The sequence below is a fragment of the Microbacterium sp. Y-01 genome (genome assembly GCF_003856715.1).
GTDB classification, from domain to species: domain Bacteria; phylum Actinomycetota; class Actinomycetes; order Actinomycetales; family Microbacteriaceae; genus Microbacterium; species Microbacterium algeriense.
The window spans coordinates 3,332,370-3,556,188 of the sequence record NZ_CP024170.1 but is presented as its reverse complement, the minus strand read 5'-3'; the positions used below and the strand labels follow the sequence as shown (position 1 = coordinate 3,556,188).

General features: G+C 70.4%; 220 protein-coding genes and 1 riboswitch (2 of these 221 only partly in view). Of the genes, 112 read left to right on the top strand and 108 right to left on the bottom strand.

Going from position 1 to position 223,819, the window contains the following annotated elements; genetic code table 11:
- On the bottom strand, window positions 1-275 hold the beginning of the coding sequence (locus tag CSX12_RS17110; RefSeq protein ID WP_017203461.1) for a LysR substrate-binding domain-containing protein. 634 nt of this gene lie to the left of the window's left edge; only the first 275 of its 909 coding nucleotides appear in the window; it begins with the start codon at window positions 273-275; its stop codon lies off the left edge, out of view.
- Window positions 276-411: 136 nt separating this feature from the next.
- Here CSX12_RS17110 and CSX12_RS17105 point away from each other — a divergent pair, with 136 nt between their 5' ends.
- Window positions 412-3,879: a bifunctional proline dehydrogenase/L-glutamate gamma-semialdehyde dehydrogenase gene (locus CSX12_RS17105; RefSeq protein WP_124896586.1), complete on the top strand. Its 3,468-nt coding sequence runs from the start codon at window positions 412-414 to the stop codon at window positions 3,877-3,879.
- 110 nt (window positions 3,880-3,989) lie between these two features.
- Here CSX12_RS17105 and CSX12_RS17100 read toward each other — a convergent pair whose 3' ends face one another.
- From CSX12_RS17100 to CSX12_RS17080, 5 genes are all read right to left on the bottom strand, one after another.
- Window positions 3,990-5,042: an ABC transporter permease gene (locus tag CSX12_RS17100; RefSeq protein ID WP_124896965.1), complete on the bottom strand. Its 1,053-nt coding sequence runs from the start codon at window positions 5,040-5,042 to the stop codon at window positions 3,990-3,992.
- Between the two features lie 89 nt (window positions 5,043-5,131).
- Window positions 5,132-6,016, bottom strand: a complete 885-nt coding sequence (locus tag CSX12_RS17095) for an ATP-binding cassette domain-containing protein (protein ID WP_017203458.1) — start codon at window positions 6,014-6,016, stop codon at window positions 5,132-5,134.
- Between the two features lie 214 nt (window positions 6,017-6,230).
- Window positions 6,231-7,400, bottom strand: a complete 1,170-nt coding sequence (locus tag CSX12_RS17090) for a benzoate/H(+) symporter BenE family transporter (RefSeq protein ID WP_124896585.1) — start codon at window positions 7,398-7,400, stop codon at window positions 6,231-6,233.
- Window positions 7,401-7,410: 10 nt separating this feature from the next.
- A complete protein-coding gene (locus CSX12_RS17085) occupies window positions 7,411-8,121 on the bottom strand; it encodes a response regulator transcription factor (protein ID WP_124896584.1) in 711 nt (236 codons plus the stop codon).
- A complete protein-coding gene (locus CSX12_RS17080) occupies window positions 8,118-9,374 on the bottom strand; it encodes a sensor histidine kinase (protein WP_124896583.1) in 1,257 nt (418 codons plus the stop codon). The genes CSX12_RS17085 and CSX12_RS17080 overlap by 4 nt, the downstream gene beginning before the upstream one ends.
- Window positions 9,375-9,466: 92 nt before the next feature.
- Here CSX12_RS17080 and CSX12_RS17075 point away from each other — a divergent pair, with 92 nt between their 5' ends.
- From CSX12_RS17075 to CSX12_RS17060, 4 genes are all read left to right on the top strand, one after another.
- Window positions 9,467-10,639, top strand: coding sequence for an MFS transporter (locus CSX12_RS17075; RefSeq protein WP_241160502.1), 1,173 nt, complete (start codon window positions 9,467-9,469; stop codon window positions 10,637-10,639).
- Window positions 10,640-10,726: 87 nt separating this feature from the next.
- Window positions 10,727-11,167, top strand: coding sequence for a VOC family protein (locus tag CSX12_RS17070; RefSeq protein WP_124896964.1), 441 nt, complete (start codon window positions 10,727-10,729; stop codon window positions 11,165-11,167).
- A gap of 1 nt (window position 11,168) precedes the next feature.
- A complete protein-coding gene (locus tag CSX12_RS17065) occupies window positions 11,169-11,861 on the top strand; it encodes a helix-turn-helix domain-containing protein (RefSeq protein ID WP_124896581.1) in 693 nt (230 codons plus the stop codon).
- Between the two features lie 31 nt (window positions 11,862-11,892).
- Entirely contained in the window at window positions 11,893-12,543 is a 651-nt protein-coding gene (locus CSX12_RS17060; RefSeq protein WP_124896580.1) for a dihydrofolate reductase family protein, read from the top strand.
- A 6-nt stretch (window positions 12,544-12,549) separates the two neighbouring features.
- Here the strand turns inward: CSX12_RS17060 and CSX12_RS17055 are convergent, their stop codons facing one another.
- Window positions 12,550-13,353: a Cof-type HAD-IIB family hydrolase gene (locus CSX12_RS17055; protein WP_124896579.1), complete on the bottom strand. Its 804-nt coding sequence runs from the start codon at window positions 13,351-13,353 to the stop codon at window positions 12,550-12,552.
- 100 nt (window positions 13,354-13,453) lie between these two features.
- Complete coding sequence (locus CSX12_RS17045) at window positions 13,454-14,299, bottom strand: exodeoxyribonuclease III (protein ID WP_124896578.1); 846 nt, start codon at window positions 14,297-14,299, stop codon at window positions 13,454-13,456.
- A gap of 37 nt (window positions 14,300-14,336) precedes the next feature.
- Here CSX12_RS17045 and pyrE point away from each other — a divergent pair, with 37 nt between their 5' ends.
- Both pyrE and CSX12_RS17035 read left to right on the top strand, forming a co-directional pair.
- Window positions 14,337-14,897, top strand: a complete 561-nt coding sequence (gene pyrE, locus CSX12_RS17040) for an orotate phosphoribosyltransferase (protein WP_017203446.1) — start codon at window positions 14,337-14,339, stop codon at window positions 14,895-14,897.
- The gene (locus tag CSX12_RS17035) at window positions 14,894-15,796 is read left to right on the top strand and encodes an ROK family protein (protein ID WP_124896577.1); all 903 of its coding nucleotides are present in this window, start codon (window positions 14,894-14,896) and stop codon (window positions 15,794-15,796) included. The genes pyrE and CSX12_RS17035 overlap by 4 nt, the downstream gene beginning before the upstream one ends.
- A 19-nt stretch (window positions 15,797-15,815) precedes the next feature.
- Here the strand turns inward: CSX12_RS17035 and CSX12_RS17030 are convergent, their stop codons facing one another.
- From CSX12_RS17030 to CSX12_RS17020, 3 genes are read right to left on the bottom strand one after another with little or no spacing between them, the layout of a single operon-like run.
- Window positions 15,816-16,118 (bottom strand): hypothetical protein, encoded by a 303-nt coding sequence (locus tag CSX12_RS17030; protein ID WP_124896576.1) that lies wholly within the window; start codon window positions 16,116-16,118, stop codon window positions 15,816-15,818.
- A 4-nt stretch (window positions 16,119-16,122) separates the two neighbouring features.
- Window positions 16,123-16,395, bottom strand: a complete 273-nt coding sequence (locus tag CSX12_RS17025; protein WP_124896575.1) for a hypothetical protein — start codon at window positions 16,393-16,395, stop codon at window positions 16,123-16,125.
- A gap of 4 nt (window positions 16,396-16,399) precedes the next feature.
- The gene (locus tag CSX12_RS17020; protein ID WP_124896574.1) at window positions 16,400-16,639 is read right to left on the bottom strand and encodes a hypothetical protein; all 240 of its coding nucleotides are present in this window, start codon (window positions 16,637-16,639) and stop codon (window positions 16,400-16,402) included.
- A gap of 187 nt (window positions 16,640-16,826) precedes the next feature.
- Here CSX12_RS17020 and CSX12_RS17015 point away from each other — a divergent pair, with 187 nt between their 5' ends.
- Window positions 16,827-18,017, top strand: a complete 1,191-nt coding sequence (locus CSX12_RS17015; RefSeq protein WP_124896573.1) for an anhydro-N-acetylmuramic acid kinase — start codon at window positions 16,827-16,829, stop codon at window positions 18,015-18,017.
- Window positions 18,018-18,151: 134 nt separating this feature from the next.
- Here the strand turns inward: CSX12_RS17015 and CSX12_RS18550 are convergent, their stop codons facing one another.
- From CSX12_RS18550 to CSX12_RS16990, 6 genes are read right to left on the bottom strand one after another with little or no spacing between them, the layout of a single operon-like run.
- Complete coding sequence (locus CSX12_RS18550) at window positions 18,152-18,319, bottom strand: hypothetical protein (protein WP_017203441.1); 168 nt, start codon at window positions 18,317-18,319, stop codon at window positions 18,152-18,154.
- Complete coding sequence (locus CSX12_RS17010; RefSeq protein ID WP_124896572.1) at window positions 18,316-18,894, bottom strand: YdeI/OmpD-associated family protein; 579 nt, start codon at window positions 18,892-18,894, stop codon at window positions 18,316-18,318. The genes CSX12_RS18550 and CSX12_RS17010 overlap by 4 nt, the downstream gene beginning before the upstream one ends.
- Before the next feature lies 1 nt (window position 18,895).
- Window positions 18,896-19,705, bottom strand: coding sequence for an HAD-IIA family hydrolase (locus CSX12_RS17005; protein ID WP_124896571.1), 810 nt, complete (start codon window positions 19,703-19,705; stop codon window positions 18,896-18,898).
- Between the two features lie 50 nt (window positions 19,706-19,755).
- The gene (locus CSX12_RS17000; protein ID WP_124896570.1) at window positions 19,756-20,388 is read right to left on the bottom strand and encodes a metal-dependent transcriptional regulator; all 633 of its coding nucleotides are present in this window, start codon (window positions 20,386-20,388) and stop codon (window positions 19,756-19,758) included.
- 60 nt (window positions 20,389-20,448) lie between these two features.
- A complete protein-coding gene (locus CSX12_RS16995; RefSeq protein WP_017203437.1) occupies window positions 20,449-20,748 on the bottom strand; it encodes a hypothetical protein in 300 nt (99 codons plus the stop codon).
- Between the two features lie 19 nt (window positions 20,749-20,767).
- Entirely contained in the window at window positions 20,768-22,051 is a 1,284-nt protein-coding gene (locus CSX12_RS16990) for an Nramp family divalent metal transporter (RefSeq protein ID WP_241160501.1), read from the bottom strand.
- 70 nt (window positions 22,052-22,121) lie between these two features.
- Here CSX12_RS16990 and CSX12_RS16985 point away from each other — a divergent pair, with 70 nt between their 5' ends.
- On the top strand, window positions 22,122-22,787 hold the full coding sequence (locus tag CSX12_RS16985; protein WP_241160500.1) for a TrmH family RNA methyltransferase: 666 nt from the start codon (window positions 22,122-22,124) through the stop codon (window positions 22,785-22,787).
- Between the two features lie 14 nt (window positions 22,788-22,801).
- Here CSX12_RS16985 and CSX12_RS16980 read toward each other — a convergent pair whose 3' ends face one another.
- Window positions 22,802-23,146 carry a hypothetical protein gene (locus tag CSX12_RS16980; protein WP_124896569.1) on the bottom strand — a complete coding sequence of 115 codons (345 nt, stop codon included), beginning with the start codon at window positions 23,144-23,146 and terminating at the stop codon, window positions 22,802-22,804.
- A gap of 129 nt (window positions 23,147-23,275) precedes the next feature.
- Window positions 23,276-24,598: an MATE family efflux transporter gene (locus CSX12_RS16975; RefSeq protein ID WP_124896568.1), complete on the bottom strand. Its 1,323-nt coding sequence runs from the start codon at window positions 24,596-24,598 to the stop codon at window positions 23,276-23,278.
- An 87-nt stretch (window positions 24,599-24,685) separates the two neighbouring features.
- Here CSX12_RS16975 and CSX12_RS16970 point away from each other — a divergent pair, with 87 nt between their 5' ends.
- From CSX12_RS16970 to CSX12_RS16955, 4 genes are all read left to right on the top strand, one after another.
- Window positions 24,686-25,237, top strand: a complete 552-nt coding sequence (locus tag CSX12_RS16970) for a DUF1992 domain-containing protein (protein ID WP_241160499.1) — start codon at window positions 24,686-24,688, stop codon at window positions 25,235-25,237.
- A gap of 64 nt (window positions 25,238-25,301) precedes the next feature.
- Window positions 25,302-27,287 (top strand): M13-type metalloendopeptidase, encoded by a 1,986-nt coding sequence (locus CSX12_RS16965; protein WP_124896567.1) that lies wholly within the window; start codon window positions 25,302-25,304, stop codon window positions 27,285-27,287.
- Window positions 27,288-27,397: 110 nt separating this feature from the next.
- Window positions 27,398-28,363, top strand: a complete 966-nt coding sequence (locus tag CSX12_RS16960) for a serine hydrolase (RefSeq protein ID WP_017203430.1) — start codon at window positions 27,398-27,400, stop codon at window positions 28,361-28,363.
- A 100-nt stretch (window positions 28,364-28,463) separates the two neighbouring features.
- A complete protein-coding gene (locus CSX12_RS16955; RefSeq protein WP_124896566.1) occupies window positions 28,464-28,865 on the top strand; it encodes a hypothetical protein in 402 nt (133 codons plus the stop codon).
- An 89-nt stretch (window positions 28,866-28,954) separates the two neighbouring features.
- Here CSX12_RS16955 and CSX12_RS16950 read toward each other — a convergent pair whose 3' ends face one another.
- Window positions 28,955-30,394, bottom strand: a complete 1,440-nt coding sequence (locus CSX12_RS16950) for an MFS transporter (protein ID WP_017203428.1) — start codon at window positions 30,392-30,394, stop codon at window positions 28,955-28,957.
- Between the two features lie 56 nt (window positions 30,395-30,450).
- Between CSX12_RS16950 and CSX12_RS16945 the strand changes: the two genes are divergently transcribed.
- Both CSX12_RS16945 and CSX12_RS16940 read left to right on the top strand, forming a co-directional pair.
- Complete coding sequence (locus CSX12_RS16945; protein WP_124896565.1) at window positions 30,451-31,071, top strand: hypothetical protein; 621 nt, start codon at window positions 30,451-30,453, stop codon at window positions 31,069-31,071.
- Between the two features lie 48 nt (window positions 31,072-31,119).
- Window positions 31,120-31,809, top strand: a complete 690-nt coding sequence (locus CSX12_RS16940; protein ID WP_017203426.1) for a GNAT family N-acetyltransferase — start codon at window positions 31,120-31,122, stop codon at window positions 31,807-31,809.
- Between the two features lie 12 nt (window positions 31,810-31,821).
- Here CSX12_RS16940 and CSX12_RS16935 read toward each other — a convergent pair whose 3' ends face one another.
- Window positions 31,822-33,291, bottom strand: a complete 1,470-nt coding sequence (locus CSX12_RS16935) for an oligopeptide:H+ symporter (protein WP_124896564.1) — start codon at window positions 33,289-33,291, stop codon at window positions 31,822-31,824.
- A gap of 114 nt (window positions 33,292-33,405) precedes the next feature.
- Here CSX12_RS16935 and CSX12_RS16930 point away from each other — a divergent pair, with 114 nt between their 5' ends.
- The 3 genes from CSX12_RS16930 (at window position 33,406) to CSX12_RS16920 (ending at window position 37,211) form a co-directional block, all read left to right on the top strand.
- Window positions 33,406-34,791, top strand: coding sequence for a glycine--tRNA ligase (locus tag CSX12_RS16930; protein ID WP_124896563.1), 1,386 nt, complete (start codon window positions 33,406-33,408; stop codon window positions 34,789-34,791).
- 46 nt (window positions 34,792-34,837) lie between these two features.
- A complete protein-coding gene (locus CSX12_RS16925) occupies window positions 34,838-35,380 on the top strand; it encodes a hypothetical protein (protein WP_124896562.1) in 543 nt (180 codons plus the stop codon).
- Window positions 35,381-35,522: 142 nt separating this feature from the next.
- Window positions 35,523-37,211 (top strand): ABC-F family ATP-binding cassette domain-containing protein, encoded by a 1,689-nt coding sequence (locus CSX12_RS16920; RefSeq protein WP_124896561.1) that lies wholly within the window; start codon window positions 35,523-35,525, stop codon window positions 37,209-37,211.
- Between the two features lie 121 nt (window positions 37,212-37,332).
- Here the strand turns inward: CSX12_RS16920 and CSX12_RS16915 are convergent, their stop codons facing one another.
- The 3 genes from CSX12_RS16915 to CSX12_RS16905 are packed head-to-tail and all read right to left on the bottom strand — an operon-like array spanning window position 37,333 to window position 39,698.
- The gene (locus CSX12_RS16915) at window positions 37,333-37,758 is read right to left on the bottom strand and encodes a DUF1801 domain-containing protein (protein ID WP_124896560.1); all 426 of its coding nucleotides are present in this window, start codon (window positions 37,756-37,758) and stop codon (window positions 37,333-37,335) included.
- Entirely contained in the window at window positions 37,758-38,366 is a 609-nt protein-coding gene (locus CSX12_RS16910; protein WP_124896559.1) for an HhH-GPD-type base excision DNA repair protein, read from the bottom strand. The genes CSX12_RS16915 and CSX12_RS16910 overlap by 1 nt, the downstream gene beginning before the upstream one ends.
- Window positions 38,367-38,390: 24 nt before the next feature.
- A complete protein-coding gene (locus CSX12_RS16905; protein WP_225855711.1) occupies window positions 38,391-39,698 on the bottom strand; it encodes a glutamyl-tRNA reductase in 1,308 nt (435 codons plus the stop codon).
- A gap of 81 nt (window positions 39,699-39,779) precedes the next feature.
- On the opposite strand from CSX12_RS16905, the gene hemE reads away from it, so the two are divergent.
- From hemE to CSX12_RS16850, 11 genes are all read left to right on the top strand, one after another.
- Window positions 39,780-40,802: a uroporphyrinogen decarboxylase gene (gene hemE / locus CSX12_RS16900; protein WP_124896557.1), complete on the top strand. Its 1,023-nt coding sequence runs from the start codon at window positions 39,780-39,782 to the stop codon at window positions 40,800-40,802.
- A 47-nt stretch (window positions 40,803-40,849) separates the two neighbouring features.
- A complete protein-coding gene (locus tag CSX12_RS16895; protein ID WP_124896556.1) occupies window positions 40,850-42,406 on the top strand; it encodes an FAD-dependent oxidoreductase in 1,557 nt (518 codons plus the stop codon).
- Between the two features lie 146 nt (window positions 42,407-42,552).
- Window positions 42,553-42,969, top strand: coding sequence for a hypothetical protein (locus CSX12_RS16890; protein WP_017203413.1), 417 nt, complete (start codon window positions 42,553-42,555; stop codon window positions 42,967-42,969).
- A 1-nt stretch (window position 42,970) separates the two neighbouring features.
- Window positions 42,971-43,378, top strand: a complete 408-nt coding sequence (locus CSX12_RS16885) for a phage holin family protein (protein WP_017203412.1) — start codon at window positions 42,971-42,973, stop codon at window positions 43,376-43,378.
- On the top strand, window positions 43,365-43,637 hold the full coding sequence (locus CSX12_RS16880) for a hypothetical protein (protein ID WP_124896555.1): 273 nt from the start codon (window positions 43,365-43,367) through the stop codon (window positions 43,635-43,637). The genes CSX12_RS16885 and CSX12_RS16880 overlap by 14 nt, the downstream gene beginning before the upstream one ends.
- Window positions 43,638-43,718: 81 nt before the next feature.
- Window positions 43,719-44,399, top strand: coding sequence for a hydrogen peroxide-dependent heme synthase (gene hemQ, locus CSX12_RS16875; protein WP_017203410.1), 681 nt, complete (start codon window positions 43,719-43,721; stop codon window positions 44,397-44,399).
- Window positions 44,400-44,404: 5 nt separating this feature from the next.
- Window positions 44,405-45,400, top strand: a complete 996-nt coding sequence (hemC, locus tag CSX12_RS16870) for a hydroxymethylbilane synthase (RefSeq protein ID WP_017203409.1) — start codon at window positions 44,405-44,407, stop codon at window positions 45,398-45,400.
- Entirely contained in the window at window positions 45,397-46,194 is a 798-nt protein-coding gene (locus tag CSX12_RS16865) for a uroporphyrinogen-III synthase (protein ID WP_017203408.1), read from the top strand. Before hemC ends, CSX12_RS16865 begins: the two co-directional genes overlap by 4 nt.
- Window positions 46,191-47,168: a porphobilinogen synthase gene (gene hemB / locus CSX12_RS16860; RefSeq protein ID WP_017203407.1), complete on the top strand. Its 978-nt coding sequence runs from the start codon at window positions 46,191-46,193 to the stop codon at window positions 47,166-47,168. Before CSX12_RS16865 ends, hemB begins: the two co-directional genes overlap by 4 nt.
- A 91-nt stretch (window positions 47,169-47,259) precedes the next feature.
- A complete protein-coding gene (locus CSX12_RS16855) occupies window positions 47,260-48,582 on the top strand; it encodes a glutamate-1-semialdehyde 2,1-aminomutase (RefSeq protein WP_124896554.1) in 1,323 nt (440 codons plus the stop codon).
- 174 nt (window positions 48,583-48,756) lie between these two features.
- A complete protein-coding gene (locus tag CSX12_RS16850) occupies window positions 48,757-49,206 on the top strand; it encodes a hypothetical protein (RefSeq protein ID WP_017203405.1) in 450 nt (149 codons plus the stop codon).
- A 63-nt stretch (window positions 49,207-49,269) separates the two neighbouring features.
- Here the strand turns inward: CSX12_RS16850 and CSX12_RS18765 are convergent, their stop codons facing one another.
- The gene (locus tag CSX12_RS18765; protein ID WP_241160498.1) at window positions 49,270-51,150 is read right to left on the bottom strand and encodes an ATP-binding cassette domain-containing protein; all 1,881 of its coding nucleotides are present in this window, start codon (window positions 51,148-51,150) and stop codon (window positions 49,270-49,272) included.
- A gap of 112 nt (window positions 51,151-51,262) precedes the next feature.
- Here CSX12_RS18765 and CSX12_RS16840 point away from each other — a divergent pair, with 112 nt between their 5' ends.
- The 3 genes from CSX12_RS16840 (at window position 51,263) to CSX12_RS16830 (ending at window position 56,533) form a co-directional block, all read left to right on the top strand.
- Window positions 51,263-52,324, top strand: coding sequence for an enoyl-CoA hydratase/isomerase family protein (locus CSX12_RS16840; protein ID WP_124896553.1), 1,062 nt, complete (start codon window positions 51,263-51,265; stop codon window positions 52,322-52,324).
- 202 nt (window positions 52,325-52,526) lie between these two features.
- Entirely contained in the window at window positions 52,527-54,254 is a 1,728-nt protein-coding gene (locus CSX12_RS16835; protein ID WP_017203401.1) for an ABC transporter ATP-binding protein, read from the top strand.
- Window positions 54,251-56,533, top strand: a complete 2,283-nt coding sequence (locus CSX12_RS16830; RefSeq protein WP_124896552.1) for an ABC transporter ATP-binding protein — start codon at window positions 54,251-54,253, stop codon at window positions 56,531-56,533. The genes CSX12_RS16835 and CSX12_RS16830 overlap by 4 nt, the downstream gene beginning before the upstream one ends.
- 68 nt (window positions 56,534-56,601) lie before the next feature.
- Here the strand turns inward: CSX12_RS16830 and CSX12_RS16825 are convergent, their stop codons facing one another.
- Window positions 56,602-58,092 (bottom strand): D-alanyl-D-alanine carboxypeptidase, encoded by a 1,491-nt coding sequence (locus CSX12_RS16825; protein ID WP_124896551.1) that lies wholly within the window; start codon window positions 58,090-58,092, stop codon window positions 56,602-56,604.
- 81 nt (window positions 58,093-58,173) lie between these two features.
- Window positions 58,174-58,285, top strand: a riboswitch (TPP riboswitch).
- Here CSX12_RS16825 and CSX12_RS16820 point away from each other — a divergent pair.
- The 5 genes from CSX12_RS16820 (at window position 58,276) to CSX12_RS16800 (ending at window position 64,127) form a co-directional block, all read left to right on the top strand.
- Window positions 58,276-58,932: an ECF transporter S component gene (locus CSX12_RS16820; RefSeq protein WP_124896550.1), complete on the top strand. Its 657-nt coding sequence runs from the start codon at window positions 58,276-58,278 to the stop codon at window positions 58,930-58,932. Its footprint overlaps the riboswitch before it by 10 nt.
- Before the next feature lie 2 nt (window positions 58,933-58,934).
- Window positions 58,935-60,386 (top strand): ABC transporter ATP-binding protein, encoded by a 1,452-nt coding sequence (locus CSX12_RS16815; RefSeq protein WP_124896549.1) that lies wholly within the window; start codon window positions 58,935-58,937, stop codon window positions 60,384-60,386.
- Window positions 60,383-61,162, top strand: coding sequence for an energy-coupling factor transporter transmembrane component T (locus CSX12_RS16810; RefSeq protein ID WP_124896548.1), 780 nt, complete (start codon window positions 60,383-60,385; stop codon window positions 61,160-61,162). Before CSX12_RS16815 ends, CSX12_RS16810 begins: the two co-directional genes overlap by 4 nt.
- Before the next feature lie 88 nt (window positions 61,163-61,250).
- Window positions 61,251-62,621, top strand: coding sequence for a glutamate decarboxylase (locus CSX12_RS16805; RefSeq protein ID WP_124896547.1), 1,371 nt, complete (start codon window positions 61,251-61,253; stop codon window positions 62,619-62,621).
- Window positions 62,622-62,630: 9 nt separating this feature from the next.
- Complete coding sequence (locus tag CSX12_RS16800; RefSeq protein WP_206427107.1) at window positions 62,631-64,127, top strand: amino acid permease; 1,497 nt, start codon at window positions 62,631-62,633, stop codon at window positions 64,125-64,127.
- A gap of 16 nt (window positions 64,128-64,143) precedes the next feature.
- Here CSX12_RS16800 and CSX12_RS16795 read toward each other — a convergent pair whose 3' ends face one another.
- A complete protein-coding gene (locus CSX12_RS16795; RefSeq protein WP_206427106.1) occupies window positions 64,144-64,869 on the bottom strand; it encodes an aminoglycoside 3'-phosphotransferase in 726 nt (241 codons plus the stop codon).
- Window positions 64,870-65,066: 197 nt separating this feature from the next.
- Between CSX12_RS16795 and CSX12_RS16790 the strand changes: the two genes are divergently transcribed.
- Window positions 65,067-65,837, top strand: a complete 771-nt coding sequence (locus tag CSX12_RS16790) for an SDR family NAD(P)-dependent oxidoreductase (protein ID WP_124896545.1) — start codon at window positions 65,067-65,069, stop codon at window positions 65,835-65,837.
- A 48-nt stretch (window positions 65,838-65,885) separates the two neighbouring features.
- Entirely contained in the window at window positions 65,886-66,716 is an 831-nt protein-coding gene (locus CSX12_RS16785; protein WP_017203390.1) for an NAD(P)-dependent oxidoreductase, read from the top strand.
- Window positions 66,717-66,769: 53 nt separating this feature from the next.
- On the opposite strand, the gene CSX12_RS16780 is transcribed toward CSX12_RS16785, so the two are convergent.
- From CSX12_RS16780 to CSX12_RS16770, 3 genes are all read right to left on the bottom strand, one after another.
- A complete protein-coding gene (locus CSX12_RS16780; RefSeq protein ID WP_124896544.1) occupies window positions 66,770-67,519 on the bottom strand; it encodes a sulfite exporter TauE/SafE family protein in 750 nt (249 codons plus the stop codon).
- Window positions 67,516-68,103, bottom strand: a complete 588-nt coding sequence (locus CSX12_RS16775; RefSeq protein ID WP_241160497.1) for an ankyrin repeat domain-containing protein — start codon at window positions 68,101-68,103, stop codon at window positions 67,516-67,518. The genes CSX12_RS16780 and CSX12_RS16775 overlap by 4 nt, the downstream gene beginning before the upstream one ends.
- 160 nt (window positions 68,104-68,263) lie before the next feature.
- Complete coding sequence (locus CSX12_RS16770; protein WP_124896542.1) at window positions 68,264-68,902, bottom strand: bifunctional 4-hydroxy-2-oxoglutarate aldolase/2-dehydro-3-deoxy-phosphogluconate aldolase; 639 nt, start codon at window positions 68,900-68,902, stop codon at window positions 68,264-68,266.
- A 124-nt stretch (window positions 68,903-69,026) separates the two neighbouring features.
- Between CSX12_RS16770 and rlmN the strand changes: the two genes are divergently transcribed.
- A complete protein-coding gene (rlmN, locus tag CSX12_RS16765; RefSeq protein WP_192576670.1) occupies window positions 69,027-70,316 on the top strand; it encodes a 23S rRNA (adenine(2503)-C(2))-methyltransferase RlmN in 1,290 nt (429 codons plus the stop codon).
- Here rlmN and CSX12_RS16760 read toward each other — a convergent pair.
- Window positions 70,265-70,888: an NAD(P)H-dependent oxidoreductase gene (locus tag CSX12_RS16760; protein ID WP_124896541.1), complete on the bottom strand. Its 624-nt coding sequence runs from the start codon at window positions 70,886-70,888 to the stop codon at window positions 70,265-70,267. The genes rlmN and CSX12_RS16760 overlap by 52 nt on opposite strands.
- Before the next feature lie 65 nt (window positions 70,889-70,953).
- Between CSX12_RS16760 and CSX12_RS16755 the strand changes: the two genes are divergently transcribed.
- The 3 genes from CSX12_RS16755 (at window position 70,954) to CSX12_RS16745 (ending at window position 74,224) form a co-directional block, all read left to right on the top strand.
- Window positions 70,954-71,517: a TetR/AcrR family transcriptional regulator gene (locus CSX12_RS16755; protein WP_017203384.1), complete on the top strand. Its 564-nt coding sequence runs from the start codon at window positions 70,954-70,956 to the stop codon at window positions 71,515-71,517.
- A 122-nt stretch (window positions 71,518-71,639) separates the two neighbouring features.
- Entirely contained in the window at window positions 71,640-73,124 is a 1,485-nt protein-coding gene (locus CSX12_RS16750; RefSeq protein ID WP_124896540.1) for a DUF4407 domain-containing protein, read from the top strand.
- 86 nt (window positions 73,125-73,210) lie between these two features.
- Window positions 73,211-74,224 (top strand): aldo/keto reductase family protein, encoded by a 1,014-nt coding sequence (locus CSX12_RS16745; protein ID WP_124896539.1) that lies wholly within the window; start codon window positions 73,211-73,213, stop codon window positions 74,222-74,224.
- A 70-nt stretch (window positions 74,225-74,294) separates the two neighbouring features.
- Here CSX12_RS16745 and CSX12_RS16740 read toward each other — a convergent pair whose 3' ends face one another.
- The 4 genes from CSX12_RS16740 to CSX12_RS16725 are packed head-to-tail and all read right to left on the bottom strand — an operon-like array spanning window position 74,295 to window position 78,770.
- The gene (locus tag CSX12_RS16740; RefSeq protein ID WP_206427105.1) at window positions 74,295-75,215 is read right to left on the bottom strand and encodes a carbohydrate ABC transporter permease; all 921 of its coding nucleotides are present in this window, start codon (window positions 75,213-75,215) and stop codon (window positions 74,295-74,297) included.
- Window positions 75,212-76,174 (bottom strand): sugar ABC transporter permease, encoded by a 963-nt coding sequence (locus CSX12_RS16735; RefSeq protein ID WP_124896538.1) that lies wholly within the window; start codon window positions 76,172-76,174, stop codon window positions 75,212-75,214. Before CSX12_RS16735 ends, CSX12_RS16740 begins: the two co-directional genes overlap by 4 nt.
- Window positions 76,175-76,177: 3 nt before the next feature.
- Complete coding sequence (locus CSX12_RS16730; RefSeq protein ID WP_124896537.1) at window positions 76,178-77,488, bottom strand: sugar ABC transporter substrate-binding protein; 1,311 nt, start codon at window positions 77,486-77,488, stop codon at window positions 76,178-76,180.
- Between the two features lie 46 nt (window positions 77,489-77,534).
- Complete coding sequence (locus tag CSX12_RS16725) at window positions 77,535-78,770, bottom strand: aminotransferase class V-fold PLP-dependent enzyme (RefSeq protein WP_124896536.1); 1,236 nt, start codon at window positions 78,768-78,770, stop codon at window positions 77,535-77,537.
- A 165-nt stretch (window positions 78,771-78,935) separates the two neighbouring features.
- On the opposite strand from CSX12_RS16725, the gene CSX12_RS16720 reads away from it, so the two are divergent.
- Window positions 78,936-79,619, top strand: a complete 684-nt coding sequence (locus CSX12_RS16720; protein WP_017203377.1) for an FCD domain-containing protein — start codon at window positions 78,936-78,938, stop codon at window positions 79,617-79,619.
- A 19-nt stretch (window positions 79,620-79,638) separates the two neighbouring features.
- On the opposite strand, the gene CSX12_RS16715 is transcribed toward CSX12_RS16720, so the two are convergent.
- From CSX12_RS16715 to CSX12_RS16695, 5 genes are all read right to left on the bottom strand, one after another.
- On the bottom strand, window positions 79,639-80,154 hold the full coding sequence (locus CSX12_RS16715; protein WP_017203376.1) for an ACT domain-containing protein: 516 nt from the start codon (window positions 80,152-80,154) through the stop codon (window positions 79,639-79,641).
- 244 nt (window positions 80,155-80,398) lie between these two features.
- The gene (locus CSX12_RS16710) at window positions 80,399-81,457 is read right to left on the bottom strand and encodes a PLP-dependent cysteine synthase family protein (RefSeq protein WP_124896535.1); all 1,059 of its coding nucleotides are present in this window, start codon (window positions 81,455-81,457) and stop codon (window positions 80,399-80,401) included.
- Between the two features lie 24 nt (window positions 81,458-81,481).
- Window positions 81,482-82,294: a GntR family transcriptional regulator gene (locus CSX12_RS16705; RefSeq protein ID WP_124896534.1), complete on the bottom strand. Its 813-nt coding sequence runs from the start codon at window positions 82,292-82,294 to the stop codon at window positions 81,482-81,484.
- Window positions 82,294-82,698 (bottom strand): D-ribose pyranase, encoded by a 405-nt coding sequence (gene rbsD, locus CSX12_RS16700; protein WP_124896533.1) that lies wholly within the window; start codon window positions 82,696-82,698, stop codon window positions 82,294-82,296. The genes CSX12_RS16705 and rbsD overlap by 1 nt, the downstream gene beginning before the upstream one ends.
- A gap of 22 nt (window positions 82,699-82,720) precedes the next feature.
- The gene (locus CSX12_RS16695; protein WP_124896532.1) at window positions 82,721-83,686 is read right to left on the bottom strand and encodes a ribokinase; all 966 of its coding nucleotides are present in this window, start codon (window positions 83,684-83,686) and stop codon (window positions 82,721-82,723) included.
- Between the two features lie 118 nt (window positions 83,687-83,804).
- Between CSX12_RS16695 and CSX12_RS16690 the strand changes: the two genes are divergently transcribed.
- Window positions 83,805-84,467 carry a transaldolase family protein gene (locus tag CSX12_RS16690; protein ID WP_124896531.1) on the top strand — a complete coding sequence of 221 codons (663 nt, stop codon included), beginning with the start codon at window positions 83,805-83,807 and terminating at the stop codon, window positions 84,465-84,467.
- Between the two features lie 3 nt (window positions 84,468-84,470).
- On the opposite strand, the gene CSX12_RS16685 is transcribed toward CSX12_RS16690, so the two are convergent.
- Window positions 84,471-85,148, bottom strand: coding sequence for a FadR/GntR family transcriptional regulator (locus CSX12_RS16685; RefSeq protein ID WP_017203370.1), 678 nt, complete (start codon window positions 85,146-85,148; stop codon window positions 84,471-84,473).
- A 48-nt stretch (window positions 85,149-85,196) separates the two neighbouring features.
- Here CSX12_RS16685 and CSX12_RS16680 point away from each other — a divergent pair, with 48 nt between their 5' ends.
- Complete coding sequence (locus CSX12_RS16680; protein WP_124896530.1) at window positions 85,197-86,153, top strand: amidohydrolase family protein; 957 nt, start codon at window positions 85,197-85,199, stop codon at window positions 86,151-86,153.
- Window positions 86,154-86,387: 234 nt separating this feature from the next.
- Here CSX12_RS16680 and CSX12_RS16675 read toward each other — a convergent pair whose 3' ends face one another.
- Both CSX12_RS16675 and CSX12_RS16670 read right to left on the bottom strand, forming a co-directional pair.
- Window positions 86,388-87,158, bottom strand: a complete 771-nt coding sequence (locus CSX12_RS16675; RefSeq protein ID WP_017203368.1) for an SDR family oxidoreductase — start codon at window positions 87,156-87,158, stop codon at window positions 86,388-86,390.
- Window positions 87,155-88,015 carry a fumarylacetoacetate hydrolase family protein gene (locus CSX12_RS16670; protein WP_124896529.1) on the bottom strand — a complete coding sequence of 287 codons (861 nt, stop codon included), beginning with the start codon at window positions 88,013-88,015 and terminating at the stop codon, window positions 87,155-87,157. The genes CSX12_RS16675 and CSX12_RS16670 overlap by 4 nt, the downstream gene beginning before the upstream one ends.
- A gap of 123 nt (window positions 88,016-88,138) precedes the next feature.
- On the opposite strand from CSX12_RS16670, the gene CSX12_RS16665 reads away from it, so the two are divergent.
- From CSX12_RS16665 to CSX12_RS16655, 3 genes are read left to right on the top strand one after another with little or no spacing between them, the layout of a single operon-like run.
- Complete coding sequence (locus tag CSX12_RS16665) at window positions 88,139-89,434, top strand: L-fuconate dehydratase (RefSeq protein ID WP_124896528.1); 1,296 nt, start codon at window positions 88,139-88,141, stop codon at window positions 89,432-89,434.
- A complete protein-coding gene (locus CSX12_RS16660) occupies window positions 89,421-90,389 on the top strand; it encodes an aldo/keto reductase (RefSeq protein ID WP_124896527.1) in 969 nt (322 codons plus the stop codon). Before CSX12_RS16665 ends, CSX12_RS16660 begins: the two co-directional genes overlap by 14 nt.
- Before the next feature lie 28 nt (window positions 90,390-90,417).
- On the top strand, window positions 90,418-90,837 hold the full coding sequence (locus CSX12_RS16655; protein ID WP_124896526.1) for an RbsD/FucU domain-containing protein: 420 nt from the start codon (window positions 90,418-90,420) through the stop codon (window positions 90,835-90,837).
- A 9-nt stretch (window positions 90,838-90,846) separates the two neighbouring features.
- Here CSX12_RS16655 and CSX12_RS16650 read toward each other — a convergent pair whose 3' ends face one another.
- Window positions 90,847-91,848 (bottom strand): LacI family DNA-binding transcriptional regulator, encoded by a 1,002-nt coding sequence (locus CSX12_RS16650; protein WP_124896525.1) that lies wholly within the window; start codon window positions 91,846-91,848, stop codon window positions 90,847-90,849.
- A 188-nt stretch (window positions 91,849-92,036) separates the two neighbouring features.
- On the opposite strand from CSX12_RS16650, the gene CSX12_RS16645 reads away from it, so the two are divergent.
- The 4 genes from CSX12_RS16645 (at window position 92,037) to CSX12_RS16630 (ending at window position 96,762) form a co-directional block, all read left to right on the top strand.
- On the top strand, window positions 92,037-92,906 hold the full coding sequence (locus CSX12_RS16645) for a sugar phosphate isomerase/epimerase family protein (RefSeq protein WP_124896524.1): 870 nt from the start codon (window positions 92,037-92,039) through the stop codon (window positions 92,904-92,906).
- 177 nt (window positions 92,907-93,083) lie between these two features.
- On the top strand, window positions 93,084-94,586 hold the full coding sequence (locus CSX12_RS16640; RefSeq protein ID WP_124896523.1) for a sugar ABC transporter ATP-binding protein: 1,503 nt from the start codon (window positions 93,084-93,086) through the stop codon (window positions 94,584-94,586).
- Complete coding sequence (locus CSX12_RS16635) at window positions 94,586-95,620, top strand: ABC transporter permease (RefSeq protein WP_017203360.1); 1,035 nt, start codon at window positions 94,586-94,588, stop codon at window positions 95,618-95,620. The genes CSX12_RS16640 and CSX12_RS16635 overlap by 1 nt, the downstream gene beginning before the upstream one ends.
- 140 nt (window positions 95,621-95,760) lie before the next feature.
- The gene (locus CSX12_RS16630) at window positions 95,761-96,762 is read left to right on the top strand and encodes an ABC transporter substrate-binding protein (RefSeq protein WP_124896522.1); all 1,002 of its coding nucleotides are present in this window, start codon (window positions 95,761-95,763) and stop codon (window positions 96,760-96,762) included.
- 165 nt (window positions 96,763-96,927) lie between these two features.
- Here CSX12_RS16630 and CSX12_RS16625 read toward each other — a convergent pair whose 3' ends face one another.
- The 8 genes from CSX12_RS16625 to CSX12_RS16590 all read right to left on the bottom strand — a co-directional run bounded on the left by CSX12_RS16625 (window position 96,928) and on the right by CSX12_RS16590 (window position 104,173).
- A complete protein-coding gene (locus tag CSX12_RS16625) occupies window positions 96,928-97,119 on the bottom strand; it encodes a hypothetical protein (protein WP_225855713.1) in 192 nt (63 codons plus the stop codon).
- A gap of 9 nt (window positions 97,120-97,128) precedes the next feature.
- Entirely contained in the window at window positions 97,129-98,007 is an 879-nt protein-coding gene (locus CSX12_RS16620) for a hypothetical protein (protein WP_206427104.1), read from the bottom strand.
- Between the two features lie 108 nt (window positions 98,008-98,115).
- Window positions 98,116-99,084, bottom strand: a complete 969-nt coding sequence (locus CSX12_RS16615) for an aryldialkylphosphatase (protein ID WP_124896520.1) — start codon at window positions 99,082-99,084, stop codon at window positions 98,116-98,118.
- Window positions 99,084-100,028 (bottom strand): shikimate dehydrogenase, encoded by a 945-nt coding sequence (locus tag CSX12_RS16610; protein WP_124896519.1) that lies wholly within the window; start codon window positions 100,026-100,028, stop codon window positions 99,084-99,086. The genes CSX12_RS16615 and CSX12_RS16610 overlap by 1 nt, the downstream gene beginning before the upstream one ends.
- On the bottom strand, window positions 100,025-101,002 hold the full coding sequence (locus CSX12_RS16605) for a phosphoglycerate dehydrogenase (RefSeq protein ID WP_241160496.1): 978 nt from the start codon (window positions 101,000-101,002) through the stop codon (window positions 100,025-100,027). The genes CSX12_RS16610 and CSX12_RS16605 overlap by 4 nt, the downstream gene beginning before the upstream one ends.
- A complete protein-coding gene (xylB, locus tag CSX12_RS16600; RefSeq protein ID WP_124896517.1) occupies window positions 101,002-102,492 on the bottom strand; it encodes a xylulokinase in 1,491 nt (496 codons plus the stop codon). The genes CSX12_RS16605 and xylB overlap by 1 nt, the downstream gene beginning before the upstream one ends.
- 9 nt (window positions 102,493-102,501) lie before the next feature.
- On the bottom strand, window positions 102,502-103,077 hold the full coding sequence (locus CSX12_RS16595; RefSeq protein ID WP_017204122.1) for a glucose-6-phosphate isomerase family protein: 576 nt from the start codon (window positions 103,075-103,077) through the stop codon (window positions 102,502-102,504).
- Between the two features lie 121 nt (window positions 103,078-103,198).
- Window positions 103,199-104,173, bottom strand: coding sequence for an acetylxylan esterase (locus CSX12_RS16590; protein ID WP_124896516.1), 975 nt, complete (start codon window positions 104,171-104,173; stop codon window positions 103,199-103,201).
- Window positions 104,174-104,280: 107 nt separating this feature from the next.
- Here CSX12_RS16590 and CSX12_RS16585 point away from each other — a divergent pair, with 107 nt between their 5' ends.
- The gene (locus CSX12_RS16585; RefSeq protein ID WP_124896515.1) at window positions 104,281-105,090 is read left to right on the top strand and encodes a DeoR/GlpR family DNA-binding transcription regulator; all 810 of its coding nucleotides are present in this window, start codon (window positions 104,281-104,283) and stop codon (window positions 105,088-105,090) included.
- An 11-nt stretch (window positions 105,091-105,101) separates the two neighbouring features.
- Here the strand turns inward: CSX12_RS16585 and CSX12_RS16580 are convergent, their stop codons facing one another.
- From CSX12_RS16580 to CSX12_RS16555, 6 genes are all read right to left on the bottom strand, one after another.
- Window positions 105,102-105,989: a substrate-binding domain-containing protein gene (locus tag CSX12_RS16580; RefSeq protein ID WP_124896514.1), complete on the bottom strand. Its 888-nt coding sequence runs from the start codon at window positions 105,987-105,989 to the stop codon at window positions 105,102-105,104.
- Between the two features lie 68 nt (window positions 105,990-106,057).
- A complete protein-coding gene (locus CSX12_RS16575) occupies window positions 106,058-108,319 on the bottom strand; it encodes an FAD-dependent oxidoreductase (RefSeq protein WP_124896513.1) in 2,262 nt (753 codons plus the stop codon).
- Window positions 108,320-108,351: 32 nt separating this feature from the next.
- On the bottom strand, window positions 108,352-110,157 hold the full coding sequence (locus tag CSX12_RS16570; protein ID WP_124896512.1) for a BNR-4 repeat-containing protein: 1,806 nt from the start codon (window positions 110,155-110,157) through the stop codon (window positions 108,352-108,354).
- Window positions 110,158-110,168: 11 nt separating this feature from the next.
- The gene (locus tag CSX12_RS16565) at window positions 110,169-111,494 is read right to left on the bottom strand and encodes an extracellular solute-binding protein (protein WP_124896511.1); all 1,326 of its coding nucleotides are present in this window, start codon (window positions 111,492-111,494) and stop codon (window positions 110,169-110,171) included.
- Window positions 111,495-111,544: 50 nt separating this feature from the next.
- Window positions 111,545-112,450 (bottom strand): carbohydrate ABC transporter permease, encoded by a 906-nt coding sequence (locus CSX12_RS16560; protein WP_124896510.1) that lies wholly within the window; start codon window positions 112,448-112,450, stop codon window positions 111,545-111,547.
- Window positions 112,447-113,301, bottom strand: a complete 855-nt coding sequence (locus CSX12_RS16555; protein WP_017204130.1) for a sugar ABC transporter permease — start codon at window positions 113,299-113,301, stop codon at window positions 112,447-112,449. Before CSX12_RS16555 ends, CSX12_RS16560 begins: the two co-directional genes overlap by 4 nt.
- 424 nt (window positions 113,302-113,725) lie before the next feature.
- Here CSX12_RS16555 and CSX12_RS16550 point away from each other — a divergent pair, with 424 nt between their 5' ends.
- Genes CSX12_RS16550 through CSX12_RS16540 form a run of 3 tightly spaced genes read left to right on the top strand, consistent with a single transcriptional unit; the run spans window position 113,726 to window position 119,065 of the window.
- The gene (locus CSX12_RS16550; RefSeq protein ID WP_124896509.1) at window positions 113,726-117,799 is read left to right on the top strand and encodes an Ig-like domain-containing protein; all 4,074 of its coding nucleotides are present in this window, start codon (window positions 113,726-113,728) and stop codon (window positions 117,797-117,799) included.
- Entirely contained in the window at window positions 117,790-118,395 is a 606-nt protein-coding gene (locus CSX12_RS16545; protein ID WP_017204131.1) for a GDSL-type esterase/lipase family protein, read from the top strand. Before CSX12_RS16550 ends, CSX12_RS16545 begins: the two co-directional genes overlap by 10 nt.
- A gap of 19 nt (window positions 118,396-118,414) precedes the next feature.
- Entirely contained in the window at window positions 118,415-119,065 is a 651-nt protein-coding gene (locus CSX12_RS16540; protein ID WP_124896508.1) for a GntR family transcriptional regulator, read from the top strand.
- Window positions 119,066-119,269: 204 nt separating this feature from the next.
- Here CSX12_RS16540 and CSX12_RS16535 read toward each other — a convergent pair whose 3' ends face one another.
- From CSX12_RS16535 to CSX12_RS16500, 8 genes are all read right to left on the bottom strand, one after another.
- Complete coding sequence (locus tag CSX12_RS16535) at window positions 119,270-120,079, bottom strand: amidohydrolase family protein (protein ID WP_124896507.1); 810 nt, start codon at window positions 120,077-120,079, stop codon at window positions 119,270-119,272.
- A 21-nt stretch (window positions 120,080-120,100) separates the two neighbouring features.
- The gene (locus CSX12_RS16530; RefSeq protein WP_124896506.1) at window positions 120,101-121,045 is read right to left on the bottom strand and encodes an aldo/keto reductase; all 945 of its coding nucleotides are present in this window, start codon (window positions 121,043-121,045) and stop codon (window positions 120,101-120,103) included.
- Window positions 121,015-121,797 (bottom strand): ribonuclease activity regulator RraA, encoded by a 783-nt coding sequence (locus tag CSX12_RS16525; RefSeq protein ID WP_124896505.1) that lies wholly within the window; start codon window positions 121,795-121,797, stop codon window positions 121,015-121,017. The genes CSX12_RS16530 and CSX12_RS16525 overlap by 31 nt, the downstream gene beginning before the upstream one ends.
- Entirely contained in the window at window positions 121,794-123,710 is a 1,917-nt protein-coding gene (locus CSX12_RS16520; RefSeq protein ID WP_124896504.1) for a hypothetical protein, read from the bottom strand. Before CSX12_RS16520 ends, CSX12_RS16525 begins: the two co-directional genes overlap by 4 nt.
- Complete coding sequence (locus tag CSX12_RS16515) at window positions 123,707-124,561, bottom strand: carbohydrate ABC transporter permease (RefSeq protein ID WP_101848193.1); 855 nt, start codon at window positions 124,559-124,561, stop codon at window positions 123,707-123,709. The genes CSX12_RS16520 and CSX12_RS16515 overlap by 4 nt, the downstream gene beginning before the upstream one ends.
- Entirely contained in the window at window positions 124,561-125,544 is a 984-nt protein-coding gene (locus tag CSX12_RS16510; RefSeq protein ID WP_225855715.1) for a sugar ABC transporter permease, read from the bottom strand. Before CSX12_RS16510 ends, CSX12_RS16515 begins: the two co-directional genes overlap by 1 nt.
- A gap of 100 nt (window positions 125,545-125,644) precedes the next feature.
- Entirely contained in the window at window positions 125,645-126,913 is a 1,269-nt protein-coding gene (locus CSX12_RS16505) for an ABC transporter substrate-binding protein (RefSeq protein ID WP_124896503.1), read from the bottom strand.
- Window positions 126,914-127,049: 136 nt separating this feature from the next.
- Window positions 127,050-127,586 carry a CGNR zinc finger domain-containing protein gene (locus tag CSX12_RS16500; protein ID WP_017204140.1) on the bottom strand — a complete coding sequence of 179 codons (537 nt, stop codon included), beginning with the start codon at window positions 127,584-127,586 and terminating at the stop codon, window positions 127,050-127,052.
- Window positions 127,587-127,625: 39 nt separating this feature from the next.
- Here CSX12_RS16500 and CSX12_RS16495 point away from each other — a divergent pair, with 39 nt between their 5' ends.
- From CSX12_RS16495 to CSX12_RS16470, 6 genes are all read left to right on the top strand, one after another.
- Entirely contained in the window at window positions 127,626-128,591 is a 966-nt protein-coding gene (locus CSX12_RS16495) for an EamA family transporter (protein ID WP_164479596.1), read from the top strand.
- A 105-nt stretch (window positions 128,592-128,696) separates the two neighbouring features.
- Entirely contained in the window at window positions 128,697-129,362 is a 666-nt protein-coding gene (locus CSX12_RS16490) for a GntR family transcriptional regulator (RefSeq protein ID WP_124896502.1), read from the top strand.
- Window positions 129,359-130,885, top strand: coding sequence for an MmgE/PrpD family protein (locus CSX12_RS16485; protein WP_124896501.1), 1,527 nt, complete (start codon window positions 129,359-129,361; stop codon window positions 130,883-130,885). The genes CSX12_RS16490 and CSX12_RS16485 overlap by 4 nt, the downstream gene beginning before the upstream one ends.
- Before the next feature lie 124 nt (window positions 130,886-131,009).
- Complete coding sequence (gene prpB, locus CSX12_RS16480) at window positions 131,010-131,918, top strand: methylisocitrate lyase (RefSeq protein WP_124896500.1); 909 nt, start codon at window positions 131,010-131,012, stop codon at window positions 131,916-131,918.
- Between the two features lie 77 nt (window positions 131,919-131,995).
- Window positions 131,996-133,129 carry a bifunctional 2-methylcitrate synthase/citrate synthase gene (locus tag CSX12_RS16475; RefSeq protein WP_017204145.1) on the top strand — a complete coding sequence of 378 codons (1,134 nt, stop codon included), beginning with the start codon at window positions 131,996-131,998 and terminating at the stop codon, window positions 133,127-133,129.
- 168 nt (window positions 133,130-133,297) lie between these two features.
- Complete coding sequence (locus CSX12_RS16470) at window positions 133,298-134,785, top strand: MFS transporter (RefSeq protein WP_241160495.1); 1,488 nt, start codon at window positions 133,298-133,300, stop codon at window positions 134,783-134,785.
- A gap of 66 nt (window positions 134,786-134,851) precedes the next feature.
- Here CSX12_RS16470 and CSX12_RS16465 read toward each other — a convergent pair whose 3' ends face one another.
- Window positions 134,852-135,517 (bottom strand): type 1 glutamine amidotransferase domain-containing protein, encoded by a 666-nt coding sequence (locus CSX12_RS16465; protein WP_124896498.1) that lies wholly within the window; start codon window positions 135,515-135,517, stop codon window positions 134,852-134,854.
- Window positions 135,518-135,610: 93 nt separating this feature from the next.
- On the opposite strand from CSX12_RS16465, the gene CSX12_RS16460 reads away from it, so the two are divergent.
- Complete coding sequence (locus tag CSX12_RS16460; RefSeq protein WP_124896497.1) at window positions 135,611-136,540, top strand: LysR family transcriptional regulator; 930 nt, start codon at window positions 135,611-135,613, stop codon at window positions 136,538-136,540.
- On the opposite strand, the gene CSX12_RS16455 is transcribed toward CSX12_RS16460, so the two are convergent.
- Window positions 136,530-137,114, bottom strand: a complete 585-nt coding sequence (locus CSX12_RS16455) for an antibiotic biosynthesis monooxygenase (protein ID WP_124896496.1) — start codon at window positions 137,112-137,114, stop codon at window positions 136,530-136,532. The two genes, CSX12_RS16460 and CSX12_RS16455, sit on opposite strands and share 11 nt — an antisense overlap.
- A 426-nt stretch (window positions 137,115-137,540) precedes the next feature.
- Between CSX12_RS16455 and CSX12_RS16450 the strand changes: the two genes are divergently transcribed.
- From CSX12_RS16450 to CSX12_RS16435, 4 genes are all read left to right on the top strand, one after another.
- Entirely contained in the window at window positions 137,541-139,040 is a 1,500-nt protein-coding gene (locus CSX12_RS16450) for a CoA-acylating methylmalonate-semialdehyde dehydrogenase (RefSeq protein WP_124896495.1), read from the top strand.
- A gap of 75 nt (window positions 139,041-139,115) precedes the next feature.
- The gene (locus CSX12_RS16445; RefSeq protein WP_124896494.1) at window positions 139,116-140,297 is read left to right on the top strand and encodes an acyl-CoA dehydrogenase family protein; all 1,182 of its coding nucleotides are present in this window, start codon (window positions 139,116-139,118) and stop codon (window positions 140,295-140,297) included.
- Window positions 140,294-141,181, top strand: a complete 888-nt coding sequence (mmsB, locus tag CSX12_RS16440; protein WP_124896493.1) for a 3-hydroxyisobutyrate dehydrogenase — start codon at window positions 140,294-140,296, stop codon at window positions 141,179-141,181. Before CSX12_RS16445 ends, mmsB begins: the two co-directional genes overlap by 4 nt.
- A gap of 77 nt (window positions 141,182-141,258) precedes the next feature.
- Window positions 141,259-142,035 carry an enoyl-CoA hydratase-related protein gene (locus CSX12_RS16435; RefSeq protein ID WP_124896492.1) on the top strand — a complete coding sequence of 259 codons (777 nt, stop codon included), beginning with the start codon at window positions 141,259-141,261 and terminating at the stop codon, window positions 142,033-142,035.
- A 36-nt stretch (window positions 142,036-142,071) separates the two neighbouring features.
- Here CSX12_RS16435 and CSX12_RS16430 read toward each other — a convergent pair whose 3' ends face one another.
- Genes CSX12_RS16430 through CSX12_RS16420 form a run of 3 tightly spaced genes read right to left on the bottom strand, consistent with a single transcriptional unit; the run spans window position 142,072 to window position 143,520 of the window.
- Entirely contained in the window at window positions 142,072-142,515 is a 444-nt protein-coding gene (locus CSX12_RS16430) for a YdeI/OmpD-associated family protein (protein WP_124896491.1), read from the bottom strand.
- On the bottom strand, window positions 142,512-142,982 hold the full coding sequence (locus CSX12_RS16425; RefSeq protein WP_124896490.1) for an SRPBCC family protein: 471 nt from the start codon (window positions 142,980-142,982) through the stop codon (window positions 142,512-142,514). The genes CSX12_RS16430 and CSX12_RS16425 overlap by 4 nt, the downstream gene beginning before the upstream one ends.
- 1 nt (window position 142,983) lies before the next feature.
- On the bottom strand, window positions 142,984-143,520 hold the full coding sequence (locus tag CSX12_RS16420; protein ID WP_124896489.1) for a MarR family transcriptional regulator: 537 nt from the start codon (window positions 143,518-143,520) through the stop codon (window positions 142,984-142,986).
- A 140-nt stretch (window positions 143,521-143,660) separates the two neighbouring features.
- Here CSX12_RS16420 and CSX12_RS16415 point away from each other — a divergent pair, with 140 nt between their 5' ends.
- From CSX12_RS16415 to CSX12_RS16400, 4 genes are read left to right on the top strand one after another with little or no spacing between them, the layout of a single operon-like run.
- Entirely contained in the window at window positions 143,661-144,437 is a 777-nt protein-coding gene (locus tag CSX12_RS16415; RefSeq protein WP_124896488.1) for an electron transfer flavoprotein subunit beta/FixA family protein, read from the top strand.
- 1 nt (window position 144,438) lies between these two features.
- Window positions 144,439-145,410, top strand: coding sequence for an electron transfer flavoprotein subunit alpha/FixB family protein (locus CSX12_RS16410; protein WP_124896487.1), 972 nt, complete (start codon window positions 144,439-144,441; stop codon window positions 145,408-145,410).
- A 2-nt stretch (window positions 145,411-145,412) separates the two neighbouring features.
- The gene (locus CSX12_RS18875; protein ID WP_124896486.1) at window positions 145,413-147,071 is read left to right on the top strand and encodes a cytochrome b/b6 domain-containing protein; all 1,659 of its coding nucleotides are present in this window, start codon (window positions 145,413-145,415) and stop codon (window positions 147,069-147,071) included.
- 22 nt (window positions 147,072-147,093) lie between these two features.
- Window positions 147,094-147,555 (top strand): ASCH domain-containing protein, encoded by a 462-nt coding sequence (locus CSX12_RS16400; RefSeq protein ID WP_124896485.1) that lies wholly within the window; start codon window positions 147,094-147,096, stop codon window positions 147,553-147,555.
- Window positions 147,556-147,586: 31 nt separating this feature from the next.
- On the opposite strand, the gene CSX12_RS16395 is transcribed toward CSX12_RS16400, so the two are convergent.
- The 3 genes from CSX12_RS16395 to CSX12_RS16385 form a co-directional block, all read right to left on the bottom strand.
- Window positions 147,587-148,234, bottom strand: a complete 648-nt coding sequence (locus CSX12_RS16395; RefSeq protein ID WP_124896484.1) for a hypothetical protein — start codon at window positions 148,232-148,234, stop codon at window positions 147,587-147,589.
- A 102-nt stretch (window positions 148,235-148,336) separates the two neighbouring features.
- Window positions 148,337-149,554 (bottom strand): MFS transporter, encoded by a 1,218-nt coding sequence (locus CSX12_RS16390; protein ID WP_124896483.1) that lies wholly within the window; start codon window positions 149,552-149,554, stop codon window positions 148,337-148,339.
- Window positions 149,554-149,925 (bottom strand): metalloregulator ArsR/SmtB family transcription factor, encoded by a 372-nt coding sequence (locus CSX12_RS16385; RefSeq protein ID WP_017204162.1) that lies wholly within the window; start codon window positions 149,923-149,925, stop codon window positions 149,554-149,556. The genes CSX12_RS16390 and CSX12_RS16385 overlap by 1 nt, the downstream gene beginning before the upstream one ends.
- Before the next feature lie 101 nt (window positions 149,926-150,026).
- Here CSX12_RS16385 and CSX12_RS16380 point away from each other — a divergent pair, with 101 nt between their 5' ends.
- Window positions 150,027-151,178: an acetyl-CoA C-acetyltransferase gene (locus tag CSX12_RS16380; protein WP_124896482.1), complete on the top strand. Its 1,152-nt coding sequence runs from the start codon at window positions 150,027-150,029 to the stop codon at window positions 151,176-151,178.
- A gap of 57 nt (window positions 151,179-151,235) precedes the next feature.
- Here CSX12_RS16380 and CSX12_RS16375 read toward each other — a convergent pair whose 3' ends face one another.
- Window positions 151,236-151,745 carry a GNAT family N-acetyltransferase gene (locus CSX12_RS16375; protein ID WP_026049959.1) on the bottom strand — a complete coding sequence of 170 codons (510 nt, stop codon included), beginning with the start codon at window positions 151,743-151,745 and terminating at the stop codon, window positions 151,236-151,238.
- A gap of 131 nt (window positions 151,746-151,876) precedes the next feature.
- On the opposite strand from CSX12_RS16375, the gene CSX12_RS16370 reads away from it, so the two are divergent.
- Together CSX12_RS16370 and CSX12_RS16365 are read left to right on the top strand one after the other, a co-directional pair.
- Window positions 151,877-152,437: an acyl-CoA thioesterase gene (locus tag CSX12_RS16370; RefSeq protein WP_124896481.1), complete on the top strand. Its 561-nt coding sequence runs from the start codon at window positions 151,877-151,879 to the stop codon at window positions 152,435-152,437.
- Window positions 152,438-152,477: 40 nt separating this feature from the next.
- Window positions 152,478-153,878: a hypothetical protein gene (locus tag CSX12_RS16365; RefSeq protein ID WP_124896480.1), complete on the top strand. Its 1,401-nt coding sequence runs from the start codon at window positions 152,478-152,480 to the stop codon at window positions 153,876-153,878.
- Here CSX12_RS16365 and CSX12_RS16360 read toward each other — a convergent pair.
- Genes CSX12_RS16360 through CSX12_RS16350 form a run of 3 tightly spaced genes read right to left on the bottom strand, consistent with a single transcriptional unit; the run spans window position 153,833 to window position 155,675 of the window.
- Window positions 153,833-154,426 carry a hypothetical protein gene (locus CSX12_RS16360; protein ID WP_124896479.1) on the bottom strand — a complete coding sequence of 198 codons (594 nt, stop codon included), beginning with the start codon at window positions 154,424-154,426 and terminating at the stop codon, window positions 153,833-153,835. The genes CSX12_RS16365 and CSX12_RS16360 overlap by 46 nt on opposite strands.
- A complete protein-coding gene (locus tag CSX12_RS16355; protein WP_124896478.1) occupies window positions 154,426-154,986 on the bottom strand; it encodes a hypothetical protein in 561 nt (186 codons plus the stop codon). The genes CSX12_RS16360 and CSX12_RS16355 overlap by 1 nt, the downstream gene beginning before the upstream one ends.
- Entirely contained in the window at window positions 154,983-155,675 is a 693-nt protein-coding gene (locus CSX12_RS16350) for a hypothetical protein (RefSeq protein ID WP_124896477.1), read from the bottom strand. The genes CSX12_RS16355 and CSX12_RS16350 overlap by 4 nt, the downstream gene beginning before the upstream one ends.
- 90 nt (window positions 155,676-155,765) lie before the next feature.
- Here CSX12_RS16350 and CSX12_RS16345 point away from each other — a divergent pair, with 90 nt between their 5' ends.
- From CSX12_RS16345 to rocD, 6 genes are all read left to right on the top strand, one after another.
- The gene (locus CSX12_RS16345; protein WP_124896476.1) at window positions 155,766-159,416 is read left to right on the top strand and encodes a bifunctional proline dehydrogenase/L-glutamate gamma-semialdehyde dehydrogenase; all 3,651 of its coding nucleotides are present in this window, start codon (window positions 155,766-155,768) and stop codon (window positions 159,414-159,416) included.
- A gap of 97 nt (window positions 159,417-159,513) precedes the next feature.
- Window positions 159,514-159,978 (top strand): hypothetical protein, encoded by a 465-nt coding sequence (locus CSX12_RS16340; RefSeq protein ID WP_241160494.1) that lies wholly within the window; start codon window positions 159,514-159,516, stop codon window positions 159,976-159,978.
- Window positions 159,978-160,205, top strand: coding sequence for a helix-turn-helix transcriptional regulator (locus CSX12_RS16335; protein WP_124896475.1), 228 nt, complete (start codon window positions 159,978-159,980; stop codon window positions 160,203-160,205). The genes CSX12_RS16340 and CSX12_RS16335 overlap by 1 nt, the downstream gene beginning before the upstream one ends.
- Window positions 160,202-161,197 carry an NAD(P)-dependent alcohol dehydrogenase gene (locus CSX12_RS16330; RefSeq protein WP_124896474.1) on the top strand — a complete coding sequence of 332 codons (996 nt, stop codon included), beginning with the start codon at window positions 160,202-160,204 and terminating at the stop codon, window positions 161,195-161,197. The genes CSX12_RS16335 and CSX12_RS16330 overlap by 4 nt, the downstream gene beginning before the upstream one ends.
- A gap of 204 nt (window positions 161,198-161,401) precedes the next feature.
- Window positions 161,402-162,280, top strand: a complete 879-nt coding sequence (gene ddaH, locus CSX12_RS16325) for a dimethylargininase (RefSeq protein ID WP_017204173.1) — start codon at window positions 161,402-161,404, stop codon at window positions 162,278-162,280.
- On the top strand, window positions 162,277-163,548 hold the full coding sequence (gene rocD / locus CSX12_RS16320; protein ID WP_124896473.1) for an ornithine--oxo-acid transaminase: 1,272 nt from the start codon (window positions 162,277-162,279) through the stop codon (window positions 163,546-163,548). Before ddaH ends, rocD begins: the two co-directional genes overlap by 4 nt.
- 86 nt (window positions 163,549-163,634) lie before the next feature.
- Here the strand turns inward: rocD and CSX12_RS16315 are convergent, their stop codons facing one another.
- From CSX12_RS16315 to CSX12_RS16305, 3 genes are all read right to left on the bottom strand, one after another.
- A complete protein-coding gene (locus tag CSX12_RS16315; RefSeq protein WP_124896472.1) occupies window positions 163,635-163,922 on the bottom strand; it encodes a hypothetical protein in 288 nt (95 codons plus the stop codon).
- A 62-nt stretch (window positions 163,923-163,984) separates the two neighbouring features.
- Window positions 163,985-165,322, bottom strand: a complete 1,338-nt coding sequence (locus CSX12_RS16310) for an MFS transporter (RefSeq protein ID WP_017204176.1) — start codon at window positions 165,320-165,322, stop codon at window positions 163,985-163,987.
- Between the two features lie 5 nt (window positions 165,323-165,327).
- Window positions 165,328-165,768, bottom strand: a complete 441-nt coding sequence (locus CSX12_RS16305; RefSeq protein ID WP_124896471.1) for a MarR family transcriptional regulator — start codon at window positions 165,766-165,768, stop codon at window positions 165,328-165,330.
- A gap of 76 nt (window positions 165,769-165,844) precedes the next feature.
- Here CSX12_RS16305 and CSX12_RS16300 point away from each other — a divergent pair, with 76 nt between their 5' ends.
- From CSX12_RS16300 to CSX12_RS16280, 5 genes are all read left to right on the top strand, one after another.
- The gene (locus tag CSX12_RS16300; RefSeq protein ID WP_124896470.1) at window positions 165,845-166,582 is read left to right on the top strand and encodes a copper homeostasis protein CutC; all 738 of its coding nucleotides are present in this window, start codon (window positions 165,845-165,847) and stop codon (window positions 166,580-166,582) included.
- A 36-nt stretch (window positions 166,583-166,618) separates the two neighbouring features.
- Window positions 166,619-167,470: an alpha/beta fold hydrolase gene (locus CSX12_RS16295; RefSeq protein WP_124896954.1), complete on the top strand. Its 852-nt coding sequence runs from the start codon at window positions 166,619-166,621 to the stop codon at window positions 167,468-167,470.
- A 166-nt stretch (window positions 167,471-167,636) separates the two neighbouring features.
- On the top strand, window positions 167,637-168,374 hold the full coding sequence (locus CSX12_RS16290) for a DUF1684 domain-containing protein (RefSeq protein ID WP_124896469.1): 738 nt from the start codon (window positions 167,637-167,639) through the stop codon (window positions 168,372-168,374).
- Between the two features lie 38 nt (window positions 168,375-168,412).
- Window positions 168,413-169,462: a biotin/lipoate A/B protein ligase family protein gene (locus CSX12_RS16285; protein WP_124896468.1), complete on the top strand. Its 1,050-nt coding sequence runs from the start codon at window positions 168,413-168,415 to the stop codon at window positions 169,460-169,462.
- 176 nt (window positions 169,463-169,638) lie between these two features.
- A complete protein-coding gene (locus CSX12_RS16280; RefSeq protein ID WP_124896953.1) occupies window positions 169,639-170,529 on the top strand; it encodes a site-specific DNA-methyltransferase in 891 nt (296 codons plus the stop codon).
- 44 nt (window positions 170,530-170,573) lie between these two features.
- Here the strand turns inward: CSX12_RS16280 and CSX12_RS16275 are convergent, their stop codons facing one another.
- The 3 genes from CSX12_RS16275 to CSX12_RS16265 are packed head-to-tail and all read right to left on the bottom strand — an operon-like array spanning window position 170,574 to window position 172,826.
- Window positions 170,574-170,930, bottom strand: coding sequence for a cupin domain-containing protein (locus tag CSX12_RS16275; protein WP_124896467.1), 357 nt, complete (start codon window positions 170,928-170,930; stop codon window positions 170,574-170,576).
- The gene (locus CSX12_RS16270) at window positions 170,927-172,330 is read right to left on the bottom strand and encodes an FAD-dependent oxidoreductase (protein WP_124896466.1); all 1,404 of its coding nucleotides are present in this window, start codon (window positions 172,328-172,330) and stop codon (window positions 170,927-170,929) included. Before CSX12_RS16270 ends, CSX12_RS16275 begins: the two co-directional genes overlap by 4 nt.
- 28 nt (window positions 172,331-172,358) lie before the next feature.
- Complete coding sequence (locus CSX12_RS16265; RefSeq protein ID WP_017204185.1) at window positions 172,359-172,826, bottom strand: Lrp/AsnC family transcriptional regulator; 468 nt, start codon at window positions 172,824-172,826, stop codon at window positions 172,359-172,361.
- A gap of 99 nt (window positions 172,827-172,925) precedes the next feature.
- Here CSX12_RS16265 and CSX12_RS16260 point away from each other — a divergent pair, with 99 nt between their 5' ends.
- Complete coding sequence (locus CSX12_RS16260; RefSeq protein WP_124896465.1) at window positions 172,926-174,377, top strand: gamma-aminobutyraldehyde dehydrogenase; 1,452 nt, start codon at window positions 172,926-172,928, stop codon at window positions 174,375-174,377.
- Window positions 174,378-174,414: 37 nt separating this feature from the next.
- Here CSX12_RS16260 and CSX12_RS16255 read toward each other — a convergent pair whose 3' ends face one another.
- Together CSX12_RS16255 and CSX12_RS18755 are read right to left on the bottom strand one after the other, a co-directional pair.
- The gene (locus CSX12_RS16255; protein WP_124896464.1) at window positions 174,415-174,936 is read right to left on the bottom strand and encodes a GNAT family N-acetyltransferase; all 522 of its coding nucleotides are present in this window, start codon (window positions 174,934-174,936) and stop codon (window positions 174,415-174,417) included.
- Between the two features lie 56 nt (window positions 174,937-174,992).
- Window positions 174,993-176,111 (bottom strand): M23 family metallopeptidase, encoded by a 1,119-nt coding sequence (locus CSX12_RS18755; protein ID WP_241160493.1) that lies wholly within the window; start codon window positions 176,109-176,111, stop codon window positions 174,993-174,995.
- 170 nt (window positions 176,112-176,281) lie between these two features.
- Between CSX12_RS18755 and CSX12_RS16245 the strand changes: the two genes are divergently transcribed.
- The 4 genes from CSX12_RS16245 (at window position 176,282) to CSX12_RS16230 (ending at window position 181,241) form a co-directional block, all read left to right on the top strand.
- Complete coding sequence (locus CSX12_RS16245; RefSeq protein ID WP_124896463.1) at window positions 176,282-177,430, top strand: ROK family transcriptional regulator; 1,149 nt, start codon at window positions 176,282-176,284, stop codon at window positions 177,428-177,430.
- A 31-nt stretch (window positions 177,431-177,461) separates the two neighbouring features.
- Window positions 177,462-178,391, top strand: coding sequence for a polysaccharide deacetylase family protein (locus CSX12_RS16240; RefSeq protein ID WP_124896462.1), 930 nt, complete (start codon window positions 177,462-177,464; stop codon window positions 178,389-178,391).
- The gene (locus CSX12_RS16235) at window positions 178,388-179,713 is read left to right on the top strand and encodes an MFS transporter (protein ID WP_124896461.1); all 1,326 of its coding nucleotides are present in this window, start codon (window positions 178,388-178,390) and stop codon (window positions 179,711-179,713) included. The genes CSX12_RS16240 and CSX12_RS16235 overlap by 4 nt, the downstream gene beginning before the upstream one ends.
- A gap of 139 nt (window positions 179,714-179,852) precedes the next feature.
- Window positions 179,853-181,241 (top strand): PAS domain-containing protein, encoded by a 1,389-nt coding sequence (locus CSX12_RS16230; protein WP_124896460.1) that lies wholly within the window; start codon window positions 179,853-179,855, stop codon window positions 181,239-181,241.
- 3 nt (window positions 181,242-181,244) lie between these two features.
- Here the strand turns inward: CSX12_RS16230 and galE are convergent, their stop codons facing one another.
- From galE to galT, 3 genes are read right to left on the bottom strand one after another with little or no spacing between them, the layout of a single operon-like run.
- The gene (gene galE, locus CSX12_RS16225; protein ID WP_124896459.1) at window positions 181,245-182,225 is read right to left on the bottom strand and encodes a UDP-glucose 4-epimerase GalE; all 981 of its coding nucleotides are present in this window, start codon (window positions 182,223-182,225) and stop codon (window positions 181,245-181,247) included.
- A 52-nt stretch (window positions 182,226-182,277) separates the two neighbouring features.
- Entirely contained in the window at window positions 182,278-183,489 is a 1,212-nt protein-coding gene (gene galK / locus CSX12_RS16220) for a galactokinase (protein WP_124896458.1), read from the bottom strand.
- The gene (galT, locus tag CSX12_RS16215; RefSeq protein WP_017204195.1) at window positions 183,486-184,688 is read right to left on the bottom strand and encodes a galactose-1-phosphate uridylyltransferase; all 1,203 of its coding nucleotides are present in this window, start codon (window positions 184,686-184,688) and stop codon (window positions 183,486-183,488) included. Before galT ends, galK begins: the two co-directional genes overlap by 4 nt.
- 164 nt (window positions 184,689-184,852) lie before the next feature.
- Here galT and CSX12_RS16210 point away from each other — a divergent pair, with 164 nt between their 5' ends.
- Window positions 184,853-185,815 carry a LacI family DNA-binding transcriptional regulator gene (locus tag CSX12_RS16210; protein WP_164479635.1) on the top strand — a complete coding sequence of 321 codons (963 nt, stop codon included), beginning with the start codon at window positions 184,853-184,855 and terminating at the stop codon, window positions 185,813-185,815.
- A 164-nt stretch (window positions 185,816-185,979) separates the two neighbouring features.
- Window positions 185,980-187,215, top strand: a complete 1,236-nt coding sequence (locus CSX12_RS16205; protein ID WP_124896456.1) for an MFS transporter — start codon at window positions 185,980-185,982, stop codon at window positions 187,213-187,215.
- A gap of 71 nt (window positions 187,216-187,286) precedes the next feature.
- On the opposite strand, the gene CSX12_RS16200 is transcribed toward CSX12_RS16205, so the two are convergent.
- Window positions 187,287-188,735 carry an FAD-dependent oxidoreductase gene (locus tag CSX12_RS16200; RefSeq protein ID WP_124896455.1) on the bottom strand — a complete coding sequence of 483 codons (1,449 nt, stop codon included), beginning with the start codon at window positions 188,733-188,735 and terminating at the stop codon, window positions 187,287-187,289.
- A 188-nt stretch (window positions 188,736-188,923) separates the two neighbouring features.
- Between CSX12_RS16200 and CSX12_RS16195 the strand changes: the two genes are divergently transcribed.
- Together CSX12_RS16195 and CSX12_RS16190 are read left to right on the top strand one after the other, a co-directional pair.
- Window positions 188,924-190,381 (top strand): aldehyde dehydrogenase family protein, encoded by a 1,458-nt coding sequence (locus CSX12_RS16195; RefSeq protein WP_017204199.1) that lies wholly within the window; start codon window positions 188,924-188,926, stop codon window positions 190,379-190,381.
- 88 nt (window positions 190,382-190,469) lie between these two features.
- Window positions 190,470-190,958 carry an Lrp/AsnC family transcriptional regulator gene (locus CSX12_RS16190; protein WP_017204200.1) on the top strand — a complete coding sequence of 163 codons (489 nt, stop codon included), beginning with the start codon at window positions 190,470-190,472 and terminating at the stop codon, window positions 190,956-190,958.
- A gap of 9 nt (window positions 190,959-190,967) precedes the next feature.
- Here CSX12_RS16190 and CSX12_RS16185 read toward each other — a convergent pair whose 3' ends face one another.
- Entirely contained in the window at window positions 190,968-191,981 is a 1,014-nt protein-coding gene (locus tag CSX12_RS16185) for a hydroxyacid dehydrogenase (RefSeq protein WP_124896454.1), read from the bottom strand.
- A gap of 141 nt (window positions 191,982-192,122) precedes the next feature.
- On the opposite strand from CSX12_RS16185, the gene CSX12_RS16180 reads away from it, so the two are divergent.
- The 8 genes from CSX12_RS16180 (at window position 192,123) to CSX12_RS16145 (ending at window position 201,666) form a co-directional block, all read left to right on the top strand.
- Complete coding sequence (locus tag CSX12_RS16180; protein WP_124896453.1) at window positions 192,123-193,979, top strand: heparinase II/III family protein; 1,857 nt, start codon at window positions 192,123-192,125, stop codon at window positions 193,977-193,979.
- Window positions 193,976-195,079 carry a substrate-binding domain-containing protein gene (locus tag CSX12_RS16175; RefSeq protein ID WP_124896452.1) on the top strand — a complete coding sequence of 368 codons (1,104 nt, stop codon included), beginning with the start codon at window positions 193,976-193,978 and terminating at the stop codon, window positions 195,077-195,079. The genes CSX12_RS16180 and CSX12_RS16175 overlap by 4 nt, the downstream gene beginning before the upstream one ends.
- Window positions 195,080-195,181: 102 nt before the next feature.
- Window positions 195,182-196,345, top strand: a complete 1,164-nt coding sequence (locus tag CSX12_RS16170; RefSeq protein ID WP_124896451.1) for a Gfo/Idh/MocA family oxidoreductase — start codon at window positions 195,182-195,184, stop codon at window positions 196,343-196,345.
- A gap of 5 nt (window positions 196,346-196,350) precedes the next feature.
- On the top strand, window positions 196,351-197,634 hold the full coding sequence (locus tag CSX12_RS16165; protein ID WP_124896450.1) for a dihydrodipicolinate synthase family protein: 1,284 nt from the start codon (window positions 196,351-196,353) through the stop codon (window positions 197,632-197,634).
- The gene (locus tag CSX12_RS16160) at window positions 197,631-198,497 is read left to right on the top strand and encodes a sugar phosphate isomerase/epimerase family protein (RefSeq protein WP_124896449.1); all 867 of its coding nucleotides are present in this window, start codon (window positions 197,631-197,633) and stop codon (window positions 198,495-198,497) included. The genes CSX12_RS16165 and CSX12_RS16160 overlap by 4 nt, the downstream gene beginning before the upstream one ends.
- A gap of 205 nt (window positions 198,498-198,702) precedes the next feature.
- Complete coding sequence (locus CSX12_RS16155; protein ID WP_124896448.1) at window positions 198,703-199,470, top strand: TIM barrel protein; 768 nt, start codon at window positions 198,703-198,705, stop codon at window positions 199,468-199,470.
- 25 nt (window positions 199,471-199,495) lie between these two features.
- Window positions 199,496-200,560: a LacI family DNA-binding transcriptional regulator gene (locus CSX12_RS16150; protein ID WP_241160492.1), complete on the top strand. Its 1,065-nt coding sequence runs from the start codon at window positions 199,496-199,498 to the stop codon at window positions 200,558-200,560.
- A complete protein-coding gene (locus CSX12_RS16145) occupies window positions 200,557-201,666 on the top strand; it encodes a glycerate kinase (RefSeq protein ID WP_124896447.1) in 1,110 nt (369 codons plus the stop codon). The genes CSX12_RS16150 and CSX12_RS16145 overlap by 4 nt, the downstream gene beginning before the upstream one ends.
- 25 nt (window positions 201,667-201,691) lie before the next feature.
- On the opposite strand, the gene CSX12_RS16140 is transcribed toward CSX12_RS16145, so the two are convergent.
- The 6 genes from CSX12_RS16140 to pgm form a co-directional block, all read right to left on the bottom strand.
- The gene (locus tag CSX12_RS16140) at window positions 201,692-202,735 is read right to left on the bottom strand and encodes an FtsX-like permease family protein (protein WP_225855719.1); all 1,044 of its coding nucleotides are present in this window, start codon (window positions 202,733-202,735) and stop codon (window positions 201,692-201,694) included.
- A gap of 47 nt (window positions 202,736-202,782) precedes the next feature.
- A complete protein-coding gene (locus CSX12_RS16135; RefSeq protein ID WP_124896446.1) occupies window positions 202,783-203,436 on the bottom strand; it encodes an ATP-binding cassette domain-containing protein in 654 nt (217 codons plus the stop codon).
- Window positions 203,433-204,470 (bottom strand): peptidoglycan-binding domain-containing protein, encoded by a 1,038-nt coding sequence (locus CSX12_RS16130; protein WP_241160491.1) that lies wholly within the window; start codon window positions 204,468-204,470, stop codon window positions 203,433-203,435. Before CSX12_RS16130 ends, CSX12_RS16135 begins: the two co-directional genes overlap by 4 nt.
- Before the next feature lie 75 nt (window positions 204,471-204,545).
- Window positions 204,546-205,076 (bottom strand): hypothetical protein, encoded by a 531-nt coding sequence (locus tag CSX12_RS16125; protein WP_124896444.1) that lies wholly within the window; start codon window positions 205,074-205,076, stop codon window positions 204,546-204,548.
- Window positions 205,077-205,087: 11 nt separating this feature from the next.
- Complete coding sequence (locus CSX12_RS16120) at window positions 205,088-205,426, bottom strand: hypothetical protein (protein ID WP_124896443.1); 339 nt, start codon at window positions 205,424-205,426, stop codon at window positions 205,088-205,090.
- A 120-nt stretch (window positions 205,427-205,546) separates the two neighbouring features.
- Window positions 205,547-207,190: a phosphoglucomutase (alpha-D-glucose-1,6-bisphosphate-dependent) gene (gene pgm, locus CSX12_RS16115; protein WP_124896442.1), complete on the bottom strand. Its 1,644-nt coding sequence runs from the start codon at window positions 207,188-207,190 to the stop codon at window positions 205,547-205,549.
- A gap of 78 nt (window positions 207,191-207,268) precedes the next feature.
- Here pgm and pheA point away from each other — a divergent pair, with 78 nt between their 5' ends.
- The gene (gene pheA / locus CSX12_RS16110; protein WP_124896441.1) at window positions 207,269-208,219 is read left to right on the top strand and encodes a prephenate dehydratase; all 951 of its coding nucleotides are present in this window, start codon (window positions 207,269-207,271) and stop codon (window positions 208,217-208,219) included.
- Window positions 208,220-208,272: 53 nt separating this feature from the next.
- Here pheA and CSX12_RS16105 read toward each other — a convergent pair whose 3' ends face one another.
- The 4 genes from CSX12_RS16105 to CSX12_RS16090 all read right to left on the bottom strand — a co-directional run bounded on the left by CSX12_RS16105 (window position 208,273) and on the right by CSX12_RS16090 (window position 210,383).
- Window positions 208,273-208,482, bottom strand: coding sequence for a hypothetical protein (locus tag CSX12_RS16105; protein WP_017204219.1), 210 nt, complete (start codon window positions 208,480-208,482; stop codon window positions 208,273-208,275).
- An 81-nt stretch (window positions 208,483-208,563) separates the two neighbouring features.
- Window positions 208,564-209,604, bottom strand: coding sequence for an LLM class flavin-dependent oxidoreductase (locus CSX12_RS16100; protein WP_124896440.1), 1,041 nt, complete (start codon window positions 209,602-209,604; stop codon window positions 208,564-208,566).
- 60 nt (window positions 209,605-209,664) lie between these two features.
- Window positions 209,665-209,895 (bottom strand): DUF2795 domain-containing protein, encoded by a 231-nt coding sequence (locus tag CSX12_RS16095; RefSeq protein ID WP_124896439.1) that lies wholly within the window; start codon window positions 209,893-209,895, stop codon window positions 209,665-209,667.
- Between the two features lie 65 nt (window positions 209,896-209,960).
- Window positions 209,961-210,383 (bottom strand): Hsp20/alpha crystallin family protein, encoded by a 423-nt coding sequence (locus tag CSX12_RS16090; protein ID WP_017203779.1) that lies wholly within the window; start codon window positions 210,381-210,383, stop codon window positions 209,961-209,963.
- Between the two features lie 120 nt (window positions 210,384-210,503).
- Here CSX12_RS16090 and CSX12_RS16085 point away from each other — a divergent pair, with 120 nt between their 5' ends.
- On the top strand, window positions 210,504-210,848 hold the full coding sequence (locus tag CSX12_RS16085) for a MerR family transcriptional regulator (protein WP_225855721.1): 345 nt from the start codon (window positions 210,504-210,506) through the stop codon (window positions 210,846-210,848).
- Between the two features lie 57 nt (window positions 210,849-210,905).
- Window positions 210,906-212,636 (top strand): cation:proton antiporter, encoded by a 1,731-nt coding sequence (locus CSX12_RS16080; protein ID WP_017203777.1) that lies wholly within the window; start codon window positions 210,906-210,908, stop codon window positions 212,634-212,636.
- Window positions 212,637-212,729: 93 nt separating this feature from the next.
- Here the strand turns inward: CSX12_RS16080 and CSX12_RS16075 are convergent, their stop codons facing one another.
- The 6 genes from CSX12_RS16075 to CSX12_RS16050 all read right to left on the bottom strand — a co-directional run bounded on the left by CSX12_RS16075 (window position 212,730) and on the right by CSX12_RS16050 (window position 216,631).
- Entirely contained in the window at window positions 212,730-214,154 is a 1,425-nt protein-coding gene (locus CSX12_RS16075) for a dicarboxylate/amino acid:cation symporter (protein WP_017203776.1), read from the bottom strand.
- A gap of 111 nt (window positions 214,155-214,265) precedes the next feature.
- Entirely contained in the window at window positions 214,266-214,718 is a 453-nt protein-coding gene (locus tag CSX12_RS16070) for a TA system VapC family ribonuclease toxin (RefSeq protein ID WP_124896438.1), read from the bottom strand.
- Window positions 214,715-214,960 (bottom strand): type II toxin-antitoxin system VapB family antitoxin, encoded by a 246-nt coding sequence (locus CSX12_RS16065; protein ID WP_017203774.1) that lies wholly within the window; start codon window positions 214,958-214,960, stop codon window positions 214,715-214,717. The genes CSX12_RS16070 and CSX12_RS16065 overlap by 4 nt, the downstream gene beginning before the upstream one ends.
- Before the next feature lie 41 nt (window positions 214,961-215,001).
- Window positions 215,002-215,238, bottom strand: a complete 237-nt coding sequence (locus CSX12_RS16060; RefSeq protein WP_124896437.1) for a helix-turn-helix transcriptional regulator — start codon at window positions 215,236-215,238, stop codon at window positions 215,002-215,004.
- Entirely contained in the window at window positions 215,235-216,008 is a 774-nt protein-coding gene (locus CSX12_RS16055; RefSeq protein ID WP_124896436.1) for a hypothetical protein, read from the bottom strand. The genes CSX12_RS16060 and CSX12_RS16055 overlap by 4 nt, the downstream gene beginning before the upstream one ends.
- Window positions 216,008-216,631 carry a hypothetical protein gene (locus CSX12_RS16050; RefSeq protein ID WP_124896435.1) on the bottom strand — a complete coding sequence of 208 codons (624 nt, stop codon included), beginning with the start codon at window positions 216,629-216,631 and terminating at the stop codon, window positions 216,008-216,010. Before CSX12_RS16050 ends, CSX12_RS16055 begins: the two co-directional genes overlap by 1 nt.
- Window positions 216,632-216,834: 203 nt before the next feature.
- Here CSX12_RS16050 and CSX12_RS16045 point away from each other — a divergent pair, with 203 nt between their 5' ends.
- The 4 genes from CSX12_RS16045 (at window position 216,835) to CSX12_RS16030 (ending at window position 221,537) form a co-directional block, all read left to right on the top strand.
- Window positions 216,835-219,366, top strand: coding sequence for an ATP-dependent Clp protease ATP-binding subunit (locus tag CSX12_RS16045; RefSeq protein WP_017203770.1), 2,532 nt, complete (start codon window positions 216,835-216,837; stop codon window positions 219,364-219,366).
- Between the two features lie 252 nt (window positions 219,367-219,618).
- Window positions 219,619-220,119: an amino-acid N-acetyltransferase gene (locus CSX12_RS16040; protein ID WP_017202736.1), complete on the top strand. Its 501-nt coding sequence runs from the start codon at window positions 219,619-219,621 to the stop codon at window positions 220,117-220,119.
- Window positions 220,120-220,180: 61 nt separating this feature from the next.
- The gene (locus tag CSX12_RS16035) at window positions 220,181-220,831 is read left to right on the top strand and encodes a hypothetical protein (protein WP_017202737.1); all 651 of its coding nucleotides are present in this window, start codon (window positions 220,181-220,183) and stop codon (window positions 220,829-220,831) included.
- A 295-nt stretch (window positions 220,832-221,126) separates the two neighbouring features.
- Window positions 221,127-221,537, top strand: a complete 411-nt coding sequence (locus CSX12_RS16030) for a hypothetical protein (protein ID WP_017202738.1) — start codon at window positions 221,127-221,129, stop codon at window positions 221,535-221,537.
- Between the two features lie 10 nt (window positions 221,538-221,547).
- On the opposite strand, the gene radA is transcribed toward CSX12_RS16030, so the two are convergent.
- On the bottom strand, window positions 221,548-222,915 hold the full coding sequence (radA, locus tag CSX12_RS16025; protein WP_026049790.1) for a DNA repair protein RadA: 1,368 nt from the start codon (window positions 222,913-222,915) through the stop codon (window positions 221,548-221,550).
- Between the two features lie 100 nt (window positions 222,916-223,015).
- Between radA and CSX12_RS16020 the strand changes: the two genes are divergently transcribed.
- Both CSX12_RS16020 and CSX12_RS16015 read left to right on the top strand, forming a co-directional pair.
- Window positions 223,016-223,720: a helix-turn-helix domain-containing protein gene (locus CSX12_RS16020; RefSeq protein WP_124896434.1), complete on the top strand. Its 705-nt coding sequence runs from the start codon at window positions 223,016-223,018 to the stop codon at window positions 223,718-223,720.
- A protein-coding gene (locus CSX12_RS16015; RefSeq protein WP_017202741.1) for a cytochrome ubiquinol oxidase subunit I crosses the window boundary here: on the top strand, window positions 223,707-223,819 show its beginning. 1,303 nt of this gene lie beyond the right edge of the window; the window shows 113 of its 1,416 coding nt (coding positions 1-113); it begins with the start codon at window positions 223,707-223,709; its stop codon lies off the right edge, out of view. The genes CSX12_RS16020 and CSX12_RS16015 overlap by 14 nt, the downstream gene beginning before the upstream one ends.

The window sequence follows — 223,819 nt, the reverse complement described above, 5'->3', positions numbered from 1 at the left end:
CCGGTGACCTCGGTGAGCGACTCGGCGACGGCGACCTCGGCGTGCTCGAGCTGGTCGAGGATGCCGATCGCCTCGGCCACGAGCACGGTGCCCTGAGGCGTGAGCTGCACGCCACGGCCCACGCGGCGCAGCAGCGGCACCCCGACGTCGCGCTCCAGGGCGCTCAGCTGCTGCGACACCGAGGCCTTGCTGTAGGAGAGCGCGTCGGCCACGGCGGAGAGGGTGCCGCGGCGTGAGAGCTCCACGAGCATCCGCAGTCGGTTGACGTCCAGCACGCCCGCTCCATTCGTTCAGCGTGACTGAACAGAATTCACGCAAATCGGTTGATAGACGGAGCCTACCGAGCGGCTGGACAATGATCCAGCCGCACACGACACCCGGGTGTGCGACGCCGAGGAAGGTACCCGCCCCATGTCTGTCATCGATGACACCACTCCCCGCACCGAAGAGGTCGCCGCGCTCGTGCAGCGGTGGCTCGCCGAGAGCGAGACCCACCCCGTCGAGCCGGCCGCCCAGCGGCTGTCCGAGGTGCTGAAGGACCCGAACGGACTCGCGTTCACGGTCGGCTTCGTCGACGGCGTCATGCGCCCGGAGGACCTGCGGGTCGCCGGACGCAAGCTCGCCGAGCTGAGCGACATCACCCCGTCGCTGCTCCCCGGCTACCTGCGCGCCGCGATCAAGACGGGTGGCTTCTGGGCGCCGAAGCTCCCCGGTGTCGTCGTGCCGATCTCCCGCCGCGTGCTGCGCGCCATGGTCGGGCACCTCGTGCTCGACGCCACGCCGTCCAAGCTCGGACCCGCCATCGCGAAGCTGCGCAAGAGCGGCAACCGCCTCAACCTCAACCTGCTCGGCGAGGCCGTGCTCGGCGAGCGCGAAGCCGGACACCGTCTGCAGGGCACCCGCGACTTCCTCGCCCGCGACGACGTCGACTACGTCTCGATCAAGGTCTCCAGCGTCGTCAGCCAGCTGTCGATGTGGTCGTTCGACGAGGCCGTGGCAGACGTCGTGGAGAAGCTCACCCCGCTCTACGAGCTCGCCGCGCGTGCCGAGGCCAAGCACCCTTCGACAGGCTCAGGGACCCAGAAGTTCATCAACCTCGACATGGAGGAGTACCGCGACCTCGATCTCACGATCGCGGCCTTCACGAGCATCCTCGACCAGCCGGGGCTGGAGAACCTCGAGGCCGGCATCGTGCTGCAGGCCTACCTGCCGGACGCTCTCGGCGCGATGCAGCACCTGCAGGAGTGGGCGGCCGCCCGCCGCGCCAAGGGTGGGGCGCCGATCAAAGTGCGCGTCGTCAAGGGCGCGAACCTCGCGATGGAGGAGGTCGACGCCGCGATCCACGGCTGGCCGCTCGCGACCTACGGCACTAAGCAGGACTCCGACACCAACTACAAGCGCGTGCTCGACTGGGCCATGACGCCGGAGCGCCTGGACGCCGTGCGCATCGGCATCGCCGGCCACAACCTGTTCGACATCGCCTACACCTGGCTGCTCGCGAAGTCCCGTGGCGTCACCGAGGCTGTCGAGTACGAGATGCTGCTCGGGATGGCGACAGGGCAGGCTGAGGCGGTCCGCAAGGACGTCGGCCGCCTGCTGCTCTACACGCCGGTGGTGAACCCGGCCGAGTTCGACGTCGCGATCGCGTACCTGGTCCGCCGGCTCGAAGAGAACGCCAGCCCGGAGAACTTCATGTCGGCGGTGTTCGAGCTGGCCTCGAACCCGACGCTGCTCACCCGGGAGCGGGAGCGCTTCGAGCGTTCGCTGGCCGCCCTCGCGACCGACGAGCCGCAGTACGTCCCGGCCGCCCACCGGGTGCAGGACCGGACCGCGGAGGCTCTCCCCGATGCGACCACCGGCTTCGCGAATCAGGCCGACACCGATCCGGCCATCGCGGCGAACCGCGCCTGGGGTCGCGAGATCCTCAGCCGTTCGGTGGGGTCGACGCTGGGCCTCGACAGCATCGCGCTGGCCAAGGTGGAGACCGCCGACGAACTCGACGGGATCTTCGCGGCGGCGACGGCGGCCGCGGAGAAGTGGGCGGCCCTGCCCGCCGCCGAGCGCGCCGCCGTGCTGCACCGCGCCGGGGACGAGCTGGCCGCCCGACGCGGTGAGCTCATCGAGATCATGGCGCACGAGGCGGGCAAGACCATCGCCGAGGCCGACCCCGAGATCAGCGAGGCCATCGACTTCGCGCACTACTACGCCGAGCGGGCGAAGGACCTCGAGACCGTCTCCGGCGCCGAGTTCGTGCCGTCGAAGGTGACCGTGGTCACACCGCCGTGGAACTTCCCGGTCGCCATCCCCGCGGGCGGTGTGCTCGCCGGGCTCGCGTCCGGATCGGCCGTCATCATCAAGCCCGCCAAGCTCACCCAGCGCTGCGGTGCGGTGATGATCGAGGCGCTGTGGGCCGCCGGCGTGCCGCGCGACCTGCTCGCGCTTGTCGATCTCGCCTCGCGCGACCTGGGGACGCGGCTGGTCGCGAACCCGTCGGTCGACCGGGTGATCCTGACGGGCGCGTACGAGACGGCGCAGCTGTTCCGCTCGTTCCGACCCGACCTGCCGCTGCTCGCGGAGACCAGCGGCAAGAACGCGATCATCGTGACCCCGTCGGCCGACCTCGACCTGGCGGCGGCGGATGTCGCCCGCAGCGCCTTCGGCCACGCGGGGCAGAAGTGCTCGGCCGCGTCGCTCGCGATCCTCGTCGGCTCCGTCGCCGACTCGAAGCGGTTCGAACGGCAGCTGGTCGATGCCGTGACCTCGATGCGCGTCGGCCTGCCCGATGACCCTGCCACGCAGATGGGTCCGATCATCGAGCCCGCGAACGGCAAGCTGCTCACCGCGCTGACGAAGCTCGAGAAGGGCGAGCGCTGGCTGGTCGAGCCCCGCAAGCTCGACGACGAAGGCAAGCAGTGGACGCCCGGCGTGAAGACCGGCGTGCGCGAGGGGTCGTACTTCCACCTCACGGAGTTCTTCGGCCCGGTGCTCGGCATCATGCACGCCAAGGACCTGGATGAGGCCCTGCGCCTGCAGAACGCGGTCGACTACGGCCTCACCGCCGGCATCCACTCGCTCGACTCCGAGGAGGTCGCCACCTGGCTCGACCGCGTCGAGGCGGGCAACCTGTACGTGAACCGCGGCATCACCGGCGCGATCGTGCAGCGTCAGCCGTTCGGTGGATGGAAGCGCTCGGCCGTCGGCGCCGGGGCCAAGGCCGGTGGCCCGAACTACCTCTTCGGTCTCGGCGAGTGGACGCGCGCCGAGCTGCCGGCCGCGGCTCCGGGGGCGGCTGTCGTCCCCGCCGTTCGAGCACTGCTGGAGGCGGCGTCCTCCGAGGTCGAGGCGGCCGAGGCGGAGTGGCTGCAGCGTGCTGCCGCATCCGACGAGCGTGCCTGGATCGACGAGTTCGGCGCCGTGAGCGACAAGTCCGGCCTCGGTGTGGAGCGCAACCTGTTCCGCTACCGTCCGGTCGCCGTCGACGTGCGGATCGCGGAGGACGCGCCCGTGGCGGACGGCATCCGCGTGCTGGCGGCCGCCCTCCGCAGCGGCAGTCCGTTCACGGTGTCGGCCCCGGCCCTGCCCTCGCGCGTCGAGAAGGCGCTGCGTGCTCAGGGCATCGCGGTCGCCCACGAGTCGGATGCCGCGTGGACCAAGCGCTACGCCAAGGCCGCGAACTCGTGGCAGCGCGTCCGTCTGATCGGTGGGGACGCGTCCGCCCTGCACGAGGCACTCGGGGGCAGCCCTGACGTCGCGGTGTGGCCGCACGCCGTGACCGGGGCCGGCCGCGTCGAGATGCTGCCGTTCCTGCACGAGCAGGCCGTGTCGATCACGAACCACCGCTTCGGCAATCCCACCACTCTGGCCGACGGCGTGATCTGACCCGTCGGCCCTTCCGCCGACACCCCGGGTTCGCGCCGAGACCCCCTGTTTCCCACGCGGGAAGCAGGGGGTCTCGGCGCGAAGGCGGGGTCTCGCGGTAGGAAAGAGCGTCAGCCGCGCAGGGCCTCCGACAGCTTGACGCGGGAGCCCATGCGCAGGAGCGAGTTCTCGTAGATCTTCGCGCCGATGACGATCGCGGCCACGCAGCTCGCGAGCAGGATCACCAGGCTCAGCAGCGGCTCCCACCACTGCGCCTCGCCCACGAACAGGCGCATCGGCATGCCGACCGGGGCCGAGAACGGCACGTACGACATGATCGTCAGCACCAGCGGGTTGTCGTTGAAGATGATGACCAGGATGTACGGCGCCATGATCAGCATCGTGATCGGCGTCGTCGTGGAGCCGATGTCCTCCTGGCGCGACACCATCGATGCCGCGGCCGCGAACATCGCCGCGAGCAGGATGAAGCCGAACAGGAAGAACACCGCGAACCAGATGATCGGCGCGCCGAGGGTCGTGAGCACCTCGCGCTGACCCGTGACGATCAGACCGATCGTCGCCACCGCAGCGAGCGCGAGGATCTGCCCCATCGCGAGGACCGTGTTGCCGATCACCTTGCCCGCGAGGAGGGTGCGTGCCGGGATCGCCGACAGCAGCACCTCGACGACCCGGGTCTGCTTCTCCTCCACGATGCTCTGAGCGATCGTGCCGCCGAACGTCGCCGCAGCCATCATGAACACGAGCCCGAAGGCGATCGCGATGAAGTACCGCAGAAGCGGGTTGGTGGTCGCGGGCTCCAGGATGACGACCTCGGGTGAGATCGACAGGGCCGCGACCAGGGAGCTCGGGGCATCCTGCTTCGCGATGACCGTGTAGCCGGAGGGGCCGTCGCCGTCGAGGACAGCGGCGTCCACCTCACCGTCGCGCACAAGCTTCTCGGCCGCGGCCCGGTCGGGCACCTCGGTGACCTCGACGTCCGGGATGGCGGAGACGGCGGAGGCGGTCTCCGCGGTCGCGGCGATCGGCATGGCCTCGGTGTTCTTGCTGGCGAACCCGCCGAACAGGATGCCGGCGAGGGCGAGGACCAGCAGGATGCCGGTGGAGATCAGGAAGGCCTTGCTGCGCAGCTTCGAACCGATCTCGCGCTCGGCGACGAGCCAGATGCCGTTCCTGCTGACCTGGGTCCCCGGCCTCTGAGTCCCCGGCCTCTGGGTCCCTGAGCCTGTCGAAGGGGTCGAAGGGGTCGAGGTGCTCACTGGATGACCTCCTTGAAGATCTGGGCGAGGGACGGATGCTTGGGGGCGAAGCTGGCGACGTCGCCGCGCTGGACGGCGGACTGCAGCACGCGCTGGGCGGTCTCCGGCCCGTCGGCGTCGAAGAGCGCGTATCCGCCCTCGAAGTCGATGACGGTCACGCCGGGTTCCGTGCGCAGCCACCCCGCGTCGCCCGCGGACACCAGCTCGTAGCGGTCGCGGGCGTGCTCGGCACGCAGTGCGTCGCGGGAGCCGGCCGCGCGGATCGTGCCGCCGGCGAGGATCACCAGGTCGTCGCACAGCCGCTCGACCACGTCGAGCTGGTGGGAGGAGAACAGGATCGACGCGCCTTTGGCCGCGCTGGACTGCAGGACTCCGGCGACCACGTCCACCGCGAGGGGGTCCAGGCCGGAGAACGGCTCATCGAGGATGAGCACCTCGGGGTCGTGCACGAGCGACGCCGCGATCTGCGCGCGCTGCTGGTTGCCGAGCGAGAGCGACTCGATCGTGTCGTTCAGCCGCTCGCCCAGGCCGAGTTCGGTCAGCAGCGCGGTGGCGCGGTCCGTGGCGTCCGCCTTGCCGAAGCCGTGCAGGCGCGCGAGGTACACGATCTGCTCGAGCACCTTCATCTTCGGGTAGAGGCCCCGCTCTTCGGGCATGTAGCCGAAGCGGCGGCGGTCGGCGGCTGTCAGCGGTGCGCCGTCCAGGTCGACCCGTCCGGCGTCCGAGGACAGCAGTCCGAGCACGATGCGCATGGTGGTGGTCTTGCCGGCGCCGTTGCCGCCGACGAATCCCGTGAGCCGCCCGGGGGCGACCGTGAAGGACACGTCGTCGAGCACGCGCCGAGAGCCGTAGCTCTTGGTGATGCCGGAGAGTTCGAGCATTCCTGTCATGCCCTCACGCTACGGACCCCCGCCCTCCGCAACATCCCCCGCACGGCGGACCCCCCTCCCCCCTCCCCCCAACCGGCGCCGAGTGCACGGGTGGTCACCGAGTGCGCGGGATGCTCGCGCGCGGAAGCCGTGCACTCGACGCGAAGCCGTGCACTCGGCGGAATGGGAGGAGGGAGGGAGGAGGGGAGGAGGGGAGGGACGGGGGTCAGCGGGAGGTGTGGAGGACGGTGCGGACGAGGAGGCCGGCGACCAGTGCCCAGAAGGCGGCACTCACGCCGAGCACGGAGATGCCGGATGCTGCGACCAGGAACGTCACCACCGCGGGGAGGCGCTCGCCGGGGTCGTCGATGGCCTGCTGCACGGACGAGCCGAACGCGGCGAAGAGGGCGAGACCGGCCACGGCAGGGATCACGGCGACGGGTGCGAGCACCACCAGGGCGGCGAACGCGGCGGAGAAGCCTCCGAGCACGAGGTAGCTGACACCGGTCGAGGCCCCTGCGACCCAGCGACGCTTGGGGTCGGGGTCTGCGTCGGGGGAGGCCGCGAGCGCCGCACTGATCGCCGCGAGGTTGATGGCGTGCCCGCCGGCGGTCGCGCCGAGGGCCGTGCCGACGCCGGTCACCAGCATGGCCGGTCGCCAGGGCACTTCGTAGCCGAAGCTGCGCATGATCGCGATGCCCGGCACGTTCTGCGAGGCCATCGTCACGATGAACAGCGGAAGGGCGAGCCCCACGAGCGCGCCGACCGTGAACACCGGCGCCGTCAGCTCGAGGCGCGGAACCAGCAGCCCGGGATCGAACGGCGCGCGCTCCTGCGCGAGGGAGACGGCGACGACGGCCGCCGCCGCCACGAAGGCGAGCGGCACGGCCCAACGCGGGGCCAGGCGTGCGCACACCAGCCAGGTGAGCACGACGGGGATCACGCCCCAGGGATTCGCGACGATGCCGGTGATGGGCGCGAGGCAGAGCGGCAGCAGCACGCCGGCGAGCATCGCCTGGGCGATCGACGGGGGGATGCGCGCGATCAGAGCGCCCAGCGCCGGCCACAGCGCGGTGAGCAGGATCAGCGCGGCTGTCACGAGGAAGGCGCCGACCGCCGCCGGCCACCCGCCCTCGACGGTGCCGGTCGCGACGAGCAGGGCCGCGCCGGGCGTCGACCACGCCACGGTGATCGGCATGCGATACCGCCACGCGAGCACGACGCAGGCGAGTCCCATCGTGAGGGTCGCTGCGAGCAGGCCGCTGGCTGCCTGCGCCGCATCCGCACCCACCGCGTCGAGTCCGGTGAGCACCACCGCGAACGAGCTCGTGAACCCGACCAGAGCGGTCACCACGCCCGCCAGGATCGGACGGGAGAGCGGAGCGGCAGCGGGCATGGCTCCGAGGTTATCGCGGAGGTCGGCCGGGATTCTCGGCGAGACCCAAGCGGTGGGCGAGGACGACCGCCTGCACGCGGTCGCGCGCGCCCAGCTTCTGCAGGATCCGCGACACGTGCGTCTTGACGGTCGCCTCGCCGATGAACAGCGCTCGCGCGATCTCAGCGTTGCTGCGGGCATCGGCGAGCAGCGCCAGCACGTCCGCCTCCCGGTCGGTGAGGGGTTCGATGAGTGCGCTCTCGCCCCGTTCCCGGGTGCGCGATGCGTGAGGAACGTCAGGGGAGGGGGCGGGGTTCGCGAACCGGGCGAGCACGCGGCGGGTCACCTCGGGGGCGAGCATCCCGTCGCCCGCGGCCAGGGCGCGGACGGCGGCGATCAGGTCCTCCGCTCCGGCGTTCTTGAGCAGGAAGCCGCTGGCTCCGGCGTCGAGCGCCTGGAACAGGTAGTCGTCGCGGTCGAAGGTGGTGACGATCGCAATGGCCGACCGCACGGTGGGATCCGCGACCAGGCGTCTGGTCGCCTCGATGCCGTCCATGTCCGGCATCTGGACGTCCATCGTGATGACGTCGGGACGGAGGGCGGACGCCTTCGTCACGGCCTCTGCTCCCGTCGAGGCCTCGCCGACCACCGCGATGTCGGGCTGGGTCTCGAGGATCGTGCGGAAACCGGCGCGCAGCAGCGCATGGTCGTCGACGAGCAGCACGCGGATGCGGGCGCTCACCGAGCCACGCCCGATCCGACCGGCAGCGGCACCCTCGCGCGCACGCGCAGGCCGCCGAGCGGACGCGGCGTGACCTCGAGCGTCCCCCCGGAGGCCGCGGCGCGCTCCCGCATCCCGAGTTGGCCCAGGCCGGGGCGCAGCTGCGCGATGCCGCGACCGGTGTTCACGACCTCGACCTCGACCCCGTCCGCGTCGTAGCGCACCCGGACGTCGGCGGTGGCTCCGGAGCCGGCGTGACGGCGCGCGTTCGTGAGCGACTCCTGAGCGATGCGATAGAGGTTCACGGCCACGAGGGACGGCACCTCCACGGCCTCGCCGATCACCGTGTACGCGGTCGGAAGGCCGGCCTCGGTCGATGCGTCGGCGAGCGCGGCGATGTCGTCGAGCGTGACGGTGGAAGCCGTGTCCGTCGTCTCGCCGCCGGGCGTCCGCAAAGTCTCCAGCAGCCGTCGCAGCTCCTGGATCGCGTCGCGCGCGGAGTTCTCGATGCCCGTGAGGATCTGCGCTGTCCGGGCGGGATCCTGCTCCAGGACCAGCCGAGCGGCGCCGGCCTGCACGCCCATCACCGACACGTGGTGGGCGACCACGTCGTGCAGCTCGCGCGCGATGCGCACCCGGTCCAGCGCCACCGCCTGCGCGGCGGTCACCTCGCGTTCGCGTTCCAATTCGGCCGTGCGCAGCTCGAGCACCGACCGCTGCTCCGCCGCCGCCCAGGAGCGCTCGCCGAAGTAGTACGCGCCGCCGAAGTAGAGGGCGTTCAGCAGGATCTGGATCAGCATGAAGGCGACGTAAGGCGACATGGCGCCCGCGACGACGTCGGCCTTGTCGGCCTCGCTGATCGCATCGCGGTACATCGTGATGATCAGCCACACGAACATGCCGATGATGATCGCGACCCGCACGATCAGGGCGCGGCGCCGGTCGTTCATCCAGGCGCCGACCGTGTACAGGGCGATGAACATGGCGATGTTGCCGACGTAGATCTCCGGCACGCGGATCGTCACGGCTGTGAAGTATGCGAGCGAGACGACGACCGCGACGGTGCCGGGCCAGCGGCGACGGAAGGCGAGGGGACCGGCGACCACGACCGCGTAGACGAGTGCGGTCCACAGCTCGGCCTGCTCGTCGCCGTAGATCTGCGCGATCGACGAGAGCGCCGCGCTGAGGACGGCCCCGACGAACAGCACGAGCGCGAGGAGCAGGTCGCCGCGGCGGTCGCGCTCCGTCGGCGTGCGGGTGAACGGGGCGGACATCCCTCCACCGTACGGCGGGGTCCGAGCCGCGCGCATCCCCCGAGGGGCGGATGCGGGAGCGTCCGGATGCCGCCGATCTGTCAGGATCAGATGTGACCTCCTCGCCGCGCCCGCGCCTGGCTCCCCTGTACCTCGCCGGATTCACGACCGCTTTCGGAGCACACGGCATCGCCGCGGCGCTCGGCGCCGAGACCGAGGACATCGGGTGGACGCTGCTCGCCTTCGGCTTCACCCTCGCGCTGTACGACCTCGCCGAGGTGCTGCTGAAGCCGCTGTTCGGCGCGCTCAGCGACCGGGTCGGGGTGCGCCCGGTGATCGTGGGCGGGCTGCTCGCCTTCGCGGCGTTCTCGATGCTCGGAGCCCTCGCCCCGGGGATGCTGGGACTCGTCATCGCGCGGTTCGGACAGGGCGCAGCCGCCTCGGCCTTCTCTCCCGCCTCCTCGGCGGCGGTGGCGCGGCTGACCGACGACTCCACGCGCGGCCGCTACTTCGGCCGCTACGGCTCCTGGAAGAGCCTCGGCTACGCGCTCGGTCCGCTCCTCGGGGCCGTGCTCGTGGTGTGGGGAGGCATCCCCGCGCTGTTCTGGGCGCTGGCTGTGCTCGGTCTCGGCGCCGCGGCCTGGGTGGCGTTCGCGGTTCCGGCCGTGCCCGTGCTGCCGCGCAAGCGCGTGACCCTGGTCGACCTGGGTCACGAGCTGCTCGCCCCGGGGTTCCTGGTGCCCACGCTCGTGCTCGCGGCGACGACGGGCGCGCTCGCCGTGGCGGTCGGCTTCCTTCCCCTGATCGGCAGACAGGAAGGACTCGGGACCGTCGGCAGCATGGCGATCGTCACCGTCCTGGCCGTGGTGTCGAGCGCGGTGCAGCCGCTCATGGGCGCCTGGCACGATCGCGGGCGCGTCTCGGTGCGGCTCGGCTCCGTCGGCGGTCTGCTCCTGATCGCGGTGGGCGTCGCGCTCGCGGCAATGTGGACGATGCCGCTCGTCCTTATCGCGACCGCCGTCCTCGTCGGGGCCGGGGTAGGCGCGGCGACGCCGGTCGCCTTCTCGCACCTCGCCGCATCGACACCGCCGGAGCGGATGGGGCGCACGATGGGCAGCGCCGAACTCGGTCGAGAGCTGGGAGACGCGGGCGGTCCTCTCGTCGCCGGAGCCGTGGCCACGGCCACCGTCCCGGGCGTCGGCCTCGGCGTCGTCGCGGCGCTCACCGCCGGTGCCGGCGCGCTGGCCCTTTTCGGGCTGCGCTCGAGGTCGGGCACGGAAGTCTGACTCGCGTACTTGCTATTGACAAGCCTGCTTGTTTTTTGCAAGCTTACTTCGACGGTGATAACCCGTCACCACATCGACAGAGGAGTCATCGTGACCAAGGTCTTCGTCAACCTGCCCACCAGCGATCTCGAGCGAGCCAAGTCGTTCTACACGGCGCTCGGCTGTGAGATCAGCCCCCAGTTCACCGACGAGAACGCCGCGTGCATCGTCTGGTCGCAGGATATCTACTTCATGGTGCTCAAGCGCGAGTTCTTCGCGACGTTCACCGACAAGCCGATCGCCGACCCGCACGAGGTCGCGCAGGTCTCGGTAGCCTTCAGTCGAGACTCCCGCGAGGAGGTCGACGCGATCCTGGAGAAGGGTCTCGCCGCCGGAGGAGCGGAGCCCAAGCCGGCGCAGGACTACGGTTTCATGTACTCGCGCGACCTCGACGACCCCGACGGCAACTCGCTGGGCTTCCTCTACATGACGCCCGAAGCGGTCGAGAACGGTCCGGACCACGTGGCGGACCACGCGGCTTCGGCCTGACATGGCGGCGCGCAGCTACGGCCAGTACTGCGGCGTGACGACGGCCGTCGAGCTGATCGGGGAGCGGTGGGCGCTGCTCATCGTCCGCGATCTGCTCGTCGGGCCCCGTCGCTACACCGACCTCAAGCAGGGGCTGCCGCGCATCCCGACCAACATCCTTTCCACGCGCCTGAAGGAGCTGCAGGAGGGCGGCGTCGTCCGACGGGTTCCGCTGTTGAACTGCGGCCTCGTGTACGAGCTCACCCCGTACGGGCGGTCGTTCGAGCCCATCATGCTGGCGCTCGGACGCTGGGGTTTTCAGGCGATGGGAGATCCGGAGGAGGGCGACGTCGTCACGCCCGACTCCCTCACCATGGCGCTGCGCACGGCGTTCCAGCCGGATGCGGCCGAGGACGCCGAGTACGAACTGCACGTGGGTGACGTCGCGCTGCGCGCCTCGGTGCGCGAGGGAGAGTTGTCGGTCGCGCAGCTCGCGCCGCCCGCGCCGCCCGTCGGTGGGCGCCTTCCCGACGGCGACCCCGATGCCGTGATCGTCGCGGGTCCCGGCATCCGACGGCTGATCGGCGGCGAGATCACTCCCGGCGAGGCGGTGGCGCAGGATGTCGTCGCCGTCGTCCGCGGCGAGGCATCCTGGCTCGATGCCTTCGCGGCGACCTTCCACATCGCGCGGATGCACGCGGAACTGCACGTCTGATCTTCATGACCACCATGCAAAGGAGCAGGACATGAACACGAACCCCGCACAGGACACGGCACAGGGTCGCATCCTGATCGACCTCTTCCTGAGCCTCGACGGCGTCGCCCAGGGGCCGGGTGGCACCGACGAAGACACCTCCGGGGGCTTCCGCTTCAGCGGGTGGCAGGCCGGCTACCCCTCGCCCGGCACCGGGCCGCAGGTCGAAGCGGGGATGCGCGGACTCGACGCGCTGTTGCTCGGCCGCCGCACGTACGACATCTTCGCCTCGTACTGGCCGCTTCACACCGAGGGGGAGTCCGGCGACATCGGAACCCTGTTCAATCGGGTGCCGAAATACGTGGCGACCCGCGACGCCGACATCGCGCTCGACTGGGCGGGCAGCACGCGGGTCGGCGGCAACCTTGCGGCGGAGATCGCCGAACTGCGGGCGACCCACCGTGAGGTGCACGTGATCGGTAGCCTCGATCTCGTGCACACGCTCCTCGCGGAGGGGCTGTTCGACGAGCTGAACCTCTGGGTGTACCCGCTGCTGCTCGGCGCGGGGAAGAAGGTGTTCGACGACGGCGCGCTGCCCGCCGTGCTGCGGCTGCTCGAGCCCGCCGTCACGGACGACGCGGGCGTCACCTTCCTCCGCTACGGCCGGACGGAACGGGTGCCGGAGGTCGGCACGTTCGGGTGAACGGGCTCAGCCGAGCAGCCGCTCGATCACCTGGGCCACGCCGTCCTCATCGTTGGTGCCGCCGACCTCGTCGGCCGCGTCCGCGACCTCGGGGCCGGCGTGTCCCATCGCGACGCCATGCCCCGCCCAGCGCAGCATCTCGACGTCGTTGAGCGCGTCACCGAAGGCGACGACGTCTGCGCGGTCGATCCCGAGGTGCGCACACAGCCGCGCCAGGCCGGTCGCCTTGGTGACGCCCTCGGCCATGACCTCGACGAACGGGGCTCCGGAGAGAGTCGCCTCGAAGCCGGTGAGCCCGAGCGAGCGCAGCGTGTCGAACAGGGCGACGGGCGCGAGCTCGGGATGCCGGATCACGAGCTTCAGGCTGGGCGCGGCGAGCACCTGCTCCAGGGGCACTCCGCCCATCGTCGCGGGGTCGCGCTTGTGGTCGGACAGGGCTGCGATCGCGGCGTACCCCTCCTGGGCGACGAAGCTCTCCCCGCCCTCCCGCACACTCGCGAACAGCAGGCCGGGAATGCTCGCGCCGAGCGCCTCGGCCAGCGCGCGGATCGTGTCGGACGGGAGTTCCTCGGCGAACAGCATCCGCCCGTCATCGAGGTGCACCGCATAGGCGCCGTTGCTGCACAGCGCCCAGCCGTCGAATCCCGCATCGGCCGCGAGCGTGCGCAGCCCGATGGGCTGGCGGGCCGTGACCGGGACGACGTGGATGCCGCGTTCCCGCGCAGCGTCGAGCGCGGCGCGGGTGCGGGGCGTGACCGCGGACGACGAGTCGAGCAGCGTGCCGTCGAGGTCGGTCGCGATCAGCCGCATGGGATGCGCCCCTGAGCCTGTCATGGAATGGGTCCCTGAGCCTGCCATGGAATGGGTCCCTGAGCCTGTCATGGAATGGGTCCCTGAGCCTGTCGAAGGGTTAGGAGAAGATCATCGGGAGATCGTCGTCGACCTCGGCGCCGCCGAAGTCCAGGTCGACCACCACGGGCACGTGGTCGCTGGGCTGCTCGCCCTTGCGCTCGTTCCGGTGGATCGACGCTCCGGTGACCGCGTCGGCCAGCGTCTTCGACCCGAGGATGAAGTCGATGCGGATGCCCTCGTTGCGCGGGAACTTCAGGCGCTGGTAGTCCCAGTACGTGAAGCCCTCGGGCAGGAGCGGGCGCACGACATCGGTGAGACCCGCGTCCTGGAACGCGAAGAACGCGTCGCGCTCGGGAGGGGAGACGTGCGTCGAACGTCCGACCACGATGTCGGGGTCGCCGTTGTCATGGTCGAACGGGATGATGTTGAAGTCGCCGACCAGAGCGAGCGGGAGCTCGGGGTTCGCCGACAGCTCGGCAGCGGTCGACTTCTTCAGCTGCTCCAGCCAGTGCAGCTTGTACAGGTAGTGCGGGTCGTCGAGCGAGCGGCCGTTCGGCACGTACAGGCTCCACACCCGGACGCCGTCGACCATGACCCCCAACGCCCGCGCCTCGAGCGGGGCATCCGGCCCCTCGTGACCCTTCGCGAACCCCGGCATTCCGTCGAACGCGGTCCGCACGTCGGTGATGGGCAGGCGGCTCGCGATAGCGACACCGTTCCACTGGTTCAGGCCGTGCACCTCGACGTGGTACCCGGCCTCCTCGAACGGCGCATACGGGAACTGCTCCGGCTTGCATTTGATCTCCTGCATCGCCAGCACGTCGATGTCTTCACGGACGGCGAACTCGACGGTGCGGTTGACGCGGGTGCGGATGGAGTTGACGTTCCAGGTGGCCAAGCGCATGCGTCCAGCCTAGGGCTTGCCTCCTACACTGGATGCCGTGACCGCACTCGACGCAGACCGCCAGACCCTTCTCGACCTGATCAAGGATGAGGCGGTGTTCCACGGTGACTTCACCCTCTCCAGCGGCAAGAAGGCGACGTACTACGTCGACATGCGCAAGCTCACGCTGGACCACCGCGCAGCACCCGCGATCGGCCGCATCATGCTCGACCTGATCGGCGACCTCGACGTGGTCGCTGTGGGGGGCCTGACGCTCGGCGCCGACCCGATCGCGAACTCGGTCCTGCACGCCTCGGTCGGCACCGACCGTCCGCTCGACGCGTTCGTCGTTCGCAAGGAGCCCAAGGACCACGGTCGCGGCCGCCAGATCGAGGGCGCCGACGTCAAGGGCAAGCGCGTCGTCGTCCTGGAAGACACGTCCACCACCGGGCAGTCCGCGCTCAAGGCCGTCGAGGCGCTCCGCAAGGAGGGCGCCGAGGTCGTCGCGGTCGCGGTGATCGTCGACCGCAAGACCGGAGCCCAGGCGGCCATCGAAGCCGAGGGTCTGGAGTGGCGCGCGGCGTTCGACCTCGACGATCTCGGACTCGACCCCCAGTGACCCGTTACGCGCTGGCCGTCGACGTCGGCGGCACGAAGATGGAGGCCGCGCTCGTCTCTGAAGACGGTGCGCTCGTCGACGGCAGTCGGAGCCGTCAGGCGACCGGCCGCGAAACCACGCCCGCCTCGCTGAACGCCGCGGTCGTCGCGATCGTCGAGCACGCCCTCGCGGCACTGGCCGCCGATGCCGAGCTTGTCGGCGCCGGCATCGGCAGCGCGGGTCCGGTCGACCGCACACGCGGCGAGATCATGCCCGTGAACATGCCGCTCGCCCGAGGATTCGGCCTGGTCGAGGCGGTCGCGACGGCCGCAGCCGTCGTCCTGGGGCGCGAGATCCCGACGACGCTCGGCCATGACGGGGGTGCTCTCGCGCTCGCCGAATCGTGGCTCGGCGCCACGCAGGAGGCCGGGGCGTCGTTGTCGATCGTCGTCTCCACCGGTGTCGGCGGAGGCTTCGTGGTCGGCGGCGCCTACGTGCCCGGTGCCACCGGGAATGCCGGCCACCTCGGTCAGGTGCGCCGGGAGGGTGGGCTCACCCTCGAGGAGATCGCTTCGGGCCCGGCGAGTGCAGCGTGGGCGCAGGAGCAGGGCTGGAGCGGAGCGACCGGCGAAGATCTCGCCCGTGATGCCGCAGCCGGCGTCGCGGTCGCCCGCGCCGCGATCGAGCGTTCGGCAAGGGCCGTCGGCGAAGCCTTGGCGGATGCCGCGACCCTCGTCGACCTGGATGTGGTGGCTATCGGCGGCGGCTTCTCTCGTGTCTCCTCCGACTACATCGACCTCGTGCAGCATGCGCTCACCGCGAGTGCGGCGCACGACTACTCCCGTCGGACCCGCGTCGTGCGCTCGGGACTCGGCGACGAGGGCCCGCTCATCGGCGCCGCCGCTCTCGTCCTGCGGTAGGTCTATCAGCGGATCCCGCTCATCGGCGCGCGGTGAGCAGGTGCCGGGGTGGTCCTTCGAGTCGCGCGACAGCGATCTTGAGGTCGGTGACGTCGGTCGCGACCGCGTCGATGCGGGTGCTCAGCTTGTCGTCGACGGCGTCGATCCGGGTGCTCAGCTTCTCGTCGACGGCGTCGATCCGGGTGCTCAGCTTGTCGTCGACGGCGTCGATGCGGTCGTCGATGCGGCGGACCATCCAGGCCCCGGCGGCGAAGAGGCTGGTGGTGAGCGTGAGGACGACGCCGATTGCGCTCAGGATGATGGTGAGAATCTCCGGGGTCACGGGTTCACCCTCTCCCTGTGGTGAGCAGGTGCCGGGGTGGTCCTTCGAGTCGCGCAACGGCGATCTTGAGGTCGGTGACGTCGGTCGCGACCGCGTCTATTCGCGCGCTCAGCTTGTCGTCGACGGCGTCGATCCGGGTGCTCAGCTTCTCGTCGACGGCGTCGATCCGGTCGTCGATGCGGCGGACCATCCAGGCGCCGGCGGCGAAGAGGCTGGTGGTGAGCGTCAGGACGACGCCGATTGCGCTCAGGATGATGGTGAGGGTCTCCGGGCTCACGAGTTCACCCTCTCCCTGTGGTGAGCAGGTGCCGGGGTGGTCCTTCGAGTCGCGCAACGGCGATCTTGAGGTCGGTGGCGTCGGCGGCGACGGCGTCGATGCGGGCGCTCAGCTTCTCGTCGACCGCGTCGATCCGGTCGTCGATGCGGCGGACCATCCAGGCCCCGGCGGCGAGGAGGCTCGTGCCGAGGGTGAGGACGATGCCGATCGCGCTGACGACGATCGCGAGAACCTCCGTGGACACGTTTGCGCTCCTCTGCAGATGGGTGTGACGATGACGTTACGCCGCCCTCGCTGGGGTGCGCGGCGGTATTCCAGCATCTGTGAACAGGTCGCGAGGATCGCGAGGCGTGGAGGAGACAACCGGCGGAGTATTTTTACATCCGAAGGGCCACTCCTGTACTTTTAGTACAACGTACGGAGGAGAACTGATGCGCGTCCTGGGACTGATCTCCGGCACCTCGCACGACGGGATCGACGCCGCCGTCGTCGACTTCACGACGAACGGGGGCTTCACCGCGCACGGCGTCGACCTCCGTGGCACGGTGCTCGCATCCACGAGCGTGCCCTACAGCCCGGAGCTGCGGGCGCGCCTCATCGCGGCACTGCCACCGGCGCAGACCACGCTCGCCGAGGTCGCCGAGCTCGACACGCTCATCGGGCAGGCGTTCGCCGAGGTCGCGGCCGACATCGCCGCGGAGGTCGGAGGCGTCGACGCGGTGTGCTCGCACGGGCAGACGGTCTACCACTGGGTCGACGGCGCGCACGCGCTCGGCACGCTCCAGATCGGTCAGCCGGCCTGGATCGCGGAGAGGGTCGGCGCACCGGTGGTGTCCGACATCCGCATCCGCGACATCACCGCGGGTGGCCACGGTGCCCCGCTCGTGTCGTTCCTCGACGAGCTGCTGCTCCGTGGACGAGCCGGCGTCTCCGCAGCCCTCAACCTCGGCGGCATCTCCAACATGACGGTGGTGCGCGAGGGCGGCCTCGTCGCCTACGACATCGGCCCCGCGAACGCCCTGGTCGACGCGGTCATCGTCGAACACGACCTCAACCCGCTCGGCTACGACGACGACGCCGCGATCGCCCGCACGGGACAGATCGACGATCCGCTTCTCGACGCGATGCTCGCCGACCCGTACTACGCGCTGACCCCGCCGAAGAGCACCGGCAAGGAGCACTTCCACCTCGCCTACGTGCACGAGCACCTCGCAGCGCAGGGACGCGAGATCGCGGTCGCCGATGTCGTGCGCACGCTCACCGAGCTCACAGTCCGCACCGTCGCGCGCGACGTCGCGGCCGCGGGCATCGGGTTCCTCGCGGTCTCCGGCGGCGGCTGCCGGAACCCGCTGATCCTCGATGGCCTTCGTGCCGCGCTGCCGGAGACCGAGGTCGTGCTGGCCGACGAACTCGGCGCCGCGGCCGACAGCAAGGAGGCCATCCTCCTCGCGCTCATCGGCTGGTCGACCATGCACGGCGTTGCCGCCATCGTCCCCGGAGGCACGGGCGCCCGCGATCCCCGCATCCTCGGCACGATCACCCCCGGGGCCGGTCCGCTGCAGATGCCGGAGCCGGTCGCGGCCATCGACTCCCTCACGCTCGCGGAGGCGTCGGCCTCCTGACCGCGGCCTGTCGCGCGCGCCGCCCCGCCTTCCACCGCGCACGGATGTCGGGCGGATGGACGGATGCCGGGCGGAAGCGGCCGGATCCGTCCGACATCCGTGAATCGGTCCGACATCCGTACCGACGGACGCGGTCAGCGGGAGCGGTCGTCCTCGTCCCAGGGGCCTTCCCACCAGCCCGCGCGGCCGTCGCCGTCCTCGCCGCGGCTGCGGCGGGAGCGCACGAACTGCACGACGAACACCACGAGCGTCGTCAGCAGGATCACGAACGCGACGAGGAAGATGAGGTCGCTCTGGTTCACGGTCGCTTCCCTTCCGCGGCATCCGCCACGATCTTCGCGATGCGGGCGGTCCGGGTCTCCGGCCGCTTCGCCATCGCGATGTGCGTGAGACCGAACTTCTTCACCGAGGCCGGGAAGGCGTCCCAACCCTCGCGGGCCGCGGGGACGGCGTCGAGCGCGGCGGTGAGCTCCTCGGGCTCGATCCCCGCCTCCGGGCCGTCGAGCAGGGTCCATGATCCGTTCGCCTTCGCCGTCTCCAGCGCGCGGATGCCGGCAGGGGCGAGCAGCCCCTCCGCCTCGAGCTCGGCGATGCGCGCCTTGTTGGTCGCCGCCCATCCGCTGCCGGGTCGCCGCGGCGAGAACCACTGTCCGTTGGCACGCTCCGGCGTCCCCTCGCTGAACACCCGGACCGGACCGTCGATCCACCCGAAGCACAGCGCCTGTCGCACCGCGTCCTCGTAGCCGACGCCCGTGCTGCTCCCGCGGACACTCAGCAGCCACACGCCGTTCCCGCGTTCGTGGTTCTCCTCGAGCCAGGCGCGCCAGGCCGCGGCATCCGCCGCCGTGACCTGCTCGCCGTCGTCGAGGGCGCCCACGTCAGTCCTCGTCGACCGTGGCGATCGTTCCGGTGACCATGGGCAGCAGATCGGCCACGGAGTCGACGATCTCGTCCGGGCGGAACGGATACTTCTCGATCTCCGCCTGATCGCTGATGCCCGTGAGGACCAGCACCGTGTGCAGGCCCGCTTCGATGCCGGCGACGATGTCGGTGTCCATGCGGTCGCCGATCATCCCGGTCTTCTTCGAGTGGGCGCCGATCTTGTTCAGCGCCGAGCGGAACATCATCGGGTTCGGCTTGCCCACCACATAGGGCTCCTTGCCGGTCGCCTTCGTGATGAGCGCGGCGATGGCCCCGGTGGCGGGGAGCACGCCGTCGGCGCTCGGTCCCGTCGCGTCCGGGTTGGTCACGATGAAGCGGGCGCCGTTGATGATGTGCCTGATCGCCTTCGTGATCGCCTCGAACGAGTAGTTGCGCGTCTCGCCGACGACCACGAAGTCGGGGTCGGTCTCGGTCATGATGAACCCCGCCTCGTGCAGGGCGGTGAGGATGCCGGCCTCGCCGATCACGAAGGCCGAACCGCCGGGAAGCTGCTGCGCGAGGAAGTCGGCGGTCGCGAGCGCTGAGGTCCAGATGCGGTCCTCCGGCACGACCAGACCGCTGGTGCGGAGCCGGGCGGAGAGGTCGCGGGCGGTGAAGATCGAGTTGTTCGTGAGCACGAGGTAGGGGATGCCGTCGCGCTCCCAGCCCGCGAGCATCTCAGACGCCCCGGGGATGGCGGTGTTCTCATGCACGAGAACGCCGTCCATGTCGGTGAGCCAGCATTCGATGTCGTCGCGGTGTCCCATGGGGACAGCCTAGAGGGCCGGTGTTTCCCGCACGTGAATGCGGGCTGGAGCTAGGCGCTGAGCCACACCACGCTGTCGGCCCCGGCGGGGAGCGGGCGAGCGGTGCCCTCGAGCTCGACGCCCGAGACCGTGACCGCGACGGTCGACCCCACCGTGAGTCCCAGCGCCTCGAGCGCACGCAGGAGCTCGGGGTCGCGGTCGTCGACGCGGAGCACGTGGCCGGTGTGTCCGGCGGGGGCGTCGGCGAGCAGGACGAACGGCTCGCGCTCGATGCGACCGTCGGCATCCGGGATCGCGTCGCCGTGGGGGTCGAAGCGCGGGCGGCCCAGGCGTGCGTCGATGCCCTCGAGGAGGCGGTCGCTGATGGTGTGCTCGAGCACCTCGGCCTCGTCGTGCACCTCGTCCCAGCCGTAGCCGAACTCCTGCACCAGCCAGGTCTCGATCAACCGGTGCCGGCGGACCATGGCCAGAGCGCGCACGGTGCCGGCCTCGGTCAGCCGCACGGCACCGTAGGGCACGTGCGAGACGAGACCGGCGGCGGCGAGCTTCTTCACCATCTCCGTGACGGACGACGGGGCGATGCCGAGCTTCGCGGCCAGGACCGACGGCGTGATCGGAGCGTCCTGCCACTCGGTGTGCGCGTAGACGGTCTTCAGATAGTCGTCAGCTGCCGGGGATGCCACCGGACCAGCCTACGTGGTACGGCCGGGCGCCCCCACGAACCGGGTCGGTCCGCGGCGCCCTCAGTTCGCGACCGCGACGAGGATGCCGAACGCCGCCTGTCCGGCGAAGAACACCACGAGGAAACCGAGGAGGGCGGCCGCGAGCGAGAGCCGGCCGTCGAACCCGTCCACCTCGGCCATCCCGATCTTGCGCGCGCGGAACGCGAGCACGAGCGTGACGATGCCGAGCGCGAGCTGCACCCACGGGGCGCCGAGGCCGATGACCTTCGGGAAGGCGATCAGCACCCCGCCGATGACCCCGGTCGCGAAACCGATCCACGTGAGGATGCGGACGGTGCGGCGGGCGTTCTCGGCGGACATGCCTCGAGCCTATCCGCGGTCAGGCTCCGGTCAGCACCAGCCAGAGCAGCGCTCCGTTCAGGGCGATCAGCAGCACGGATGCGAGGATGCCGGCTGCGGTGGTCCATCGCCGGTTCGCCCAGACCCCGAGCGTCCGCCGCTGCGCCGTGAGCGCCACCAGCGGGATCAGCGCGAACGGGATGCCGAAGGACAGCACGACCTGGCTCAGCACGAGGGCGAGCGTCGGATCGACACCTGCGCCCAGGATGACGAGCGCCGGGATGAGGGTCACGAGTCGTCGCGCGAGCAGCGGGATGCGCACGTGCAGGAGTCCGTGCATGATCTCCGCGCCGGCGTACGCACCCACCGAGGTCGACGCCAGGCCGGAAGCGAGGAGTCCGACGGCGAAGAAGGTGGCGACGACGGGGCCGAGCCCTGCGGCCAGGGCGGCGTGCGCCCCCTCCAGGGAATCGGTGCCGTCGACACCGGCGAGGTTGGCGGCGGCCAGCAGCAGGATCCCGAGGTTGACGGATCCGGCGATCACCATCGCGATCGAGACATCCCAGCGGGTCGCGGTGAGCAGACGGCGGATGCGTGACGCCTCGGTGCGCACGGCCTCATCGCCCGTGTGGGCGGTGGTGGCGCCGAAACGGTCGCGGGCGAGAGACGAGTGGGCGTAGATCGCGTGGGGCATGATGGTCGCCCCGAGGATCGACGCGGCGAGGAGGACCGAGCCGGTCCCCTCGAAGCGCGGGAGGAGACCGCCGAGCACGCCGGCGGGGTCGGGCGGCGCCACGAACAGCCCTGCGAGGAAGCCGATCGTGATGATCGTCATGAGCGCGATGATGACGAACTCGAACGGCCGCGCACCACGGCGGCTCTGCACGGCGAGCAGGATCATCGATACCGCGCCCGTGATCAGGCCGCCCAGGAGCAGCGGCACATCGAACAGCAGGTTCAGCGCCACCGCGCCGCCGATCACCTCGGCGAGATCGGTGGCCATCGCGACCAGCTCGGCCTGCAGCCAATAGGCCCGCCGTGCCCACGGTCGGCGCAGGCGCGCACCCAGCACTTCGGGCAGGCTCTGCCCGGTGACGACGCCGAGCTTGGCGGAGAGGTACTGGATCAGCCAGGCCATGACGTTGCCGGCGACGACGATCCACACCAGCAGATAGCCGTACTGGGCCCCCGCGGTCATGTTGCTGGCCACGTTGCCGGGGTCGAGGTAGGCGACGCCGGCGACGAGCGCGGGTCCGAGCAGCCAGAGGCTGCGCGGGGGCGCGGCGGCGGTCGGCGTCACGGCGGCGTCGAGATTTTTAGGCACACCGAAACCGTAGCGTATTTTTCGGCGTACCTAAATATCTTGCGTCGCGCCGCGGAGATAGCCTGGCCTGATGGATGCCGCTGCTCTGACGAACCCGACGCCGGAGGGACCCGGCGGCTCCGCCGCGCAACCCGGATACGGCGTCGGACCCTGGCCCGGCGGAGCGGACGCGTGGCCGGTGGGGGAGCAGTACGACCCGGAACTGCTCGCCGAAGGCGACACGAGGAACGTGATCGACCGCTACCGCTACTGGCGGATGGAGGCGATCGTGGCCGACCTCGACACGCACCGGCACCCGTTCCACGTGGCGATCGAGAACTGGCAGCACGACATGAACATCGGCTCCATCGTGCGCAGCGCGAACGCGTTCCTCGCGGACACCGTGCACATCATCGGCCGACGCCGATGGAACAAGCGCGGGGCCATGGTCACCGACCGGTACCAGCACGTCGTGCACCATGAGGACGTCGCGGCCTTCACCGCCTGGGCGGCCGCCGAGGGGATCCCGATCATCGCGGTCGACAACGTCGAAGGGGCCGTTCCCGTGGATCGAGCCGAACTCCCGCGCTCCTGTGTGCTGCTGTTCGGACAGGAGGGGCCGGGGCTGTCCGCGGAGGCGCTCGCTGCGGCATCGGCTCACATCGAGATCACCCAGTACGGCTCGACCCGGTCGATCAACGCCAGCGCAGCCGCCGCGGTGATCATGTACGAGTGGTGCCGCCGCTACGCGTCCTGAACGCGGCGGCGCACTCAGCCGCGGTCGATGCCGAAGATGTGACGATAGATCGCACTGACGTCACGATCGAGGTGGTCGATGCGGTCGTGGATGGCGCGGATCTCGTTGCGCACGTTCGCGAACTCGCTTCCCGACTCGGCACGCACGCTCGCGAACTCGTTCCGGAATTCCGTGCGCACGCTCGCGAACTCGTTCCGGAACTCGGTGCGCACGCTGTCGAACTCGGTGCGGAACTCGGTACGCACGCTGTCGAACCCGTTTTGCATCGTCCGCAGGAACATCGTCGACATGAGTGTCATCGTGCCGAACATCGCAGCGGCGAAGACGCCGATCAGCGTCCAGACCTGTGGTTCCGTCATCCCCAGCATCCCTTCAGTGTCCCTCGATCATGGTCGAGGGGCCAGGGTTCCCGGACGTAGTATTCCGCGGGATCCAGCGGTTGGGGAGAAGTCCTCAGCTCGGCGGACTGTGCAGACGCGGGGCGGGCATCAGCCTGCGGCGGCGAGCCATCGCCCCGAGCGCACCCGCCAGCCGAGGGTGCCCAGACGGGCGAGCAGGTACACGCCGAAGAACGCGACCGCGAGCCAGACGAGCCCGGCCACGCCGTCGACGCCGCCCGCGGCGATGATCCACAGTGCGGGAAGGAACGGCACGAGGTTCAGGCCGCCGGCGATCGCCAGGTACCGGGCGTCGTTCGCCCCCATGAGCACGCCGTCCAGCACGAACACGACCCCCGCGACGGGCTGCGCGACCGCGAGCACGAGCAGGGCGGGCTGCACGAGCGCCGCGACGCGCGGGTCGCCCGTGAAGACGATCCCGAGCACGCCGGACAGCGCCGCGATCAGACCGCCGACCACCACGCCGAACCACGCGCCCCACGCCACCGTGCGCGCCAGCACGCGATGCACCTGCGTCTCGTCGCCGGCGCCGAGCTCCTTGCCGATCAGGGCCTGCGCCGCGATCGCCAGGGCGTCCAGCGCGAACGCGGCCGCGGAGAAGATGGTGAACACGATCTGCCACCCGGCCAGCTCGTCGGTGCCGATCCCGGTCGCGACGCCGACCGTCGCGAGCAGCGCGACGCGCAGACTCACGGTGCGCAGGAACAGCCAGCCGCCCGACGCGGCGGTGCTGCGCAGTCCATCGCGTCGCGCCCGCAGCGAGGCGCTGTGTCTCGTGGCCAGACGGCGGATGACCAGCACGTAGGCGGCCACCATGCCCCACTGCGCCGTCACGGTGCCGGCGGCCGACCCCGGGATCCCCCAGCCGAGACCGTAGATGAAGAGCCAGTTCAGCAGCGCGTTGGCGCCGAAGCCCAGGCCGGCGATCCACAGCGGCGTCATGGTGTCCTGCATGCCGCGCAACAGACCGGTCGCGGCGAACACGATGAGCATCGCCGGCAGTCCCCACATCGAGATGACGAGGTAGTCGTCGGCCTGTGCTGCCACGGCGTCGCTCGCGCCGAACAGCGAGACGAGCCACGGCGACGAGACCGCGCCGACCACCGCGAGCACGGCTCCGAGGCCCAGCGCGAGCCACATCCCGTTGATCCCGACAGACACCGCCTCGCCGGGCTGCCCCGCCCCGAAACGCCTGGCCACCGCGGGCGTGGTGGAGTAGGCCAGGAACACCATGAGCCCGACGATCGTCTGCAGCACGGCCCCGGCGATGCCGAGTCCGGCGAGCGGCGTCGTGCCCAGGTGGCCGACCAGTGCGGCATCCACGATCAGGAAGGCCGGTTCGGCGATCAGTGCGCCCAGCGCGGGGACCGCCAGACGCAGGATCTCTCTGTTGAGGGAGGCGCGCGCGGTCATCCTCCGAGCCTATGACCTCAGCACCGCCGCCCCCGCCGATGCCACGGTCGTAGGGTGGAACCACACCGGATGCTGCGGAGGTGCATCATGACGGATCCCCGGGAGGCGGCCGCGCGGTATCGCGCGCGACAGCGTCAGGCCCAGAGCGCGGACGGCGGCGAGGACGGCGGAACACCGCCGGGGATCGCTGCGGCGGTGGATCGCGCCGCCTTCATCGAGACCGCGATCCAGGTCGCGATCCGCCGCGGGGAGTTCGACGACCTGCCCGGCGCGGGCAAGCCGCTGGAAGGCCTGGGCACCCACCACGATCCGGACTGGTGGATCCGCCGCAAGATCGAGACCGAGAACCTCACCGGCCTCGGCCCTCCCGCCATCCTGCTGCGCACCGAGGACCGCGAGCTGGACGATCAGCTCGACCTGCTCGGCCGCGAATCCGACGTGCGGGACGTCGTCGAGGACTTCAACCGCCGGGTGCGGGAAGCGCGGCGACAACTGCAGGGCGGGCCACCCGTCGTCACCTCTCCTCGAGACGTGGATGCCGAGGTGGCCGCGTGGGCCGAACGTCGGGCCGCCCGCACCGCAGCAGCCCCTGCTGAGGAGCCGCGACGCCGGCGCTTCGGTCGTCGCCGCCGCACCTGACCCGAAGCCTCGACAGCTGCCCGCCATCGACACGAAGGGGGAGGGGCGTCATAGGCTGGGGCGCATGACTGATGTGCTTCCCGCGGGCCTCGCCCTTGATGAGTTCAGCTCCGACATCCGCCCGCAGGACGACCTCTACCGGCACGTGAACGGTGCCTGGCTCGCCCGCACCGAGATCCCGGGTGACAAGGCGCGCTGGGGCTCGTTCCACCTGCTGGCCGAGCAGGCCGAGAAGGACGTCCGCGCGATCATCGAGGAGTCGCAGGACGCAGAGGAGGGCACGCTCGCCCGCAAGATCGGCGACCTGTTCGCCAGCTTCATGGACACCGAGCGCATCGACGCCGCCGGCGTCGCGCCGCTGGCCGAGACGCTCGCCGAGATCGACGCGATCGACGGCATCCCCGCCCTTCTGCGCACCGTCGGTGCCTATGATCGCGACGGCCGCGCCGCCGTGATCGGGCTCTACGTCGACGGCGACCCGGGCAACCCTGAGCGCTACCTGCCGGTGCTCGTGCAGGCGGGCCTCTCCCTGCCGGACGAGAGCTACTTCCGACTCGACACGTTCACCGACACGCGCGCCGCCTACCGCGCCCACCTGGAGCGCCTGCTCGACCTTGCGGGCGTGCCGGACGCGGCGGCGAACGCGGAGCGCTCGATCGCGCTCGAGACGGAACTGGCCGGTCACCACTGGGACAACGTACGCAGCCGCGACGCTGTTGCGACGTACAACCTCAAGACGTGGGACGAGCTGCAGGAACTCGCCGGCGTCGACCTGACGCCGTGGCGCGATGCCGTCACCCCGTCCAACCCCCGCGCTTTCGACGAGGTCGTCGTGTCGCAGCCCAGCTTCTTCGAGGGACTCGGCTCGCTGCTCACCCCGGAGCGCCTGGACGACTGGAAGGCCTGGTTGCGGGCCAAGGTCGTGCACGCGGCCGCCCCGTACCTGACGGACGATCTCGTGCAGGAGAACTTCTCCTTCTACGGCACCGAGCTCACCGGCGTCCCGACGATCCGGGAGCGCTGGAAGCGCGGCGTCTCGCTCACCGAGGGTGCGCTCGGCGAGGCCATCGGCAAGGTCTACGTCGAGCGCCACTACCCGCCGACGGCGAAGGCCGCGATGGATGAGCTGGTCGCGAACCTCATCGAGGCGTACCGGCAGAGCATCACCGACCTCGAGTGGATGACGGCCGAGACCCGCGAGCGCGCGCTGGCCAAACTCGACTCCTTCACGCCGAAGATCGGCCACCCCGCGGTGTGGCGCGACTACTCGAGCCTCGAGATCGACCGGGAGGACCTGTTCGGGAACGTCCGCCGCGCCGCGATCTTCGAGCACGACCGCAACGTCGACAAGGTCGGCAAGCCGATCGACCGCGACGAGTGGCACATGCCCCCGCAGATGGTCAACGCGTACTACAACCCCTCGATGAACGAGATCGTCTTCCCCGCCGCGATCCTGCAGTATCCGTTCTTCGACGCCGGGCGCGACGCCGCCGCGAACTACGGCGGGATCGGCGCGGTGATCGGCCACGAGATCGGACACGGCTTCGACGACCAGGGCAGCCGGTACGACGGCGACGGTCGGCTCGAGGACTGGTGGACCGACGCCGACCGTGCGGCGTTCGAAGAGCGGACCAAGGCGCTCATCGCTCAGTACGACGCCCTCGTGCCGGAGGGCCTCGACGCCGAGCACCACGTGAACGGCGCCCTGACGATCGGCGAGAACATCGGCGACCTCGGCGGACTCGGCATCGCGCTCAAGGCCTACGAGCTGTCGTTGCGCTCCGACTCCGCGGTCCCTGAGCCTGCCGAAGGGCCGGTCATCGACGGGTACACCGGTGTGCAGCGCCTTCTGCTGTCCTGGGCGCAGGTGTGGCAGCAGAAGAGCCGCGACGCCGAGACGCTGCGGCTGCTGACGATCGACCCGCACTCGCCGAACGAGTTCCGCTGCAACCAGATCGTGCGCAACATCGACGCCTTCTACGAGGCCTTCGGTGTCGCCGAGGAGGACGCGCTCTGGCTCCCCGAGTCCGAGCGGGTGACCATCTGGTGACCAATCACCGCCGTCTGTGAAGCGCGCCCCGGCGGTGGGGTTACGATAGCCCTGCCGTCGGGAGCGCTCCCGTCGGTATCCCGCACATCCCTCCCTCCTAAGGATCACGCGTGGGCGCTCTCGAGCCTGGTGAAGGGTTCCGCAACTCCTCGGCACCCGACTCCCTCGGCGATGCCCACGGCGCGTCCGAACACGGCCGTCGCTCGCAGCGCACCAGCCGCCGTGTCCCCCGTCGTGCCGCGGCCGGTCGTCGATCCTTCACCTCCACGCTGCGCGCGCTGGAGGGCCTGGTGGACTCGGGAGCGCAGGTCTCCGTGCACGTCGTCGACCTCGACAGCCACGTGCACGTCCTCGCCGGCGACGACCACGTCACGATGCCCGTCGGCGGTCTCGGCGTCGTCCCGCTGCTGATCGAGGTGGCGGCCGGTTTCGAGGACGGCACGCTCGATCCGTTCGAGATCGTCGACCGCACGAGTGTCGAGGCGGTGGAGAGCTCGGGACTGTGGCGGCACCTGCACGCACCCGCACTGCCGCTGGAAGACCTGGCGGTGCTGGCCGCGACCGCGGGGGATCCGATCGCCGTCAACGCGCTGCTGCAGAGGGTCGGACACGACAGGGTGCGCGAGCGCATCGAGTCGCTCGGGCTGCGGCGCACGGCCCTGCTCGACCGGTTCCGCGACCGCCGCGGCCCCGATGACGCTCCGCAGGTCGCCGTGGGGTCCGCGCGCGAGTTCGCCGGACTCTTCTCCGCCCTGGTCAACTCGCAGGCCGTCGACGCCGCCGTCAGCGCACAGGTGTCGGAGTGGCTGAGCCTGAACCAGGATCTGAGCCTGGTCGCGGCATCCACGGGGTTGGATCCGTTCGCCCATGATCACGATGCGCACGGCCTGCTGTTCGTCAACAAGACCGGCCGCGATCGGGGTGTCCGGGCCGAAGCCGGTGTGCTCGCGGGCCCGCGTGCCGGCGTGGCGTACGCGCTCATCGTGTGCTTCGACGACCTCTCGATCACGCACCGCCTGCGTGCACACGATGCCTTCCGGGTGCTCGGCGTCGAGCTCATGGAGTACACCCACTGACGCGCGATTGCGCGAGATCAGGCGTTCACGCCGCATCAGGCGAGTTGCTGCGCGGTCTGCCTGTTCTCGCCTATCCGCCTGATCTCGCTAGCATCGGGGGATGCCCCACGCCGACTGGACTCCGCACCGCCGCGACGACGGCGAGCTGCTCGGCTGGATCCATCCGGAGGGTGGCGGCTGGGTCGCCGTCGATGTGCTCGGACGCCGGGTGTCCGCCCCGGGCGAGTGGCTGGACGCCGAGTCCGCGCTGGAGGGGCACGGCATCGCCTGGCTCGCGGATCCGTGGATGCTCGAGGGGGAGGCTGACCGTCCGCTGCGCGTGCGCATCCTGGAGGTGACGCCGGATGAGGAGGGCACCCCGGGACGCATCGTCGTGAAGGTGGACGACTTCGGCGACATGAGCCGCCCCGCGACCGCGCGGTTCACTCTGTCGTGGCCGATCCCCGACCGGCTGCGGCCGCCGCGCGCCGACGACCCGGACCCGCGGACGATCTCCCGCTGAGCCTGCCGCGCGTCGCAGATCCGCCGGGATGTCGCACGGCTTCGCGGGATCCGTGCGACCTCGACGCGAATCCGCGACCGGGCGGCGGGTCAGTTCGGGAGGGAAGGATGCTGCTCGGCGCTGCGCTGCTTCGGGATGAAGAGCGACAGCACCACGGCGACGATGCCGGCCGCGATCGCGAGCCAGAAGCACACCTCGAACGCGGTGCGGGTGGGCACGGCGACGCCGTCGACGTCGATGCTCATCGCCGCGAGCACCCCGCCCATGACCGCGGAGGCCGTCGAGGTGCCGACCGAGCGGAAGAGGGCGTTCAGTCCGTTGGATGCGCCGGTCTCGTTCGCGGGCACCGACCGCATGATGATCATGGGCATGGCGGCGAACGTGAACCCGATGCCGACGCCGATGAAGATGTTCGCGACGAAGATGTGCCACACCTCCGAGGACCACAGCAGCACGAACACGTAGGCGAGCACGATCGCACCCGCCCCGACCGTGAACAGCGGCCGTGGGCCCACCGTGCGCTCGAGCCAGCCCGACAGCGGCGAGATGACCATCATCACCAGTCCCGCCGGCATGATCACGAGCGACGCCGCCACCATGTCGAGGCCGAATCCGGCTCCGCCGACGGGCATCTCCAGCAGCTGCGGGAACGTCACGTTCGAGGCGAACAGCGCGAAGCCCATCCCGATCGCGGCGATGTTCGTGAAGAGCACGGCCGGGCGAGCGGCGACGCGCAGATCGAGCAGCGGGTCCTGGGTGCGCAGCTGGTACCAGCCCCACACCAGCAGCACGGCGAGGCCCCCGATGATGCAGACGAGTGTGATCGGCGAGGTCCAGCCCCACTCGGCGCCGCGCGAGACGAAGAGCAGGATGCCGGTGAGGCCGATCGCGAGCCCGATGGCCCCCAGCACGTCGAGGCGTCCGGGGGAGCGGAGCACGTCCTCGGGGATGACGACGAGCACGAGCACGAGTCCGATGACGCCCAGCGCGGCTGCGAGCCAGAACAGCATGTGCCAGTCGGCGTTCTCGGCGAGAAGTGCGGCCACCGGCATCCCGACCGCGCCGCCGACGCCCATGGTCGCGCTCATCAGGGCCACCGCGGTGCCGAGCCGCTCCGGGGAGAGCACGTCGCGCATGATCGCGATGCCGAGCGGGACGACGCCGGTCACGGCGCCCTGCAGCGCGCGGCCGATGATGACGCCGATGATCGAGCCCGAGACGGCGGCGATCACGGATCCGACGATGAGGATCGCGAGCAGCACGATCACGACCCGGCGCTTGCCGTACATGTCACCCAGTCGGCCCGAGATCGGCGTCGCCACGGCGGCCACGAGCAAGGTGATGGTGACCACCCAGGTGGTGTCCTCGCGGGAGGAGTTCAGCAGCTGGGGAAGTTCGGCCTGCAGCGGCACCACGAGCGTGAACATGAACGACGAGCACAGGCCGGCGAACGCCAGCACCGCGATGATCGCCCACCGCGGCGGGGTACGGGAGAGGCGTTTCCTGGCTCTGTCGTCGTTCGCACCCACCGGCTCAGGCTATCGGCGTTCCCGACCTCCCGGGGCCGATGTGGTTGCATGGCCGGATGACCGACGACACCGCGCCCGCGCAGCACCCCGCCGACTCCGCGTACCACCGCAGGCTCCCGATCGGCGAGGTTCTCGATGCCTCCGCGATCGCGGAGGGACTGCCGTGGGCGTTCGAGAGCATCACGATGCGACCGCTCGAGCCGATGCTGGTCCCCGAGAAGCCGCGTGCGGGCGAGCTGGATCCGGACGAGTGCGGACACTGCGGCCCGAGCGTGCACACGATCTGGCACGACGACCTCTGGCAGGTGCGAGCGGGCTGGGACGTCGGCGGGCTGCCGTTCATCGGCGGGGTCGCACCGCGCGATCACTGGCTGCTGGAGAACGCTCCGGCGGAGGTGCTGGCGGGTCTGGGGCCTCTGATGCAGCGCGTGTCGCAGGCCGTCAAGAGCATCCCGGGCGTCGCTCGCTGTCACTTCGGCCGCTGGAACGACGGTTCCGCGCACATGCACATGTGGGCGCTGGCCCGCCCGGAGGGGATGATGCAGGGCCGCGGCGCAGTGCTGGCGTTCTGGGACGAGATCCTGCCGCCGCTGCCGCCGGCGATGGCGGAGGACCACCTCCGCATCGTCGCGGAGGCCCTCGCCGCGGGCGGGGGCGAGGCGTTCCCGCACCGCTGACCCGGAGTCGGTTTCCCCGAACGTGCCGAGGAGGGGCAGACTGGGACCGTGCGAACCATCCGCGATCTCGACACCGTTGAACTCATCCTCGACGCGCAGGGCCTGCTCGACTCCATCCGGGGTCCGCAGCGCGTGGTGGATGCCGGAACCCTGCGCGCCCTGCAGCAGTCGGGCAACTACGTCGTCGGCTTCTTCGACGGCGAGGGCGACGAGGAGCGCATGGTCGGCGCGTCCATCGCGTTCTTCGGGGAGCCGGCCCGACGTGCGATGCACTCGCACATCACCGCGCTGCTGCCGGAGTACCGCGGGCGCGGCTGGGGCCGCGAGCTCAAGGAGCACCAGCGTCAGTGGGCGTTCTCGCGCGACGTCGGCCGCATCACCTGGGTGTTCGATCCGCTGGTGGCGCGCAACGCGCACTTCTTCTTCACGGTGCTGGGCGCCCGCGCCACGGGGTACTCGGTGAACCGCTACGGCATCTTCGGCGGCGGTGACGCGGGCGACGAGAGCGACCGGCTCGATGTCGAGTGGGCGCTCGCCGACATCGCCAAGCCGCCGGCGGACGACGCGGTGGTGGAGACCCTGGAGATCCCGGCCGACATCGAGGCGCTGCGCGTGTCCGACCCGGCGGCCGCGCACGAGTGGCGCCTGCGCCTGCGTGCGCAGATGGAGGGTCTGCTCGGCAGCGGCCTGCACATCGCGGGCTACGACAACGAACGCGGTTACCTCTTCACCGCGTGAGCTCCCGCCGACTCAGCGCACCCCGCGCATGAGCTTCAGCACGGGCCTCACGCTCAGCAGCAGCCCGATGCCGACGACGATCGCGATGCCGCCGAGGATCGAGAAGAAGGGCACTTCGTCGTCCGGGTCGTAGAACTGCACGAGCCAGCCGGAGATCGCCGTGCCCAAGGCGATCGACAGGAAGAACAGCGCGACCATCTGGGTGCGGAACACGGTCGGTGCGAGCTTGGTGGCCGCCGACAGGCCGACCGGGGAGATGAGCAGCTCCGCCACGGTGAACACGAAGAGGATCCCGACGATCGCGAGCAGCGGCGTGGAGTTCTCCCCTCCGCCGGCGAACGGCAGGAACAGCAGGAACGCGGATCCCATGATGATCGCCGCGAGCGCGAACTTCACCGGGGTCGAGGGCTGACGCGTGCCGAGTCGGGTCCAGATCGCCGCGAAGACGCCGGACAGGATGATGATGAACACCGGGTTGATCGACTGCACCCAGGACACCGGCATCTCCCAGCCGAACAGGTTCCGGTCCAGGCGCTGGTCGGAGTAGATCGTGAGCACGGTGAACTGCTGCTGGTACAGCGACCAGAACGCGACGCTGGTGATGAAGAGCGGCAGGAAGCCCCACACCCGTGATCGCTCGGTGGCGTCGATGCGACGGCTGCCGAGGATCACCGAGAAGTAGGCGATCGTCGCCACGACCGTGACGCCGATCACCAGGGTGGCCAGGTTGTCGGCGCGGATCACTCCGGTCAGCACCAGGACGGCGATGAGCACGACCACCGCACCGGCCAGGAGTCCGACGAGGCGGTAGCGGGAGGTGGGAAGTGGATTCGGAACCTCCCGCGTCGTGGCGGGCAGGGCCTTGCGGCCGAACGAGTACTGGATGAGTCCCAGTGTCATCCCGAGCGCTGCGAGACCGAAGCCCCAGTGGAATCCGAGCGTGGACTGCAGGAGTCCGGTCAGGAGCGGGCCGAGGAAGGCGCCCAGGTTGATGCCGAGATAGAAGAGCGAGAACCCCGCATCTCGGCGCGGGTCGTCGGCGCTGTAGAGGCTGCCGACGACCGATGTCGCGTTCGCCTTCAGGCCACCGGATCCGAGGGCCACGAGCACGAGGCCGACTCCGACCCCGACAGCGCCGGGGATCAGGGCGAGGGCGAGGTGCCCGGCCACGATCACCATCGCGCTCACGAACAGCACGCGCTCCGCGCCGAACAGGCGGTCCGCGACCCAGGCGCCGAGGATCGTCGACAGGTACACCGATCCCCCGTAGGCGCCGAGGATGCCACCCGCGACCGCCTTGGGGATGCCGAGCCCGCCCTCGGTCACCGAGAAGTAGAGGTAGATGAGCAGGATGCCCTGCATGCCGTAGAAGCTGAACCGCTCCCACATCTCCACTCCGAAGATGTGCACCAGCGACCAGGGCTGCCCGAAGAACCGGGTGTCGTCGTCGCGGTTCGGCCGTGTGCGCGCGGGAGTGGTCATGCCAGGACGGTACTCCGCGACCGGCCCCGGGGCCAGGGCACCGCGCGAGACCACCGATAGAATGAGATGCCCGTGTTCACGGGATTCCTCCCGCATCCGACCATTGGAGCCACCATGGCCGAACAGTCCCGCCTCGACAAGGTCATCGCCCTCGCCCGCCACCGCGGGTTCGTGTTCCAAGCGGGTGAGATCTACGGCGGTTCTCGATCGGCCTGGGACTACGGGCCCCTCGGCGCGGAGCTCAAGGAGAACATCCGTCGGCAGTGGTGGCAGACGTTCGTGCGCGGTCGCGGCGACATGGTCGGCCTCGACTCCAGCATCATCCTTCCCAAGCGCGTGTGGGAGGCGTCGGGCCACGTCGCGACCTTCACCGACCCGCTCGTCGAGTGCCTGCAGTGCCACAAGCGCTTCCGTGCGGACAACCTCATCGAGGACTTCGAGGCGCGCAAGGGACGCAAGGCCGAGAACGGCCTCGCCGACATCCCCTGTCCGAACTGCGGCACCAAGGGGCAGTACACCGAGCCGAAGGCCTTCTCCGGTCTGGTGAAGACGTACCTCGGCGTCGTGGACGACGAGTCGGGCCTGTACTACCTGCGCCCCGAGACGGCGCAGGGCATCTTCGTGAACTTCTCGAACGTGCTCACCGCGAGCCGCAAGAAGCCGCCGTTCGGCATCGGTCAGGTCGGCAAGGCTTTCCGCAACGAGATCACCCCCGGCAACTTCATCTTCCGCACCCGCGAGTTCGAGCAGATGGAGATCGAGTACTTCACGCCGCCGGCTGAGGCCCAGGAGTGGTTCGAGCACTGGGTCGAGGCCTGCTGGAACTGGTTCATCGACCTGGGTATCGACCCGGAGAACATGCGTCAGTTCGACGTGCCGGAAGACGACCGCGCGCACTACTCGGCCGGCACGATCGACGTCGAGTACAAGTTCGGCTTCGCCGGCAAGGAGTGGGGCGAGCTCATGGGTGTCGCCAACCGCACCGACTACGACCTCTCCAGCCACAGCGAGGCGTCGGGTCAGAGCCTCACGTTCTTCGACCAGGCGACGGGCGAGCGCTACACCCCGTACGTGATCGAGCCGTCGTTCGGCCTCACCCGCGCGATGATGGCCTTCCTCGTGGACGCGTACGTCGAGGAGCAGGTGCCCAACGCCAAGGGCGGCACCGACACCCGCACGGTGCTCAAGCTCGACCCGCGCCTGGCTCCGGTCAAGGCCGCCGTGCTCCCGCTGTCGCGCAACGAGAAGCTGTCGCCGCTCGCCCGCGAGGTGGCCGACACGCTCCGCAGCTCGTGGGCCGTCGACTTCGACGACGCCGGTGCGATCGGCCGTCGCTACCGCCGCCAGGACGAGATCGGCACCCCGTTCTGCGTCACGGTCGACTTCGACTCGCTCGACGACCGCGCCGTGACCGTGCGCGACCGCGACACCATGGCGCAGGAGCGCGTCTCGATCGACGAGCTGCACGCCTACCTTGCGGAGCGCCTCCGCGGCGCGTGAGGTGACGGCACCGGGGGGAGCCCGCGCACGGGGGGAGTCGTCGCCCGTGCGTCCGGTCGCGGCCATCGTGCTCGGCGCGCTCGCCGTGTCGTGGATGATCCTCACGGTGCTCGACCTGCGGGAGAACGACGGCGCGGGGCCCATCATCGCGATGTTCGGCATCCCGGCGCTCGCGGCCGCGGTCATCATCCAGATCGTGATGGCGCGGCTGGGGGAGCGCAAGCGGGTGCCGAAGGCCGTGTTCTGGTGGGTGCTCGCGGTGCTGCCGCTCGGGACCCTGGCGGGGTTCGTCGTCGCGATCCTCCGCGACCCGGACTACTTCATCGCGGACGAAGGCCCCTGGATGCTGATCTGGGTGCCGATCTTCATCGTTGTGGGGCTGCTGCTCGGCGCCCTCGTCTGGTTCTTCTTCGTGTTCCCGCCGCCCACTCCCGCCTCCGCCCTTCTTCTTGACGCTGAGACCCCGGGTTTCCGCCGAGACCCCGGGGTGCGTGCGCGGGTACGCCGGGGTCTCGCCAGGAAAGCGGGGTCTGGTGCGCACCGGAGGACCCTGCTATGGTCGCTCCTCGTGGGTACTCTGATTCGCTAGATCGGGACGCCGCGTCGAGAGCTCTTCTCCGCGGTGGGTCCTGAGCGACCGCACCCGGCTCCGGGTGCGGTCGAGGTTCCTGTTCCCCGCGTCATCGACGCAGATCCCGGCGGTGCGCGTGCGCCGCTGGAGAGGACCCCTCATGTTCCCTGTACTCTCGACCCCTTCTGCCACCCCGGCCCGCGCTCATCGCGAGTGCGCGCTGCAGGCCGCCTCCGTCCGGTTCGCCGACCATCTCGTCTTGGACCGCATCGACCTCGTCGTCGGCCCCGCCGACCGCCTCGCCGTCATCGGTGACAACGGCGCCGGCAAGTCGACTCTGCTCGACCTGCTCGCCGGCACTCTCCTGCCGACGGCCGGGGAGGTGCGGCTCGACCTCCCCGGCGGCGTCGCGCATGCGCGGCAGAACCCCGTGTTCGCGGACGGGGCGACGGTGGCCGACGCCATCGACGAGCTCCTCGGCGACCTCCGTGCACTGGAGCGCGACCTCGGCCGTGCATACGACCTCCTCGCCGCCGCGGGCTCCGCCGACCGCGAGCCGCAGATGGCCGCCGTGGCCCTGTTGCAGGACCGTTTCGAGTCCCGCGGCGGGTACGACGTCGACCGTCGCATCGACACCGCCCTCGAACAGCTCGGGGTGGGCGGAGTGGACCGCGCACGACCGGTGGCCGCGCTGTCGGGAGGGGAGCGGGCGCGGCTCGCCCTCGCGGTCGCCCTCTCCTCCGGAGCTGAACTGCTTCTCCTCGACGAGCCCACGAACGACCTCGACGACCGGGCGCTGACCTGGCTCGAGGATCGTCTCGCGGCGCACCGGGGAGCGCTGGTGGTCGTGACCCACGACCGTGACTTCCTGGACCGTTTCGCGACGGCTGTGGTGCAGGTGGAGGAGGGACGGATCCGGCGCTACGGCGACGGCTACCCCGGGTTCCTGCGAGCGCACGAGGCCGAGAGACGTGCGGCGGCTGCGCGCCACGAGGAGTGGAAGGCCGAGGTCGCCCGGGCAGAGTCCCTGCTCGCGGCCAACGCGTTCCGGCTGCAGGCGATCCCGCGGAAGCTCGAGCTCGACGGATTCGGTCATGGCGCGTTCCGAGCGCGGAGCCGTGACCACGGTGCCGTCGGGCGCATCCGCATGGCGAAGGAGAGGCTGGCGCGGCTCCGGGACAACCCGTGCCCACCTCCACCGGAGCCGCTGCGGTTCGTGGTCGCGGCAGAGGATCGGGCACCGCTCGACGAGCCGGACGAGCCGCTCCTGACCCTCGACGCCGTGTCCTTCCGCGAGCCGGGACGACGGCTCGACGTGTCGCACTGGATGATCGAAACCGGCTCCCGGTGGCTCGTGACCGGGCCGAACGGGGCTGGGAAGACGACACTCCTCCGCCTCCTCGTCGGCGAGCTCCTCCCCGCATCCGGGACGCTCGTCCGCGCCGACGGGCTGCGGATCGCGTTCCTCCGGCAGGAGGTCGACACCCGTCTGCGGGGTACGGCCGTCGAGGTCTTCGCGGTTCGGACCGGGACGCCGCCGGTCGATGCGCGGGATGCTCTCCTGGCTCACGGCCTCTTCCGAGGGCCGGAGGTCGACCGCGACGTGCGGGGGCTGTCCGTGGGTCAGCGCCGGCGGCTCGATCTCGCGGTGGCCCTGGCGTCGCGGTTCGACCTGCTGCTGCTTGACGAGCCGACGAACCATCTCGATCCCGAGCTCGTGGAGCAGCTCGAGGGCGCCCTCGTGGACCATCCCGCTGCCGTCGTCACGGTGACACACGACCGGCGGTGGCGTCGCCACGCCGCGGACGCACGGCGCGTGCGAGTCGAGGAGGGGGTGGCCACCACCTGAGACCCCGCCTATCCGCCGAGACCCCGGGTTCCGGGCGTCCGCACCCCGGGGGTCTCGGCAGGAAACCGGGGTCTCGGCGACAGGAAGGGAAGGAAGGAGGGAAGGAAGGGGGAGGGGGGAGTTAGGACGTGACTGTCAGGTGCATGCGCGCGTCGCCGCCGGACTCGACCCAGGCGAGCGAGCGCTCCAGGATGCCGCTCAGCACGTCGAGATCGACCTGGTCGAGGTCCTTGAGGTAGAGGCAGCCCACGCCCGTCGTGTGCGGGCCGAGGGCGTCGAGAGCGTCCGCGTGGGCGTCCACGCCGTCGAGGAGGTAGATCGTGGTGGCGGCCTTGCGCGGGGCGAAGCTCAGGACGCCGCTGTCTCCCTCCGTCCCGGTGGGGTAGCGGTAGTGGCAGGAGCCGAACCCGATGATCGAGCCCCAGGTCTGCGGCTCGCGCCCGGTGATGTCCTGCATCAGGGCGGTCAGCGTCTCGGCGTCACGGCGACGCACGGCCGGGGAGGAGCGGGCGATGAGTCCCGCGACGTCATCCCCGGTCGGCCGCACTACTTGGCCGCCTTCGCCGCCGCCTTCATGGCCTTCTTGTGCTCGCGCACCTTCGCGAGCGACTCGGGCGAGACGATGTCCGCGACGCTGCGGTACGAACCGTCCTCGCCGTAGGGAGCGGAGGCCTCCCGCCAGCCCTCGCCGGTGAAGCCGTACTGCTTGCCGAGGAGCGCGAGGAAGATCTTCGCCTTCTGCTCTCCGAATCCCGGCAGGGCCTTGAGTCGCTTCAGCACCTCGGCGCCGCTCGGCTGGGACCCTGAGCCTGTCGAAGGGCCTGAGCCCGTCGAAGGACGCGTCCACAACGCGGCGGCATCCCCGTCCCACTCGTCCACGATCGCCTGGCACAGCGTCTGCACGCGCGTCGCCATGGAGCCGGGGAACCGATGCACCGCGGGCGTCTGCCGGAACGCCTCCAGGAAATCCTCAGGGGCCATGCCCGCGATCGCGGCGGCATCCGTCGCGCCGGTGCGCTGCTCGATCTTGAGCGGACCGGTGAACGCGGTCTCCATCGGGATCTGCTGGTCCAGCAGCATGCCGACGAGCAGCGCCAGCGGGTTCTCGGTCAGCAGGGCGTCGGCGGCGGTGTCTCCGGTGATGTGAAGGGCCATGCCTCCAGTGTCCCACTCACCGAGTCAGGCTGTGGCGGCGTCCTCGACGCTGTCCGCGGCGGGCGCGATCCCGTACAGGGTCGCGAGCGCAGCGGCGAACTCGTCCGCGCGGCCGGCGGCCGCGAGCTCGTGCGCTCGGACGGTCGGCGTGTGCAGCAGCACCCCGGAGAGGTGGCGCAGCGCCTGCTCGACCTTGCCGTCCTCGTCGCCGCGAGAGCGCGCGCGGGCGATCTCGCGCTCGAGCAGTTCGAAGATGTGCGAGCGGAACGCCACTACCGAGGGGGTCACGCTCTGCCGGGCGCCGACGACGTGGAAGGTCTCGGCGGCCTCGCGCACGACGCTGCGGGCAGCATCGGTCGCCTGCAGTTCTTCGAGCGGAGCGTGCAGGCGGATGGTCTCCAGGTCGAGCAGGGCCACGCCCTCGAGGGAGGCGACGGCCGGGTCGACGTTGCGGGGCATGCCCAGGTCCACCACGAGCTGGCTCGCGCGCGTGGGCACGCCGACAGGGCAGCCGGCGGCGGCGGCGAGGCCGACCGGGTGCTGCAGGTGCTCCGGGCCGAGCACGGGCTCGGTCGCCGTGGTGCAGGTGATCAGCAGGCTGGAGTGCGCCGCGGTGCGCGCATACTCCTCGGCGGGAACGGGGCGGATGTCGTGCTTGGCCGCGAAGATCTCCGCGCGACCGGACGGGGAGTAGACGGAGATGTCGACCGCGCCGCGCTCGCGCAGAGTCGCGAGGGTGACGGCGGCGTAGGCGCCGGTGCCCACCAGGAGGACGCGCTCGGCGGACCAGTCGGCGATGCGGCTGTCGGCGAGCTCCAGGGCGAGGCGCACGAGGGAGCGGCCGGCGCGTCCGAGGGCCGTGACGTTCTTGACCTTGCGCTGCGCCTGGCTGGCGCGCTGGAACAGGCGCTCGAGCTCGGGGGAGGTCGTGCCGTCCTTGCGGGCGGACTTCAACGCGCGGCGCACCTGGCCGGCGATCTCGCCCTCACCGGAGACGACGGACTCCAGCCCGGAGGCGACAGAGAAGAGGTGCTCGGCGACGCGGCGCCCCGAGTGCACGGCGTAGGCGCCGTCGAGGTCGGCGGCGGGAATGCCGGTCGCGGACTCGACCGCCTCGATCACGGCTTCGACGCCGATGGCGCCGGCCGCGGTCACCGGCTCATCCATTTCCACGTACGCCTCGAAGCGGTTGCACGTCGCGAGGACCACGGCACCCTGCACACACGGCGCCATGCCCACGATGGTGGGAGCGACGTCGTCGGGGGTGCGGCTCAGGCGTTCGAGCAGTTCGAAGGAGGCGGTCTTGTGACTCGCCGTCACACACAGCAGCACACATCGATTGTACCGCCCTTCGAAGCACCGGCTCCGCGGGCGCTCGGCCGCTCCACAAACGGCGGATGGGAGGATGGACGCATGGCCCTCTCCGACGCCCCTCTCCTGCGCGCCCTCGCCGGCGACCGTCCCGCGCACGCCCCCGTGTGGTTCATGCGCCAGGCCGGAAGGTCGCTGCCCGAATACCGGGAGCTCCGCGTCGGGACGCGCATGCTCGACGCGTGCCTGACCCCCGACCTCGCGGCGGAGATCACGCTGCAGCCCGTGCGCCGCCACGGCGTCGATGCCGCCGTGTTCTTCAGCGACATCGTGATCCCGCTGCGCCTCGCCGGCGTCGAGGTGGAGATCGAACCGGGACGCGGTCCCGTGTTCGCGAACCCGGTGCGCACCGCTTCCGACGTGGACCGGATCACTGCGATCGACCCGGCGGACCTGGACGGCGCCGCGATCGCGGAGGCCGTACGGATCGTCACGACCGAACTCGGCGACACCCCGCTGATCGGGTTCGCGGGCGCCCCGTTCACGCTCGCCGCCTACCTCGTCGAAGGCGGCCCCTCCAAGGAGCACCTGCGCGCGCGAGGCATGATGCACTCCGACCCGGAGTCCTGGAACCGCCTCGCTGGCTGGCTCGCGAAGGTCTCGCGCCGGTTCCTCGAGACGCAACGCGATGCCGGCGCCTCCGTGGTCCAGCTGTTCGACAGCTGGGCAGGATCGCTGAGCACCGCGGACTACCGCGCTTTCGTCGCTCCGCACTCCCGGACGGCGCTCGAGGGCATCGGCCTGCCCACCATCCACTTCGGTGTCGGGACGGGGCCGTTCCTGGCGGACATGCGCCTGGACGGTGCGGCGGACGGTGTCGGCGTCGACTGGCGCCAGCCCCTCGACGAGGCGGCGGCGATCCTGGGGCCCGACGTCACGGTGCAGGGGAACATCGACCCCGCGCTGCTGTCCGCACCGTGGCCGGTGCTGGAGGCGCACGTGCGGGACGTGCTCGAGCGCGGTCGCGCGGCGCGGGCGCACATCCTGAACCTGGGTCACGGCGTCCCGCCCGAGACGGATCCCGACCAGCTCACGAGGATCGTCGAGCTCGCCCACGCGGTCTGAGCCGCGCCCGCCGAGGTCCGATCCCCCCCGATGCGACAATGGGGAGCATGACCTCAGAGCCCGCGTCCGCCGAACCCGCCGACCTGGCTGCCCGCGCGGCTGAGAAGCACGTCGTCGTGGTCGGCGGCGGCATCGGAGGCCTGATCGCGGCACGCGAATGCGCGAAGGTCGGCATGCGCGTCACGGTCCTGGAGGCGGCGGACGAACTCGGCGGGGCGATCCGCCGGGTGGAGCTGGACGGCGTCGTCATCGATGCGGGTGCGGAGAGCTATGCGACCAGAGGCGGCGTCGTGCGCGCCCTGGTCGACGAGCTCGGCCTGACCGACCGCGTGGTCGCACCGCGCCCCGGAGGGGCATGGGTCGCCGGCGTCCCCGGCGTCGGCGCAGCTCCCCTCCCGGTCGGCGGCATCCTCGGAATCCCGGCGAACCCCTTCCAGGAGGACGTGCGCCGCATCCTCGGCTGGTCGGGCGTCTGGCGCGCCTATCTCGACCGCGTCCGGCCGCCCCTGACGATCGGCCACCAGCTCAGTCTCGGACGCCTCGTCGCATCGCGGATGGGAGACAAGGTCCGCGACCGGCTGGTCGCTCCGGTGACCACCGGCGTCTACTCGGCCTCGCCCGACGATGTCGACACCGACGTGGCCGCACCGGGCCTCAATGCCGCTCTCACGCGCGTCGGCTCGCTCTCCGGCGCGGTCCAGGCACTGCGGCAGGACGCCGCGTCCCGCACGGCCGGTCCCGCGGGCGCGGCGAAAGCGCCGGGCGCTGCCGTCGAGGGACTCGCTGGCGGGATGATCGGACTCGTCGACGCGCTCGCGGCGGATGTGCGCGGCCTCGGGGTCGAGGTCCGCACAGGGGCGCGGGTGCGGACGGTGCGCCGTGCGGACGACACCTGGACGGTGGATGTCGAGCTCCCCGTGCCGGACACCGCGGCGGGACCGGCGGATCCCTCCGCCCACTCCGCCGACGCCGTGGACGCCGTGGACGAGCTCGAGGAGCTCGTCGCGGATGCGGTCGTCGTCGCGACCTCGGAGTCCGTGGCGCGCGCACTGCTGGCGGGTGTCGTCCCCGCGCTGGTCTCGGCGGACGCGGTGGTTTCCCCGGAGATCGAGATCGTCACCCTGCTGCTGGATGCGCCGGAGCTGGACGCCGCCCCGCGCGGCACGGGCGTCCTGACCGTGCCGGGCAGTCACACGGCGAAGGCGCTCACGCACTCCACCGCGAAATGGGCGTGGGTGCGGGAGGCCGCAGGGGCGCGGCACATCGTGCGGGTCTCTTTCGGGTCGCAGGGCGAGCCGGCCGCCACGGCCGACCTCGACGACGATGCCGCGACGGACCTCGCTCGGTCCGAGGCGGCGACGATGCTCGGCGTGCCGCTGCGACCGGAGTCGGTCGTCGCCTCGCATCGGGGTCGCTTCGTGCAGTCCCAGCCCGCCTCGATCATCGGCTCGGGCGAGCGCCGTGCGGCGGCTCGTGCGGCGGTGCAGGCGGTCCCGGGTCTCGCAGCGGTCGGAGCCTGGCTCGCCGGGACGGGACTCGCGCAGGTCGTCCCGGATGCGCAGGAGGAAGCCGACCGCCTCCGCCGCGCTCTGCTGTGGGAGTGAACGATCGCCCCGTGTCAACCCTCTGACGCATAGATGCCGAAATCGGCATACGGCGTTACGCTGGACACCTGGCCGCGGCGCCCCTGGTGCCTGCGACCGGCGTCCGCACCGGACGGACCAAAGCCGGAACAACGTGAGGAGACCCCATGAAGGGGAAGATCGGACTCGTCGTAGGACTCGGCGTCGGATACGTCCTCGGCACCCGTGCCGGGCACGAGCGCTATGAGCAGATCAAGACGCAGTGGCTGAAGGTGTGGCACCTCGACCCGGTGCAGGAGCAGGTCGAGAAGGTCAAGGATTTCGTCGGCGACAAGGCTGCAGCGGTGCCTGGCGCCGTGTGGACCGGCGCGGTGAAGGTCGTCAAGTCCGTCACGGGCAGCGGCACTCCCGGCCAGAAGCTCGATGCCGTGATCGCCACGGGCAAGGAGGCCGCCGAAGAGGTGGCCGATGCGGCCGAGGACGCGATCGAGGAGGCCAAGGGCTCCGCACAGGGCTCCTCCTCGTCGACCGCCGCGAAGAAGCCCGCCGCGAAGAAGTCCACGCCCACGAAGTCCGGCGAGTGACATGACTCGCGGGTACCGTGATCGGGCCGACGACAGTCTGCTGACCCTGCTCGGCGACCTCCCGGAACTGGTCACGAATCTGGTCAAGGCCGAGATCGACGCCGCGAAGGCCTGGATCTCCCGCACGTCGAAGGACGCCGGCATCGGCTCGGTGTGGTTCCTCGTCGCGCTGTTCTTCCTGTTCTGGGCGGTGCCGGTGATCCTGGTCTTCGCGATCGCCGGGCTCTCGTCGTGGTGGCCGGTGTGGCTCTCGGCGATCGCGGTGTTCGGCATCCTGATCGTCGCCGTGCTGCTGTTCGCGCTGCTCGGCATCCTCAAGTTCCGCAAGGTCCTCAAGCGTCAGAACCCGGCGCAGGCCGTCGCCGAGGACATCCGAATCGTGAAGGAGGCCGGCGATGACGAATTCTGAGGCGCTGCCGCGCACCGCCGTTCCCGCAGGGATCATCGACCCCGTCACCTCGGCGCGCGCGGAGCTCAAGGCCGCTCTCGCCGCGATCGAGATCAAGGGCAACATCCCGCGCCGGGTCGAGAAGGCGTCCACGCGCGCCGTGGCGAAGGCCCGGGTCTACGCCGACCGCAATCCGGTCGGCGCGATCGCCGCGACGGTGGGCATCGCGGCGGCCGTCGGCGGCGTCGTCTGGGCCATCGCGAGGGCGATCGCGCGCTGATCCTTCGGCATCCCGGTATCCCGCTGACAGCGGCGGTCGCGGGATTAGCAGGTCCTGCGCAAACGAGGCAGACTGGGGGTCATGATGTCCGAAGAGCGCGCTGAGAACCCGTCCGGCTTCACCCTCTGGGCCGTCTGGCGACGAAACCCCGACGTCCCCGTCACCGAGACCGACTCGACCGAGCTCGAGACGATCGTCTCCTACGTCGAGGACTCCGGCGTGACCGTCCGCGGCTTCTACGATGTCTCCGGACTCAAGGCCGACGCCGACCTCATGGTCTGGCTGCACGGCGACACGGCGGAAGAGCTCCAGAAGGCGCTGCGTCGTCTGCGCCGCACCGAGCTGCTGCGCTCGCTCCTGCCGGTCTGGAACGTCATGGGCGTGCATCGCGACGCCGAGTTCAACCGCGCCCACGTGCCCGGCTTCCTCCGCGGCGTCGGCCCGAAGGACTGGCTCTGCCTGTACCCGTTCGTGCGCACGCCGGAGTGGTATCTCGCTCCCGAGGACGAGCGCCGCAAGATGCTGGCCGATCACGGGCGCAAGGGCGCCGCGTTCACGGGTGTCCTCGCCAACACGGTCGCCTCGTTCGCGCTCGGCGACTACGAGTGGCTGCTGCCGATGGAGGCCGACGAGCTCACCGACCTCGTCGACATGATGCGCGACCTGCGCTACACCGACGCCCGCCTGTACGTGAAGGAGGAGGTGCCCTTCTACACCGGGCGCAGACTCCGGTTCGACGAGATCGCGGACGTGCTCCAGTAGACGACATGAGCACTCCCATCCGTCTGGGCACCCGCCGCAGCGCGCTCGCGCAGGCGCAGTCCGGTCATGTCGCCACCGCTCTCGAGGCCGTGACCGGCCGCCGCGTCGAGCTCGTCCCGATCACCAGCGAAGGTGACACCAACCGCGCATCGCTCTCCGAGATCGGCGGTCTGGGCATCTTCGCCACCCGCCTGCGTGAGGCTCTCCTCGCGGGAGAATGCGACTTCCTGGTGCACTCCCTCAAAGACCTGCCGACCGCCGTGCCGGAGTCGCTCGTGATCGCCGCGACGCCGCGACGCGAGGACGCCCGTGACGTGGTGCTCACCCGCACCGGCGTGCCGCTGCACGAGCTGCGGTCCGGCAGCTCCGTCGGAACCGGTTCCCCGCGGCGGATCGCGCAGGTTCGCCGGAGGGCTCCCCACGCGGAGGTCGTCGACATCCGCGGCAACGTCGATTCCCGCCTCGCGCGCGTGCTCTCGGGAGAGCTCGATGCCGTGATCCTCGCCGCCGCCGGGCTCTCGCGGCTCGGCACCGACTCGCCGCTGCGCCGTGAGGAGCTCGGGCTGGCGGAGTGGCCGACCGCTCCGGGGCAGGGATCCCTCGCGATCGAGACCCGCGCGGACGCTCCCGAGGACCTGCGAGCGGCACTCGCTCAGCTCGATCATGAGGACACCCGGCTCGCGATCACGGTCGAGCGGGCCATCCTGGAGGGACTGGACGCGGGTTGTCAAGCCCCCATGGCCGCTCACGCCGAGGTCCAGGGCGCCGCGATCCGCGTCAGGACGGTCGTCTACGCCCCTGACGGCAGTCGCCGGATCGGGCTCGACGTCACGGAAGCCCTGAACGGGGAGTATATTCGTCGGAACGGCAGTGGCAATGGTGCGGATGCTGCCGATGGTGCAGACCCGATGCACGCAGCGCGCGAGCTCGGGCTCGCTGTTGCCCGTCGGCTGCTCGATCAAGGGGCGGCCGACCTCGTCCCTCGAGAGCAATCCTCATGACCACTTCCGAAATCAAGCAGGACCGACCGCTGGACGGCTGGCGCATTCTCGTGCCCCGTGGCGGGCCGTGGGGCGACAGCGTCGCCGCACGTCTGCGTGCGCTCGGCGCGGTGCCCGTGGTCGCTCCGCTGATCAACTTCGCCCCGACGACGGATCAGGCGACACTCGACGTCGCCCTCGCCCAGCTGGCCGCCGGCGAGTTCGACTGGCTGACGGTCACCAGTGCGACGACGGTCGACGTGCTCTTCGCGCACCGGGCCATCGTGCCGCGGTCGACGAAGATCGCCGCCGTGGGCGAGACCACGGCGGCCGCCCTGCAGGCCGTCGGCTACGAGGTCACCCTCGTCCCCGAGCAGGACAACTCCGCCGAGGGCATGGCGCAGCAGCTCATCGCGCTCGAGAAGGAGCCGCGCCGCATCCTCGCGCTGCGCAGTGAGATCGCGAAGCCGGTGCTCAGCAGGCTGCTCTCGGAGGCGGGCCACGACGTCCACGGTGTCGTCGCCTACCGCACGGTCGGCGTCCCGGTCACCGAGCGCATCCGGCGCGACGTGGAGAACGGTCGCATCAACGCCATCCTGATCACGAGCGGCTCGGTCGCAGAACAGGTGCGCGAGCAGTTCCCCGAGATCCCGGACGAGACGCTGCTCGCGGCGATCGGACCCCGCACCGCGAACGACGCCCAGCGGGCCGGGCTGCCCGTGTCGGTGGTCGCGGACCGCCAGACGATCGACGCGCTGATCGACGCCGTATCGCACTTCACGCTTCCCCACGCGGCAGACGAGTTCGCACCGTGAGCTTCCCCGAGACCCGCCTGAGGCGGCTGCGTCAGTCCCGAGCCGTTCGAGATCTCGTCCGCGAGACGTCGCTCGAGCCGCGGCAGCTCGTGCTGCCCCTGTTCGTCCGCGAGGGGCTGTCGGAGCCCGTCGACATCGGGTCGATGCCCGGCGTCGCGCAGCACTCGATCGACTCGCTGCGGAAGGCCGCCGTCGAGGCGGCGGAGCAGGGCGTCGGCGGCGTGATGCTGTTCGGCGTGCCGGCGGTGCGGGACGCCCGGGGTTCCGGCGCCGATGACCCGGCCGGCATCCTCAACGTCGCGACCGAGGCGCTCGCGGCCGAAGTGGGTGACGCCCTCGTGGTGCAAACCGACCTCTGCCTGGACGAGTTCACCGACCATGGTCACTGCGGCGTGCTCGCTGCCGACGGATCGGTCGACAACGACGCCACCCTCGAACGCTACGCCTCGATGGCTCTCGCGCAGGCCCGCGCCGGGTCTCAGCTGCTCGGACTGTCCGGCATGATGGACGGCCAGGTGGCGCACATCCGCGCCGCGCTGGACGCCGAGGGGTTCACCGACACGATCCTCCTCGCCTACGCCGCCAAGTACGCGAGCGCCTTCTACGGTCCCTTCCGCGAAGCCGTCGACTCGCAGCTGACGGGCGACCGCCGCACGTATCAGCTCGACCCGGGCAACCGGCGCGAGGGCGTGCGCGAAGCCGTCGTCGACGAGGCCGAGGGCGCCGACATCGTCATGGTGAAGCCCGCGATGGCGTTCCTCGACGTGCTCCGCGAGGTGCGCGACACCGTGAGCGTCCCGGTGTGGGCGTACCAGGTCTCCGGCGAGTACGCGATGATCGAGGCGGCGAGCGCGAACGGCTGGATCGACCGGCGAGGCGCCGTGCTCGAATCGCTGCTGTCCATCCGGCGGGCGGGTGCCGACGCGGTGCTGACCTACTGGGCCACCGAGGCCGCGCGCTGGCTCCGCGGCTGAGTCCCGGCCACCGAACGGCTCTCGGGTCCCGCAGCGGCGGTTAGCCTGGAAGGGATGCCGGGACGGCTCCGTGCATCGCTGAGGAGCATTCATGACCGACCGCAATGACGACCTGTTCTCCGCTGCACGCGCGGTGATCCCCGGAGGGGTCAACTCCCCGGTGCGCGCCTACGGGTCGGTCGGCGGGACGCCCCGGTTCCTCGCTTCCGCGAAGGGAGCGACCGTCACGGATGCCGCGGGGCGCGAATACGTCGACCTCGTCGCGTCGTGGGGTCCTGCACTGCTCGGACACGCGCACCCGGAGATCGTCGCGGCCGTGCAGGAAGCGGCGTCGCGCGGTCTGTCCTTCGGGGCGCCGACCGAGGGAGAGGTCGAGCTGGCGGCGTTGATCGCCGACCGCGTCCGCTTCGGCGAGACCCGGCCGATCGAGCGCGTGCGCCTGGTCTCCACCGGCACCGAGGCGACCATGACGGCGATCCGCCTCGCGCGCGGTGCCACCGGCCGCGATCTGCTCGTGAAGTTCGCCGGGCACTACCACGGGCACTCCGACGGCCTGCTCGCCGAGGCGGGCTCGGGTGTCGCGACCCTGGCGCTCCCCGGTTCGGCCGGCGTTCCCGCCCCGATCGCCGCTCAGACGCTCGTGATCGGCTACAACGATCCGGAAGCGCTCGCTGCGGTGTTCGCCGAGCACGGCCAGCGCATCGCTGCGGTGATCGTGGAGGCGTCAGCGGCGAACATGGGCGTCGTCGCCCCGCTGCCCGGGTTCAACCGCCTGATCGCCGAGACCGCGCACGCGCACGGGGCCCTGATGATCCTCGACGAGGTGCTCACAGGCTTCCGCGTGCACCCGGCCGGCTTCTGGGGTCTGCAGGCCGCGGCGGGGGAGGACTACCTGCCCGACATCTTCACGTTCGGCAAGGTCGTCGGCGGCGGCATGCCCCTAGCGGCGCTGGGCGGCCGCGCCGAGGTGATGGACCTGCTGGCGCCGCTCGGCCCTGTCTACCAGGCGGGCACGCTGTCCGGGAACCCGCTGTCGGTGGCGGCCGGACTGGCGACGCTGCGCCTGGCCACGCCGGAGGTGTACGCCACGGTGGATGCGGCATCCGCCCGTCTGTCGTCCGCGCTCGATTCCGCGCTGTCGGCGGAGGGCGTGACGCACGCCGTCGCCTCGGCGGGGAATCTGTTCAACGCGGCGTTCCGTGCGTCGGCGCCGAGGAACTACGCGGAGGCGCAGGCTCAGGACTCCTTCCGCTACGCCCCGTTCTTCCATTCCATGCGCGAGCAGGGCGTCGCGCTGCCGCCGAGCGTGTTCGAGGCCTGGTTCCTCACGGCCGCGCACGGGGAGGACGAGCTGCGGCGGATCGAGGATGCGCTCCCGGCTGCCGCGCGCGCGGCCGCCGACGCCCGCCCCTGACGCGCCTGCAGGCCCGGGGTCGCGCGCGGGGTCAGGCAACCGTGCGGAATCAGGCAGTTTGTGCGACAAAGTGCCTGATCCGGGCTGACTGCCTGACCACGCGCGCATGGATCGTTGTGTTCCTGTGAGCAACTTCCAGACAACTGGCAGCACGGCGCTGGCAGACTGGTGGACATGGTGACGTTGCTGCTGGACCAGACGCAACTGGAGGTCGTGCTCTCGCCGATCGAGCGTGCCGCCACCTTCCACCGCGACAACCTCCGGATCGTGCGCGACACCATCACCAAGGTCCAGCTGACCGACGACGCCTGGACCTGGCTCCGCGGCGTCCCGAACCCGGGCACCCACATCCCCGGAGTCCTCGCGGCGGGAAGCTGGAAGGCCGCAGGCAGCCTCGACTTCGTGCTGATCCGCCGGCGGCGTCCGAGCGTCGTGATCGACCTCGAAGGCGACGAGCAGTACCGTCGACTGATCCTCACCACGCGGCACGGGCTCGCACTCACGCAGGCGCTGCGACTGGACGTGTCCGACGAGCCCGCGAACGTCGAGGAGATCGTGGCCACCGCGCCGACACCCGTCTCGAAGGGCAGCCGCCGACCGGTCATCCGACCGCGACCGGCCTGAGCCCGGACGCGGAACGCCCTCCGTGACCCGTGGGTCCGGAGGGCGTTCGCGTCAGTGGCGGGTTCAGCCGTGGTGGTGGTCGCCGTGGTGGTCGCCACCGTCGTGGTGGTCGCCGTTGTCGTGGTGCTCACCCTCGTGGTTGTCACCCTCGTCGTGGTGCTCGCCCTCTGCGGCATGCTCGGAAGCCGCTTCGGACTCGTCTGCCGGGGCGGACTCGTCGTCGCCGGCCAGCGGGACGGTGTCGATGACGCCCGTCGCGGCGACGCTCCAGTGCGCGCCTTCCGCGGCGTCCTCGGAGGACAGCGGGTAATCCCTGGGCTCATCCTCGTAGTACGCCCGTGCGGCGGCGGCCAGCATGGAGCTGACGGCGGCGGACCGGGGATCCTCCTCGGGCTGGTCTGCGGAAACGGCGGGGGTCTCGGCGGAGGAGGCATCGGCGAAGATCTCGACGCCGGCGTGGTCGCCGTCCTCCGACGCGACCTCCTCCGTCGTCTCCGCGGACGCTTCATCGTCGGTAGCGGCAGGAATTGATGCGGCGGCCTCCGGCTCGCCGACCGCGGGGTCGACGGCGGTGACGGGAGCCGCCGCGCCGAACAGGATCTCGTCGAACGAGCGCGTCTCCTCAGCGGGTGCGTCGGCGGCGGGTGTTTCGTCGGCCGGCGCTTCGTCGGCGGGTGCGTCGGCGGCGGGTGATTCCTCCGCAAGCGCTTCGTCGACGGGTGCTTCGTCGGCAGGTGCGCCTTCGGTGGCGGGTGCCTCCTCGGCCGGTGCTTCGTCGGCGGCGGGTGTTTCGTCAGCCTGCGCGTCTTCAGCGTGCGCTTCGTCGGAGGGCGCCTCGTCGACAGCCGCCTCGTCGACAGCCGCCTCGTCGGCGGGTGCGTCTTCGGTCGAGGCGGCCTCGGCGGGAGCGGCGGTGGCCTCGGCGGCCCAGGCTGCGGCGGTGGAGACGGGGATCGCGACGAGGGAGCCTTCGGCAGATCGCTCGGCCTCGACCGGGGTGCTCTCCGCAGCGGCGAGCGGGGCGGGCGCGGTCTCCGCCGGACGTGCGAGCCGGCCGCCGCGCATGAGGTCGATGAAGACGTCCTCGAGCGTGGGGCCGCGCTGGACGAGGGTGCTCAGGGCGATGCCGGCGTCTGCGGCGACGGCTCCGACCGTCCCGGCGTCTCCGCCGCGGACCGTCAGCCCCGAACGCAGCACCTCGATGTCGAAGCCCGCTGCGGCCAGGGCCACGGTGAGCGCCTCGCGGTCGGCGGCGTCCACGATGACGGACCCGCCGTTCGGATCGGCGAGCGTCTCGATGCCGCTGGCCAGGAGCAGCTGCCCCTTCGACAGGACGAGCACGTTGTCGGCGACCTGCTCGACCTCGCTCAGCACGTGCGACGACACGAGCACGGTGCGTCCCTCATCGGCGAGGCGGCGCATCAGGAGGCGCATCCATCGGATGCCCTCGGGGTCGAGTCCGTTGGCCGGCTCGTCGAAGACGAGAGCACCCGGGTCGCCGAGGAGCGCGTGGGCGACGCTCAGCCGCTGGCGCATCCCGAGCGAGAAGCCGCCGATGCGGGAGTCGCCCTCGCCCTCGAGCCCGACCAGGGAGAGGACTTCGCCGACGCGCGCGAGCGGGATGCCGTTCGCCTTCGCGGCGATGGTCAGCTGGCGCTCGGCCGTCCGGCGCGGGCGGTAGACGGTCTCCTCGAGCACCGAGCCGATCGTGCGCAGCGGCTGACGCAGCTCCGCATAGGCGGTTCCGCCGATCGTGGCCGTGCCGGAGGAGGCGCGGACCTGACCGAGCAGGATGCGCAGCGTCGTGGTCTTGCCGGCTCCGTTCGGACCCAGGAAGGCCGTCACGGCTCCGGGCTCGACGCGGGCGGAGAAGTCCGAGACGGCGGTCACCTCATTGAAGCGCTTCGTCACGTGCGTGAACTCGAGCACCTGTCCTTCAGGCATCCGTGACCTCTCGTCTCGTCGAACAGTTCCTCCCTATCCTGCCGGAAAAGCCTGTCGGATCCCGCATTTCGCGCGGAAAGACCGCGGTCGGAGAAGGGGTAGCCTGGCACGCGTGACCGATTCTCAGACGGCTTCCCGCGTCCTCGTCCGCACCGAAGGAGCTCTCGGAAGGCTCACCCTCGATCGGCCCGAGGCGATCAACGCCCTCGACATCGGGATGATCGAGATCCTGACGGAGACGCTGAACCGGTGGCGCGACGACACCGATGTGCAGATCGTGCTGATCGACGGCGCCGGAGAGCGCGGACTGTGCGCCGGTGGGGATGTGCGGGCGCTGCACGCGCAGATCGTCGCCGGGCAGGCGGAGCGGACGGCGGAGTTCTTCCGCGCCGAGTACGCGCTCAACGCGATGATCGCCGAGTATCCGAAGCCGGTGGTGGCCTTCGCCGACGGCATCACGATGGGCGGCGGGATCGGCCTCGCCGGACACGCGGCCATCCGCATCGTCACGGAGCGCTCGAAGCTGGCGATGCCGGAGACGCGGATCGGCTTCACGCCCGACGTCGGCGGGACCTGGCTGCTCGGCCGGGCCCCTGGGCGCTTCGGCGAGTACTTCGGCCTCACGGGATCGACGATGAACGGCGCCGATGCCGTGCACCTCGGATTCGCGGACCACTTCGTCCCGTCCGAGCGTCTCGATGCGCTGCGCGAGGCGCTGGCCTTCCGGGCCGATCCCACCGGTCCCAGCGAGATCGTGCTGCTGTTCGACGAGACGCCCGATCCGACCGAGCTGCCCGCATCCCGGGAGTGGATCGACGACGCCTTCTCGGCGGACACGGTGAGCGGGATCGTCGAGCGTCTGCACGCGCACGGGACGACCGAGTCGGCGGCCACCGCTGAACTTCTGGAGGGACTCGCGCCGACCGGGCTCACGGTCACGCTCGACGCCGTCCGCGAGGCGAGGGCTCTTCCCGGACTCCGCGCCGCGCTCGAGGGCGAATACCGGCGGGTGCTGTGGTTCGTAAACGAGCACCCCGACCTGGTCGAGGGCATCAGGGCGCAGCTGGTCGACAAGGACCGGAACCCGAGATGGGACCCGCCCACATTGGCCGAGCTCGCCCCCGACGCCGGCGCGCCCGCGCGCGACTACGTGCCTCGGCAGCCGCTGTTCTGAGGGGTGCGCGCCCGACGGGCGCGTTGTTCGCCGCGGTGCAGAAACCGCGGGTCGCGCACGGATCGGTTCGCTGTGAGCGAAGGTCCTCCCGAAGGGGGATACGAATGTCCTCACTTCGTGGCACTCTGTCTTGTGGCCGATCGTCGGTCGGCATCCGTCTGCCGGGAGATCCGCCGCTTCCTCCTTCCTAGAAAGTCCGCCTGTGCTGGGAAAAATCCTCCTCCGTTATCTCTCCCGATACCGATGGCTGCTGCTCGCCGTGCTGGTCTTCCAGCTCGCCAGCGTGGCGGCGACCCTGTACCTCCCGCGCCTGAACGCCGACATCATCGACAAGGGCGTCGCCCGCGGTGACACCGGCTACATCTGGAGCACGGGCCTGTTCATGCTCGCGGTGTCGCTCGGGCAGATCATCGCCTCGATCACCGCCACCTACTTCGCCGCGCGCGCGGCGATGGGCGCCGGCCGCGACATCCGCGCCGACGTCTTCGGCAAGGTCAGCGGATTCTCCGAGCGCGAGGTGTCGCAGTTCGGCGCCGGTTCCCTCATCACCCGCAACACGAACGACGTGCAGCAGGTGCAGATGCTCGCGATGATGGGCGCCACGATGCTCGTCACCGCGCCGCTGCTCGCGATCGGCGGCATCATCTTCGCGGTGCAGACGAACGTCGGCCTGAGCTGGCTCATCGCGGTCTCGGTGCCGGCGCTGCTCATCCTCGCCGCCCTCGTGATCGGGCGCATGGTGCCGCTGTTCCGCAGCTACCAGGGCAAGCTCGACAACGTCAACCGCATCATGCGCGAGCAGCTCACCGGCGTCCGCGTCGTGCGCGCCTTCGTGCGCGAGCGCATCGAGGAGGAGCGCTTCCGCGGCGCCAACACCGACATCATGGTCGTCGGCCGCAAGGTCGGTTCGCTGTTCGTGCTTCTGTTCCCGCTGTTCATGCTGATCCTCAACGTCACCGTCGTCTCGGTCATCTGGTTCGGCGGCATCGAGGTCAACAACGGCACGGTCCAGGTGGGCACGCTGTTCGCGTTCATGCAGTACATCGGCCAGATCATGGGCGGCGTCATCATGGCGAGCTTCATGGCGATGATGATCCCGCGCGCCGCGGTCTCGGCCGAGCGCATCGGCGAGGTGCTCGAATCCGAGTCCACGCTCATCCGCCCGGAGAACGGCGTGACCGAGTTCCCGGTGCCGGGGGCGGTGGCGCTCGACGACGTCGAGTTCACCTATCCCGGTGCCGACTCCCCGGTGCTCAGCGGCATCAGCTTCGCCGCGCAGCCGGGTGAGACGGTCGCGATCGTCGGCTCCACGGGATCGGGCAAGACCACGCTCGTGTCGCTCATCCCGCGTCTGTTCGACGTCTCGGGCGGTTCCGTCCACGTCGGCGGCACCGACGTGCGCGAGGCCGATGTCGAAGCGCTGTGGGACAGCATCGGGCTCGTGCCGCAGCGTCCGTTCCTCTTCACCGGCACCGTCGCGTCGAACCTCCGCTACGGCCGCGAGGAAGCGACCGACGAAGAGCTCTGGCACGCCCTCGAGATCGCGCAGGGGCGCGACTTCGTCGAGGAGATGCCGGACGGGCTGGACTCGCGCATCGCCCAGGGCGGCACGAACGTCTCCGGCGGGCAGCGCCAGCGTCTCGCGATCGCCCGTGCGATCGTGCACCGGCCGCAGATCCTCGTCTTCGACGACTCGTTCTCGGCGCTCGACCTCACCACCGACGCCCGGCTGCGCCAGGCGCTGTGGCGGGAGCTGCCCCACGTGACGAAGATCGTGGTCGCGCAGCGCATCTCGACCATCACGGACGCCGATCGCATCGTCGTCCTCGACGGAGGAACCATGGTCGGCGTCGGCACGCACGAGGAGTTGCTCGAGACGAGCGACACCTACCGAGAGATCGTCGAGTCGCAGTTGGGGGTGGACGCATGAGCGAGCAGAACCCTTCGACAAGCTCAGGGACCCAGTCGACAAGCTCAGGGACCCAGCGACGTCGCGGCCGCGGCAAGGCGACGGCCGCCGTCGCCGAGGTCGAGCTGAGCGCCGAGGAGCAGTACGAGGCCGAGCTCGCGGAGCAGGCGCGTCAGCACTCCGGCGACTGGGACAGCGTCGCGCCGGGCAAGGCCGACAACTTCGGTCCGAGCTTCGCGCGCATGATCGGGCTGCTGAAGCCCTCGGCGATCTGGTTCGTCTTCGTGTCGATCCTCGGCGCGATCGGCGTCGTGCTGACGGTCGCCGCCCCGAAGGTCCTCGCCGAGGCCACCAACCTCGTCTACAAGGGGTTCATCTCCATCCAGCTGGGGCAGCAGAACGGCGACTTCCCCGGCTTCCCCGCCGGCACGCCGCAGGACGTCGTGGTCGACGCGCTGCGCAGCTCGGGGCAGACCGATTTCGCGAACCAGGTCGGAGCGCTGGGCGACTTCACCGTCGGCCAGGGCGTCGACTTCGATGCCCTGCGTCTGGTCATCGCCGCCGTCCTCGGGATCTACGTGGCCGCGGCCTTCCTCACCTGGATCCAGGGCTACGTGATCAACGTCATCATGGTGCGCACCATGTGGCGGCTGCGCGAATCCGTCGAGGCGAAGATCAATCGCCTGCCGCTGTCGTACTTTGACAAGGTGCAGCGCGGTGAGCTGATCTCCCGCGTCACGAACGACATCGACAACATCACCCAGACGATGCAGCAGTCGCTCTCCGGTGCACTCACCTCGGTGCTCACCGTGATCGGTGTGCTCGTGATGATGTTCTCGATCTCGTGGCAGCTCGCCCTCGTCGCGCTCATCACGCTGCCACTCATGGGCGTGATCTTCGGCATCATCGGACCGCGTTCGCAGAAGGCCTTCGGCACCCAGTGGCGCAAGGTGGGCCGGCTCAACGCCCGCGTCGAGGAGGCGTTCTCCGGTCACGCGCTGGTGAAGGTCTTCGGACGCGAGAAGGATGCGCTGGACAAGTTCCAGGTCGAGAACGAGGAGCTGTTCCAGGCGAGCTTCAAGGCGCAGTTCCTGTCCGGCATCATCATGCCGGCCATGATGTTCGTCGGGAATCTCAGCTACGTGGGCATCGCGGTGCTCGGCGGCCTGATGGTCGCGAACGGTCAGCTCCGTCTCGGCGATGTCCAGGCGTTCATCCAGTACTCGCAGCAGTTCACGCAGCCGCTGTCGGAGCTGGGTGGCATGGCCGCCGTCGTGCAGTCCGGCACGGCTTCGGCCGAGCGGGTCTTCGAGCTGCTCGACGCCGACGAGCAGGAGGCGGACGACGCCGATGCGCCCGAGCTGGTGGAGGGCAAGGGCGTCATCGAGTTCGAGAACGTCGCGTTCTCGTACACTCCCGATCGTCCGCTCATCCGGGATCTCTCGTTCCGGGTGGAGCCGGGCCAGACCGTCGCGATCGTCGGTCCGACCGGTGCCGGCAAGACGACCCTGGTGAATCTGATCATGCGCTTCTACGAGCTCAGCGGCGGGCGGATCATGCTCGACGGACAGGACATCGCCGAGGTCACGCGCGACGAGCTCCGCTCGCGCACCGGCATGGTGCTGCAGGACCCGTGGCTGTTCGCCGGCAGCATCCGCGAGAACATCCGGTACGGCCGCTCGACGGCCACGGATGAGGAGGTCATCGCCGCCGCCAAGGCGACCTACGTCGACCGCTTCGTGCACGCCCTCCCTGAGGGATACGACACGGTGCTCGACGAGGATGCCGCGAACGTGTCGGCGGGTGAGCGCCAGCTCATCACCATCGCGCGGGCCTTCGTGGCGCAGCCGTCGATCCTCATCCTCGATGAGGCCACGTCGGCGGTCGACACCCGCACCGAGCTGCTGCTCCAGCACGCGATGGCGGCGCTCCGCGAGGGACGCACGTCGTTCGTGATCGCGCACCGCCTGTCGACCATCCGCGACGCCGACCTCATACTCGTGATGGAGCACGGCGACATCGTCGAGAAGGGCACGCACGACGAGCTCATCGCGGCGCAGGGCGCCTACTGGCGTCTGTACCAGTCGCAGTTCGAGCAGGCCGCGACCGACATCGACGCCGAGGATGCGCTCACCGGCTCCACGCCCGTCGTGATGACGGGCGATGCCGACGAGACGGCGGAAGCCGAGACGCAGGCGGCCGCGGTGGCCGGAGCGTCGGTCGGAGCGCAGGTCCCCGCCGCTGAGACGGCGGCGGCGCAGGGACTGCTCGAAGACGAGGGCGACGCACCGCGCCGCTGACCGCCAGCACGAACGACGACGCCCCACCCCGCTTCCGCCGGGTGGGGCGTCGTGCTGTTCCTGCGAGGTCAGTCCGTGATCCCGAGCAGCTCCAGCGGGTGGGTGAGACGCCACCAGGGGCTCGGGCCATCGAGGTCGTCCGCGAGCACGACCGGTGTCGTCGCGCTGTCGATCGGACCGACCGCGGTGAGCGCACCCACGGCGTCGCCCTGCTCGCGCTCCTCCCCGAGGTCCACGGCGGTCGTGGGGGTCGCCGGCGCACCGTTCCAGAGCACGACCGACGCGTCCGCCGACGTGATCAGATCCACCTCCGCGCCCCACGGCGTGGTCACCTCGCCGACGACGGTGCCCTTCGTCACGACCGGAGCCTGAGACCGGAGCGCGGCCTCGGTCTCGGCGAACAGGGACCGGGTGGCGGCGAGTCGCTGCTCGTCGTCCGCCTGGTTCAGGGCGGTCGCGAATAGGTGCACGGTCGTCTCCCCGATCGTGACGTCCTTCGAGGCGAGCAGGTTCCAGCCGACCAGGGTGCCGGTCTTGATGCCGGTGACCCCGGGGTCGGTGAGCATGCCGTTCGTGTTCACGACGGTCCCCGCGCCGGGGAGGTCCACCGAGACGGTTCCCACGATCTCCGCGAACACGGGGTTCCGCATCGCGAGCTCGCCCAGAGCGATCAGCGCGTCGGGGGTGGCGACGTTGCGTTCGTCGAAGCCCGACGGCGTCACCACCGTGATCCCGGTGAGCCCGCGATCGCGCAGCCAGGTCTCGGCCGCTTGGGCGAACTGGAAGTCGGAACCCCAGATCTCGGCCGCCAAGCGGTCGATGTAGTTGTTCGCCGAGCCCAGGAGCGTGCCCTGCAGCAGCTGGTACTCGGTCAGGACGCCGCCCACCGGCACGTCCAGCGCGGACTGGTCGCTGCGGCGGTAGTCCCAGTACTCGATGCTGTCCCCGTAGTCGAACGAGAACTCGGGGCCCTGCTCACCGGGCGCGAGGGGCATCCGGTCGAGCACCATCAGGCTGCTGACGACCTTGGTGATGCTGGCGATCGGGACGGCGTCGGCGAGGGATGCCGCGGTGCTGAGCCCGGCGATCCCGACGGCGCCTGCACCCTCGGTCGGCCACGTGAGCGCAGCCGCCGGGGCGGCGACCGGCTCGACGGCGACGGTCTGCACCGTCGGCGGCACCTCGTGCAGCGGCCAGAGCAGTGTCGTGCCGGTGTAGGCGGCGACGAGGCCGACGAGAGTGAAGAGCGGCACCAGGACCCCGGGCCCGGCCACGGCGGGACGCGTCCGCGCGTCACGCAGCAGTCCGCCCGCCGGCTCATCCGTCATCGGATCGTCCAGCGACGCGATCGGAGAATCCGCGGCGACGGCCGCGGGGTCGACCCACGTCAGAGCGGTCGCGGGGGTCTTCTCATCCGCCCACTGCGCCTCTGCCTGGTCTGCGGGCGCGTCCTGCTCGTCGGGGGCGTCCTCGTCCACCCGCTGCCGCTTCGGCACGTACGGCGGCTTGGTGAGGGGCGGGGCGGGCGCATCCGCGGCGGGGGGATGTGAAGCGGTCACCCGTTCACGGTACCCAATCCCGGGCGCGTTCCGCCGCGCGATGCGGGGAGACGCGCCGGTGGCGAGGCGCGGTAGGATCGTCAGCACAACCACGGGAGTCCGGCGAGCCGGGCTGAGAGGGAGCGAATCGCGCTTCGACCGTCGAACCTGATCTGGGTCATGCCAGCGCAGGGAGGAGTTCAGATGAGTACGTCCACGCACCGCTCGACCACGCAGGCATCCGCCGCCGCGAACGGGCTTCACCGCACACCGGTCTGGCGCTGGCGCGTCGTCGACATCGTCGTCGCCGCCGTCCTCGGTGTCGCGATCGGCCTCGTGTTCTGGGGCTGGAACACGATCGGCTACGCCTGGTTCGGCGCGGCCGATGCCCTGACGCCGGGGCTCGGCGGGATCGCCGTCGGCATCTGGCTGCTCGGCGGCGTCGTCGGCGGTCTCGTGATCCGCAAGCCCGGTGCGGCGCTGGTCGTCGAGCTCGTCGCCGCGATCGTGTCGATGCTGATCGGCAACGTGTGGGGCGTCTCGACCGTGCTGTCCGGCCTCGTGCAGGGCCTGGGCGCCGAGATCGTCTTCGCCCTGTTCTTCTACCGTCGCTTCGGGATCACGGTCGCCGCGCTCGCCGGGGTCGGCGCCGCTTTCGCCGCCTGGGTGTTCGAGCTGTTCTACGGCAGCTCGCCCAACATCCTGAAGTCGGTCGAGTTCAACACGATCTACCTGGTCAGCGTCGTCGTCTCTGGGGCCATCCTGGCGGGCGTCGTCGGCTGGCTGCTGGTGCGCGCCCTCGCCGTCACCGGTGCACTCAACCGCTTCGCCGTGGGGCGAGAGCACGTGCGCGAGGTCTGAGCGTGACCTTCGCCGCCCCGGCCCGCGTGCAGGCTGCGGGCTGGGGCTGGCGGTACGCCGGCCGGAAGCGCCCGGCCGTCGCCGACGTCTCGTTCACGATCGAACCGGGCGAGCGGGTGCTGCTGCTCGGAGCGTCGGGAGCGGGCAAGTCGACCCTGCTCGCGGGCCTCGCCGGCGTGCTGGGCGGCGACGACGAGGGTGAGCGGAAGGGCACGCTCCGGATCGACGGTGCGGCTCCGGAGTCGCGCCACGGTCAGGTGGGACTGGTGCTGCAGGACCCGGATGCCGGGATCGTGCTGTCGAAGGTGGGCGATGACGTGGCCTTCGGCTGCGAGAACCTCGGGGTGCCGGCAACCGAGATCCCCGGCCGTGTCGCCGAAGCGCTCGACGCCGTCGGCCTCGATGTTCCGCTGCAGCGCCCGACGAAGGCTCTCTCCGGCGGGCAGAAGCAGCGCCTCGTGCTCGCCGGCGTGCTCGCGATGCGACCGGGACTGCTGCTGCTCGACGAACCCACCGCGAACCTCGACCCGGACGGTGTGCGCGAGGTGCGGGCGAGTGTCGAACGCGCGGTGGTCTCGACTGGCGCGACCCTGATCGTCGTCGAGCACCGCACGCCCGTCTGGGCCGACTTGATGACGCGCGTGATCGTGCTCGCGGCGGACGGCGGCCTGCTCGCCGACGGTCCGCCCGACCGGGTCTTCGCCGCGCACGCCGACGCGCTGGCCGCGGCCGGGGTGTGGGTGCCCGATCGCGGCATCGATCTTCCGGTGCTCGAGCCGGTCGCCGCCCTCGACGCGCTCACCGCATCCGGACTCTCGATCGCGAGGGAGGCGGACGTCGTGGTGCAGGCGGGGCTCGACCTGCGCGTGCCGCGGGCGAACGCGACCGTCATCACGGGGCCCAACGGGGCGGGCAAGTCGACGCTCGCGCTCACCCTCGCCGGGCTGATTCCGGAGCACGCGGGCGAGGTGCGATCGGCCCCCGAACTCGCCGGCCGCAAGGGCACGCGTCCCATCCGCTGGACCTCGCGGGAACTGCTCACCCGCATCGGCATGGTGTTCCAGGAGCCCGAGCACCAGTTCCTCACCCAGACCCTCCGCGACGAACTGGCCGTCGGCCCCCGCGCCCTCGGCTGGGACAGGGCGAAGACGGATGCCGTCGTCGATGAGCTGCTGGAACGGCTCGGATTGTCGCTGCTCGCGCTCGCCAACCCCTTCACGCTCTCCGGTGGGCAGAAGCGGCGGCTGTCGGTCGCGACCGTCCTGGCTGGGGCACCCGAGGTGATCGTGCTCGATGAACCGACGTTCGGGCAGGATCGTCGCGGCTGGATCTCGCTCGTCGCCCTGCTGCAGGAGGAGATCGCGCGGGGGCGCTCGATCATCGCCGTCACACACGACGACGCCGTGATCCGGCACCTGGGCGGCCACCGCATCACGCTGGGGGCGGCCTCGTGACCGCCACCGAGACCGCGCGGCCGGTGTGGCTGGACGGGGTGAATCCGGTCACGAAGCTCGTGCTGGCGGTGCTGCTGTCCGTGCCGCTGTTCGCCTCCATCGACGTCACCAGCGCGCTGGCCGCGATCGTGCTGCAGCTGCTGTGCCTGCCCTTGACGGGGCTGCGCCTGGCCACGGTGCTGCGTCGGCTCCTGCCGATCGCGATCTTCGCGCCGATCGCTGGCATCAGCATGCTGCTGTACGCGGAACCGGCGGGGCGGGTCTACTGGAGCTTCGGCTTCGCGACGATCAGCGAGGACTCCATCGCCCTGGCCATCGCCGTGAGCCTGCGCGTGATCGCGTTGGGGCTGCCGACGATCCTGCTGTTCGGCGGCACCGACCCCACGGAACTCGCCGATGCGCTCTCCCAGGTGGCGCGGCTGCCCTCTCGTTTCGTGCTGGGCATCCTCGCCGGAACCAGGATGCTCGGGCTGTTCCTCGACGACTGGCGCACCATGAGCCTGGCTCGTCGAGCCCGCGGCGTCGGCGACCGCGGGGTGCTGCGGCGGTTCTTCTCGATGGCGTTCGTGCTGCTGGTCTTCGCGGTGCGGCGGGGCTCGAAGCTCGCGCTCGCCATGGAGGCGCGCGGCTTCGGCTCCGGCATCCCGCGCACCTGGTCACGACCATCGCGGATGCATCCACGCGACGCGGTGGCGCTGTTCGGAGGCGTCCTGATCATGGTTCTCGCGCTGACCGCCGCGGTGCTCGTCGGCACCTTCCGTTTCGTCTGGAGCTGATCTCGGGCCGAGTGGCCCTGTTGCGAGTCCCGGGCGAGGGCTACCTTGGGCCGGAGAAGCCAGGCCGACCCTCAGAAAGGTTCCGAGCATGAGCACTCCCTCTTCCGACTATCAGCCGCTGTTCACGAGGCCGGGGGAGGCGACGGTCGCCCCGCGGCACCTCATCCCGGAGCAGGAATCGCTGCCGGCGACGGCGAAGCAGATCGTCGAGGACGAGACCATCCTCGACGGCAACGCGCGTCTGAACCTCGCGACATTCGTCAGCACCTGGATGGACGACGAAGCCAAACAGGTCTACGAATCATCGTTCGACAAGAACATGATCGACAAGGACGAGTATCCGCAGACGGCGGCGATCGAGGACAACTGCTGGCACATGCTCGCGAACCTGTGGAACGCTCCCGACGCCTCGCGCAGCATAGGCACCTCGACCATCGGCTCCTCCGAGGCCTGCATGCTCGGCGGGCTGGCGTTCAAGCGCCGGTGGCAGCTCGCCCGCCGCGCCGCCGGCAAGGACACCTCTTCTCCGAACCTCGTGATGAGCTCGGCGGTGCAGGTGTGCTGGGAGAAGTTCTGCAACTACTTCGACGTCGAACCGCGCTACGTGCCCATCAGCGAGGAGCACAAGACGCTCGACGGCCACGACCTCGACAGATACGTCGACGAGAACACGATCGGCGTGGTCGCGATCATGGGTGTCACCTACACCGGGATGTACGAGCCGGTGGCGGAGATCGCCGCAGCCCTGGACGCGTTCCAGCAGCGCACCGGACTCGACATCCCGATCCACGTCGACGGCGCCTCCGGGGCCATGATCGCGCCCTTCCTGCAGCCCGACCTGCAGTGGGACTTCCGGCTCGAGCGGGTGCACTCGATCAACACCTCCGGGCACAAGTACGGCCTGGTGTACCCGGGTCTCGGCTGGGTCGTGTGGCGCGACGCGCAGTGGCTCCCCGAGGAGCTGGTGTTCAAGGTGAGCTACCTCGGCGGTGAGATGCCGACGTTCGCGCTCAACTTCTCGCGTCCTGGTGCCCAGGTGCTGCTGCAGTACTACCTCTTCCTGCGCCTCGGCGTCGAGGGGTACCGCGCCGTGCAGCAGGCGTCGCAGGACGTCGCGAAGTTCCTCGCGGCGGGGATCGCGAAGCTCGAGGCATTCGAGCTGTGGAACGACGGCAGCGACATCCCGGTCTTCGCCTGGCGCCTGAAGGACGGCCATACCGAGAACTGGAACCTCTACCACCTGCAGGATCGGCTGCGGATGCGCGGCTGGCTCGTGCCGGCGTACCCGATGCCCGCCGACCTGGAGCAGATCACGGTGCAGCGCATCGTCGTGCGCAACGGCCTGAGCATGGACCTCGCCGCAGAGCTGCTGGACGCGATCGCCGCCGAGGTCGAGCACCTCGACGCGCTCACCGCGCCGATGCCCGCGGATCACCCCGACTCGGCGTTCCACCACTAGGAGGGCGTGATGTCCGACGCCACGCCCGCATCCCGGCCCGCTCCCGCCGCTGCCGGGACGACGAACCCACCCCCGAAGCAGATCTCTCGTCCCGCGGTCGCGGTGCTCGGGGTGGGCCAGCTCGCGCTGCTCACCCTCGTCGTCGTGGCCAGTCTGCGCTCCCTGCCGGCGATGGCGACCTACGGTCTCGGCAGCGTCATGCTCTACCTGATCCCGGCGATCGTGTTCCTGGTCCCGACCGCGCTGGTCGCAGCCGAACTCGCCACGGGATGGAAAGGCGGGGTGTACGTGTGGGTGCGCGAAGCGCTCGGCAATCGCTGGGGCTTCACCGCGGTGTGGCTGCAGTGGATCCAGAACGTCGTCTGGTTCCCCACGCAACTGGCCTTCATCGCCGGTGCGCTCGCGTTCGTCTTCGTCGACCCGTCCCTGTCGAGCTCCGGGTTCTTCACCGCCGTCGTCATCATCGTCTTCTACTGGGGCGCGACGCTGGTCACGCTGCGCGGCGGCAACCTCTTCGCCAAGCTCGGGTCGTGGGGCGGCATCCTCGGCACGCTGCTGCCCGCGGTGCTGCTCATCGTCTTCGGGGCGATCTGGGTGTTCAGCGGGGAGAGGAGTCAGGTCTCGCTCGCACCGTCCGCGCTGATCCCGCCGTTCACCGGACTCGCCTCGATCGTGCTGATCGTGTCGAACGTGCTCGCTTATGCCGGCATGGAGGTCAACGCCGTGCACGTGAACCAGATGAAGGACCCGGGGAAGGGGTACCCGCGGTCGGTGTTCCTCGCCGCCCTCCTCATCCTGCTGGTGTTCGTCCTGCCGACGCTGGCGATCTCGGTCGCCGTCCCGTCGAAGGAACTGGGGCTGACCAACGGCATCATGCTCGCGTTCGGGGTGTACTTCGACCACTGGGGTGTCGGCTGGGCCACCGCTGTGGTCTCTGCCCTCATCGCAGCGGGAGCCCTCGCGTCGGTGATCACCTGGGTGGCCGGTCCGTCGAAGGGCGTGCTCGCCGCGGCGGAGACGGGTCTGCTCCCTCCGGCGCTGCAGAAGCGCAACAAGGCCGGCATCCAGTCCGGGATCCTCATGCTGCAGGGCACGATCGTGACGGTGCTCGCGGCGATCTTCATCATCGTGCCGAACGTGAGCGCGGCCTTCGTCGCCCTCATCGACATGGCGGCGGCGCTCTACCTCATCATGTACATGCTGATGTTCGCGTCGGCGATCGTGCTGCGCCGCAAGGAGCCGAACGTGCACCGCGCCTACCGCGTCACGGCGCTGCCGTTCGTGGCGGGGGTGGGCTTCGTCGCGTGCCTCGCTGCCTTCCTGCTCGCGTTCATCCCGCCCGACGGGTTCACCGCGTTCCCGCCTGCCCTGTATCCGTGGATCGTCGGTGTCGTGATCGTCGTGCTCGGTGCTCCGCCGCTGCTGTTCTACGCGCTGCGACGACCGGGATGGGACCGCCGCCCCGCGGACGGCAGCCTGCTCAGCGACGCGCATCCCGAGGCCTGAGCGCCGACCGGGCGGGTCAGGACTCGTTCCAGAGCCGGCGGTAGTACTCGAGTCGCTCGCGGTCGGGCTCGACGCCGTACGCCTCGATGAGCGTGTCCTCCCAGCCGGGGCCGTAGTTCCACAGCGTGCTCATCGAGGCGACGGCGATGTCGGCCCAGCGGTCGGCCACGCCGAGGGCCGCGAGGTCGACGAAGCCCGCCGGCTCGCCGTCGTCGTCGAGCAGGGTGTTCGGCAGGCATGCGTCACCGTGGCAGACCACGAGGCAGTCGATCGGAGGCTCCGCATGCAGCTCGACCGGGACCTGGGTGCCGCGTTCCGCCGCATTCGCGATGCGCTCCGCCGTGCTCCATCCCCACGGGCACTCCGCGACCGGCAGGGCGTCGTGCAGCGCCCGGAGCCCCCGCCCTACCGCGCGCACCGCGACCTCGGGTTTCGCCGCCCAGCGCGGATCGACGGCGCTGGAGGCGGGCAGCGCGGCCGTCACGAGCCACTCGTGCTCGGCATCCTGCCCCTGTTCGAGCACGTCAGGGACCGGCAGCCACCGCCGCGCCCAGCGCATGCGCTCGGCTTCGTCGCGCATGTTCGCCTCGGCGTCGTGCGGACCCCACTTGATGTAGCGCCCGTCGTCGGTGCGGAAGGTGAGGCCGCCGAGGCTGTTGCGCCAGACCGGCGTGAGGGCGGCGCCGCGGGCCAGCGCGCGCACGCGGGACGGCACTTCGATGGACGATGTGGGGATGCTCACACCTCCCATCCTGCCCGTCATCCGTCTCGGGGGTGTCGTAGGCTCGCTTGCGATGCTGCTGCCGGCGCTCGGCCGACACGCGGAGCGCGACCGACCTCGGGCCGGGCGCGGGGTCGTGATGAAACCAGGAACCACGTAGTCTGATACTGCGTTCCATCACGGCATGTCGCACGACGACGTTCGAAGGAGAACATCAGATGCAGATCAGCGGACAGGGTGCACTCATCACAGGAGGCGCCTCGGGCCTCGGACTCGCCACCGCTCGGCGGCTCAGAGCCGCCGGCGCGCACGTGACCATCATCGATCTGGCGTCGTCGAAGGGCGCCGAGATCGCCGACGAGCTGGGCGGACTCTTCGTCGCGGCCGACGTCACGAGCGCCGACGACGTGCGCGACGCGGTCGCCGCCGCCCAGGCCGCCGCCCAGGCCGCCGCCCCGCTGCGCGTTGTCGTGAACTGCGCCGGGATCGCGCCGCCGGCCAAGGTGCTCGATCGCGGCGGTAACCCCGCCGTGCTCGCCGACTTCGAGCGCATCGTGCGGATCAACCTCGTCGGCACGTTCAACGTGATCTCGCAGGCGGCGGCCCTGATCGCCAAGAACGACCTCCTGGAGGAGGAGCGCGGCGTCATCGTCAACACCGCGAGCGTCGCGGCGTTCGACGGCCAGATCGGCCAGCCGGCGTACTCCGCGTCCAAGGGCGGAGTGCACGCCATGACGCTGCCCGTGGCGCGCGAACTCGCCCGCCACGGCATCCGCGTCTGCACGATCGCCCCCGGGATCATGGAGACCCCGATGCTGATGGGCCTCCCGCAGGCCGCGCAGGATTCGCTGGGTCAGCAGGTCCCGTTCCCTTCCCGCCTCGGCCGCCCCGACGAGTACGCCGCCCTCGTGGAGCACATCGTCGAGAACGGCTACCTCAACGGCGAGACCATCCGCCTCGACGGCGCGATCCGCATGGCCCCGAAGTAACCCGACCCACCGCCCCAGCTGCTCCCGTCGCACTATGAAGGAGAACCCATGACCCTGGCCGGAAAGACCATCCTGATGTCGGGCGGAAGCCGCGGGATCGGACTCGCCATCGCGCTGCGAGCGGCCGCGGACGGGGCGAACATCGCCATGCTCGCGAAGACCGACACCCCGCACCCGAAGCTCGAGGGCACGATCCACACCGCGGCGGAGCAGATCCGCGCGGCCGGCGGTCAGGCCCTGCCGATCGTCGGAGACGTCCGCGTCGACGACGACATCACGGAAGCCGTCATGAAGACCCAGGGCGAGTTCGGCGGGATCGACATCGTCATCAACAACGCCAGCGTCATCGATCTCTCGCGCTCGCTCGACCTCTCCGCCAAGAAGTACGACCTCATGCAGGACGTCAACGTGCGCGGGACCTTCATGCTGTCGCGGACGGCCGTTCCCATCCTGAAGGACGCCGAGAACCCGCACATCCTGTCCCTCTCGCCGCCGCTCAACCCGACCCCGAAGTGGCTCGGTGCGCACACCGGCTACACCCTCGCGAAGTTCGGGATGACGATGGCGACCCTCGGCCTCGCAGCGGAGTTCGCCCGTGACGGGATCGCCGCCAACACGCTGTGGCCGCGCACCACGATCGCGACCGCCGCCGTGCAGAACCTCCTCGGCGGCGACAAGGTCATGGCGGCCAGCCGCACGCCCGACATCTACGCGGATGCCGCTTACGCGGTGCTGTGCAAGCCCGCGGCGTCCTACACGGGCCAGACCCTGATCGTCGAGGACGTGCTCGAGGCGGACGGCGTGACGGACTTCTCCCGGTACGCGGCCATCCCCGGCACCCCCGACAGCGCCCTGTTCCCGGACATCTTCCTCGACTGACGCTTCGACAGGCTCAGCGACCCAGGCGGGGGCTCAGCGACCCGCGGTGGGGATCAGAGCAGGAGGTAGACGGCGCCGGCGACCGTGAGGGCGATCACGATCCGGTCGAACACACGCTGGTTCAGCCGTCTCGCCAGTCGCAGGCCGGCGAGCGCGCCGATCACCACGAGCGGGGCGAGGATGGCGTCGGTCAGCAGCACCGGACCCGTGAACAGGCCGATCCCGGCGAGGAACGGCACCTTGATCACGTTGATGATCGCGAAGAACCACGCCGACGTGCCGAGGAACACCTGCACCGGCGTGCGGGTGGCCAGGAAATACATCGACATCACCGGGCCGCCGGCGTTCGCGACCATGGTCGTGAAACCGCCGAGCGTTCCATAGGCGCCCGCCAGCACGAGGCCGCCGGATGCCGGAGCGACCGCATCCGTCCGCGAAGCCCGCCGCCGCCGCCACAGTGTCACGCCGATCATCAGCAGCAGGATCACGCCGATCGCACGGCGGACCACCCCGTCACCCGCGAAGGCTAGGAAGGCGAAGCCCATGAGGAGCCCCGCGACGACGGCCGGCGCGAGACGCAGCAGCGTCGGCCAGTGCGCGTGCCGGCGGTAGGCGATCAGGGCGAACACGTCTCCCACCATGAGCAGCAGCAGCATCGCAGCCGTGGAGGTGCGAGCGGGCAGCACCGCGGCGAACAGCGCGATCGCGAGGATGCTGCCGCCGGGAAGCGCTGTCTTCGACACCCCGATCGTCAGGGCGGCAGCCCCGAGCGCCGCCCATCCCCAGGGGTCGAGGTCGATCACCGGCGAAGCTCGGCGACGATCGCGTCGTACCCGCGTGCGGCGGCGAGGTCGACCGGCAGCACGCCGTCACCGTCCCGGATCCCCGCATCCGCCCCGCCGTCGAGCAGCGTGCGCACGACTTCGATGTACGTCGCAGACCCGTCGCCGAGCACGATCGCCTCGTGCAGGGCCGTCCAGTTCAGGTTGTTGACGTGGTTCGGGTCCACGCCGGCTTCGAGGAGGATGCGGATGGTCGACAGCAGTCCGCGCTCGGCGGCCGGGATGAGCGCCGTCCCGCCGAAGCGGTTCGTGCTGGTGAGGTCTGCGCCGTGCTGGAGAGTCAGCCGCAGGATCTCGTCGTGCCCGCGGGCTCCGGCGTACAGGTAGGCCGAGTCCTGCATGTCGTCCTTGGCGTTCACATCCGCGCCGGCCTCGATGAGCACCCGCGCCGCGGCCGTGTGGTTCGCCTTGGTCGCGGCGACCAGGGGTGTCATCCCGCCGGATCCGCGCGCCTCGATGTCGGCGCCCGTCTCGATCGCCGAGCGGACGGCGGTCTCGTCTCCGGCCGCAGCCGCGGCGAGCAGAGCGCGAGTGGCGTCGGTCATGGTGGCCTCCTGAGTCGGCGGGTGCGGATCCGTCGCCGACGGATCCAGTGTCGCTGTGCAGCCCGTCGCTGTCAGCAGCGTGATCAGGACGCTCCCGATGGTCAGCATCCGTCGCACACCCATGCGTCCGGTATACCAAACGCGGCGGTATCGAGAGGGGTCAGCCGCGGGCAGCAGCGAGCGCGGCGGTGAATCGTCCGGCGCGCTGCTCGATGTCGGCCCAGTCGGATGCCGTGATCGAGGCGCTGTTGGCGAGGTCTCCACCGGCGCCGACCGCGACCGCGCCCGCGGCGAACCAGGCGGCGAGGTTGTCGGGGCTGACCCCGCCGGTGGGCATGAGCGGTGCGTCGGGGAACGGTCCGCGCAGGGCCCCGAGGTACGAGGGTCCACCGAGCGAGGCGGGGAAGATCTTCACGACGTCGACGCCGAGTTCGAGGGCGCCCATGACCTCGGTGGGAGTCATCGCGCCGGTCATCACCACACGGCCCGTGTCGAGCATGCTGCGGGTGAGGTGGGGGAGCGTGCCGGGACTGACGAGGAACTCCGCTCCGGCATCCGCCGCGAGTTCTGCCTGAGCGGCGGTGGTCACGGTACCGGCACCGATGTATGCGGCATCCCCGTGTCGGGCGATGAGCTCCCGGATCACCGACGGCGCGTCGGGAGTGGAGAAGGTCACCTCGATGCCGGTGACACCGCCGCGGATGATGGCCTCCGAGGCCTCGAGCGCCAGCTCGGGGGACGGGGCGCGGAGGACGGCGAGGATGCCGGTGGTGCGGGCGCGGTCGAGACGGTCGGACATGGGGCTCCTTGATCGAGGGACTTCCCTCATTCTCGCGGACGCCAACCTGTAACGACAACCGAGGGGCATCGAGCTACCGATGCCTGCCAGGGCCTTCCCACCCGAGCCCCGGTACCCTGGAGGGATGACCGAGAACCCCCGCACGCGCGAGACGCGCCCCGCGACAGCGCCCGCGTCGTCCCGCTCGGGGGCGATCCGCCAGACCCGCACGCCGCAGGTGCGCCCTGCGACCGAGGGCTGGACGCAGCAGAAGGATGCCGAAGGGCGCCCGCTGCTGCAGTTCGCGAGCCCCAAGCGTGGGAAGCCGCCCGTGCACCTCGCCGACCTCACGCCCGCGGAACGCACCGAGAAGGTGAAGGAGCTCGGGCTGCCCGGCTTCCGTGCGAAGCAGCTCGCGACCCACTACTTCCGGCACTACACGTCCGACCCCGAGCAGATGACCGACCTCCCGGCCGACACCAGGGAGCAGCTCGTCGCCGGGATGCTGCCTCCGCTGCTCACCGAGGTGCGGCGCCTCGAGACCGACCGCGGTGACACGATCAAGTTCCTGTGGCGTCTGCACGACGGCGCCCTGGTCGAGTCGGTGCTCATGCGCTACCCGGGTCGCATCACGCTGTGCGTGTCGAGCCAGGCCGGCTGCGGCATGAACTGCCCGTTCTGCGCGACCGGGCAGGCGGGACTGACCCGCAACATGTCGACCGCCGAGATCATCGAACAGATCGTGCGCGCCAACCGGCTGATCGCCGAGGGCGGGCTCGGCGGCAAGAAGTCCGACGACCACAGCATGGAACGCGTCTCGAACATCGTCTTCATGGGGATGGGCGAGCCGCTCGCGAACTACAAGCGCGTGATGGACGCCGTGCGCATCATGGTGGCGCCGCAGCCCGACGGCCTCGGCATGAGCGCTCGCGGCATCACGGTCTCGACGGTCGGCCTCGTGCCGGCGATCAAGAAGCTCGCCGACGAGAACATCCCCGTCACGTTCGCCCTCTCGCTGCACGCGCCCGACGACCACCTGCGCGACGAGCTCATCCCGGTGAACTCGCGGTGGAAGGTCGACGAGGCCCTCGACGCCGCGTACGACTACTACGCCAAGACCGGCCGTCGCGTGTCGATCGAGTACGCGCTGATCAAGGACATGAACGACCACGCCTGGCGTGCCGACCTGCTGGCGGACAAGCTCAACCAGCGCGGACGCGGCTGGGTGCACGTGAACCCGATCCCGCTGAACCCGACACCCGGCTCGATCTGGACGGCATCCGAGAAGGATGTCACGAACGAGTTCGTGCGCCGGCTCAACGACGCCGGCATCCCGACGACCCTCCGCGACACCCGCGGCAAGGAGATCGACGGGGCGTGCGGTCAGCTCGTCGCCACGACCGAGGACGAGGCCGCCTCCGCCGCGATGGCCTGAGGTGTCCGGTCGCGGCGTCCGTCCGCGGCGCCGAGGCGTTCGGCGCGGTCCAGCCACCGGGTGATGGTCGCCTCGTCGGCGCCCTTGACCCCGAGCATGCGGTGCGTGCGTACCGAGCGGATGCCGCAGAAGCGCATCGTGCCGCGGGCGACGTGGGTCTGGGCGGGGAGCCCGGTGAACGGCACGAGGTACCAGGGCGTGTCCGCCAGCACGAGCAGTCTGCCGTGGCGAGCGCGGAGCAGTCCCTGCGGGAGCCCGAGGTCGGAGTATCGGTACTCCTGCTGCGGCAGCAGGGCGCGGTCGAAGAAGCCCTTGAGCAGGGCAGGCACCGAGCCCCACCACAGGGGCGTCGCGATGACGATGGTGTCCGCCTCCTGGAGTGCGCGCTTCGCATCGACGAGGTCGGGTTCGAGCGTCATGCGCTGCCGGTAGCCGAACCTCAGGTTCGGGTCGAACGCGAGCTCGCGCAGGGCCAGCACGCGGGCGTCGCCGTGACCGTCGGCATACCGGCGCGCGACCGCGGCGGTGAGGGAGAGAGCGTCGGGGTGGCCGTCGATCACGAGAGCGGTCATGTCGGGTTCCTATCTGGACAGTGTCAAGCTGATGGACACTGTCAAGATAGGAGAGGATGTTGCTCATGTCAAGTTCGAAGGACGGCTACCACCACGGCGACCTGGCCCGTGCCCTGGAAGACGCCGCGATGCAGCTGCTGGAGCGGATGCCCGCGGCGGAGATCAGCCTGCGCGAAGTCGCTCGGGCCGCGAACGTCAGCCACAACGCCCCGTACCACCACTTCTCCGACCGGCTTGGGCTGCTCAAGGCCATCGCCGAACGCAGCATGGCGGATCTCCTCACGCAGGTCCGGGCCGCGGCGGAGGCGGCATCGACCCCCCGAGCCGCGCTCACGGACGGCGGCTCGGCGTACATCCGCTTCGCCGTGGAGCACCCGCACGCGTTCGACGCCGTCTACGACCCGACCGTGTGCATCCCCGGATCTCCGACACCCACCATGGCCCCCCTCATCGACGGCCTCGAAGCGGTCCTCGCCGCCGCAGCCGCCGCGGTCGGGCTCGATCGCCCCACCGATGTGGTCGCGCTGTGGGGCCTGATCCACGGACTCGGGACGCTCGCCGCCGCCGGTCACTTCTCCCTCGACGACGCGCTCTCCGCCTACGCTGCGGCCCTCGACCGGTTGCTCTGACCCCGTTCCCGTCGCGATATTCCATCCAAAACCGCCCCGAATCGCTGGAATATCGCGACCGGAGGGGGGAAACAAAGGACTCTTCCACGCGATGCACAGGCGAAGTTTCGTAGATTGTCGGAATGCCCTATTCCGCCCACCGACCGGGTCGCTTCGACTCGCAGGGTCGGATCATCGTCGAGAGCGACCCGAACGCCACGACCGATGACCTCGACTTCCTGCGCGAGTTCGAGCCCACCGGCGCCGATGACACCCGTGAGGTCCCTGTCTCCGCGCCGACTGAGCCGACCCCCGACGCCACGGCAGAGCCCGCGCCGGTGAAGCCTCCCCGTCAGCCGCGCATGAAGAAGCCCAAGGCGCCCCGGAAGCCGCGCACCCCCGGCTCGCGCGCCCGCACCCTCGCCATCCTCGGCGGGGCGGAGGGCGAGATCCTCGACCGGGTACCCGGCGAGACGCCCCGCTTCGTGCAGATGTTCTTCGTCCTCGCCGGCACCGCGCTGGTCTCGGCCATCTCCATGCTGTTCGCGCTCACCACCGGCGTGCAGGCCGCGATCTGGCTGGCCGTGCCCCTGGCGCTCGTGTGGGCGCTCATCATCTTCAACCTCGACCGCTTCCTCACGTCGACCATGACGTCGACCAAGAACGTCTGGCGGCTCATCGGCCTCGCCATCCCGCGAGTCATCATGGCGGCGATCATCGGATTCGTCGTCGCCGAGCCGCTCGTGCTGCAGATCTTCCACAACGACATCGCGCGCGAAGTCGCCTCGACCAACATCACGCAGTCGCAGTCCGACCAGGAGGCGCTCGAGAACGGGCCCGAGAAGATCGCGCTGGATGCGGCGACCGCACGCGTCGCCGAGCTCGAGAACCAGGCCGCCACGGGCATCGTCGCCGGCACCGAGTCGGCATCGGCGACCGAGGCCGCCGCCCAGGCAACGGTCGACGACCTCACGGCGAAGATGACCGCACAGCAGGGCGTCATCGACCAGGCCCGCGTGCTCTACCAGTGCGAGCTGACCGGAGAGGGCGCCGGCACCGTTCCCGGCTGCACCGGTGTCAACGGCGAGGGCGCGAGTTCGGATGCGGCGAAGGCACAGCTCGCCGAAGCGCAGCAGACCTACGACGCGCTCGCCGCGCAGCTGCGGACCGCCAACGAGGAGCTCGCCGCCGCAGGGACCGCCGCGAAGGAGAACACCTCGACCTCCGAGGCCACCAACCGCGAGCAGGCGCAGTCGCAGCTTCCCGCCGCACGCGACACCTACGACCAGGCCCTCGCCGCCTACAACGCCCGGGCCGATGCGGTGGCGCAGGGCAACGCGGGAGCGGTCGGTCTCCTCAGTCAGATCAGCGGATTGAACCGGCTCAGCGAGAAGGAGCCGACGATCCTGTGGGCGCACATCCTGATCGCCGCACTGTTCTTCATGATCGAGCTGCTCCCCGTGCTGGTGAAGGTGCTGACGAGCTACGGGGAACCGAGCCTGTACGAGAAGGCCGCCGCGATCCGCAAGCAGGTGGCGCTCGACCGGGTGACGGCCGAGGGCTTCCGCGACCGCGCCGACATCGTCACGACTCCGCCCGCTCCTCCCTCTTCCGCGGCGGCGACCTGAGCGCGGTCGTCGTCGGGAGCGGGGTGGGCTGCGAGCATCACGACGCATCCGGCCCCGTGGTCGGGAGCAGCCACTAGCGTTGATCCATGGTCAACTATCGCTATCTCGGCAACAGTGGTCTCAAGGTCTCGGAGATCACCTACGGCAACTGGGTCACGCACGCCTCGCAGGTCGAGGACGACGCCGCGGTCAAGACGGTGCACGCCGCCCTGGACGCCGGCATCACCACCTTCGACACCGCGGACACCTACGCGAACACGGCGGCCGAGGTCGTGCTCGGCAAGGCCTTGGAGGGTCAGCGCCGTGAGAGCCTCGAGATCTTCACGAAGGTGTACTTCCCGACCGGTCCCAAGGGGCCGAACGACACCGGCCTGAGCCGCAAGCACATCTTCGAGTCGATCAACGGCTCGCTGCAGCGTCTCGGCACCGACTACGTCGACCTGTACCAGGCGCATCGCTTCGACTACGAGACCCCGCTGGAGGAGACGTTCCAGGCCTTCGCCGACGTCGTCCGTCAGGGCAAGGCGCTCTACATCGGCGTCTCGGAGTGGACCGCAGAGCAGCTGCGCGAAGGGCACGCCCTGGCGAAGCAGCTCGGCATCCAGCTCATCTCGAACCAGCCGCAGTACTCGATGCTGTGGCGGGTCATCGAGGGCAAGGTCGTCCCGGCGTCTGAGGAGCTGGGGATCTCGCAGATCGTGTGGTCGCCGATGGCGCAGGGCGTGCTCAGCGGCAAGTACCTGCCGGGTCAGCCGGTGCCGGAGGGCTCGCGGGCGACCGACCCGCACAGCGGCTCCGACTTCATCAAGAGCTTCCTCAAGGACGACATCCTCACCGCGGTGCAGCGCCTCAAGCCGATCGCCGAGCAGGCGGGGCTGTCGATGCCGCAGCTCGCGATCGCGTGGGTCCTGCAGAACCCGAACGTCGCGGCGGCCCTCGTCGGCGCCTCTCGCCCGGAGCAGCTCGCCGACACGGTCAAGGCCTCCGGCGTGAAGCTCGACGCAGACACGCTGACCGCGATCGACGACGCCCTCGGCGACACGGTCAACCGCGACGCCGAGCACACCTACTCGGTCTCGCCGAAGTCCCGGCTCGTCTGACGCGATTCCCGTCGCGAAAAAGCATCCATCTACCCGGTAGATGGATGCTTTTTCGCGACCGGAGCCGGGGTTACTCCTTGACGGCCCCGGCCGTCAGGCCCTGGACGATCCAGCGGCTGGCGAGGGCGAACATCACCATCGTCGGGAGGATCGTCAGCACGGCCGCGGCGCTCATGGAGCCCCAGTCGATGTTGAACGTGGAGATGAAGCCGTTCAGCGCCGATGGCACTGTGCGGTTCGCGTCGGTGTTCATCAGCACGACCGACAGGAACAGCTCGTTCCAGCAGTTCACGAAGTTGAAGATGAACGCCGCGATGATGCCAGGGGTCATCACCGGCACGAGCACCCGGAACAGGGCGCCGAGGCGCGAGCAGCCGTCGATCATGGCCGCCTCCTCCAGCGCGTCGGGGACGTTCTCGAAGAAGCCCCGCAGCATGACCGTGGAGAACGGGATGCAGATCGCGATGTAGACGAGGATGAGTCCCGGCTTGGTGTCGACGAGACCGAGGTCGGTCATCATCGAGTACAGCGGTCCGAGGGCGATGAAGGCCGGGATCATCTGCGTCAGCAGGAACGCGATGAGCACCGCCCCCTTGCCGCGGAACTCGAACCGCGCCAGCACGTAGGCGCTGAGCAGGGCGATGAGGGTCGCCACCGCGCCCGCCGACACGGCCACGATCGCCGAGTTCGCCAGGAACGTCCCGAACGAGCTCTTCTCGAACAGGCTGGTGTAGTTGTCCAGCGAGGGCTCGCTCGGCCAGTACTCGATCGGGAAGCGGTTGATCGTGCCAGGCGACTTGAACGAGGTGAGCGCGATCCAGTACAGCGGGAACAGCGTGATGAGCAGCCACAGTCCCAGGCCGACGACACGCACCACGCCGCCCACCGTGACGCGCGGCTTCGGACGCGGGGCGGCCTTCGGGTCGGGCACCGTGATGCGACGGGTCTCCGTGACCGAGGAGCCGGTCCGGACGGATGAGGTGATGGTCATCGCTGCACCCTTCGCATCGCCATCAGGTAGAACGCGCAGAACACCATGAGGAACGCCACGACGATGAGCCCGATGGCGCTCGCGATGCCGTAGTTGCCCTGCTGCGTGTAGTTGATCATCCACGTCGTGATGATGTGGGTCTGGTTGGCCGGGCCGCCGTTCGTCATCGCGTAGATGATGTCGGGGAAGTTGAAGATCCAGATCACGCGCAGCAGGATCGTCAGCAGCAGCGTCATCGAGATGTACGGGATGATGATCGAGAACAGCTGCCGCACCTTGCCGGCGCCGTCCAGGCTCGCCGCCTCCAGCATCTCGTCCGGCACCGACTGCAGCGCCGCGAGGATCATGATCGCGAAGAAGGTCACGCCGTACCAGATGTTCGCGACGATCACGGCGAACATCGCGAGCTTCGGGTCGGCCAGCCACGGCAGCGGGGCGTCGATCAGCCCCGCCTTCATGAGCAGGTCGTTCACCACGCCGAACTCGGCGTTGAACATCCAGCGGAACAGCATGCCGATGAGGAAGCCGGAGACCGCCCAGGGGAAGAACACCAGCGCCTGGTAGAGCCCGCGGAAGCGGAACCGCTTGCGCAGGGCGAGCGCGATGAGGAATCCGATCACGAGCTGCGGCACGAGCGAGCCGACGACCCAGAGCACGGAGTTCCACGCCACGGTCGGGAAGGCGGGGTCGCGGAACACCGCGAGGAAGTTGTCGAAGCCGACGAACGGCGTCGACGTGAGGTCCCACAGGTTCCAGTCGTGGAACGCCATGCGGGCGCCCTGCAGCATCGGCCAGTAGGTGAACCAGCAGACGAAGACGATCGCCGGCGCGAGGAACGCCAGCAGCGTGAGTGCCGTGCGACCACGGAAGGGCCGACGACGCGATGCCGGGGAGGCCCCGCCGACTGCGTGATGAGACGCGGTGCCGACGGAGCCCCCTTCACGGATGGTGCGGGCCACGGATCAACCCTTCTCCGCGGCGTACTTCTCGGTCCAGAACGCATCCCAGGAGGCGAGCAGGTCGCTCGTCGACATGTTGCCCAGGAGCACGTTCTGCACATCCTGATCGGACTTCTGGATCCACTCGGTCCACCAGCTGACGCCACGGGGCTGGCGCACGTTGACGTACGTCTCCGGGTCCTCGGTCATGGTGACGTAGCTCGTCCAGGGGCCGGTCGAGTAGAACTCGTCGTCGGCCGCGGCCGCGATGATCGGGACGAGGCTGTTCGCCTGCGCGAACTCGGTGGCGGGCTCGGCCGAAGAGAGGAACTCCACGAGCTTCACCGCTGCCTCCTTGTGCTCGCTGTTCTCCGCGACACCCCAGCCGGCGACGGCGAGGGGCTGTGCGGCCTTGCCGGAGGGTCCGACGAGCAGCGGGGCGGTGTCCCACTGGTCCTCGGTCAGCGAGGAGTCCTGCACCGTCGCGATGACCTCCGGGTCCTGCAGGAGGAACGCGGTGGTGCCGTTCGTGAAACCGGCGACCATCTCGGGGTAGCCCCACGACACGGCGGACGGCGGCGAGGCCTCCTTGAAGAGGTCGAAGTAGTCGTCGACGGCCTCCTGGGCCTCGGGCGCGGCGAAGATCGTCGAGCCGTCCTCCATGAGGAACGCGTCCTCCGTGTCGAGGCCGTCGATCGTGTAGGCCTCGATCGCCGCGACGACGTTGCTGTTCGCGTTCTGGCCGCCGCGGAACGCATAGCCGTAGATGTTGTTCGACGGGTCCTGGATGGCGGACGCCTGCTCCAGCAGGTCCTTCCAGCTGTGCGGCGGACCGTCGAAGCCGGCGTCCTTCACGAGGTCGGTGCGGTAGAAGAGCGACAGGCCGTAGAAGCCGTAGGGGACGAAGTAGCTCTTGCCGTCCTCCGCGACCGAGGCCGACTGCGCGTTCTCGGTCAGGGCGTCCCAGCCGTCCCACTTCTTCAGATCGGCGCCGAGGTCGTACAGCCAGCCGTTGTTCGCGAACGGCCCGACGGTGATGTCGCGCACCTCGAGCACGTCGACGCCCTTGCCGGACTGCAGCATCTGCTGGATCTTCTGGTCGGCCTGCTCGGTGGGCGGGGACACCAGGTTGACCGTGATGTCGGGGTTGTCCTTCTCGAAGTCGTCGAGGAGCCCGCGCAGCAGCTCGGTGCGGGCGGGGTTGGTCAGGCTCTCGACCATCTGCAGCTGGACGGAGCCGTCGTCGGAGGGACCGGAGCCTGCGGAGCAGCCGGTGAGGGCGAGGACGGCGACGGTGCCGACTCCCGCCGCTGTCGTCAAGATCTTGTTCTTCACGATGTGCCTCTCGGGTTGGGGGTGTGGATCGGGTGGATGGACGGGGTCAGGGAAGGATGAGGGAGTCCGCGCGGGGGATTCCGGCGCGGCTCAGGATCTGGGGGACGCAGCGTTCCACGAATGCCTCGAAGTCGGAGGCCTCCGTGTAGAGGTGCGCCGAGAGGCGGAAGTAGCCGACGCCACGGAAGCTCGTGAACGCGGTCTCGACTCCCACCTCGTCGAGCAGATCCATGCGCAGGGCATCGGCCTCCTCGCGGGTCGCGCCGAGCCCGAGGGGGAGACGCACGAGCCGCATCGACGGCACGGGCGAGGGGAGCGGGGTGAGCGGGTCCTCGTCGCCGTACGGACGCAGGGCCTCGGCGATGAGTTCGGCGCCGGCATCCGCGATCTCCGCCATGGCCGTGCGCGCGGCCGCCCAGCCGAATTCGCTCTCGATGAAGTCGATCGCGGTCGGGGTGGCCAGGTAGGTCGTGGCGTCGATCGTGCCCTGCGTGTCGAAGCGCTCCGGGTACGGCTCCCGCGCGGCCCACGAGTCGATCAGCGGCCAGAGCTCGTCCCGGTCGGGAGCCGTGGTCACGAGGAGGGCGGAGCCGCGCGGTGCGCAGGGCCACTTGTGCAGGTTGCCGAACCACCAGTCGCCGCCGGCCACCGCCGCCGCATCCGGGATGAGGCCAGGGGCGTGGGCCCCGTCGACGAGGGTGCGCACGCCGTGTTCGGCGGCGAGGTCGGCGATGCGGCGGGTGGGAAGCAGTCGCGCCGTCGGCGAGGTGATCTGGTCGACGACGATGAGGCGCGTGCGCGGCGTGAGCGCATCGGCGAAGAGCTGCACGACCTCGTCGTCGGAGGCGAGCAGGGGCAGGGCGACGGTGCGGACGGTTGCGCCGAAGCGGCGCGCGAGGCGTTCGGCGCCCATCGTGATGGCGCCGTAGCCCTGATCCGTGACCAGGATCTCGTCGCCGCCGTCGAGGTGCAGCGCGTTGTAGACCACGGTCGCCGCGGCGGATGCGTTCGGGACGAACACGCTGTCCTCGGCCAGGGCGCCCACGAACGGCGCGGTGCGCTCCCTGGCTTGCTGCACGCGCTCGGCGATGCGGGGGAACCACTCGACGGGGCTCAGGTCGGCGCGACGTCGCAGCGTGTCCTGGTGTGCGACGACGACCGACGGCACGGCTCCGAACGACCCGTGGTTGAGGTGGATGATGTCGGGGTCGAGGGGCCAGGCATCGCGCGCTCGCAGGCCGGAGTGCAGCGTGAGCGGTGCGGGGAACAGCGGTGCGGACATCGGACCTCATCGATGAGTCGGGCGAGTTGTTGCACAACTTTGCCACACACCCCCGGTTTTTGCCACGAATCTGGAAAGATGAAACATAGTCGTCATACGAGTTTGCCGTGGCGATCGGTTCCGACAGACTGCACGAGGGGTGGGGGAGTGTCAGAGAGGATGACGATGAGCGCACTCGACACGGCGCTGCACGGCTTGCGGGCCCTGATCGCCGACGGTGCGCTGCGCCCCGGAGATCGCCTGCCCAGCGAAGGGGAGCTGTGCGAGCGGCTGGGCGTCTCGCGCGGATCGCTGCGCGAAGCCATCCGCACGCTCGCCGCGCTCGGCGTGCTGGAGACGCGGCACGGCTCGGGAAGCTACGTGAGCGAACTGCGGGCCGCCGATCTGATCGGCAGCCTGTCGCTCACGGTCGGGCTGCTCCCGATGGCCGGCGTGCTGGAGCTGACCGAGCTCCGCCGGGTGCTCGAACCCCACGCCGCCGCGCTCGCCGCAGCCCGCATCGACGAGGGCACCGTCGAGACTCTCGACCGGGTGCTCGACGAGATCGAGGGCACCACCGACTTCGAGGCGCAGTCGCGCCTGGACCATGAGTTCCACATGGCCATCTCCGAGGTGGCGGGCAACGAGGCTCTGACGAGCCTGATCGACGTGTTGCGCTCCCGCTCCCGTGCGTACCGGATCTCCGACCCGGAGGATGCAGCCGAGCTCAAGGTCCACTCGGACGCCGGGCACCGTGCGATCCTCCGAGGACTCGCCGCGGCGGACCCCGTCGCCGCTTCGGCCGCGGCCTCGGCGCACGTCGCGTACACGGAGTACTGGGTGCGGAAGTACTCCGGTCTCGAGGACTGACGCGATCCAGAGCCGCCGATCAGCCGAGCGTGATGTCCACCTGGATCTCGGCCGCGATCCGCTCGAGGTCGGCGCGCAGGGCGTCGAGGTCGACATCCGCCGGAACCTTCGCGGTGACCGACGCCTCGAACAGGCGGCCGCCCGCCATCGCCGCGTCGCGCGTCTCGGTCGCGAGCTCCTCGATGCTGAGCGCGTGCGCGTTCAGCACGCCCGAGACCTCGCGCACGATGCCGGGGCGGTCGTTCCCGAGCACCTGGATCTCCAGCAGCCGATCGTCGTCGGCGGCGGCTTCCGGGGCGCCCGTGAGCACCGAGAGCGTGAGCAGCCCCTGCCCCTGGAGCGCTCGCAGCGCGGTCTCGAGTTCTCCGGCCCGCTCCGTCGGCACCGACACCTCGATGACGCCCGCGAACGTGCCGGCGAGCTCGGCCAGGGAGCTGTTCTCCCAGTTTCCGCCGTGTGCGTCCACGACATCGGCGACGGCGGCCACGAGGCCGGGACGGTCTGCACCCGCGACGGTGAGGATGAGTGTGGTCATGCGGCCAGCGTAGCCCGATCCTCCGGCGGTCACTCCTCGGGTCGCCGAGCGTGCATCCCCTGGGTCGCTGGGAAACTTCCATTCCCTGGGTCGCTGGGAAATTCCACCCCCTGGGTCGCTGAGCTTGTCGAAGCGGCGTGCCGGGCCCTTCGACGAGCTCAGGGACCCAGGTCCTGGGGCCCTTCGACAAGCTCAGGGTCCCAGGTGGGGCCCTTCGACAAGCTCAGGGACCCAGGTCGGGGCGTCAGTCGGTCCAGACGCCGGAGTCGAGGAAGTGCTCCAGTCGGGCACGGTGCGGGGCGAGGTCCCAGCCCTGCGCCGCGACCCATTCGTCGGAGTAGTAGGTGTTGGCGTAGCGGACGCCGCTGTCGCAGATCAGGGTCACGACGCTGCCGGTCTCGCCCGCGGCCCGCATCCGCGCGATGAGCTGGAATGCGCCGTAGAGGTTCGTGCCGGTGGAACCGCCCGCCCAGTGCAGGGTGCGCTCGCGCAGCAGCCGGATCGCGGCGATCGACCCCGCATCGGGGACCTGGATCATCTCGTCGATCACGGTGGGCACGAACGAGGGCTCGACCCGAGGGCGGCCGATCCCCTCGATGCGGCTCGGGCGTCCGACCGGCGGATCCACCGCGCCGGCCCATCCGTCGTAGAAGGCCGATCCCTCCGGGTCGACGACCGCGACCTTCGTGTCGTGCCGTCGGTACTTCACGTAGCGGCCGAACGTGGCGCTGGTGCCTCCGGTGCCCGCACCGGTGACGATCCAGGTGGGGATGGGATGCCGCTCCTGCGCGAGCTGGCTGAAAACGCTCTCGGCGATGTTGTTGTTGCCGCGCCAGTCGGTCGCGCGCTCCGCGAACGTGAACTGGTCGAGGTAGTGGCCGGTGCAGTCCGACGCGAGTCGCTGCGCCTCGGACGACATGTCCTCCGGGCGGTCGACGAAGTGGCAGGTGCCGCCGTAGAACTCGATGAGGTCGATCTTCTCCTGCACGGTCGACCGCGGGACGACGGTGATGAACTTCAATCCCAGCATTCGGGCGAAGTACGCCTCGGAGACGGCGGTCGACCCGCTCGACGACTCCACCAGCGTGGTGTCCTGCCGGATGCGTCCGTTCACGAGTCCGTAGAGGAGCAGGGAGCGGGCGAGGCGGTGCTTGAGCGAACCGGTCGGGTGCACCGACTCGTCCTTGAGGTACAGGTCGATGCCCCACTCGGGCGGCAGCGGGAACAGGTGCAGGTGCGTGTCGGCGCTGCGGTTGGCGTCGGCCTCCAGCAGGGCGATCGCGGTGCTGGTCCAGTCGCTCATGCCCTCGAGCGTACCGGGCCGGCCTCAGCCGACGGTGCCGGCGGGAGAGGCGCCTCCCGCGCCGTCCACGTGCAGGAGCGAGGCCTGCGACTGCTCCTGCTGCAGCTGGAACTCGAAGCGCGAACGGTCACCCCGGTGATACGCGATGAAGTACTCGATGGGCGTTCCGTCGGCGCTGCGGCTGATGCTGCGCAGGCGCAGCAGGGCCGAACCGGCGCTGACACCCAGGTGCTGCGCCTGCTCGTGCGTGGCGACCGTCGCCTCCGCTGAACGGACGCCGTGCGTCGCGACGATGTCGTGGTCGGCGAGCAGACGGTAGAGCGACCCCTCGGCCAGGTCGGCGCCGAGCGTGACGGCGCCCACCGCCTCCGGCATCCACGTGGTCGACAGCGACCAGGGCTCGCCGTCCACATGCCGGAGCCGCTCCAGTGCGATCACGGTCGAGCCGACGGGCACCTCCAGCGCCAGGGCGATCTCCTCGTCCGCGACGGTCTGCTCGTGGCGGAGAACGTCGCTGTGCACGTGGCCGCCGCGCCGCTCCACATCGTCGTAGAGCCCGACGAGGGTGTGGACCAGGCTCTCGCTCGTGCGCGGGCGGGAGACGAAGGTGCCCTTGCCCTTCACGCGCTCGACGAGCCCCTCGTGCTCGAGCTGGGCGAGCGCCTGCCGCACGACCGTGCGGGAGATGCCGTAGCGCTCGCAGAGCCGGTGCTCGCCGGGGAGCGGATCGCCCGGCTGCAGGCCGTCGCGGGCGATGCCGTCGATGATGAGCTGCCGGAGCTGGTCGTACATGGGGGCCGCGCTGTGGCGGTCGATCGCGTCCTCGACGGTCGTCATCAGTACGCCACCCCCGCGTGCAGGATCACGTTCGCGTACGGGGTGAACTCCCCGGAGCGTACGAAGGCGCGCGCGGCGTGCGTGCGCTGCTTGAACTCCCGGTGCGGGACGAGCTCGATCTCGAACCCCATCCCGGCGAAGCGCTCCCGCAGGGCGTCGAGCACCTCCGGGCTCTTCTCGGCGACCTCGGCCGACACGGTCGCGCCCTCCACGACCAGCTCGGCGAGCACGGTGTCGAGCACGTCGAGGAAGGCGGGGGCGCCCGGCCGATAGGCGAGGTCGATGCGCTCGGCCCCCGGCGGGATGGGGAGGCCGGCATCCGTGACGACGATCAGGTCGGTGTGGCCGGTCTCGCTGATCACCCGGGACAGTGCCGGGTTGATCGTGGTGGGCGTCTTGCGCATCGGTGCTCCTGTTCTCGCCGGGTCAGCTGGCCGCTGCGGTCATCGCGGCGCGCTCGTGCAGGAAGGCCTCGACTTCGGCGCGATGCGGGAGACTCGGCGACGCCCCCTGCTTCGTGACGGCCAGGGCGCCCGCTGCCGTGGCCAGCCGCACGGCATCCGACAGGCTGCTGCCGTTCGCCAGCGCCGCACCGAGGTAGCCGGCGTAGGCGTCGCCCGCCGCGGTGGTGTCGACGGCCTCGACGGGGAAGGGCGGGATGATCGTGGCGCCGTCGGCGGTGACGACGCAGGAGCCCTGTCCGGCGAGCGTGATGACGGCGGCGCCGACGCCCTGATCGAGGAACCAGCGTCCTGCACGCTCCGCCGAGAGGGCATCGGTCACCTCGATGCCGCTGATCAACGACGCCTCGGTCTCGTTGGGGGTGACGATGTCGATGCTCCGCCAGAGCGCGGCGTCGAGCTCCGCCGCCGGGGCGGGGTCGAGGATCACGGTCATGCCGTGCTCGCGTGCTCGCGCGGTGATGTGCGCGGTGAGGGCGGACGGGGTCTCCAGCTGCGTGAGCAGCACCGAGGTCGTCGGAGCGAGGGCGGCGAGAGCCTCGTCGATCTGCTCGGCGCTCAACGCGGCATTCGCGAGCGGCACCATCACGATGTCGTTCTGCGCGGACGCATCGACGCGGATGTGCGCGATGCCGGTGGGCCCGGGGACCGTGCGCAGATGCGCGAGGTCGACGCCGGCCTCGGTCAGGCCGTCCACCACGAGGTCGTGGAACAGGTCATCGCCCACGCAGCCGACGAAGCTGGTGCGTGCGCCGGAGCGCCCGGCGGCGACCGCCTGGTTCGCGCCCTTGCCGCCGAGCATCAGCGTGAACTCGTCGCCCAGGATGGTCTCGCCGCGGGCGGGGAGTCTTCCCGAGAAGGTGGTCACGTCGGCGGTCACGCTGCCGACGATCACGACACCGGAGCGGTCGGCGGGGTGTGCGGGGGTCATCTCGCTCCTGATCTTCCTCGACAGCATGCGGGTCGGCGGCTTTGACAACGCGCGGCTGCTGTCATTACATTAGCCGCATCCGCACCTGTAACGACAGGTTGCCTGCGAGGAGACCCCGATGACCGCGATCGCGCCCCGCCTCTATGTCGACAGCGCCGACGTCGACCGCGTCTCCCGGCTCCTGACCGCCGGCGTCGTGCACGGCGTCACCACCAATCCGACCATTCTGGAACGCGGTGGTCGCTCCGCCTCCGAGATCCCCGACCTGTACGCGCGGTGGGTCTCGGAAGGCGCACGCGAGGTGTTCTTCCAGACCTGGGGCGGTGACACCGCGTCCTTCCTCCGCAACGCCGAGGGCATCCGCGCGCTCGGGGATCGCGTCGCCGTGAAGGTGCCGGCGACGGCTGCGGGGTTCGCTGCGGCCTCCGCCCTCGTGCGCGACGGGGCGACCGTGCTCGTCACCGCGGTGTACTCGGTCGCGCAGGCACTCGCATGCGCCTCGATCGGCGCCCAGTACATCGCCCCGTACCTCGGGCGGATGCGGGACGCCGGCCTGGACGGCGACGCGGTGATCGCCCGCATGCAGGAGGTGTGCGCGGGCAGCGGCTCGAACGTGCTCGCCGCCTCGCTGCGGTCGGCGGACGACATCACGGGTCTGCGGCTCGCCGGAGTCCCGTACTTCACCGCGGCTCCCGACGTGATCGAGCAGGCGCTGTTCCACGAGGTCAGCGACAGCTCCGCAGCGGAGTTCGACGCGGCGATGGTGCGGCTGGGCGCCTAGCCCTCAGGCGGTCGCCGCCTGGCGGAGCCACCGCTCCACGCCGGCGATGTGCGCCGTGGCGAGCGATGTCGCCAGAGCCGAGTCGTGCTGCGCGATGGCATCAGCGATCGCGCGATGCTCCGACAGGGTGCGATCGACCGCACCGCCCTCGGTGAGACCCCGCCACACGCGCGCCCGCACCGTCTGGCTGCTCAGGTGCTCGATCAGGCTCGCGAGGTAGGCGTTCCCCGCCATCGCGACGATCTCCCGATGGAAGCGGATGTCGTGCTCCACGAGCTCCTCGATGCTCACCGAGGCGTCGATCCCGCTCACCTCGTCCTGCAGTGCCGTGATCTCCTCGTCGCTGCCCAGCGTCGCGGCCAGCCCGGTCGCCTGGGACTCGAGCATGCGGCGCACGGCGAAGATCTCGAGCATGGAGTCGTCGTCGTGCATGTCGACCACGAACGAGATCGCCTCGAGCAGAAGATGCGGTTCGAGGCTCGTGACATAGGTGCCGTCACCGCGACGCACGTCGAGGACCCGGATGACCTCCAGCGCCTTGACGGCCTCGCGCATGGAGTTGCGGGACAGCCCGAGCCGCTCCGACAGCTCCTTCTCCGGAGGGAGGCGGTCGCCGGGCGCGAGCTCGCCCGACACGATCATCGCCTTGATCTTCTCGATCGCCTCGTCAGTCACAGCCATGGCGCTCATCCTAGCCAGTGATCGGATGTCTGCGGCAGGATGGAGGCCATGCGCGTTCTCGACTCTCACCTGCACGTCTGGGACCCGGAGCTCCTGACCTACACGTGGTTGGACGGGCCGTACGACCGCCGCTTCGCCGAGGCGGAGCTCGAACGCGATCCGCTGGTCGCAGAGCGAGTCGAGTGCGTGTTCGTGCAGGCCGAGACGATCTCGGACGACTTCCTGGGGGAGGTGCGCTGGGTCGAGTCCCTGGCCGAGCGACGGGGTGTGGTGGGCATCGTCGCGGGCGCGCAGCTGGACCGCGGTATCGACACCGCCACGCACCTGGAGGAGCTCGGCACGCATCCGCTCGTCGTCGGGGTCCGGCACAACCTGCAGGGGGACCAGGACGGCTTGGCGATGTCGAGCGCCTTCGTGACCGGCGCCCGCGAGGTCGCGACGCGCGGATGGAGCTTCGACGTGTGCGTGCGGGCGGACCAGCTTCCCGACATCGCGCGTCTCGCCGGGGCGATCCCGGAACTGCGCATGGTGCTCGATCACCTCGGCAAGCCGGAGGTCGGCACGGCGGACGCCCCGCTCGCCCCGACCGTGGAGTGGGTGCGCGACATCGAGGAGCTCGCGAAGCACCCGGAGGTCTTCTGCAAGCTGTCCGGCCTGCCGGCGGAAGCGGGCGGCCGGTGGAGCCGGGAGCAGCTCACCCCGTTCCTGGATGCGGTTGCGGACGCCTTCGGCGTGGAGCGTCTGCTGTGGGGGAGCGATTGGCCCGTGTCTGCGATCGGGCCGGCCGAGGACGACGACCCGCACGCGCCGGACGACGGGTCCGCGACGTACCAGGCCACGGCGCGGCAGCGGTGGCTGGACGCGGTCGTCGCCTGGGCGGACGAGCGGGGCCACGACGTCGACGCTCTCCTGTGGGGCAACGCCCGCCGCGCCTACCGGCTCGACGACCAGCGACCCGCGGACACGGTTCGTCGCGGCTTCCTCGGGCGGCTGTTCGGGAAGTGAGTTCGCCCTTCGACAGGCTCAGGGACCCAGGGGCTCGGGGTGGGTCGCTGAGCCTGTCGAAGCGTCAGGGACCCAGAGACCGGGTATGGGTCCCTGAGCCTGTCGAAGCGTCAGGGACCCAGGGGGTGGGTCGCTGAGCCTGTCGAAGCGTCAGGGACCCAGCGGGTGGGTCGCTGAGCCTGTCGAAGCGTCAAGGACCCAGGGGGTGGGTCGCTGAGCCTGTCGAAGCGGCGGTCACTCGGGGCGGAGGCGCAGCTGCGCCATGCCCCCGTCGACCTCGATGAAGGTGCCCGTGGTCGAACCCGCGGACGGACTGACCAGGTAGGCCACGGCTGCAGCGACCTCGTCCGGGCTCACGAGGCGTCCGTGCGGCTGGCGGGCCTCGAGCGCGGCGCGTTCGGCGGCGGGGTCGGCGGCCGAGTCGAGCAGTCGTCCGACCCAGGGCGTGTCGGCGGTGCCGGGGTTGACCGCGTTCACGCGGATGCCCTCGCGCAGGTGATCGGCCGCCATCGCGCGGGTGAGCGCGGCCACGGCGCCCTTCGACGCGGAGTACAGCGCCCGCTGCGGCAGTCCGGTCGTCGAGGCGATGGATGCCGTGTTGCACACCGCCGCGGAGGGCGACTTCCGCAGCCACGGCAGCGCCGCCGAGGTCACGCGCGCGATGCCCGTGACGTTGATCGAGAGGACCCGCGCCCACTCGTCGTCGTCGTTCGCGGCGATGTCGCCCTGTGCCCCGATGCCGGCGTTGTTGACGACGATGTCGATGCGGCCGAAGCGCTCGGCCACGGCGGCGACGGCGGCGTCCACGCTCGCGCGGTCGGAGACGTCGGCCGTGAACGCGGCGAAGCGCTCGTCGGCGTTGCTCGTGTCGCGATCGAGCACGGCCACGGTCACGCCGTCGTCGTGCAGGCGGTGCGCGATCGCCGCACCGATACCGGAGGCGCCGCCGGTGACGATGGCCACGAGGCCGTCCGTGTCGGATCCCTGAGCCTGTCGAAGGGTCACTTGTCTGCCTTCCATGCGGTGAACTCCTGGCGCTGGCGGCCGAGGCCGTCGATCTCGATCTCGACCACGTCGCCCGCGGCCAGGTAGGGGTACTTGCCGGACAGGGCCACGCCCTGCGGGGTGCCGGTGAGGATCAGGTCTCCGGGCTCGAGGGTCACGTACTGCGACAGGTGGTGCACGATGTACTCGACCGTGAAGATCATGTCGCTCGTGTTCGAGTCCTGCCGCGGCTCGCCGTTCACGAAGCTGCGCAGGCCGAGCGCCTGGTGGTCCACCTCGTCCGGGGTGACGAGCCAGGGGCCGGTGGGGTTGAACCCGAAGGCGATCTTGCCCTTGGACCACTGCCCCCCGGACACGGCCATCTGGAAGTCGCGCTCGGAGACGTCGTTCGCCGCGACGAACCCGGCCACGTGCGCCATCGACTCCTCCGGGGAGTCCAGGTAGGCCGCGCGCTTGCCGATCACGACGCCAAGCTCGACCTCCCAGTCCGTCTTCTCGCTGCCGCGCGGGATCGTCACGGTGTCGTCCGGGCCGACGACCGTGTTCGGCGTCTTGAGGAACAGGATCGGGATGGTGGGCGGTTCGGAACCGGATTCGGCCGCGTGGGCGGCGTAGTTCATGCCGATGCAGATCACCGCGCTCGGGCGGGCGATGGGGGCGCCGACGCGCATCGTCGCCGCGTCCGGCAGCTCGGGGAGCTCCCCGGCGTCGCGGGCGGCGGCGACCTGGGCGACGAAGTCGCTCTCCAGGAATTCGCCGTTCACATCGGATGTCACCGGGCGGAGGTCGAGGTAGCGGTCACCCTCCACGAGGACGGGGATCTCCGCCCCGGGGGTGCCGAGCCGCGCGAACTTCATGTTTCTCCTGATCGGTCGGGAGGCCGCGACGCCGCGGCCGGTCTCGTTGACAGTATAGACATCGGATGTTTACACTCCAAGAGATCCGCACGGAGGAGATCACCCGTGCATGGAGAGGAACCCGTGAGCCGTATCGTCGCCCTCGACACCACCGACATCCGCTTCCCCACGTCCCTGAGCCTGGACGGGTCGGATGCGATGAACCCCGACCCCGACTACTCCGCGGCGTACGTCATCGTGCGCACGGACGCCCCTGACGACATCGAGGGGCACGCGTTCGTGTTCACGATCGGCCGCGGCAACGACGTGCAGGTTGCCGCGATCGACGCGCTCGCCGGGCATCTGGTCGGACGCGAGATCGAGCCGCTGCTCGACGACATGGGCGGCACGTTCCGCGACATCATCGGCGACTCGCAGCTGCGCTGGCTGGGTCCGGAGAAGGGCGTGATGCACATGGCCATCGGCGCCGTCATCAACGCGCTGTGGGACATCAAGGCCAAGCGCGCGGGCCTGCCGCTCTGGCAGCTCCTCGCCCGGATGACGCCGGAGGAGCTGGTCGACCTGGTCGACTTCCGTTACCTCACCAATGCCCTCACCCGCGAGGACGCCCTCGAGATCCTGCGCGCCGCAGAGCCCGGTCGGGCTGAGCGGGAGCAGCAGCTCCTCGCCACCGGCTACCCGGGTTACACGACCAGCCCCGGGTGGCTCGGCTACTCCGACGAGAAGCTCGAACGCCTCGCCCGCGAGGCCATGGCCGACGGCTTCACGCAGATCAAGCTCAAGGTGGGCGCGGACCTGGAGGACGACATCCGCCGCTTCCGCAAGGCGCGTGAGGTGTGCGGCCCCGACTTCCCGATCGCGATCGACGCCAACCAGCGCTGGGAGGTGTCGGAGGCGATCGAGTGGGTGAACGCGCTCGCCGAGTTCCACCCCGCGTGGATCGAGGAGCCCACGAGCCCCGACGACGTCCTCGGTCACGCCGAGATCGCCCGCGGCATCGCGCCCATCCGTGTCGCGACCGGCGAGCACGCCCAGAATCGTGTCATCTTCAAGCAGCTGCTGCAGGCGGAGGCCATCTCCGTCATGCAGATCGACGCCGTGCGCGTGGCCGGAGTGAACGAGAACATCGCCAACCTGCTGCTCGCCGCCAAGTTCGGGGTGCCGGTCTGCCCGCACGCGGGCGGCGTCGGCCTGTGCGAGGCCGTGCAGCACCTGTCGATGTTCGACTTCGTCGCCGTCACCGGCACGCGCGAGGGCCGGATGATCGAGTTCGTCGACCACCTGCACGAGCACTTCGTCGTGCCGACCGACATCCGAGGAGGCTCTTACATGGCGCCGACCGCCCCCGGCGCCGGCATGGAGATGAAGGCCGAGAGCATCGCGGAGTACACCTGGACGGGTGCGCATGTCACCGTCTGATCGTCTGCAGGTCCCCACGCTCGGCTACGGTGCCGCGAACGTCGGCAACCTCTTCCGCGAACTGACCGACGACGACGCCTGGGCCGTCCTGGACGCGGCCTGGGAGAGCGGAATCCGCTTCTACGACACGGCTCCGCACTACGGCCTCGGGCTCTCCGAGCGCCGACTCGGAGCCTTCCTGCAGACCAAGCCGCGCGACGAGTACGTGCTCTCGACCAAGGTCGGCCGCCTGCTGCGCCCGAACCCCGATCACGACGGCGGCCTCGACACCGCGAACGACTTCCACGTGCCGGACGACCTCAGGCGCGTCTGGGACTTCTCGGCGGAAGGCATCCGCACGAGCCTGGAGGAGTCGCGCGAGCGGCTGGGCATCGAGCGCGTCGACCTGCTCTATCTGCACGACCCGGAGCGGCACGACCTCGACCTCGCGCTCGCCGAAGCCCTTCCCGCCCTGGAGCAGCTGCGCGCGGACGGCGAGGTGACCGCGATCGGCATCGGCTCGATGGTGTCGGAAGCCCTGGCGGCGTCCGTGCGCTCGGCGGACCTCGACCTGATCATGGTGGCCGGTCGCTACACGCTGCTGGAGCAGCCGGCCGCCGTCGACGTGCTTCCCGCCTGCCGCGAGACCGGGACCGGGATCGTCGCGGCGTCGGTGTTCAACTCCGGCCTGCTGGCCTCGAGCGAACCCCGCCGCGATGGCCGCTACGAGTACGGGCAGCTCCCGGACGAGTTGTGGGATCGGCTCGTGCGCATCGCCGCGGTGTGCGCCGATCACGACGTGCCCCTGCCGGCCGCCGCGATCCGGTTCCCGCTGCAGTCCGACGTGGTGCGCTCGGTCGTGGTGGGTGGCAGTCGTCCGGCGCAGCTTCGGCAGAACGCCGAGTACGCTGCCCTGGAGATCCCCTCGGCGCTGTGGGAGAACCTCGCCGCCGAAGGCCTGATCCCCGCGTCCTGACCCGCGTCCCCGTTTGAGAGGAGCCCCCGTGCTCGAAGGAATCCACCCGCTGCTGACCGGGGAGCTGCTGCTGCATCTCGACCGGATGGGTCACTCCGACGCCGTCGTGGTCGCCGATGCGCATTTCCCCGCGTGGGGACTGGGCGCACGGGTGGTCGACCTTCCCGGAACCTCGACGCCGGAGGTCGTGGCCGCGATCCGCACGGTGCTCCCGCTCGACGACGCCCCCGGCATCGATCTGATGACCTCCGCCGACGGCGAGGTGCTCGACGTGCAGCACGAGCTCATGGCCGCGGCGGGCACGGAGCTGGACACGACCCGCTTCGTCGACCGCTTCGCGTACTACGAGGTCGCGAAGGAGGCGTATCTCATGGTGCGCACGGGAGAGACGCGCAAGTACGGCAACGCGCTGCTCCGGAAGGGCGTCGTCGGCCACCCCTCGACCTGACCCGGGGGTTCAGCGCCCGACGGTCGACTCCCGCACGATGAGCTCGGCGGGGAACGGCGTGGGTGCCGGAGGCGCGGCGGTCGGATCGGCGAGGAGCTGCAGCAGCGCGGCCCCGGCGGCGCGACCGATCTCGTAGCCGGGCTGCCGGACGCTCGTCAGCGGCACGACGCCCTGGTGTGCGGCGGCCACGTCGTCGAAGCCGACGAGGGCGATCTCCTCCGGCACCCGGATGCCGTGGCGGAGGAGCTGCGTCAGCACCCCGAGCGCCACCCCGTCGTTCGCGGCGAAGACCGCGTCCGGGCGCTCCTCCGCGGGAAGCTCCGCCAGGTGCGCCCCGGCACGGAGGCCGTCTTCCGTCGTCAGATGCTCGACGTCGAGGACGGAGACGCGGGCGGCGGTCCCCGCCACGGCGTCCTGCAGGCCCGCCAGGCGGTCGTTCGACTGGCTCACCGCCGGGGCTCCGAGGAACAGGATGCGGCGACGGCCGAGGGCGACCAGGTGCTCGCCGGCGAGCCGTCCGCCGCCGCGGTCGTCGAAGGTGACCGCGGCGACCGAGGGCGAATCACGGATGGGGCCGACGACCACCGCGCGGATCCCGCGGGTCGCGAGCTGTTCCAGCCGGGGCACGACGTCTCCATGCGGGTAGATCACGATGCCCTGCACCCGGTGGGCCTCGAACATGTCGATGTTCTGCTCTTCGCGAGCGGCATCGCGGGCGCTGTCGCTGAAGAAGAGCGACCAGCCGCCCTCACGGGCCACGTCGTCGACGCCGCGGGACAGGTCGTTGAAGTAGGGCAGCCAGGCATCGAGGAGGATGAGGGCGAGGGCCTTGCTCGATCCCGCGCGGAGCTGGCGGGCCGACTCGTTCGGCACGAAGCCGAGCTCGGCGATCGCCGCCCGCACCCGCTCGCGGCTGGCGGCGCCGAGGACGTGCGGGTGGTTGAGGTAGTTCGACACGGTCGATGCCGAGACCCCCGCGAGAGCCGCGACATCCTTCACGCTCGCGGGCATGGGCCTCCTTCGGCGATGGGACCGCAGGCGCGCGGCCGGATGAGGCCCAGGCTAGCGGAGGACTTGTAACGTGCCAAGAAAGTTCTTGACACCCCGGCGGATGGCGACGTAGCGTGACTCGCACACCGGGCTTGTAACGTGCCAAGTCCGCGCGGCGACGGTGCCGGACACCCGCCGGAGGAGCGCTCATGAACATCGGCTGCCACGGACTCGTCTGGACCGGGAGCTTCGACGCCGACGGCATCCGGCTCGCGGTGGAGAAGACGAAGCAGGCGGGATTCGACCTCATCGAGTTCCCGCTGATGGACCCGTTCTCCTTCGATGTCGCCGCCGCGAAGAGTGCTCTCGCCGAGCACGACCTCGCGGTCAGCGCGTCGCTCGGTCTGTCCGAGTCCACCGACATCACGAGCGGCGATCCGGAGACCGTCGCCGCGGGCGAGGCGCTCCTGCTCCGCGCGGTGGACGTGCTCGCCGAACTCGGTGGCACGCACTTCTGCGGCGTGATCTACAGCGCCATGAAGAAGTACATGCAGCCGGCGACCGCGGAGGGACTCGCGTCCAGCCGCCGGACGATCGCCCGGGTGGCCGACCGTGCCGCCGAACGCGGGGTCTCCGTCTCGCTCGAGGTCGTCAACCGCTATGAGACCAATGTGCTGAACACGGCGCGCCAGGCGCTCGCGTACCTCGCCGAGGTCGATCGGCCGAACCTCGGCATCCACCTCGACACGTACCACATGAACATCGAGGAGTCGGATATGTTCGCGCCCGTGCTCGACGCCGCTCCAGCGCTGCGTTACGTGCACATCGGGGAGAGCCACCGCGGGTACCTCGGCACCGGAACCGTCGACTTCGACACGTTCTTCAAGGCCCTCGGTCGCATCGGCTACGCCGGCCCCATCGTGTTCGAGTCGTTCTCCTCGGCCGTGGTCGCGCCTGACCTCAGCCGCATGCTCGGCATCTGGCGCAACCTCTGGACGGACAACGACGAACTCGGGGCGCACGCCAACGCCTACATCAGGGACAAGCTCGTCGCGGTCGATTCCATCCGGCTGCATTGAGCCGATCGGGCGGTTGAGGTCAAGATGTTATTACAGGTCTTCCGTCGCCGCCCATCCTTAGATACATTTAGATACAACTTGCACTGACCCGGGTGCAGGTCGCAGAATTGATCCGATGTTTACGGCGGGACGATCCGCCGAATTCGCGACAGAACCTTCAAGGAAGCAGGTGAGCGCATGAGTGGACCCATCCTGAGGGTCGAGGGGATCAGCAAGGGTTTCCCCGGCGTCCAGGCGCTGAAGGACGTGCACCTCGAGGTGCGCGCCGGCGAGGTGCTCGTGCTCGTGGGTGAGAACGGTGCCGGCAAGTCGACCCTGATGAAGATCCTCTCCGGGATCTACACCAAGGACGAGGGCACCATCACGTTCGAGGGCCGGGAGGTCGAGCTCACCAGCCCGTTGCAGGCGCAGGAGCTCGGCATCACGATCATCCATCAGGAGCTCAACCTGATGCCCGATCTGACCGTGGCGCAGAACATCTACGTGGGGCGCGAGCCGACGACGGGCCCGTTCCTGTCGGAGCGGAAGCTCAACCGCCAGACGGCCGAGCTGCTGCAGCGCCTCGACATCCACCTCGACCCGCGACAGCACGTCGGCGAGCTGACCGTGGCCGAGCAGCAGATGGTCGAGATCGCCAAGGCCCTGTCCTTCAACGCCAAGGTGCTCATCATGGACGAGCCCACCTCGGCCCTCACCGACACCGAGGTCGAGACCCTGTTCGTGCTCATCGAGCAGCTCAAGGCGCGGGGCACCGGCATCGTCTACATCTCGCACCGCATGGACGAGCTGCGTCGCCTCGCCGACCGGGTGACCGTGCTCCGCGACGGCACATACATCGGATCACTCGACAGGTCCGAGATCACCATCCCGACGATCATCGAGATGATGGTCGGGCGCGCGATCGACGAGGCCACCCGCCCCGAAGCCCGCGAGCACCTCAACGATCCGATCGTGCTCGACGTGCAGGGGCTGTCCACGAAGACCCTGCTCAAGGATGTGTCCTTCCAACTGCACAGGGGAGAGATCCTCGGCTTCGCCGGTCTCATGGGGGCGGGGCGCACCGAGACCGCCCGTGCCGTGATCGGCGCCGACCACCGCGACGGCGGAACCATCACGATCGCCGGCCGCGCGGCCCGGATCGCCCAGCCCGCGGACGCGGTCAAGCACGGTGTCGGCTACCTGTCCGAGGACCGCAAACTGCTCGGCTTGATGCTCGAGCAGGACGTCACGTTCAACACCGTGCTCGCCTCGCTCGGCTCCTATGCCAACGCGATCGGCTGGATGGGCGACAGCAAGGCCAAGAACCGCACCAAGGAGTACGTGCAGCAGCTGCGGGTGAAGACGCCCTCGGTCAACCAGGTCGTCAAACTCCTCTCCGGAGGGAACCAGCAGAAGGTCGTCATCGCCCGCTGGCTGATGCGCGACTGCGACATCCTCATCTTCGACGAGCCGACCCGCGGCATCGACGTCGGTGCGAAGGAAGAGATCTACCGCCTCATGCAGCAGCTCGCCGACGCGGGCAAGTCCATCATCGTCATCTCGTCGGAGCTCCCCGAGATCCTCCGTGTCGCGAACCGCATCGCCGTGTTCGCGAACGGGCGCATCACCGGGACGCTCCGCAACGAGGAAGCCAGCCAGGAGAAGATCATGCAACTCGCAGCCCACGGGGAGGAAGACTGATGAGCACCCCACAGCAGTCCGGATCGTCGACGACGACGATCATCCAGACGGCCGTCAACGAGGACACCGACAAGCGCGACGTCGCCGGGTTCCTCAAGCGGCAGTTCCAGCAGTCGCTCGCGTTCGGCACCCTGATCGTGCTGGTGATCTTCTTCTCGATCGCCAGCCCCAACTTCTTCACCTTCAGCAACATCGCCACGGTGCTGCTGTCGACCGCGGTCATCGGCATCCTCGCCCTCGGCACGACGTTCGTCATCATCACCGGCGGCATCGACCTGTCGATCGGCACCGGCATGGCGCTCTGCGCCGTGATGACCGGCGTGATCGTCACGAACCTCGGACTGCCCGTCTGGATGGGCGTGATCGGCGGCATCGCGACCGGCGTGCTCATGGGGCTGGTCAACGGCGTCAACATCACCTTCCTGCGGCTGCCCCCGTTCATCGCGACGCTGGCGATGATGATGATCGCCGGCGGTCTCGCTCTCGTGATCTCGAACGTGGCGCCCATCTACTTCTCGACGTCGGCTCCCGACTTCAAGAAGATCGCCCTCGGTGTGATCATTCCCGGCATCCCGAACGCCGTGCTCATCACCGCGGCGCTCGCGATCGTGGCCTGGCTCGTGCTGTCGAAGACCCTGCTGGGCCGGTACACCTTCGCGATCGGATCGAACGAGGAGGCCACGCGCCTCTCCGGCGTCAACACCCGGCGCTGGACGATCCTGATCTACATGTTCGCCGGAGCCTTCACCGGCATCGCGGGCATCGTGATCGCCGCCCGCCTCGACTCCGCCCAGCCGCAGATCGGCACCGGGTACGAGCTGCAGGCCATCGCAGCCGTGATCATCGGCGGCACCTCGCTGCTCGGCGGACGCGGCTCGATCCTCGGCACCGTCATCGGCGCGCTCATCATGAGCGTGCTCGTCAACGGTCTGCGGATCATGTCGATCCAGCCCGAGTGGCAGAACATCGTCGTCGGCGTCGTCGTGCTGCTGGCGGTCTTCCTCGACTCGCTGCGCAACCGGCAGCGCACCTGAGACGCGGGCGGCGGCGAAACCCGTGCCGACCGCCGCCCCACCCGGACCCGTCCGGAAACAGCGGAGCGATCCGCAAGGCACCAGGAATGTCCACCCCGCCGGTCCTGGCCGGCACCCACACAGAGAACAATGGAGTTTCCATGAAATTCGGCAAGAAGACCGCATTCGCGGCACTCATGGCCGCATCCGCGCTGGTGTTCGCCGGCTGTGCCGGCGGCGGTGACGTGATCGAAGAAGGATCCGGCGGAGACGGCGGCAGCGGCGACGGCGAGATGTACATCGCCCTCGTCTCGAAGGGCTTCCAGCACCAGTTCTGGCAGGCCGTCAAGAAGGGCGCCGAGGAGAAGGCCGACGAGCTCGGCGTCCGGATCACCTTCGAGGGCCCGGCCGCCGAGACCGAGATCGCGCAGCAGCTCGAGATGCTGACCGCCGCGATCGACAAGAACCCGGATGCCATCGCCTACGCCGCCCTCGACCCCGAGGCGTGCGTCGCCCCGCTCGAGCAGGCGAAGTCGAAGGATATCCCCGTCGTGTACTTCGACGCCCCGTGCAACGGCGATGTCGGGCTCAGCCTCTCCGCGACCGACAGCAAGGTCGCCGGCGCGCTCGCGGCCGAGCACATGGCCGACCTGATCGGCGGCGAGGGCGAGGTCGCGATCGTCGGACACTCGCAGATCAACTCGACCGGTGTCGAGCGTCGCGACGGCTTCGTCGAGAAGATCGAGGCGGACTACCCCGACATCAAGATCGTCGACATCCAGTACGGTGACGGCGACCACCTGAAGTCGGCAGACATCGCGAAGACGATCATCGCGGCCCACCCGGACCTCAAGGGCATCTACGGCACGAACGAGGGCTCGGCCATCGGCGTCGTGAACGCCGTGAACGAGCTGGGTCTCGAGAAGGGCAAGATCACCATCGTCGGCTTCGACTCCGGTGCAGCCCAGATCAACGCCATCAAGGACGGCACGATGGCCGGCGCCATCACCCAGGACCCGATCGGCATCGGCGCCCAGGTCGTGCAGGCGGCCTACGACGCGGCCAACGGCGACGAGGTCGACGAGTTCTACGACACCGGTTCCTACTGGTACGACAAGAACAACCTCGAGGACGACAAGATCGCCGCAGTCCTCTACGAGTGACCCCCCGACGAAGCCCCTCACCTCCCGGTGGGGGGCTTCGTCGCGCGTCGCGTGCGTCCCCGCGTGTTCGTCGAGTGCACGGGAACTCGCCGAGTGCACGGGATCGTTGCGCGGGGAAGCCGTGCACTCGACGTGAAGCCGTGCACTCGGCGCTGGGAGACGGGGTTAGCGGTCCTGCTCGTCGGTGTGGCGGCGGGGCTTCGTGTACCAGTTCCGTGTGACGAAGGTGACGATTGCGACTGCGATGGCACCTCCGACGTTCCACCACGTGATCGGGTTGCCGGACAGCAGCGGCACCAGCAGGATGAAGAGCGCGATCAGCAGGTTGATGATCAGTCGGCCAAGAAACGAATTCATCCGGATCACCTACCGTGTGCAATTCACGATGGTGACGCTGATGCCCACCCAGCCGATTTGAGGGGTGGACAACGCCGTCCATGGGTAGTTGATCGCCACGCACTTACCCGCGCTGCTGGCCCTGTTGACCGGGTCTACGAATTTGAAGTACGCGAGCGCCACCGCTGCGCCACATCCCAGAGCGGCGGGCCCCGGCAGCGCACCACAAGCCACTCCCGCCAACACAGCCGGACCCTGATTGTTCGCGATGATCTTGGCTGCGGCCCTCGTCTCGCCCTTCGTGAGACGAACCCAGTGACCCCACCACTCCACACCCAAGTCAGGATCAGCAAGCACGGGGAAAACAGTACTGGCGGTGAACTCCACAATCTGGACGAGCTCTTGGCCCTCGACCCGGAACGAAGTGGGGACCCCGTTTCCCTCGGCATCGATTGCCCACGGCTCGCGGAAACCACTCACCGGTTCGCCGTTGGCATCAAGGATCATCACAGCGCCGTCGCTGCTGAGTGCCGCCTCCCCGCCCTCCGGAAGGTCCAGAGGAAAGCGATACTCACTCGGAGATGACGCATCAGGGATCTGAATGAGCGTCTGCACCCCATCCTGGGTTGCGAAGCTCGTCACGGTCGAACCAGAAACGGCGGTCGAAAGCAGGGGGTCTCCCTCACCTCGGTACAGCCCCGGCGGAATGCTCGATGTCTCAACCGGGGTGTCTGTTAGTGCGCCAGGAAGCTGGATGGACACATCAGCGGAAGCAACGGATACTTCGCGTCCCTCGCCATTCACGGTGATGCCGTCATCGGAAGCGGTGGCAGTGCTCCCAGTCCCGAAAATCAAGGCCATGGTCAGTGCCGCCGTCAGCGGCGGGGCGAGCGTATTTGGTACACGCATGGTGAATCTCCTCGTAACGACCCGCCAAGGCCACCCTAAACCGCCCGAACAGGTCTGTCTATCGGGCGTACGGGGGGTCACCGTCGCCGGCCAGCCATCGGTCCGTGTTCAGGCGGAGAGCGTCAGCAACTGCGCGGGGGTGGTCACGAGCATGCGGTGCACGGCCTCTACGCCCACGGCCTCACGGAGGCGGGGGAGGTAGCGCTCGCCGAGGTAGGCGAGTCCCGGCATGCCGCCGTAGGCGATGTAGCGCGTGCGTCGGGCGACATCGCCGCCGAGCAGGATCCGGTCGCCGGCGCCGCGCTCGACCACCGCGACCGTCAGAGCGAGCAGCTCGGCGTCGGACCGGGTGCGCGGGCGGGCGAAGCCGTCGTAGCCGAGGTGGGCGCCGCGCTCGGCGAGCGAGACGTGCAGGCCAGGGTCGGGATCGCGGTCGGCGTGGGCCAGCACGACCCGCTCGGCCGGCACCCCCTCCGCGCCCAGGAGGTCGAGCACCTCATGGGCGGCGGTGCCGAACTCCAGATGCACCATGACGGGCGCCCCGGTCTCGCGGTGCGCGTGGGCCACGGCGATCAGGGTCGTGCGCTCGAATGGGCTGATGCGCCAGTAGTCGGCCCCGCCCTTCAGCATCCCGGCGCGGACGGGCTGCCCGCCGGGGCCTGCCGAGACCGGCACATCGGGCGTCTCGAACACTGCGGCGTCGTCCGCCGGCATCCCGCGCGTGAGGTCGGAGACGAACAGGGCGGCCAGGCGGTCGGCGCCCCACACCTGCATCGGGTGGTCGGGGCCGTAGTGGGCCTCACGGTGTCGACCGGTCGTCGCGACGACATGCAGCCCGGTCGCGGCGCTGATGCGGGCGACGGCGGCGGGGTCGCGGCCCAGGCCGAACGGCGTGGCGTCGACCATGGCCTCGAAGCCGCTCGCCCGCAGGAGGCCGGCTTCCTCGCCGGACGCAGTCTCGTCGTCGAGCTCATCCCCGACCAGCAGCGGTGACACCTGGAACAGGTGCTCGTGGTAGTCCACGCGCCCGAGCTGCGACGGGTCGATGTCGCCGAGGACGGTCCGCACGGCGGGCATCAGCGCACCGACTCCGCAGCCTCCGCGAGGCGCTCGACGGTCTCGGGCGTGAGGTCGAGGTCGAACACGTCCGCCACGACCTGCGACCAGCCGTGGATGAAGTACCGCCACCCGTCGGCCACGTGCAGCGCGCGATCGTCCTCCTGCGCCTCGGCCTGGTGCAGGAACTCCAGCGAGCCGCGGTAGTTGAACTCCCACACGTACGCGCCCTGGGGGAAGACGACGGCGTCGGTCAGGGGCGATCCGGGGCGGTCCTTGCCGAGCCCGGTGGCGTTCGCGATGACCGATCCCGCGGGGGCGGCCGTGACCAGAGCGTCGGCCTCCTCCGGCGTCTCGGTGACGACGTAGCGGAGCAGTCCCTCGGGGGTGCCGTGCTGGCGGTGCACCTCGCGGAGGTGGTCGAGCTTGTCCTGGGTGCGCGCGGTGACGGTGATGAGCCCGGGGGCGTCGTCCCGCTCGGCGAGGGCCCAGCTCAGGGCGGTGCCGGAACCACCGGCCCCGAGGATGACGACCTCGGCACCGGTGCGCGCGAAGTGATCGGCGGGGAGGAAGTCGCGCAGAGCCAGGTCCACCGTGATCGGGTCCTTCGCGCGGCCGGACAGCGTGGAGCCGCGCTTGGCGATGCTCGAGATCTCGGCGCAGGACACGGCGAACGGATCGAGCTCGTCGAACAGGTCGGACGCCGCCGCGTACACGTTCATCTTGTGCGTGGTGACCAGCGCGCCGCGGTGGTGCGGGTCGTCGCGGATCTGCTCGACCATCGCGCGGTACTGCGCGGGGTCGGCATCCATCGGCAGGTCGTGGCCGACGAGGGTCCGGGTGGGGAGGCCGAGGATGTCGGCCCACAGCGGGAACACCTTCATGATCGACGACGAGGCGGTGGTGACGCCCACGAAGCCCATGTAGTCGGCGGTGGCGGGGGCGGACGTCGCGGCGGTGGTCATCGGTTCTCCTCGGGGGCGGACGCGGGGACGGGGACGGGGTGGGCGGGGTCGGCGCCACGGAGGACCGCGATCACGTCGTCGAGCGACAGCGAACCCATGTTGTCGACGGCCTGGGTGGTCTGGGCGCCGAGGTGCGGGGTGACGATCACCCGATCGGCGAGGTCCGGGTCGAGCAGGGGGCTGTCGTGCGCGGCCGTGTCGCCGTCGAGGGTGTCGGCCGCGTACCCGGCGAGCGTGCCGTCGCGCAGCGCGTCGGCCACGGCCTGCTCGTCCACGAGGTCGCCGCGCGCGGTGTTGACGAGCACCGTGCCCGGTCGCATCCCGGCGAGGCGGTCGGCGTCGACGAGGCGCTGTCCGCCGGGGGCGTGCAGCGTGATGACGTCGGCGGTGTGGAACAGGTCGTCGAGGGCGACGGGTTCGGCGCCGCGGTCGTGCACGAGCTCGGCGGGCAGGAACGGGTCGGCTGCGAGCAGCCGCGGACCGAATCCACCGAGCCGCCGCGCGACGCCCTGGCCGATCCGCCCGAAGCCGACGATGCCGACGGTCGCGGCGCCGAGCTCCCGTCCGCGGCGCACACTCCAGTCGCCGTGCCGCACCCGGCGGTCGCCGTCCGGGATGGTGCGCAGGGCGGCGAGCATGAGCCCGACCGCGTGGTCGGCGACCGCGTCGGCGTTCGCTCCGGGGGTGTTCGTCACCGGGATGCCGCGCTCGCGCGCCGCCTCCAGGTCCACCGCCTCGGTGCCGACCCCGTAGCGGGCCACCACCTTGAGCTTCGCGCCGGCCGCCAGGTGCGCATCGGTCACCGGGCCGGTGCCGGCGATCCACGCGTCCGCACCGTGCAGCAGCACGCGCAGCTCGTCGAGGTCGTGGTGGGCGGGGCCCCGGAGGATGCGATGACCCGCCTGCGCCGCACGCTCGACCAGGTCGAGATCGCCGTCCGAGAAGGAACGGCTCGTGACGAGGATGACGCCCATCAGCGCGGCCTTCCGGCGAACCACGGCGCGAGGGCCGTGTACGCGTCGGTGAAGCGCGCGTGTCGTTCGGCGTAGACCGCGTGGCGGGCGGGATCGGGCGCGAACTCGGCCGTGACCTCGCTGAGCGCCCGGGCGGCGGAGAAGTCGGTGAGGCCGAGGCCGACGGCGCCGGTGACCGCGGCACCGAGGCTGTTCGCCTCCTCCACGATCGTGCGACGACGGACCGGTACGCCCCAGACGTCGGCGAGGACGGCGAGGTAGACGTCGCTCTGCGCTCCGCCGCCGACCGCGTCGATGCGGTCGATCGTCGCCCCGGCCTCGCGGAACGCCTGGATGCACGTGAGGAGGTTGAACGCCGTCCCCTCCAGCACGGCGCGCACGAGGTGCTGCCGTCCGTGGTGACGGGCGAGGCCGACGAACGCGCCGCGGGCGTCGGGGTCCCACAGTGGGGCGCGCTCGCCGAGCAGGTAGGGGAGGAAGTAGAGGTCGTCGGTGTCGACGTCGCTCGCGGCCTCGGCGACGAGGCGTCCGGTCTCCGGGTGCGCGGCGTCGGGCGAGAGGGCTTCGGCGATCCACTGCACCGACGCGCCGCCGGCCTGCATGGTCGCGGTCGGCACGAACGAGGCCGGGACGACGTTGTCGAACGTGAAGGTCCGCATCGCGGGGTCGTGCAGCGGGGCGTCCGCCGCGAAGGAGATCCACGACGAGGTGCCGAGGCAGACATAGGCGCCGTCCTCGGGCGCCACGATTCCGGAGCCGACGGCGGCGAGCGGTCCGTCGCCGCCGCCCATCACGACCTGCACGCCGGTGTGGAGCCCGAGCGCCTCGGCCGCGGCGGGCGTGAGGGGGCCCGCGATCTGCGTCGACTCGAGGATCTCGGGGAAGAGCGCGGGGTCGAGCCGCGCGGCGGCGAGGATCTCCGGCGACCACGTGCCGGCGACCTGGTCGTACGCGTTGGTGCCGGAGGCGTCCGAGCGATCCGTGGCGAGCCGCCCGGTCAGCCGCAGCACGATGAAGTCCTTGGCGACGCACACCCGGCGCACCCGGGCCCACACGTCGGGCTCGTTGTCCCGCACCCACATGACCTTCTCGATCGAGTAGGTGGGGTTCAGGCGGTGGCCGAGGATGCCGTACGCGCGCTCGGCGCCGACCGCCGTCTCGAGCTCGCGCTGCTGGGCGCCCGCCCGGGTGTCGGCCCAGATGATCGCGGCTCGTGCGGGTTCGCCGTCGCCGTCGAGCAGCACGGCGCCCATCATCTGCCCGCTCACGACCAGCCCGGCGACGTCGGCCGGGACGGTGGCGGTGCGTGCGAGGAGGTCGCGGGTCGCTGCCACGACGGCGTGCCACCAGTCGGCCGGGTCCTGCTCGGCGACGCCGCCGGCCGCGAAGTGGGCGGGGTACGGAACGGTGACCGCGGCGATCAGGCGGCCGTCATCGTGATGCAGGGACGCCTTGTTCCCGGTCGTGCCGAGATCGTGGGCGATGATCATGGCCGGAGCCTATTCCGCGTAGGGGCGCAGGTCGACGCCGGACTCCGCGCGGAACGCCCGCGAGCCCATGCCGTGCTCCAGCACCCAGCCGTAGTCGTGGCCTGCACCTCCCGGGTACACGGCGAGGAAGGAGTACGGCTCGTCGCCGGTGTTCACGGAGCGGTGCGCCCAGCCCGGAGGGATGTAGCCGATGGTGCCGGGGAGCATGTCGAGCCACTCGGTGCGCTCGCCGTCGAACATGAGCAGTCCGCCGCGACCGTGCAGTGCGAGGTAGATCTCGCCCTGGTGGTCGGGGTGCTGGTGGCCCTTGGTCATCCAGAGCTCGCCGGCCGTGTCGCCGGGCATGATCGTGGTGATCGACTGCGGCAGCTCGCGTTCGACCTCGGGGACGGGGGAGCTGACGACCGTGTAGACGACCGGGTCGTCGCCCGAGGCCGCGGCGGACCAGGCGTCGTGGTCGCGGAACAGGCCCTCGAGGTCGGACATCCGCCGGGTCAGCGTGGGGCCTTCGGGGGAGAGCGTGAGCTTCTCGGCGTCGAAGGCGATCGCCATCGGGGAGATCGGCGGGGTCTGGTACTCGGGCATCCATGCTCCTCGAAACGGGTGCTGCGTCGTCGCAACCTGTAATGACAGGTTTACTGTACCTGTTATGACAGGTGGCGTCCAGTGCTCGCCTGCGCGGAGGGCGGCGCGCGCCCGTCGGCGGTCAGACCGTGAGCACGCGTTCCAGGTGCGCCCGTCCGCCGCTGATCGCCTCCGCCGTCACGTCCTCCCAACCGGGATACTCCGCATGGCCCGCGGGAAGCACGGCTAACTCGAGCTCGTGGGCTCCCGCGGCGACCGCGAACTGCCCCTGAGGCGGCACGTACTGGTCCCACAGGGCGGCCTCCACCCGGACCGGTACCGCGGCGAAGCCCATGCTCGTGGAGGAGTCGAACCAGCGCAGCACTTCGCGGGCCTCCGGGTGCTGCTGCACATGACGGCGAACAGTCTCCCCGCTCCCGAGACACGGCACGGCCAGACGCTCGTCGTACTGGCCGAAGCTCGGCACGATGAGGGTGGCCCCGACGAACCGGTCATCCCACGGCAGGGCGAGGGCGCCGATACCGCCCCCGAAGCTCTCCCCGACGTAGTAGAGGGGAAGGGAGCCCACGAGCGCGACCAGGGCATCCGCGGCCAGCCACAGATCGCGGGCGCACAGCCCGAGCACGTAGTGGTCGGGGTCGTCGATGCCGGCCAGCACATGCTTCGGTGTGGGTTCGGGTGCGCCGACTCCGGCGTTCAGCACGCCGAGCCCTCGCGCCACCGGGTAGATCGCCGCGACGTCGTCCGGCACTCGGGCCAGGTCGACGGCATCGCGGCCGCCGTAGCCGTGCCCGTGCACGACGCCTGCGCGGGGAGTGCCGTGGAGGGGCTTGACGACCCACGCCTGCAGCCGCACGCCGTCGACGCCGGAGTGCTCGATCACGGATACCCGGCGGCCTCGCTCCTCGGTCGTGGAGAGCACGACCGGTGCGGCATCCACGGCGGCGGCCTCCGCCCGCCAGCGCTGCCAGCGTGCAGCGAACCCGGGCGGTGCGGGCACCGGGCGGACGGCGCGGAGGTCGGCCTCGGTGCGGCCGTAGCTGCCGTCGAAAGCGGCATCGGGGAACCAGGTGGCGTAGGGCTCGGGGAAGGTCATGCGGGGTGAGTGATCCTGTTCCGGGAGAAGGGCGGACGGGTGCGGGTCGACCGCGGCGGGCCGAGGGCGTGCGTGGCAGACTGGAGGCTCCATCGGAAGGAGACCGCGTGCTGGTCACGGAGCGACGCGAGCGCATCCTCGCCCTGACCCGCGATCGCGGCACGGCCTCCATCGTCGAGCTCGCGGCGACGCTGCAGGTGAGCGAGATGACGGTGCGGCGCGATATCGACCAGCTCGCCGAGGAAGGCGCCGTCGAGCGCATCCGCGGCGGCGTGCGGGCGCGAGGGCACCAGCGCCTGGCTGCGGCTCCCGCGGCCTCGGCCGAACGACGGGCGATCGTCGCGGCGGCCGCGTCGATCGTCGAGCCGGGCATGGCCGTCGGCATCTCCGGCGGACCCACGGCGCTCGCGCTGGCCCGTGAGCTCGTGCGCGTGCCCGAGCTCACCGTCGTCACCAATGCCCTGCCGGTCTCCGACCTGTTCTCGCCGCCCGACCGCGCCGACGCTCCGTACACGCAGACGGTGGTGCTCACGGGTGGAGTCCGCACCCCCTCCCAGGCGCTCGTCGGACCGGTCGCGGTCCGGGCGCTCGAGCACCTGCACTGCGATCTCGTGTTCCTCGACGCCCACGGCCTCGACGAGCAGGCCGGCATCACGACCATGAACCTGCTGGAGGCCGAGACGAACCGGGCGCTCATGGCGGCGGGGCGGGAGGTCGTCGTCCTCGCGGAGCACAGCCGCTGGGGCGTGGTCGGACTCACCACCGTCGCCGACCTGAGCGACATCGACCGGCTCATCACCGACGATGGGCTCGACGAGGCGGCGCGGGAGCAGCTCGCCGCGCATGTCGGCACCCTGCACGTCGCGTCGCGGGACGGCGGCGATGAGCGTGCGCTCGCGACGGCCCTCGCGGACTGAGTCCGCGGCGGTCATCGCGCCGTGCTCGCCCGCGGGATGAGGCGGGCGCCGACCGTCACGTGCCGCACGGGGAGATCGGCTCCCGGAGGTGCCGCGATCTGCCGCTCCAGTTCCGTGAACGCGGCGTCGACGAGCCGCTCGTGGTCCGGGGCGATCGTGCTGAGCGCCGGGACCGCGAAGCGCGCGGCGCGGATGTCGTCGATGCCGACGACGGCGACGTCGCGCGGCACGTTGCGTCCTTGGGCCTGCAGGGCGGCCAGCGCGCCGAGGGCCACCGAGTCGTTCGAGCAGACGATGCCGTCGAGGTCGGCGACCGCGGCGGCCATCGCCCCCGCGACGCGAGCGCCCTCCTCGGCCGTGAACGCGTCGACCTGCGCGGTGAGTGCGGGGTCGGCCGGAATCCCGGCGGCGTCCAGCGCCTCCCGGTAGCCGGTGTGCCGACGGTCGGCGGCGTCGGAGGGACGCGCGTCGCGGCGGCCGACGAAGCCGATGCGGCGGCAGCCCACGGCGATCAGATGCTCGGTGGCGGTGTAGGCGGCGGCGCGGTTGTCGATCGTGACGTGGGTGAACGGGCTCACCTGGATGTGCTCGCCGAGCAGCACGAGGGGCCCGGGGGACGTGCGGCGCGTGAGGTCGGCGACCGTGAGCGATCGCGGGATGTGGATCAGCCCGTCGATGGCCGGCAGACCGACGCCGTTGGCGACGTCGACCTCGCGGCCGTGGTCGCCCTCGGTCTGCACGATGAGCACGGCCAGCCCGCGCTCGTCGGCACCGCGGACGATGCGCGAGCCGAGCTCGGCGAAGTACGGCTCCTCGAGGTGCGGCACGGCGAGCGCGATGAGCCCGGTGCGGGTGGCGCGCGCGGCGGGGAGCACGCGGCCGCCGGGCGAGGTGGTCACCTGCGGCCTCCTGGAGGGACGACGGTCTCCGCCGGGTCGGCGGATGCCCTTCACGTTAGCGCCCTCCGTCACGATTGCACTCGGAACGCGATCACGCGCGCTTCCGCGACGCCGTTCGTCCGCTCCACCACGAGGCGCGCGGCCGTGAAGGCGCCGAGATCCGCCGGCAGCGGGTGCACGCGCAGCCGATGGCGGTTGTCCCGCTCCTCCACCACGGTGCGCCAGTCCGCGGAGCCCGCCGGCTGCACCTCGACGCGGTAGTCGCGCACGAGCTGGGGCAGCACCTCGTCGGGGCTGCGGTGGTGGTGCAGGGTGTTGAGCTCGAGGTCGACGTCGTCGTCGAACACCAGACGGATCTCGGAGGCCGTCACCGGCTGCTCCCAGTCCAGGCGCAGCCACTGCGGACCCTCGGCCTCCGGGGCGGACGCCCACAGGTGCGGTCCGCCGAAGGGACGGTTGTAGCCGGAGGTCGCCCGCTCCGGAGCCAGCGCGTCCGACGCGGGGCTCGTGCGGAAGTGCGGGACCCGTCCCCGCAGCGGCTTGGTGGGCCACTGCACGAGCAGTCCGTCACGGTCGACCTGCACGTTGCGGTCGTCGTTGTCGACGCGGTGCACGAGCGTGAGGACGCCGGGCGGCAGCCCGGAGGCGAGCTGCACCTGCACCTGCGGGTTCGCGCGGAGCACCACGATCGCGTTCTGCGGCTCCTCCGGGGCGAACGGCGTCTCCGCCTGCACCCAGGACGGGCCCCCGGCGGGGACGTCGATCACCGTGCGGTGTTCGAGCACCGCGGGCACGACGTTCTGCGGTCGGCCCGTGGACCAGACCTCCACCGTGACCTGCGTGTCGACCTCGGCGCTGAGCAGAAGCTCGGTGGTGTCGAGGCGCGGGTGCACGGGCACGACGATGCCCAGGTCCTCCACGAGCGCGTGCGGGGTCGCATCGGCCTCGGTGCTCGCCGGGGTGCCGATCGTGCGCAGCGTGCTCGAAGCGGTGGCGGTGGCAGAGCGGGCGTGATCGGAGTCATCCTCGTTCGCGACGCCGACGAGGGAAGCGTCGGCGCGCAGCAGCGTCTGCCGCAACTCGGCGCGGTGGTGCCGGTACAGCTCGCGCGGAGTGGCGTCGTGCTCGTAGCAGAGAGCGGCGGCGGTGCCGGCGGCCTCGCCCATCGCGGCGCAGGTCGCCATCACTCTGGCGGCGCCGAACGCGATGTGCGTGGCCGAGATGTCGCGGCCCGCCATCAGCAGGTTGTCGACGTTGACGGAGTACAGCGAGCGGAACGGGATCTCGAAGATGCCGTCCGAGAAGCGCTGCACGGCTCCCGCGCCTGTCGCGTACATGCCCTCGGCCGGGTGCAGGTCGATGGACCAGCCGCCGAACGCGACGCCGTCGTCGAAGGACGTCTGCTCCAGGATGTCCTGCTGCCGCAGCGTGTAATCGCCGATGAAGCGGCGGTACTCGCGCTTGCCCGGGATGTTGCCGATCCACTCCAGCGTGAGGTTGTCGGCGTCGAACTCGCCGGAGTTCTTGATGTGGTCCCAGATGCCGAGGATCACCGACCGCAGCTCGTCGCGGATGGCCTCGTTGTCGTCGACGATGTCGAGCGTGCCGCCCCACTCGATCCACCAGTAGTGCGCGCCGCTGTCACCGCTGCGGATGATGCGCGAGGAGGGGATCGGTGTGGTGGAGATGTCCTTCGCGCTCTCCGGTGCGACGTACTTCACCGGGTGGCCGAGATCCTTCGTGTAGAAGAGGAGCGTCGAGCCGAGGAACTCCCGCACCGGCTCCTCCGGCGCCCACTCCTCCCCGAACTCGGCGTGGCTCTCCTTGCCCAGACGGTGCCTGGCGCCGACGAGCCGGCCGATCAGACCATCGCCCGTGCAGTCGAGGAACAGCGGACCGCGGAAGACGGTGCGGATCTCGGATCCCATGGTCCAGCCCGTGACCGACCGGACCCGACGGGCGTCATCGGGTCCGGTGGCCTCGGCTTCCAGCACCTCCGTGTTCAGGAACAGTGTGAGGTTGGGCTCGCGGCGCACGATGTCGAGCACCACGTCGTCCCAGTACACCGGGTTCCCCTCGGGGTTGCGGAACTGGTTCTCCCGGTACATCTCGCCGATGATCCCGGTCTCCCGCGCCCACCGCTGGTTGCCGTGCGCGGTCGCCCCGCACACCCAGACCCTCACCTCCGAGGAGGAGTTGCCGCCGAGCACCGGCCTGTTGTTGATCAGCACGGTGCGTCGGCCGAGGCGGGCGGCCGCGACGGCGGCGCTCACTCCGGCGAGGCCGCCGCCGACGACGATGATGTCGGCTTCGACGGTCTGGGTGCGCATGGGGGTCCTTTCGGGAGGGGTGATGATGCCGCTCAGTGCGCGGCGATCGCTTCGATCTCGTAGACGCGGGCGACGTCGGTGGCGGAGTCGGACGGGTCGGTGATCACCAGGCGCACGGCGTCGGCCGTCCGGTCCTGGGCGTCGATCACGACGGTCGTCTGCGTGTTGTCGACGATGCTGCCGACCGTGACCCAGCCGGTCGCTGTGCGGAGCTGGACGGTGAAGTCGCGCAGCACGGATGTCTGGGGCGGACCGACGGTGTAGCCGCTGCGGACCCGCACGACGTCGAGCGGCGCGGCCTGGTCCCATTCGACCGTGATGGTCGGCTGGGTGTCGGAGGCCGCCGAGATCCAGCGGCTCGCATCCGTACAGCCGCCGTCGACCGCCTTCTCCGGGCCGGTGTCGGCGCGGAGCTGGGACGAGGCGGTCGCGGTGCCGCCGAGGGCCAGGTTCACGCCGCCGGCGTCGCCGCGGAGCGAGGAGACGATGGCGGAGAGGGTCGTCCCGCCGGGTTGTCCGTCCCAGGGGATCTCGGCATGGCGCAGCGTGCCGCCGCTGGGCACCGCGGGGGCGCTGAGGTAGACGACGTCGGTGCCGTCGGCGCGGGTCGCCGCGCGGAGCCGCTGCTGGCCCACGACGGGTTCGCCCACGGTGTCGGCGGTCCATCCGGACGCTCCGGCGGTCAGCACCGCGGTCTGGCTGCGGGTGATGCCGCAGTCCTGCACCGACACCACGGCGTAGACGCGGGTCTCACCGCCCGCGGTCGTGGTGTCGAGGGCGGCGATCGTCTGCACGCCGCTGCCGAGCGCGTCCGTGTCGACGAGGGTCTCGCTCGTCCAGGCGGTGCCGTTCCAGGTGGCCCACTGCACGTCGAAGGCGTTCTCGGTCTCGTCGGCATACCGGTACGTCACGCCGACGAGCTCGCCGTCGGCGATCGCCATCTTCGCGGTCTGCACCGCCGGCACGGCGTCGCCGATGGTCTCGCCGGGCTCGTAGCCGCGCCACACCACGGCGCCCGGGGTGTCCGGGCGGATCGGGGTCGGCAGTGCCTGGCCCGCGACGTCACGGAAAGCGCCGGTGGCCGGGTCGTACACCGCGTAGGAGCCGAGGTGGCGATACGGATCGGCGGGCCAGGGCCCCCACTCCCACAGCACGTGGACCCGGCCGCTCGCGTCGACCTCGAGGTCGTCGGGATAGAAGGAGTGGTTCACGGCGGCGGCGATCGTCGTCTCGCGGCTCCACGTGCCCGTGGTCGGGTCGTAGTGGTAGAGGACGCCGTCCCTGCGGGCCTGCGGATCGGCGCCGACGCGCACCATGAGCCAGACGTCGCCGTCCGCGCCCTGGGCGGTCACCGGATACGAGATCGCGGCACCGGCGTCGGGCATCTCGGCGCTCACGTCCACGAGAGACGTCACGTCGTACGGCGTCGTGGAGCGGAAGTACTTCCACGGCTCGTGGTGCATGGACACGAACGCGTGGATGTAGCCGTCGCCGTCGATCGCGATCGACGGCTGGTTGTGGCCGTTGTCGTCCAGGTACTCGGCGCACGCCCCGGTCGTGAGGCGCAGGCACCCGGAGGTCCAGGTGCCGTCGGCGGCGCGGACCGCCAGGTTCACCTGGTGCTTCGCGGCCTGTGATCCCGGCACGTTGTAGGCGAAGTACGTCTTGTCGCCGTCGACCGTGAGCGGGTTCCACCAGCCGGACTGGTTGGAGGTGTCGACCGTCGCGGGGACGGTCTCGACGTCGGCGGTGGCCGCGCCGGCCGAGGCGGGAACGGCGAGGGTGAGCGCGATGAGGGCGGCGGCAGCGGCGGCGCCGGCCTTCCAGCGGAGGGTCATGACGATGCTCCTCAGCCCAGCAGCTTCTGCGCTTCGTCGCCGGCCTGAGCCATCGCGTCCTTCGCGTTCTGCTGACCGACGAGCACGGCCTGCACGCGGTCGGCGATGACCGTCTCGATCTGCGCGTACTGGGGGTACTGCCAGAACGGGTTCGTGGTCGCCGTCGCGGTGATCTTCTCCGCGAAGCGGGAGCCGAACGGGTCGGAAGACACCTCCTTCGAAGCCTGCGCCTCCTCGGTCACCGGCGGCAGCCCGCGCAGCTCGTAGTCGCCGAGCACCGCCTTCAGGTCGCTCGTGGCCCACTGGCCGAAGTCCGCCGCCGTACGCGTGCTGTCTCCGGAGCCGCCGCCGACGATGGCGATCGCCCCGCCCCAGACCAGCGCGCGAGGGGTGTCGCCCTTCTTCAGCACCGGCCGCGACTCGGGCATGAGCTTCGAGGCGAGGTCGGGGTCGGGGGAGTCCTTCGTGACGGAGGCGCGGCCGACCGGGGCATCGTCGTAGATGGCCGCTCGCCCCTGGGCGAAGAGGGACCGGGCGTCGAAGCGGTCGACGTCGGCGGCGATGAGCCCCTGGTCGTACAGCGACTTGTACCAGGTCACCGCCTCGATGCTCGCGTCGTCGCCGATCGTGACCTTCCCGTCCTTGACGAGGTCGCTGCCGAACGTCTGCATCCAGATCAGCACGTCCTTGAGCTGCGCGGCCTTGGTCGAAGCGGCGTAGGGGATCAGGCCCCCGCCGAGGCCCTTGAGCTTCTTCAGCGCCGCCTCGAAGTCGTCGACGGTGGTGGGGAACGTGGAGATGCCCGCCTTGTTCAGGAGCTCGGAGTTCGTGATCAGACCGATCGCGCCGATGGTCCACGGGAAGGCGTACTGCTTGCCGTCGAGCTGAGTGGCCTCGAGGCTCGACGCGGTGTAGCCGCGGCCCTTCGTGAGCGCCGAGACGTCCTCCAGCTTGCCGAGCGCGGCCAGCGAGGCGAGCCAGGCGACGTCGACGTGGGCGGCGCCGGTGAACTGCCCGCCGCGCACCTGCAGCATGAGCTGCTTGAAGTACTCGTTGTAGGGGAAGGAGACCTCGGTGATGCCGACCTCGTTGGTCTTCTTGTAGCCGTCGAGCAGGGCGCGCGTCGCCGGGGCGGCCGCTTCCTCCGTGAGCGACCAGCTCGAGAACGAGAAGTCGGTCGCGGTGAACTTCCCGGCGCCGAGGCCGGAACCGGGGGAGGAGGACGGGCTGCCGCTGCCTCCGCCGCTCGGCATGCAGCCGGCGAGCAGGAGGCCGGCGGCGCCGAGCCCGGCGAACTGGAGCAGCTGGCGACGGGAGACGGTGGTGTTCTCGGACATGGGGGTGCTCTCTCTTCTTCGAGGGACTGCGGATGAGGGGGTGGTGCGGGTCAGCCCTTGACCGCGCCGGCGGTGAGACCGCCGACGAGGAAGCGCTGCAGGGCGATGAACGCGATGGCCACGGGGAGCGAGACCACCAGCGAAGCCGCCATGAGCTCCGGCCAGGCGGTGGACGCCTCGCCGATGAACGTGTTGACGAGTCCGGGTGGCAGGGTCTGCTTGTCCGGCCCGGCGAGGGTGAGGGCGAAGATGAAGTCGTTCCAGCCGCGGACGAACGCGAACAGACCTGCGGCGATCAGGCCGGGGGCGGCCAGCGGCAGCACGATCGAGTGGATGATGCGCATGCGGGAGGCGCCGTCGACACGGGCGGCTTCGATGAGCTCGTCCGGGATCGTGTCGAAGAAGCCCTTCAGCATCCACACGCACAGCGGCAGCGTGAACGTGGTGAACGACAGCACGAGCGCGGCGTAGGTGTTCAGCAGGCCGTACGCGGAGAAGACCGCGTAGAGCGTGATGAGCAGCAGCGCCTGCGGGAACATCTGCGAGGCCAGCACGAAGTACATCAGGCTGCGACGTCCGCGGTAGCGGAACTTCGAGAACGCGTAGCCCATGTAGGCCGAGACCAGCACGGACAGGATCGCGGTGATGACGGACACGACGATGCTGTTGCGGAGGTAGCCGAACAGGGCCGGGTTGTTCGCAAGCGCGGCGTAGGCCTCGAACGTGATCTCGGTGGGGAACAGCTTCGGCGGGTAGCTGAACACCTCGGTGCGCGGGGTGAGCGAGGTCACCAGCAGCCAGTACACGGGCAGGAGCGCGAACCCGCCGAACACGACGACGGCGATCCAGGCGCTCACGGTCGTGGCGCGACGATCCGAGCGGTGACGCCGACGACGCGGCGCGGGGGGCGGGGCGGTGACGGCGGTCACCGTCTCCTCGGTCAGCACGGCGGTCATCGCTTCTCTCCCTTTTCGGACAGGCGGACGTAGACGACGACGAGCGCCATCAGCAGGACCATCCAGAGCAGGCCGAGCGCGCCGGCATGTCCGAGGTCGAAGCCGTCGAACGCCGTCTCGTACACCGCGGTGGCGAAGGTCTGGGTGGATCCGGCGGGGCCGCCGCCGGTGAGGACGTAGATGATGTCGAAGTGCTGGAAGTTCCAGATGAACTCCAGGAGGATCACCAGGCCGATGATCCCGCTCATCTGCGGGACGGTGATGGAGAAGAACCGGCGGACGGTGCCGGCACCGTCGATCTCGGCGGCCTCGTGCAGTTCGACGGGGACGGTCTGCAGGCCGGCGAGGAGCATGACCATCATCCAGGGGAACGACTGCCACGTCTTCGCGACGATCACGGCGATCATCGCGGTGGTCGGGTTCGCGAGCCACGCCTGCGGGGAGTCGATCAGGCCGATGGACTCCAGCGCCGCGTTCAGCACGCCGTAGTTGGCGTTGAAGATCCACATCCACAGGAATGACACGACCACGCCGGGGATCAGCCACGGGATGAGCATGAGGCCGCGGAGCACCTTGGCGCCGCGGATGCGGGAGTTGAGCGCCAGCGCGAGGCCGAAGCCGATCACGAAGGGAGCGATCGTGGTGCCCAGTGTGAAGACGAGGGTCTGACCGAGCAGCGGGAAGAAGTCGCCGGTGAGGACGTCGACGATGTTCTGGAAGCCGACGAATTCACGCCCTGGTTCGACGAGGCTCTGCTTGAAGAACGCGGTGATGAGCGCGGTGATCAGCGGGTACACGACGACGGCGGCGAGCAGCGCGAGGCCGGGAGCCGTGAGGAGGAGGGCGAACATCCCGTCCGAGAGGCGACGGGGCCGACGACCTGTTCCTATCTGTGAGGAAATGGTCTGTTCTGTCATCTAGGTCATCCTTGGCCTGGGGTGATGTGTCCGCACTCTCACGGTGCGGTCTCGGGAGTTCTCAGTATTTCCGGCGGATTACGGTCGCGTCAACTGGAGAGGCCAATAGTGAGAAATTGATGGAAACTGACAGGTTTGTTCAATTCCGTCACACCAGGAACCCTCTCGAGTGCGATGGCGCATCCCGACCTCCGTCATCGCGGCTCGACACAGCTGAGAGAGCTTCGAGTCAGCGCCGTGAGGCGATCGAAGAAAAATCGATGCTTGCTAGTCGATTATCGATTAGGTAAGTTCTGAGCAACCGCCGGTGCGGTGCCGTGCGAGCTCTTCGCGCGGGAATCGAGAGTTCGGAGACGCAATGAAGCGTGTGCTGGCAAGCCTGGCCCTGGCGGCGATGTTCGGATCCGCCCTCGCCGCGACCGCCCCGTCGGCGGCTGCGGCCGCGGATGACGACGCCCTCTACCTCGCCCCCGGGGGTGATGACACGGCCTCCGGCACGATCGACGATCCCCTCGCGACGCTGGAAGGCGCGCGCGACCGGATCCGTGCGCTGAAGGCCGACTCCGCTCTGCCGTCCGAGGGCCTCACGGTCTACCTCCGCGAAGGCGAGTATCCGCGCAGCTCCTCGTTCGAGATCGGTGCGCAGGACTCGGGAACCGCCGACGCCCCGATCACCTACCGCTCCTACCCGGGCGAGACGGCCACGCTCACCGGAGGCCGGGAACTGCCCCGGGACCAGTTCGCTCCGGTGGACGACGCCACCGTGACCGACCGGATCATCGACACGGCCGCCCGCGACCGCGTCGTCGGCATCGACCTCGCCGACCTCGGTATCACCGACTACGGCCAGCTCAGCCGCCATGGCTACTGGAAGGCCAACGACGTCAGCACGACGCCGCCGATGGAGCTGTTCATCGACGGACAGGGGATGACCCTCGCGCGCTGGCCCAACGCCGACGCGGCCACCCCCACCGTGCAGATGGGCGACATCATCGACGCCGGTCCCGACCGCAACGACGCCGACCTGCAGGACCGCGGCGGCACGTTCAGCTACGGCTACGACCGCCCGAAGCACTGGACCCAGGCCGAGGACGTGTGGCTGGACGGCATCTTCGGGTACAGCTGGGAGTGGTCGTACAACAAGATCGAGAGCATCGACACCGACGCGAAGACGATCACCCTCCGCTACGGCGAGATGTCCGGGATCATGAAGAGCTGGTTCCCCGACTTCCACTTCGCGCAGAACCTCCTGGAGGAGCTCGACGCCCCCGGCGAGTACTACATCGACCGCGCCGCCGGGAAGCTGTACCTCATCCCCAACGCCGCCTTCACCTCCGGTCGCGGCGACGTGACGGTCACGACGCTCGACGAGCCGATGCTGCGCGCCGACGGGGCCTCGTACGTGAACTTCGACGACCTCGTGATGGAGTACGGCCGGGCCACCGCCGCCGTGATCCTCGGGGGTTCGCACGTGACGATCTCGCACAGCGACATCCGCAACTTCACCGACGGCGGCGTGCTCGTCAACTCGCCCGGTCGCTACACGTACGACGGCATCCCGGTGAACCGCGGCGGCCGCGACCACGCCGTGACCGACAGCCGGCTCACGCACGTCGGCGGCGTCGGCGTGGTGCTCCAGGGCGGCGACAAGACGACGCTCGAGCCCGGCCGCAACCGCGTCGAGAACTCCGAGATCGCCGACTTCGCCTACTACCACAAGGCCTACAACCCGGGAGTGATGTTCGACGGCGTCGGCAACATCGCCAGGGACAACGAGATCCACGACGCCCCGCACCCCGGGATCATCGTGCACGGCAACGACCACCTGTTCGAACGCAACGAGGTGTACGACGTCTGCAAGCAGTTCCACGACCTCGGTGCGATCTACATGAACTCCGGCAAGACCCCGCAGCAGCGCGGGCACGTGTTCCGGGAGAACTACTTCCACGACATCGGCGTCGGCATGGCGGGCGTCGAGGGCATCTACGCCGACAACTTCACGTGGGACCTCACGATCGAGAAGAACGTGTTCGTGAACATGGGCAACGGCGCGATCAAGAGCGGCTCGGCCGACTACATCGAGGCGCGCAACAACGTCTTCGTCGACGCGTACGCCCCGTACGACAACTACGAGCAGTGGATGGGCAACCAGGAGGGCAACGTCGTCGACCGCGACTACATGCCCGCGTGGGAGCAGGTGTTCGCCGACAACAACGACTTCGTCGGCACGCCGTATCTGACGAAGTACCCCGAACTCGCGCACTTCTTCGAGGACGACCACTACTTCCCGAACCACAGCACGTTCGCCGAGAACGTCGTGTGGAACCCGAGCCGGGCGCGGATGGCCGGCGTCAACGAGCACGGCGCCAAGGACGGCAAGAACCTCCTGAACTACGAGGACAACTGGGTGGCCGACGCCGACCCCGGTTTCGTGGACGCCGCGAACGGCGACTACACGTTGAAGGCCGATGCGGCCGTGTTCGACCAGATCCCCGGCTTCGAGGCCATCGCGTTCGGCGAGATCGGCGTCGACGGTGAGATCGGGCAGACGCAGCAGCCGCAGACCGTGCCGCTCGAGGACATCGCGTTCGACACGGACACCCTCACGATCGACGCGGGCGACGAGGTGCGCGTGCGTGCCGTGCCGCTGCCGTGGAACGCCGACGACGCCGCGGTGACCTATGCCTCGGCCGACGCCGCCGTCGCCACCGTGAACGACAAGGGCGTGGTGCTGGGCATGGGCCCCGGCACCACCACCGTCACGGCCACCGCGAAGGCCGACGCCACCAAGACCGCCACCATCGAGGTGATCGTCGAGGAGGGCGACGGGGTGCTGCACTACACCGACTTCGAGTCGGGGGCGAACGGCTGGCCGACCGACCCGAACCGCAGCATCCAGGTGGATGCGTCGGGCGACAAGGTCTACCGGATCGTCAAGGGGGCGAACAGCCTCCTGCCGCGGGACTTCACCGAGTTCGTGCTCGACTTCGACGTCACGGCGCCGGCGACGACCCCCGCCAACGCGGGACTGATCGTCTACGACCGCAACGGCAAGGGCGGCGGCTACATCCGCTTCCGTCAGGCCGCGGCCGGTCCGACCTGGACGATCTTCGACGACGCCTGGAAGGTCGTCGCAGAGAAGGTCGTGCCCGCGGCACAGGGCCTGACCCCGGGGGAGACGTCGCACGTCCGCATCGCGGTGCAGGACGGGCAGATCCGCATCTCCGTCAACGGGGCGATCGCGCTGGAAGGTGCCGACCCCGGTCCCGGCAAGGCCGGTCGGGTCGGGTTCTACGTGGAGAACTACGCCTCGCTGGACTTCGATGACATCGGATTCTCGCTCTCCGGTGTTCCGGTCACGGGCGTGAGCCTGGATGCCGACGCCGTCGGGCTGACCGTGGGGGAGCGGCGGTCCGTCGCGGCCACGGTCGCCCCGGAGGACGCCAGCGACGCCCGGGTCACCTGGACGAGCGATGCCCCGGAGGTCGCCGCGGTCTCCGGCGGCCGGATCGCGGGAGTCGCCGCCGGCACGGCGACGATCACCGCGACCTCGGTCGCCGACCCGAGCCTCAGCGACACGATCACCGTGACCGTGGACGACGCCGAGTACCCGACCACCCGCCTCGACGGACAGCTGAAGGACGGCGCGAACTGGAGTCAGTCCGACCACATCGCCGTGGACGACACCGGCGTCGTGATCAGCGGGGAAGGCGTGCACGGCTACGAGGCAGAGCGCTTCGGAGACACGCTGCTGCAGTTCGACGCGGAGTTCGGCGCCTTCGACGGCGGCTGGTACGGCTTCCAGGCGCGCTCCGACCAGACCGGCCTCCCCGCCTGGCAGAACTCCAACACCGGGTACCTCGCGGTGATCAAGGAGGACGTGATCGAGTTCCAGAGCTGGACCCCGGGCCAGACCATGCTCGACAGCATCCCCAACACCGTCATCGCACCGAACTCCACGCACCGCATCGAGTTCGGCGCGGTGGCGGAGGACGGCGGCACCCGCATCGTGCTCCGCGTCGATGACGCGACCGTGTGGAACATGGTCGACGCGCGGCAGAACCTGCGCATCGGCGCGGACGGTTTCTTCAACGTCTACCACTACGGCAAGACGAACACCTTCGCCGTGCGGCCGACGCCTCCGCCCGCGACCGTCACCGGCATCTGCTGGGCGCCCGAGGCCGACCCCAAGACCCGCTACGTGCGCGGCGAGGAGCTCGACGTGACCGGGATGCTGCTGGGCGTGGACTGGAGTGATGGCTCCCGCACCACGCAGCAGGTGACGGCCGACATGGTCAGCGGCTTCGACAGCAGCAAGGTCCGCCCGCACCACACGCTCACCGTGACGTACGCTGGCGCGAGCGTCGAGCTCCCGATCTCGGTGCGACCCAAGCTCAAGAACGACGAACAGGATGTGCCACGATGCGGGTGACCTTCATCGGAGACTCGATCACCGACGCGGGGCGCGATCGCTCCGACCCGGAGTCCTTCGGTGACGGCTACGTCTCGCTCCTGGCGCCGGAGCTGATCGCGGCGGGAGCCACGGTCCGCAACCTCGGCATCGCCGGCGACCGCGCCCGCGACCTCGCCGCCCGGTGGGACGCGGAGCTGATGCCGACCGCCCCGGAGCTGCTGACCGTGTACGTCGGCGTGAACGACATGTGGCGGCGCTTCGACAGCGACGACCCCACGACGGAGGCGGATTTCGCCGCGACGCTCGGCGGCCTCCTGGATCGGGTCGAAGCGCAGCACCGGCCGCGGCTGATCCTCATGGAGCCGTTCTTCCTCCCCGTGACGGAGGAGCAGCAGGCGTGGCTCGACGACCTCGACGGGAAGCGGGCGGCGGTGCGGGCGCTCGCCGCCGCGCACGGGGCGGCGTTCGTGCCTCTGCACGAGGTGTTCACGACGGCTGCGGAGAAGCATCCGGTGGCCGAGCTGGCACCCGATGGCGTGCACCCCACCCCGCGCGGATCCGCCCTGATCGCGGATGCCTGGCGCGCCGCGGCGTCCATTAGCGATAGTCGATAATGGACGTAGACTGATGGTCATGACGGATGCTCTGGGCACAGCCGGACTGCAGCGTGGACTGCTGTCCGATCAGATCTACGCCTTGATCAAGGCGATGATCAAGGACTCCACGCTCGCACCCGGGGAGCAGCTCGTGGAGTCCCAGCTCGCCCGGCAGATGCAGGTGAGCCAGGCGCCCGTCCGCGACGCCCTCAAGCGGCTCGCGCACGAGGGCCTGGTGTCGCACGTGCGGCACCAGGGCAACTTCGTCGCGAGCTACTCCGCCGAGGAGGCGGCGCAGGCCAAGGTCGCCCGCGTCGAGCTGGAGGGACTGGCCGGCCGGCTCGCCTGCGGCGCGCTCGACACCGCCCGCCGCGAAGAGCTCGCCGGACTCATCGCGCAGATGCACGAGGCGGCCGAGGCCGAGGATCTCGCCCGGTTCCGCGAGCTCGACTTCACGTTCCACCGGGCGGTGATCGAGGCCAGCGGCAACGCGTACCTTCCCCGCATGTGGGACCTCCTCGAGCCGAGCCTGCGTGTCATGCACGTGCTCGGCGATCCCACGTTCACGGGCGACTGGCATGAGGTCGCCGACTGGCACAAGGGCCTGCTCGACACGCTGGATGCCGGTGATGAGGAGGCCGCGTCCTCCCTGTTCCGCGCCCACGCCGCCGGCACCCTCCTCGACTGATCCCCGCGCGGGTTTCGCCGCGGGGTCGCAGTTTCGCACCGGGGTCGCATCCATCCCCGGAATCCCTGCGACGCGGGGCGGATCTGCGACGGGATGCGGCAGTGCTCCCGGGATGGGGTGTTCCGGCGCGGGGCCGCAGTTTCGCACCGGGGTCGCATCCATGCCCGGAATCCCTGCGACGCGGGTGCGGATCTGCGACGGGGGCTACGCGGTGAAGGGGTAGAGCCGGTCGGCAGTGCCGGACCAGAATGCTCGAGCCTCGGAAGGGGACAGGGCAGGAAGAGCCCGCCGGGTCGCGGCGAGCACCTCCGCGTAGGTCGTGGTCCGGGTGGACATCGGCCAGTCGCTGCCGAACAACAGTCGGTCCGCGCCGAAGAGGGCGAAGGCGGAGCGCAGCAGTTCCCGCGACTCGTCCGCCCCGCGAGCCGCAGGGTCGAGCCCGGACACCTTCGCCGACACCCCCGGAGCCGACGCGGCCTCCGCGAGGGCGGAGAGCCATACGGCATCGGCCGTCCGGGCGCCGAGGCCGAGGTGACAGAGGACGATCGCGGTGTCGGGGTGCCGTCGGGAGAGGGCGGCAGCGGCGGGAAGCTGCTCCGGGCGGATCAGCAGCTCGAGGGTGCGGGCGGTCGCTCCCAGGTGCTCCGCGAGGGCGTCGAGGCCGTCCACGTCGGACAGGTCAGCGGCGAACTGCGGCACCGCGGCGCGCACTCCCACGACGGCGGGGCAGAACGCGACCGCCGTGGCCCCGGCCGCACGCCCTGGCTCGGGTGAGTACTGCAGCACCACCCGCCGCAGGTACGGGTCCCGTGCTGCCGTCGCGGTCAGCCATTCCGCCTCGGCCACCGAGTCCGCGGCCTGCACGGCGATGGCGGAGGAGACGCCGGCCTGGCCCAGCTCCAGTCCGAGGTGGGCGGCCGCGGCGTGGCGGGGAAGCCCGAGGTCGTCGCGGAACCAGGGAATCGGCACGGCATCCGCATCCCAAACGTGCACGTGGGCGTCGACGATCCGCACGTCAGATCCTGCGCCGCGCGGTCACGCGGCCTCCGCGTCGAGGGCGTCCCACAGCGCGGCGGGCAGCTCGGCGTCGAGGCCGTCCACGAACGCGTCCACCTCCGCGGGCGTCCGAGCTCCGACGACCACGGCGTCCGCACCGTGCCGCAGCGGGAACTGCACCGCGGCGTCCGCGAGCCGCACGCCGTACGTCGCGCACACGGCCTGCAACCGCAGCGCCCGCTCCCGGAGCTCCGGGGGTGCGGGCTTGTATTCGAAGAACGGCGAGCCGACCGGGTCGACGAGGATGCCGGAGTTGAACACCGCGGCCGCGAGCACCCCGATGCCGCGGGCCGCCGCGGTCGGCAGCAGCCGGTCCAGGGAGGTGCGGTCGAGCAGAGTGAGTCGTCCGGCCTCCATCACCACGTCGAGCGGCGCCTCGGCGACGTAGCGCTCCAGGGGATCGAGCCGCCCGAGGCCCACACTGATCGCGCGCACCACTCCTTCGTCGCGCAGCTCGACGAGCGCGGGGAGCGCCGTCGCGAACGCCGCCTCCACATCCAGGGGGTCATGCAGGTGCAGCACGTCCACGCGGTCGACGCCCAGCCGGGCGAGGCTGCCGTCGAGGCTCCTCCGCACGCCGTCCCTCGTGAGATCGACGACGGAGTCGTGCCCGCTCGCGGCTCCCGAGACCGGCCGGCCGTCCGCATCGACGAGCACGCGGCCGACCTTCGTCGCGATCACGTAGTCGTCCCGCGGGACGCCGCGGAGGGCGAGGCCGAGCTTCCGCTCGCTCTCGCCCGACCCGTACAGGGGCGCGGTGTCGAAGAACCGGACGTCCCGCGCGAGCGCCGCCTGCACCGTGGCCACCGCGTCGGCGTCCGCCACGGGCGCGAAGAGGTTGCCGATCGGGGCGCACCCCAGCCCGGCGTCATCGCGCGCGGTGACGCCGGGGTTCAGCGGACGAAGCTCTGCACGGAACGCCATGCCTCGTACTCCTCGCGGCTGTCGGGGGTCAGCGGGTAGTAATCGCTCAGCCGTGCGCCCTCATCGAGGCGCTGGCGGCTGAACACCTCCCACTCCTCATGATCGCGGGCATCGTCCACGACCTGCGGCGCCATGGCCTGCGGCACCACGACCGGGCCGTCGTCGTCGGCGACCACGAGGTCGCCCGGCATGCACAGCGCACCGCCCACCGCGACCGGCACGTCGTAGGCCCACGGCACGAGCTCCGACTGCGAGGCGTAGTGCGGGGTCGTGCCCGTCGACCACACCGGGATGCCGAGCTCGCGGATGCGTCCGGCGTCGCGGATGCGGCCGTCCACGACGATCCCCGCCCCGCCCTTGCGTGCGAAGTAGCGCGCCAGGATGTCGCCGATGCACCCGGAGAAGCGGCTGCCGTAGGCCTGGATCACCAGCACATCACCGGGCTGCACGGCCTCGAGCACGTGCCACAGGGCGGTGTGCCGCTCGGCGTACTCCTGACCGTCGCCGGAGGCCATGTCCTCGCGCTGCGGCATGAACTGCAGGGTCAGCGCCGAGCCGACCACGCGCTGACCGAGGCTCAGCGGCTCCGGCCCGTCGATGTAGCTGCGGCGGATCCCGAGCCCGTGCAGCTTGGCGCACGCGGTGGCGGAGGAGATCGCGTCGAAGGAGTCGACCACCTCGCGCGAGGGTCGCTCGTAGGCCGCACCCCGCACGGGCAGGGCGAAGTCGGGTCGGATCAGATCGGCGCTCATGCGTCTCCTTCAGGGAACAGGTGGCGCGGCGAGCCGGTCGCACGCGCGATGGTCAGGTCGAGGTCGGCGGTGTGCGCCGGGGGCAGGGTCACCACGAGGTCGTCGTCCACGTCGAACATCGTGGTGACGGTCGGGGCGTCCGGGGCCGTGTAGGTGCCCGAGGCGCCCGGCCAGAAGCCGGGCTCTTCGCCGACGGCCGTGACACCGACGATCCGGTCGAGGCCGAAGCGTCCGCCGCGCAGCCGTACGGTGCGGGTGTGCACGGCGGAGGTGTTCACGAGCTGCACGCCGATGCCGTGGTCGTCGAGGCGGTGCACGAGCGCGGCGACGTCCTCCGGGAGTCCGGGCCGGGCGCGGTCGACGTCCTCGTAGCGGAGCGCCGTGAAGCCGAGTCCGCCGTTGTAGAGCACCTGTGGAGCCCCGCCGACGAGCTGGGTCAGCACCTCGGTCACCACGGGGTTCACGCGCTGCCAGAAGTGCAGGTGCGCGGCGTCCGGGTCGCGGTCGTCGGCGAGCATCATGGCCGCGCGGCGTGCCACCTGGCCGAGCGCCATCTCCAGTGCCCGCACCGGGTACTCCGGGAGGTCGCCGGAGAGATACGCGAACCAGCCGGCCTCGTGGCCCGCCTCCTCCTTGTCGCGGAACGGCGCGACGAGGTCGGTGGAGTCGGGGAGACCGGCGATCGCCGTCTCCAGCCGCTCCCGGTCAGACGCCCGTCGCGACCACCACCAGAGCCACAGGGGGAGGTCGAGCTGCAGCGGACCGTAGTCGAACCAGCCGTCCGCGCCGTGACGGTAGGGGACGAGCAGTCCGGGCTCGGTGGCAGCGGCACCGAGCCGGGCCATCCATCCGCCGCGCAGGCTGTAGGTCGACTCCGCGACGCTGCCGGTGCGCGCCTCGGCCAGGACCGTGTCGAGCATCGTGCGCACGAGGTCGAGGGCGCCGTCGTCGCCCGTGACGAGGGCGTGGTTGAGCGCGCCGATCAGGGCGCTCATGGCGACGGAGTGCAGCCCGTGCGGCCAGGCCCAGCCGTAGTGGCCGCCCCACCAGCGGCCGTCGTGGAGAGAGCCGACGGTGCCGTCGGGGCCGACGTTGTCGGGGAGCAGGCCGCCGTTTGCCCGTGCGCGCCAGCCGTCGACGTACCGGCGGATCCACGCGGCCGCCTCCTCATCACCGTCGTAGAGCCAGCGGTTCGCGGCGAGGGAGGTCGCGGCGAGGTTCACGGCGATGTCGCCGGCCGCGCGGCGCTGCATCTCCTCCGCCATCCGCTGCGCGTGCGCGGGGTCGGCGAGGTCGTCCCAGGAGGCGATGCCGTCCAGGCCGTGCAGAGGCAGACCGTACGGGCGCATCTCCTCCCGATCCGCCGAGTACGGCACGATCTTCTCGTCCAGCCCCTCGCGGGCGCCGAGGGCTCCGTTGTGCGGCGAGCGGATCATGTTGCGCTCGGCGTCGTAGTTGCCCTTCGCGGGGTCGGTGAAGAGGGCCGCGAACCGGGCGGCGCGCGCGGCGAACGCGGTGTCGGCCGGGTCGGCGGCGCAGATGCCGGCGAGGAAGAGCAGCGACTCGCCCTGATGGAACCAGTCGTAGCCGTTGTCGTACTCGTCGGCGAGCATGCCCGCCTCGGCGAGCTGCACGGTCACGCCTTCCCAGTGCCGCTTGGCGTCGGCGAGGACCTCGTCGGAGCCGCCGAGCAGGTAGAACGCGGGCCAGTTGAAGAACGGCTCGTACAGGTCGTCCACGCCGTCGCGGTCGATGAACTCGGCGACGCCGCGGAGGCGGCCGTCCGGCAGCGTGTAGCGGTCGCGGAAGAGGCGGCGGGCCTCCTCGACCTCGGCGAAGAGCCGGCGCTGCAGCACGGCCCATGCCGGGATCGTGCGCAGCGGACGGGTGAGCGGGGTCTCCGGCACGGTCATCCCTTCGTCGCTCCGGCGACCAGGCCGCCGATGATGTGGCGCTGCATCACGATGAAGAACACCATCGCGGGCAGCACGGCCAGCAGGAGGGTCGGGAACACCTGCGTGTAGTCGGTGGAGAACTGTCCGACCGCCGCATACACCCCGGTGGTCACCGTGTAGATCCCGGAGCTCGGCCCGAGGATGATCTGCGGACTCACGAAGTCGTTCCACACCCCGATCGAGTTGAGCACCACGACCGTCGCGACCACGGGCTTCATGATCGGGAAGATGCACGCCCAGAAAGCGCGGATGGGACCGGCGCCGTCCAGGGACGCCGCCTCGTCGATGTCGCGGGGCACGCTGCGGAGGTAGGCGGTGAACAGGAAGATCGTCACCGGCAGGGTCGCCGCGGTTTCGAAGAGGATGAACCCGGGGATCGTGTTGATGAGCCCGAGCACCCGCAGCACGAAGACCACAGGGATCAGCGTCACCTGGCCCGGGATGAAGAGCCCGGAGACGAAGAGCAGCAGGAGTCCCAGGTGCCACTTCGACCGTCCGCGCGCGATCACGTAGGCGACGGGCGCGGCGAGGGCGATGCAGCACAGGTTCACCAGCACGACGAACAGCAGCGTGATGCCGTACGCGGCGATCACGTTGAACTTGCTGCTCGTGATCGCGGCCCACAGGTAGTCGAACGTGAACATCTGCGGAGTGATCAGCAGGGGGTTCTCGATGATGTCGGCCTGCGGTTTGAAGGCGTTGATCAGCATCGTGTACATCGGGATCAGCATCGTGATCGCGACGACGCCGAGGACGATCCACCGGATCGCGCTGACGGCGAGGGCCGGGCGGTTGCGGGTCTGCTTCATCAGTCGGTCGCCTTCTGCTCGGCGCGGCGTCGCACCAGCGTGACGGCGAGGCCGACGACCGCGGTGACGATGAGGAGGATCATGGACTGCGCGGCGCCGAAGCCGAGGGCCGAGTTCGCGAAGGAGTCCTTGAGGATCTGGTAGACGATGGTCTGCGTCGAGCCGGCCGGTCCGCCGTCGGTGAGCGACAGCACGACGTCGTACGCCTTGAGGAGCCCGACGAGGGTGAGCACGAGGTTCACGGTGAAGACGGGGGCGATCAGCGGAAGCGTGATGGAGCGGAACTGCTGCCACCGCGAGGCGCCGTCCACCGTCGCCGCCTCGTAGTACTCCGCCGGGACCGACTTGATGCCGGCGAGGAACAGGATCATGTTGAACCCGAAGTGCGACCACACGATCGTGAAGATCACGCTCGCCTTGGCGAAGGTCGGGTCGGTGAGGAACGGCATCGCCGGGAGACCGAGCGTGCTGAGCAGGCCGTTGACGGCGCCCGTGGGGGAGAGCATCGCCGACCACAGGAAGCCGATGATGAGGGCGCTGATCACGTACGGGTAGAAGAAGATCGTGCGCAGGATCGTGTTCGAGCGGCCGGGCCCGGAGATCAGGGCGGCGATCGCGAGGCCGATCGCGTTGCAGAGGATCGTGCCCACCACGGCGATGATCCCCGTGAAGATCGCGGCCTGCGTCGATCGCGGGCTGCGGAACGCCTTGACGTAGTTGTCCCAGCCGATGAAGTTGAAGTTGAGGCTGTACCCGTTCCAGTCGGTGAAGCTGAGCACCGCCGCCAGGATCATCGGGATCACGAACATCGCCAGGAACACGGCGACGGCCGGGCCTCCCATGAGGATGCCGGGGATCCGGTTCCGCCACTGCTGCAGCGCGGTGCGGCGGCGCGGGGCGGGGGTCGAGCTCATCGGCGTGGATGGTCCTGTCGGGGCGGTGGCCGCGGCCGGGGGCGGCGCGGTCGTGGTGGGCGGCGTCATGGCGGCACTCTCGTTCTCGGTGGCGCGTTCGGGGGGAGGCGCTGGAGCAGCGCCGGGAAGGCGCCCGGGGCGAGGTGTCGCGTCCCGGGCGCCTGGTGGGTCAACCCGCGTTCGCGGCGAACCAGTCGTCCATGGCCTGGAGCACCTGGTCGGCCGAGGCGCCGCCGATCAGGGCCTGGGTCTGGGTGTTGATCTCGCCCGCGTAGCCGTCGGGCAGCGTGCGCTCGCCGTAGCCGCCGCCGGTGGGCGTGTAGGCCTCGGCGGGGGTGTCGGCGACGATCTGCAGCAGCTCCTCGCCGAGCGGCGTCATGTCGTACTCGTAGCCGTCGCGGAAGTTGCCGTCGACCGCGAGTTGGTCGCTCACCGCGGTCTGATCGGTGGTGAGGAACTCGATGAGCTTCGCCGCGGCATCCTGGTTCTTGCTCGCCTTGAGGATCGAGTACGGGCTGGCGATGTTCGCGCCCATCGCGGGCTGCTCGTCGGCGCTCTCGGCCGGAGCCCGGAACACGCCGATGTCGGCGGACTCCGCGGCCTTCGCCTGGGTGCCGGCGAACCAGCTGCCCATCGAGTACACGGCCGTCTTGCCGGAGAGGAAGGCCTGCTCCGCGTCCGGGTACTTGATGCCCAGGGCATCGGTGGGGATGTAGCCCTCGGACACCCAGTCGGCGTACGTCTCGACCGCGTCGCCGTAGGTCTCGCTGAAGGTGACGTCGCCCGCCGACATGTCCTGGAACCACTCCGGGTCCTCCGCGACGATCGTCGGCAGGCCCAGCGCCTGCAGCGTGTGGCTGCTCATCCAGTCGCCGCCGGTCTGGATCGGGGTCCACCCGGCGTCCTTGAGCTTGCCGAGCGCCTCGGTGAGCTCATCCACCGTGGTGGGCAGCTCGGTGATCCCGGCTTCCTCGAAGGCGGTCTTGTTGTAGAAGAACAGGCTCTGCAGCTGCACGCCGATGCCGGCCATGTAGTTCTTGCCGTCGATCGAGTACTGGTCGGCGAGCGGGCCCGACGATGCCCACTCGTAGTCGGAGAGGTCGACGAGCTCGGGGGCGAGCTTGGTCGTCGGGGCGATGGACTGCACGACGTCGGGCGCGTCGCCGGCCGCGAGCAGACGCGGGACGGCGGCCTCGACCCCCTCGGCGCCGGGGTTCTGGATGACGACGTCGATGTTCGGGTTCGCCTCCTCGAACGGGGCGACGAGGTCGTTCCAGAACTCCTCGGTCAGGTTCGGGGTGACGTTCACGAGCATGCGCACGGAGACGTCGCCGCCGGCGTCTCCGCCGCCGTCCGCTGCCGTGGTCGAGCAGCCGGCGAGGGCGAGGGCGGAGACCGCCGCGATGCCGGCAAGGGGAAGAACTCGGGCCTTGATCATCGTTGATCCTTTCCTGATGCATGAGGGAGGGCCGCTCGCGACATTACACTAATCGATAATCGTTTGTGAAGTGCGGACAGCATCAGGCATCGCCGAGAATCGGGTGTCGTTCTTCGGCGAAGGAGCGCGGCGAGGGTCAGCCGGCGGCGCGGCGGGCGCGGTACGCGGCGACGGCGTTGCGATTGGCGCAGCTCGTGGAGCAGTAGCGCTTGGAGCGGTTGCGGGACAGGTCGAGCGCGATCGACCGGCAGGTCTCGTCCGCGCAGACGGTGAGGCGGGAGCCCTCGTCCGTGCGGATCACGTCGATCAGCGCCATCGCCGTCTCCACGAGCACGCGCTCGGCGAGCGGTCGCTCGTCGGCCAGGCCGTGCAGGTGCCAGTCCACCTCGTCGTGTCGGACGAGCCGCGGGGTCAGATGCACCTCGGCGAGGGCGGCGTTGACGTGCGCGGCCATCTCGTCGCGCGGAGCGAGCAGCATGGCGCGGAGCCGCGGGCGCAGGGAGCGGAGGTCGTCGAGCTCCACCGCGTTCCGATCGACCCGTCCCGTGTAGGGGAAGACCTCGAGGAAGCGCTTCTCGTCCTCGACGTCGACGAGGGTGTCGGGGTCTTCCGCCGAATTCGCGAGCCAGACCGCCGCTCGGAGCGCATCCTCGGTGTCATCGGTGAAGACCATGTTGACAGCTTACTCCGGCGGCGCGTAGCGTCATCTCCCATGAGCACTGTGGCTGATGACATCGCCCGCACGCGGGCGAGTGTGCGCCTCGGCCTCCCGCTCGCGATCGCCGCCGCTTTCGCGTTCGGTTCCTCCGGGGCCTGGGCGCGCGGACTCATCGACGCGGGGTGGACGCCGGGTGCCGCCGTCACGGTGCGGGTGTGGGTCGCCGCGCTCGTGCTGCTCATCCCCACGCTCCTCGCCCTGCGGGGGCGGTGGCGGTCGCTCCGGCGCAACGCCGGGATGATCGCCGCGTACGGCCTCCTCGCCGTCGCGGCCACCCAGCTCTGCTACTTCCAGGCCGTCGCGGTGATGGACGTCGGGATCGCGCTGCTCATCGAGTACACCGCCCCGGTCGCGGTGCTCCTCTGGCTCTGGCTGCGGCGGGGCGAGCGTCCCACGCGGCGCAGCATCCTCGGTGCGGGCATCGCATTCGTCGGACTCGTCCTCATGCTCGACATCGTCACCGGGGTGCAGGTGAACGTGGTCGGCGTCCTCTGGGCGCTCGGGGCGATGCTGGGCGCCGCGAGCTACTTCGTGCTGTCCGCCCGGGCCGACACCGGCATCCCGCCGATCGCGCTCGCGGGGAGCGGGTTGCTGCTCGGCGCCGTCGGCCTGAGCCTGGCGGGTTTGGTCGGCGTGCTGCCCTTCGCTTGGACGACCGCCGACGTCGACTACCGCTTCGGCGCGGTGCCGTGGTTCGTGCCCGTCCTCGCGATCGGCGTGATCGCGACGGCGCTCGCCTATGTGCTCGGCATCGTCTCGACACGGATGCTCGGCTCGCGCCTGGCCTCGTTCGTCGCCCTCGCCGAGGTCGCGGCCGCCCTGCTCTTCGGCTGGCTCCTGCTCGATCAGCTCCCCGGTCCGCTGCAGGCGCTGGGCGGCGTGCTCGTGCTCGCCGGGGTGGTCGTGGTGAAGCTCGGCGAACCCCGTTCCCGTCGCGATATTCCATCCACATCCGGCTGAATGGCTGGAATATCGCGACCGGAACGGGGTGTGCGGTTGTATACCCCAGATGCAGAGCGGGAGGGATGAAGGCGGGAGAGAGGCCTTTATGTATACAATGAGCGCATGGCCTTGGCTTTCGAACGCACGTCCGCGGGGGATCGCGCCTATGCTTCGCTGCTCGAGGAGATCCAGTCGGGGGAGCTGCCGGCGGGATCCGTCCTGGGTGAGGTGGAGCAGGCCGCACGCCTCGGCGTGAGCCGGACCCCGCTGCGGGAAGCCCTTCGCCGCCTCGCCGCTGATGGGCTGGTCGTGCAGCAGTCGCCGCGCGTGACCGTCGTCGCCGACCTCGACGCCGACGACATCCGCTCGCTGTTCGAGATCCGTCGCGCGCTGGAGGAGACCTCCGCCCGACTCGCTGCTGTTCGGGGAGACGCCGCCCTCTTCGCCGCGCTCGCCGACGACTTCGCCCAGGTGGATCTCTCCAGGGTGGAGGGGCGCGATGCCTACTACGCCCTCATCGCCCGCTTCGACGGCGCCCTGGATGCCGCGGTCGACAACGACTACATCGCCTCGGCTCTGCGCACTGTCCGGACCCACCTCGTGAGGGTGCGCCGGATGGCCAAGGACAAGCCCGCCCGACTCGCCGCCTCGGCGGCCGAGCACCGCACGATCGCCCAGGCCCTCGCCGCGCGCGACGGCGATCTCGCCGCCCACGCCACGCATGTGCACCTGCACAACGCGCTCACCGGCATCCTCGACTCCCTCCCCGACACCGAAGGACTCTCATGACCGTCACCCACCACGTCCGTGTGCACCGCAGCGACGAGAACCTCGCCCGCGAAGACCAGCTCGCCTGGAAGATCGCCGAGGTCGCCGCCGACCAGGTCGAGGTCGAGCAGCCCGTCGTCGACATGATCATCAACCGCATCATCGACAACGCGTCGGTGGCCGCGGCCTCCCTCACCCGTGCGCCGATCGTCGCAGCCCGCGCGCAGGCGTTCAGCCACCCCGTCTCGACCGGCGGTGTCGGCGCGAACCTCTTCGGCGCCGAGCTCGATCACCGCACCAGCCCCGAGTGGGCGGCCTGGGCGAACGGCGTGGCCGTGCGTGAGCTCGACTACCACGACACCTTCCTCGCCGCCGAGTACTCGCACCCCGGCGACAACATCCCGCCGATCCTCGCGGTCGCGCAGCACACCGGCAAGGACGGCCGCGCGCTCGTGCGCGGCATCGCCACCGGCTACGAGATCCAGATGGACCTGGTGCGCGCGATCTGCCTGCACAAGCACAAGATCGACCACGTCGCGCACCTCGGCCCGTCCGCCGCCGCCGGCATCGGCACGCTCCTCGGTCTCGACGTCGAGACGATCTACCAGGCGGTCGGTCAGGCGCTGCACACCACGACCGCCACCCGCCAGAGCCGCAAGGGCGAGATCTCCACCTGGAAGGCGCACGCCCCCGCCTTCGCCGGGAAGATGGCCGTCGAGGCGGTCGATCGGGCGATGCGCGGTCAGACCAGCCCCGCGCCGATCTACGAAGGCGAAGACGGCGTGATCGCGTGGATGCTCGACGGCAAGGACGCCTCGTACGACGTGCCGCTGCCCGCCGGCGGCGAGCCCAAGCGCGCGATCCTGGACTCGTACACGAAGGAGCACTCCGCCGAGTACCAGGCCCAGGCGCTGATCGACCTCGCCCGCAAGCTCGGCCTGCAGAACCCCGCGCTGCGCGACCCCGCGAACATCGAGTCCATCGTCATCCACACCAGCCACCACACGCACAACGTGATCGGCTCGGGCGCCAACGACCCGCAGAAGTACGACCCCACCGCGTCGCGCGAGACCCTCGACCACTCGGTGCCGTACATCTTCGCTGTCGCCCTGCAGGACGGCGGGTGGCACCACGTCGACTCTTACGCCCCCGAGCGTGCCGGTCGCGCCGACACCGTCGCGCTGTGGCACAAGATCACCACGGCCGAGGATGCCGAGTGGACCCGCCGCTACCACTCCGAGGACCCGGCCGAGAAGGCGTTCGGCGGTCGCGTCGAGATCCGCCTCGCAGACGGGTCGACCGTGGTCGACGAGATCGCCGTGGCCGATGCGCACCCCCTCGGAGCGCGTCCGTTCGCCCGCGAGAACTACATCGCGAAGTTCCGCCTGCTGGCAGAACCCGTGCTCGAGCCCGCCGAGATCGAGCGGTTCCTCGCCCTCGTGCAGCGCCTGCCCGAGCTGACCGCGGCCGAGGTCGGCGAGCTGTCGATCGTCGCGAAGCCCGGCCTGCTCGACGCCGCCCCCGCCCCGAAGGGCCTGTTCTGATGCCCTACCCGCGCACAACTTCGGAGATTCTGGGCGACGCGCCGGGCGGGGCATCCATCCGGCGGCGTGTCGCGTCGGATCTCCGAAGTCGTGCACGGACCGACCTACGCGGAAGGAACCTCTGATGCTGTACTCCACCACGACGCCCGCCGAGAAGCGGCGCCTGTTCCGGGAACGTCTGGCCTCCGGGGAGCTGCTGCGGTTCCCCGGTGCGTTCAACCCGCTCAGCGCTCGCCTGATCGAGCAGAAGGGCTTCGATGGCGTCTACATCTCCGGCGCCGTGCTCTCCGCCGATCTGGGCCTGCCCGACATCGGACTGACCACGCTGACCGAGGTCGCCGGCCGCGCCAAGCAGATCGCCCGCATGACCGACCTCCCCGCGATCGTCGACGCCGACACCGGCTTCGGTGAGCCGATGAACGTCGCCCGCACGATCCAGGAGCTCGAAGACGCGGGTCTCGCCGGCACCCACATCGAGGACCAGATCAACCCGAAGCGCTGCGGTCACCTCGACGGCAAGGCCGTGGTCGACGAGAACACCGCGATCAAGCGCATCCGTGCCGCCGCCGACGCCCGCCGCGACCCGAACTTCCTGATCATGGCGCGCACCGACATCCGGGCGATCGAGGGACTGGACGCGGCGATCGACCGCGCGAAAGCGCTGGTGGATGCCGGAGCCGACGCGATCTTCCCCGAGGCGATGCGCACGCTGGCCGAGTTCGAGGCGATGGCCGAGGCGCTCGACGTGCCGATCCTGGCGAACATGACCGAGTTCGGCAAGAGCGAGCTGTTCTCCACCGATCAGCTTCGTGACGCCGGAGCGAACCTGGTCATCTGGCCGGTGTCGCTGCTGCGCATCTCGATGGGGGCCGCGGGCCGCGCACTGGATACGCTGAACGACGAGGGGCACCTGACTTCGAAGCTCGGCGAGATGCAGCACCGCGCCGATCTCTACGACCTGATCGACTACGAGTCGTACAACCACTTCGACTCGGGCGTCTTCAACTTCACACTCGACAACACCGGTCGCTGAGCGCAGCGAAGCGGACACACGACGCGGTTGCTGAGCGCGGAGCGCAGCGACGGGTCGAAGTACACGAAGGAGTGACCATGACCGAGCCGGACATCAAGAAGGGCCTCGCGGGCGTCGTCGTCGACACGACCGCGATCTCGAAGGTCAACCCCGAGACGAACAGCCTGCTGTACCGCGGCTACCCCGTGCAGGAGCTCGCCGACACGCAGCCGTTCGAGGCGGTCGCGTATCTGCTATGGCACGGCGAGCTGCCCACGCCGGAGGAGCTGGCGGCATTCCGGCTGGAGGAGCGGAAGCACCGCGCGCTGGCCGACAACGTGAAGGCGGCGATCGACCTGGTGCCGCTGGATGCGCATCCGATGGACGAGGTGCGCACCGCGGTGAGCCTGATCGGAGCGTCCGACCCTGGTGCCGGAGGCTCGGTGCTCGACGCGGGCGGCAGCCCGGAGCAGAACCTCGAGCGCAGCATCCGCCTGTTCGCCGCCCTCCCGGCGATCGTCGCCTACGGGCAGCGTCGCCGGCGCGGCCAGGAGCTCATCGCCCCGCGCGACGACCTCGACTACTCGGCGAACTTCCTCTGGATGACCTTCGGCGAGGAGGCGGACGATGTCGTGGTGGACGCCTTCAACCGCTCGATGATCCTGTACGCCGAGCACTCCTTCAACGCGTCCACGTTCACCGCGCGCGTGATCACCTCGACCCTCAGCGACATCTACTCGGCCGTGGTCGGCGCGATCGGCGCACTCAAGGGCCCGCTGCACGGCGGGGCGAACGAGGCCGTGCTGCACATCTTCGACGAGATCGGCTCGGCGGACGCGGTGGAGGCGTGGCTCGACAAGGCACTCGCCGAGAAGCGCAAGATCATGGGCTTCGGGCACCGCGTCTACAAGAAGGGCGACTCGCGCGTGCCGACCATGAAGGCCGCGCTCGACACCCTCGTGGAGCACTACGACCGCCCCGAGGTGGCCGACCTCTACAACACGCTGGAGTCGGAGTTCGTGGCCCGCAAGGGCATCTACCCGAACCTCGACTACCCGTCCGGTCCCGCGTACAACCTGATCGGCTTCGACACCCTCACCTTCACGCCGCTGTTCGTGGCGGCACGCGTGACCGGGTGGACGGCGCACGTGATCGAGCAGGCCGGATCGAACGCGCTGATCCGTCCGCTGTCCTTCTACGACGGCCCGGACGAGCGGCACGTCGAGAGCTGACACCTGCCCGTGAGAGAAGGCCTTCGTCCCACCGGACGGGGGCCTTCTCTCATGCCCGGGATGCACCTGTAGCGTGCGCGCGGGCTCGGGGTCAAGCGGATGCGGCGATTCCCGTGGCGGAGTAGAACCGGATGCGGGATGAACGCATCCCGCGAGAAGGAGGGTTCCATGTCCGCATCCGACGTCACCGTCAAGGAGGTCCGGTCGCTCGTCCCCGCGCGCATGGACCGGCTGCCGTGGTCGCGGTTCCACTGGCTGATCGTGGTGGGGCTCGGCTTCTCCTGGATCCTCGACGGCCTCGAGGTGCAGATCGTCGCCGCGAACGGGTACGCCGCGACGCTCGGGATGGGGCCGGCCGAGGTCGGCCTCGCCGGCACGTGCTATCTGCTCGGCCAGGTCTTCGGAGCGCTCTTCTTCGGGCGTCTCACCGATCGGCTCGGACGCAAGAAGCTCTTCCTCGTCTCGCTCGCGGTGTACCTCGTCGGATCCGCGGTCGCCGGACTCGCCTTCGCGCCGTGGTTCTTCTACATCTGGCGGTTCGTCGCCGGCGCCGGCATCGGCGGCGAGTACGCGGCCATCAACTCGGCGATCGACGAGATCATCCCGGCGCGGTACCGCGGCCGCGTCGACATCGCCATCAACGGCACCTACTGGGGCGGTGCGGCACTCGGTGCCGTCGCCAACTTGTTCTTCCTCAACACCGACATCCTCCCGGAGGACATCGGCTGGCGGCTCAGCTTCTTCCTCGGTCCGATCCTCGGTCTGCTGCTGATCTACATGCGCCGGCACATCCCGGAGAGCCCGCGCTGGCAGATGACCCACGGGCGCGAAGAGGCCGCCGAGCGCAACGTCGACGAGATCGAGGAGCGCATCCGCAAGGAGGGCAAGACGATCCCGCCCGTCGATGAGAGCAAGGCGATCACGGTCAAGGAGTACGGCCGCGTGCCGTTCCTCGTCATCGCGAAGGTGCTGTTCAAGAAGTACCCGCGGCGCACGCTGGTGGGCATCACGATGATGGTGACGCAGTCGTTCCTCTACAACGCGATCTTCTTCACGTACGCGCTGGTGCTGGAGAACTTCTATGACACCCCGCCCGCCTCGGCGTCGCAGTACTTCATCGTGTTCGCCGTCGGCAACCTCGCCGGGGCGCTCATCCTCGGGCACTTCTTCGACACCTGGGGGCGGCGCCGGATGCTGTTCGGCACGTACGTGCTCGCCGGGGGGATCCTCCTGGTCAGCGCGTTCCTGTTCAACGCGGGTGTGCTGAACGCGGCGACGCACACGGCGTTCTGGTGCGCGTCGTTCTTCTTCGCGTCCGCCGGCGCTTCGGCGGCGTACCTGACGGTCAGCGAGATCTTCCCGCTGGAGCTGCGCAGTCAGGTCATCTCGTACATCTTCTCGATCGGGCAGCTCGTCGGCGCCATCGCCCCGGTGCTCTACGGCGCCCTGATCGGCCAGAGCGCCGAGAGCGGCGACCGCGGACCGCTGTTCTGGGGCTATGTGCTCGGCGCGGCGATCATGATGTTCGGCGGCATCGTCTGCGGTGTGTTCGGCGTGAGCGCCGCCGGGAAGTCGCTGGAGGACATCGCCGACCCGCTCTCGCTCGTCGAGCCTGCCGAGAAGGGTGTCACACCCGACGGCAGACCCGCGTCCTGATCCCGACCGCATCCGGTTCCCGAGCGGGCGATGAGACGCCCGCTCGGGAACAGGAAGGGCGACGGCTCAGGCGAGGGCGGCGAGGAGCGCGGCGGCGGCGGACGCGGACGACTGCGGGTTCTGCCCGGTGATGAGCAGGCCGTCGACGACCGTGTGATCGCTCCACGGGGCCGCGATGTCGACCTCGGCGCCCCGGGCGCGCAGCTCGCTCTCCAGCAGGAACGGGGCGCGGTCGGCGAGGCCGCCCCGGCGCTCCTCCTCGTCGGTGAACCCCGTGAGGCGGCGTCCGGCGATGAGGGGCTCCCCCGTAGCGGTGCGGGCGGGAAGAAGCGCTGCGAGTCCGTGGCAGACGGCCGCGAGCGGTCGGCCTCCCGCGATCGTGGCCGCGATCAGCGCAGCGGAGTCCTCATCGACGGCGAGATCCTGCATCGGGCCGTGGCCGCCGGGGTAGTAGACCGCGTCGTACGCCGCGGCGTCCACGTCCGCCAGCACGAGCGGGGCGTCGAGCCCGTCGACCGCGGCGATCGCGGCGGCGTCGCCGTCCCCGAGGCTGCCGGCGTCGGGGACCGGCGTCACGCCGCCAGGGGTCGCGAAGCTCACGGTGTGTCCGGCGTCGCGGAGAGCGCGGTAGGGCACGAGCAGCTCCTCCGCCCAGTAGCCGGTCGGGTGCGCGGTGCCGTCGGTGAGGGTCCAGGTGCGGGCGCCGGTGACGACGAAGAGAACAGAGGACATGCGTGCTCCAGAAGGTCGGACGGCAGAGGCCGTGCGGATGCGATATCGGGGACAACGACGCCTTATCGCATCCGATTCCGATAGATTTCCGATATGAGCGATCGGAATAGCGATGGCCTGCGCGATCTGGCGCTGTGGCGCACGTTCCTCGCCGCGCACCGTTCGGGGTCCGTGTCGGCGGCCGCTCGCCTGCTCGGCATCGCGCAGTCCTCGGTGACGACACAGCTGCAGGCGCTGGAGCGGAGCGAGGGAGAGCCGCTGTTCATCCGGCATGCCCGCGGGATCCGGCCCACTCCCCGGGCCGACGACCTGGCCGCCCGCGTGTCCGGTCCGCTCGATGCGCTGGCGCTGGCCGTCGGTGCGCCGTCCACCGTCGAAGCCGCACCCGTGCGCCTGGGCGGAGCGGCCGAGTTCCTCGAGCGCGTGGCCGTGCCTGCCCTGGCGCCCATGGTCGCGGCCGGCCGGCGGATCGCGGTCACGGCCGGCGTCGCGGACGACCTGCTGGAGCAGCTCCGCAGCGGAAGCCTTGATCTCGTGATCTCGGCCGTCCGCCCGAGGGGTCGCGCTCTGCCGACGGCCGCCCTCGTCGACGAGGAGTTCGCGCTCGTCGCCGCCCCCTCGCTCGGGGTCGTCCCGTCGCCGGACCTGAGCCCGGGGATGATCGAGGAGCACCCGCTGCTCGCCTACGCGCACGACGTGCCGATCCTGCGCCGCTACTGGCGGCACGTGTTCGGCCTCCGCCTGGAGCGCGAGCCCGCACTCACCGCGCCGGACCTCCGGGCGCTCGCCGCCGCGGCCGTCGCAGGAGCGGGGATCACCGTGCTGCCGACCTACCTGATCGCCGACGAACTGGCCGACGGCCGGCTGAGCGTGCTGCGTCCGACCGATGATCCGCCGATCAACACCCTCTCCCTGGTGCGGCGCCCTGGCCCGCTCACCGCCGCCATCGCGGAGATCGACCGCGCCCTCCGGGACGCCGTCGACGGGATCGGAACCCGAGGAGGGGCGGCGGTCAGCGGGTGAGCCAGGTCCGCAGCGAGCGTGTCACGAACGGCAGCACCCAGTACGCCATGATCGGCGTGAGGACGAGTGTCGTGACCAGCACCCGCAGCCAGATCGGCAGCTCGTTCCATCCCGGCACCGGGCTCATCGCATAGGTGAAGGCGAGGTTCACGGGGAAGAAGCCCAGCCAGATCGAGGTCGCCTGCTTCCACCGTGGCGGAGCAGGAGCGACCGTGACCGTCTCGGTGGTGCCGTCAGCGGACGGCAGCGTGATGGTGCCGGTGGTCGGCTCGTCGAACCAGCCCTCGATCCCGGTGCGTCGCTTCGAGCGCTCGCTGCGCACGAATCCCTCGCCCATCGACAGCCACCACGTGCGCTCGGCGGACTGCTCCCAGGCGACGAGCGACTCCTCGCTCGCGAAGCGGTACAGCATGTGCCAGACCTGCGAGTGCTCGCCTGCCCGCACCCAGCCGGAACCGAGGAAGCCCGGGTACTTGGTCGCCAGGTTCACGCCGGTCTGCACCCAGGCGGTCGCCTCGGTGATGCGATCGGGATCGACCTCGCGGCGGATGGACACGGTGACGGGTTCGGACATGGTGCGGTCCTCGGGGACGGGCGCCCTGGGTGAGGGCGCCGAAGCGGATGCGCCAGGGGTGGCGGCGCCTCGACGATTCTAGTTCCGTGACGGACGCGGGACGGCGGTCGCAGCGCTCCACGGGCGGAAACGGAGAGGACCCCCGCCGACCCGATTCGGCGGGGGTCTCGCGGCATGGGCGCCGCAACGGGAGCGAGAGTGCTCACCGTGCGCGCGATTGACGTGACACCCGATCCGGTCTGAGTCTCCGTCCGCGCACCTGCAGTTGTAATCGACCGAGATGACCGGGCGGTGAACGAGACGGGAACACCGTGGATCCGGCGCTGAGGGGGGCGGAAGCACATTTACAAGGACGTCCTAGTAAATGTGCGGGCGCCAGAGTAAACTCTCCAAAGTGCCAACGACGGCACGGAGGGATGTCACACAATGACTCGTACTATCCCGCACTTCGTGGGCGGATCGCTGCTGACCCCGGATGAGGGGCGCTTCTCCGATGTGTTCGATCCGAGCACTGGCGCCGTGCAGGCGCGCGTGCCGCTCGCCTCCGCCGATGAGGTGCGCAGCGTCATCGCGAATGCCGAGGCGGCTCAGGCCGCCTGGGCGGCGACGAACCCGCAGAAGCGTGCCCGCGTGCTCCTGCGGTTCCTCGACCTGGCACAGCGGGAGATGACCTCGCTCGCCGAGCTCCTCGCGAGCGAGCACGGCAAGACCGTGGACGATGCGAAGGGTGACATCCAGCGCGGCCTCGAGGTCATCGAGTTCTCCGCCGGCGCTCCGCACCTGCTCAAGGGCGAGTACTCCACGGGCGCCGGCGCCGGCATCGACGTCTACTCGATGCGCCAGCCGCTGGGCGTCGTCGCCGCGATCACGCCGTTCAACTTCCCCGCCATGATCCCGCTCTGGAAGGCGGGACCGGCCCTCGCCGCCGGCAACGCCGTGGTCCTCAAGCCGAGCGAACGCGACCCCTCGGTGCCCGTGCGCATCGCCGAGCTGTTCCTCGAAGCCGGCCTGCCCGGCGGAGTCCTCAACGTGGTGCACGGAGACAAGGAGGCGGTCGACACGCTGCTCGCCGACGAGCGCATCCGCGCGGTGGGCTTCGTCGGCTCCACCCCGATCGCCGAGTACATCTACGCCACCGCAGCCGCCAACGGCAAGCGCGCGCAGTGCTTCGGCGGGGCGAAGAACCACATGATCGTGATGCCGGACGCCGACCTCGACCAGGCCGTCGACGCGCTCATCGGTGCGGGCTACGGATCGGCGGGGGAGCGGTGCATGGCCATCTCGGTCGCCGTCCCGGTCGGACAGGAGACGGCCGATGCGCTCGCCGCGAAGCTCGCCGAGCGCGTCGCCCAGCTCCGGATCGGACCTTCGCTCGCACCGGACGTCGACTACGGTCCGCTCGTCACCCGCGACGCGGTCGAACGCGTCAAGGGCTACATCCAGCAGGGTGTCGATGAGGGAGCGACCCTCCTCGCCGACGGTCGGGGGTTCACGGTCGATGGTCACGAGGAGGGCTTCTATCTCGGCCCGACCCTCTTCGACCATGTCACGACCGACATGGCGATCTATCGCGAGGAGATCTTCGGCCCTGTCCTCGTGATCGCGCGAGCCGCCGACTACGAGGAAGCCCTGCGTATGGCCTCGGAGCACGAGTACGGCAACGGCGTCGCGATCTTCACCCGCGACGGCGATGCGGCCCGCGACTTCGCCGCGCGCGTCGAGGTCGGGATGGTCGGGGTGAACGTGCCGATCCCGGTTCCGATCGCGTACTACACGTTCGGCGGATGGAAGCGCAGCGGCTTCGGCGACCTGAACCAGCACGGCGCCGATGCGTTCCGCTTCTACACCAAGACCAAGACCGTGACGAGCCGCTGGCCCACCGGGGTGCGCGAGGGCGCGAGCTTCGTCATCCCCACGATGCACTGACCCTTCGACCGGCTCAGCCCTTCGACCGGCTCAGCCCTTCGACCGGCTCAGGGACCCAACTCCTAAGGAAAAGCGATGAGCATGACCACCGTGACCACCACCGCCGAGGAGCGCGAGGCGATCCTCGACGCCGTTCGCGAGTTCGCCGAGACCGAGCTCGCACCGTTCGCCGCGGAGCGCGACGAGAAGCACCTCTTCCCCCGGGAGTCCCTGACCCGTGGGGGAGAACTCGGGCTGGGCGGCATCTATGCGAGCGAGGAGTTCGGCGGAAGCGGACTCAGCCGCACCGATACCGTGGCGATCTTCGAGGAGCTCGCCAAGGCCGACCCCGCCGTCGCGGCCTACATCTCCATCCACAACATGGTGGTGTGGATGATCGACAGCTACGGCGACCACACGCAGCGCTCGACGTGGCTGCCCGCGCTCACGGCGATGTCCGCCTTCGGCGGGTACTGCCTCACCGAGCCCGGCGTCGGGTCCGATGCCGCCAACGTCGCCACCAGTGCCGTCCGAGAGGGCGACGAGTATGTGCTGACGGGGGTGAAGCAGTTCATCTCCGGCGCGGGAGAGGCCGCCGTGTACGTGGTCATGGCCCGCACCGGCGAGCCCGGAGCCCGCGGGATCAGCGCCTTCCTCGTCCCCGGCGATGCGGAGAATCTCAGCTTCGGTGCGCCCGAGAAGAAGATGGGCTGGCACGCGCAGCCGACCCGGCAGGTGATCTTCGACGGGGTGCGGGTTCCCGCCTCGGCGATGCTCGGCGACGAGGGACGCGGCTTCGCGATCGCGATGTCGGCGCTCAACGGCGGCCGGCTCAACATCGCCGCCTGCTCGCTCGGCGGTGCGCAGGCCGCACTCGACAAGGCCGTCCAGTACGTGCACGAGCGCGTCGCCTTCGGAGAGCCCCTGGCGGAGAAGCAGTCGATCCTCTTCGCCGTCGCCGACATGCGCACCGACCTGCAGGCGGCGCGGCTCATGGTGCGCGACGGTGCGCAGGCCGTCGACGACAAGGCGCCCGATGCGACGATGCGCTGCGCGATGGCCAAGCGCTTCGCCACCGATGCCGGCTTCGACGTCGCGAACCGCGCCCTGCAGCTGCACGGCGGTTACGGATACCTGCAGGACTACGGCATCGAGAAGATCGTCCGTGACCTGCGGGTGCACCAGATCCTGGAGGGGACGAACGAGATCATGCGCCTGATCGTCGGACGCGAGATGCTCCGACCCGCGGGATCGACCAGCATGCGGAGCGCATCATGACCACGGTCGCGTTCCTCGGGCTCGGGCACATGGGGCTGCCGATGGCGAAGAACCTCGTCGCCGCAGGGCACGAGGTGCACGGGTTCGACCTCGTCCCCGCGGCGATCGACGCGGCGCAGGCGGCCGGCATCCCGGTCGCGGCCAGCGGGGCGGACGCCGTCGCCGACGCGGAGGTCGTCATCACGATGTTCCCGGCGGGCAGGCACGTCATCGAGGCGTATCGCACGGAGCTGCTCGCGGCCGCACGACCGGGGACGCTCTTCATCGAGTCCTCCACGATCGCCGTCGACGAGGCGCGCGCGGCGCACGCCCTCGCTCTCGCGGCAGGGCACCGCAACATCGACGCTCCCGTGTCGGGCGGCGTGGTCGGCGCCGAGAACGGGACTCTGGCCTTCATGGTCGGCGGCGCGGACGAGGACTACACGGCCGCGCTGCCGCTGCTCGAGGTCATGGGCAAGCGCATCGTGCACTGCGGCGGGTCGGGGCTGGGGCAGGCGGCGAAGGTCTGCAACAACATGGTCCTCGCGGTGTCGCAGATCGCCGTCGCCGAGGCGTTCGTGCTCGGGGAGCGGCTCGGGCTGGAGCATCAGGCGCTGTTCGATGTCGTGTCCCAGGCGTCCGGCCAGTGCTGGTCCCTCACGACGAACTGCCCCGTGCCGGGCCCGGTTCCCACGAGCCCGGCCAACCGCGATTATCAGCCCGGATTCGCCGGCGCGCTCATGGCGAAGGATCTGGGTCTCGCGCTGCAGGCGATCGAGCAGACGTCGACGGATGCGCGGATGGGGCGGCTGGCGCAGGAGCTCTACGCCGCCTACGCCGCGGGCGACGGCGGCTCCCGCGACTTCTCCGGCATCATCACCGACATCCGCGACGGCCGCGTGTGACCCGAGCGCGTGGGTCGGAGTCCGCGCGCCCCGGGGCGACGGACGATACTGAAGGACACGACGACGGAGAGGGTGACATGACCGAGTACGAGACGATCCTGGTGGAGCAGCGGGGCCGCGTGGGGTGGATCACCCTGAACCGTCCCGCGGCCCTGAACGCGCTGAACAGCCGCCTCGCGGAGGAGGTCACCGCCGCGGCCGTCGCCTTCGACGAGGACGACGGGGTCGGGGCGATCGTCGTGACCGGCTCCGAGAAGGCGTTCGCCGCGGGGGCCGACATCAAGGAGATGGAGGGCATGTCCGCGGCGGAGATGCTCGAGACCGATCACTTCGGGATCTGGCATGAGTTCGCGGCGGTGCGCACTCCGGTGATCGCCGCGGTCTCGGGCTTCGCGCTCGGCGGCGGCTGCGAGCTGGCGATGATGTGCGACATCATCCTGGCCGCCGACACCGCGACTTTCGGCCAACCCGAGATCAACCTCGGTGTGATCCCCGGGATGGGCGGAACGCAGCGCCTGATCCGCGCGGTGGGGTACTACAAGGCGGCCGAGCTCGTGCTCTCGGGGCGGTTCATGAAAGCGGACGAGGCCGAGCGCTCGGGTCTCGTGTCGCGTGTCGTGCCCGCTGCGGAACTCCTGGCGGAGGCGGAGAAGCTGGCCGGCACGATCGCATCGAAGTCGCTGCCGTCGGTCTACGCCGCCAAGGCGGCACTGGACGCCGCGATGGAGACGACGCTGTCCGAAGGTCTCGCACACGAGAAGCAGGCTTTCGCTGCCCTATTCGACACCGCAGACCAGAAGGAGGGCATGTCCGCCTTCCGCGAGAAGCGGTCGCCCGACTTCCAGAACCGATGAGTTCCTGACCGGATGCGCGTCGGAGTCGAGGAGCGGTCAGCCGCGCAGCGCGTCGAGGATCTTCGCGATCCGGCGCTCGCGCGTCGCGTCCTGCTTGGCTTCTGCGATGCTCCGGGCGTGCTCCTTGCGGGCGGTGTACGACAGGGCGTCGAACTTCGCCCGCAGCGCGGGGTCGGCGTCGAGGGCTGCGGCGAGTCCGGGCGGGACGTCGACCGTGCGCTCGGCGGCATCCACGCGGATCACGGCGTCGACCTCCTGGCCGATCTCGAGTCCCAGATCGGCGCGCACGGCCTTGCTGAATCCGATCATGTTCTCGCTGCCCATCCGCGCCACGCGCAGGCGAGCGGTGCGCCCGCCGATGGTGACGGCGACGGGGAAGGCTCTGCCGGCGCCGAGCGACGCGACCTGCTCGTCGCTGAGCAGGATCGCCGCGGCGGGGCCGCGGCCGGTGAGGACGGTGTGCAGGCGCAGTTCGCTCATTCCGAAACAGTACGCCCCGGCCCGCCGAATTCGGCGGTGAGGATCTGGTTGCGCTCCAGGATCAGTCGCCGCATGTACTCCCCGAGGAACATCGTGTCGACGAGGCGCCCGATAGGGCCGAGCGGAGAACGGAAGCTCACCGTGTCGCGCATGAGTGTTCCGGCCGGATGCTCCTCGAAGCGATGCTCATGGAGGAACGACGCGAACGGGCCGGAGATCTGCCGATCCGAGAAACCCCGTGGCGGATCGATGTCGAAGACGACGGAACGCAGGCGGAACGGGATTCCGAAGTGTCGTGCGCGCCATGTCACCGTCGAGCCTTCAGTGAAGAAGCCTCCCACTGGAGCTTCGACCATGGTCTCGCCGTATCGCGCCATGCTCTTCACGTGGAGCTTGGGATCGAGCGACGCCGCGAACACTTCGGCGGGCGGGGCGCCGATGAGGGTCTCGAGCGCGAACCGGGGCATGTCAGAGGGCTTCGGGCTGGGGACGCGGGTCGGCGAAATCGCCCGCGTTCTTCCGGAGTCGGGCGACGATCGCCACCAGCTCGGCGGCGTCGTCGCGGCTCATCCCCGGGTCCGCGAACACGTCGGCGTTGAGCGCCTGGGTGGCGCGCTCGACGAGTTCACGGCCCGCATCCGTCAGGACGAGGAGCGCGGCGCGGCCGTCGTGCGGGTGCGGTTCGCGCGCGATCAGTCCGTCGCGGACGAGGCGCTCCGCAGTGCTCGTGACCGTCGTGGGGTGCACCTGGAGCCGGGCGACCACGCTCGACAGCGGCAGGCTGCCGGTGCGGCTGAAGGCGAGCAGGCGCAGCACCTCGTAGCGGGCGAAGCTCAGAGCGAACGGCTTGAGGGCGGCATCGACACGAGCGAGAAGCAGCTGCTGGGCGCGCATCACCGATGTGACCAGGGCCATGCCGTCGGCGGCATCCGTCCAGCCGTGCGCCAGCCACTGCCGTTTCGCCTCGGCGAGCGGATCGATGGGGAGCGGACGGGGTCGGGCCACGTCTCTACGGTAGTGGCGGGAGAAGGCGGCGTCGCGACGGCGCGCGCCACGGCGCCTCGCCGAACCCGTGAGTCTCAGTCGCAGTTGGACTGGGACTCAGTATCGCGGACTAGAATCGCAGCAGTCGTGAGGAGCATTCGATGAAGATCTTCGTCCTGGTCAAAGAGGTGCCGGACACCTATGGCGACCGCAAGCTGAACCTCGAGACCGGCCTCGCCGATCGAGCCGCGGGAGACGTTGTGCTCGACGAGATCACCGAGCGGGCGCTCGAAGTCGCGCTGAGCTTCGCCGACAAGAACGAGGGCACCGAGGTGGTGGCCGTGTCGATGGCTCCGGAGAGCTCGACCGCTTCCGTGCGCCGTGCGCTCGCGATCGGCGCGGCGTCCGCCGTGCACATCGCGGACGAGCAGCTGATCGGTGCCGACCTGGGCCTCACCGCGGAGGTGCTCGCCGCGGCCATCCGCCGGGGTGCCCCGGACCTCGTGATCACCGGCAACCTGTCGACGGACGGGGCCGGCGGCGTGATCCCGGCCATGCTCGCCGAGCACCTCGGGTTCGCCCAGGCCACGGCGCTCTCCTCGGTCGAGATCACGGCCGGCGGGGTGTCCGGGACGCGCGGAGCCGATTTCGGCAGTCAGCCCGTCTCGGCCCCGCTCCCCGCCGTCATCTCGATCACGGAGGCGCTCCCCGATGCGCGCTTCCCCAACTTCAAGGGCATCATGGCCGCGAAGAAGAAGCCGCTCGAAGTGATCTCGCTCGCCGACCTCGGTGTTTCGGCCGATCCGGCGGCCGCGCCGCGGACCATCATGACGGCCGTGTCGGAGAAGCCCCCACGGGCCGCCGGCGTGAAGATCACCGATGAGGGCGACGCCGCCGACAAACTCGTCGAGTACCTCGTGCAGAACAGGCTGGTGTGAGATGACCGCTCTCGAGAACCCGATCCTCGTCCTCGTCGACGTCGACCCCTCTGGAAACGCCGCGAGCAGCACGGCCGGCCTGATCGGCGCCGCGTCGAGCATCGGCACGCCCGTGGCGCTCGTCGTCGGCGGCGGCCAGGCAGCGGTCGACCAGGCCGCGGCAGCAGGCGCGGCCGTCGTGCTCACGGCGGACGGCGACGCCACAGCGCTCACCGTCCCGCTCGTGGATGCGCTGCAGGCCGCGGCCGAGCGCGTGCACCCCGAAGCCGTGCTCGTCTCGAACTCGATCTCCGGACGCGACGTCGCCGGACGCTTCGCGGTGCGCACGAAGAGCGCACTCGCCGTGGATGCGGTCGGAGTCTCCCGGGACGACGAGGGCATCATCGCCCACCACTCCGTCTATGGCGGCGCGTACCTCGTCGACGCCGCCGCGACCTACGGAACCCTCGTGGTGACCGTGCGTCAGGGGGCCGTCGATGCGCGAGCCGAAGCGGTCGCCTCCCCGCAGGTCGAACAGGTCACCGTGACTCCCTCCGGAGCGGTCGCTGCGACGGCGGGGCCGGTCGAGGCGGTCGAGGCGACGTCTTCCCGTCCCGAGCTGCGTGGAGCGACGCGAGTCGTCTCGGGCGGTCGAGGTCTCGCGTCCAAGGAGAAGTTCGTGCTCGTCGAGGAGCTCGCCGACGCGCTCGGCGCCGCGGTCGGAGCCTCGCGCGCTGCCGTCGACGCCGGCTACATCCCGCAGTCGCACCAGGTCGGACAGACCGGCGTCTCGGTCTCGCCGCAGCTGTATGTCGCCCTCGGCATCTCCGGGGCGATCCAGCACCGCGCCGGCATGCAGACATCGAAGAACATCGTCGCCATCAACAAGGACCCGGAGGCGCCGATCTTCGACGTCGCCGACTTCGGGATCGTCGGAGACGTGTTCACCGTGGTTCCGCGGGTGATCGCGGCGCTCGAGGCGCGGAAGAAGTAGCGATGGCAACGCGGATGCTGCGACGCGGTCTCCCGCGCGTGCCGGGCGGCGAGCCCTGGCCTCCTGCCGCGCCCTCACCGCTCTCCGAGCCGACGCCGTCGACGGTCGCCGAGCAGGTGCCGTCCGCGGTGGTCGAGCAGGCGTCACCCCCGGTGGCCGAGTCTGCGGCGTCCGCGGTCGCCGAGTCTGCACCGTCCCCGACGTCCGGGCAGCAGCCGCAACCCGCCGCCGTTCACGCGGAGCGAGGAGGAGCGCCCGCCACCCGCCTCCGCCGCGGTCTGCCGCGGGTGCCGGGCGGAGAGCCGTGGCCCCCGGCCGATGCCGCTCCCGCCTCGGTCGCCGCACCGGCCGCCGCCGATACCGCACCCGCGGCATCCGCGGCGCCCCAGCCCCCGTCCACCCCGACCGCCGAGGCTGTGCCCGTCGCTGCTGCTGCCGCGTCCCCCGCCGTGCCCGCGGCGACGGGTGGGGAGAGCGTCCGTCGCGGGCTTCCTCGTGTCGTGGGCGGAGAGCCCTGGCCGCCGGAGGGGACCGTGCCCGCGACGGCGTCGCCGGTCCCCGAGAACTCTGCATCGCCCGCCGAGTCCCCGGCATCGGCTGCCGCAACCGCTCCTGTGGCGCCGGCGATCGAGGCCCCCGACACCGGTCCGGCCCCCGGGGCGATCGTGCCCGTGCTGGCCGACCTCAGCTCCCCGCTGCCCGCACCCCGCACCGTGTGGGACGGACGTGCTCCGCGCCACATCACGGCCCCTCCGGCATCCGGTCGCCGTCGTCCGACGTGGACGCAGGCGATCGCGGTCCTGTTCGGCGCCGCGGCGCTCGGACTGCTCGCCGGTGCGGCGATCGCGCTCGTGCGGACGCTGCTGAGCTTCCCGTTCATGCAGGACTTCCTCGCGGCGTTCCCGGGCGAGTACGAGCCGCCGTTCCCGGTCGAGCCCGGGTTCGCGCCCTGGGTCAACTGGGCCCACTTCTTCAACATGTTCCTGATCGTCCTGATCATCCGCTCCGGTCTCCAGGTGCGCACCGAGAAGCGCCCGACCGTCTTCTGGACGCCGCGGGGCAACGCGAAGGGCAAGATCAGCCTGAACCTGTGGTTCCACCAGGCGCTCGACATCCTGTGGCTCGTGAACGGCGTGGTCTTCGTGGTGCTGCTGTTCGTCACGGGGCATTGGGCGCGCATCGTGCCGACGAGCTGGGAGGTCTTCCCGAACGCGCTGTCGGCCGCGCTGCAGTACATCTCGTTCGACTGGCCGCACGAGAACGGCTGGAACAACTACAACAGCCTGCAGCAGCTCGCCTACTTCGTCACGGTCTTCGTCGCGGCTCCGCTCGCCGCCGTCACCGGATTCCGGATGTCGGGACTGTGGCCCAAGCGCGCGGAGAAGCTGTCCAAGGCCTACCCCGTCGAATGGGCGCGGGCGCTGCACTTCCCGATCATGCTCTACTTCGTGGCGTTCATCATCGCGCACGTGGCGCTCGTCATGCTGACCGGCTTCCTGCGCAACCTGAACCACATGTTCGCCGCGCAGGACGCCGTCACCTGGACGGGCTTCTGGGTCTTCATCCTCTCGCTCGTGGTGATCGCGGGCGGGTGGGCGGCGGCCCGGCCGCTGGTGCTCGCTCCGATCGCGAAGGTGTTCGGCAAGGTCTCCGGTCGCTGACGGCCCGGGTTAGCCTGGGCGGATGAGCGACAGCACCGACATCGACGCCTTCTGGAGCGCGGCCAGGCAGGCGACGCCCGGACTCCCGGCGACTCTGCCCGAGGCCTGGGCGTTCGGGGCCACCCCCGCGCACGCCGACGAACTGCTCGCGCTGGTGCTCGACGGGATCAAGGTCGGCACCGCGTCTTCGCTGTGGGACTACGAGGCGACCGGCGACCCGCTTCCGGTCGTGGGCGAGCTGAGCATCATCCTCGACGGCCGCGGAGCGCCGCGCGCTGTGATCGAGACCACCGCGCTCGCGACCGTTCCCTTCGACGAGGTCGACGCGGAGCATGCCTTCGCCGAGGGAGAAGGGGACCGCACGCTCGAGCACTGGCGAGAGGTGCACGAGCGCTTCTGGCGAGAGCACTCCGAGAACCCGCGCGGCTACGAACCGGACATGCCGGTGCTGTGCGAGCGGTTCCGCCTCGTGTATGCGGCCTGAACCGCGTCTGTCTCCCCGACGGACGGGGTGATCACCCGCGACGCATCCGGCGCACCGTCAGCAGCGCACCGCCGGCGAGCAGCAGCGCCGTCGCAGACGACAGCGCCGCCCCTGTCCCGTCGGGTACTCCACCGGTCGTGGCCAGGGAGGCCACGAGCAGGGCGCCCTCAGCTGCCGGGTCGGCTGTCGCGCCGTCGCCGGAGCCGAGGCTCTCGACGACGCTGATGTCGACGGCGGTGGAGGTCCCCTCCTCCGGGACGAGCACGATCTCGTGATCGCCGGGGGACGTGTCCACCGGCACGCGCCAGGTCAGTGTCGCGGTTCCGTCCGCAGCCGCGACCACGGTCCCCATGTCGACGGGATCGGAGTGGAAAGCGAGGGCGGCCTGCGCCCCGCCGCCGAGGCCCGCGATCATGACGGTGACCTCCTCGCCGGCCGCGAGGCGCGTGCGGGACAGTGCGAGCTCCACCGCGCCCGTCGTCGATGACGCACGAGGTGCCGGCAGCGGCTCCGCCTGAGCCTGCGGTGGCAGCATGGTCGCCGTCGTCACCGTGAACAGCAGGGCGGAGGTGAGGAGCACGACCTGCGTGACGGTGGTCCTTCGTCTTCGACCCTGGCGGGACGAGGAGCGGACACGGTGCGTGCGGCGCACGTCCCTCGGCGACGGCGTGGAGTTCATGGAGCGTTCCTCTCGACGGTGAAAACGCCAAGAGTAGGCGGGGTGTTTGCGCTATCACAACGCTCCCGCCCCGCAAGATGCCCATATTCCGTGGGGCCGGCGTCAAGCGGTCTGATGCAGGCGATGACGCGCGAACGCGATCGCCGCCGTGGCAGCGGCCAGGGCGATCCCGAGCAGTGCGCCGGCCGCTCCGATCAGGCTCACCGCGCCCAACCACCCCGCGATCGGATAGGTGAGCAGGAAGCAGGCGTGGGAGAGTGCGAACTGCGCGGTGTAGACGAGCGTGCGGTTCGCGGGGGTCGACGCGTCGGCCAGCAACCGCGACGACGGCGTGTTCACGAGCGAGGTTCCGATGCCCAGCAGCACCCAGGTGCCGAGGAGCGCGCTCCACCCTGCTCCGCCGGCTGCGGCGATCCCCGTCACGATGACCGCGGCGAGCAGCCCGGCGACGATCACGGCCGCCCCGATCGACATGGTGCGGATCACGCCCAGGCGTTCCACGATCCCGGGGATGCTGAGCGCGGTCACGAGGGATCCGATCCCGTAGCAGGCGAGCGCGAGCGCGAGGGCGGCGTCGTCGAGGGCGAAGACGGCGCGTGCGTAGACGACCGAGTTGACCAGCACGATCGCCGTGCCTGCCGCGACCACCATGTTCGTGAGCAGCAGGAAGCGCAGGGTGGGAGTGCGCGCGAACACCGCCGCTCCCGCCGGGAGGCGCTGCCAGAAGGAGGTGGCGGGAAGCCCGTCCTCGGCGCGGGGCAACGGTGTGCTCAGCACCAGCAGCGCGGAGAGCGCGAAGCCGATCGCCGTGCCCGCGAACAGATCGTGGAACGAGATCACCGTGAGCAGCGCTCCGGCGATGAGGGGGCTGAGCAGCGCCTCGAGGTCGTACGCGAGTCGTGACAGCGAGAGCGCGCGCGTGTAGTCCTTCGGGTCGGGGAGCACCGCGGGGATCAGCGACTGGAAGGCGGGCGTGAAGGTCGCGGACGCGGACTGCAGCACGAACACCAGCACGTAGATCTGCCAGGTCTCGCTGACGGCCGGGAGCAGCAGGGCGATCACGAGACGGACCGCGTCCGCCGTGATCAGGACCGCCTTGCGCGGAAGCCGATCGACCAGGGCCGCGATCAGGGGAGCGACGCCGACGTACGCCACCATCTTGATGGTGAGCGCGGTGCCCAGCACGGATCCCGCGGCGTCGCCCGCGATGTCGAAGGCGAGCAGCCCGAGGGCCACGGTGAGCAGCCCCGTTCCCAGCAGTGCGACCACCTGCGCCGAGAACAGGCGGGCGTAGACGGTGTCGCGCAGGACCCGGAGCACTACCGCGTCTGCTCGGGTGCGGGGTGTGCGCCCCGGTGGTGGGCGGGGTCGGTGCTCAGCGAGTGCTCCGCCTGGTAGATGGCATCGGCCACGAGCTGCCTGGCGTGCTCGTTCGCGAGGCGGTAGAACACCCGGGTGCCCTCCTGCCTCGTGACGACGATCCGGGCGAGCCGGAGCTTGGCGAGGTGCTGCGACACGGCGGGCGCCGGCTTGTCGACGATGTCGGCGAGGTGGTTGACGGAGAACTCCTGATCACGCAGCGCCAGAATGATGCGGATGCGGGTCGCGTCGGCCAGCATCGCGAAGACCTCGACGGCGAGTTCGACGTAGCTGCTGTCCGGCGTGAGGGAACATTGCTTATCTGCATGCATACGCAGATTATTGCATAAGCTGTGGACTGTCGGGCCAGCCCGCGATGAGGCAGGCTGGAAAGGTGGGACGCCGGCGACCACGGCGCCCGAGGAGGAGCAGCATGGCAGAGGCCTACATCGTCGACGCGGTCCGATCCCCGGTCGGCCGGAGAGGCGGCTCCCTCTCCGGAATCCACCCCGCGGATCTCGGTGCGCACAGTCTGACCGCGCTGGTCACGCGGACCGGGATCGACCCCGCCGCGGTGGACGACGTCATCCTCGGGGCGATCGACGCGATCGGAGGCCAGGCCGGGAACGTCGCCCGCACGGCGCTGCTCGTCGCGGGCTTCCCGGAGCACGTGCCCGGAGTGACGATCGACCGGCAGTGCGGATCGAGTCAGCAGGCCGTGCACTTCGCGGCGCAGGCCGTTCTCAGCGGCACGAGCGACCTCGTCGTCGCCGGCGGACTCCAGAACATGTCACGGATCCCGCTCACCGCGGCCGCGACCGTCGGGAAGGACTTCGGCTTCACGACACCGTATGCGGAGTCGCCCGGATGGCGGGCACGATACGGCGACCAGGAGATCTCGCAGTTCCGCGGTGCCGAGCTCATCGCCGAGCGGTGGGAGATCTCGCGGGAGGACATGGAGCGGTTCGCGCTGGAGAGCCACCGCCGTGCGGCTGTCGCGCAGGACGACGGTCGGTTCGCGAACGAGATCGCCCCGCTGAACGGCCTCGACCACGACGAGGGCGTGCGGCGCGATACGACGCTCGAACGCATGGCCGGGCTGCAGCCGCTCGCCCCGGGTGGGCGGATCACGGCAGCCGTGGCTTCGCAGATCAGCGACGCGTCGAGCGCGGTGCTCATCGCGAGCGAACAGGCCGTGAAGGACCACGGCCTGACGCCCCGTGCGCGCATCCACCACCTCTCGGTGCGGGGAGACGACCCCGTGCTGATGCTCACCGCGCCCATCCCGGCGACCAAGCACGCTCTGGAGCGCACCGGGCTGCGCGCCGACGACGTCGACCTGTTCGAGGTGAACGAGGCCTTCGCATCGGTCGTGCTCGCCTGGATGCGCGAGACCGGCGTCCCGCACGAGAAGGTCAACGTCAACGGCGGCGGCATCGCCCTCGGGCACCCGATCGGAGCCACGGGCACGCGCATCCTGGCCACGATGCTCAACGAACTGGAGCGCACCGGCGGCCGTTACGGCCTGCAGACCATGTGCGAGGGCGGCGGCGTCGCGAACGTCACGATCATCGAACGGCTCTGAGGGAGCACGCGAAAAGGCCGCCCCGTGGGGCGGCCCATTCGCTGGTCGTGGCTGGACTCAGGGGCGGACGAAGCGCACTTCGGTCAGCGTCTCACCCAGGAAAGGCTCCGTGTGCGAGGCGCCGTCGAGATGGAAGCCGTTGCGCGTGTAGAAGCGGTGTGCGCGAGGGTTGTCCTCGGCGACCCAGAGGTACAGCGGCTCGTCCTTCTCCACGGCGGCGTCGAAGAGCTTCTGCCCGATGCCCGTGGAGTGATACGCGTCGAGCAGGTAGATGAAGTACAGCTCGCGGAATGCGGGAGCGTCCTTGTCGCGGGCCGGGCCGGAGCCGACGAAGCCCACGATCTCGCCGTCGACGAGCGCGGCGTTCATCTTGAACTCGGGGCCCTGCGCGGCCCAGTGCGTCCACAGCTCGGCCATGCGCCGCGGAGAGACCTTCTCGAGCGCTGCCTTGCTGATCAGGTGGTCGTAGGTCTCGTGCCAGCACTGGGCATGCACGCGACCGAGGGCTTCCGCATCCACATCACGGACCGGACGGACGATGACTTCAGGCTGGGCTTCGGCGCTCATGGTCGTGACTCTACGCGCGGCGTCCGAGAACAGGAAATCGAGCAGGAGCCGGATGACGCGGGGCGGACGGGCATGGAGGGTTCGCACAACGTTGTTCGCCGATCGTGCACTCCTGGCTACGATCGATCCTCGTGAATGTGATCTGGCGGACCCTCCTGGTGATCCTCGGCGCGCGCCGTCGCGTGCGGCAGGGCAAGACCCTCGATCCCACGTCGGTCGGCACCGTCACGGTGACCACCCTCCCCACCGACCTCGACATCCTGCGCCACATGAACAACGGCCGCTACCTGTCGCTGTTCGACCTCGGCCGCTGGGACCAGCTCATCCGCACCGGGCTGTTCGACGCCATGAAGGAGCGCGGCTGGTACGCCGTCGTGTCGAGCGAGACGATCACCTTCCGCAAGTCGCTGCAGCTGTGGCAGCGGTTCGAGGTGCAGTCGCGGTTCATCGGCCACGACCACAAGGCGCTCTTCATGGAGCACCGCGCGGTCGTCGACGGCGAGGTCTACGCCAGGGCCATCGTCCGAGCGCGGATGCTCCGACGCACGGGCGGCACCGTCAGCAACGAGGAGCTCTTCGCCGCGGTGGGCAGGCCCGAGGGTGTGCCGGAGATCGATGCCTGGGTGCACGATTGGGCTGCCGCATCCGCCCTCCCTCCCGTGCGCACTCCCGCCCCCAGCGTCTGGCCCTGACGCCGCTGCAGGAGAGCGGGGTGGGCGATATATTGACCGTGTGCTGGCCATCCTGAGGACCACCGGGCGCGTGCTGTGGCGACACTGGCCCGCGCTCATGGCGTGGTACCTCGCCGGAGTGCTGGTGCATTACGTCTTCACCGAGGTCGCCGGGTTCGTGGGCGCCTCATCCGCGACGCTCGGGTTCCTCGTCCTGCCGATCGGCATCCTCGCGCGGCTGATCAGTCTCGTGGCGATGTTCCTGGTCCTGCGCGACGGTCTGCGCAACCTGCAGGAGATCGCTCCGCTGCCGGAATCGTCCACGGAGCGGCGTCGCACCTTCCTGACGGCGCTGCTCGCGGGCATCCTGCCGTTCTTCGCCGTGTACTGGGCGCAGGGGATGCTGAGCGAGGACATCCGCGCGTACTCCCTGCGCGCGCTCGAGGTGCGCCAGGGGATCGTCCTGACGGCGAGCGTCAACGGCGAGCCTCCCGTGGGCTCCGGGGACACGGTGCTGAACCTGCCGATCAACGTCTGGACCCTCTCGATCATCGTGATCGCGTTCGCCGGGCGCTGGGCGTGGTCGAAGTGGTCTCCGAAGCTCGCGGCCTGGCTGTCTCCCGTGGCGGTGTACTTCGAGGTCGTGTGGGTCTTCTTCTCGGTGATGGTCCTCGGCGACATCTTCGACGCGATCAAGGCGTGGGTCGACAGCCGTGCCGCGATGGCCTTCCTGGAGTCCGTCCGAGAAGGCGTCCTGGATGCGGTGGCACCGCTGCGCTGGCTGTGGGACGGGATCGGCTGGGTCATCTCCGAGGCCGGGCCCGTGCTTCTCGCACCGCTGGCCTGGCTCACGATCGCCGGAGTGGTCTTCGGTCAGGCGATCGTCGCCGAGAAGCTCCGCGTCGAGAGCGAGCTCGTCTCCCGCTTCCGGCAGCACACCGCCGTCATCCCCAACCGGCTCGTGCGCCGGTTGCGGGACCTCGGTGACGAGCTGGGAGCGCGCTTCCGTCCGATCGGCCGTGCCCTGCTGCTGATGTGGCGGGCGGGGCCGCTGCTCGTCGCCTCCTACGCCCTGCTCTACGTCGTGGTGAAGGCGCTCGAATCGCTGCTGGCGTTCGGCGTCACGCGACTGATCGGCCCCCAGGACTACGTGTTCTGGGCGGTGCTGGCGCCGCTGGTATCCCTCATCCCTGTGCTGCTCGTCGAGCCGATCCGGATCGCCGTGATCAGCGGCGCGTACGATGCCACGCTCGGCAGGCTCCGTCGCCGCCAGCAGGAGCATCCGGCCTCGCCGACCGAGACCACGGCCGAGTCCGAGATGCGCGCCGTGGCGGATGCGGCCGGACTCCTCCCGTCATCCGTCGACGCCGTGGCCGCCTCGGTCGTCTCCGCGCCGCCCCGCGATGCGGTCGGCGGTCAGGGCTCGAGCGTGAACCTCAGGAACGACGCGCCAGCGCCGTAGGGGCGCACATCGACCCAGAAGGGCCCCGTCGCATCCTCGGGGACGACGAATGGGACGATCAGCTCGTACGGATCCGCGCCTTCGCTGAGGCACGTCTCGGGTTCGTCGGCGCTCCAGGGCAGTCCGATCTCCAGACGCACCGGCCGCCACTCCCGCCCGGTCGCCTGCTCCACGAGCTTCGGCGTCTCGCAGCCGATGCCCTCGACGCTCGGATCCACCGGCACCGCGACGGCGATCAGGCGTGTGTCCTCGGGCACGTCCAGCCCCGAGACGTCGTCGATCTCACCGCCCCGGAGCGGCCCCCACTCCGCCCCGGCGAGTTCGGCGGTGTCGTCCTGGGCGACGGAGACGGCCGTGACCGGACGTCCCCCGAAGCCGAAGAACTGGTACCACTCCTGCCATCCGACCGCCGCGGCGGTGAGCGGAGCGAGCACGAGCAGCGCCACGAGCGCCACGCGGTTCCGGCGCCACCACGAGGGCGGCCTCGAAACGGCGGAAGCCTCGTCGGCGGGGGCGGCTCCGGGATGCAGGGGAGGAGGGATCGTCATCAGCGCGACCATCCGTTCTCGGCCAGGAGCACCTCGGGCTCGGTCGTGAGCTCGGCGAGGTCCAGCGGCAGGTCGATCACACCGTCCAGCTGCACGTCGGCCGACCCGCCTCCGGGAATGCCGAGCCGGAGCACCGCCTGATCATCCGTCACGTCGTCGGGGAGTTCGAAGGCGAGGCTTCCGGACCGCGGGACGCCCGTGACGAGGGCCTGCTTGAAGAACGTGGTGCCGCGGTCGGTCGCGCTGAAGGTGCGGTCGCCGACGGTGAGCTCGGCCAGCCGGAGGGTGCTCAGGTCCTGGGTGACCCGCGACGCCGCCGCCAGGTCGACGACGAGCCAGGTGCCGTCGGCGGACCAGCCCTTCGCGTCGGTCACTCGGTCGGCCAGCCGGACATCGGTGACGGTGACGGTGAGGTTGCGGGTGCTCGCCGGCTCGTCGATGCTCGCGACCTGCGGGAACGGGGCGCTCGCCGCGTCGTCGGACGGCGTGAGCTTCGATACGCCCCAGGCGCAGGCGAGCAGTGCGGCCGTCAGCGCCCAGACGAGCACGTGCTTCCTCACGGGGCGGCCACCTCCTCGATCGTCGTCGTCAGCGTCGCGCCGACGCGGACGTCGTCCCAGAAGTCCCCCCGCACCACAGACTTGCCGACATAGTGCGTGGAGTCCGGGAGGGTCAGCGAGATCTCCTCGCCGTCGTGGAAGTCCTCCGGACCGACGGTCCACGCCAGCAGCAGGCGGGCGGGAACATCCGGCTGCAGCACGGGGGAGGAAGTTCCGTCGTCGGCACGCGACGCCGCGGCCTTCTCCTCAAGCCCGTCGATCCGGATGCCGTCGACCACGGCGGATGTCTTTTTGCCGGAGACCGACGATCGGGGTGCCGGGAAGGTGTTGACCACGTCGACGGTCACGACCAGCAGCCGCTCCTGCTCCTCCTCGTCGGGGTACACGCCCGCCATCCCGCGCTCGTCACGCAGCTCGACGCCCACCACCGTCATCTCGAGGTCGGACCCGGCGAAGGTTTCGCCGACCGCCGCCTCCGGCGTCGGATCCACCGCGGCGGCTTCGAGACCGCCGAACAGGGCGGTGCCGGCCAGCAGCACGGCACCCGCACCCGTGAGAAGCCAAGAGGTCGGGATCAGATCGATGCTCCGCCGTGCCCACCCGAGAACCTTCGCCCTGGCGCCCGCATTCGCGGCGGCGACGTCCGCGTCGGATCCCGGCCGGGAGCCCTCGGGCGGTGTCGTGGTCACGGCAACAGCATAGGACCGCAGATGAGAGGCGGGAGGCGGCCCGCCCGCCCATTCCCCGGAATCGCCGGAAGCGGATCTAGGCTGAAAGTCATGGCCGACCTCCCGCCGGATGCCGAGGCATCCGCTCCTCTCGCAGACCGCGCCGTCGAGCTCGCGCGGCGGTGGGCGATCGAGGCCGCGGCGGTCGATCCCGACCCGGCGGCGGCCCGTCTGGCCGGTGTGCTGCAGGATGCGAACGGCCTGCCGTTCACGCTCGGCTTCATCGACGGGGTGATGCGGCCGGAGAGCCTGACCGCCGCCGCCTCGCAGCTGCACCGGATCGCCCCGATCGTGCCGGAGTTCCTCCCCTGGTACCTGCGATCGGTCGTGCGGCTCGGGGGAGAGGTCGCCCCCGTCCTCCCATCACCGGTGGTGCCCATCGCGCGGCGGGTGCTGCGCGAGATGGTCGGGCACCTCGTCGTCGATGCCCGGCCCGCGAAGCTGGGTGCCGCGATCGAGCGGATCCGCGCCACGGGTTCGCGACTGAATCTCAACCTGCTCGGAGAGGCCGTGCTGGGCGAGGCCGAGGCGCGGCGACGGCTCGACGGCATCCACACGCTCATCCAGCGGCCCGACGTCGACTACGTCTCGGTCAAGGTCTCCGCCATCATCAGCCACCTGTCGATGTGGGCGTTCGACGAGGTCGTGGACCAGGTCGTCGAACGACTGCTGCCGCTGTACATCACCGCGGCCGCCGACGGCACCTTCATCAACCTGGACATGGAGGAGTACCGCGACCTCGACCTCACGATCGCCGTGTTCACGCGCATCCTGGAAGACCCGCGGCTGCAGGCGCTCGAAGCGGGCATCGTGCTGCAGGCCTACCTGCCCGACGCGCTGCCGGCCCTGCAGGAGCTCACCGCGTGGGCGGGCGATCGCGTCGCGCACGGGGGTGCTCGCATCAAGGTGCGCCTGGTCAAGGGGGCGAACCTGGCGATGGAGCACGTCGAGGCGACGATGCACGGCTGGACCCCCGCGACCTACGACTCCAAAGTCGACACCGACGCGAACTACCTGCGCTGCCTGGACTGGGCGCTGCGCCCCGAGCACACCGCCGCCGTCAAGCTCGGGGTCGCGGGACACAACCTCTTCGGCATCGCCTACGCCTGGCTGCTCGCGGGCGAGCGCGGGGTGCGGGACGCCGTCGAGTTCGAGATGCTCCTCGGCATGGCGCAGGGACAGGTGCAGGCGGTCGCCCGCGAAGTCGGCCCCGTGCTGCTGTACGTGCCGGTGGTGGAGCCCGCGGAGTTCGACGTGGCCATCAGCTACCTCGTGCGGCGGCTGGAGGAGAACGCCTCCCCCGAGAACTTCCTCTCCGCCGCGTTCCGACTCGGAGAGGACGAGACCCTGTTCGCCCGGGAGCGGGACCGGTTCCTCGACGCGCTCGATCGTTCCGGCGACGACACCCTCTTCGTCGGTCCCCGCCGCACGCAGGATCGCCTCGCCCCCGTGCACGAGTCGGTGCGGCCCGCGCCCCTGGCCCCGCTGCCGGAGACCGATCTGACGAAAGCCGTGCTCGGCATCTCCCGCGGATCCGGTGACGGCGACCGGGAGGCCTTCCTCGAGACCGCGGTGTACTCGGCGCGCGAGATGGAGCAGGACGCCGGCGGTGCGCCCGGATTCTTCAACACCGCGGACAGCGACCCGGCGCTTCCGGTGAACCGGGATTGGGCGCGGGAGGTGCGCGAACGCATCGGCTCCTCTTCTCTGGGCGCCGACACCATCGCGCTCGCGCGGATCGCCGATGCCGAGGCTCTCGAACAGGCGATCCAGGGGGTCCGCCGTGCCGCGCCCGCGTGGGGAGGCCGTCCGGCCACCGAGCGCGCCGAGGTGCTGCTGCGCTGTGCCGCCGCGCTGGAGTCGCGCCGGGGCGATCTCATCGAGGTCGCAGCGTCCGAGACCGGGAAGGTCTTCGCGGAGGCCGACGTCGAGGTGAGCGAGGCCGTCGACTTCGCCCGGTACTACGCGGCCAAGGCGCGCGAGCTCGACGCGATCGGCGGCGCGGTGTTCGTGCCCTCCTCGGTCACGGTGGTCACACCGCCGTGGAACTTCCCCCTCGCGATCCCCGCGGGTGGAGTGCTCGCTGCCCTGGCCGCCGGCTCCGGCGTCGTCTTCAAACCGGCACCGCAGGCGCGACGCTGCGCCGCCGTGATCGCCGAGATCCTGTGGCAGGCGGGCATCCCGCGCGATCTGCTGGCGCTCGTCGACATCGAGGAAGGCGAACTCGGCCGCGAGCTCATCACGCACGACGCGGTGGACCGGGTGATCCTGACCGGCGCGTGGGACACCGCCGCCCTGTTCCGCTCCTGGCGCCCCGACCTGCCGCTGCTCGCCGAGACGAGTGGCAAGAACGCGATCGTCGTCACCCCCTCCGCCGACCTCGACCTCGCGGTCGCCGACCTCGTCAAGAGCGCCTTCGGCCACGCGGGTCAGAAATGCTCCGCGGCGTCCCTCGCGATCCTCGTCGGACCGGTCGGGCGCTCCACCCGGTTCGCGCGACAGCTCGCAGACGCCGTGCGATCGCTGCACGTCGGACAGCCGACGGACCCGCTGTCCGAGGTCGGCCCGGTGATCGAGAAGCCCCAGGGCAAGCTCGCCTGGGCCCTGAACGACCTCGAAGGTGATGAGCAATGGCTCATCCGCCCGGTTCTCTCCCCGGACGACGACGGCAGCGGGCGGCTGTGGCGCCCCGGCGTCCGGGTGGGCGTGCAGCCCGGATCCCGCTTCCACACCGAGGAGTTCTTCGGCCCTGTGCTCGGGGTGATGCACGCCCCGACGCTCGCCAGGGCGGTCGAGATGCAGAACGCCGTGGCCTACGGCCTCACCGCGGGCCTGCACACCCAGGATCCCGACGACCTCGCGTTCTGGCTCGACCGGGTGCAGGCGGGCAACCTCTACGTGAACCGCGGCATCACCGGCGCGATCGTGCAGCGGCAGCCGTTCGGCGGCTGGAAGCGGTCATCGGTCGGACCGGGAGCGAAGGCCGGAGGCCCGAACTACCTCATCGGTCTCGGATCGTGGCGCTCCCAGCAGGGCGGGCCCGCATCGAGCACCCTTCACCTGCGAGGCCTCGATTCCCGGATCACGGCGCTCATCGAAGCCGCCCAATCCTCGCTCGAATACGAGTCGTTCGAATGGCTGCGCCGCTCCGCGCTGTCCGACGCCCTGGCCTGGGACCGCGAGTTCGGGCAGGTGCGCGACGTCTCGCACCTCGGCGTCGAGCGCAACCTCTTCCGCTACCGTCCCGTGCCGGTCGAGATGCGGGCGACAGGAGATGCGGCGCTGCAGGACCTGCTGCGCGTCGTCATCGCCGGTGTCCGCTCCGGCGCGGACTTCGTCCTGTCGACGCCGGTCGGGCTGCCGGCCGAGGTGCGCCGTGCCCTCGGCGACCTCGACGCTCCGGTGTTCCTCGAGAGCGACGACGAGTGGATGCAGCGGGTGCTGCGCGAGGGACACGACAGCGACCCCGCGGCACGACCGCGCCCCGATCGAGTGCGCCTGATCGGTGGCCGGACGCAGGTCGCGACGCTGCACACCGCGCTCGCGACGGCCTCCGGGGGAGACCCCGACCTCGCGGTGTACGACGGCGAGGTGACCGCGGCTGCTCGGATCGAGCTGCTGCCCTTCGTGCACGAGCAGTCGATCACCATCACCGCGCACCGCTACGGCAACCTCGACCCCTGGAGCGCCGAGGTCATCTGACTCCACCCGCGGCCGCGCTCGCCCGCGGCTCTGCAACCGGGATGGAGCGTGGTGTAAAGAATTCTTGACACGGGATGGACCCGGGCGTAGCGTGAGCGTGTCAACAATTCTTTACATGGAGGGCGTCATGGTCTACGAAGAGCGCAACGCGTGGGCGGGTCTCATCGTCAGCCCGATCGTGATGGTCGTGTACGTCACGCTGGTGCTGCAGCAGGCTGCCGGAGGGCCGCTCACCGACGTGGACTGGTTCCCGCTCATGCTGTGGGTGATCGGCGGGGGCATCGTCGGCACGATCGCCCTCGGCATCGTCTGGGGCATGATCGCGGGTGCGAAGGAACCGGACGGCGTCGGACGCTCGGACATCCGCGACCGGGACATCAGCCGGATGGGATCCCGCGTCGAGCAGGCGTTCGTCGTGATCGCGGGTCTCGGAGTGATCGTGCTCTGCGCGGTCGGGGCTGACGTGTTCTGGATCGCGAACACCATGTTCGCGGGGTTCGCCATCGCGGCGGTCGTCGGCGGCATCGCCCGCGTGACCGCCTACCGGCGAGGACTCGTCTGATGGTCAAGCCCACCCGTGTGTCGAACAGCATCCGTCTCCATCGCGAGCGTGCCGGGCTCACGCAGGCCGAGCTCGCCCGCACCATCGGCGTGACCCGGCAGACGCTCATCGCGATCGAGCAGGAGAAGTACTCGCCGACCCTCGAACTCGCCTTCCAGATCGCCCGCGCGTTCGGTGTCGGCCTCGACGAGGTCTTCGCCTACCCCGACGCGGAGGACGCATCATGAGCCGCACGATGTCCGCATGGCGACGCGAGAGCTACGGTCCCGCCGTCGGCATGACGCTCGAGCACATCGCGGTTCCGGTGCCCCGACGGGGCGAGGTGCTGCTGCGCGTGCGGGCCACCGCCCTCAACGCGGGGGATGTGCGGCTGATGCTCGGCGATCCGCTCCTCGTGCGCCCGGTCTTCGGCCTGACCCGTCCGAAGCACCCGGTCCGCGGGATGGAGGTCTCCGGCACGGTGGTCGCGGTCGGCCCCGACGTCGTCGGCGCCGAGATCGGGGAGGACGTCGTGGGCGAGCTGGTGGGCGGAGGCGGACTCGCCGAATACGTCCGTGTGCCCGCGTCGCGGCTCGTGCCGATCCCGCCCGACGTCTCGCCCGAAGCGGCCGCGTGCCTGCCCATCGCCGGAGGGACCGCGTGGCAGGCGCTCGATCTCGCGGGCGTCGGCCTGGCGCCGGGGACGGTGTCGCGGGTGCTGGTGATCGGTGCGTCCGGAGGTGTCGGAACGTTCACTGTGCAGCTCGCCGCGCTCCGCGGCGCCGAGGTCTGGGCGAGCTGCGGCTCCCGCAATGCGCCGCTGCTCGAGCGTCTCGGCGCCGTGCGCACCTTCGACCATCGGGAATCGCCGCTGAGCGAGCTCCCCTCGGAGCGCTTCGACGCGGTCATCGACGTCGCCGGCGGGATGCCGCTGCGGGAGCTGCAGCGGCTGGTCGTTCCCGGCGGGCACGTGGTGCTGGTCACCGGCGACGGCGGTCGGGTGCTGGGCCCGGTTCCCCGGATGCTGCGCGCCGCGGTGCTGTCTCTCGGATCGCGGCGCATCCGCCCGCTGGCCGCGAAGCCGCGTCCGGAGGTCCTCGCGAAGCTCCTGGAGCTCGTCGCCGACGGTCGTGTGGTGCCCGTGATCGATCGCGCATACCCCTTCGCCGAAGCATCCGCCGCTCTCGCCCAGCTCGAGGCCGGCCACACGGTCGGCAAGGTCGTGGTCAACGCCCCCTGATGCGGCCCCGGGCGCGTACCTCTGCTCCGGCGGGAGCAGGGGGAGCGCGGGGCGAGGCGGGTGCTGGCGGGAGCGAGGGGTGGATGGCACAATGGATGCGGCGTGCCCGAGTCGCATCTTCCCCGCCTCCGACGGAGCAGCGGGTCGAAGGACCGCCGGGCCCCTGGACAGCGTCCGCCTCGCCCGTTCATCCGAGGAGCATCCATGTCGACGCCTGAAGCCGCCGTCTCCGCCGCACCCGCCCGCACCGCGCACCGCCGCCACTACCTGATGTGCCGTCCGGAGCACTTCACGGTGAACTACTCGATCAACCCGTGGATGGAGCCCTCGCGGCCCACGGACACCGCCAACGCGGTGGCGCAGTGGCAGAAGCTGTACGACCTGTACGTCGAGCTCGGACACGAGGTCGAGCTCATCGAACCGCTGCCCGGCTACCCCGACATGGTCTACACGGCCAACGGCGGCTTCCTCATCGACGGCCGCGCCTACGTGCCCGAGTTCCGGTTCGTGGAGCGACAGGGCGAAGCCCCCGCCTTCGCCGACTGGTTCCGCGCCGCCGGCTACGACACCGTCATGCCGAAGGAGGTCAACGAGGGCGAGGGCGACTTCCTGCTCGTGGGCGACGTGATCCTCGCCGGCACCGGGTTCCGCTCCACCGGCGACAGCCACCGCGAAGTGGGTGAGGTCTTCGGCCGCGAGGTCGTGTCGCTCAACCTCACCGACCCGCGCTTCTACCACCTCGACACCGCGATCGCCGTGCTCGACCCCGTGCAGGGCCTGGAGAACGGCGGACCGGAGCGGGCGAACATCGCCTACCTCCCCGGAGCCTTCGACGACGCCAGCCGTGCCGAGCTGGAGAAGCGGTTCCCGGACGCGATCCTCGTGTCCGACGAGGACGGCGCGGTGTTCGGCCTCAACTCGTCGAGCGACGGCTACAACGTGATCATCTCGCCGCGGGCCAAGGGCTTCGAGAAGCAGCTGCGCGAGCGCGGCTACAACCCCATCACGGTCGACCTCTCGGAGCTGCTCCTCGGCGGCGGCGGGATCAAGTGCTGCACGCTCGAACTGCGGGGTGCGAAGTGACCCTTCGACAGGCTCAGGGACCCATCGAGGGCGCTTCGACGAGCTCAGCGACCCAGGGGGGCGGCTCAGCGACCCAGGGGGGCGGGGCGGCGACCCAGGCGGAAGCGCACGTCGCACACAACTACCACCCGCTGCCGGTCATGATCGCGCGGGCCGAAGGCGCATGGGTGACCGACGTGGAGGGCAAGCGCTACCTCGACCTGCTGGCTGCATATTCCGCCGTGAACTTCGGCCACCGGCATCCCGCGCTCGTCGCCGCGGCCACCGAGCAGCTCGGCCGGGTCACGCTCGTCAGCCGCGCGTTCCAGAGCGACCGCCTCGAGCCGTTCGCGGCCGCACTGGCCGACCTCGCCGGCAAAGACCTCGTGCTGCCGATGAACACCGGTGCCGAGGCCGTCGAGACCGGCATCAAGGTCGCCCGTGCCTGGGGGTACCGGGTCAAGGGCATCGCCCAGGGCAAGGCGCGCATCATCGTCGCGGCAGGCAACTTCCACGGACGCACGACCACGATCGTCAGCTTCAGCGACGACGAGCAGGCACGCGACGACTTCGGCCCCTACACACCCGGCTTCGACGTCGTGCCGTACGGGGACGCGGAAGCCATCGCGGCGGCGATCACCGACGACACGGCCGCCGTGCTCGTGGAGCCGATCCAGGGCGAGGCCGGGGTCGTGATCCCGCCCGAGGGGTACCTGCGCCGGATCAGGGAGATCTGCGACGAGAAGAACGTCCTGTTCATCGCGGACGAGATCCAGGCCGGACTGGGCCGCGTGGGCGAGACGTTCGCGTGCGACAGGGAGGGCGTCGTGCCCGACCTGTACCTGCTGGGCAAGGCGCTCGGCGGCGGCATCCTGCCCGTCTCCGCGGTGGTCGGGAACACCGATGTCCTCGGTGTGATCCGCCCGGGTGAGCACGGCTCGACGTTCGGCGGCAACCCGCTGGCCGCGGCGGTCGGGCTGCGCGTGGTCGAGATGATGCAGACCGGCGAGTTCCAGGAGCGGGCGCGCGCACTGGGCGCCCACCTCGACGCCGCACTGCAGCCGCTCCTCGGGAACGGCGTCACGGCTGTCCGCATCGCGGGGCTGTGGGCCGGCGTCGACATCGACCCCGCAAGGGGGACCGGACGCCAGATCGCTCAGAAGCTCCTCGACCGCGGCGTCCTCGTCAAGGACACGCACGGCCAGACGATCCGCATCGCGCCGCCCCTGGTGATCCGCGCGACCGAACTCGACTGGGCGGTGGAGCAGCTCAAGCTCGTGCTCGCCTGATCTCCCTCGGCCGACCCACCCCCTCGCGCGCGAACCGCCCCCTCAGGGGTCGCCCGCAAGGGGGTGAGTCAGCCAAAGGAGCCGTCTCAGGCAGGCGGCGAGTCGGGATCGAGGGTCTTCAGCGTGTCCTCTTCGGCGGCGTTGTCGGCGTCGAGCTGATCTTCGGTGCCCTCGTCTCCGCCGAGCGCGGAGCGGTGGCCCTGCCCGGCGTCGCCCTGGATGGCGCCGCCGGTCGACTCGCCGCGGGACGCGTCGCCCTGGATCGCGCCGCCGGTGCCGTCGCCCTGGCCGGAGTCCTCATCGGGAACGCCGACGCCCGGGGCGCCCTCGGCGGGGTCCTGCGGGTGGGGTGTGCTCTCCATGTTCTCGTCCATGCCCCCACCGTAGGAGCGCGGATCGACCCCGTGGAGGGCGTTGACAAAATCCGCCGGGAGGCTCAGGCTTCGAGATCGGGTCTTCTCGGCGTGCGGATCGGGGTCGTCACGGCCGCCTCGTCGCTGAACTCGATCGGATCGGGGCGATCGATGACGCTCAGCGGTCGCGTCTCGTCGAGGGTCAGCAGGAAGCGGCGGTTCTCGTCGCGACGCAGGCGCCCCGAGGTCGCCACCCAGATCACGCCGATCGCGCAGGCGATGAAACCGGCCGTGCCGCCGAGCATGATGGCGGCCCGAGGACCGAACGTGTCGGCGACCCAGCCGGCGATGGGCGCGCCCACCGGCGTCGAGCCCATGATGACGGCCATGTACAGCGCGAGCACGCGGCCGCGCAGGGCCGGATCGGTCGTGATCTGCACGTAGCCGTTCGCCGTGGTGAGGAGCGTCACGATCATGAAGCCCGTGAAGGTGAGGGTGACGGCGTAGGAGGCGTAGCTCGGCATCGCGGACGAGACGAAAGCGGCGATCCCGAATCCTCCGGCCGCGAGGATCACGACACGCACCCGCGCCCGGTCGCGGCGAGCGGCGAGCAGGGCGCCGATCAGCGAGCCGATGGCGAGCACCGAGCTGAGCACACCGTAGCCGTCGGCGCCCGCCCCGAACTCCAGCGCCATGGTCGAGGCGAAGATCGGGAAGTTCATGCCGAAAGCGCCGATCAGGAACACCGTGACGAACACGACCTTGAGGTCGCTGCGTCCCCACACGTAGCGGAACCCGGCGGCCAGACCTCCGCGGTTCCTGCTCTTCAGCCGCGGGGCGAGCAGGCTGCGTCGCATCAGCATCAGGGCGAGCAGCATCGCGAGGAACGTCGCCGCGTTCACGATGAACACCCAGCCGGAGCCGATCGCGACGATCAGGAGTCCGCCGACGGCCGGGCCCACCATGCGGGCCAGGTTGAACGAGGCCGAGTTGAGGGCCACGGCGTTCGAGGTGTCGCCCGCCGAGACCATGTCGGAGACGAACGCCTGCCGCGCAGGGGCGTCGAAGGCGTTCACGATGCCGAAGCCGAGCGCGAAGCCGAACATCATCGGCAGGGTCATCAGATCGTTGAGCAGGAGCACGCCCACCGCGATGGCCAGCGCGAGCAGCGCCGACTGGGTCGCGAACAGGATGTGCCGCCGGTCGAAGCGGTCGGCCACCCATCCGGTGAGGCTCACCAGCACGAGCGGAGGCCCGAACTGCAGCGCCATGGTGACGCCCATGGCGGTGGCGTCGTTGTCGGTCAGCTCGGTGAGCACCACCCAGTCCTGGGCGGTCGCCTGCATCCACCCGCCGACGTTCGAGATCAGCGCGCCGGCGAACCAGATCCGGTAGTTGATGTTCGCGAAAGAACGGAACATGGCGCTCATCGCTCGACCGCCCTTCGCATCAGCGCGCTGGCTTCGCGGAGGGTCGTCAGCTCCGCCTCCGTGTAGTCGACCTCGCGCAGCATGTCGGCCAGCAGTTCGTCGCGCCGCCGGATCGTCTCGACGACGATCGCGGACCCCGCATCGGTGATCTCGACCTGTACGCGGCGGCGGTCGTCCTCATCCGGCGTGCGCGCGACGAAGCCCTGCTCCTCGAGCCCGTTGACCGTGCTGGTCATCGAGGGCGCCGTCACCCGCTCGCGCTCCGCGAGGGCGGAGATGGTGCGTCGACCGTTCATGCGCAGGTCGGCGAGCACCGCGAGCTGCGCATCGCTCATGGAGTCGGCGGCGCGGGCGCAGCGGAGGCGCCGGGCCAGGCGGAAAGTGGCCATGCGCAGGTCTGTGGCGGTGAGGTGGAGGGATTCATCGGACGCAGACATTACTTAGATAGCCTATCTAATCTCCGCCGTGACCGACAGGGCAGGGGAGTGCCTCCGCACGCGGCACAATGGAGGGGTGACCCGAACGCTCGCGCTTGAAATCGCCGTCCAGGACCCCGCCGGAGTGCGCATCGCCCGAGAGGTCGGCGCTGCGCGCGTCGAACTCGCGACCGCCCTCGCTCTCGGAGGGCTGACGCCGTCGCCGGCCACGCTCGAGCTTGCGGTCGATGCGGCTGGAGCGGACGGCCCCGAGGTGCACGTGCTGGTGCGCCCGCGGGCCGGTGGCTTCCACTACGACGCCGACGAGCTCGCCGTCGCGGAGCGCGATGTGCGTCACGCGATCGCCGGCGGCGCCTCGGGCGTCGTGATCGGTGCGCTGGATGCCGACGGTCGCCTGGACGTGTCGGCGATGGCACGGCTGCGGGATGCCGCGGGCGGCGCGCCCGTCACCCTGCACCGCGCGATCGACGTGACGGCCGATCCGGTCGCGACGCTGCAGAGCGCCCGCGAACTCGGACTTCGCCGGGTGCTCACCTCGGGCGGCGCGTCCGCCGCGATCGACGGCATCGACACGCTCCGCGCGCTCGTCGCCGCGGCCGAGGGCGAGATCGAGGTCATGGCGGGAAGCGGCGTCGACGTCGCCAGCGCCCCGAAGCTCGCGGCCGTGGGCGTCGACGCGATCCACTTCTCCGCCAAGCGCGCCGTGACCGAGGACGGCGGCGTGCGCATGGGCTCGGCCTCCGACGGGGTCGGCGGCTACGAGGTGACCGACCGCGACATCGCCTTCGCGATCCGCGACGCCCTGGCCCGGTAGGCACCCGCGACGCGTGGTCGGTAGGCTCGCAGCGTGATGGATACCCGTGAGTTCACCGATGCCTACGGTGTCGACATCGTCTACGACGTCCATCCCGCCGAGGGGACACCCCGCGGCGTGGTGCAGCTGCTGCACGGCGTCGGCGAGCACGCCGGCAGGTACGGTGCGCTGATCGCGGCCCTCACCGGGGCCGGGTTCCACGTGTACGCCGACGACCATCGCGGGCACGGTCGCACCGGGATCCGCCAGCACGGCGGCCCCGAGCGGCTCGGCCGGCTCGGCAAGGGCGGACTGCGCGCGGCGAAGGACGCCATCTGGCAGCTGACCGGGATCATCCGCGAGGAGAACCCCGACCTGCCGCTCGTGCTGCTCGGCCACTCCTGGGGCTCGTTCCTCGCGCAGATGCTGGTCAACGACCACCCGGAGGCGTGGGATGCCGTCATCCTCTCCGGCTCCGCGCTGCGGACGCCGGGCTCTCTCAACGCCGCGCCGCTGAACGCGCGCTGGGCCGCCGAGGGGGCGACGGGCCTGGAGTGGCTCAGCCGCGACCCCGCCATCTGGGCGGCGTTCGCCGACGACCCCCTGACCACGGACGTCCCGCTGCTCAAGCTCTTCGGCCCGATCGAGGCCGCCCGGCTCTACGGCCGCCCCGCGAAGAACCTGGGCCGCGACATCCCGATGCTGCTGCTGGTCGGCCGCGACGACCCCGTAGGCGGACCGCGCAGCGTGCACAAGCTGGCCGACGAATATCGCAGCCGATCCGGGCTGACCGACGTCACGACGCTCGTCTATCCCGATGCGCGGCACGAGATCTTCGCGGAGCTGCAGCAGGACGAGGTGCGCGCCGACGTGCTCGCCTGGCTCGACACGCACATCCCGTCGCGCTGAGAACCCTTCCCGGGCTTCCCGGGTGTGACGCGGCGTTACGCGCGGTGAAGGCGTGTGACGCGAGGCCATCCGGGTGCGGAGCGCCGCCGTAGATTCGGGGCAGTATTCCGCGTATGAGCGAGGATGCGCCCGCGCGGCGCTGCCCTCGCGGGGGAGGATCCGCTCGATGAGCTTCGTCAAGGACTGGCAGGACTGGCATGCGTCGCGCGAGCGCTACGCGGGCTCGGAGTACGGCCCCTCGGCGCTGGAATCGACGAACTGGCTCATCACCGAGGCCGCCGCGGTGGACGGCATCCCCGGGCTGTGGGCCCTCACCGGCGATGGCGGCATCCGCGGCAGCGAACTCGGACAGGCGGGGTCGACGGTCACGCTGCGCGGCACGGAGAGCATCCGGCTCGGACGACGCGAGCTGCGCGTGTTCGAGCGCCACGGTGCGCTCGCCCTGCGCGTGCTCAACCCGGCGCGTCCGCAGCGGGAGTGGTTCACCGCGATCGACGCCTACGCGCCGGATGAGCGGTGGCGACTGCCGGCGATCTTCGAGGAGACCCCGGACGAGCAGATCGTCATCACCTCGGTCGACGGCGATGCCAGGGAGACACCGGTCGCCGGACGGCTGCGGTTCGAGCTCGCCGGGGCGCCGCAGACGCTGACCGTGACCAGGAACGGCCGCGGGGCGCTCGGCGCCGTCTTCGCGGACGGCACCAACGGATTGGAGACGTATCGCTTCCGGTTCCTCCCGATCGACGAACCCGCCGATGACGGGACTTCGGTGATCGACTTCAACAGGGCCTACCTGCCGCCATGCGCGTTCTCCGACCAGTTCGTGTGCCCGCTCCCTCCGCCCGGGAACCGCTACTCGACGCCCATCCGCGCGGGGGAGCGGGTCGTCGTGCTCGGCGGCTGACCCGCCGGATCGGGGCCGGCGCGCCTTAAGCTGGAGGCGTGCACGGAGAATACAAGGTCCCAGGTGGAAAGCTCGTCGTCGTCGACCTCGAGATCGAGGACGACCGGATCGCCCGCTTCCGTCTCGCCGGGGACTTCTTCCTCGAGCCCGACTCGGCATTGGACGACATCAACGAGGCGGTGAACGGCCTCCCTGTCGAGTCCGACGCGACCGCCATCGCCGCCGCCGTCCGCGGAGCGCTTCCCGACGGCGCACAGCTGCTCGGCTTCACCCCCGAAGCCGTGGGGACGGCCGTGCGCCGCGCCCTCGTCACCGCCCCCGGCTGGCGTGACTTCGACTGGGAGATCGTGCACGACAAGGCCGTCTCGCCGCGGATGAACCTCGCCCTCGACGAGGTCCTCACCGCCCGGGTGGGCGAGGGGCGTCGCCGTCCGACCCTGCGCATCTGGGAGTGGGACGAGTCGGCCGTGGTGATCGGGTCGTTCCAGTCGTACCGCAACGAGGTCGACCCGGAGGGTGCGGCCACGCACGGCTTCGACGTCGTCCGTCGCATCTCCGGCGGTGGCGCGATGCTCATGGCGGCTGGCCAGATCATCACGTACTCGCTGTACGTGCCGGCCTCCCTCGTCGCGGGCATGACGTTCGCCGACTCGTACGCGTTCCTCGACGACTGGGTGCTGCAGGCGCTGCGATCGCTCGGCATCGACGCGATCTACCAGCCGCTCAACGACATCGCGAGCCCCACAGGCAAGATCGGCGGCGCCGCGCAGAAGCGGCTCGCCAACGGAGGAGTGCTCCACCACGCGACCCTCTCCTACGACATCGACGGTCAGGTGATGACCGAGGTGCTGCGCATCGGACGCGAGAAGCTCAGCGACAAGGGCACCGCCTCGGCTGCCAAGCGCGTCGACCCGTTGCGCAGCCAGACCGGACTCGAGCGCGCCGAGATCATCGAGCGGTTCAAGGACACGTTCCGTTCGCTGACCGACGCCGAGACCGGCTCGATCACGGACGACGAGTACGCCGACGCCGAAGCGCTCGTGGAGTCGAAGTTCGCCACCGACGCGTGGCTGCATCGGGTGCCGTGACGACCCCGATCCCGACGACCTCTTCGACCCCTTCGACAGGCTCAGGGACCCAGGGGGAGGGCTCAGGGGCCGAAGGCCCTTCGACAGACTCAGGGGCCCAAGGCCCTTCGACAGGCTCAGGGGCCCAGGGCAAGGGCTCAGGGAACCAGGGCGAGGGCACGGGGAGCCAGGGGCGGGTGTCGATCATCGAGGGGGACAACCTCGCGGTCGCGGCGACGCTGCCCTCCGGTTCCTTCACGCTCGTGTACCTCGACCCCCCGTTCAACACCGGGCGCACGCAGGGCCGGCAGGTCGTGACCGCCCGACGGACGGTCCTCGCACAGGACCCCGCGGAGGCGACCGGGGAGGCCCTCGATCCGGAGGCTTCCGCTCCGGACGCCGAGGTGCGGCACGGGTTCCACGGCCACGCGTACGAACGGGTGCGCGGGATGCTGCGCGCCTATGACGACCGGTTCGACGACTACGGGACCTTCCTGATGCCACGGCTCGAGGAGGCGTGGCGGCTGCTCGCCGACGACGGAACGCTCTACCTGCACCTCGACTACCGCGAGGCGCACTACGCGAAGGTCATGCTCGATGCCGTGTTCGGGCGGGACTGCTTCCTCAACGAACTCATCTGGGCGTACGACTACGGCGCCAAGTCGCGCCGTCGCTGGCCCACCAAGCACGACACGATCCTCGTCTACGTGAAGAACCCGCGGGAGTACGTGTTCAACTCCGACGAGGTCGACCGGGAGCCCTACATGGCGCCGGGTCTGGTCACGGCCGAGAAGGCCGCGCGCGGCAAGCTCCCCACCGATGTGTGGTGGCACACGATCGTGCCGACGACAGGACGGGAGAAGACCGGCTACCCGACGCAGAAGCCGGAGGGGATCCTGCGGCGCATCGTGACGGCGTCGAGTCGCCCCGGCGATCGCGTGCTGGACCTCTTCGCCGGCAGCGGCACGACGGGAGCCGTGGCGTCGGCGCTCGGACGCGAGGCCGTGCTCGTGGACGACAACCCCGAGGCGGTCAGGATCATGACGGCGCGGATGCCGCATGCCGAGGTGCGCCCGGCCGACTCCTGAGGCCCGGCGCCTCGCCGCTCCCGGAGTGCGAGGCCCGACGCCGCTCAGGACGAGGGGGTGAGGTAGATCTTGCGCAGGGTCTCGGTGACGGTCCAGGTGGTGCGCATGCCGGCGGCGAGGCGCACCACGGAGCCGGGACCGACCTCGAGCGGAGGAAGCGCGGGAGACGTGAAGTCGATGCGCGCCCGTCCGGACAGCACCACGAACACCTCGTCGGCTTCGGTGTCGGTCGCGGTGCCGGGTGTCATCTCCCAGACGCCGATGCCGACGCCGCCGAGATCCCCGAGCGCGTGCACCGCGGTCGTCGGGTCCCCGGAGAGCACCTCGTCGACCGGCAGCGGTTCATGTGAGAGCGGCAGCGTCGTGGCATCCACTCCGGCGCCGGCGGCGAGGGCGCTCACGAGTCGAACCCCATGCCGAGCGCATCGAGCGTCTTGAGGAACAGGTTGCGCCTGCCTTCGTTGTGGTCGGCCCGATTCATCGCGGCGCGCACCAGATTGACGCCGATCGAGGCCGCGGGCTCGGGCGGGAACGGGATCGGCTTCTCGCGCACCATCCGCAGCTCGGTGCGCTCGGTCCGCTCGCCGGACAGCTTGTCGAGCATGACGTCGGCGGCGAAGCGGGCCGCTCCCACGCCGAGACCCGTGAAGCCGGTCGCATAGGTCACTCGCCCCTTACGGGCGGTTCCGAAGAACGCGCAGAACCGGCTCGACGAGTCGATCGCCCCGGCCCAGCGGTGTGTGAAGCGCAGGCCCTCCAGCTGCGGGAAGGTCGTGAAGAAGTGCGAGGCGAGCGTGCGGTGGCTCTCGATGCGGTCCTCGTACTCCGGGCGGATCCGGCCGCCGAAGTGGTAGATCGCGTCGTAGCCACCGAACAGGATGCGGTCGTCCCCGGTGAGCCGGTAGTAGTGGAACTGGTTCGCGCTGTCGGCGAGCCCCTGTCGGTTCGACCAGCCGATGGAGGCGAGCTGCTCCGCCGAGAGCGGCTCGGTCATCAGGACGTAGTCGTACACCGGCACGGTCATCAGCCGGTTGCGCTTGAGCAGCGAGGGGAAGACGTTGGTGGCGAGCGCCACGGCGTCCGCGATCACGCGGCCGTTCGGGGTGGCCAGGGTGATCGGACCGGACCCGTCGCCATCGATCGCGCGGACGATGCTGTGCTCGTTGATCTCGACGCCGAGGTCGACGGCCACGCGGGCCAGCTCCACACCGAGCTTCGCGGGGTGCACCAGTGCGCACCCGTCGCGGTCCCAGCCTCCGGCGAGGAAGGTCTCGGAATGCACCTCGGCCTGCACGGCTTCGCGGTCGAGGAAGCCGGGCTCTTCGCGGTACCAGTCCACCTGGTGCGGCTCGACGGCGACGGCCAGCTGGCCGGTGCGCTCGAACTCGGCATCCATGCCGTAACGCTCGATCGTCTCCCCGATGCCGTCGAGGTTGGCGTGGCCCAGCTCTTCGAGCCGGTCGATCTCCTCCGGCCAGCGGTTCACGCCGTTCTCGTGCCCGTGGGTGAGGCTCGACTCGCAGAAGCCGCCGTTGCGACCGGATGCGGCCCAGGCGATGCGCGAGGCCTCCAGCAGCACGACGCGGCGTCCGGGGTCGCGCTCCTTGGCGCGCACCGCGGTCCACAGTCCGGCGTACCCTCCGCCGACGATGGCGAGGTCGGTGCGGACAGTGCCGTTCAGCTGCGGGTGCGTCGGTCGATCGACATCGTCGAGCCAGAACACCCGCAGGGCGGTGTCGCGGAGCGCGGCGTCGATGACGCCCGCTGCAGGCCGCTGGCGTTCGAAGACGGTGGTGCCCATGGTGTCCTCCGAGGTGTGCGGTCGCGCGTCAGCGCGTGCCCCAGTTGTAGAGGTCTTTGTAGAGACCGGCGTAGAGCATGCTCTCGGTGTGCGCGACACCGGGGATGGTGCGGATGCGGGTCGCGATGAGATCGAGCAGGTGCTCGTCGCTCTCGCACACGGCCTCGACGAGGATGTCGAAAGCGCCGAGGGTGACGACCACGTACGCGAGTTCGGGGATCGCCGTGAGCTCTTCGGCGATCGTGCGGGGATCCCCCGAGACGCGTATGCCGATCATCGACATGCGGTGGAAGCCGAGCTGCATCGGATCGGTGACCGCGACGATCTGGATCACGCCCGCCTCCGTCAGCCGTTGCACGCGCTGGCGGGCAGCGGCTTCGCTGAGTCCGACCTCCCGGGCGATCTCGGCGTAGGGGCGGCGTCCGTCCTCCTGCAGCAGCTCGACGATCCGCTTCGAGATGTCATCGAGGGCGGGATGGGACGACTTCGCGCTCATGTGTCGATATTGTCACCGCCGAACGGTCTGCGCAACCGATTCAGTCGTCTCGTCCATTCTGATCTTCAGATTCCGCAGGGGAATCGATACCATGACCTCATGCTCAGTCAGCTTCTGAAGGATTCCGCGCCGCTGCAGAACTTCATCGGCGGGCGCTTCGTGCCCGCGCATGGCGAGGGGCGGATGCCTCTCATCGACCCGGTCACCGAGGAGACCTACGGTGAGCTCCCGGTCTCCGAACCCGGTGACGTGGATGCGGCCTACGCCGCCGCATCCGCCGCCTTCCCGCTCTGGCGCGACATGACGCCGGCCGAGCGGCAGCTCGCGCTGTTCCGCATCGCCGACGACATGGAGGCCCGCGCCGAGGAGTTCGCGGATCTGGAATCGCAGGACACCGGCAAGCCGCGGGGGAGCCTGGTCGCCGACGAGATCATGCAGTCGGTCGACCAGCTGCGCTTCTTCGCCGGCGCCGCCCGCAGCCTCGAGGGCAGGGCGGCGGGGGAGTACCTCGCCGGGCACACGTCCTTCGTGCGGCGCGAGCCCGTCGGCGTGATCGGGCAGGTCACGCCCTGGAACTACCCCCTGAACATGGCCGTCTGGAAGATCGCGCCCGCGCTCGCCGCCGGCAACACGGTCGTGCTGAAGCCCGCCGAGTCGACACCGCTCACCACGCTGCTGCTCGCCGAGATCGTCGCGCAGCACACGCCCGCCGGCACCCTCAACGTCGTGCTCGGCGACCGGGACACGGGCGTCGCGCTGGTCGAGCACCCGACACCGCAGATGGTCGCGATCACCGGCTCGGTGCGGGCCGGCATGGCGGTCGCGCGCTCGGCGGCGAACGACGTCAAGCGCGTCCACCTCGAGCTCGGCGGCAAGGCTCCGGCGATCGTATTCGCCGACGCCTCGATCGAGAAGGCGGTCGAGGGCATCATCGCAGGCGCCTTCTTCAACGGCGGACAGGATTGCACGGCGGCGACCAGGGTGCTGGTGCACGCCTCGCGGCACGACGAGCTGGTGGCGGCGCTGGTCGAGCGGGCGCGCACGCATGCCCGCACCGGAGGTCCGCACGAGGAAGGGGTGCTCTACGGGCCCCTGAGCAGTGCGGCGCAGCTCGCGCAGGTGCAGGGTGTCATCGATCGGCTGCCCGCCCACGCGACGATCGAGACCGGCGGTCGCCGCCAGGGCGATCGGGGGTACTTCTGGGAGCCCACGATCGTGTCCGGGGTGCGACAGGACGACGAGGTCGTGCAGGGCGAGATCTTCGGACCGGTCCTCACCGTGCAGGCGTTCTCGGCCGATGACGAGGCGCTGGCGATGGCGAACGACGTGCCGTATGCCCTGGCGGCATCGGTCTGGACGACCGATCACGCGCGGGCGATGCGGTTCTCGCGCGACCTCGACTTCGGGTGCGTGTGGATCAACACGCACATCCCGTTCGTGTCGGACATGCCGCACGGCGGATTCAAGCACTCCGGCTACGGCAAGGACCTCTCGCAGTACGGCTTCGACGACTACACGCGCATCAAGCACGTGATGAGCGCGCTCGACTGACGCGGAGCCGCGGGCGGGACGAGCCGGGCACGGAGGCTCAGCGCAGGGGCTTCACCCGACGATGCTCGCTCATCGTGAGCTGCGGGCGCTCCTCGATCTTGATGGCGCCGTCCTCCACCCAGCCGTGCCGGGCGTAGAAGGCGTCCGCGCGCTCGTTGCCGTCGAGAACCCACAGATAGGCCCGTCGGTATCCGGAGTCCGAGATGCGCTGCTCGGCGGCTTGGAGCAGCGCGTGCCCCGCGCCGGTCGACCAGGCCGAGGGGTCGGCGTAGATGCCGTACACCTCGCCGTCCGCGAGGCCGTCGGGGTCGCGGCCCGATCCGAACGACGTCCACGCGACGACCTGGTCGTCCCGCGTGGCGACGAGGAGTCCGAGCGTGGTCGGCAGCGGGTCGGCGATGTTGCGTCTCCAGCCGTCGGCCCGCTCGGTGATCGAGAGGCCGTCGAGGACCGACTGATCGATGAGCCCCCGATACGCGGCCTGCCAGGAGCGGACGTGCACGCCCGCGATCTCGTCGGCGTCTTCGGTGCGGGCGTCGCGGATCACCAGCGGGCTCATCCATCCACCCTAGAGGGCGGGCGGAGGCGAGGTCGCAATGGCGCCGGACGCGTCGATCAGCTCACGTTCTTCTGAAGCCACGGCATCGGGTCGACGGGCACGGTGTTGATGTGGACCTCGAAGTGCAGGCAGGAGCCGAACACGTATCCCGTCGATCCGACGTCGCCGATGTACTGACCGGCTTCGACGCAGTCACCCACCTCGACCGCACGGCTTCCGTAGGTCATGTGCGAGTACACCGTGCTCACGGCCTGACCGTCGACGATGCTCTCGATCTGGATCGTGACGCCGTAGCCCTGGTAGCTCTCGGTGGAACGGGAGACGCAGCCCTTCATCGCGGCATTGATCGGGGTTCCGACGCCGGCCGCGAAGTCCTGGCCGAGGTGCGACCGTCCCGGGCGCGAGGCGCCGAAGCCGTCGCTGAACGAGTAGCTCCCGTCGGCCATCGGCATGACGATGCGATCCGCGACCGGGATGTCGATCGCGCTGCCCAGGGGCATGCCGGCCGCGACCGCAGCGGCGGCGGCGCGGGAGCGGGTCTGCTTGATCTCCTCGGGCGTCGTCGCCGAGAAGCTGCCGCGCGGAGCGATGTCGACGCGGATGCCGTCGTTCGCCGTGTACGACTGGGCGATCCCGTCCGCGCTCACGGCGACGCGCGCGGTGTCGTCCTGAGCCACGGCGGGCTCGATGGCCGGCAGGGCTGCTCCGGTGATGAGGGCGCCGACGGCGAAGGTCGCGCCGAGCGCCTTGGCCTTCGCCCACCGGCGCTGCGGCTGGGCGGCGCGAGAGGGGGTGCGAGGGAGACGGACGCGAGGCCGAGACGCGCGGCCCCGCTCCGGCTGCGGCGGGGTCTGCGGCTGCGGCTGCGGCTCTGCGGGCTGCGGCCCTGCGGGGTGCGGCTCGGGCTGCGGCTCTGCGGGGTGCGGCTCGGGCTGCGGCTCTGCGGGCTGCGGCTCGGGCTGCGGTTCCGCCTGCACACGGGGTGTCGTCGCGGCTTCGGGGATGCTCGCGGTGCGGGGAGGCTGCGGCTCTGCGGTCGCGGAGCGCCGCAGGTCTCGCCGGAGGAGCGGTCGAGGGGAGGCGGGATTTTCGACGGGGGCGTCCGACGCGTCGCGGGCGCGCTCGGGAGGCAGGGAGTTCGTGGCGGGATCCTTCCGGGAAAAGCAGGCGTGCACGGCAGTCGATCCCCCCGGATGCCACCGTTACCGTTCTGTAACCTAAGCGACGCACCCGGGGGTCGTCAAATCGAGCGGGGGCCGGATCGCGCCGTCGTGCCTGTCGACGCGTGCGAGACGATGTGGCAGGCTGGGCGGGCACCGGCGCACGGACCAGACCCAGGGAACACATGTCCAGACCACTCGCGGGACCGCAGGGCCTGCTTCGCACGCTCAACGGTCGCGCGATCCTCGAGGCGCTGGCCGCCAGCGGTCCGCAGACCCGGGCGGAGCTGATGGCGAGGACCGGCCTGTCGCGCACGGCAGTCACCCAGGTGCTGCGGATGCTGGAGGCGGCGGGAGCCGTCGCCGCAGCCGGGGTCGACCGCGACACGAGGGGCCCCGCCGCCGGACGGGTCGCCCTGCACCCGAGACTCGGGTTCGCCGCTGCCGTGCACGTCGATCACCATGCGGCGCATGTCGTCCTCGTCGACCCCAGCGGCGCCGTGCGCGCAGAGGAACACGGCGACTTCCCGGCCAACGGCGATCGCGTCGCGCACATCGTCGCCCTCATCGAGCGCTGCCGACGCGGAGTGCGGGCCGCGAAGGAGGCCATCCACCTCGCCGTCGTCGGCGTCCCCGGGATCGTCACCGCCGACGGGGGCATCCGCGACGATCTGGGCCCGGACGGCGGGGCGTTCCGATCGGCTCTCGCCGCCGCCCTCGGCTGCCCGGTCCGTATCGAGAACGACGTCAACCTCGCCGCGCTCGCCGAACTCACCTCCGGCGCCGGCGGCGACCTCTCCAGCTTCGCGCTCCTGCTCCTGGACGATGGACTCGGTGCCGGCATCGTGATCGACGGCACCCTGCACCGGGGCTTCTCGGGAGTGGCCGGCGAGGTCATGTACCTGCCGCAGACGCCGCTGCCGATCGGAGCGCCGGTCGTCAGCGACGCCGTCGTCGGGGACCTCGCGCTCGGGGTGGGCAGGGATGCCGACGCCCCTCTGGCGGAGCACCTGGAGGCGGCCGCCCGCGGAGACGAGGCCGCGAGCCGCATCATCGCCGAGATCGGCAGACGCATCGTGCTCGTCGCCGGCAGCGTGGGTCTCGTGCTCGATCCGGAGGCTTTCATCCTCAGCGGCGAAGCCGCGCACCCCGCCCTCGTCGCGGCGGTCGATCGGGTCGCCGGCGAATACGCCGCCCAGCTCCCGCTGCGGTTCCGCGTCTCGTCCTTCGGCCCGGAGGCCCCGCTGATCGGCGCGATCAGCGAAGCGGGGTCCGCGCTGCGGAGCATGCTCTTCTCCCGCATCCTCACCCCGGCGCCCCGAGCCGGTCGGTGAGCCTCCCCCTCCGCACCCGACAGGATCCGCGATGACCGCTCCCTCCGACCTCGCCGACCGTCTCGGCCTGCCGCCCGGCGCCAGGGCGATCATCCTGAACGCGGACGACTTCGGCATGTGCCATGCCGCGAACACCGCGATCGTCGACCTGCTCGCCGGCGGCGGCGTCGACTCCGCGACCGTGATGGTCCCCTGCTCCTGGTCGCCGGAGGCCCTCGCCTTCGCGGCTTCCCGCGCCGACCTCGACGTCGGGGTGCACCTCGTGCTCACCAGCGAGTGGTCGCGCTATCGGTGGCGCCCGCTCACGGGTTCTGCGACCAGCCTCGTGGATGACTCGGGATTCTTCCCCGCCGATGTCGCCGCGGTCGAGCGGAACGCGCACGAGGATGACGTCGCCGCCGAGATCTCCGCGCAGCTCCAGGCCGCGCTCGATGCCGGCGTCGACGTGACCCACCTCGACAACCACATGGGCTCGGTCTACGGCCTCATCACCGGGCGCGACTTCCTCCGTCCGGTCTTCGAGCTCGCGGCTCGGCACGGCTTGCCGTTCCGGCTTCCCCGGCGCATGGACGGCGTCGGCGAGGACCCCGCGCTGCAGGCACAGCTCGACGGGGCGGCTGCCGCGGCGGACGCGTTCGGGGTCGAGATCATCGATCGACTCTGGTCGCACCCCTTCGAGCTCCTGCGGGAGGGCTCGCCGGATGAGGAGACCTACGAGCAGGTGCGCGACGGGTTCATCGCCCTGCTGCGCGCCGTGCCGGCCGGCGTCACCGAGATCTACCTGCATCCGATGGTCGACGACGAGGAGCTGCGCGCCGCTGTCGACTTCAGCGCGGCGAAGCGCGGCTACGAGGCGCGACTGCTCCGGGACCCGGCGGTGCTCCAGGCCGTGGCGGACGAGGGACTCGTGCGCATCGGCTGGCGCGCTCTGCGGGACCTGCAACGGGGGGCCGCCCAGTGACGTCGCTGAGCGAGCGCCTGCGCGACCGTCGCCTCGACGCCGCGCCCCGCCGCGCGCAGACGATCGCGTTCGGCGCATCGGGATTCCCCACGCAGCTGATGTCGCAGACGTTCTCGGCCTTCGTCGTCTACTTCTACGTGTCGCATCTCGCGGTGCCTGCGGCCTGGGTGGCGGTCGCGATGATCGCCCACGGCATCCTGAACGCCGTGCTGAACCCGATCGTCGGAGCGCTCTCGGACCGCATCCGCACGCCCTGGGGTCGCCGCATCCCGTGGATCGGCCTGGGCATCGTGCCGCTCGTCGTCGCGTTCGCGCTCGTGTGGATGCCGCCGGAGCTGCCGGCCGCCGGGCTCATCGTGTGGTTCCTCGTCGTCGTAGCCGTGTACGACGTCGCCTTCGTGGTGGTCGTGCTGAACATCTCGGCGCTGTTCCCCGAGATCTTCCGCACCACGGAGGAGCGCGCGCGGGGCAACGTGCCCCGACAGATCTTCGCGATCCTCGGGATGGTCTTCGGCACGGCCGGTGCCCCCGCCCTCTACAGCGCGCTCGGCTGGCCGGGGATGGCCGTCGTCCTGGCCTCCGTGTGCCTGGTGCTGCTCGTCTGGTCGTTCTTCGGCGGCATGATCGAGCGACGCGTCCCGGAGGCGTCGTCGGAGGCGATGCGCTGGCGCGACCAGCTCACGTACACGTTCCGCAACCGCGCATTCGTGCCGTACGTCCTCGGCTCGCTGTGCGTGCAGACCGCGATCGCGGTGATCCTCGCCGCCGTCCCGTTCTATGTGCGGTACTCGCTGCACGCGGCGGAGGGGGAGGGGAGCCTGCTGCTCGGGGCGATCTTCGTCACCGCGATCCCCTCGATCGTGCTGTGGAGCGCGGTGGTCCGTCGCACGTCGCCGCGGACGGCGCTGCTGTGGAGCGTCGCCGTCTTCGGTGTCGCCGTGCTCGGGTTCCTCGCGCCGTCGGACGTGCTGGGGGCGGCGCTGGTCGGCGTCGCGGTCGGCGTGGGCGTCGGGGGGCTGCTGCAGCTGCTCGAGGTCGTGCTCGCGCAGATCATCGACGAGGACGCCGTGCGCACCGGTCACCGCCGCGAGGGCGCCTACTTCGGGGTGAACGGCTTCGTGGTCCGCGGCTCCGTCGTGCTGCAGGCCGTGGTCGCCGCGGTGGTGCTGACGGCCTCCGGTTTCGACGCCGAGCTGGGGGACGCCCAGCCGGATGCGGTGGACGGCGCCATCCGGCTCATGCTGGCCGTCGTCCCTGTCGGCTTCACCGCGCTCGCCTGGCTCTGCTTCTGGCTGTACCCCATCCGCACGCGCGACCTCTGACACCGCCTCCGCGCTGTGTTTCGGAATACCGATGTGGGATGAGGGTCATCGGCCGACCCCGCCGCGCGTCGCGTGTTGGATGGGGGCGGCGGCCTGACCGGGGACGTGTGCGCGCGCACCGTTCCCCCACCGATGCGGAGTGACGACAGTGACCGAAGCGGGACGCGTCTCCGGCGACGTGCAGGTGGTCGCCGTGGACGATCTGTTCTTCTCGATGACCGATGATCGAGGGATCATCACGCACGCGAACACCGGGTTCGTGAAGTACGCACGGCATCCGCCCGCGCAGCTGCGAGGAGCGCCGCACAACATCATCCGGCATCCGAAGATGCCCGCGGGGGTGTTCTTCCTCATGTGGGAGACGCTGCGAGCGGGGCGGCCGTTCTCCGGCTACACGTACAACCTCGCCGCGGACGGCAGCACCTATTCCGTGTACGCCACCGTCACGCCGATGGACGGCGGCGGGTACCTCTCGGTCCGCCTCTCCCCGCAGTGTCCGGAATGGGAGAACACCGCGAACGCGGTCTACGCGACGGCCAGACAGCAGGAGGAGCAGCTGCGCTCGCAGGGGCTCCCGCGCCGCGACGTCGCCCGCCGGGGAGCCGAGCATCTCGGCGCGCTCCTCCGTGACGCCGGGTTCGCGTCCTACGAGGAGTTCCAGTGGGCGACGCTCCCGGCGGAGATCGCCCGGCACGACCAGCTGTCGGTCGGGCTGCCGTTGCGCCCGTCCGCCGCGGGGTCCGAGGCCGCAGACGCCCTGGAGCTGGCGCATCACCTGCGGGGCGCGCTCGACAGCTGGTTCGGGGAGCAGGCCCTCCTGGCCGAACTGTCCGAGTCCCTTCAGCAGGTCGGTGCGAAGCTCGGGGTCGAACTCGGGGCGACGCTCGGCGGCGACGACGATCTGCTCGCGGTCCACGCGGCGAGCGATCCGCACTTCCGCGAGGCGCTTCAGGTGTGGACGCAGATGCAGCCGATCGTCCGGACCTCGGTGCGTGACCTGACGAAGACGATCCATCAGCTGCGCCTCGAGAGCGAACGCACCCGGTTCTCCGTCGCGCTCGCGCACCTGCAGGCGACGATGACGGCCACGTTCCTCGCCGAGGTCGTCGATCGCGGCGCCGACGGCCGCGGATCCGTCGAGGAGGTCGTCTCCCTGACGGCGGCGCTGCGCCAGGGCCTGCGGGCGATGCAGGCTCAGACCGCCGCTCACCGAGCGCTGACCGCGAGCGCGATCAGCGCACTGGAGCGGACCTCGTCCATCATCAGCATCCCCCGGACCCTGCTGCTGAACTGGGCGTCCGAGGCTCCGGCCGTGACGGCGACCGGGGCGGGAGCGGCGATCGCGGCGGCCGTCTCCGAAGCCATCCATCGCACGGGAGGGACGTTCGCCGAGTTCACCGCTCTCGCCCGGCGGTGTCACGCGTCGGGACAGGAGCACGATTCCACGAGGGTCGGGGAGCTGCTCACGCGCCTGGAGGAGTCGGCGGCGCGATTGGGTGTTCCGCGGCCGGCTCCGGACGAGCGCTGACCGTCAGACGCGAGCGGCCTGCCGCGCCTCCCACCCGGTGCGCACCATCTCGTCGACGGTGTACCGCATCCGCCAGTCGAGGTCGCGGGCGGCCAGCTCGCCGGTCGCCACGATGCGGTCGGGGTCTCCGGGGCGACGCGGCCCGATCTCCGGCTCGAAGTCGATGCCCGTGACGCGCGCCACGGCATCCATGATCTGCTTCACGCTGAGTCCATCGCCGGAGCCGAGGTTGTAGGCCGCTTCGATGGGCTGGCCGGCCGTGAGGCGCTGGGCCGCGGCGACGTGGGCGGCCGCGATGTCGCCGACATGCACGTAGTCGCGCACGTTCGTCCCGTCCTCCGTGTCGTAGTCGTCGCCGTTGATGCGCGGGGTCTTCCCCGCGAGCAGCGCCTCGAAGACGATCGGGAAGAGGTTGTGCGGGCTGACGTCGTAGACGGTCGGATCGGCCGATCCCACGACGTTGAAGTACCGCAGCGAGGTGTGCCGCAGCGGGTGCTCCGAGTCCGCCGTCGCGATCGCCTGGTCGCGCAGCAGCCATTCGCCGATGAGCTTGGACTCGCCGTAGGGACTCGCCGGCTTCTTCGCCGTGTCCTCGACCACGAGAGAGACGTCGGGGGTGCCGAACACGGCCGCGGATGACGAGAACACGATGTTCGCGACCCCGGCGGCTTCCATGGCCTCGAGGATCACACGGGTGCCCTCGACGTTCTGCGCGTAGGTGTGCAGGGGGCGCTGCACCGAGACCCCGGCGTACTTGAAGCCGGCGACGTGGATCACGCCCTCGGCCTCGTGCTCGCGCAGCGTCCTCTCGACCAGAGCGCGATCGAGGATGCTGCCCTGCACGAAGGGCACGCCCTCCGGGACGAACGAGGCGACGCCGCTGGACAGGTCGTCGAGCACGACCGGGGGAAGGCCGGCCTCGGCGAGGGCCCGCACGACGTGCGCACCGATGTAGCCGGCGCCGCCGGTGACGATCCAGGACATTGCTCTCCTCTTCCCCTGCCGCGGCGGCGCCACGGTCGGAACGACCATTCTCTCAGGCGTCTCGGTGCGCGCCGGCGGAGGGGGTCACCGGGAACAGGAGCGGGGTCGCGAACCCGGCGGCGGCGAACGCCGCATTCACGGCCTGCGACACCGTGCCGACGGCTTCCTGCTCGACCACGGCGATCGCCGCGCCCCCGAAGCCGCCGCCGGTCATCCGGGCGCCCAGTGCTCCCGCGGCCAGGGCGGCGTCGACGGCCGTGTCGAGCTCGGGGGTCGAGATCTCGAAGTCGTCGCGCATCGACGCGTGCGATGCCACCAGCAGGTCGCCGATCGCGCGGACGCCCCGCTCGTCGAGCAGTCGCACGGTGTCGAGCACGCGCTGGTTCTCGGTGACGATGTGCCGCACGCGGCGGAACGTCACGTCATCCATCCGCTCCTGCGCGCGCGGAAGGTCGGCGACGGACAGGTCGCGCAGCGCAGGGACGCCCATGATCCGGGCGCCGAGCTCGCACGAGGCTCTGCGTTCGCGGTAACCGCCGGTGGAGTGGGCGTGCTTCACGTGCGTGTCCATCACGAGGATCGCGAGTCCAGACGCCGCGACGGGCAGTGGCACGACGCGGGTCTCCAGCGAACGGCAGTCGAGGAAGATCGCGGCGTCGGGCTCGCCGAGCATGGACGCCATCTGGTCCATGATCCCGGTGGGCGCGCCGACGGCGTCGTTCTCGGCACGTCGTCCGATGCGTGCGAGTGCTGCGCCGTCGAGGGCCGTGTCCCACAGCGCATCGAGAGCGGAGGCGGTAGCCCCCTCGATCGCGGCGGAGGAGGAGAGCCCCGCGCCGACCGGGACGTCGGACGCGATCGCGATGTCGACCCCGCCGGGGAGAGGGCCGGGGGAGTCCGACGACTGCCGCAGCGCCCAGGCGACCCCGAGCGGGTAGGCGGCCCACTCCGGAACGGCCGGCTCCTGTCCCTCCCGGGTCGGGAAGAGGTCGTCCAGTTCGCCGATGCCCACCGCCACCGCGTCGGCGGCGAAGGTGGAGCGCACCCGGATGCGGTCGTCCTCCCGGCGCCCCACGGCGGCGACGGTGCGCTGCGGGATGGCGAACGGCAGCACGAAGCCGTCGTTGTAGTCGGTGTGCTCGCCGATCAGGTTGACGCGGCCCGGTGCCGACCAGAGGCCATCGGGCTCGCGACCGGTGAGGTCGACGAAGAGGGCGCGTGCGGCATCGCGTGCGCCGCCTTCCTGCGGAGCTCGGCCGGTCATGCGGACTCTCCCTCGGCGGACGGGGCCGGCGAGGTGCGCGCGATCGCCTCGCGCAGTCGTGCGGCGCCGAGCTCCGGCGGGACCTCGGCGGCCCACGCTCCCATCGCGGCCTCCGATCCGGCGAGGAACTTGAGCTTGTCGGCGGCCCGGCGGGGGCTGGTCAGCTGGAGGTGCAGGCGCACCGTGTCGCGGCCGACGTGCACGGGGGCCTGATGCCAGGCGGCGATGTACGGGGTCGGGCTCTCGTACAGGGCGTCCACTCCGCGCAGCAGGCGCAGATACAGAGGGGCGAGCTCGTCGCGCTCGGCGTCCGACGTCTCCGCGAGGTCGGCGACATGGCGGTGGGGCAGGAGGTGCACCTCGAGCGGCCATCGGGCGGCGAACGGCACGAAGGCCGTCCAGTGCTCGCCCTGGAGCACCACCCGCTCCGACGCCTGCTCCGATTCCAGGATGCGCGCGAACAGGTCGGGGGAGGTGCGCGCGATCGACTCCTGCAGCCGGGTCGTGCGCGGGGTCACGTAGGGATAGGCGTAGATCTGCCCGTGCGGATGCGGCAGGGTCACGCCGATCGCCTCGCCGCGGTTCTCGAACGGGAACACCTGCTCGATGCCGGGCAGGCGCGAGAGCGTCGCCGTGCGGTCGGCCCAGGCCTCGATGACGGTGCGCGCCCGGGTGACGGACTGGGTGCCGAACGAGCCGGAGTGCTCCGGGCTGAAGCAGACGACCTCGCAGCGCCCGACCGCGGTGCGGGTGCGACCGAGGTCGAGCGTGGCCAGATCGTCGAGCCCCTGAGGGGCGTCGTCCGCCCGCGGTGCCGGGCCGACGGCTTCGGCGAGCGCGGGCCCGAAGGCGGGGGACCGGTTCTCGAAGACGGCGACGTCGTAGCGCGAGGGCACCTCGGACGGATTGCCCGGGGTCTGCGGTGCCAGCGGATCGGCGTCGGCGCCGGGCATCATGACCCGGTTCTGCCGGTTCGCGGCGACCGTGATCCAGTCGCCCGTCAGCACGTCCAGGCGCATGGTGGCGGTGTCGGGGCGCGGGTCGAGCACGCGGGCGTCGACCGCGCGTTCGACGCCGAGGAGGGTGCCGGGGTCGTCGTAGTAGATGAGGTCGCGGCCGTCGGCGAGCGTGGTCGCGCGCTTGACGACGCCAGCGCCGAGGGTCTCGACGCTCGGCTCGGGAAGATCGTCCGTGTTCACGTCAACATGGTAAGCGTCCCGCCGTGATAACGTCAACACGCGAAAGGTGCGTCCGGGCTTTCCCGGCCCGCACGACCGGGAAAAGGGAGTCCGTGGTGGCCGACGCGCGAAACGACGCCTCGTCGCCGACGTCGCGCCCTCGCGAGCTGCCCCCACGCGTCTCCATGGCCACGGTCGCCGCGCGAGCGGGGGTTTCGGGTCAGACCGTCTCCCGCGTGGTCAACGGCAGCCCGCGCGTCGACCCCGAGACCCGCGCCCGCGTCGAGAGCGCGATGGCCGAGCTCGGCTATCGTCCGCACCGCGCGGCCAGGGCGCTGCGCACCGGTCGCTCGCAGACGATCGGGCTCGTGGCCACCACGCTGGCGACGGTCGGCAATTCGCGCATGCTCCAGGCGACCGCGGAGGCCGCGGCCGAACGCGGCTATGCGCTCACCGTCGTCAGCGCCGCTCAGGGCGTCGAGGAGGCGTTCGACCGCCTCGCCGAGCAGGAGGTCGACGGCGCCGTGGTCCTGAACGAGGCATCGGCCCTGGTGCCGGGAGCGCGGCCACCCGGCGGCCTGCGCCTCGTCGTGGTGGACGCGCCCGCCGGAGGGAGCTTCGTCTCCGTGCACAGCGATCACCGCGGCGGTGCGGTGGCCGCGACCACTCGCCTGCTCGAGCTCGGCCACCCGACCGTGCATCACCTCGCCGGCCCCGTCGACTCCTTCGCGGCGAGCGAGCGCGAGCGGGGCTGGAGTGCCGCGCTCGACGCGGCGGGCGTGGTGCGCCCCGAGGTCGTGCGCGGCGACTGGAGCGCCGATGCCGGTTTCGCCGCGGGGCCCGCTCTCGCTGCGGCCTCCGCCGTGTTCTGCGCCAACGATCAGATGGCGCTCGGGGTGCTGCGATGGTTCGCGGAAGCGGGGCGGCGCATTCCGGAGGACGTGAGCGTGGTCGGCTTCGACGACGTTCCGGATGCGGCCAACTTCCGGCCTCCGCTCACGACGGTCAGGCAGGACTTCCGGGCCCTGGCGGAGCGGGCGGTCGCGACTCTCGTGGCCGAGATCGAAGGCGACGTGGCGTCTCCTCCTCCAGGACCGGTCGTGCCGACCCGCCTCATCGAGCGGGCGAGCGCCGCGCCGCGTCAGTGATCTGCGGAATCAGCAACTGATATCGCCTGAAGGCTAGCAATCGCGCAGGCTCGGGTATAGATTCTCGCTCAGATCACTAAAAAGTGGTCCGCGATATGCCAATTTCGTAGTTCGCCGACGAGGCTGCCCGAGTCTCGTCCGCACCGAATGGAAAGAACGTGACCATGCACACGACCAATCCCACGACGAAGTGGGTGATGCTCGGACTGTCCTACCTGGTCCTCATCGCCTGCTTCATCCCCTACATCGGCTGGAGCGTCAGCCTTCTCGACATCTCGGCCGAGTTCTCGCTCAGCGCCGCGCAAGCAGGCCTCCTCGGATCCATCACGGCGCTCGTCGGCGGCCTCGTGCTCCCGTTCGCCGGCGTGATCGGCGACCGCTGGGGCATCAAGCGGATCATCCTCGTCGGCATCGCCGCCGCCATCGTCGGACAGCTGCTGTTCGCCTGGGCCCCCGACTACACCCTCCTCATGCTCGGCCGCGCGATCAGCGGCATCGGCGTCGGCCTGCTCTTCGTCGGTCCGTACACGATGGCCGTCAACTGGTTCGAGCGGGAGCGTCGCAGCGGCATCGCCCTGGGTGTCATGTTCACCTCGGACGGCATCGGCACGGCCTTCGCGCTCTACGTCTTCGCGCTCGTGCTCGTCGCGGTCGGATGGCGCACCGGATCGGCGATCGGCGGGGGGCTGCTCGCCGTCGTGTTCGTCATCGCGGCGCTGTTCCTGAAGGATGCGCCGCGCGACGACGCGCCGGGCGTGGCGGAGGAGGCCGACGCCTCGGGCCGCTCGCTCGTGAGCTGGCTCTTCAGCCGCAACGTGCTCATCGCCGCGGCCTTCTTCATCGGCGAGTGGGGCATCTTCGCGGTGGTCGCGGTGTGGATGCCGACGATCCTCATCGAGGGGGCCGGATGGGATCCCGCGCTCGCCGGTCTCTTCTCCTCCCTGTACGTGCTGATCGGCATGATCACCTCCATCGTGTTCGGTCTCGTCTCCGACCGGATGGGGCGGCGCAAGGGGCTGATCGTGGCGGCAGGGCTGGCGATGACCGTCTTCCTCGCCGCTCTCACGATGAGCCTCGCCGCCGGCGACTTCGTGCTGGTCGCGCTGTTCCTGCCGCTGGTCGGCCTCGGCGTCTACACGGGAATGCCCCTCGCGCTCGCGCTGGCGGCAGAATCCGTGCCCACCCGCATGATCGGCGCGGTGAACGGATTCGTCCTCGGCATCGGCTTCATCGTCGGCGGTTTCGTGTATCCGTATCTCCTCGGCGTCGTCAAGGATGCGACGGGCGACTACACGGTCGGCTTCGTCGCGATGGTCATCGCCACCTTCGCGCTGAACTTCGTGTGCGCGCTCTTCGCGAAGGACGTCCGTCGCGTCCCGCAGGAGGCCGTCGCCGTCTGACGCCTCCCGCAGGACAGAGGGCCCCGACCGCTCCGGCGATCGGGGCCCTCTCTCCTGTCAGGGGTCAGACGTCAGGAATCGAAGCCGAGCTTGCACTTCTCGAGGATCCACAGCCACAGTCCCTGCTTGCCGCCGCGCCGGTCCGATCGAGCCATCTGCGCGGCGGTGAAGCGGATCGCCGGCCAGGCGAACGGCTCCGGCGGGAACGGGAAGGGGCGTCGGCGGACGAGACGGGATCGGGTGCGCGGGGTGTCCTCGTCGTTGAGCAGGTCGAGCATGGCGTCGGCGGCGAAGCGGGTCGACGCCACCCCGAGCCCCGTGAAGCCCGACGCCGACACCGCCTGCCCGTGGAACGCCCGCGTGAAGAAGGCGAAGAAGCGGCTGCACGTGTCGATCATCCCGCCCCAGGCGTGGCTGAATCGCACGCCCTCGAGCTGAGGGAACAGGACGCCCAGGTGCACGGCCAGCCGCTCGAAGGTGGGTTCGCTGACGTCGTACTCGGGCGCGATCCGCTTGCCGAAGTGGTAGATCGCGTCGTACCCGCCGAGCAGCAGGCGGTCGTTGCCGTCCGCGTCCTTCAGCAGGCGCAGGTAATGGAAGCGGCTGTTCAGATCGGTGACACCCTGTCTCTTCTCCCAGCCCAGGCTCTCGCGCTGGGCGGGGGTCAGCGGCTCCGTCACCAGCGCATAGTCGTACACGGGCACCGTGAACAGCCGATTGCGACGGAGCAGCGAACGGAACCCGTTGGTCGCGAGGGCGGCGTGCGCGGCGCGGATGCGTCCGCGCGGGGTGCTGACCTCCACCCCGGCTCCGCGGCCGAGGTTCCTGATCCGGGTCGCCGGCGTCGTCTCGTAGACGCGGCACCCGAGGCGGATGCAGGCGTCGAGCAGACCCATGGCGAGCTTCGCGGGATTGAGCGTCACGCCCTCGGCGGTGGCCCATCCCCCCACGCGCGCCGCGGCTGTGCGCACCTGCGCCTGCAGCTCCTCGTCCGTCAGCACGACGATGGACGGATCGGCGGCAGCCAGGCGTCGGATCGTCTCCTCCTGGTGCGGCTCGGTGGCGAGCTTGATGACGCCGTGGGGCTGGATGTCGCACTCGATGCCGTACCTGTCCACGGTGGCGAGGAGCTCGGCGAGATTCTGCTCGCCGAGCTCGGCCGCCAGCTTCTCCTCGCCGGCGACGTGGATGGCCGCGTTCGCTCGACCGTGGGTCAGGCTCGGCTCGCAGAATCCGCCGTTGCGCCCGGACGCCGCCCAGGCGACGCGGTTCGCCTCGACGAGGACGACATCGCGGTCGGGGTACCGTTCCTTGGCGCGCAGTGCGGTCCACAGACCGGCATAGCCGCCGCCCACGACGACGAGGTCCGTCGCGGTGTCCTCCTCGAGGGGTGGCAGCGTGGGGCGACGGTCGAGGTCGTCCAGCCAGAAGGGGGTGCGGCGAGCGCCGGCGACCGCCGCGGCCGCCTTCCGGCGATCGGCTCGCTGCTCGGCTCGTTCGAAGCTCGTGGGTGTCTGCACGGCGGATGCACTCCTCTTCCGATTGTCACATCGAACACATTCGTGCCCAACATCTGTTGAATCAGCAACTCTGCTCGTCTCAGATTATTGGATCAATCACGAGTGCGCGATATCTATTGTCAATTCCGCAACCCGTGGCTAGGCTGACCATCATTCACGAAGGTCACCGACGACAGGAGAATCGCGCCATGTCCCTGCAGCTCCCCGCGCCCACACCTCAGCTCTTCATCGACGGGGCCTACACCGACGGCACAGGAGGCGACCGGTTCGAGGTGATCAGCCCGGCGACGGGCGAGCGGATCGCCGCCCTTCCCGTCGCCACCGACGCGGACCTCGACCGTGCGGTCGCCGCAGCCAACCGGGCGCAGCGCGAATGGCGCCGGGTGAACGTGTGGGAGCGGGCGCAGATCTGCCACCGCATCGGCGACACGATCTCCGCGCACGTCGAGGAGCTCGCGCTGCTGCAGACCCTGGAGCAGGGCAAGCCCCTGGCCGAGTCGCGCGCCGATGTCAACGAGGCGGCGCAGTTGTTCCACCTGCACGCCGAGGACGCCCTCCGGCTGTACGGCGAGACGCTCCCGTCCTCCGACCCGCTCAAGCGGATGCACACCTGGCGGCAGGCCGTCGGCACCTGGGCCATCATCACGCCGTGGAACTTCCCGCTGCTGATGTTCACGGAATTCGCCGCTCCCGGACTCGCGACCGGGAACGCCCTCGTCGTCAAGCCGCCGATCCACACCTCGCTGACGGTGCTGAAGGCGATGGAGTACCTGGCCGAGGCCGGTCTTCCCGACGGACTGGTCAACATCCTGCCCGGCGAGGGAGCCTTCGGCTCGCGGCTGGTGTCGCACCCGGGCATCCACGCGATCGGCTTCATCGGGTCGTCGGCGACCGGCGCGAAGATCCAGGCGACCGCCGGTCTCAAGCGATCCGTCATGGAGTGCTCCGGCAACGGTCCCGTGGTCGTGCTCGACGACGCCAACATGGAGCGCGCGGCGAAGGCGGCCGTCGACTCCGCCTTCTACTGTGCGGGACAGGTGTGCTGCGCGACCGAGCGCGTGATCGTGCATCGCAAGGCGCACGACGCCTTCCTCGAAGCGGCCCTCTCCTACGCGAAGACCGTCAAGCTCGGCGATCCGTTCGACCCGGCCACCAACCTCGGCCCGCTCAACAACGCCGGCGTCGCCGACAAGATGGATCGGCACCTGGACGAGGCGCGCGCCCTCGGATTCGACGTCCTGCTGGGCGGGGGTCGTGCCTCCGGCTTCGCGACCGACCTGTACTACGACTTCACGATCGTCGACGGCGTGACCGAGCAGTCGCTGCTGTCGCGTGAGGAGTCCTTCGGGCCCGTGCTCCCGATCATCACCGCCCAGGACGACGACGACGCGCTCCGGATCGCGAACGCGGACTCGCTCGGCCTCCAGTCGGCCGTGTTCACGCGCGACATCGCCCGCGGCTTCCGCTTCCTCGAGGAGCTGGAGACCGGCCAGGTGCTGCTCAACGAGTCCAACGGCTGGTGGGACATCAACATGCCGTTCGGAGGCGCCGGCGGAAAGGGCACCGGCTGGGGGCGCATCGGCGGCATGTACACGCTGCACGACATGACCGATCTGCGCACGTCGGTGATCCACATCGGAGACTGACGCGGTGTCGGGGCGGCGGTCGAACGACGGGACGGCCGCCGCCCGTCTATAGGATGAGGGGCGTCACCCCGAGCCGAGGAGGATCTTGATGCCGGATCGCGAACAGGCCGCCACGCCGCTCGACCTCGATGACCTCGACCGGAAGCTGATCGCCGCGCTGCAGATCGACGGACGCACACCCTTCAGCGTGCTCGCGCAGGATCTCGGGGTGTCCGCCTCCTCGGTGCGCTACCGCGTGCAGCGGCTGCAGGACAGCGGACTGTTCCAGATCGTCGGCATCGCCAACCCGCTCAACATCGGCTTCGATCGCCTGGCGCTGATCGGGATCCGCTGCGCCGCCGGCACCGGGCCGGACGTCTGCGAGGCGCTCTCCGCGCTGCCGGAGACGAGCTACGTCGTCCTCACCAGCGGCTCCTTCGACGTCATGGTCGAGGTCGTGTGCCGCGACATCGACCACTACACCGAGTTGATGTTCGGCACCCTGCAGAAGATCCCCGGCGTGGTCCAGACCGAGTCGTTCTTCGTGCTGAAGGCGCACAAGCTCGCCTACGGCTGGGGCGTCGGCGACAGCCGCTGAGCAGGGCGCCTAGGCGCTCCGGGCCAGTTCCGCCCTATCGACAGGATGCGCGGCCGGTCGCCCGGCGCTGTAGGCCTCGAGTTCATCGAGCGCGGCGTCGACCAGGCGCCGGGTCTCGGTGCCGAGGGAGCCGGCCAGGTGCGGCGTCACGGCGACGTTCGGCAGCCGGAAGAGCTCGGAGTCGGCGGGCAGCGGCTCCGGATCGGTCACGTCGAGGATCGCGTCGAGTCGACCGGAGCGGCATTCCCGCAGCAGTGCGTCGTGGTCGACCAGTGCCCCTCGCGCCGTGTTGATGAGGGTCGCCCCATCCGGGAGGGCGGCCAGCTGTGCGGGGCCGATCAAGTGCCGCGTCGACGGCAGCGCGGGGGCGTGCAGCGTGAGCACGTCCGACACGGGGAGCACCTCGGCCAGCGGAGCCAGTCGGGCGCCGGCGGCTTCGACCGCACGGCGATCGGCGAACGGATCGGCGACGACGACGTCGAGGCCGTCGAACGGACGCAGCAGATCCACGACGCGGCGTCCCGTCCGCGAGAAGCCGACGACGCCGATCGTGCGGCCGTGGTTGCCGAGCTTCGCGTGTCGGCCGAGGCCCTCGTCGGGCAGGCGCGGGGCTCCCGGAGTCCGCACGTGCACGAGAGCCCGCTTCCCCGCGAGGAGGATGGCCGCGAGCGTGAACTCGGCGACGGGCACCGCATTGACGTCGGCCGCGGAGGTGATCAGGATGCCGCGCTCCCAGAACGCCTCGGTCACATGCGCCCGGATGCTTCCGGCCGCATGGAACACCGCGCGCAGTCGCGGCAGCCGGGCGAGCAGGCGCGCGTCGAGGGCGGGGGCGCCCCAGGAGGTGATCAGCACCTCGACCTCGGCCAGCTCGGGATCGTGGGCGGTGTCGTCGAGGTCGGCGAGGGCGGTGAGGTCGCCGAGGTGCGCCAGCGAGGCGAGCCGATCGAGCCGCTCCTCGTCGAACAGGGCGGAGAACGTGTCCGAGCCCATCAGGACGAGGGCGCGAGGGCGCGTCGGCATGGGATCTCCGGTCGGTCGTCAGGGTGGGGAACGGCGGGTTGCGGGACGTCGTGGTTTCAGTGAAGACTGTGCGACCATGCGAGAGCAACAGATTCGGATCGGATCGATCGAAGTCGAACAGAATCGAACACGGATCTTCCGATGGACGCGCTGATTCCCCGGGGTGCGCTGCGCGAACTCTGGACGCGGAGCCGTCGCACGGACGAGCCGCTGCTCGTGCCGCCCTCCGGCGACCGGGACGTGTGGGACGCGATCGACCCCGGAGCGCGCGCCTTCGTGCTCGCGGCAGCGGAGGAGTCGGCGGGGACGGCGTGGCCGCACCCTCTGCTGTCGCAGTGGGCGGCGTACGCCCGCGCGGGCGACCGCATCGGCTACGAGGCGGTCGTCTTCGCGCGGGACCGGCGACTGCGTCTGGCGGTCCTCGCCGCGGCCATCGATCCGACGCCCGATCGCGTCGCCGAGGCGGCGGACGGGCTCGCGCTGCTCTGCGAGCAGTCGACGTGGTGCTGGCCCGCCCACGACGATGCCTTCACTCGGGGGCTGCGGGCTCCCGACACGACGCGGCCCTTCGTGGACCTGGGAGCCGGGGAGGAGGCGGCGCTCGCCGGTTGGGCGGTGCTCCTGCTGGGCGACGCCCTCGAGAAGGCGTCCCCCGGACTCGTCGCGCGCCTCCGGCGAGAGACGAACGCGCGCGTCCTCCGGCCCTTCGTCCGCCGTCGGGACTGGGCGTGGGAGGGCACGGAGGGCCACGTGCACAACTGGGCTCCGTGGATCCACGGCAACCTGATACCGGCCGCCGTGGCGTTCCGTGCGAGAGCGGCGCGGGCGGAGGTGCTGGACCTGTGCGTCGACGGCCTCGATCGCTACCTCGCGCAGCTCCCCGCCGACGGGGCGATCGACGAGGGCTTCGCCTACTGGTGGCAGGGTGCGGCACGCGCTCTCGACGCGCTGTCGCTGCTCGACGGGCTTATGGGGGGCGAGGTCGCCGCCGCGGTGGCCGACGGCCCGCTTCGAGGACTCGCCGAGCTGGTCCGGTTCCCGGAGCGGGTCCAGCTCGGGGCGGAGTGGTCGGCGAGCTTCTCGGACACCGAGGCCAGGAACGCCACCGGGCTGCCCTGGCACGCACTGTATCGAGCCGCGCGACTGTGCGGACAGGACGAGACCGCGGGATTCGCTGCCCGCTATCGGGAGGACGGAGTCCTGCGGGGCGCGGCGGCCGATACGGCCTCGGGGTTGGGCCGCCTCTCCGCCGAGGTCCTCGATGAGTCCTGGTGGACGGCTCCGCGCGGTCCCGCACCGCTGCCGTCGCCCGTGGAGCTGGCCTCGATCGGCTTCGGCCTCCGCCGCCGGACTCCCGGCGACACCGCCGGCCTCGCCGTGACGGTGAAGGGCGGGCACAACGCCGAGAACCACAACCACAACGACCTCGGTTCGATCTCGGTCGCCGTCGACGGCCTGCCCCTCCTCGCGGACTTCGGCCGAGCGACGTACACGGCCCAGACCTTCTCGGCGGCGCGCTATGAGCTCTGGTACGTCACCAGTGGCTGGCACAGCGCGCCTCTGCCGTACGGCCGGGAGCAGCGTGCCGGGCGCGAGTGGCAGGCGCCCGTCCGTGCGCTCGACGACGGGTGGGAGATCGACCTCAGTGCGGCATACCCCTGGCCGGACGAGGCGGAGATCTCGTGGCTGCGCACCGTGCGGCTCGGGGACGGCGAGGTCAGCGTCCGCGACGAGGGAGCGGCGGTCGGGCATCCCGACACCCGCATCGTCGTGGTGTGCGCCGGAGTGCCGGAGCTCCGGCCGGATGGCGTCCGCATCCCCGGGCGCGAGGGATCGGCGGACCTGCTGCTGTCGTACGATCCGGCGGAGGTCGAGGTCGAGACCCGGTCCGTGGCCGATCCCTACCTGGAGCGGTCGTGGGGACCGGAGGTCTCGCGGCTGCTGTTCGCCCCCATGCCGGGGACCACGTCGTGGGAGCTGAGAGGAATGGCCGGATGACCGACGAGGAGCAGGCGCCGCGGTTCGGCATCTCCCGACGCGAGCGCATCATGGACGAGCTGCGGCGGATCGGCGCCGTGCGCGTCGCCGATCTGGCACGCGAGCTCGGCGTCGCGGAACTCACGATCCGCCGCGACATCGGCGCGCTGGCCGACCGCGGGCTGCTCACGAGGGTGCACGGTGGCGCGACGCTGCGCAGCGCCCTCGACACCGCTGTCGTGCGGGGCGGGCCGGCGGCATCGAGGTTCCGGATCGGGATGGTAGTGCCGTCGCTGAGCTACTACTGGCCCCAGGTCGTGATCGGCGCACGGGCCGCAGCGACGGAGCTCGGCGCGCAGCTCATCCTGCGCGGCGCCAGTTACGCGGCCGATGACCAGCGGCGGCAGATCGCGTCTCTCGTCGACGCGGGCACCGTCCACGGACTGATCGTCGCCCCGGAGAGTCTCGGCCCCGACGGTCATGCGCTGCTGCAGTGGCTGGACGCGCTCCCGCTCCCGGTCGTGCTGGTCGAGCGGCGCGCGCCGTCGACGCTCGCGCTGTCCGGTCTCGAGAGCGTGACCACCGATCATGCGTTCGGCGGGGCCCTCGCGGCGCGCCACCTGTTCGAGCTCGGCCACCGCAGGGTCGGCATCCTCACCTCCGCGCCGTCGCCCACCTCCGGGCGGCTCCGGCGTGGCTGGGACCGCGCCGTCGACAGGCTGGGCCTGACCGCGACGGTCGACCGCGACGTGTCCCTCGATCGACTCGACGCGGAGGAGCGGGACGCGGCCGTGACCGCGCTGCTGGCGGAGGTGCGGGGGACAGACACCACGGCCATGCTCATCCACGCGGATCCGCAGGCCCTGCTCGTGCAGCAGCATGCGGTGGACAGCGGGTGGTCGCTGCCGGACGAGCTGTCGATCGTCGCCTATGACGACGAGGTCGCCGAGAGCGGGACGCCGCCGATCACGGCGTTGCGCCCTCCCAAGCAGCATGTCGGTCGCCGCGCCGTCGAGGTGCTGCTCGCTCGGCTCGACGAGGGCCGACGGCGACCCGTCGAGCGGGTGCAGGTCGTGCCGTCGCTGCACGTGCGCGCCTCGACCGCCCCCTACGCCGAGTAGCGGCGGTTGCGATCCATCGAAGTCTCGTGGCATGATCTCGGAAAGCGCTTTCCGATCGATCGACCGAAGCGCCCTCAGCTCCCGCGAGAGAAACGGAACACCATGGCACAGGCGAACACCCGCGAGATCGGGATCATCATGAACGGGGTCTCCGGACGCATGGGATATCGGCAGCACCTGGTGCGCTCGATCCTCGCGATCCGCGAAGAAGGCGGCATCGAGCTGCCGGACGGATCCCGCGTCACGGTGAAGCCGATCCTGGTCGGCCGCAACGAGGCGAAGCTCGCCGAGCTCGCCGCGAAGCACGGGATCGAGGACTGGACCACCGACCTCGACGCGGCCCTCGCCGACCCGCAGTGGGAGATCTATGCCGACTTCCTCGTGACCAAGGCCCGCGCCTCCGCGATCCGCAAGGCCATCGCCGCCGGCAAGGCGATCTACACGGAGAAGCCCACCGCCGAGTCGCTCGAAGAGGCGCTCGAACTCGCCCGTCTCGCGAAGGAGGCCGGCGTGAAGACCGGCGTCGTGCACGACAAGCTGTACCTCCCCGGTCTGCAGAAGCTCAAGCGGCTGATCGACTCCGGCTTCTTCGGCCGCATCCTCTCGGTGCGCGGCGAGTTCGGCTACTGGGTGTTCGAGGGCGATTGGCAGCCGGCGCAGCGTCCCAGCTGGAACTACCGGACGGAGGACGGCGGCGGCATCATCACCGACATGTTCCCGCACTGGAACTACGTCCTCGAGAACCTGTTCGGCGAGGTCACGAGCGTCTACGCGCAGGCGGCCGTGCACATCGCGGACCGCTGGGATGAGAAGGGCGAGCACTACACCGCCACCGCGGAGGACGCCGCCTACGGCATCTTCGAGATCTCCGGCGGCGTGATCGCCGAGATCAACTCCTCGTGGACCGTGCGCGTCAACCGGGACGAGCTCGTCGAGTTCCAGGTCGACGGCACCCACGGCTCGGCGGTGGTCGGCCTGTTCGGGGCGAAGATCCAGCCCCGCAACGCGACCCCCAAGCCGGTGTGGAACCCCGACCTCGAGGACCCCCGCGACTACGACGCCGACTGGCAGCAGGTCCCCACGAACGACGTGTTCAAGAACGGCTTCCGCCAGCAGTGGGAGGAGTACCTGGTCTCCTACGTCGAGGGCACGGACTACCCGTTCGACCTGCTCGCCGGCGCTCGCGGGGTGCAGTTCGCCGAAGCAGGACTGACGTCCAGCGCCGAGGGTCGCAAGATCGCCCTCGAGCCGCTGACGCTGGACTGAGCCGCATGAGCACTCTCCGACTCCTCCGTGCCACGGGCGACCTCGCCGACGTCGACCTCAACGACTTGGGCGCCTACGTGCGTCCGACGGGGCCGCTGCGCAGCCGTGTCGCCTACGCAGCCGCGCACGTCGTGCCGAAGGTTCACGCCGACAACACCCCGGGGCAGCCCGCCGACATCGACTGGGACTCCACGCTGGCCTTCCGCCGCAACGTGTACTCCTGGGGGCTCGGTGTCGCGGACGCGATGGACACCGCCCAGCGGAACATGGGCCTGGACGCCGCAGCCACCCGCGAGCTGATCTCCCGCAGCGCGGAGGTGGCGCGTGAGGAGGGCGGCTCGGTCGTGGTCGGCGTCAACACCGATCACGTGGCCGACTCGCACATCTCGATCGAGCAGGTGATCGCGGCCTACCTCGAGCAGCTGCACTTCACCGAGGAGCAGGGCGCCGGTCCCGTGCTGATGGCCTCGCGGCACCTCGCCCGTGTCGCGACGGGGCCCGAGGACTACCGGCGCGTCTACCGCGAGGTGCTGTCGCGGGCGTCGGTGCCCGTGGTGCTGCACTGGCTCGGCACCGCCTTCGACCCGGAGCTGAAGGGGTATTTCGGCGCCGACGACTGGCAGAGCGCCTCCGCCGTGCTGCTCGAGATCATCGAGGAGAATCCGGACCGGGTCGCCGGCGTCAAGATGAGCCTGTTGAACGCCGAGTCCGAGATCTCGGTGCGCAGCCGGCTCCCCGAGGGCGTCCGCATGTTCACCGGCGACGACTTCAACTACGTCGCCCTCCTCGCCCCCGCTCCCGCCCCCGCTCCCGCCCCCGCTCCCGCTTCCGATTCGCCGAGTGCACGGGATGCCGCCGAGCGCACGGGCTCCGCACGCACCGAAGCCGTGCCCTCGACGGCAACCCGTGCGCTCGGCGAGGACCGCGGATACTCGGACGCGCTGCTCGGGGCGTTCGCGGCGATCACTCCCGTCGCGTCGGCGGCGATCCAGGCGCTCGACGCGAGCGATCACGCGCGGTACCTCGAGATCCTCGGCCCGACCGAGGAGCTCAGCCGTCAGGTGTTCGCGGCGCCCACGTTCTACTACAAGACGGGGGTGGCGTTCCTCTCCTGGCTCAACGGCCACCAGCCGGCGTTCCAGATGGTGGGAGGGCTGCACTCCGCGCGGAGCCTTCCGCACCTGAGTCGCATCGTCGAGCTCGCGAACGCCTCGCTCGCCCTCGAGGACCCCGACCTCGCCCGACAGCGGTGGCACGGCATGCTGCGCCTGAACGGAGTGGACGCATGACCGCCCCCGACCCGCGCCTGTCGATCAATCAGGCGACCATCAAGCACGCCGACCTCGCCACGGCGCTGCGCGTCACAGCCGAGGCGGGCGTCCAGGCGATCGGACTCTGGCGGGAGCCCGTGAACGAGGTCGGCCTCGACGAAGCGGCGCGGATGCTCGCGGACTCGGGTCTGCGCTTCACGACGCACTGTCGCGGCGGGTTCTTCACCCTCCCGGTCGGCCCCGAGCGCGAGGCCGCCCTCGACGACAACCGCCGTGCCATCGAGGAGACCGCGACCCTCGCCGCCGCCGGTGCGGAGGGCTCCACCGCCGTGCTCGTGCTCGTCGCGGGCGGCCTGCCCCCGGGATCGCGGGACCTGATCGGCGCGCGCGAGCGTGTGCGCGATGCCGTCGGCGCGCTCGCCCCGGAGGCGGAGGCCGCGGGGGTCACGCTCGCGATCGAGCCGCTGCATCCGATGTACGCATCCGACCGTGCCGTGGTGTCGACCCTGGGTCAGGCGCTCGACATCGCGGCGGACTTCGACCCCGAGGTGGTCGGGGCCGCGGTCGACACCTTCCACATCTGGTGGGACCCGCAGGTGCTCGACCAGATCGCACGAGCGGGTCGCGAAGGACGCATCGCGACGTACCAGGTGTGCGACTGGAAGACGCCGCTCGCCCCGGACGTGCTGCTGTCCCGGCACTACACCGGCGAGGGCGTGATCGACTTCGGCTCCCTCACCCGCGCCGTGGTCGCCACCGGATACGACCGCGACATCGAGGTCGAGATCTTCAACGCCGACGTCTGGGCGGATGCCCCGGACCGCGTCGTGCGACGCACAGCCGAGTCCTTCGCCTCCGCCGTCTCCCCGCATCTGCCATGACCCTCCGCCCCCTCCGTCCGGTCCGACGTCCGTCAATCCGGACACTTGTCGGGCGGATTCACGGATGTCGGGCGAAAGGGGCTCGTCTCGTCCGGCATCCGTCCGCTCGTCCGACATCCGTCCCGCGGCCGTCCCGCGGCCGGCGGCCGTCCGGCGGCCGGCGTCCGGCGGATGGCGCCGGGGCGGGAGCTGAGAGGATGAAGACATGACGGGGATCCGGCCAGGGCTGTGCTCGGTGACCTTCCGTGCTCTCACGCCGGAGCGGATCGTCGAGCTCGCCGCGCAGGCGGGGCTCGAGGTGATCGAGTGGGGCGCCGACGTGCACGTGCCGCCGGGCGACGAGGCCAGGGCGGCGGAGGTCGCGCGCGCCACGGTCGACGCGGGGCTCGCGGTCGCCTCCTACGGCTCGTACTTCCGTGCCGGCGTGCAGGAGCCTCTCACACCCGTGCTCGACAGCGCGCAGGCGCTGGGCGCACAGCGGGTGCGGGTCTGGGCGGGCGAGGTCGGCTCGCTGGACGCGACACCGGTCGAACGGGCGGCCGTGGTCCTGCGCCTCCGGGCCGCCGCGGAGGAAGCGGCCGAGCGCGGGGTCACACTCGCGCTGGAGTTCCACGGCGGCACGCTCGCCGACACCGCGCCGAGCACGCTGCGTCTGCTGACCGAGGTCGGCAGTCCGTCTCTGTCGACGTACTGGCAGCCCACCGTCGGCGCGTCGGTCGACACCGTGCTGGAGGAGTACCGCGCTCTGGCGCCGCACGTCACCGCGGCCCATGTCTTCTCGTGGTGGCCCGAGCGGGAGCGGCTGCCGCTGCGGGCACGCGACGCGCTCTGGACGCGGTACTTCGCCGAGGCGGGGTCTGCGGCGTACCCACCTCGTGACGCGCTGCTCGAGTTCGTGCCGGACGATGACCCCGCGCTGCTGCCGGCTGAAGCGGCCGCCCTGCGCGCGTACCTCTCGGACCCGCGGCGATGACGGCCCGGGAAGTAGGCTCTGGGGCATGACAAAGCCCGCATCGTCCGCGGAACAGCCGGCGCGGGCTCAGCGCCATGCGCGGGGGCCCGCCGCCACGCTGCACGACGTGGCCCGCGAGGCCGGCGTGTCGCTCGCCACGGCATCCCGCGTGCTCAACGGCTCCGAGCGCAAGGTCGCGGAGTCGTTCCGCGAACGCGTGGAAGCGGCGGCCGTGAAGCTGGGCTACACCGCGAACGTCTCGGCTCAGGCGACCGCGCGAGGCACGTCACCGGTGATCGCGCTCCTCGTCGCCGACATCGCCGACCCCTACTTCGGGTTGATCGCATCCGGAGTGGCGCGCGGCGCCGACGAGCATGGCCTGGTGGTGACGATCGCGATCACCGAGCGCGATCCGGCGCGGGAGGCCCGGATCGTCCGGGCGCTGCGCGGTCAGCGGCCGCTGGGGTTGATCCTCGCGGCCTCGCGCACGCAGGAGCCGATGGAGGCCGACACCGCCCGGGAGCTGGCGGACTTCGCGCGTCTGGGTGGCAGAGTCGTCGCGTTCGGCCCCGAGGGCGAGGGGGAACGGCACATCGAGATCGACAACCGGTCCGGGGCGGAGGCGCTCGGGCGGCGGATGGCGGCTCTCGGTTACCGTTCCGCGATCGCGATCGGCGCGGCGGAGGGCGTGCGCACCTCGGACGACCGTCTTGCCGGGTTCCGCACCGGTTTCGAGGCTGCGGGCGGCACGGTCGCGGCCGTGCGGCGCGGAGACTTCCGCCGCGAGTCGGGTGCAGCGGTCATGACGGATGTCCTGGCCGACGGTGTCCCCGCCGGCACACTGGTGTTCGCGATCAGCGACGTGCTCGCGATCGGGGCGATGTCCGCGATCCGCGACGCCGGACGCGAGGTGGGGTCCGACATCGCGGTGTGCGGGTTCGATGATGTGCCTTCCAGCCGCGACGTGTCACCGGCGTTGACGACGGTCCGTGTGCCCTTGAGCGAGGTCGGCTACCAGGCGTTCCGTGCGACGGTCGACGCCGATTGGGAGCAGGCGCCGCTGCCGCTCGAGGTCGTCGTCCGCGCGAGCACTCCCGGTGTCGCGCCGTGACCCGAGTCGTGCTGGCACCGGACAGCTTCAAGGGCACGATCACCGCTGTCGACGCCGCGGTCGCGCTGGCGGAGGGATGGGCCTCCGTCGAGCCGACGGCCGAGTTCGTGCACCGGCCGATGGCGGACGGCGGGGAGGGCACGGTCGACGCGTTCCAAGCCGCTGTCGCCGGCGCGGTGCGAATGCCGGTCACGGTCGACGGACCCGCGGGCGTGTCCATCGACACCGCCTGGCTGCTGCTGCCGCCGACCGAGGACGCGCCGGGAGGGACCGCGGTCGTCGACCTCGCCTCGACCTCCGGAATCGAGCTCCTGGACGGGCTGCGCCCCTGGGACGCGGACACCACGGGTCTCGGACAGGCGATTGCCGCGGCGCTCGATCACGGCGTCTCCCGGCTCGTCGTCGGCATCGGATCGAGCGCTTCGACGGACGGCGGCACCGGGATGCTCACGGCGCTGGGCGCCCGCTTCCTGGATGCCGCAGGCGTCCCCGTCCCCCGCGGGGCGCGAGGCCTCAGCGAGATCACGTCGGTCGATCTGACGCGATTGCGGACGGCGCCGGAAGTGCGGGTGCTGACCGACGTCACCAACCCGCTCACCGGCCCGCGCGGCGCTGCCGCGGTGTTCGGTCCGCAGAAGGGGCTACGGGACGCTGACGACATCGCCCGGGTGGACGAGGCGCTGGGCCGACTGGCCGCGCGGCTCGGGCTCGATCCCACACAGCCCGGCGCCGGAGCGGCCGGGGGCACCGGCGCCGCACTCGTGCGGTGGGGTGGAGTGCTCGCTCCCGGTGCCGCCGAGGTGGCCGAGCTCATCCGCCTGCCCGCCGCGATCGACGCAGCCGACATCGTCATCACGGGGGAGGGCTCCTACGACGGGCAGTCCGGCGACGGCAAGGTTCCCTCGTTCCTCGCCGATCTCGCTGCGACGGCGGGCGTCCGCGCGATGCTCGCGGCGGGCCGGATCACCGACGACTCCGACACTTCGCTGTTCGCGGCGTCCACCTCCCTCACCGACCTTGCCGGCTCGGCCGAGGCCGCGCTCACCGAGCCCCCACGCTGGTTACGCGAAGCGGGCGCGGCGCTGGCGCGCGCCACGACGTCCTGAGTCCACGTCCCACACGCCGGCGGGGTCACGGGATTCGAAGTTCTCGAATCGGTTCTCGGCTGCTGGCCGCGATTGCCGGAGTGAGTGCCGCTGCCAGTGCCGTGGTCACAGTCAGCACCGCCAGCGCGCCGGTGAAGGACGCACCCGGCAACGGGTCGCCGGCCGAAGCCAGCACGATGAGTGAGATGCCGATTCCCAGTGCGGTGCCGGCGAGGCAGAGCACAGCAGTCTGCGTCAAGAGAAGGCAGATGATGAGTGCGCGACTCGCCCCCAGTGCCCTCCGCCGTCCGAAGTCTTTGCGGCGCATCTGGACCAGGCCGTACAGCAGAACAGCGAGGAGGAGGCTGGTCAGGCTGAGCAGAGCGATCACCAGGCCTCGAGAGAAATCGCGGAGTTGTGCGTCGATCAGACCGCGCAGCTTCGACAGGGCCTCGCTGGTCTGGATCGTCACCTTCGATGGATCGTCCACGCCGAGGAGGGACACCACAGCTTTGCTCACGGGAGAAACGAGGTCGGGCGTCTCTGCGATGACGACCAGGACGGACAGCCGCTCGTCGCCGTCGGCTGCCTGCGGCACGAGTGCCAGGGGCTCGAACGGGCGGAGGAAGTCGGGAACCTCCAGTCTTCCGCCGAGCCCGAAGGAACCGCCGGCGTCGACGATCGACACCCCGCCGACGAAGTCGGGAGTGCCCAGCTGATCCGCGGCCTCGTCCGACACCCATACCAGTGCTCCCGGCAGCGGTGAGTCGATCGGGATGCCGAGTCTCTCGAGGTGGGACCCGTAGACGATGCGAACCGGCACGCGCGTGCCATCCGGTACAGCGCTGTTGGTGGCATCGACGGCGGACGACAAGCCTGCAGCCCACTCGATTCCCTCGATCCCGTCGATCCGATCGAGAACGTCGGCTGTCAGGCCGGCGTCCGGATCTGCTCTGATCGTCACGGATCGGGTGCCCGCCGAGTCGATCGAGTCGAGCACGTCCTGCTCCGCGCCGACGGTGCGTCCGGTGGTGAGCATGACGACGAGGATCATGCCGACCACCATCAGCACCGTGATGGCTGACGCCACGGGCTGGGAGCGTATCGATGCGTGAGCCTCGCGGAGAACGGCACCGATCACAGCGTGATCTCCCGGTCGCAGGTGTTCGCCACTTCAGGTGAATGGGTCACGATGACGACCGCCGCACCTGTGCGCGCGTGTTCCTGCAGGGCGTGGACGACGACCCCCGCCGTCGTCGGATCCAGATTTCCCGTCGGTTCATCGGCAAGAACGATGTCGGGCGCGTGGAGAAGAGCGCGGCAGAGCGCGATGCGCTGTGCCTGCCCTCCGGACACCTGTCCGGGCTTGCGGTGCGCGGGGACGTCGACTCCGAACAGGTCGAGGAGCTCTCGACCCCTCGACTCGACCGATCGCCGAGGCATCCCGCGATAGAGAGCCGTCTCGGTGACGTTGTCGAGTACGGATCGTGTGGTGTCCAACGCTGCATCTTGGAAGACGAAACCGAATCTGTCGGCGCGCAGATGGGCGCGCCGCGCATCGCGAAGCGTGCGGCTCGGAATCCCATCGATGAGCACGTCGCCGGCGTCCGGCGTCACCATGAGGCCGAGGAGGTACAACACCGTGGACTTCCCTCGGCCGGACGGACCTGTCAGCGCCGTCGTCGAGCCGGCCGGGAACTCGGCGGACCAACCTGCGACGAGCGGATGATCCGCCTCATAGCCGAAGGTCAGGTCTTCGGCGCGCAGCCTCACCTCTTTCGTCGCGCTCATCTCCTCGCAGTCCCTGATGCTGGGGTCTGCACGCGCAACCCCTCGCGCACTCCGGTGACCACCGACATGCCTTGAGCGGAAGCCACGATTCCCACCCGCTGCTGTCGCCCTTCTTCGTCGACGACAGCTGTTGATCCGTCTGCCACCGTCACAAGCGCCGCGGACGGCACGACCAGTCCCTCGACCTCTTCGACCACGATGATGCGCGAGCCGAGGGTAGTCTTCCCGGTGGGCGTTATCTCCGCGCACGCGTGGGCGCAGATGGATTTCTCATTCGGCCCGCGCAAGCGGATGGCGATCGCGCCCTCGTCGCTGCGCAGCTGTTCTTCGGCGACGGCCTCCCAGGTCTCGCCTCGAGGGGCTGTGATCTCCACTCTTGTCCCCGCGGGCATCATCGCGGCTTGGGTTTCGGTGACGGGGATCTCGAAGGTGGGTGTCGACGAGAGCCCGTTCACGACGATCTCGCCCCCGGAGAGCGTCGCTCCTCGAACGATCACGGTCGTATCGAGCGTGACCCTCGTTGGCAGGGCGGGTACGAAGATGACGTCGCCAGTGTCGACGACGCCTGTGGCCGGTGCGCCGATCGCAGCCTGCCAGTGGCTGACGGCACTTCTGGTTCCCTCGCCGAACAGCCCGTCGATTCGGCCGTCGTACTGGCCGACGGCGCGAAGCATCTCCTGCAATTGCCGAACGTCGGGACCCGCGCTGTCGGGACCGAGCGGCCGGAACATCGGCACCGCTCCTTGCGCGATGACGACGGGCTGCAGATCGATCGTGTACAAGACCGCACCCGAGACGACCTCCTCGCCTGCTTCGACGGCGACGTCCGTGACGACGCCCGCGGCGCGGTTCGTGCCGATGGGTTGCTGCGACCACTCGGCCATCGTGTTGAGATTCAACGCTTGCCCGACGGTGCCCTGCTCGACGGCGACGAAGGAGTGACCTGTCGAAGCCAGGGGGTCTTCGGTGGGGCCGAGGATGGTCGCGACGGCCCACGCACTCGCGGCTCCGATCAGCAGCAGGGTGATAGCCACGACGACAAGCGCGCCGCGTCCGGGTCGGGGTCGCGCGGCAGCATTCTGGCTGTCCGTCATCTCAGCGGCTGGCATCTAATACCCCGGCCGGGGGCACTTCTCGAGGAGAGCGAAGTACTCGTCTTCGGTCACCTGCGAGTTCGAAGTCGTGTACACCGTCGCATACGGGTCCCAGGCGTTTCCGTCGACGAGGGCCGCCTCCACGAAGCTCTGCTCGCTCGGGGCGATGCCGGGATCGAGGCCCTCGCCGCGTAGGCACGCGGCCGTGTCCAACTCCATGAGATACAGCAGCCGCAACTCGGGTTCGGTGAGTGCGGGTGCGATGCTGTCGAACCCGTTCTTCTCCTCACATTCCGCGAGGTCCGTGTCGTAGGACTCGTCCTGACCATCGGGTATGTCGCTCATTATTCCGCCGTCGCCGGTGACGATCGCATCCCATCCTCGTTCGACCATGCACGAGGCCATGACGGTCCCGAACTCCGGGTCGACTCCGAGGTCGACGCTTTCGGCTGTGGGCAGCGGCTCAGGCGAAGCCTGCGCGCATCCGGCGATGGCGAGCAAAGCCCCAGCCGTCAACGCCGCGACGAGAGCGGGCGCTTTTCGCATCAGTCTCCGCCTCAATAGCTGCAGTCGTAACCCTGGTACACCCAGCGCGCAGCGTTCGTATACGCCGAGCCGCTCTGCTGATCCTCATTCGGGCTGTTCACGTAGTGGCGGGTGGCGACCGAGCCGTTGTTCCATGTGCCCGACCGGGTGCCGGTTCCGGCCGTCCCTGTGATCCTCAGGGTGACCGTATTCGTGGCCGAGCCTTCGACGAACGCGTGCATCGGCCAATAGCATTCGTGCGGGCCGTAGTACGTGGTCATCGCCGCGGCAGGAATGGCCGTCACCACCACCAGCAGTGCGGCACCAACAAGACCCATGGAACCGAGCCGAACTCTCTGCGCGTCGTTCATGACTCCTCCTACGTCAATGTAATGAGTGATAGGTATAACGTTACCTATCGTAGACGTCAGACTAAATGAGCGCTGTCCCCCTTTCGGAGGACAGCGCTCAACCGGGCGGCTCGGCTCGCGTCAGCCGCCGAGTGCGGCCGACACGACCGCGCGCGCCTCTGCCTGCACCTCGGCGAGGTGGTCCGGTCCGCGCAGGCTCTCGGCGTAGAGCTTGTACACGTCCTCCGTGCCCGAGGGGCGGGCTGCGAACCACGCGTGCTCGGTCTGCACCTTGAGGCCGCCGATCGCCGCGTCGTTGCCGGGTGCGTGCGAGAGCTTCGCGGTGATCTCCTCGCCCGCGAGGGTGGTCGCGGTCACGGACTCCGGAGCGAGTTTCGCGAGCGTCGCCTTCTGCTCCGGGGTAGCGGGGGCGTCGACGCGCTGGTATGCGGAGGCCCCGAACTCCTGCTCCAGCTCGGCGTAGCGCTGCGACGGCGTCTTGCCGGTCACGGCGATGATCTCGGCGGCCAGCAGGCACAGCAGGATGCCGTCCTTGTCGGTGGACCAGACGGAGCCATCTCTACGGAGGAAGGAGGCGCCGGCGGACTCCTCGCCGCCGAAGGCCACAGAGCCGTCGAGCAGGCCGGGCACGAACCACTTGAAGCCGACCGGAACCTCCAGCAGGCGACGACCCAGCGATTCGGCGACGCGGTCGATGATCATGGACGACACCAGGGTCTTGCCCACGGCCGCGTCGCTCGGCCACTGCTCGCGGTGCGAGAACAGGTAGTCGATCGCGACGGCGAGGTAGTGGTTCGGGTTCATCAGACCCGCGTCCGGGGTCACGATGCCGTGGCGATCCGCATCCGCGTCGTTGCCGGTGAGCACGTCGTACGACCCCTTCTTCGCCACGAGCGAGGCCATGGCCGACGGCGAGGACGGATCCATCCGGATCTTCTCATCCCAGTCCAGGGTCATGAACCGCCAGGTGGGGTCGACCTCGGGGTTCACGACGTCGAGGTCGAGGTCGTGCATCTCGGCGATCAGCGCCCAGTACTCCACGGATGCCCCGCCGAGCGGGTCGGCTCCGATGCGGACGCCGGCTTCACGGATCGCGTCGAGGTCGATGATGGACGGGAGGTCGCGGACGTAGGCGTCCCGGAAGTCGTACCCGGTGAGGGCGTCCCAGTCCACGTCGGCGAAGCGCTCGCGGGCGACGCCGTCGAGTCCGGCGGCGATCAGGGCGTTCGCGCGGTCGGCGATCCAGCCCGTGGCATCGGTGTCGGCGGGGCCGCCGTGCGGAGGGTTGTACTTGAAGCCGCCGTCCCGCGGCGGGTTGTGCGACGGCGTGACGACGATGCCGTCCGCCCTGCCCGCGTCGTCGGCCGCGCGTCCGCGGTTGTAGGTGAGGATCGCGTGGCTGAGCGCCGGGGTCGGCACCCAGGCGTCGCGGGAGTCGACGCGCACATCCACGCCGTTCGCCAGCAGCACCTCGATCGCGCTGCGCTCGGCGGGCAGCGACAGGGCGTGCGTGTCGCGTCCGAGGAACAGAGGTCCGGTGATCCCCTGAGCTGCGCGATAGTCCACGATCGCCTGGGTCGTGGCGAGGATGTGGTTCTCGTTGAAGCTGTTCGTGAGGGAGGAGCCGCGGTGGCCGCTGGTGCCGAACACGACCCGCTCTGCCGGGACGTCCGGGTTCGGGGCGCGGTCGTAATAGGCGGCGATCAGCTCGTCGACATCGATCAGGTCACTTTCCTCCGCGGGGAGGCCGGCACGGCTGGTCATGTCTTCAGTCTGCCCCCACTTTCGCCCGATCGCATCCGCGGCGTCGTCCGGAAGTCGTCATCGCCGCCGAGGACTAAGGTGAAAACCGTGACCGAACGCCGCACGTACAGCTATCTGGGACCAGCCGGAACCTTCACGGAAGCGGCGCTCGACCAGGTCGCCGAGGCCCGTGGCCAGGAGTGGCGCCCGGTGCACAATGTGGGCGAGGCGCTCGCGGACGTGCTGGAGGGTCGCAGCGACGCCGCGATGATCGCGATCGAGAACTCCATCGAGGGTGGCGTGTCGACGACGCAGGACGCCCTGGCGACGCTCCCGGGTCTGCGCATCATCGGCGAGTACCTCGTGCGGGTGAACTTCGTGCTCGTCGCCCCGCGCGGGACGACGCTCGATCAGGTCGACGTGATCGCCGCGCATCCGGTCGCCTACGCGCAGTGCCACGGCTGGCTCGGCGCTCACCTGCCGTCGCACTCGCACGTGCCGGCCGCGAGCAACGTCGCCTCGGCCATCGGCGTGCTCGACGGCACGCTGCCCGCCCAGGCGGCGATCGCGGCCCCCGGCATCGTGAACCACTACGACGTCGAGGTGCTCGCCGAGGGGATCGGCGACAACGCGCAGGCCGTGACGCGCTTCGTCCTGGTGACCAGGACGACCCGCTCCCCGGAGCCGACGGGAGCCGACAAGACCTCCCTCATCGTCGAGCTCCCGCACGACCACCCCGGCTCGCTCCTGGAGATGCTCGAGCAGTTCTCGACGCGCGGCATCAACCTCTCGCTCATCGAGTCGCGGCCGATCGGCGACGAACTCGGCCGCTACCGCTTCGTGATCGACGCAGACGGGCACATCGAGCACGAGCGCATGGCCGACGCGCTGCTCGGCATCCGCCGGTTCAGCCCGCGTGTGGTCTTCCTCGGTTCGTACCCGCGCGCCGACCGTCAGATCGTGCAGTACCCGGACCGCTACTCGGACGACGTGTTCGTCGAGGCGCGCGACTGGCTGCGCGGCATCCTCTCCGGCGAACCCGAGTCCTGAAGCCCTGACGTCATCCGCCCGACCGCCCAGCACGGTCAGGCGGATGCCGCGACTCAGTGCTCCTGGAAGCGCGGCCAGTCGCTGCCCGGAGCCATGTGCGAGTGCAGGGCGCCCTTCGCCGAGGCCAGGCTCGGATAGGTCCCCGTCGTCGCGTCCGAGCCCGCCATCGTGACGGTGTAGCCGTCCTCATCGTGCCGGATACTCCCGACCACGCCGTTGCGTCCGTAGGCGACCCACAGGGCGAGTGTCTTCGTGGTGCTCATCGTCGAACCCCTCTCTCCGGCTGAGGGTACGCTCCCTCGCGCCGGAAGACCAGGGGTCGGCGTGCGCTCGAGCGCGGGTGGTCAGAGCGCGGCGGCGATGAGCTCCAGCGTCTGCGCGCGACCCGTGGCGGAGTCCTTCGGCTCGGCGTCGAGCGCGCCGGCGACCGGAGACAGCATGACCTCGTCGACGCCGTGGCGCTCGGCGAAGGAGCGGACCTCGGCGGCGACGGCTTCCCCGGTCCCGACGAACCAGCGCGACCGTGCGTCCTGCACGACCTGGTCGGTGGCGGGGTCCGCAGCCGCGGCCGCCGCCTGCTCCACGGTCTCCAGCGCACGGAGGGGCTGGTTCAGGCGCAGACGCGCCATCATCCTCAGCTGGGGCAGGGCACGCGCCTCCGCCTCCTCCGTCGTGGGCGCGGCGACGGCGTTCACCGTGAGGAACGTGCGGGGCTCCGGGTGCTCTTCGCTCGGGCGGTAGCCGGTGCGGTAGAGGTCGAGAGCGCGCTCCAGCCCCTGCCCGGAGAAGTGGTTCGCGAACACGTACGGCAGCCCCTGCGAGGCGGCGAGCTGCGCGGAGTAGTCGCTCGATCCCAGCAGCCACACCTCGGGGGAGCCCGTGGCGGCCGGTGTCGCGCGGACCGTGTACTCCCCGCCCGACGTGAAGCGCACGGTGGCGCCGTCGCCGGACAGCAGGGCGGCGATGTCCTGCACATGACGCGGGAACTGCTCCACGTCGCTCGTGGTGCCCGATCCGCGCAGCAGCTGGGTGATCACCGGGTCGCTGCCGGGCGCGCGGCCGAGACCGAGGTCGATGCGGCCCGGGGCGATGGCCTCGAGCGCGGCGAACTGCTCGGCGACGATGAGCGGCGCGTGGTTGGGAAGCATGACCCCGCCGGAGCCCAGGCGCAGGCGCGCGGTGCGGGTGGCCGCGGCCGCGATCAGCACGGGGGGCGTGGTGGAGGCGACCGCCGGCATGTTGTGGTGCTCGGCGAACCAGTAGCGGCGGTAGCCGAGTCGATCGGCGATCTCGGCGAGGGCGAGGGAGGAGGCGATGGCCTCGGTGCTCGTCTGCTCGGTGCGGACCGGGACGAGGTCGAGGACGGAGAGGGCGACGTCATTCATCCCGAAGGACAACCGGCGGCGCCCTCCGCGCATTCCCTCGACACGGCGGTTCGCGAGCGCTCAGGCGGCCGCGGGCGCTGTCGTGGGGGAGAGGCCCTCGACGAACGAGCGCCGCGCCAGGCGATAGCGGATGTGCCATGCGGCGCTGTAGCTCTGCTCCGGCAGGTCGGCGAGCAGGGCGCGGTCGTCGGGGCCGAGGCCTTCGCGCGCGGCCTCGCGCAGCAGGTCGTCGCGCGTCGCCGGGTACTCCATGCCGGCGAGGAAGCGATCGAGCGTGGGGGTGAGGGACATGGGACTTCCTTTCCGTTCAGGGGGAGCGCGCGGGGGCGGTGCGGTGTGCACCGCCCCCGCGTCGGTCAGGCGTCGATCGCCTGTCGCTGCTCGGACGTCTCGACGGCGATCTTGCGCGGCTTCGCGCGTTCGCTCACCGGGATGATGACCGACAGGACGCCGCTCTCGTACGAGGCGCTGATCCCCTCGAGGTCGACGCCCTCGCCGAGCGTGAACTGGCGGAGGAACGAGCCGGCGCCGCGCTCGCGCGCCAGCCAGCGCACACCTTCTCGGGTGTCTGCGGTGCGCTGCGCGCGGATCGTGAGCTGCCCGCCGTCGAGGTCCACGTCGATGGAGCCCGGGTCGACGCCGGGGAGGTCGGCGTGGAGCACATAGCGGTCTCCGTCGCGGAACAGGTCCACCGGCATCAGCCGGGGTGCGCGAACGGAGTCCAGCACGCTCGCGGCGAAGCGATCGAGCTGGCTGAAGGGGTCGAAGGTCAGTGCCATGAGGTTCTCCTTTCGTGCGGCCCTGGTGGGGCGAGGTGGGATACAGGGAATCTGCATCCGTTGCTGTAGATTTGTTATACGACAACTCGTGCTAGGTTTGCAACCCCGGAAGAAGATCTCATGGCAAGGAGCGTTCGGATGCCGCATCGGGACTCCCGCACACCGCTGTACGGCATCGCGGTGGCCGCCCAGCTGGTCGACCTCCCCGAGGCCACACTGCGGCTCTTCGAGAGCAAGGGGCTCCTCACTCCTGCCCGCAGCGACGGCGGCACGCGCCGGTACAGCGACGACGACATCGACCGCCTGCGCCGAGCAGCACGGCTCCGCGAGGACGGCGTCAACATCGCCGGGATCGCCCGGGTGCTCGAGCTGCAGGACGCGAACGATCACCTCCAGGTGCAGAACGACGGTCTGCGTGATGCGCTCGACGGCCGGCGCGGGACGGACGCCACGGTCGCCGACTGACCGGCGCACGGCGAGGCCGCGGGGGAGCGCAGTCCCTCGCCCGGTTACGCTTCCTGCATGGAAGCAGGCATCTTCTACGTCCTCGTCGGGTCGGTCGCCGTGGCGGCGTTCGCACGATCGAGGGGATGGCCCGCCCCGCTGCTGGTGACGGTGGCCGCGCTCGCCGCCTCCTTCCTCCCGTTCGTACCCGAGCTCGACATCGACGGGCACCTGCTGCTGAGCCTGGTGCTGCCGCCGCTGCTGTACTCGGCCGCGCTCGACGTGTCCTTCGTGGGATTCAAGCGCAGCCTCCCGCAGATCCGCCGTCTCGGGATCTGGCTGGTGCTCATCACCGCGCTCGCGGTCGGGTTCGTGGCGTGGTGGATCATGCCGTCGCTGACGCTCCCCGGCGCGCTGCTGCTGGGGGCGATCGTCGCTCCGCCCGACGCGGTCTCGGCGGCCGCGATCGGCCGCCGCCTCGGCCTGCCCCGACGCATCATGACCGTGCTCTCCGGAGAGAGCCTCATCAACGACGCGACCTCGTTGACGCTGTACCGCGTCTTCGCGGCGATCCTCGCCGGAGCGACCGTCTCGGTCTGGGGCGGGATCTGGCAGTTCCTGGTCGCCGTCGGCGTGGGCGTCGGGATCGGTCTCGTGTTCGGGATCGTCCTGCACCAGCTGCGCATGCGCATCAGCGATGCGGTCGTGATCGGCACGTTCGGCCTGCTCGCACCGTTCGGCGCCTACGCGATCGCCGAGCACCTGCTCGGATCCGGGGTCCTCGCGGTCGTCGCGATGGGACTCTACGTCGGCTACAACTCCCCGCGCACCGACTACACGACCCGCCAGCAGGAGAAGCCGCTGTGGCTGTCGGCCGATCTACTGCTCGAGAGTTTCGTGTTCGCCTACATCGGTCTGCAGTTCCCCCGCGTGCTCAGCGACCTCGGCAGCGAGTCCGTGGGCGAGATCCTGCTGCTCTCCGGGGTGGTGCTGCTGGTCGTGCTCGTCGTGCGTCCGCTGTTCATCTATCCGACCAGCGCGTGGTCCAACTTCCAGGACCGCAAGCGGCTCGAACGGTGGGACCGGGGCGTGGCATCCGGCGAGTTCGAGAAGCGGCACCGTGCATCGAGACGGTGGGGAAGCTACACCGCCGACGAGCTGCGCGGCCACATCGTCCGGGAGCAGATGGCAGGGCTGCAGCTGACCTGGAAGGACAGCGCCGTGATCTCCTGGGCCGGGATGCGGGGTGTCGTGACCTTGGCGATCGCGGTCGCGGCGGCCGACCTCGCGACGCTCGACACCGAGGCCTCGCATGCGATCGTCGTCGTGGCGTTCATCGTCACGGTGGGCACGCTGCTGCTGCAGGGACTGACGCTGCCGCTGCTCATCCGGAGCCTCGGGATCGAGAGCGACGTCGACGAGCAAGAAGATGCGGAGGCGCTCGCGGCCGTCCGGGAGAAGAGCCGCGAGGCGGGGAAGGCCTTCCTCGCGGAGAAGCGTGTGGAGTGGGAGGCGAAGTACGGCGAGGTCGACCTCCGCGTGTTCGACGCCTTCACGCGACGCATGACCCGTGTCGAGAAGGACACCGATGAGGCGCAGAGCATGGAGGACGCGACGAGCCGTCCGTCCTATGAGGACCTCGTCGCGCTGTCACGCGGCTGGTTGCAGGTGCGCCGTGACATCCTGCTCGCCGAGCGCGATGCGGGCAACCTCGACGAGGAGGTCATGCGGGAGCTGATCGCCGCGATGGACGCCGAGGAGCTCGCCCTCGACACCCGCGGGGCCACCCGTCAGCCGGGGCGCGCCTGACCGCAGCGACGTTCCGCGCCCGGGAAGCGGGTGCCACGACAGAGCGCCCCGTCCCGGAAGGACGAGGCGCTCTGTCGTGAGGTGTGAGTGCGATCAGCGGGCGCCGACCGGCTCCTTGTCGGCGGAGGCATCCGTTTCCGGCGCTTCCTCCTCGCCCGAGTCGTCCGCGAAGGGCAGGCCCTCGCGCGGTGCGTTGTAGAGCTCCTCGTTCAGGATGCCCTCGCGCTTGGCGACGATGGTCGGGATCAGCGCCTGGCCGGCGACGTTGACCGCGGTGCGGCCCATGTCGAGGATCGGGTCGATCGCGAGCAGCAGTCCGACGCCCTCGAGCGGCAGGCCCAGGGTGGACAGCGTCAGCGTGAGCATGACGACCGCGCCGGTGGTTCCGGCGGTGGCGGCGGAGCCGACGACCGAGACGATCACGATCAGCAGGTACTGCACGAAGTTCAGCTCGATGCCGAAGAACTGCGCGACGAAGATCGCGGCGATGGCCGGGTAGATCGCGGCGCAGCCGTCCATCTTCGTGGTCGCGCCGAGCGGCACGGCGAAGGAGGCGTAGGAGCGGGGCACGCCCAGGTTCCGCTCGGTGACGCGCTCGGTGAGGGGCAGCGTGCCGATCGAGGAGCGGCTGACGAAGGCCAGCTGCACCGCCGGCCACACGCCGGAGAAGTACTGCTTGATCGACAGGCCGTGCGTGCGCACCAGGATCGGGTACACGACGAACAGCACGAGTGCGAGGCCGATGTACACCGCACCGGCGAACCAGCCGAGAGAGGCGAGCTTCTCCCAGCCGTACTTGATCACGGCCGAGCCGATCAGGCCGAACGTGCCGAGGGGCGCGATGCGGATGATCCACCACAGCACGCGCTGGATGACCTTGAGCAGCGACTCGGTGAAGACGAGGAAGGGCTCGGCCTTCTTGCCGGCCTTGAGCGCCGCGATGCCGACGACAGCGGCGACGACGATGACCTGGAGGATGTTGAAGCCGACGCTGGAGCTGAACGTGCCCTCGACGGCACCCGGGTTGGTGCTGACCGTGAGGCCGAGGAAGTTCTGCGGGATGAGGCCGAGGAGGAAGTTCCACCACGTTCCGACGGTGTACGGGTCGCCGGTCTCGAGGCCTTCGCCCGCGTGGTTGCCCGGCTGGATCACGAGGCCGAGACCGATGCCGATGATCACGGCGATGAACGCGGTGATCGCGAACCACAGGATCGTCTGGCCGGCGAGGCGCGCGGCGTTCTGCACGCGGCGGAGGTTGGAGATGCTCGCGACGATGGCCGTGAAGATCAGCGGGACGACGGCGGCGCGCAGCAGCGTGACGTACGAGCTGCCGATCGTGTCCAGGGTCGCGGACAGGCCGTTCGGGTTCTCGGCGGTGGCGCCGAGCTGACGGCCGATCAGGCCGGCGGCGACGCCGAGGACGAGGGCGGCGAGGATCTGGAAGCCGAACGAGGTCAGCAGCTTCCGGACCGGGCCGCGGGTGTCTGGCGCCTTCTGGGCGCGTGCGGTGGTGCTCATTGAGGTGGGGACTCCAGAAATCGCGGCGCGCCGGATGCACGCCCTCAGGCTCAACGCTATGGCTGCCTGAGAATTCCCTGGGCGGATATGACGAACGATGACGCGGTGCGCTCAGCGCGCGCCGTGCTCCGGCATGTCCGAACCCGGATCGAACCATCTCAGGTCGGGGAATCGAGCGAAGCCGCGGTCGCGGGTCGCGAGGCGTGCGCCGTTCGCCAGGGTCACCGCGGCGATGTACGCGTCGGGGACGAGGTTCCCGCGGATGCCTCGATCGCCTGCGGCGAGGGCGTCGAACCGGTCCCAGGCCGGGGATCCTGTCGTGAGCCATTGCGTGCGCGGGGCAGCGAGGAGGCTGCGGGTGAAGGCCATCGCGGCGTCGATCGGTGCCGGGGCGGTGGTGATCCGGGGGTGGGTGACGATGCGGACGAATCCGCTGAGGATCGTGTCCGACACTCCGATCGACTCGTGGGCGAGCGCCTCGTTCAGCCACGGGCCATAGGTCGGGTGTTCTGCGGAGTCGGCGCGGAACGCGTAGACGAGGATGTTGACGTCGGGCACGATCATCGGATCGGTGCCTCTTCGAGTGCCTCCCACAGGGCGTCGCGGTCATCGATGTCGACGAGGAATCGTGATGTGCGCGGGTCGCCGAAGGTCGGCAGGGGTTCGACGGTCGCAGCGGGTCGGCGCTTCGCCAGGTGTTCCCGCAGGGCTTCTTCGATGAAGCTCGTGAAGGTTCGACCCTCGGCTGCGGCGCGGGCCTTCGCCTCGGCCGCGAGAGCGTCGGAGAGGTTCAAGGTGGTGCGCATGCAGACAAGCATACGCGTGCGCGCAGACATCTGCCTCCGTGTCAGCGCGGGGCGAGCACGAGCAGGTCGCCGACCTCGCAGTCCAGGGCCTCGCAGATCGCGCGCAGCGTCGAGTAGCGGATGGCGCGGGCGCGGTCGTTCTTCAACACGGAGAGGTTCACGATGCTGACCCCCACCGCGGCGCTCAGCTCGGTGAGGGTCATGCCGCGGTCGACGAGGAGCTCGTCGAGACGGCAGTGGATGCCCGTGAACTCGTCGTCGCTCTCGGCCGGGCTCACACCAGACCCTCCGTGTCCTTCTGCAGTCGCTCGGTCTCCTGCTGCAGGCGCTCCTGCTCGCGTTGCAGTCGCATGCCCTGTCGGAAGACCGCGGCGAGAGCGGCGAGGCCGAGCGCCGCGGCGAAGGGCAGCGGCGTGACAGTGAGCTGGTAGGCCGAGGGATACCAGGGGCTGCCGGGCGAGAAGGCCTCGCGCAGACCGGCGGTGGCCGCGATGCCGCTCAGCAGATCGGCCGCCACCCCGAGCAGCAGCACGGCGACCGCGGCGCTCGCGAGGGTCCGTGTCACGGTGCGCGAGAACGCCCTTCCGCGAAGCGTGTAGAAGCAGATGACAGCCACGATGACGGCCGGCATGGTCGTCAACGCGAGACTGCTCAGCTGCGCCGCCGCCGCGAGCAGCCGCAGCCCGAGGGAGGCGTTCCCGACCGTGAAGGCCGAGAGGGATTCGCCGCTGCACGTCAACATCGTCGTCCCGCTGTCGCCGAACTCGGAGCAGGGAAGGTCGGCCGGCCATGCCACATACACATGGGTCTCGCCGTGAAGCTCGGCCCAGTCCACGGCGAACGCCTTCACGATGAAGATGACGGCACTCACCGCGGACAGCAGGATCCACCACCCGGAGAGCGTGAGTGCCGCATCGAGCGCGATGGTCCGGCTTCCTCGCCGGCGCCCGTTCCAGACGAGGAGGCAGACGAGAAGGGCGATGACCGCGAGGGCGATGGCGATGTTGAGCAGAGACGGCCAGAGCTCGTCCGATCCGAAGGACAGCATCAGACGAGGCCCTCCGTGTCGCGCTGCAGTCTCCGCCCGATCTCGAACACCCCGGCGACGAGCGCGAGAGCGAACGCCCAACCGACCGGGGCGAGGTCGACCTGGACGAGGAAGGTCCACAGCACGTTCTGGACGTCCGGATCGGTCGAGGCCAGGTCCTGGACGATCATGGCCCTGCCGACGCCGCCGGCGAGCTGGCCGAGGAGGGCGCCGGCGATCATCAGGCAGGCTGCGGCACCGAACAGCCACCCCAGCGACGGTCGGAACGGGTGGGAGCGGATCAGGGAGACGCCGAGCCACCAGACGCCGGCGCACAGGGCGATGGTCGCGAGGGCGGGAAGGGCGGTCTCGAGCAGCAGCATCCAGCGTGCGCCCGAGGGCACCGACGCCAGCGTGATGACGGCGGAGTCGACGGCGGCGCGCTCGATGCCGGGGACGCCGTCGAGGGCGGGCAGGTCGGTGTCGTGCACCGGCATCCGAATCGCGGGCGAGCGTCCGAAGATCTCGGCCGCAGCGGCAGCGACGGCCACGATCGCGCCGATCCCGACGCTCACCGCCCCGGTCGCGATGATCCCGAGCCCGATCCCGTCTGCGAGGGAGGGGCGTCTCTCCGTCGTGCGCATCCGTGCCTCCTGTGTGTGCGTGCTGTCGCCGCGGTGTTATCGACTTTCGTTAACATAACGACAGTCGATAACCCCGTCAACCTCCCGTATGCCCACGGCGAACACGGGCATACACGGCATCCGCGGTGGTTACTCTCGATGTACAGGCGCAGAGAACGCCATAGGTGTCAGCGCTTCGCCCCGTGCGAATAAGGAGTCACAGCATGTTCGAGAGATTCACGGACCGAGCCCGTCGAGTGGTCGTCCTCGCCCAAGAAGAGGCGAAGATGCTCAACCACAACTACATCGGAACCGAGCACATCCTGCTCGGTCTCATCCACGAGGGTGAAGGTGTCGCTGCCAAGGCGCTCGAGTCGCTCGGCATCTCCCTCGACGCCGTGCGCGAGCAGGTGCAGGACATCATCGGCCAGGGTCAGCAGCAGCCGACCGGCCACATCCCGTTCACCCCGCGCGCCAAGAAGGTGCTCGAGCTCAGCCTCCGTGAGGCCCTGCAGCTCGGCCACAACTACATCGGAACCGAGCACATCCTGCTCGGTCTCATCCGCGAGGGCGAGGGCGTCGCGGCCCAGGTGCTGGTCAAGCTCGGCGCCGACCTCAACAAGGTCCGCCAGCAGGTCATCCAGCTGCTCTCCGGGGCCCCTGGTCGCGAGCCGGCCTCCGTCGGCGCGCAGACCAACGACTCGCAGTCCAGCGCCCAGGGCGGCTCGGCCGTGCTCGACCAGTTCGGTCGCAACCTGACGCAGGCCGCACGCGACAACAAGCTCGACCCGGTGATCGGGCGCGAGAAGGAGGCGGAGCGGGTCATGCAGATCCTCTCCCGTCGCTCGAAGAACAACCCCGTCCTGATCGGCGAGCCCGGCGTCGGAAAGACCGCCGTCGTCGAGGGCCTGGCCCAGGCGATCGTCAAGGGCGATGTGCCCGAGACGCTGAAGGACAAGCAGCTCTACTCGCTCGACCTCGGCTCGCTCATCGCCGGTTCCCGCTACCGCGGTGACTTCGAGGAGCGCCTCAAGAAGGTCACCAAGGAGATCCGCACGCGCGGCGACATCATCGTCTTCATCGACGAGATCCACACCCTCGTGGGTGCGGGTGCCGCCGAGGGCGCGATCGACGCGGCCAGCATCCTGAAGCCGCTGCTCGCCCGCGGTGAGCTGCAGACGATCGGCGCGACCACGCTCGACGAGTACCGCAAGCACTTCGAGAAGGACGCCGCGCTCGAGCGCCGCTTCCAGCCGGTGCAGGTGAACGAGCCGACGCTGCCGCACGCGATCAACATCCTCAAGGGGCTGCGCGACCGGTACGAGGCGCACCACAAGGTGCAGATCACCGACGGTGCGATCGTGGCCGCGGCGAACCTCGCCGACCGCTACGTCTCCGACCGCTTCCTCCCGGACAAGGCCATCGACCTGATCGACGAGGCCGGCGCACGCCTGCGTCTGTCGATCCTGTCCAGCCCGCCCGAGCTGCGCGAGTTCGACGAGAAGATCGCCGCCGTGCGCGAGCAGAAGGAGATCGCCTCCGAGGAGCAGGACTTCGAGAAGGCCGCCTCCCTGCGCGATGAGGAGAAGAGCCTCCTCGCCGAGCGTCTGCGCCTCGAGAAGCAGTGGCGTGCGGGCGACGTCGCGACCCAGGCGGTCGTCGACGAGGGCCTGATCGCCGAGGTGCTCGCCCAGGCGACCGGCATCCCGGTGTTCAAGCTGACGGAGGAGGAGTCCAGCCGACTCGTCTTCATGGAGAAGGCGCTGCACCAGCGCGTCATCGGTCAGGAGGAGGCCATCGCGGCTCTCTCCAAGACCATCCGTCGTCAGCGTGCCGGCCTCAAGGACCCGAAGCGTCCCTCCGGCTCGTTCATCTTCGCCGGCCCCACGGGTGTCGGAAAGACCGAGCTGGCCAAGGCGCTCGCCGAGTTCCTGTTCGACGACGAGGCCGCGCTGATCTCCCTCGACATGAGCGAGTTCGGCGAGAAGCACACCGTCTCGCGTCTGTTCGGTGCCCCTCCCGGATTCGTCGGATTCGAAGAGGGTGGCCAGCTCACCGAGAAGGTGCGGCGCAAGCCGTTCAGCGTGGTCCTCTTCGACGAGATCGAGAAGGCCCACCCGGACATCTTCAACTCGCTGCTGCAGATCCTCGAGGAGGGTCGTCTCACCGACGGTCAGGGTCGGATCGTGGACTTCAAGAACACGGTCATCATCATGACCACCAACCTCGGTGCGCGCGACATCGCGGGCGGCCCGGTGGGCTTCCAGATCGAGGGCAACAACTCCACGAGCTACGAGCGGATGAAGGGCAAGGTCAACGAGGAGCTGAAGCGGCACTTCAAGCCCGAGTTCCTCAACCGTGTCGACGACATCATCGTGTTCCCGCAGCTGAGCAAGGAGGAGCTGGTGCAGATCGTGGATCTGTTCACCAAGCGCCTCGGCGAGCGTCTGCTGGACCGCGACATGACGATCGAGCTGTCGCAGGCCGCCAAGGAGCGCCTCATCGAGATCGGGTTCGACCCGGCTCTCGGCGCCCGTCCGCTGCGTCGCGCGATGCAGCACGAGGTCGAGGACCGTCTGTCGGAGAAGATCCTGCACGGCGAGCTCAACTCGGGCGACCACGTGAAGGTCGATGCGGAGAACGGCGAGTTCCTGTTCGAGCACGGCCCGCGCGGCGAGAAGGTCGCTGTCGGTGTCAACACCGGCGGCGGCGCGATCGCCGGCACCCCCGACCTGGCGGTCGCCAGCGGAGAGTGACCCTGACGCAGAAGGGGCGGATGCCACGGCATCCGCCCCTTCTGCGTCCCCGCCCCCCTGCTCCTGCTCCTGCCCCTGCCCCTGCTCCTCCTGCCCCTGCCCCTGCTCCTCCTGCCGCTCCTGCCGCACAGCTTCGGAGATCCGGGGCGACGCGCCGGGGTCGGGCCGCAGATGTCCGGCGTGTCGCCTCCGATCTCCGAAGCTGTGTCGCGTCTGGGAGGGGCTGGGGGGAGCGGGTTCTAGGCTGGAGCGGTGAGCGAGTACATCGTCCGGCCGGCGCGCAGCGCCGACATCATCGGCATCCGCAACCTGCTGCAGCCGCTCGTCGAGAAGCGGATCCTCCTCGGCAAGGACCTGGCGGTGCTGTACGGCGCGGTCCAGGAGTTCGTGGTCGCCGAGGCCGACGGGGTGCTCATCGGATGCGGCGCGCTGCACGTGATCTGGGAGGATCTCGGCGAGGTGCGCACGCTCCTCGTCAGCGAGGACTGGCTGCATCACGGCGTCGGGCGGGCCATCGTCGAGCGCCTCGAGGAGAACGCGCGGATGCTCGGGCTGACGCGGCTGTTCTGCCTCACGTTCGAGGTCGAGTTCTTCGGACGACGCGGCTTCACCCCGATCGGCGAGCAGGTCGTGGACCCCGACGTGTACTCGCAGCTGCTGCGCAGCGGTGACGCGGGTGTCGAGGAGTTCCTCGACCTCGCCCACGTCAAGCCGAACACGCTCGGCAACACCCGCATGCTCAAGGTGCTCTGACGGCGCTCGCCCACACCGTCGGGCTCCCAGGGAGCGGCGTCCGATCGCATAACCTGGAGGCATGCCCCGTCGTTCCGCCGCCGTGTACCGCCGTCGGCGACTCGTGGTGATCCTCGGGCTCATCCTCGTCGTCGCTGCCATCGGCGTCGGTGCGTGGTTGCTGATCGCGCGGCCGTGGGCGGCGGCGGACGCCACCACGCCGCAGCCGTCGTCTTCCTCCTCGGAGACGCCGACCGCCCCGGCGACCGACACCACGTCTCCGTCTCCGTCTGCCACGCCCTCGGGGGAGCAGACCCCCGCGGTCGTCGCGTGCGAGGCGAAGGACATCGAGGTCACGGCCGTCACCGATGCCGAGTCCTATCCGTCCGGGGCGCTGCCGAAGCTCTCCATCTCCCTGACCAACAAGGGCGCGAAGGACTGCACGATGGACGTGGGGTCGACGACGCAGGTGTTCACGGTCTCCAGCGGCGCGGACGTCTGGTGGCGATCGACCGACTGCCAGGAGAACCCGAGCAGCATGATCGCCACGCTGAAGGCCGGCACCACTGTCACCAGCAAGGACCCGGTGGTCTGGGATCGCACCCGGTCGAGCGTCGAGACGTGCGACCAGGAGAACCGCCAGAGGGCACCGGGCGGAGGCGCGTCGTATCACGTCGAGGTCTCGATCGGCGGCTTCCCCAGTCTCAGCACCGCGCAGATCCTGCTCTACTGATGCCGCGCCTGCGGATTCCGAAGCCGAAATGCTGCGAGATCACCGAGGCAACCGGGCCGGAGGCTGACATCCGTCCTTCTTTGGGATACCATTGAGGTGACTCTCCGCATCATGCGGCACATGCCATCCCCAGTGGCGTCGAATCACAGCGTCCCCAGCGCTTCGACACCGCCGCTCGAGAGTCCGAGGGCCCTCTCGAGTACCCCAGTCCCCAATGTGGGACTCGAGAGGGCCCCAATCGTATCCGCCGCCCTTGCGGGCGCTTCTCGCCTCGCGCCGTGCATAAGCTGGTGACATGGCAGCGAAGAAGGCGAAGTCCGCGAAGAACAAGCCCGCACCCGAGGACTTCCGGTCGGAGGCCCTGGCGCTCGCGCTGGAGAAGCAGGATGTCGCCGCGGTCGCGCTCGCTCTTCGTCACGGCACCACCGTCGTGCCGCTGATCAAGCCCGGGGCGCGCGACAACCCGCTCGACAGCGGCGAGGTGTGGACCTACCGCGACCCGAACTCGGGCGACCTCGCGCTGCTGCTGTTCAGCGACGCGAAGAACAAGCCCGCGAACCTGCCTCCCGGTGTCGGCATCTACGACGCCACGTGGCTGCGGAAGTTCCTCGCCGCGCACCCGATCACGACGGTGTTCCTCGACATCGCCGGTCCCCACCCCATGCAGGCGGATCCGGTGGAGCTCCTGAAGGCGCTCGACGCCTGAGGCGCCGGTCTCAGAACGGCGGGATGTCGCGGTCGGACCGGCGGGACGTGTTCCGCGCTCTGACGTCTCCGAGGGCGGCGCGGAGCGTCTTCGAACGATCGTCGACCACCTGCTCGTAGCCGAGGCGCGCGGCCTCCGATCGACGCTGCGCCGCCTGTGTGACCGGCCGGATCTCGCCGGCGAGGCTCAACTCGCCCACCGCGGCGACCGTGCGCGGCACCGAGATCTGCTGGATGGAGCCGGCCACCGCGATGGCGATCGCGAGATCCGCCGCCGGCTCGGTGAACCGCACGCCTCCGACGGTCGACACATAGACGTCGAGGCTGCCGGTGGCGATGTTCGCGCGCTTCTCGAGGATCGCCAGCACCATCGCCACGCGTGACGAATCCACCCCGTGCACGATGCGGCGCGGATTGGGCGTGTTGCTGGGCACGGTGAGCGCCTGCACCTCGACCGGCAGGGCGCGGCGCCCCTCGAGCGAGATCGCGACGCATGTGCCGGGCTCGGTGGCGCCCTGAGACAGGAAGAGACCGGAGGGGTCGGGCACTTCGGCGATCCCATCGCCGGTCATCTCGAAGCAGCCGACCTCGTCGGTGGGCCCGAATCTGTTCTTCAGCGCGCGGATGAACCGCAGCGACGTCTGCCGATCACCCTCGAAGTGGCAGACGACGTCGACCAGGTGCTCGAGCACCCGCGGTCCGGCGACCTGCCCGTCTTTCGTCACGTGTCCGACGATGATGATGGGCAGATCGCGGTCCTTCGCGACGCGGATCAGGGTCGCCGCGACCTCGCGCACCTGGCTGGGCTGCCCCGCCGCGCCGTCGATCAGGGACGAGGAGACGGTCTGCACGGAATCGACGATCACGAGCTGCGGCTGCACCTCGTCGATGTGGCCGAGGATCGTGGCCAGGTCGGTCTCGCTCGCGAGGTACAGCTCGTCGTGGAGAGCTCCGGTGCGCTCGGCGCGCAGGCGCACCTGACCGGGGGACTCCTCGGCGCTCGCATACAGCACCCGCCGGCCGCCGCGTGCCGCCTGTGCGGCGACCTCGAGCAGCAGAGTCGACTTCCCGACACCCGGCTCGCCGCTGAGCAGGATCGCGGCACCCGGCACGATGCCGCCGCCGAGCACGCGGTCGAACTCGCCGACGCCGCTCGTGCGCCGGGGAGCGTCCTGCGTGGTGATCTGCGTGATGGGCCGTGCGGAGCGGTCGGCGCTCGGGGCGACCGGGCCGATCCGACGGAGGATGCCGGTCTGCACGGCCTGCTCCTGGACCGTGCCCCATTGCTGGCACTCCGCGCAGCGGCCGACCCACTTCGCGGTCGTCCACCCGCATTCCGTGCACACGTACGCAGGGGGAGCGGGTTTCCGGGTGGCCATGCCCCCAGGCTATCGCCGGGATCGGACATCCCTATCGACCAGGTGATTATTCACGGCCCTTGGTCCCCTGACGCCGCCGTCCCCGCGCGATACTGGTGTCATGTCCAACGGCGGGTCCGTCTGCGGGCCGATCTCGAGCTACTCCCGGGTGCGCATCCTGCACCTGCTTTTCGAAGCGCGTCACACGCATCCCGAAGGCCAGCTCTCGATCGGCGATCTGTGCGAGGCCACCGGCCTGCACGCCAACACGGTGCGCGAGCACCTGCAGCGGCTCATCGAGGGCGGGTACGTGATCCCGACGATCGAGCACCGCACCACCCGCGGGCGTCCCCGCACGCTCTACAGCGCCGCCACCGGCGACCCCGGCGCCTCCAGCCCGGTCGCGCGGGACAAGGCCAAGGCCGCCGCCCGCCGAGGCGATCTGCTGCGGAGCATGCTCCCCGGCATCGCCACCGACCTCGGCCGCGAAGCGACCTACCAGCTCGACGCGCTCGTCGAGCACCTCGAGGAGAGCGGGTTCGAGCCGATCGTCGACGACGAGCGGCTCACGGTCGACCTCAGCCCCTGCCCGCATGCGGCGGGGCGTCCGGAGAACCGGCCCATGCTGTGCCAGGTGCACCTCGGGCTCATGCAGGGCGTGCTGAACGAGGCCGGCGGCCCTCTCGCCGCCGAGCGCGTGCGCGACGCCCTGCTCCCCTCCGACTGCACCGTGCAACTGCGCGACACCTCCGCGCGGCCGAGCGAGCAGCTGCGTCACCGCACGGCGCAGTCTCACAGAACAGGAGTCGTGCATGGAATGGCTTGATCCGCTTGCGCTCGCCCGATGGCAGTTCGGGCTGACCACGGTCTACCACTACCTCTTCGTGCCGCTCACGATCGGCATGGCGCTGATCGCCGCGATCTT

Excerpts from the sequence above, each read along its gene's own strand:
- CSX12_RS16865 (WP_017203408.1), top strand. The coding sequence starts at position 45,397 with ATGACCACTTCCGAAATCAAGCAGGACCGACCGCTGGACGGCTGGCGC.
- CSX12_RS16240 (WP_124896462.1), top strand. The coding sequence starts at position 177,462 with ATGACCGCTCCCTCCGACCTCGCCGACCGTCTCGGCCTGCCGCCCGGC.
- CSX12_RS16680 (WP_124896530.1), top strand. The coding sequence starts at position 85,197 with ATGCGCGTTCTCGACTCTCACCTGCACGTCTGGGACCCGGAGCTCCTG.
- CSX12_RS16465 (WP_124896498.1), bottom strand. The coding sequence starts at position 135,517 with ATGTCCTCTGTTCTCTTCGTCGTCACCGGCGCCCGCACCTGGACCCTC.
- CSX12_RS16180 (WP_124896453.1), top strand. The coding sequence starts at position 192,123 with ATGGACGCGCTGATTCCCCGGGGTGCGCTGCGCGAACTCTGGACGCGG.
- CSX12_RS16575 (WP_124896513.1), bottom strand. The coding sequence starts at position 108,319 with ATGCGCACCCAGACCGTCGAAGCCGACATCATCGTCGTCGGCGGCGGC.
- CSX12_RS16955 (WP_124896566.1), top strand. The coding sequence starts at position 28,464 with ATGCCCCACGCCGACTGGACTCCGCACCGCCGCGACGACGGCGAGCTG.
- CSX12_RS16610 (WP_124896519.1), bottom strand. The coding sequence starts at position 100,028 with ATGACCACCGCCGCGACGTCCGCCCCCGCCACCGCCGACTACATGGGC.
- CSX12_RS16400 (WP_124896485.1), top strand. The coding sequence starts at position 147,094 with ATGAGCGACAGCACCGACATCGACGCCTTCTGGAGCGCGGCCAGGCAG.
- CSX12_RS16695 (WP_124896532.1), bottom strand. The coding sequence starts at position 83,686 with ATGACCCCCGCACACCCCGCCGACCGCTCCGGTGTCGTGATCGTCGGC.
- CSX12_RS16645 (WP_124896524.1), top strand. The coding sequence starts at position 92,037 with ATGAACATCGGCTGCCACGGACTCGTCTGGACCGGGAGCTTCGACGCC.
- galK (WP_124896458.1), bottom strand. The coding sequence starts at position 183,489 with ATGACCGGCCGAGCTCCGCAGGAAGGCGGCGCACGCGATGCCGCACGC.
- CSX12_RS17080 (WP_124896583.1), bottom strand. The coding sequence starts at position 9,374 with ATGTCCGCCCCGTTCACCCGCACGCCGACGGAGCGCGACCGCCGCGGC.
- CSX12_RS16265 (WP_017204185.1), bottom strand. The coding sequence starts at position 172,826 with ATGAGCGCGAAGTCGTCCCATCCCGCCCTCGATGACATCTCGAAGCGG.
- CSX12_RS16895 (WP_124896556.1), top strand. The coding sequence starts at position 40,850 with ATGACCTCAGAGCCCGCGTCCGCCGAACCCGCCGACCTGGCTGCCCGC.
- CSX12_RS16985 (WP_241160500.1), top strand. The coding sequence starts at position 22,122 with ATGGATGCCGCTGCTCTGACGAACCCGACGCCGGAGGGACCCGGCGGC.
- CSX12_RS16930 (WP_124896563.1), top strand. The coding sequence starts at position 33,406 with ATGGCCGAACAGTCCCGCCTCGACAAGGTCATCGCCCTCGCCCGCCAC.
- CSX12_RS16210 (WP_164479635.1), top strand. The coding sequence starts at position 184,853 with ATGGCCACGGTCGCCGCGCGAGCGGGGGTTTCGGGTCAGACCGTCTCC.
- CSX12_RS16805 (WP_124896547.1), top strand. The coding sequence starts at position 61,251 with ATGAGCACTCCCTCTTCCGACTATCAGCCGCTGTTCACGAGGCCGGGG.
- CSX12_RS16205 (WP_124896456.1), top strand. The coding sequence starts at position 185,980 with ATGCACACGACCAATCCCACGACGAAGTGGGTGATGCTCGGACTGTCC.
- CSX12_RS16750 (WP_124896540.1), top strand. The coding sequence starts at position 71,640 with ATGCCCTATTCCGCCCACCGACCGGGTCGCTTCGACTCGCAGGGTCGG.
- CSX12_RS16185 (WP_124896454.1), bottom strand. The coding sequence starts at position 191,981 with ATGCCGACGCGCCCTCGCGCCCTCGTCCTGATGGGCTCGGACACGTTC.
- CSX12_RS16880 (WP_124896555.1), top strand. The coding sequence starts at position 43,365 with ATGACGAATTCTGAGGCGCTGCCGCGCACCGCCGTTCCCGCAGGGATC.
- CSX12_RS18875 (WP_124896486.1), top strand. The coding sequence starts at position 145,413 with ATGGCAACGCGGATGCTGCGACGCGGTCTCCCGCGCGTGCCGGGCGGC.
- CSX12_RS16335 (WP_124896475.1), top strand. The coding sequence starts at position 159,978 with ATGGTCAAGCCCACCCGTGTGTCGAACAGCATCCGTCTCCATCGCGAG.
- CSX12_RS16755 (WP_017203384.1), top strand. The coding sequence starts at position 70,954 with ATGTCAAGTTCGAAGGACGGCTACCACCACGGCGACCTGGCCCGTGCC.
- CSX12_RS16560 (WP_124896510.1), bottom strand. The coding sequence starts at position 112,450 with ATGACCGCCGTGCTGACCGAGGAGACGGTGACCGCCGTCACCGCCCCG.
- CSX12_RS16885 (WP_017203412.1), top strand. The coding sequence starts at position 42,971 with ATGACTCGCGGGTACCGTGATCGGGCCGACGACAGTCTGCTGACCCTG.
- CSX12_RS16190 (WP_017204200.1), top strand. The coding sequence starts at position 190,470 with ATGCCGGATCGCGAACAGGCCGCCACGCCGCTCGACCTCGATGACCTC.
- CSX12_RS16135 (WP_124896446.1), bottom strand. The coding sequence starts at position 203,436 with ATGAGCGCGACGAAAGAGGTGAGGCTGCGCGCCGAAGACCTGACCTTC.
- CSX12_RS16450 (WP_124896495.1), top strand. The coding sequence starts at position 137,541 with ATGACTCGTACTATCCCGCACTTCGTGGGCGGATCGCTGCTGACCCCG.
- CSX12_RS16255 (WP_124896464.1), bottom strand. The coding sequence starts at position 174,936 with ATGAGCCCGCTGGTGATCCGCGACGCCCGCACCGAAGACGCCGACGAG.
- hemE (WP_124896557.1), top strand. The coding sequence starts at position 39,780 with ATGGCCCTCTCCGACGCCCCTCTCCTGCGCGCCCTCGCCGGCGACCGT.
- CSX12_RS16595 (WP_017204122.1), bottom strand. The coding sequence starts at position 103,077 with ATGCCCGAGTACCAGACCCCGCCGATCTCCCCGATGGCGATCGCCTTC.
- CSX12_RS16245 (WP_124896463.1), top strand. The coding sequence starts at position 176,282 with ATGTCCAGACCACTCGCGGGACCGCAGGGCCTGCTTCGCACGCTCAAC.
- CSX12_RS16395 (WP_124896484.1), bottom strand. The coding sequence starts at position 148,234 with ATGAACTCCACGCCGTCGCCGAGGGACGTGCGCCGCACGCACCGTGTC.
- CSX12_RS16760 (WP_124896541.1), bottom strand. The coding sequence starts at position 70,888 with ATGACCGCTCTCGTGATCGACGGCCACCCCGACGCTCTCTCCCTCACC.
- CSX12_RS16475 (WP_017204145.1), top strand. The coding sequence starts at position 131,996 with ATGACCGAGCCGGACATCAAGAAGGGCCTCGCGGGCGTCGTCGTCGAC.
- CSX12_RS17090 (WP_124896585.1), bottom strand. The coding sequence starts at position 7,400 with ATGCCCGCTGCCGCTCCGCTCTCCCGTCCGATCCTGGCGGGCGTGGTG.
- CSX12_RS16770 (WP_124896542.1), bottom strand. The coding sequence starts at position 68,902 with ATGTCCGACCGTCTCGACCGCGCCCGCACCACCGGCATCCTCGCCGTC.
- CSX12_RS16630 (WP_124896522.1), top strand. The coding sequence starts at position 95,761 with ATGAAATTCGGCAAGAAGACCGCATTCGCGGCACTCATGGCCGCATCC.
- CSX12_RS16850 (WP_017203405.1), top strand. The coding sequence starts at position 48,757 with ATGGTGACGTTGCTGCTGGACCAGACGCAACTGGAGGTCGTGCTCTCG.
- CSX12_RS16975 (WP_124896568.1), bottom strand. The coding sequence starts at position 24,598 with ATGACCGCGCGCGCCTCCCTCAACAGAGAGATCCTGCGTCTGGCGGTC.
- CSX12_RS16095 (WP_124896439.1), bottom strand. The coding sequence starts at position 209,895 with ATGTCCCTCACCCCCACGCTCGATCGCTTCCTCGCCGGCATGGAGTAC.
- CSX12_RS16540 (WP_124896508.1), top strand. The coding sequence starts at position 118,415 with ATGACGGATGCTCTGGGCACAGCCGGACTGCAGCGTGGACTGCTGTCC.
- CSX12_RS16455 (WP_124896496.1), bottom strand. The coding sequence starts at position 137,114 with ATGTCCGAACCCGTCACCGTGTCCATCCGCCGCGAGGTCGATCCCGAT.
- CSX12_RS16085 (WP_225855721.1), top strand. The coding sequence starts at position 210,504 with ATGGCAAGGAGCGTTCGGATGCCGCATCGGGACTCCCGCACACCGCTG.
- CSX12_RS16445 (WP_124896494.1), top strand. The coding sequence starts at position 139,116 with ATGAGCATGACCACCGTGACCACCACCGCCGAGGAGCGCGAGGCGATC.
- CSX12_RS16125 (WP_124896444.1), bottom strand. The coding sequence starts at position 205,076 with ATGCGAAAAGCGCCCGCTCTCGTCGCGGCGTTGACGGCTGGGGCTTTG.
- ddaH (WP_017204173.1), top strand. The coding sequence starts at position 161,402 with ATGTCGACGCCTGAAGCCGCCGTCTCCGCCGCACCCGCCCGCACCGCG.
- CSX12_RS16175 (WP_124896452.1), top strand. The coding sequence starts at position 193,976 with ATGACCGACGAGGAGCAGGCGCCGCGGTTCGGCATCTCCCGACGCGAG.
- CSX12_RS16020 (WP_124896434.1), top strand. The coding sequence starts at position 223,016 with ATGTCCAACGGCGGGTCCGTCTGCGGGCCGATCTCGAGCTACTCCCGG.
- CSX12_RS18765 (WP_241160498.1), bottom strand. The coding sequence starts at position 51,150 with ATGCCTGAAGGACAGGTGCTCGAGTTCACGCACGTGACGAAGCGCTTC.
- CSX12_RS16075 (WP_017203776.1), bottom strand. The coding sequence starts at position 214,154 with ATGAGCACCACCGCACGCGCCCAGAAGGCGCCAGACACCCGCGGCCCG.
- CSX12_RS16105 (WP_017204219.1), bottom strand. The coding sequence starts at position 208,482 with ATGAGCACCACGAAGACACTCGCCCTGTGGGTCGCCTACGGACGCAAC.
- CSX12_RS16500 (WP_017204140.1), bottom strand. The coding sequence starts at position 127,586 with ATGGTCTTCACCGATGACACCGAGGATGCGCTCCGAGCGGCGGTCTGG.
- CSX12_RS16100 (WP_124896440.1), bottom strand. The coding sequence starts at position 209,604 with ATGAATGACGTCGCCCTCTCCGTCCTCGACCTCGTCCCGGTCCGCACC.
- CSX12_RS16260 (WP_124896465.1), top strand. The coding sequence starts at position 172,926 with ATGCTCAGTCAGCTTCTGAAGGATTCCGCGCCGCTGCAGAACTTCATC.
- CSX12_RS17095 (WP_017203458.1), bottom strand. The coding sequence starts at position 6,016 with ATGCTCGAACTCTCCGGCATCACCAAGAGCTACGGCTCTCGGCGCGTG.
- CSX12_RS16120 (WP_124896443.1), bottom strand. The coding sequence starts at position 205,426 with ATGAACGACGCGCAGAGAGTTCGGCTCGGTTCCATGGGTCTTGTTGGT.
- CSX12_RS16415 (WP_124896488.1), top strand. The coding sequence starts at position 143,661 with ATGAAGATCTTCGTCCTGGTCAAAGAGGTGCCGGACACCTATGGCGAC.
- CSX12_RS17105 (WP_124896586.1), top strand. The coding sequence starts at position 412 with ATGTCTGTCATCGATGACACCACTCCCCGCACCGAAGAGGTCGCCGCG.
- CSX12_RS16505 (WP_124896503.1), bottom strand. The coding sequence starts at position 126,913 with ATGATCAAGGCCCGAGTTCTTCCCCTTGCCGGCATCGCGGCGGTCTCC.
- CSX12_RS16555 (WP_017204130.1), bottom strand. The coding sequence starts at position 113,301 with ATGTTCGCCCTCCTCCTCACGGCTCCCGGCCTCGCGCTGCTCGCCGCC.
- CSX12_RS16055 (WP_124896436.1), bottom strand. The coding sequence starts at position 216,008 with ATGCTGTCCTTCGGATCGGACGAGCTCTGGCCGTCTCTGCTCAACATC.
- CSX12_RS16430 (WP_124896491.1), bottom strand. The coding sequence starts at position 142,515 with ATGAGCGAACTGCGCCTGCACACCGTCCTCACCGGCCGCGGCCCCGCC.
- xylB (WP_124896517.1), bottom strand. The coding sequence starts at position 102,492 with ATGATCATCGCCCACGATCTCGGCACGACCGGGAACAAGGCGTCCCTG.
- CSX12_RS16890 (WP_017203413.1), top strand. The coding sequence starts at position 42,553 with ATGAAGGGGAAGATCGGACTCGTCGTAGGACTCGGCGTCGGATACGTC.
- hemC (WP_017203409.1), top strand. The coding sequence starts at position 44,405 with ATGAGCACTCCCATCCGTCTGGGCACCCGCCGCAGCGCGCTCGCGCAG.
- CSX12_RS17015 (WP_124896573.1), top strand. The coding sequence starts at position 16,827 with ATGCGCGTCCTGGGACTGATCTCCGGCACCTCGCACGACGGGATCGAC.
- CSX12_RS16775 (WP_241160497.1), bottom strand. The coding sequence starts at position 68,103 with ATGACCGACGCCACTCGCGCTCTGCTCGCCGCGGCTGCGGCCGGAGAC.
- CSX12_RS16050 (WP_124896435.1), bottom strand. The coding sequence starts at position 216,631 with ATGCGCACGACGGAGAGACGCCCCTCCCTCGCAGACGGGATCGGGCTC.
- CSX12_RS16170 (WP_124896451.1), top strand. The coding sequence starts at position 195,182 with ATGGCACAGGCGAACACCCGCGAGATCGGGATCATCATGAACGGGGTC.
- rlmN (WP_192576670.1), top strand. The coding sequence starts at position 69,027 with ATGACCGAGAACCCCCGCACGCGCGAGACGCGCCCCGCGACAGCGCCC.
- CSX12_RS16605 (WP_241160496.1), bottom strand. The coding sequence starts at position 101,002 with ATGGGCGTCATCCTCGTCACGAGCCGTTCCTTCTCGGACGGCGATCTC.
- CSX12_RS16995 (WP_017203437.1), bottom strand. The coding sequence starts at position 20,748 with ATGTCCGCCGAGAACGCCCGCCGCACCGTCCGCATCCTCACGTGGATC.
- CSX12_RS16525 (WP_124896505.1), bottom strand. The coding sequence starts at position 121,797 with ATGAGCGCCGATCTGATCCGACCCGACTTCGCCCTGCCCGTGCGGGGT.
- CSX12_RS16460 (WP_124896497.1), top strand. The coding sequence starts at position 135,611 with ATGAGCGATCGGAATAGCGATGGCCTGCGCGATCTGGCGCTGTGGCGC.
- CSX12_RS16345 (WP_124896476.1), top strand. The coding sequence starts at position 155,766 with ATGGCCGACCTCCCGCCGGATGCCGAGGCATCCGCTCCTCTCGCAGAC.
- CSX12_RS16590 (WP_124896516.1), bottom strand. The coding sequence starts at position 104,173 with ATGACCTTCCCCGAGCCCTACGCCACCTGGTTCCCCGATGCCGCTTTC.
- CSX12_RS16920 (WP_124896561.1), top strand. The coding sequence starts at position 35,523 with ATGTTCCCTGTACTCTCGACCCCTTCTGCCACCCCGGCCCGCGCTCAT.
- CSX12_RS16785 (WP_017203390.1), top strand. The coding sequence starts at position 65,886 with ATGACCCTGGCCGGAAAGACCATCCTGATGTCGGGCGGAAGCCGCGGG.
- rbsD (WP_124896533.1), bottom strand. The coding sequence starts at position 82,698 with ATGCGCAAGACGCCCACCACGATCAACCCGGCACTGTCCCGGGTGATC.
- CSX12_RS16725 (WP_124896536.1), bottom strand. The coding sequence starts at position 78,770 with ATGTCCGCACCGCTGTTCCCCGCACCGCTCACGCTGCACTCCGGCCTG.
- CSX12_RS16615 (WP_124896520.1), bottom strand. The coding sequence starts at position 99,084 with ATGCCCGCCGTGCGGACCGTCCTCGGCGACATCGACCCGTCGCAGCTC.
- CSX12_RS16740 (WP_206427105.1), bottom strand. The coding sequence starts at position 75,215 with ATGACCATCACCTCATCCGTCCGGACCGGCTCCTCGGTCACGGAGACC.
- CSX12_RS16970 (WP_241160499.1), top strand. The coding sequence starts at position 24,686 with ATGACGGATCCCCGGGAGGCGGCCGCGCGGTATCGCGCGCGACAGCGT.
- CSX12_RS16485 (WP_124896501.1), top strand. The coding sequence starts at position 129,359 with ATGACCGTCACCCACCACGTCCGTGTGCACCGCAGCGACGAGAACCTC.
- CSX12_RS16435 (WP_124896492.1), top strand. The coding sequence starts at position 141,259 with ATGACCGAGTACGAGACGATCCTGGTGGAGCAGCGGGGCCGCGTGGGG.
- CSX12_RS16380 (WP_124896482.1), top strand. The coding sequence starts at position 150,027 with ATGGCAGAGGCCTACATCGTCGACGCGGTCCGATCCCCGGTCGGCCGG.
- CSX12_RS16820 (WP_124896550.1), top strand. The coding sequence starts at position 58,276 with ATGAGTACGTCCACGCACCGCTCGACCACGCAGGCATCCGCCGCCGCG.
- galE (WP_124896459.1), bottom strand. The coding sequence starts at position 182,225 with ATGTCCTGGATCGTCACCGGCGGCGCCGGCTACATCGGTGCGCACGTC.
- CSX12_RS16035 (WP_017202737.1), top strand. The coding sequence starts at position 220,181 with ATGCCCCGTCGTTCCGCCGCCGTGTACCGCCGTCGGCGACTCGTGGTG.
- CSX12_RS16360 (WP_124896479.1), bottom strand. The coding sequence starts at position 154,426 with ATGACGATCCCTCCTCCCCTGCATCCCGGAGCCGCCCCCGCCGACGAG.
- CSX12_RS16315 (WP_124896472.1), bottom strand. The coding sequence starts at position 163,922 with ATGGACGAGAACATGGAGAGCACACCCCACCCGCAGGACCCCGCCGAG.
- CSX12_RS16690 (WP_124896531.1), top strand. The coding sequence starts at position 83,805 with ATGACCGCGATCGCGCCCCGCCTCTATGTCGACAGCGCCGACGTCGAC.
- CSX12_RS16830 (WP_124896552.1), top strand. The coding sequence starts at position 54,251 with ATGAGCGAGCAGAACCCTTCGACAAGCTCAGGGACCCAGTCGACAAGC.
- hemQ (WP_017203410.1), top strand. The coding sequence starts at position 43,719 with ATGATGTCCGAAGAGCGCGCTGAGAACCCGTCCGGCTTCACCCTCTGG.
- CSX12_RS16155 (WP_124896448.1), top strand. The coding sequence starts at position 198,703 with ATGACGGGGATCCGGCCAGGGCTGTGCTCGGTGACCTTCCGTGCTCTC.
- radA (WP_026049790.1), bottom strand. The coding sequence starts at position 222,915 with ATGGCCACCCGGAAACCCGCTCCCCCTGCGTACGTGTGCACGGAATGC.
- CSX12_RS16150 (WP_241160492.1), top strand. The coding sequence starts at position 199,496 with ATGACAAAGCCCGCATCGTCCGCGGAACAGCCGGCGCGGGCTCAGCGC.
- CSX12_RS16330 (WP_124896474.1), top strand. The coding sequence starts at position 160,202 with ATGAGCCGCACGATGTCCGCATGGCGACGCGAGAGCTACGGTCCCGCC.
- CSX12_RS16290 (WP_124896469.1), top strand. The coding sequence starts at position 167,637 with ATGAGCTTCGTCAAGGACTGGCAGGACTGGCATGCGTCGCGCGAGCGC.
- CSX12_RS16715 (WP_017203376.1), bottom strand. The coding sequence starts at position 80,154 with ATGACCACACTCATCCTCACCGTCGCGGGTGCAGACCGTCCCGGCCTC.
- CSX12_RS16375 (WP_026049959.1), bottom strand. The coding sequence starts at position 151,745 with ATGAGCGCCGAAGCCCAGCCTGAAGTCATCGTCCGTCCGGTCCGTGAT.
- CSX12_RS16470 (WP_241160495.1), top strand. The coding sequence starts at position 133,298 with ATGTCCGCATCCGACGTCACCGTCAAGGAGGTCCGGTCGCTCGTCCCC.
- CSX12_RS16165 (WP_124896450.1), top strand. The coding sequence starts at position 196,351 with ATGAGCACTCTCCGACTCCTCCGTGCCACGGGCGACCTCGCCGACGTC.
- CSX12_RS16570 (WP_124896512.1), bottom strand. The coding sequence starts at position 110,157 with ATGACCCTCCGCTGGAAGGCCGGCGCCGCCGCTGCCGCCGCCCTCATC.
- CSX12_RS16490 (WP_124896502.1), top strand. The coding sequence starts at position 128,697 with ATGGCCTTGGCTTTCGAACGCACGTCCGCGGGGGATCGCGCCTATGCT.
- CSX12_RS16090 (WP_017203779.1), bottom strand. The coding sequence starts at position 210,383 with ATGGCACTGACCTTCGACCCCTTCAGCCAGCTCGATCGCTTCGCCGCG.
- CSX12_RS16510 (WP_225855715.1), bottom strand. The coding sequence starts at position 125,544 with ATGACGCCGCCCACCACGACCGCGCCGCCCCCGGCCGCGGCCACCGCC.
- CSX12_RS16065 (WP_017203774.1), bottom strand. The coding sequence starts at position 214,960 with ATGCGCACCACCTTGAACCTCTCCGACGCTCTCGCGGCCGAGGCGAAG.
- CSX12_RS17065 (WP_124896581.1), top strand. The coding sequence starts at position 11,169 with ATGGCGGCGCGCAGCTACGGCCAGTACTGCGGCGTGACGACGGCCGTC.
- CSX12_RS16705 (WP_124896534.1), bottom strand. The coding sequence starts at position 82,294 with ATGACGACCGTCGAGGACGCGATCGACCGCCACAGCGCGGCCCCCATG.
- CSX12_RS16980 (WP_124896569.1), bottom strand. The coding sequence starts at position 23,146 with ATGACGGAACCACAGGTCTGGACGCTGATCGGCGTCTTCGCCGCTGCG.
- CSX12_RS17055 (WP_124896579.1), bottom strand. The coding sequence starts at position 13,353 with ATGCGGCTGATCGCGACCGACCTCGACGGCACGCTGCTCGACTCGTCG.
- CSX12_RS16745 (WP_124896539.1), top strand. The coding sequence starts at position 73,211 with ATGGTCAACTATCGCTATCTCGGCAACAGTGGTCTCAAGGTCTCGGAG.
- CSX12_RS16965 (WP_124896567.1), top strand. The coding sequence starts at position 25,302 with ATGACTGATGTGCTTCCCGCGGGCCTCGCCCTTGATGAGTTCAGCTCC.
- CSX12_RS16385 (WP_017204162.1), bottom strand. The coding sequence starts at position 149,925 with ATGCATGCAGATAAGCAATGTTCCCTCACGCCGGACAGCAGCTACGTC.
- CSX12_RS16565 (WP_124896511.1), bottom strand. The coding sequence starts at position 111,494 with ATGTCCGAGAACACCACCGTCTCCCGTCGCCAGCTGCTCCAGTTCGCC.
- CSX12_RS16910 (WP_124896559.1), bottom strand. The coding sequence starts at position 38,366 with ATGGCCCTTCACATCACCGGAGACACCGCCGCCGACGCCCTGCTGACC.
- CSX12_RS16790 (WP_124896545.1), top strand. The coding sequence starts at position 65,067 with ATGCAGATCAGCGGACAGGGTGCACTCATCACAGGAGGCGCCTCGGGC.
- CSX12_RS16270 (WP_124896466.1), bottom strand. The coding sequence starts at position 172,330 with ATGGGCACCACCGTCTTCGAACGCCAGCGGCCTGCAGCGGGCGTCATC.
- CSX12_RS16495 (WP_164479596.1), top strand. The coding sequence starts at position 127,626 with ATGAGCACTGTGGCTGATGACATCGCCCGCACGCGGGCGAGTGTGCGC.
- CSX12_RS16650 (WP_124896525.1), bottom strand. The coding sequence starts at position 91,848 with ATGCCCGCGAGCGTGAAGGATGTCGCGGCTCTCGCGGGGGTCTCGGCA.
- CSX12_RS16545 (WP_017204131.1), top strand. The coding sequence starts at position 117,790 with ATGCGGGTGACCTTCATCGGAGACTCGATCACCGACGCGGGGCGCGAT.
- CSX12_RS17060 (WP_124896580.1), top strand. The coding sequence starts at position 11,893 with ATGAACACGAACCCCGCACAGGACACGGCACAGGGTCGCATCCTGATC.
- mmsB (WP_124896493.1), top strand. The coding sequence starts at position 140,294 with ATGACCACGGTCGCGTTCCTCGGGCTCGGGCACATGGGGCTGCCGATG.
- CSX12_RS16045 (WP_017203770.1), top strand. The coding sequence starts at position 216,835 with ATGTTCGAGAGATTCACGGACCGAGCCCGTCGAGTGGTCGTCCTCGCC.
- CSX12_RS16935 (WP_124896564.1), bottom strand. The coding sequence starts at position 33,291 with ATGACCACTCCCGCGCGCACACGGCCGAACCGCGACGACGACACCCGG.
- CSX12_RS16550 (WP_124896509.1), top strand. The coding sequence starts at position 113,726 with ATGAAGCGTGTGCTGGCAAGCCTGGCCCTGGCGGCGATGTTCGGATCC.
- CSX12_RS16520 (WP_124896504.1), bottom strand. The coding sequence starts at position 123,710 with ATGACCGTGCCGGAGACCCCGCTCACCCGTCCGCTGCGCACGATCCCG.
- CSX12_RS16800 (WP_206427107.1), top strand. The coding sequence starts at position 62,631 with ATGTCCGACGCCACGCCCGCATCCCGGCCCGCTCCCGCCGCTGCCGGG.
- CSX12_RS17005 (WP_124896571.1), bottom strand. The coding sequence starts at position 19,705 with ATGGGACACCGCGACGACATCGAATGCTGGCTCACCGACATGGACGGC.
- CSX12_RS16310 (WP_017204176.1), bottom strand. The coding sequence starts at position 165,322 with ATGTTCCGTTCTTTCGCGAACATCAACTACCGGATCTGGTTCGCCGGC.
- CSX12_RS16720 (WP_017203377.1), top strand. The coding sequence starts at position 78,936 with ATGAGCGCACTCGACACGGCGCTGCACGGCTTGCGGGCCCTGATCGCC.
- CSX12_RS16080 (WP_017203777.1), top strand. The coding sequence starts at position 210,906 with ATGGAAGCAGGCATCTTCTACGTCCTCGTCGGGTCGGTCGCCGTGGCG.
- CSX12_RS16515 (WP_101848193.1), bottom strand. The coding sequence starts at position 124,561 with ATGAAGCAGACCCGCAACCGCCCGGCCCTCGCCGTCAGCGCGATCCGG.
- pgm (WP_124896442.1), bottom strand. The coding sequence starts at position 207,190 with ATGACCAGCCGTGCCGGCCTCCCCGCGGAGGAAAGTGACCTGATCGAT.
- CSX12_RS16625 (WP_225855713.1), bottom strand. The coding sequence starts at position 97,119 with ATGAATTCGTTTCTTGGCCGACTGATCATCAACCTGCTGATCGCGCTC.
- CSX12_RS17045 (WP_124896578.1), bottom strand. The coding sequence starts at position 14,299 with ATGCGCTTGGCCACCTGGAACGTCAACTCCATCCGCACCCGCGTCAAC.
- CSX12_RS16160 (WP_124896449.1), top strand. The coding sequence starts at position 197,631 with ATGACCGCCCCCGACCCGCGCCTGTCGATCAATCAGGCGACCATCAAG.
- CSX12_RS16195 (WP_017204199.1), top strand. The coding sequence starts at position 188,924 with ATGTCCCTGCAGCTCCCCGCGCCCACACCTCAGCTCTTCATCGACGGG.
- CSX12_RS16710 (WP_124896535.1), bottom strand. The coding sequence starts at position 81,457 with ATGAGCGACTGGACCAGCACCGCGATCGCCCTGCTGGAGGCCGACGCC.
- CSX12_RS16305 (WP_124896471.1), bottom strand. The coding sequence starts at position 165,768 with ATGTCTGCGTCCGATGAATCCCTCCACCTCACCGCCACAGACCTGCGC.
- CSX12_RS16530 (WP_124896506.1), bottom strand. The coding sequence starts at position 121,045 with ATGGCGTTCCGTGCAGAGCTTCGTCCGCTGAACCCCGGCGTCACCGCG.
- CSX12_RS16410 (WP_124896487.1), top strand. The coding sequence starts at position 144,439 with ATGACCGCTCTCGAGAACCCGATCCTCGTCCTCGTCGACGTCGACCCC.
- CSX12_RS16660 (WP_124896527.1), top strand. The coding sequence starts at position 89,421 with ATGTCACCGTCTGATCGTCTGCAGGTCCCCACGCTCGGCTACGGTGCC.
- CSX12_RS16620 (WP_206427104.1), bottom strand. The coding sequence starts at position 98,007 with ATGCGTGTACCAAATACGCTCGCCCCGCCGCTGACGGCGGCACTGACC.
- CSX12_RS16685 (WP_017203370.1), bottom strand. The coding sequence starts at position 85,148 with ATGGCTGTGACTGACGAGGCGATCGAGAAGATCAAGGCGATGATCGTG.
- CSX12_RS16945 (WP_124896565.1), top strand. The coding sequence starts at position 30,451 with ATGACCGACGACACCGCGCCCGCGCAGCACCCCGCCGACTCCGCGTAC.
- CSX12_RS16295 (WP_124896954.1), top strand. The coding sequence starts at position 166,619 with ATGGATACCCGTGAGTTCACCGATGCCTACGGTGTCGACATCGTCTAC.
- CSX12_RS16640 (WP_124896523.1), top strand. The coding sequence starts at position 93,084 with ATGAGTGGACCCATCCTGAGGGTCGAGGGGATCAGCAAGGGTTTCCCC.
- CSX12_RS16070 (WP_124896438.1), bottom strand. The coding sequence starts at position 214,718 with ATGATCGTGCCCGACGTCAACATCCTCGTCTACGCGTTCCGCGCCGAC.
- CSX12_RS16670 (WP_124896529.1), bottom strand. The coding sequence starts at position 88,015 with ATGAAGTTCGCGCGGCTCGGCACCCCCGGGGCGGAGATCCCCGTCCTC.
- CSX12_RS16425 (WP_124896490.1), bottom strand. The coding sequence starts at position 142,982 with ATGCCCCGGTTCGCGCTCGAGACCCTCATCGGCGCCCCGCCCGCCGAA.
- CSX12_RS16635 (WP_017203360.1), top strand. The coding sequence starts at position 94,586 with ATGAGCACCCCACAGCAGTCCGGATCGTCGACGACGACGATCATCCAG.
- CSX12_RS16030 (WP_017202738.1), top strand. The coding sequence starts at position 221,127 with ATGGCAGCGAAGAAGGCGAAGTCCGCGAAGAACAAGCCCGCACCCGAG.
- prpB (WP_124896500.1), top strand. The coding sequence starts at position 131,010 with ATGCTGTACTCCACCACGACGCCCGCCGAGAAGCGGCGCCTGTTCCGG.
- CSX12_RS16855 (WP_124896554.1), top strand. The coding sequence starts at position 47,260 with ATGACCGACCGCAATGACGACCTGTTCTCCGCTGCACGCGCGGTGATC.